Origin of the sequence: Tatumella morbirosei (assembly GCF_000757425.2) — a bacterium.
GTDB lineage: Bacteria > Pseudomonadota > Gammaproteobacteria > Enterobacterales > Enterobacteriaceae > Tatumella > Tatumella morbirosei.
In genome coordinates, this window is the sequence record NZ_JPKR02000004.1 from 519,043 (window position 1) to 748,506 (window position 229,464).

Annotated in this window: 242 protein-coding genes, 8 tRNA genes, 1 other RNA gene, 7 pseudogenes and 1 other annotated feature (2 of these 259 cut by a window edge); of the genes and pseudogenes, 149 read left to right on the plus strand and 109 right to left on the minus strand. The window is 49.3% G+C overall.

Translation table 11 applies throughout. The features are described 5' to 3' along the window. Positions 1–1,840, minus strand: the 5' portion of a protein-coding gene (gene mutS / locus HA49_RS13650; protein ID WP_038018415.1) for a DNA mismatch repair protein MutS. The gene continues 728 nt to the left of window position 1, outside the view; 1,840 of the gene's 2,568 nt are visible here — the first part of the coding sequence; its start codon is at positions 1,838–1,840; its stop codon lies off the left edge, out of view. A 629-nt stretch (positions 1,841–2,469) separates the two neighbouring features. Between mutS and HA49_RS13665 the strand changes: the two genes are divergently transcribed. Further along, positions 2,470–3,593 (plus strand): IS3 family transposase gene (locus HA49_RS13665; RefSeq protein WP_169748781.1). Its coding sequence is split into 2 segments (ribosomal slippage): positions 2,470–2,767 and positions 2,767–3,593, totalling 1,125 coding nucleotides; the frame shifts between segments, so codons are not numbered across the junction. A 431-nt stretch (positions 3,594–4,024) separates the two neighbouring features. On the opposite strand, the gene HA49_RS13670 is transcribed toward HA49_RS13665, so the two are convergent. The 7 genes and pseudogenes from HA49_RS13670 to HA49_RS21265 form a co-directional block, all read right to left on the minus strand. Beyond that, entirely contained in the window at positions 4,025–4,834 is an 810-nt protein-coding gene (locus HA49_RS13670; RefSeq protein ID WP_038018426.1) for an N-6 DNA methylase, read from the minus strand. Between the two features lie 26 nt (positions 4,835–4,860). Further along, complete coding sequence (locus HA49_RS13675; protein WP_038018429.1) at positions 4,861–5,073, minus strand: hypothetical protein; 213 nt, start codon at positions 5,071–5,073, stop codon at positions 4,861–4,863. Further along, positions 5,073–6,116 carry a hypothetical protein gene (locus HA49_RS21680; RefSeq protein WP_072055939.1) on the minus strand — a complete coding sequence of 348 codons (1,044 nt, stop codon included), beginning with the start codon at positions 6,114–6,116 and terminating at the stop codon, positions 5,073–5,075. The genes HA49_RS13675 and HA49_RS21680 overlap by 1 nt, the downstream gene beginning before the upstream one ends. Continuing rightward, the gene (locus HA49_RS13685) at positions 6,061–7,950 is read right to left on the minus strand and encodes an ORC-CDC6 family AAA ATPase (RefSeq protein ID WP_038018432.1); all 1,890 of its coding nucleotides are present in this window, start codon (positions 7,948–7,950) and stop codon (positions 6,061–6,063) included. Before HA49_RS13685 ends, HA49_RS21680 begins: the two co-directional genes overlap by 56 nt. Then, positions 7,950–8,852, minus strand: a complete 903-nt coding sequence (locus HA49_RS13690; RefSeq protein ID WP_046791834.1) for a phosphoribosyltransferase-like protein — start codon at positions 8,850–8,852, stop codon at positions 7,950–7,952. The genes HA49_RS13685 and HA49_RS13690 overlap by 1 nt, the downstream gene beginning before the upstream one ends. A 1-nt stretch (position 8,853) precedes the next feature. Continuing rightward, a complete protein-coding gene (locus HA49_RS13695; protein WP_038018434.1) occupies positions 8,854–9,519 on the minus strand; it encodes a dUTP diphosphatase in 666 nt (221 codons plus the stop codon). A gap of 269 nt (positions 9,520–9,788) precedes the next feature. Further along, positions 9,789–10,646: pseudogene (locus tag HA49_RS21265) on the minus strand (IS5 family transposase). A 670-nt stretch (positions 10,647–11,316) separates the two neighbouring features. Here HA49_RS21265 and HA49_RS13705 point away from each other — a divergent pair. Continuing rightward, positions 11,317–11,724 carry a putative T6SS immunity periplasmic lipoprotein gene (locus HA49_RS13705; protein WP_038018437.1) on the plus strand — a complete coding sequence of 136 codons (408 nt, stop codon included), beginning with the start codon at positions 11,317–11,319 and terminating at the stop codon, positions 11,722–11,724. 490 nt (positions 11,725–12,214) lie between these two features. On the opposite strand, the gene HA49_RS13710 is transcribed toward HA49_RS13705, so the two are convergent. The 6 genes and pseudogenes from HA49_RS13710 to tssF form a co-directional block, all read right to left on the minus strand. Continuing rightward, on the minus strand, positions 12,215–12,703 hold the full coding sequence (locus HA49_RS13710; protein ID WP_038018439.1) for a DcrB-related protein: 489 nt from the start codon (positions 12,701–12,703) through the stop codon (positions 12,215–12,217). 80 nt (positions 12,704–12,783) lie between these two features. Next, the gene (locus HA49_RS13715; protein ID WP_038018442.1) at positions 12,784–14,118 is read right to left on the minus strand and encodes a GlcNAc-transferase family protein; all 1,335 of its coding nucleotides are present in this window, start codon (positions 14,116–14,118) and stop codon (positions 12,784–12,786) included. A gap of 21 nt (positions 14,119–14,139) precedes the next feature. Beyond that, positions 14,140–15,132 (minus strand): fimbrial protein, encoded by a 993-nt coding sequence (locus HA49_RS13720; RefSeq protein WP_038018445.1) that lies wholly within the window; start codon positions 15,130–15,132, stop codon positions 14,140–14,142. 10 nt (positions 15,133–15,142) lie between these two features. After that, positions 15,143–16,183, minus strand: coding sequence for a type VI secretion system protein TssA (locus HA49_RS13725; protein ID WP_046791835.1), 1,041 nt, complete (start codon positions 16,181–16,183; stop codon positions 15,143–15,145). After that, on the minus strand, positions 16,180–17,217 hold the full coding sequence (tssG, locus tag HA49_RS13730; protein ID WP_038018447.1) for a type VI secretion system baseplate subunit TssG: 1,038 nt from the start codon (positions 17,215–17,217) through the stop codon (positions 16,180–16,182). The genes HA49_RS13725 and tssG overlap by 4 nt, the downstream gene beginning before the upstream one ends. Further along, positions 17,214–19,084: pseudogene (gene tssF, locus HA49_RS22010) on the minus strand (type VI secretion system baseplate subunit TssF). The gene tssG and the pseudogene tssF overlap by 4 nt, the downstream one beginning before the upstream one ends. A 483-nt stretch (positions 19,085–19,567) precedes the next feature. Here tssF and tssH point away from each other — a divergent pair. The 35 genes from tssH (at position 19,568) to luxS (ending at position 53,073) form a co-directional block, all read left to right on the plus strand. Beyond that, complete coding sequence (gene tssH, locus HA49_RS13740; RefSeq protein ID WP_038018449.1) at positions 19,568–22,213, plus strand: type VI secretion system ATPase TssH; 2,646 nt, start codon at positions 19,568–19,570, stop codon at positions 22,211–22,213. A gap of 67 nt (positions 22,214–22,280) precedes the next feature. Continuing rightward, positions 22,281–22,835 (plus strand): fimbrial protein, encoded by a 555-nt coding sequence (locus HA49_RS13745; protein WP_038018451.1) that lies wholly within the window; start codon positions 22,281–22,283, stop codon positions 22,833–22,835. Between the two features lie 140 nt (positions 22,836–22,975). After that, a complete protein-coding gene (locus HA49_RS13750) occupies positions 22,976–23,719 on the plus strand; it encodes a fimbria/pilus periplasmic chaperone (protein ID WP_211259078.1) in 744 nt (247 codons plus the stop codon). A gap of 84 nt (positions 23,720–23,803) precedes the next feature. After that, positions 23,804–26,431, plus strand: coding sequence for a fimbria/pilus outer membrane usher protein (locus tag HA49_RS13755; RefSeq protein ID WP_052752507.1), 2,628 nt, complete (start codon positions 23,804–23,806; stop codon positions 26,429–26,431). Next, on the plus strand, positions 26,422–26,991 hold the full coding sequence (locus HA49_RS13760) for a fimbrial protein (protein ID WP_046791836.1): 570 nt from the start codon (positions 26,422–26,424) through the stop codon (positions 26,989–26,991). Before HA49_RS13755 ends, HA49_RS13760 begins: the two co-directional genes overlap by 10 nt. A gap of 103 nt (positions 26,992–27,094) precedes the next feature. After that, a complete protein-coding gene (gene tssB, locus HA49_RS13765; RefSeq protein ID WP_072055940.1) occupies positions 27,095–27,625 on the plus strand; it encodes a type VI secretion system contractile sheath small subunit in 531 nt (176 codons plus the stop codon). A gap of 16 nt (positions 27,626–27,641) precedes the next feature. Continuing rightward, a complete protein-coding gene (gene tssC, locus HA49_RS13770; RefSeq protein ID WP_038018455.1) occupies positions 27,642–29,141 on the plus strand; it encodes a type VI secretion system contractile sheath large subunit in 1,500 nt (499 codons plus the stop codon). A gap of 142 nt (positions 29,142–29,283) precedes the next feature. After that, entirely contained in the window at positions 29,284–29,769 is a 486-nt protein-coding gene (locus HA49_RS13775; protein ID WP_038018457.1) for an Hcp family type VI secretion system effector, read from the plus strand. A gap of 167 nt (positions 29,770–29,936) precedes the next feature. Next, positions 29,937–30,422: a type VI secretion system lipoprotein TssJ gene (gene tssJ, locus HA49_RS20630; RefSeq protein ID WP_052752508.1), complete on the plus strand. Its 486-nt coding sequence runs from the start codon at positions 29,937–29,939 to the stop codon at positions 30,420–30,422. Between the two features lie 3 nt (positions 30,423–30,425). Further along, a complete protein-coding gene (gene tssK / locus HA49_RS13785; protein WP_038018459.1) occupies positions 30,426–31,775 on the plus strand; it encodes a type VI secretion system baseplate subunit TssK in 1,350 nt (449 codons plus the stop codon). Further along, positions 31,772–32,908 (plus strand): type IVB secretion system protein IcmH/DotU, encoded by a 1,137-nt coding sequence (icmH, locus tag HA49_RS13790; protein ID WP_052752509.1) that lies wholly within the window; start codon positions 31,772–31,774, stop codon positions 32,906–32,908. Before tssK ends, icmH begins: the two co-directional genes overlap by 4 nt. Before the next feature lie 10 nt (positions 32,909–32,918). Beyond that, positions 32,919–33,149 carry an OmpA/MotB family protein gene (locus HA49_RS21270; RefSeq protein ID WP_052752510.1) on the plus strand — a complete coding sequence of 77 codons (231 nt, stop codon included), beginning with the start codon at positions 32,919–32,921 and terminating at the stop codon, positions 33,147–33,149. 12 nt (positions 33,150–33,161) lie between these two features. After that, positions 33,162–36,746 (plus strand): type VI secretion system membrane subunit TssM, encoded by a 3,585-nt coding sequence (tssM, locus tag HA49_RS13795; RefSeq protein WP_038018461.1) that lies wholly within the window; start codon positions 33,162–33,164, stop codon positions 36,744–36,746. Between the two features lie 82 nt (positions 36,747–36,828). Further along, positions 36,829–39,012 carry a type VI secretion system Vgr family protein gene (locus tag HA49_RS13800; RefSeq protein WP_245610205.1) on the plus strand — a complete coding sequence of 728 codons (2,184 nt, stop codon included), beginning with the start codon at positions 36,829–36,831 and terminating at the stop codon, positions 39,010–39,012. A gap of 50 nt (positions 39,013–39,062) precedes the next feature. After that, on the plus strand, positions 39,063–39,326 hold the full coding sequence (locus HA49_RS13805) for a PAAR domain-containing protein (protein WP_038018463.1): 264 nt from the start codon (positions 39,063–39,065) through the stop codon (positions 39,324–39,326). A 98-nt stretch (positions 39,327–39,424) separates the two neighbouring features. Next, positions 39,425–39,883 carry a hypothetical protein gene (locus HA49_RS13810; protein WP_038018465.1) on the plus strand — a complete coding sequence of 153 codons (459 nt, stop codon included), beginning with the start codon at positions 39,425–39,427 and terminating at the stop codon, positions 39,881–39,883. A 129-nt stretch (positions 39,884–40,012) separates the two neighbouring features. Continuing rightward, on the plus strand, positions 40,013–40,387 hold the full coding sequence (locus HA49_RS13815; RefSeq protein ID WP_169748775.1) for a type VI secretion system baseplate subunit TssE: 375 nt from the start codon (positions 40,013–40,015) through the stop codon (positions 40,385–40,387). Positions 40,388–40,663: 276 nt separating this feature from the next. Beyond that, positions 40,664–41,248 carry a helix-turn-helix transcriptional regulator gene (locus tag HA49_RS13820; protein WP_052752512.1) on the plus strand — a complete coding sequence of 195 codons (585 nt, stop codon included), beginning with the start codon at positions 40,664–40,666 and terminating at the stop codon, positions 41,246–41,248. Positions 41,249–41,465: 217 nt separating this feature from the next. Continuing rightward, complete coding sequence (gene mltB / locus HA49_RS13825; protein ID WP_038019433.1) at positions 41,466–42,542, plus strand: lytic murein transglycosylase B; 1,077 nt, start codon at positions 41,466–41,468, stop codon at positions 42,540–42,542. 86 nt (positions 42,543–42,628) lie between these two features. Further along, positions 42,629–42,967 (plus strand): zinc ribbon domain-containing protein YjdM, encoded by a 339-nt coding sequence (locus HA49_RS13830; protein ID WP_038018471.1) that lies wholly within the window; start codon positions 42,629–42,631, stop codon positions 42,965–42,967. Between the two features lie 231 nt (positions 42,968–43,198). Beyond that, on the plus strand, positions 43,199–43,690 hold the full coding sequence (gene pncC, locus HA49_RS13835; RefSeq protein ID WP_038018473.1) for a nicotinamide-nucleotide amidase: 492 nt from the start codon (positions 43,199–43,201) through the stop codon (positions 43,688–43,690). A 98-nt stretch (positions 43,691–43,788) separates the two neighbouring features. Beyond that, positions 43,789–44,859, plus strand: coding sequence for a recombinase RecA (gene recA / locus HA49_RS13840; RefSeq protein ID WP_038018477.1), 1,071 nt, complete (start codon positions 43,789–43,791; stop codon positions 44,857–44,859). Positions 44,860–44,989: 130 nt separating this feature from the next. Then, entirely contained in the window at positions 44,990–45,502 is a 513-nt protein-coding gene (locus tag HA49_RS13845) for a regulatory protein RecX (RefSeq protein ID WP_046791837.1), read from the plus strand. 137 nt (positions 45,503–45,639) lie between these two features. Beyond that, positions 45,640–48,267 (plus strand): alanine--tRNA ligase, encoded by a 2,628-nt coding sequence (gene alaS / locus HA49_RS13850; RefSeq protein WP_038018480.1) that lies wholly within the window; start codon positions 45,640–45,642, stop codon positions 48,265–48,267. Between the two features lie 251 nt (positions 48,268–48,518). Beyond that, positions 48,519–48,704 (plus strand): carbon storage regulator CsrA, encoded by a 186-nt coding sequence (csrA, locus tag HA49_RS13855; protein WP_025902553.1) that lies wholly within the window; start codon positions 48,519–48,521, stop codon positions 48,702–48,704. Between the two features lie 264 nt (positions 48,705–48,968). Beyond that, positions 48,969–49,061, plus strand: a tRNA-Ser gene (locus HA49_RS13860). Between the two features lie 8 nt (positions 49,062–49,069). Next, positions 49,070–49,146 (plus strand) — tRNA-Arg (locus HA49_RS13865). Between the two features lie 81 nt (positions 49,147–49,227). Continuing rightward, positions 49,228–49,304: transfer RNA gene (locus HA49_RS13870), tRNA-Arg, on the plus strand. Between the two features lie 49 nt (positions 49,305–49,353). After that, a tRNA-Arg gene (locus HA49_RS13875) sits at positions 49,354–49,430 on the plus strand. Between the two features lie 117 nt (positions 49,431–49,547). Beyond that, positions 49,548–49,624: transfer RNA gene (locus HA49_RS13880), tRNA-Arg, on the plus strand. A 76-nt stretch (positions 49,625–49,700) separates the two neighbouring features. After that, positions 49,701–49,793 (plus strand) — tRNA-Ser (locus tag HA49_RS13885). Positions 49,794–49,801: 8 nt separating this feature from the next. Continuing rightward, positions 49,802–49,878, plus strand: a tRNA-Arg gene (locus HA49_RS13890). Positions 49,879–50,144: 266 nt separating this feature from the next. Next, on the plus strand, positions 50,145–50,711 hold the full coding sequence (gene yqaB, locus HA49_RS13895) for a fructose-1-phosphate/6-phosphogluconate phosphatase (RefSeq protein WP_038018483.1): 567 nt from the start codon (positions 50,145–50,147) through the stop codon (positions 50,709–50,711). Positions 50,712–50,846: 135 nt separating this feature from the next. Then, positions 50,847–52,409, plus strand: a complete 1,563-nt coding sequence (gene gshA / locus HA49_RS13900; protein ID WP_038018488.1) for a glutamate--cysteine ligase — start codon at positions 50,847–50,849, stop codon at positions 52,407–52,409. A 148-nt stretch (positions 52,410–52,557) separates the two neighbouring features. Continuing rightward, a complete protein-coding gene (luxS, locus tag HA49_RS13905; protein WP_038018492.1) occupies positions 52,558–53,073 on the plus strand; it encodes an S-ribosylhomocysteine lyase in 516 nt (171 codons plus the stop codon). A 121-nt stretch (positions 53,074–53,194) separates the two neighbouring features. Here the strand turns inward: luxS and HA49_RS13910 are convergent, their stop codons facing one another. After that, positions 53,195–54,478, minus strand: a complete 1,284-nt coding sequence (locus HA49_RS13910) for an HlyC/CorC family transporter (RefSeq protein ID WP_038018493.1) — start codon at positions 54,476–54,478, stop codon at positions 53,195–53,197. Positions 54,479–54,503: 25 nt separating this feature from the next. Further along, complete coding sequence (locus tag HA49_RS13915; protein WP_038018494.1) at positions 54,504–55,295, minus strand: cytochrome C assembly family protein; 792 nt, start codon at positions 55,293–55,295, stop codon at positions 54,504–54,506. Between the two features lie 171 nt (positions 55,296–55,466). Between HA49_RS13915 and ffh the strand changes: the two genes are divergently transcribed. The 7 genes from ffh (at position 55,467) to HA49_RS13950 (ending at position 62,118) form a co-directional block, all read left to right on the plus strand. Beyond that, positions 55,467–56,828 (plus strand): signal recognition particle protein, encoded by a 1,362-nt coding sequence (gene ffh, locus HA49_RS13920; protein WP_038018495.1) that lies wholly within the window; start codon positions 55,467–55,469, stop codon positions 56,826–56,828. 144 nt (positions 56,829–56,972) lie between these two features. Then, positions 56,973–57,221, plus strand: a complete 249-nt coding sequence (gene rpsP, locus HA49_RS13925) for a 30S ribosomal protein S16 (protein ID WP_038018499.1) — start codon at positions 56,973–56,975, stop codon at positions 57,219–57,221. Between the two features lie 54 nt (positions 57,222–57,275). Beyond that, positions 57,276–57,794: a ribosome maturation factor RimM gene (rimM, locus tag HA49_RS13930; protein WP_425427736.1), complete on the plus strand. Its 519-nt coding sequence runs from the start codon at positions 57,276–57,278 to the stop codon at positions 57,792–57,794. 35 nt (positions 57,795–57,829) lie between these two features. Beyond that, complete coding sequence (gene trmD, locus HA49_RS13935; protein ID WP_046791838.1) at positions 57,830–58,594, plus strand: tRNA (guanosine(37)-N1)-methyltransferase TrmD; 765 nt, start codon at positions 57,830–57,832, stop codon at positions 58,592–58,594. A gap of 42 nt (positions 58,595–58,636) precedes the next feature. Further along, positions 58,637–58,984 (plus strand): 50S ribosomal protein L19, encoded by a 348-nt coding sequence (gene rplS, locus HA49_RS13940; protein ID WP_038018503.1) that lies wholly within the window; start codon positions 58,637–58,639, stop codon positions 58,982–58,984. Between the two features lie 355 nt (positions 58,985–59,339). Beyond that, positions 59,340–60,677, plus strand: coding sequence for an APC family permease (locus tag HA49_RS13945; RefSeq protein ID WP_046791839.1), 1,338 nt, complete (start codon positions 59,340–59,342; stop codon positions 60,675–60,677). Between the two features lie 151 nt (positions 60,678–60,828). Further along, positions 60,829–62,118 (plus strand): cystathionine gamma-synthase family protein, encoded by a 1,290-nt coding sequence (locus HA49_RS13950; RefSeq protein WP_038018510.1) that lies wholly within the window; start codon positions 60,829–60,831, stop codon positions 62,116–62,118. A gap of 43 nt (positions 62,119–62,161) precedes the next feature. Here the strand turns inward: HA49_RS13950 and HA49_RS13955 are convergent, their stop codons facing one another. Next, positions 62,162–62,761: a nitroreductase family protein gene (locus HA49_RS13955; protein ID WP_038018512.1), complete on the minus strand. Its 600-nt coding sequence runs from the start codon at positions 62,759–62,761 to the stop codon at positions 62,162–62,164. 464 nt (positions 62,762–63,225) lie between these two features. Here HA49_RS13955 and adhP point away from each other — a divergent pair, with 464 nt between their 5' ends. The 4 genes from adhP to HA49_RS13975 all read left to right on the plus strand — a co-directional run bounded on the left by adhP (position 63,226) and on the right by HA49_RS13975 (position 67,029). Beyond that, positions 63,226–64,245, plus strand: coding sequence for an alcohol dehydrogenase AdhP (gene adhP / locus HA49_RS13960; protein WP_038018515.1), 1,020 nt, complete (start codon positions 63,226–63,228; stop codon positions 64,243–64,245). A 354-nt stretch (positions 64,246–64,599) separates the two neighbouring features. Then, positions 64,600–65,385 (plus strand): transcriptional regulator LldR, encoded by a 786-nt coding sequence (lldR, locus tag HA49_RS13965; protein WP_038018518.1) that lies wholly within the window; start codon positions 64,600–64,602, stop codon positions 65,383–65,385. Beyond that, a complete protein-coding gene (gene lldD / locus HA49_RS13970) occupies positions 65,382–66,530 on the plus strand; it encodes an FMN-dependent L-lactate dehydrogenase LldD (protein ID WP_038018519.1) in 1,149 nt (382 codons plus the stop codon). Before lldR ends, lldD begins: the two co-directional genes overlap by 4 nt. A gap of 70 nt (positions 66,531–66,600) precedes the next feature. Further along, positions 66,601–67,029 carry an OsmC family protein gene (locus HA49_RS13975; protein WP_038018521.1) on the plus strand — a complete coding sequence of 143 codons (429 nt, stop codon included), beginning with the start codon at positions 66,601–66,603 and terminating at the stop codon, positions 67,027–67,029. Between the two features lie 48 nt (positions 67,030–67,077). On the opposite strand, the gene HA49_RS13980 is transcribed toward HA49_RS13975, so the two are convergent. Both HA49_RS13980 and HA49_RS13985 read right to left on the minus strand, forming a co-directional pair. Further along, positions 67,078–67,362: a hypothetical protein gene (locus HA49_RS13980; RefSeq protein ID WP_046791840.1), complete on the minus strand. Its 285-nt coding sequence runs from the start codon at positions 67,360–67,362 to the stop codon at positions 67,078–67,080. Between the two features lie 83 nt (positions 67,363–67,445). Beyond that, positions 67,446–67,631: a hypothetical protein gene (locus tag HA49_RS13985; RefSeq protein WP_038018524.1), complete on the minus strand. Its 186-nt coding sequence runs from the start codon at positions 67,629–67,631 to the stop codon at positions 67,446–67,448. Positions 67,632–67,863: 232 nt separating this feature from the next. Between HA49_RS13985 and HA49_RS21595 the strand changes: the two genes are divergently transcribed. Beyond that, positions 67,864–68,040 (plus strand): hypothetical protein, encoded by a 177-nt coding sequence (locus HA49_RS21595; RefSeq protein WP_169748776.1) that lies wholly within the window; start codon positions 67,864–67,866, stop codon positions 68,038–68,040. Positions 68,041–68,088: 48 nt separating this feature from the next. Here HA49_RS21595 and HA49_RS13990 read toward each other — a convergent pair whose 3' ends face one another. Continuing rightward, entirely contained in the window at positions 68,089–68,742 is a 654-nt protein-coding gene (locus tag HA49_RS13990; protein ID WP_038018527.1) for a CPBP family intramembrane glutamic endopeptidase, read from the minus strand. A 372-nt stretch (positions 68,743–69,114) separates the two neighbouring features. Between HA49_RS13990 and HA49_RS13995 the strand changes: the two genes are divergently transcribed. The 5 genes from HA49_RS13995 to lpxO all read left to right on the plus strand — a co-directional run bounded on the left by HA49_RS13995 (position 69,115) and on the right by lpxO (position 71,998). Then, complete coding sequence (locus HA49_RS13995) at positions 69,115–69,411, plus strand: I78 family peptidase inhibitor (RefSeq protein WP_038018530.1); 297 nt, start codon at positions 69,115–69,117, stop codon at positions 69,409–69,411. A 367-nt stretch (positions 69,412–69,778) separates the two neighbouring features. After that, a complete protein-coding gene (locus tag HA49_RS21600; protein WP_169748777.1) occupies positions 69,779–69,928 on the plus strand; it encodes a hypothetical protein in 150 nt (49 codons plus the stop codon). Positions 69,929–70,186: 258 nt separating this feature from the next. Then, positions 70,187–70,444, plus strand: a complete 258-nt coding sequence (locus HA49_RS14005; protein ID WP_038018536.1) for a sigma-S stabilization anti-adapter protein IraP — start codon at positions 70,187–70,189, stop codon at positions 70,442–70,444. A 106-nt stretch (positions 70,445–70,550) separates the two neighbouring features. Then, positions 70,551–70,874 (plus strand): PsiF family protein, encoded by a 324-nt coding sequence (locus HA49_RS14010; RefSeq protein ID WP_046791841.1) that lies wholly within the window; start codon positions 70,551–70,553, stop codon positions 70,872–70,874. A 209-nt stretch (positions 70,875–71,083) separates the two neighbouring features. Then, positions 71,084–71,998 carry a lipid A hydroxylase LpxO gene (lpxO, locus tag HA49_RS14015; RefSeq protein ID WP_038018543.1) on the plus strand — a complete coding sequence of 305 codons (915 nt, stop codon included), beginning with the start codon at positions 71,084–71,086 and terminating at the stop codon, positions 71,996–71,998. Positions 71,999–72,046: 48 nt separating this feature from the next. Here the strand turns inward: lpxO and proC are convergent, their stop codons facing one another. Then, the gene (proC, locus tag HA49_RS14020; protein ID WP_038018546.1) at positions 72,047–72,859 is read right to left on the minus strand and encodes a pyrroline-5-carboxylate reductase; all 813 of its coding nucleotides are present in this window, start codon (positions 72,857–72,859) and stop codon (positions 72,047–72,049) included. A gap of 130 nt (positions 72,860–72,989) precedes the next feature. Between proC and HA49_RS14025 the strand changes: the two genes are divergently transcribed. Beyond that, positions 72,990–73,433 carry a YaiI/YqxD family protein gene (locus HA49_RS14025; RefSeq protein ID WP_038018548.1) on the plus strand — a complete coding sequence of 148 codons (444 nt, stop codon included), beginning with the start codon at positions 72,990–72,992 and terminating at the stop codon, positions 73,431–73,433. A gap of 28 nt (positions 73,434–73,461) precedes the next feature. Here the strand turns inward: HA49_RS14025 and HA49_RS14030 are convergent, their stop codons facing one another. Beyond that, positions 73,462–74,160 (minus strand): DUF2076 domain-containing protein, encoded by a 699-nt coding sequence (locus HA49_RS14030; RefSeq protein WP_038019445.1) that lies wholly within the window; start codon positions 74,158–74,160, stop codon positions 73,462–73,464. Positions 74,161–74,522: 362 nt separating this feature from the next. On the opposite strand from HA49_RS14030, the gene aroL reads away from it, so the two are divergent. Next, complete coding sequence (gene aroL, locus HA49_RS14035) at positions 74,523–75,047, plus strand: shikimate kinase AroL (protein ID WP_038018552.1); 525 nt, start codon at positions 74,523–74,525, stop codon at positions 75,045–75,047. Positions 75,048–75,062: 15 nt separating this feature from the next. On the opposite strand, the gene HA49_RS14040 is transcribed toward aroL, so the two are convergent. From HA49_RS14040 to HA49_RS14055, 4 genes are read right to left on the minus strand one after another with little or no spacing between them, the layout of a single operon-like run. After that, entirely contained in the window at positions 75,063–75,752 is a 690-nt protein-coding gene (locus tag HA49_RS14040; protein WP_038018555.1) for an amino acid ABC transporter permease, read from the minus strand. Further along, positions 75,742–76,530 carry an amino acid ABC transporter permease gene (locus HA49_RS14045; RefSeq protein WP_046791842.1) on the minus strand — a complete coding sequence of 263 codons (789 nt, stop codon included), beginning with the start codon at positions 76,528–76,530 and terminating at the stop codon, positions 75,742–75,744. The genes HA49_RS14040 and HA49_RS14045 overlap by 11 nt, the downstream gene beginning before the upstream one ends. Continuing rightward, entirely contained in the window at positions 76,530–77,339 is an 810-nt protein-coding gene (locus tag HA49_RS14050) for an amino acid ABC transporter ATP-binding protein (RefSeq protein WP_038018557.1), read from the minus strand. The genes HA49_RS14045 and HA49_RS14050 overlap by 1 nt, the downstream gene beginning before the upstream one ends. Position 77,340: 1 nt before the next feature. Further along, on the minus strand, positions 77,341–78,162 hold the full coding sequence (locus HA49_RS14055; RefSeq protein WP_156994679.1) for an ABC transporter substrate-binding protein: 822 nt from the start codon (positions 78,160–78,162) through the stop codon (positions 77,341–77,343). A 275-nt stretch (positions 78,163–78,437) separates the two neighbouring features. Between HA49_RS14055 and ppnP the strand changes: the two genes are divergently transcribed. Beyond that, the gene (gene ppnP / locus HA49_RS14060) at positions 78,438–78,722 is read left to right on the plus strand and encodes a pyrimidine/purine nucleoside phosphorylase (protein ID WP_038018563.1); all 285 of its coding nucleotides are present in this window, start codon (positions 78,438–78,440) and stop codon (positions 78,720–78,722) included. A gap of 41 nt (positions 78,723–78,763) precedes the next feature. On the opposite strand, the gene rdgC (HA49_RS14065) is transcribed toward ppnP, so the two are convergent. Then, positions 78,764–79,675, minus strand: coding sequence for a recombination-associated protein RdgC (rdgC, locus tag HA49_RS14065; protein ID WP_038018564.1), 912 nt, complete (start codon positions 79,673–79,675; stop codon positions 78,764–78,766). A 36-nt stretch (positions 79,676–79,711) separates the two neighbouring features. Here rdgC (HA49_RS14065) and HA49_RS21990 point away from each other — a divergent pair, with 36 nt between their 5' ends. Beyond that, complete coding sequence (locus HA49_RS21990) at positions 79,712–79,834, plus strand: hypothetical protein (RefSeq protein WP_281177714.1); 123 nt, start codon at positions 79,712–79,714, stop codon at positions 79,832–79,834. Here HA49_RS21990 and eat read toward each other — a convergent pair. Continuing rightward, positions 79,822–81,192 (minus strand): ethanolamine permease, encoded by a 1,371-nt coding sequence (gene eat, locus HA49_RS14070; RefSeq protein WP_038018566.1) that lies wholly within the window; start codon positions 81,190–81,192, stop codon positions 79,822–79,824. The two genes, HA49_RS21990 and eat, sit on opposite strands and share 13 nt — an antisense overlap. Before the next feature lie 266 nt (positions 81,193–81,458). Here eat and HA49_RS14075 point away from each other — a divergent pair, with 266 nt between their 5' ends. Then, positions 81,459–82,463, plus strand: a complete 1,005-nt coding sequence (locus HA49_RS14075) for a phosphotransferase enzyme family protein (protein ID WP_038018569.1) — start codon at positions 81,459–81,461, stop codon at positions 82,461–82,463. 171 nt (positions 82,464–82,634) lie between these two features. Beyond that, entirely contained in the window at positions 82,635–83,672 is a 1,038-nt protein-coding gene (qhpR, locus tag HA49_RS14080; protein WP_084706438.1) for an AraC-like transcriptional regulator QhpR, read from the plus strand. On the opposite strand, the gene HA49_RS14085 is transcribed toward qhpR, so the two are convergent. Both HA49_RS14085 and sbcD read right to left on the minus strand, forming a co-directional pair. Then, complete coding sequence (locus HA49_RS14085) at positions 83,669–87,352, minus strand: AAA family ATPase (RefSeq protein WP_038018575.1); 3,684 nt, start codon at positions 87,350–87,352, stop codon at positions 83,669–83,671. The genes qhpR and HA49_RS14085 overlap by 4 nt on opposite strands. After that, positions 87,349–88,587, minus strand: a complete 1,239-nt coding sequence (sbcD, locus tag HA49_RS14090) for an exonuclease subunit SbcD (RefSeq protein WP_038018578.1) — start codon at positions 88,585–88,587, stop codon at positions 87,349–87,351. The genes HA49_RS14085 and sbcD overlap by 4 nt, the downstream gene beginning before the upstream one ends. Positions 88,588–88,834: 247 nt before the next feature. On the opposite strand from sbcD, the gene phoB reads away from it, so the two are divergent. The 5 genes from phoB (at position 88,835) to proY (ending at position 95,338) form a co-directional block, all read left to right on the plus strand. Continuing rightward, a complete protein-coding gene (phoB, locus tag HA49_RS14095) occupies positions 88,835–89,524 on the plus strand; it encodes a phosphate response regulator transcription factor PhoB (protein ID WP_038018579.1) in 690 nt (229 codons plus the stop codon). A 14-nt stretch (positions 89,525–89,538) separates the two neighbouring features. Beyond that, the gene (gene phoR, locus HA49_RS14100; protein WP_038019451.1) at positions 89,539–90,855 is read left to right on the plus strand and encodes a phosphate regulon sensor histidine kinase PhoR; all 1,317 of its coding nucleotides are present in this window, start codon (positions 89,539–89,541) and stop codon (positions 90,853–90,855) included. Between the two features lie 231 nt (positions 90,856–91,086). Beyond that, positions 91,087–92,190, plus strand: a complete 1,104-nt coding sequence (locus HA49_RS14105) for a cobalamin-independent methionine synthase II family protein (RefSeq protein WP_038018592.1) — start codon at positions 91,087–91,089, stop codon at positions 92,188–92,190. Between the two features lie 391 nt (positions 92,191–92,581). Beyond that, positions 92,582–93,901, plus strand: coding sequence for a branched-chain amino acid transport system II carrier protein (brnQ, locus tag HA49_RS14110; protein WP_038018595.1), 1,320 nt, complete (start codon positions 92,582–92,584; stop codon positions 93,899–93,901). 66 nt (positions 93,902–93,967) lie between these two features. Beyond that, positions 93,968–95,338: a proline-specific permease ProY gene (proY, locus tag HA49_RS14115; protein ID WP_038018597.1), complete on the plus strand. Its 1,371-nt coding sequence runs from the start codon at positions 93,968–93,970 to the stop codon at positions 95,336–95,338. Positions 95,339–95,380: 42 nt separating this feature from the next. Here the strand turns inward: proY and HA49_RS14120 are convergent, their stop codons facing one another. From HA49_RS14120 to HA49_RS14130, 3 genes are all read right to left on the minus strand, one after another. Beyond that, on the minus strand, positions 95,381–96,673 hold the full coding sequence (locus tag HA49_RS14120) for a mechanosensitive ion channel family protein (RefSeq protein WP_038018599.1): 1,293 nt from the start codon (positions 96,671–96,673) through the stop codon (positions 95,381–95,383). A 266-nt stretch (positions 96,674–96,939) separates the two neighbouring features. Further along, positions 96,940–97,542 carry a peroxiredoxin C gene (locus HA49_RS14125; protein ID WP_038019452.1) on the minus strand — a complete coding sequence of 201 codons (603 nt, stop codon included), beginning with the start codon at positions 97,540–97,542 and terminating at the stop codon, positions 96,940–96,942. A gap of 108 nt (positions 97,543–97,650) precedes the next feature. After that, positions 97,651–98,232, minus strand: a complete 582-nt coding sequence (locus tag HA49_RS14130) for an acyl carrier protein phosphodiesterase (protein WP_038018602.1) — start codon at positions 98,230–98,232, stop codon at positions 97,651–97,653. Positions 98,233–98,334: 102 nt separating this feature from the next. On the opposite strand from HA49_RS14130, the gene queA reads away from it, so the two are divergent. The 5 genes from queA (at position 98,335) to secF (ending at position 103,819) form a co-directional block, all read left to right on the plus strand. Continuing rightward, complete coding sequence (queA, locus tag HA49_RS14135) at positions 98,335–99,405, plus strand: tRNA preQ1(34) S-adenosylmethionine ribosyltransferase-isomerase QueA (RefSeq protein ID WP_038018604.1); 1,071 nt, start codon at positions 98,335–98,337, stop codon at positions 99,403–99,405. Between the two features lie 79 nt (positions 99,406–99,484). Further along, a complete protein-coding gene (gene tgt / locus HA49_RS14140) occupies positions 99,485–100,609 on the plus strand; it encodes a tRNA guanosine(34) transglycosylase Tgt (protein ID WP_038018607.1) in 1,125 nt (374 codons plus the stop codon). A gap of 25 nt (positions 100,610–100,634) precedes the next feature. Beyond that, positions 100,635–100,967: a preprotein translocase subunit YajC gene (gene yajC / locus HA49_RS14145; protein ID WP_038018611.1), complete on the plus strand. Its 333-nt coding sequence runs from the start codon at positions 100,635–100,637 to the stop codon at positions 100,965–100,967. A 25-nt stretch (positions 100,968–100,992) separates the two neighbouring features. Continuing rightward, complete coding sequence (secD, locus tag HA49_RS14150; RefSeq protein ID WP_072055941.1) at positions 100,993–102,840, plus strand: protein translocase subunit SecD; 1,848 nt, start codon at positions 100,993–100,995, stop codon at positions 102,838–102,840. A 10-nt stretch (positions 102,841–102,850) separates the two neighbouring features. Further along, on the plus strand, positions 102,851–103,819 hold the full coding sequence (gene secF, locus HA49_RS14155; RefSeq protein WP_038018617.1) for a protein translocase subunit SecF: 969 nt from the start codon (positions 102,851–102,853) through the stop codon (positions 103,817–103,819). Between the two features lie 65 nt (positions 103,820–103,884). On the opposite strand, the gene HA49_RS20640 is transcribed toward secF, so the two are convergent. Both HA49_RS20640 and lysM read right to left on the minus strand, forming a co-directional pair. Then, on the minus strand, positions 103,885–104,415 hold the full coding sequence (locus HA49_RS20640; RefSeq protein WP_052752514.1) for a DUF3251 domain-containing protein: 531 nt from the start codon (positions 104,413–104,415) through the stop codon (positions 103,885–103,887). A 9-nt stretch (positions 104,416–104,424) separates the two neighbouring features. Beyond that, positions 104,425–104,859 (minus strand): peptidoglycan-binding protein LysM, encoded by a 435-nt coding sequence (lysM, locus tag HA49_RS14165; RefSeq protein ID WP_038018618.1) that lies wholly within the window; start codon positions 104,857–104,859, stop codon positions 104,425–104,427. Between the two features lie 191 nt (positions 104,860–105,050). On the opposite strand from lysM, the gene nrdR reads away from it, so the two are divergent. From nrdR to pgpA, 6 genes are all read left to right on the plus strand, one after another. Next, on the plus strand, positions 105,051–105,500 hold the full coding sequence (gene nrdR / locus HA49_RS14170; protein WP_038018620.1) for a transcriptional regulator NrdR: 450 nt from the start codon (positions 105,051–105,053) through the stop codon (positions 105,498–105,500). A gap of 4 nt (positions 105,501–105,504) precedes the next feature. Then, complete coding sequence (gene ribD / locus HA49_RS14175; RefSeq protein WP_038018623.1) at positions 105,505–106,608, plus strand: bifunctional diaminohydroxyphosphoribosylaminopyrimidine deaminase/5-amino-6-(5-phosphoribosylamino)uracil reductase RibD; 1,104 nt, start codon at positions 105,505–105,507, stop codon at positions 106,606–106,608. Positions 106,609–106,701: 93 nt separating this feature from the next. Beyond that, positions 106,702–107,172, plus strand: coding sequence for a 6,7-dimethyl-8-ribityllumazine synthase (gene ribH / locus HA49_RS14180; RefSeq protein WP_038018626.1), 471 nt, complete (start codon positions 106,702–106,704; stop codon positions 107,170–107,172). A 16-nt stretch (positions 107,173–107,188) separates the two neighbouring features. After that, positions 107,189–107,608, plus strand: coding sequence for a transcription antitermination factor NusB (gene nusB / locus HA49_RS14185; protein WP_038018629.1), 420 nt, complete (start codon positions 107,189–107,191; stop codon positions 107,606–107,608). 67 nt (positions 107,609–107,675) lie between these two features. Further along, positions 107,676–108,653 carry a thiamine-phosphate kinase gene (thiL, locus tag HA49_RS14190; protein ID WP_038018631.1) on the plus strand — a complete coding sequence of 326 codons (978 nt, stop codon included), beginning with the start codon at positions 107,676–107,678 and terminating at the stop codon, positions 108,651–108,653. Further along, positions 108,631–109,149 (plus strand): phosphatidylglycerophosphatase A, encoded by a 519-nt coding sequence (pgpA, locus tag HA49_RS14195; protein ID WP_038018634.1) that lies wholly within the window; start codon positions 108,631–108,633, stop codon positions 109,147–109,149. The genes thiL and pgpA overlap by 23 nt, the downstream gene beginning before the upstream one ends. A 52-nt stretch (positions 109,150–109,201) precedes the next feature. Here the strand turns inward: pgpA and dxs are convergent, their stop codons facing one another. Genes dxs through xseB form a run of 3 tightly spaced genes read right to left on the minus strand, consistent with a single transcriptional unit; the run spans position 109,202 to position 112,228 of the window. Further along, a complete protein-coding gene (gene dxs, locus HA49_RS14200) occupies positions 109,202–111,067 on the minus strand; it encodes a 1-deoxy-D-xylulose-5-phosphate synthase (RefSeq protein ID WP_038018637.1) in 1,866 nt (621 codons plus the stop codon). A gap of 19 nt (positions 111,068–111,086) precedes the next feature. Further along, a complete protein-coding gene (ispA, locus tag HA49_RS14205; protein ID WP_038018638.1) occupies positions 111,087–111,986 on the minus strand; it encodes a (2E,6E)-farnesyl diphosphate synthase in 900 nt (299 codons plus the stop codon). Next, entirely contained in the window at positions 111,986–112,228 is a 243-nt protein-coding gene (gene xseB / locus HA49_RS14210; RefSeq protein WP_038018639.1) for an exodeoxyribonuclease VII small subunit, read from the minus strand. The genes ispA and xseB overlap by 1 nt, the downstream gene beginning before the upstream one ends. A gap of 235 nt (positions 112,229–112,463) precedes the next feature. Between xseB and thiI the strand changes: the two genes are divergently transcribed. Continuing rightward, the gene (gene thiI / locus HA49_RS14215; RefSeq protein ID WP_038018640.1) at positions 112,464–113,912 is read left to right on the plus strand and encodes a tRNA uracil 4-sulfurtransferase ThiI; all 1,449 of its coding nucleotides are present in this window, start codon (positions 112,464–112,466) and stop codon (positions 113,910–113,912) included. Positions 113,913–113,968: 56 nt separating this feature from the next. Here thiI and yajL read toward each other — a convergent pair whose 3' ends face one another. Continuing rightward, positions 113,969–114,574: a protein deglycase YajL gene (yajL, locus tag HA49_RS14220; RefSeq protein ID WP_038018641.1), complete on the minus strand. Its 606-nt coding sequence runs from the start codon at positions 114,572–114,574 to the stop codon at positions 113,969–113,971. Further along, positions 114,531–115,448, minus strand: a complete 918-nt coding sequence (gene panE, locus HA49_RS14225) for a 2-dehydropantoate 2-reductase (RefSeq protein ID WP_038018644.1) — start codon at positions 115,446–115,448, stop codon at positions 114,531–114,533. The genes yajL and panE overlap by 44 nt, the downstream gene beginning before the upstream one ends. A 131-nt stretch (positions 115,449–115,579) precedes the next feature. Between panE and HA49_RS14230 the strand changes: the two genes are divergently transcribed. Further along, the gene (locus HA49_RS14230) at positions 115,580–116,071 is read left to right on the plus strand and encodes a YajQ family cyclic di-GMP-binding protein (protein ID WP_038018647.1); all 492 of its coding nucleotides are present in this window, start codon (positions 115,580–115,582) and stop codon (positions 116,069–116,071) included. Positions 116,072–116,142: 71 nt separating this feature from the next. On the opposite strand, the gene HA49_RS14235 is transcribed toward HA49_RS14230, so the two are convergent. The 8 genes from HA49_RS14235 to HA49_RS14270 form a co-directional block, all read right to left on the minus strand. After that, a complete protein-coding gene (locus HA49_RS14235) occupies positions 116,143–117,519 on the minus strand; it encodes an MFS transporter (protein WP_038018650.1) in 1,377 nt (458 codons plus the stop codon). 130 nt (positions 117,520–117,649) lie between these two features. Then, positions 117,650–118,540, minus strand: coding sequence for a heme o synthase (gene cyoE, locus HA49_RS14240; protein ID WP_038018652.1), 891 nt, complete (start codon positions 118,538–118,540; stop codon positions 117,650–117,652). 14 nt (positions 118,541–118,554) lie between these two features. Next, positions 118,555–118,884, minus strand: coding sequence for a cytochrome o ubiquinol oxidase subunit IV (locus tag HA49_RS14245; protein ID WP_038018654.1), 330 nt, complete (start codon positions 118,882–118,884; stop codon positions 118,555–118,557). Continuing rightward, complete coding sequence (locus HA49_RS14250) at positions 118,884–119,498, minus strand: cytochrome o ubiquinol oxidase subunit III (RefSeq protein ID WP_038018657.1); 615 nt, start codon at positions 119,496–119,498, stop codon at positions 118,884–118,886. The genes HA49_RS14245 and HA49_RS14250 overlap by 1 nt, the downstream gene beginning before the upstream one ends. Continuing rightward, positions 119,498–121,480: a cytochrome o ubiquinol oxidase subunit I gene (cyoB, locus tag HA49_RS14255; RefSeq protein WP_038018665.1), complete on the minus strand. Its 1,983-nt coding sequence runs from the start codon at positions 121,478–121,480 to the stop codon at positions 119,498–119,500. Before cyoB ends, HA49_RS14250 begins: the two co-directional genes overlap by 1 nt. A gap of 4 nt (positions 121,481–121,484) precedes the next feature. Further along, positions 121,485–122,411 carry a cytochrome o ubiquinol oxidase subunit II gene (gene cyoA, locus HA49_RS14260; RefSeq protein WP_038018669.1) on the minus strand — a complete coding sequence of 309 codons (927 nt, stop codon included), beginning with the start codon at positions 122,409–122,411 and terminating at the stop codon, positions 121,485–121,487. Between the two features lie 393 nt (positions 122,412–122,804). Beyond that, complete coding sequence (gene ampG / locus HA49_RS14265) at positions 122,805–124,274, minus strand: muropeptide MFS transporter AmpG (RefSeq protein WP_038018672.1); 1,470 nt, start codon at positions 124,272–124,274, stop codon at positions 122,805–122,807. A 45-nt stretch (positions 124,275–124,319) separates the two neighbouring features. Further along, the gene (locus HA49_RS14270) at positions 124,320–124,898 is read right to left on the minus strand and encodes a lipoprotein (RefSeq protein ID WP_038018675.1); all 579 of its coding nucleotides are present in this window, start codon (positions 124,896–124,898) and stop codon (positions 124,320–124,322) included. Positions 124,899–125,173: 275 nt separating this feature from the next. Here HA49_RS14270 and bolA point away from each other — a divergent pair, with 275 nt between their 5' ends. From bolA to HA49_RS14315, 9 genes are all read left to right on the plus strand, one after another. Further along, positions 125,174–125,488: a transcriptional regulator BolA gene (gene bolA, locus HA49_RS14275; protein ID WP_038018678.1), complete on the plus strand. Its 315-nt coding sequence runs from the start codon at positions 125,174–125,176 to the stop codon at positions 125,486–125,488. A gap of 302 nt (positions 125,489–125,790) precedes the next feature. Continuing rightward, positions 125,791–127,095, plus strand: a complete 1,305-nt coding sequence (gene tig / locus HA49_RS14280; protein WP_038018680.1) for a trigger factor — start codon at positions 125,791–125,793, stop codon at positions 127,093–127,095. A 342-nt stretch (positions 127,096–127,437) separates the two neighbouring features. Beyond that, positions 127,438–128,073, plus strand: a complete 636-nt coding sequence (gene clpP / locus HA49_RS14285) for an ATP-dependent Clp endopeptidase proteolytic subunit ClpP (RefSeq protein WP_038018682.1) — start codon at positions 127,438–127,440, stop codon at positions 128,071–128,073. 127 nt (positions 128,074–128,200) lie between these two features. Continuing rightward, positions 128,201–129,472 (plus strand): ATP-dependent protease ATP-binding subunit ClpX, encoded by a 1,272-nt coding sequence (gene clpX / locus HA49_RS14290; RefSeq protein WP_038018684.1) that lies wholly within the window; start codon positions 128,201–128,203, stop codon positions 129,470–129,472. Between the two features lie 194 nt (positions 129,473–129,666). Further along, positions 129,667–132,021 (plus strand): endopeptidase La, encoded by a 2,355-nt coding sequence (gene lon, locus HA49_RS14295; RefSeq protein ID WP_038018688.1) that lies wholly within the window; start codon positions 129,667–129,669, stop codon positions 132,019–132,021. A 189-nt stretch (positions 132,022–132,210) separates the two neighbouring features. Next, on the plus strand, positions 132,211–132,483 hold the full coding sequence (gene hupB, locus HA49_RS14300; RefSeq protein WP_038018691.1) for a nucleoid-associated protein HU-beta: 273 nt from the start codon (positions 132,211–132,213) through the stop codon (positions 132,481–132,483). A 239-nt stretch (positions 132,484–132,722) separates the two neighbouring features. After that, the gene (ppiD, locus tag HA49_RS14305) at positions 132,723–134,594 is read left to right on the plus strand and encodes a peptidylprolyl isomerase (RefSeq protein WP_038018693.1); all 1,872 of its coding nucleotides are present in this window, start codon (positions 132,723–132,725) and stop codon (positions 134,592–134,594) included. Positions 134,595–134,731: 137 nt separating this feature from the next. After that, positions 134,732–135,064, plus strand: coding sequence for a ComEA family DNA-binding protein (locus HA49_RS14310; RefSeq protein WP_038018696.1), 333 nt, complete (start codon positions 134,732–134,734; stop codon positions 135,062–135,064). A 97-nt stretch (positions 135,065–135,161) separates the two neighbouring features. Then, complete coding sequence (locus HA49_RS14315; RefSeq protein ID WP_038018699.1) at positions 135,162–135,566, plus strand: acyl-CoA thioesterase; 405 nt, start codon at positions 135,162–135,164, stop codon at positions 135,564–135,566. Between the two features lie 46 nt (positions 135,567–135,612). Here HA49_RS14315 and queC read toward each other — a convergent pair whose 3' ends face one another. Beyond that, complete coding sequence (queC, locus tag HA49_RS14320) at positions 135,613–136,308, minus strand: 7-cyano-7-deazaguanine synthase QueC (RefSeq protein WP_038018701.1); 696 nt, start codon at positions 136,306–136,308, stop codon at positions 135,613–135,615. A gap of 98 nt (positions 136,309–136,406) precedes the next feature. After that, positions 136,407–137,444, minus strand: a complete 1,038-nt coding sequence (locus tag HA49_RS14325) for a PLP-dependent cysteine synthase family protein (RefSeq protein ID WP_038018704.1) — start codon at positions 137,442–137,444, stop codon at positions 136,407–136,409. A 118-nt stretch (positions 137,445–137,562) separates the two neighbouring features. Between HA49_RS14325 and HA49_RS14330 the strand changes: the two genes are divergently transcribed. The 5 genes from HA49_RS14330 (at position 137,563) to amtB (ending at position 143,508) form a co-directional block, all read left to right on the plus strand. After that, positions 137,563–138,024, plus strand: coding sequence for an Lrp/AsnC family transcriptional regulator (locus tag HA49_RS14330; RefSeq protein WP_038018707.1), 462 nt, complete (start codon positions 137,563–137,565; stop codon positions 138,022–138,024). 22 nt (positions 138,025–138,046) lie between these two features. After that, complete coding sequence (locus HA49_RS14335) at positions 138,047–139,822, plus strand: SmdA family multidrug ABC transporter permease/ATP-binding protein (RefSeq protein ID WP_038018709.1); 1,776 nt, start codon at positions 138,047–138,049, stop codon at positions 139,820–139,822. After that, positions 139,823–141,613, plus strand: coding sequence for a SmdB family multidrug efflux ABC transporter permease/ATP-binding protein (locus tag HA49_RS14340; protein WP_038018713.1), 1,791 nt, complete (start codon positions 139,823–139,825; stop codon positions 141,611–141,613). Between the two features lie 237 nt (positions 141,614–141,850). Next, positions 141,851–142,189 carry a P-II family nitrogen regulator gene (glnK, locus tag HA49_RS14345; RefSeq protein WP_038018716.1) on the plus strand — a complete coding sequence of 113 codons (339 nt, stop codon included), beginning with the start codon at positions 141,851–141,853 and terminating at the stop codon, positions 142,187–142,189. Positions 142,190–142,221: 32 nt separating this feature from the next. Then, positions 142,222–143,508, plus strand: coding sequence for an ammonium transporter AmtB (amtB, locus tag HA49_RS14350; protein ID WP_038018720.1), 1,287 nt, complete (start codon positions 142,222–142,224; stop codon positions 143,506–143,508). 285 nt (positions 143,509–143,793) lie between these two features. Here amtB and tesB read toward each other — a convergent pair whose 3' ends face one another. After that, entirely contained in the window at positions 143,794–144,657 is an 864-nt protein-coding gene (tesB, locus tag HA49_RS14355) for an acyl-CoA thioesterase II (protein ID WP_038018723.1), read from the minus strand. Positions 144,658–144,848: 191 nt separating this feature from the next. On the opposite strand from tesB, the gene HA49_RS14360 reads away from it, so the two are divergent. Continuing rightward, a complete protein-coding gene (locus HA49_RS14360) occupies positions 144,849–145,343 on the plus strand; it encodes a YbaY family lipoprotein (protein WP_038018726.1) in 495 nt (164 codons plus the stop codon). A 23-nt stretch (positions 145,344–145,366) separates the two neighbouring features. Here the strand turns inward: HA49_RS14360 and HA49_RS14365 are convergent, their stop codons facing one another. Further along, positions 145,367–145,684 (minus strand): MGMT family protein, encoded by a 318-nt coding sequence (locus HA49_RS14365; RefSeq protein ID WP_084706431.1) that lies wholly within the window; start codon positions 145,682–145,684, stop codon positions 145,367–145,369. A gap of 155 nt (positions 145,685–145,839) precedes the next feature. Between HA49_RS14365 and ffs the strand changes: the two genes are divergently transcribed. Next, positions 145,840–145,936: signal recognition particle sRNA small type (gene ffs, locus HA49_RS20955), an RNA gene on the plus strand. Positions 145,937–146,299: 363 nt separating this feature from the next. On the opposite strand, the gene HA49_RS14370 is transcribed toward ffs, so the two are convergent. From HA49_RS14370 to HA49_RS14400, 6 genes are all read right to left on the minus strand, one after another. Next, the gene (locus HA49_RS14370) at positions 146,300–146,518 is read right to left on the minus strand and encodes an HHA domain-containing protein (RefSeq protein WP_038018732.1); all 219 of its coding nucleotides are present in this window, start codon (positions 146,516–146,518) and stop codon (positions 146,300–146,302) included. Between the two features lie 17 nt (positions 146,519–146,535). Further along, on the minus strand, positions 146,536–146,916 hold the full coding sequence (tomB, locus tag HA49_RS14375; RefSeq protein ID WP_038018735.1) for an Hha toxicity modulator TomB: 381 nt from the start codon (positions 146,914–146,916) through the stop codon (positions 146,536–146,538). 1,075 nt (positions 146,917–147,991) lie between these two features. Further along, positions 147,992–148,132 carry a type B 50S ribosomal protein L36 gene (gene ykgO, locus HA49_RS14385; protein WP_046791843.1) on the minus strand — a complete coding sequence of 47 codons (141 nt, stop codon included), beginning with the start codon at positions 148,130–148,132 and terminating at the stop codon, positions 147,992–147,994. Between the two features lie 2 nt (positions 148,133–148,134). Continuing rightward, positions 148,135–148,398, minus strand: a complete 264-nt coding sequence (locus tag HA49_RS14390; protein ID WP_038018739.1) for a type B 50S ribosomal protein L31 — start codon at positions 148,396–148,398, stop codon at positions 148,135–148,137. 167 nt (positions 148,399–148,565) lie between these two features. Next, positions 148,566–151,712, minus strand: coding sequence for an efflux RND transporter permease subunit (locus tag HA49_RS14395; RefSeq protein ID WP_038018742.1), 3,147 nt, complete (start codon positions 151,710–151,712; stop codon positions 148,566–148,568). 40 nt (positions 151,713–151,752) lie between these two features. Next, positions 151,753–152,931 (minus strand): efflux RND transporter periplasmic adaptor subunit, encoded by a 1,179-nt coding sequence (locus tag HA49_RS14400; protein ID WP_038018745.1) that lies wholly within the window; start codon positions 152,929–152,931, stop codon positions 151,753–151,755. Positions 152,932–153,103: 172 nt separating this feature from the next. On the opposite strand from HA49_RS14400, the gene acrR reads away from it, so the two are divergent. Beyond that, a complete protein-coding gene (acrR, locus tag HA49_RS14405) occupies positions 153,104–153,736 on the plus strand; it encodes a multidrug efflux transporter transcriptional repressor AcrR (RefSeq protein ID WP_038018748.1) in 633 nt (210 codons plus the stop codon). A 19-nt stretch (positions 153,737–153,755) separates the two neighbouring features. On the opposite strand, the gene rsmS is transcribed toward acrR, so the two are convergent. After that, positions 153,756–153,926: a pleiotropic regulatory protein RsmS gene (gene rsmS, locus HA49_RS14410; RefSeq protein WP_072055949.1), complete on the minus strand. Its 171-nt coding sequence runs from the start codon at positions 153,924–153,926 to the stop codon at positions 153,756–153,758. Between the two features lie 168 nt (positions 153,927–154,094). Further along, positions 154,095–154,625 carry a primosomal replication protein PriC gene (gene priC, locus HA49_RS14415; RefSeq protein ID WP_052752515.1) on the minus strand — a complete coding sequence of 177 codons (531 nt, stop codon included), beginning with the start codon at positions 154,623–154,625 and terminating at the stop codon, positions 154,095–154,097. Between the two features lie 312 nt (positions 154,626–154,937). Between priC and apt the strand changes: the two genes are divergently transcribed. From apt to HA49_RS14455, 8 genes are all read left to right on the plus strand, one after another. Beyond that, positions 154,938–155,489: an adenine phosphoribosyltransferase gene (apt, locus tag HA49_RS14420; RefSeq protein WP_038018754.1), complete on the plus strand. Its 552-nt coding sequence runs from the start codon at positions 154,938–154,940 to the stop codon at positions 155,487–155,489. A 187-nt stretch (positions 155,490–155,676) separates the two neighbouring features. After that, on the plus strand, positions 155,677–157,617 hold the full coding sequence (gene dnaX, locus HA49_RS14425) for a DNA polymerase III subunit gamma/tau (protein ID WP_038018757.1): 1,941 nt from the start codon (positions 155,677–155,679) through the stop codon (positions 157,615–157,617). Next, positions 156,953–157,014: a sequence feature (DnaX frameshifting element), on the plus strand. Its footprint overlaps the gene before it by 62 nt. A gap of 54 nt (positions 157,618–157,671) precedes the next feature. Beyond that, positions 157,672–158,001 (plus strand): YbaB/EbfC family nucleoid-associated protein, encoded by a 330-nt coding sequence (locus HA49_RS14430; protein WP_038018760.1) that lies wholly within the window; start codon positions 157,672–157,674, stop codon positions 157,999–158,001. Then, entirely contained in the window at positions 158,001–158,606 is a 606-nt protein-coding gene (recR, locus tag HA49_RS14435) for a recombination mediator RecR (protein WP_038018762.1), read from the plus strand. Before HA49_RS14430 ends, recR begins: the two co-directional genes overlap by 1 nt. 105 nt (positions 158,607–158,711) lie before the next feature. Further along, a complete protein-coding gene (htpG, locus tag HA49_RS14440; RefSeq protein ID WP_211259072.1) occupies positions 158,712–160,580 on the plus strand; it encodes a molecular chaperone HtpG in 1,869 nt (622 codons plus the stop codon). A gap of 276 nt (positions 160,581–160,856) precedes the next feature. Then, positions 160,857–161,501: an adenylate kinase gene (gene adk, locus HA49_RS14445; protein WP_038018768.1), complete on the plus strand. Its 645-nt coding sequence runs from the start codon at positions 160,857–160,859 to the stop codon at positions 161,499–161,501. Between the two features lie 122 nt (positions 161,502–161,623). Beyond that, the gene (gene hemH, locus HA49_RS14450) at positions 161,624–162,583 is read left to right on the plus strand and encodes a ferrochelatase (RefSeq protein ID WP_038018771.1); all 960 of its coding nucleotides are present in this window, start codon (positions 161,624–161,626) and stop codon (positions 162,581–162,583) included. Positions 162,584–162,647: 64 nt separating this feature from the next. After that, positions 162,648–163,949 carry an inosine/guanosine kinase gene (locus HA49_RS14455; RefSeq protein ID WP_038018774.1) on the plus strand — a complete coding sequence of 434 codons (1,302 nt, stop codon included), beginning with the start codon at positions 162,648–162,650 and terminating at the stop codon, positions 163,947–163,949. 37 nt (positions 163,950–163,986) lie between these two features. Here HA49_RS14455 and ybaL read toward each other — a convergent pair whose 3' ends face one another. Both ybaL and HA49_RS14465 read right to left on the minus strand, forming a co-directional pair. Next, positions 163,987–165,675: a YbaL family putative K(+) efflux transporter gene (gene ybaL, locus HA49_RS14460; RefSeq protein WP_038018777.1), complete on the minus strand. Its 1,689-nt coding sequence runs from the start codon at positions 165,673–165,675 to the stop codon at positions 163,987–163,989. A gap of 438 nt (positions 165,676–166,113) precedes the next feature. After that, positions 166,114–166,554 carry a PACE efflux transporter gene (locus HA49_RS14465; RefSeq protein WP_046791869.1) on the minus strand — a complete coding sequence of 147 codons (441 nt, stop codon included), beginning with the start codon at positions 166,552–166,554 and terminating at the stop codon, positions 166,114–166,116. Between the two features lie 91 nt (positions 166,555–166,645). Here HA49_RS14465 and HA49_RS14470 point away from each other — a divergent pair, with 91 nt between their 5' ends. Beyond that, positions 166,646–167,512 (plus strand): LysR family transcriptional regulator, encoded by an 867-nt coding sequence (locus HA49_RS14470; RefSeq protein WP_038018780.1) that lies wholly within the window; start codon positions 166,646–166,648, stop codon positions 167,510–167,512. On the opposite strand, the gene ybaK is transcribed toward HA49_RS14470, so the two are convergent. Genes ybaK through HA49_RS14485 form a run of 3 tightly spaced genes read right to left on the minus strand, consistent with a single transcriptional unit; the run spans position 167,509 to position 171,437 of the window. Then, positions 167,509–167,988, minus strand: a complete 480-nt coding sequence (gene ybaK, locus HA49_RS14475; protein WP_038018781.1) for a Cys-tRNA(Pro)/Cys-tRNA(Cys) deacylase YbaK — start codon at positions 167,986–167,988, stop codon at positions 167,509–167,511. The genes HA49_RS14470 and ybaK overlap by 4 nt on opposite strands. Before the next feature lie 57 nt (positions 167,989–168,045). After that, positions 168,046–168,852 carry a TraB/GumN family protein gene (locus HA49_RS14480; RefSeq protein WP_038018783.1) on the minus strand — a complete coding sequence of 269 codons (807 nt, stop codon included), beginning with the start codon at positions 168,850–168,852 and terminating at the stop codon, positions 168,046–168,048. Between the two features lie 35 nt (positions 168,853–168,887). After that, a complete protein-coding gene (locus tag HA49_RS14485; RefSeq protein ID WP_046791844.1) occupies positions 168,888–171,437 on the minus strand; it encodes a copper-translocating P-type ATPase in 2,550 nt (849 codons plus the stop codon). A gap of 151 nt (positions 171,438–171,588) precedes the next feature. On the opposite strand from HA49_RS14485, the gene cueR reads away from it, so the two are divergent. Then, positions 171,589–171,990 carry a Cu(I)-responsive transcriptional regulator gene (cueR, locus tag HA49_RS14490; RefSeq protein WP_038018785.1) on the plus strand — a complete coding sequence of 134 codons (402 nt, stop codon included), beginning with the start codon at positions 171,589–171,591 and terminating at the stop codon, positions 171,988–171,990. A gap of 233 nt (positions 171,991–172,223) precedes the next feature. Here cueR and HA49_RS21465 read toward each other — a convergent pair whose 3' ends face one another. The 9 genes from HA49_RS21465 to ppiB form a co-directional block, all read right to left on the minus strand. After that, complete coding sequence (locus tag HA49_RS21465) at positions 172,224–172,457, minus strand: hypothetical protein (protein ID WP_156994661.1); 234 nt, start codon at positions 172,455–172,457, stop codon at positions 172,224–172,226. An 8-nt stretch (positions 172,458–172,465) separates the two neighbouring features. Then, positions 172,466–172,783, minus strand: coding sequence for a hypothetical protein (locus tag HA49_RS21280; RefSeq protein ID WP_052752516.1), 318 nt, complete (start codon positions 172,781–172,783; stop codon positions 172,466–172,468). A 7-nt stretch (positions 172,784–172,790) separates the two neighbouring features. Beyond that, complete coding sequence (locus HA49_RS14500) at positions 172,791–173,264, minus strand: hypothetical protein (protein WP_245610206.1); 474 nt, start codon at positions 173,262–173,264, stop codon at positions 172,791–172,793. Positions 173,265–173,506: 242 nt separating this feature from the next. Continuing rightward, positions 173,507–174,364, minus strand: coding sequence for a co-chaperone YbbN (locus HA49_RS14505; RefSeq protein ID WP_038018790.1), 858 nt, complete (start codon positions 174,362–174,364; stop codon positions 173,507–173,509). Between the two features lie 74 nt (positions 174,365–174,438). Further along, complete coding sequence (locus HA49_RS14510; protein WP_038018794.1) at positions 174,439–175,227, minus strand: SDR family oxidoreductase; 789 nt, start codon at positions 175,225–175,227, stop codon at positions 174,439–174,441. A gap of 159 nt (positions 175,228–175,386) precedes the next feature. Further along, a complete protein-coding gene (purK, locus tag HA49_RS14515; RefSeq protein WP_038018797.1) occupies positions 175,387–176,451 on the minus strand; it encodes a 5-(carboxyamino)imidazole ribonucleotide synthase in 1,065 nt (354 codons plus the stop codon). After that, the gene (purE, locus tag HA49_RS14520; protein ID WP_038018799.1) at positions 176,448–176,957 is read right to left on the minus strand and encodes a 5-(carboxyamino)imidazole ribonucleotide mutase; all 510 of its coding nucleotides are present in this window, start codon (positions 176,955–176,957) and stop codon (positions 176,448–176,450) included. Before purE ends, purK begins: the two co-directional genes overlap by 4 nt. A gap of 135 nt (positions 176,958–177,092) precedes the next feature. Continuing rightward, the gene (lpxH, locus tag HA49_RS14525) at positions 177,093–177,809 is read right to left on the minus strand and encodes a UDP-2,3-diacylglucosamine diphosphatase (RefSeq protein WP_038018801.1); all 717 of its coding nucleotides are present in this window, start codon (positions 177,807–177,809) and stop codon (positions 177,093–177,095) included. Next, positions 177,809–178,303: a peptidylprolyl isomerase B gene (gene ppiB / locus HA49_RS14530; RefSeq protein ID WP_038018804.1), complete on the minus strand. Its 495-nt coding sequence runs from the start codon at positions 178,301–178,303 to the stop codon at positions 177,809–177,811. The genes lpxH and ppiB overlap by 1 nt, the downstream gene beginning before the upstream one ends. Before the next feature lie 209 nt (positions 178,304–178,512). On the opposite strand from ppiB, the gene cysS reads away from it, so the two are divergent. After that, positions 178,513–179,898 carry a cysteine--tRNA ligase gene (gene cysS / locus HA49_RS14535; protein ID WP_038018806.1) on the plus strand — a complete coding sequence of 462 codons (1,386 nt, stop codon included), beginning with the start codon at positions 178,513–178,515 and terminating at the stop codon, positions 179,896–179,898. A gap of 57 nt (positions 179,899–179,955) precedes the next feature. On the opposite strand, the gene ybcJ is transcribed toward cysS, so the two are convergent. Together ybcJ and folD are read right to left on the minus strand one after the other, a co-directional pair. Then, positions 179,956–180,168: a ribosome-associated protein YbcJ gene (gene ybcJ / locus HA49_RS14540; RefSeq protein WP_038018807.1), complete on the minus strand. Its 213-nt coding sequence runs from the start codon at positions 180,166–180,168 to the stop codon at positions 179,956–179,958. Further along, positions 180,168–181,034: a bifunctional methylenetetrahydrofolate dehydrogenase/methenyltetrahydrofolate cyclohydrolase FolD gene (gene folD, locus HA49_RS14545; protein ID WP_038019462.1), complete on the minus strand. Its 867-nt coding sequence runs from the start codon at positions 181,032–181,034 to the stop codon at positions 180,168–180,170. Before folD ends, ybcJ begins: the two co-directional genes overlap by 1 nt. Positions 181,035–181,213: 179 nt before the next feature. On the opposite strand from folD, the gene HA49_RS14550 reads away from it, so the two are divergent. After that, positions 181,214–181,290, plus strand: a tRNA-Arg gene (locus tag HA49_RS14550). A gap of 15 nt (positions 181,291–181,305) precedes the next feature. Here HA49_RS14550 and HA49_RS14555 read toward each other — a convergent pair. The 22 genes and pseudogenes from HA49_RS14555 to HA49_RS14655 all read right to left on the minus strand — a co-directional run bounded on the left by HA49_RS14555 (position 181,306) and on the right by HA49_RS14655 (position 193,496). Continuing rightward, on the minus strand, positions 181,306–182,469 hold the full coding sequence (locus HA49_RS14555; protein ID WP_038018810.1) for a tyrosine-type recombinase/integrase: 1,164 nt from the start codon (positions 182,467–182,469) through the stop codon (positions 181,306–181,308). Between the two features lie 307 nt (positions 182,470–182,776). Then, positions 182,777–182,983 (minus strand): hypothetical protein, encoded by a 207-nt coding sequence (locus HA49_RS14560; RefSeq protein ID WP_038018813.1) that lies wholly within the window; start codon positions 182,981–182,983, stop codon positions 182,777–182,779. A gap of 324 nt (positions 182,984–183,307) precedes the next feature. Further along, positions 183,308–183,661 (minus strand): hypothetical protein, encoded by a 354-nt coding sequence (locus HA49_RS14570; RefSeq protein ID WP_038018816.1) that lies wholly within the window; start codon positions 183,659–183,661, stop codon positions 183,308–183,310. After that, positions 183,661–183,903, minus strand: coding sequence for a DNA polymerase III subunit theta (locus HA49_RS14575; protein WP_038018819.1), 243 nt, complete (start codon positions 183,901–183,903; stop codon positions 183,661–183,663). Before HA49_RS14575 ends, HA49_RS14570 begins: the two co-directional genes overlap by 1 nt. Positions 183,904–184,241: 338 nt before the next feature. Further along, on the minus strand, positions 184,242–184,700 hold the full coding sequence (locus tag HA49_RS14580) for a hypothetical protein (RefSeq protein ID WP_072055942.1): 459 nt from the start codon (positions 184,698–184,700) through the stop codon (positions 184,242–184,244). Positions 184,701–184,704: 4 nt separating this feature from the next. Further along, entirely contained in the window at positions 184,705–184,863 is a 159-nt protein-coding gene (locus HA49_RS22075; RefSeq protein WP_084706432.1) for an SEC-C metal-binding domain-containing protein, read from the minus strand. Continuing rightward, complete coding sequence (locus HA49_RS21850; RefSeq protein ID WP_038018825.1) at positions 184,863–185,330, minus strand: hypothetical protein; 468 nt, start codon at positions 185,328–185,330, stop codon at positions 184,863–184,865. The genes HA49_RS22075 and HA49_RS21850 overlap by 1 nt, the downstream gene beginning before the upstream one ends. A gap of 155 nt (positions 185,331–185,485) precedes the next feature. Beyond that, positions 185,486–185,626: pseudogene (locus HA49_RS22080) on the minus strand (ead/Ea22-like family protein); the annotation flags it as partial. A 299-nt stretch (positions 185,627–185,925) separates the two neighbouring features. Then, entirely contained in the window at positions 185,926–186,585 is a 660-nt protein-coding gene (locus HA49_RS14595; RefSeq protein ID WP_038018830.1) for an ASCH domain-containing protein, read from the minus strand. After that, a complete protein-coding gene (locus HA49_RS14600; RefSeq protein WP_038019465.1) occupies positions 186,582–187,118 on the minus strand; it encodes a phiTE_072 family protein in 537 nt (178 codons plus the stop codon). Before HA49_RS14600 ends, HA49_RS14595 begins: the two co-directional genes overlap by 4 nt. An 81-nt stretch (positions 187,119–187,199) precedes the next feature. Further along, positions 187,200–187,586: a hypothetical protein gene (locus HA49_RS14605; protein WP_038018833.1), complete on the minus strand. Its 387-nt coding sequence runs from the start codon at positions 187,584–187,586 to the stop codon at positions 187,200–187,202. 37 nt (positions 187,587–187,623) lie between these two features. After that, the gene (locus HA49_RS14610) at positions 187,624–188,226 is read right to left on the minus strand and encodes a hypothetical protein (RefSeq protein WP_038018836.1); all 603 of its coding nucleotides are present in this window, start codon (positions 188,224–188,226) and stop codon (positions 187,624–187,626) included. After that, positions 188,223–188,903 carry an ATP-binding protein gene (locus HA49_RS14615; RefSeq protein ID WP_038018839.1) on the minus strand — a complete coding sequence of 227 codons (681 nt, stop codon included), beginning with the start codon at positions 188,901–188,903 and terminating at the stop codon, positions 188,223–188,225. Before HA49_RS14615 ends, HA49_RS14610 begins: the two co-directional genes overlap by 4 nt. A 9-nt stretch (positions 188,904–188,912) precedes the next feature. Further along, positions 188,913–189,092, minus strand: a complete 180-nt coding sequence (locus tag HA49_RS14620) for a hypothetical protein (protein WP_038018841.1) — start codon at positions 189,090–189,092, stop codon at positions 188,913–188,915. Positions 189,093–189,406: 314 nt separating this feature from the next. Continuing rightward, positions 189,407–189,670 carry a hypothetical protein gene (locus HA49_RS14625; protein ID WP_156994663.1) on the minus strand — a complete coding sequence of 88 codons (264 nt, stop codon included), beginning with the start codon at positions 189,668–189,670 and terminating at the stop codon, positions 189,407–189,409. Positions 189,671–189,801: 131 nt separating this feature from the next. Next, on the minus strand, positions 189,802–190,047 hold the full coding sequence (locus HA49_RS14630) for a hypothetical protein (RefSeq protein ID WP_156994664.1): 246 nt from the start codon (positions 190,045–190,047) through the stop codon (positions 189,802–189,804). A 130-nt stretch (positions 190,048–190,177) separates the two neighbouring features. Next, complete coding sequence (locus tag HA49_RS14635; RefSeq protein WP_038018850.1) at positions 190,178–190,753, minus strand: TAF11 family protein; 576 nt, start codon at positions 190,751–190,753, stop codon at positions 190,178–190,180. Between the two features lie 33 nt (positions 190,754–190,786). Then, complete coding sequence (locus HA49_RS21490; RefSeq protein WP_156994665.1) at positions 190,787–190,960, minus strand: hypothetical protein; 174 nt, start codon at positions 190,958–190,960, stop codon at positions 190,787–190,789. Between the two features lie 8 nt (positions 190,961–190,968). Continuing rightward, entirely contained in the window at positions 190,969–191,214 is a 246-nt protein-coding gene (locus HA49_RS14640; RefSeq protein ID WP_156994666.1) for a transcriptional antitermination N peptide, read from the minus strand. Between the two features lie 521 nt (positions 191,215–191,735). Next, positions 191,736–192,170 carry a hypothetical protein gene (locus HA49_RS14645; protein ID WP_038018854.1) on the minus strand — a complete coding sequence of 145 codons (435 nt, stop codon included), beginning with the start codon at positions 192,168–192,170 and terminating at the stop codon, positions 191,736–191,738. 8 nt (positions 192,171–192,178) lie between these two features. Next, a complete protein-coding gene (locus tag HA49_RS14650; protein WP_038018856.1) occupies positions 192,179–192,676 on the minus strand; it encodes a Panacea domain-containing protein in 498 nt (165 codons plus the stop codon). A gap of 175 nt (positions 192,677–192,851) precedes the next feature. Continuing rightward, positions 192,852–193,496 (minus strand): LexA family protein, encoded by a 645-nt coding sequence (locus tag HA49_RS14655; protein ID WP_038019467.1) that lies wholly within the window; start codon positions 193,494–193,496, stop codon positions 192,852–192,854. A 99-nt stretch (positions 193,497–193,595) separates the two neighbouring features. On the opposite strand from HA49_RS14655, the gene HA49_RS14660 reads away from it, so the two are divergent. The 35 genes from HA49_RS14660 to HA49_RS14825 all read left to right on the plus strand — a co-directional run bounded on the left by HA49_RS14660 (position 193,596) and on the right by HA49_RS14825 (position 219,160). Then, entirely contained in the window at positions 193,596–193,811 is a 216-nt protein-coding gene (locus HA49_RS14660; protein WP_038018858.1) for a helix-turn-helix domain-containing protein, read from the plus strand. A gap of 103 nt (positions 193,812–193,914) precedes the next feature. Beyond that, positions 193,915–194,193, plus strand: coding sequence for a CII family transcriptional regulator (locus HA49_RS14665; RefSeq protein ID WP_038018860.1), 279 nt, complete (start codon positions 193,915–193,917; stop codon positions 194,191–194,193). A gap of 33 nt (positions 194,194–194,226) precedes the next feature. Beyond that, a complete protein-coding gene (locus HA49_RS14670) occupies positions 194,227–195,054 on the plus strand; it encodes a ParB/RepB/Spo0J family partition protein (RefSeq protein ID WP_038018862.1) in 828 nt (275 codons plus the stop codon). Further along, entirely contained in the window at positions 195,051–195,758 is a 708-nt protein-coding gene (locus HA49_RS20650; RefSeq protein ID WP_052752517.1) for a GIY-YIG nuclease family protein, read from the plus strand. Before HA49_RS14670 ends, HA49_RS20650 begins: the two co-directional genes overlap by 4 nt. An 18-nt stretch (positions 195,759–195,776) precedes the next feature. Continuing rightward, positions 195,777–196,514, plus strand: a complete 738-nt coding sequence (locus HA49_RS21685) for a helix-turn-helix domain-containing protein (protein ID WP_425427737.1) — start codon at positions 195,777–195,779, stop codon at positions 196,512–196,514. Further along, on the plus strand, positions 196,511–197,212 hold the full coding sequence (locus HA49_RS14685; protein ID WP_038018864.1) for a replication protein P: 702 nt from the start codon (positions 196,511–196,513) through the stop codon (positions 197,210–197,212). The genes HA49_RS21685 and HA49_RS14685 overlap by 4 nt, the downstream gene beginning before the upstream one ends. Positions 197,213–197,228: 16 nt before the next feature. After that, positions 197,229–198,140: a recombination-associated protein RdgC gene (rdgC, locus tag HA49_RS14690; protein ID WP_038018866.1), complete on the plus strand. Its 912-nt coding sequence runs from the start codon at positions 197,229–197,231 to the stop codon at positions 198,138–198,140. Positions 198,141–198,188: 48 nt separating this feature from the next. Beyond that, positions 198,189–198,431 (plus strand): hypothetical protein, encoded by a 243-nt coding sequence (locus HA49_RS14695; protein WP_038018868.1) that lies wholly within the window; start codon positions 198,189–198,191, stop codon positions 198,429–198,431. 38 nt (positions 198,432–198,469) lie between these two features. Next, positions 198,470–198,904 carry a YbcN family protein gene (locus HA49_RS14700; RefSeq protein WP_038018871.1) on the plus strand — a complete coding sequence of 145 codons (435 nt, stop codon included), beginning with the start codon at positions 198,470–198,472 and terminating at the stop codon, positions 198,902–198,904. Further along, entirely contained in the window at positions 198,901–199,440 is a 540-nt protein-coding gene (locus tag HA49_RS14705) for a phage N-6-adenine-methyltransferase (RefSeq protein ID WP_038018872.1), read from the plus strand. Before HA49_RS14700 ends, HA49_RS14705 begins: the two co-directional genes overlap by 4 nt. Continuing rightward, positions 199,440–199,811 carry a hypothetical protein gene (locus HA49_RS14710; protein ID WP_038018875.1) on the plus strand — a complete coding sequence of 124 codons (372 nt, stop codon included), beginning with the start codon at positions 199,440–199,442 and terminating at the stop codon, positions 199,809–199,811. Before HA49_RS14705 ends, HA49_RS14710 begins: the two co-directional genes overlap by 1 nt. 4 nt (positions 199,812–199,815) lie before the next feature. Further along, on the plus strand, positions 199,816–199,971 hold the full coding sequence (locus HA49_RS21495) for a NinE family protein (RefSeq protein ID WP_342667039.1): 156 nt from the start codon (positions 199,816–199,818) through the stop codon (positions 199,969–199,971). 114 nt (positions 199,972–200,085) lie between these two features. Further along, the gene (locus HA49_RS20975) at positions 200,086–200,664 is read left to right on the plus strand and encodes a recombination protein NinG (protein ID WP_038018878.1); all 579 of its coding nucleotides are present in this window, start codon (positions 200,086–200,088) and stop codon (positions 200,662–200,664) included. Continuing rightward, positions 200,661–201,047, plus strand: a complete 387-nt coding sequence (locus HA49_RS14720) for a hypothetical protein (RefSeq protein WP_038018881.1) — start codon at positions 200,661–200,663, stop codon at positions 201,045–201,047. The genes HA49_RS20975 and HA49_RS14720 overlap by 4 nt, the downstream gene beginning before the upstream one ends. Before the next feature lie 99 nt (positions 201,048–201,146). Continuing rightward, complete coding sequence (locus tag HA49_RS14725) at positions 201,147–201,770, plus strand: hypothetical protein (protein WP_038018883.1); 624 nt, start codon at positions 201,147–201,149, stop codon at positions 201,768–201,770. A gap of 307 nt (positions 201,771–202,077) precedes the next feature. Continuing rightward, a complete protein-coding gene (locus HA49_RS14730; RefSeq protein ID WP_038018885.1) occupies positions 202,078–202,329 on the plus strand; it encodes a phage holin in 252 nt (83 codons plus the stop codon). 7 nt (positions 202,330–202,336) lie between these two features. Continuing rightward, the gene (locus HA49_RS14735) at positions 202,337–202,816 is read left to right on the plus strand and encodes a lysozyme (RefSeq protein WP_038019474.1); all 480 of its coding nucleotides are present in this window, start codon (positions 202,337–202,339) and stop codon (positions 202,814–202,816) included. Beyond that, positions 202,813–203,289 carry a lysis protein gene (locus HA49_RS21500; protein WP_052752518.1) on the plus strand — a complete coding sequence of 159 codons (477 nt, stop codon included), beginning with the start codon at positions 202,813–202,815 and terminating at the stop codon, positions 203,287–203,289. The genes HA49_RS14735 and HA49_RS21500 overlap by 4 nt, the downstream gene beginning before the upstream one ends. Beyond that, a complete protein-coding gene (locus HA49_RS14740; protein ID WP_038018889.1) occupies positions 203,286–203,588 on the plus strand; it encodes a hypothetical protein in 303 nt (100 codons plus the stop codon). Before HA49_RS21500 ends, HA49_RS14740 begins: the two co-directional genes overlap by 4 nt. 11 nt (positions 203,589–203,599) lie before the next feature. Continuing rightward, entirely contained in the window at positions 203,600–203,872 is a 273-nt protein-coding gene (locus HA49_RS14745; protein WP_038018892.1) for a DUF2829 domain-containing protein, read from the plus strand. Continuing rightward, complete coding sequence (locus HA49_RS14750; protein ID WP_245610208.1) at positions 203,841–204,371, plus strand: hypothetical protein; 531 nt, start codon at positions 203,841–203,843, stop codon at positions 204,369–204,371. Before HA49_RS14745 ends, HA49_RS14750 begins: the two co-directional genes overlap by 32 nt. Positions 204,372–204,478: 107 nt before the next feature. Further along, a complete protein-coding gene (locus tag HA49_RS20660; RefSeq protein ID WP_052752519.1) occupies positions 204,479–204,931 on the plus strand; it encodes a hypothetical protein in 453 nt (150 codons plus the stop codon). Between the two features lie 122 nt (positions 204,932–205,053). Then, positions 205,054–205,542, plus strand: a complete 489-nt coding sequence (locus HA49_RS14765) for a DNA-packaging protein (protein ID WP_038018898.1) — start codon at positions 205,054–205,056, stop codon at positions 205,540–205,542. Next, positions 205,535–207,019 (plus strand): terminase large subunit domain-containing protein, encoded by a 1,485-nt coding sequence (locus HA49_RS14770; RefSeq protein WP_038018901.1) that lies wholly within the window; start codon positions 205,535–205,537, stop codon positions 207,017–207,019. Before HA49_RS14765 ends, HA49_RS14770 begins: the two co-directional genes overlap by 8 nt. Then, on the plus strand, positions 207,019–209,196 hold the full coding sequence (locus HA49_RS14775; protein WP_038018904.1) for a portal protein: 2,178 nt from the start codon (positions 207,019–207,021) through the stop codon (positions 209,194–209,196). The genes HA49_RS14770 and HA49_RS14775 overlap by 1 nt, the downstream gene beginning before the upstream one ends. Positions 209,197–209,221: 25 nt before the next feature. Continuing rightward, positions 209,222–210,133 carry a scaffolding protein gene (locus tag HA49_RS14780; RefSeq protein WP_038018906.1) on the plus strand — a complete coding sequence of 304 codons (912 nt, stop codon included), beginning with the start codon at positions 209,222–209,224 and terminating at the stop codon, positions 210,131–210,133. Then, positions 210,133–211,428 (plus strand): P22 phage major capsid protein family protein, encoded by a 1,296-nt coding sequence (locus HA49_RS14785; RefSeq protein ID WP_038018910.1) that lies wholly within the window; start codon positions 210,133–210,135, stop codon positions 211,426–211,428. Before HA49_RS14780 ends, HA49_RS14785 begins: the two co-directional genes overlap by 1 nt. 36 nt (positions 211,429–211,464) lie before the next feature. Further along, positions 211,465–211,653 carry a hypothetical protein gene (locus HA49_RS21615; protein ID WP_038019477.1) on the plus strand — a complete coding sequence of 63 codons (189 nt, stop codon included), beginning with the start codon at positions 211,465–211,467 and terminating at the stop codon, positions 211,651–211,653. Then, the gene (locus HA49_RS14795; RefSeq protein ID WP_038018913.1) at positions 211,637–212,155 is read left to right on the plus strand and encodes a packaged DNA stabilization gp4 family protein; all 519 of its coding nucleotides are present in this window, start codon (positions 211,637–211,639) and stop codon (positions 212,153–212,155) included. Before HA49_RS21615 ends, HA49_RS14795 begins: the two co-directional genes overlap by 17 nt. Then, complete coding sequence (locus HA49_RS14800) at positions 212,103–213,530, plus strand: packaged DNA stabilization protein (protein ID WP_038018916.1); 1,428 nt, start codon at positions 212,103–212,105, stop codon at positions 213,528–213,530. The genes HA49_RS14795 and HA49_RS14800 overlap by 53 nt, the downstream gene beginning before the upstream one ends. Continuing rightward, on the plus strand, positions 213,530–214,303 hold the full coding sequence (locus tag HA49_RS14805; protein ID WP_038018919.1) for a coiled-coil domain-containing protein: 774 nt from the start codon (positions 213,530–213,532) through the stop codon (positions 214,301–214,303). Before HA49_RS14800 ends, HA49_RS14805 begins: the two co-directional genes overlap by 1 nt. Next, positions 214,290–214,670: a hypothetical protein gene (locus HA49_RS14810; protein ID WP_038018922.1), complete on the plus strand. Its 381-nt coding sequence runs from the start codon at positions 214,290–214,292 to the stop codon at positions 214,668–214,670. Before HA49_RS14805 ends, HA49_RS14810 begins: the two co-directional genes overlap by 14 nt. Continuing rightward, on the plus strand, positions 214,654–215,220 hold the full coding sequence (locus HA49_RS14815) for a hypothetical protein (RefSeq protein WP_038018924.1): 567 nt from the start codon (positions 214,654–214,656) through the stop codon (positions 215,218–215,220). The genes HA49_RS14810 and HA49_RS14815 overlap by 17 nt, the downstream gene beginning before the upstream one ends. 11 nt (positions 215,221–215,231) lie before the next feature. Continuing rightward, positions 215,232–216,506: a phage DNA ejection protein gene (locus HA49_RS14820; RefSeq protein WP_156994670.1), complete on the plus strand. Its 1,275-nt coding sequence runs from the start codon at positions 215,232–215,234 to the stop codon at positions 216,504–216,506. Next, a complete protein-coding gene (locus HA49_RS14825; RefSeq protein WP_038018926.1) occupies positions 216,506–219,160 on the plus strand; it encodes a lytic transglycosylase domain-containing protein in 2,655 nt (884 codons plus the stop codon). Before HA49_RS14820 ends, HA49_RS14825 begins: the two co-directional genes overlap by 1 nt. Here HA49_RS14825 and HA49_RS14830 read toward each other — a convergent pair. From HA49_RS14830 to HA49_RS14840, 3 genes are read right to left on the minus strand one after another with little or no spacing between them, the layout of a single operon-like run. Continuing rightward, positions 219,154–219,492: a hypothetical protein gene (locus HA49_RS14830; RefSeq protein ID WP_038018928.1), complete on the minus strand. Its 339-nt coding sequence runs from the start codon at positions 219,490–219,492 to the stop codon at positions 219,154–219,156. The two genes, HA49_RS14825 and HA49_RS14830, sit on opposite strands and share 7 nt — an antisense overlap. 1 nt (position 219,493) lies before the next feature. Next, a complete protein-coding gene (locus tag HA49_RS14835; protein ID WP_038018929.1) occupies positions 219,494–219,931 on the minus strand; it encodes a hypothetical protein in 438 nt (145 codons plus the stop codon). 60 nt (positions 219,932–219,991) lie between these two features. Continuing rightward, a complete protein-coding gene (locus HA49_RS14840; RefSeq protein ID WP_038018931.1) occupies positions 219,992–220,237 on the minus strand; it encodes an Arc family DNA-binding protein in 246 nt (81 codons plus the stop codon). A gap of 123 nt (positions 220,238–220,360) precedes the next feature. Here HA49_RS14840 and HA49_RS20665 point away from each other — a divergent pair, with 123 nt between their 5' ends. Beyond that, positions 220,361–222,631, plus strand: a complete 2,271-nt coding sequence (locus tag HA49_RS20665) for a phage tailspike protein (protein ID WP_052752521.1) — start codon at positions 220,361–220,363, stop codon at positions 222,629–222,631. Then, complete coding sequence (locus HA49_RS14850) at positions 222,631–222,819, plus strand: hypothetical protein (protein ID WP_038018934.1); 189 nt, start codon at positions 222,631–222,633, stop codon at positions 222,817–222,819. The genes HA49_RS20665 and HA49_RS14850 overlap by 1 nt, the downstream gene beginning before the upstream one ends. 3 nt (positions 222,820–222,822) lie before the next feature. On the opposite strand, the gene HA49_RS14855 is transcribed toward HA49_RS14850, so the two are convergent. After that, positions 222,823–223,413 carry a sugar transferase gene (locus HA49_RS14855; protein ID WP_046791845.1) on the minus strand — a complete coding sequence of 197 codons (591 nt, stop codon included), beginning with the start codon at positions 223,411–223,413 and terminating at the stop codon, positions 222,823–222,825. An 81-nt stretch (positions 223,414–223,494) separates the two neighbouring features. On the opposite strand from HA49_RS14855, the gene HA49_RS14860 reads away from it, so the two are divergent. After that, the gene (locus tag HA49_RS14860) at positions 223,495–223,791 is read left to right on the plus strand and encodes a LexA family transcriptional regulator (protein ID WP_038018936.1); all 297 of its coding nucleotides are present in this window, start codon (positions 223,495–223,497) and stop codon (positions 223,789–223,791) included. A 349-nt stretch (positions 223,792–224,140) separates the two neighbouring features. After that, a pseudogene (locus HA49_RS21860) lies at positions 224,141–224,428 on the plus strand (Arm DNA-binding domain-containing protein); the annotation flags it as partial. Positions 224,429–224,490: 62 nt separating this feature from the next. Here the strand turns inward: HA49_RS21860 and HA49_RS20985 are convergent. The 3 genes and pseudogenes from HA49_RS20985 to HA49_RS20990 form a co-directional block, all read right to left on the minus strand. Next, positions 224,491–224,607 (minus strand): annotated as a pseudogene (locus HA49_RS20985) (IS3 family transposase); the annotation flags it as partial. Between the two features lie 44 nt (positions 224,608–224,651). Beyond that, positions 224,652–225,098 carry a DUF943 family protein gene (locus HA49_RS14870; protein ID WP_038018941.1) on the minus strand — a complete coding sequence of 149 codons (447 nt, stop codon included), beginning with the start codon at positions 225,096–225,098 and terminating at the stop codon, positions 224,652–224,654. 29 nt (positions 225,099–225,127) lie between these two features. Beyond that, positions 225,128–225,895: a DUF3289 family protein gene (locus HA49_RS20990; protein ID WP_245610209.1), complete on the minus strand. Its 768-nt coding sequence runs from the start codon at positions 225,893–225,895 to the stop codon at positions 225,128–225,130. Between the two features lie 125 nt (positions 225,896–226,020). Between HA49_RS20990 and HA49_RS14880 the strand changes: the two are divergent. Continuing rightward, positions 226,021–226,703, plus strand: a pseudogene (locus HA49_RS14880) (tyrosine-type recombinase/integrase); the annotation flags it as partial. On the opposite strand, the gene HA49_RS20995 reads toward HA49_RS14880, so the two are convergent. The 3 genes and pseudogenes from HA49_RS20995 to HA49_RS14885 form a co-directional block, all read right to left on the minus strand. Then, a complete protein-coding gene (locus HA49_RS20995; RefSeq protein ID WP_072055944.1) occupies positions 226,702–227,040 on the minus strand; it encodes a DUF1493 family protein in 339 nt (112 codons plus the stop codon). The pseudogene HA49_RS14880 and the gene HA49_RS20995 sit on opposite strands and share 2 nt — an antisense overlap. After that, positions 227,034–227,129, minus strand: a pseudogene (locus HA49_RS22085) (STM2901 family protein); the annotation flags it as partial. The gene HA49_RS20995 and the pseudogene HA49_RS22085, both read right to left, overlap by 7 nt. Before the next feature lie 248 nt (positions 227,130–227,377). Further along, positions 227,378–227,875 carry a hypothetical protein gene (locus tag HA49_RS14885; RefSeq protein ID WP_156994672.1) on the minus strand — a complete coding sequence of 166 codons (498 nt, stop codon included), beginning with the start codon at positions 227,873–227,875 and terminating at the stop codon, positions 227,378–227,380. Positions 227,876–228,079: 204 nt separating this feature from the next. Here HA49_RS14885 and HA49_RS14890 point away from each other — a divergent pair, with 204 nt between their 5' ends. Next, positions 228,080–228,499: a hypothetical protein gene (locus tag HA49_RS14890; RefSeq protein WP_245610210.1), complete on the plus strand. Its 420-nt coding sequence runs from the start codon at positions 228,080–228,082 to the stop codon at positions 228,497–228,499. Further along, positions 228,500–228,796, plus strand: a complete 297-nt coding sequence (locus HA49_RS14895) for a hypothetical protein (protein ID WP_038018946.1) — start codon at positions 228,500–228,502, stop codon at positions 228,794–228,796. It abuts the gene before it with no gap. Positions 228,797–228,925: 129 nt separating this feature from the next. Here the strand turns inward: HA49_RS14895 and HA49_RS14900 are convergent, their stop codons facing one another. Next, positions 228,926–229,464, minus strand: the 3' portion of a protein-coding gene (locus tag HA49_RS14900) for a calcium-binding protein (RefSeq protein WP_169748778.1). 1,948 nt of this gene lie beyond the right edge of the window; 539 of the gene's 2,487 nt are visible here — the last part of the coding sequence; its start codon lies beyond the right edge, outside the window — the gene reads right to left on this strand; the stop codon is at positions 228,926–228,928.

Sequence of the window (229,464 nt, forward strand, 5' to 3'; positions counted from 1 at the left end):
GCATCCGGCGCTGCGGAGAGAGTGACAGCGGGTTGGCAATAAACGGCTCTTTCAGCACCTGCTCAACCACCGGATGGCGTCCTTCACGGATAGTTATTCCCGGAGATTCCTGCAGTTGCGGGCAACAATAATTCAGCGTTTGTGCCCGCTCAGCCAGGTTACTGAGCACATCCAGTTCGGCCAGAGCACTGGCACTGAGTTGCAGCGCTTCAAGATGCGGCAGCAGTTGGTCAAAAAGTTCGTCATATAACGCTTTTTCCAGAGACAGCGCCTTGCCTTTGGAAGTGAGAACTTTATCTTCGTATTCTTTCAGCTCAGGAATAATGTAGCGCTCGGCATTTTTCAGTGTCTGACGACGCACGTAATGCATCGGAACCTGATGGCTCTGCCCACGGCTCACCTGAATATAGTAGCCGTGAATGGCATTGAAGCCGACTTTCAGGGTATCCAGACCGAGTTTTTCGCGCTCCCGAATTTCCAGCTTATCCAGGTAATCGGTCGCACCGTCAGCCAGTGCCCGCCATTCATCCAGCTCAGCATTATAGCCGGGGGCGATAACTCCGCCATCACGGACCAGCACCGGCGGGGATTCAATAATGGCCTGTTCCAGCAGTTCACGCAGCAGAGCGAACTCACCACTCTGCTGCGCCAGGGTGGTTAAACGTGGGCTGGTGACCCCCGCCAGCAGTTGCTGAATTTCCGGAAGCTGACGAAAAGCATGGCGCATCCTGGCCAGGTCACGGGGCCTGGCGGTGCGTAATGCCAGGCGAGCCAGTATCCGCTCCAGATCGCCAATCTGATGCAGCAGTGGCTGCAACTGCTCGCTGAGATCCTGTAATTCGGCAATACAGGCCTGGCGACCCAGGATCACCTGCGGATCGCGCAGTGGCATATGCAGCCAGCGTTTCAGCATCCGGCTGCCCATTGGCGTGACCGTTTTATCCAACACTGCGGCCAGAGTGTTATCAGTACCACCGGCCAGATTCTGGGTAATCTCCAGATTGCGGCGGGTCGCAGCATCCATAATAATGGTGTCCTGCTGTCGAACCATGCTTAGCGAACGAATATGGGGCAGAGAGGTCCGCTGGGTATCACGCACATACTGCAACAGACAACCAGCCGCCGGCAGGCCAGCCAGTGATTCTTCCACCCCAAATCCACGTAAATCGCGGGTGCCAAACTGCAGATTGAGTTGCTGCCGGGCGGTATCTGTTTCGAATTCCCATAACGGACGGCGGCGAAGTCCACGTCGCCCGTCTATCAGGGCCATGGCCGTAAAATCTTCAGGGTAGAGTAATTCCGAAGGGTTGGTGCGTTGCAGCTCAGCGGCCAGCGCTTCCTCATTTTCCGGTTCGCTGAGTAAAAAACGCCCCGAACTGATATCCAGCGTGGCATAACCGTAACCGGTGCCTTTCGGACTGGCATAAACCGCGGCCAGCAGGTTGTCCTGGCGTTCATTCAGCAGCGCTTCATCGCTGATGGTTCCCGGGGTGACAATACGTACTACCTTACGTTCTACCGGACCTTTACTTAATGCCGGGTCGCCCACCTGCTCACAGATGGCGACAGACTCTCCTAACTGAACCAGTTTTGCCAGATAGCCTTCCACCGCATGGTAGGGTACCCCGGCCATCGGAATCGGCTGACCCGCAGAAGCCCCACGTTTGGTCAGCGAAATGTCCAGTAACTGCGATGCCTTACGGGCATCGTCGTAAAATAATTCATAAAAGTCCCCCATCCGGTAAAACAGCAGAATTTCCGGATGCTCTGCTTTAAGGCGCAGATACTGCTGCATCATCGGGGTGTGCGAATCTAAGGTTTTGTTGTCAGTCATAGACATAATTTATGTATTCCATTGAATTTTAAATAAATTGTGATTTTAGTTATTATCATTGAGTATCACGTTGTCTGATAAAAAAGTCGCTTAAGCCCTGCTGGTCAGCAAAGGTTGCGCCAGGGGGGTATAACGCCCGGTAAACCCACCACCGACATCAGGCCAGAACCCCGGGATTTTGCCTGTTTAAGTCAGGGGGCGATTCCTGAAATGGATCTTATATGACGGATAAACCGGCAGGCAAACCTTTGTCGTGTAAAGCAGGTGCAATGACGGGAGCCCCGGACAAAAAAAAGCCAGTACGCTTCAGTACCGAAGGCTTGCGGGTCACCTGCAACGCTTCGTCTGTCAGACGCTTTTCCTGTCCCTTATACTATCCTGGTAACCCGTCAGCTGTCACAGGCAAAACCCGGACGTTTGCCGCAAACCTTGTTATTAATGGCGGTAAAACGTTGTAGTAAATTAATTCAGCCATCAGCCGGTATTCTCACTCCGTCAGGTTATTCAGGGATTAACGAGGTCGTTCGCTGTTGTATTCCGCCAGCAAGCGATCTGTGATCTCCCGTACTTCATTCAGTGGGTAATCTCCCCCGAAAAATTGGTGTGTTCATAATTAGAATTCTCTACTAACCTGAATTCAGGGGGATCTTTATGACCCGAAGGGCAGCGAAGCTCACCGGTCACGTTTTACTGACAGCCCGATAATCGCCATTCTTAAGCAGGCGGAAGCGGGTACCCCGGTTCCTGAACTGTGCCGGGAACATGGCATCAGCAGTGCCAGTTTTTATAAATGGCGTTCGAAGCTTGGCGGGATGGATGCTGCCCTTATGTCCCGTCTGAAAGACCCGGAAGAGGAAAACCGTCGTCTCAAAAAGATGTATGCCGAAGAACGGCTTAAATCTGAAATCATTCAGGAAGCCATGGCAAAAAAGTGGTGAGGCCGTCCGACCGGAAATCGATGGCGCAGTATGCAGTCACTTTTAAGGGAGTCAGTGTCCGTCAGGCCTGCCGGATCTTTGCTATCAGTGAATGTTGTTATCGCTATAAGCCCGTACTCCGCAGGGATAATCTGCAAATTTCTGACTGGCTGATTCGGATTACCGATAGTCTGAAAAACTGGGGGTTCGGGCTGTGTTACCTGTATTTACGTAATGTGAAAGGATTTCGATGGAAACACAAAAGGATCTATCGTATCTATCGCGAACTGTCGCTTAATATGCGTATAAAGCCTAAAAAGCGGTTAAAACGTGAAAAGCCTGAGCCATTGTCTGTACCTGAAAGCGGTAACGTAAGCTGGTCTATGGATTTTATGCATGATCAGCTATCAGATGGGCGTTCTGGGCGTCTGCTGAATGTGATTGATGATTTCAACCGCGAAGCACTGGCGATTGAGGTTGATTTTTCACTCCCGGCTATCCGCGTCATAAAAACACTGGAGCAGATCATTGAATGGAAAGGAAAACCCGTATCAATTCGCTGTGACAATGGTCCTGAGTATTCAGGAAATACACTGATGACATGGGCTAAACAGCAAGATATCCGACTCAACTTTATTCAGCCGGGAAAACCGCAGCAGAATGCTTATATTGAGCGTTATAACCGGACAGTACGTTATGACTGGCCTGGTCAGCACCTTTTTTCGTCATTAAATGAATTGCAGGAATATGCGACAAAATGGCAATATTTTTATAATCACCAACGACCGAATATGGCACTGAACGGGTTTACACCGATGCAGCATATTCAGCGTATGGCCTGATTCTACTTATTACCTCCGTTAAAAATGGGGGGATTACCCGGCTACGGTCATATTGTAGGGCGGTAGCAATTTGGCCAGTATGCTGGTTTTCCGTTCAGGGGAAATACGCTTCATTTGTCACTCCATGCCCTCAGATTGATTTTTCAGAGGGGGTGACAACTATCCTGACACTGAGGGAGATCAAAAAACAGGAAACACTCAAAAAGTGTCAGGAACTAAAACAGGTCTACTTACATTTCCATATCAACTCCTTTTGATATTTAGGTTCTATAGCTAATCCTTATGATATATGTAATAAATACTATGAATATCAATAGGTTCAAAGGATTGGCATTTGATTGTGGGGAGGCTTTGTTCTTTCTTTTTCAACCGAAGGGCGGAAAAAGCAAGGCAACTGAGTATCGCTCTGTTAGCCCTTGCTTAAAATGGTTTTACAAATTTATGGTATCTATATAATTTGATAAATCCTTTACCCTTATATACTGAGCGCCAGTTCCAACATACAATTCCAATAAGTGATTAATATTTTCTTTGATTTTCAAGAAAAGAGATTTTACCATTTCTTCATCACTGTGGCTTATTCCGATGATACAATCAGAAATTGAAACGGTTTCACTCTTTTTCAGAATGCACAACTTATTCTCATTACACCTTCCAACTCTTGGAATTAATAGTGAAGGGCCTGTGATAACGCTTCTATTTTTTGTGACATATTGATTTGTTTTTACTTTATTTTCTAATAGATTCGTAGTATGTACATAAGGGATACCTTTGCTAACGATTTTAGCTTTGAAAACAGGCAGTGAACCTCGAATGATTTCGAATTTTTTAGGAGCCTGACATTGATGAGGCTCGTTTGTTTTTGTATAAGGCAGTTCTTTTAACTCTAACTTACTAACTAAAACAATGACAGTATTCGCTGTAACATTTTTGAATGTATTACTATGATTCCTTTTAATCACTTCAACGGTACATTTTTTCCTTATAATATCCCATGCAGGTGAATCACGGTGGCTTTCAAGTGCACCACTAGGTAAAATAGCCAGTAATTTGCCATTTTCGGTCAGGTAACTCAATGATAACAGTGTAAATATCGCAGAGTAACTCGCTTTTATAGTTAAAGAAGAGTTTTTATCTTTCCAGCTCAACCACTCTCTTCTCCTGACACTGAATGGCGGGTTTAATATTATCAAGTCAACTTTTCCAATAAATTTAGAATAAAAAGCGCTTTGCCTTGACATAGGAAGTAAAAAGTTTGATTTTGAAACTAACCATCCTTTGTTTTTTTTAAGACAGAGAAATTATCATTACATATATCATTGGCAATAATTGTTGATTTTGACCATTTTTGATTGGCAGCTTTCAGCAAACTACCATGACCTGCGGCAAAGTCAGCTATAATTTCAGGTTCAAATTCAACAGGCAGATAGCTCAACATTTCAGCAGCTAAACTATCCGGTGTAAAGTGAGCATCATTCATTATTTTTTTAAGCGAGAAACATTAAATTTATTAAGGTCATTATTCACAGTATACACGGGATGTAAACCATCGAAAAGTGATGAAATGTGATAAACCATCAGTCTTGCAATACCATCGGTTCGTGAGGCTTTTCTAATAGGATGGTCATGGATTAGCTCAATACTAGTCTCTGATGTCAATGAGAAAAGTACTGCACCAAGGGCATGTGGTTTTGTCCCTAGTAGCCCAATTTTTATTCGGCTGGTATTATGACTCTTAGCAATTTCCTCCAAAAGATAGAAGCAACTAAATGGGCAATTTGCAGGTGCATAACGAACATGCTGCCAGGCCTCAGTTTCAAGAAGAAATTTCTTATTTCCTAAGTAGCTTTCAAAAACATACCAAGGTTTAAAACCAGGGGTTCCAATAATTGGGATGATTTTTTCATTATTGGGTTGCACTTGTTCAGAAATAAAAGATAGTCTTGTTCCTTCAAACCCTAATAGAGGAATGAATTGAAAGTCTTTTTCGGAATCATCAGTAATAGTTGCGAATCCTGTTAACGGAGCGATTCCTTGAATTTTTTCACTTAAATCGTATATTTGACCTTCGACCGGAGCCGAGCTTCTAGAATATTGATCTGGCTCAACATAAACTACTCTTACTTTGTATTTCTGATAAAGTGATACCTGAATCAATCTAGCCCAAACAGAATGAGTTAGCCCCGTAATGTCAATGTAAATACATTGATTTATTTCTACCAAGCCAATGAACTCCAATATACTTCTTTCTGATCTTAAATAAAATTCATTATCATCTTCTGAAGTGAAAGTATAAAGGTTTTCCGAAAATATTTCTTTAAATGCTATATTGTAAGTGTTTTTGTAGCCGAAATCTATATGTTTTGATCTTTCCTCACCGGACCTTCCAAATATATATATGGAGTTTTGTTCAGGAACAAAATCCTGACTTGATTCAAATGTGCTAGTTAAAATAGGATGTGCTTTGTTATCCAGCATAAAAAGATCCAAAAAGATTAAGTTGATCAGGGAGACTTTCATCATCGGAAATATTTCTTTTTTTCAATACTGCTTTTATAGTAGGGGCAGGATTGTCAATGAGATTTATGAACTGATTTTCATCCAAAGGGAATTTTCTCTTTTTACGGTGACTAAAGTTAAAAAATGGAGAGAATATTGGATGTAATCTGTAATCATATTCTTGTATTTCTTGCGATTGAATTAATTTATTTCCTGGTGTTCTTTCTAATGCTAAATGCATAACAGCTTGTTTTAATATGTTTTTTACTGCTTCATTGTATTCAGAACTTGTACTATCAGATTTTATATGAAATTGATTAACCTCCGGCGAGTGTCCTTTACCACCAGATGCCATTACTTGAAAAATTCGTCCTAAACTGAGAACAAGTTTTGTTAACTTTGCACCATCGACACTCAATCCTTCAAGTTCAGATAAGTTTTTCTTGCCAATTTGTGTTGCCGCATCAGTTTGGATCTTTGGGCTTATTGGTTCGAAAAGGATACCATCACTTTCAATATGATTTATAAAAGCCGCATGAACTAATTCAATTAAATATCGAATATTTCCATTTGCAAGAAGTAAATAGACATCCCATCCACAGTAAAACTTTCTTACACCAGTCTTTCCCCTTTTAAGAGTAAAGAGATACGCATAAAAGTGATTATTTATTTCATTTCTAAGTAAAGAAGGATCTCTAAGATATTTAAAAGCATATTCTTTAAGTGCATAAGTATCATCATCTGGTGATAAGTATTTAAGGAAGCCTAGCATACCTCGTTCTATAGTACTTATTTTACTTAAGTCTTTTTTACTCACTATAGTGGAAAGGTTATCTAATGTTTTATTATAATCATCAGGCCCAACTAAGATTTCAGCCTCTTCTCTTTCTGAGATAGATGTTAACAATAGTGTAGGATCAATGAATTTTTCATCAACTTCAATAAATTCTTTCTTTAATCTATCTGTAATTACCTTTTTTGCAAAAAACTCAAAGTTATTTTTTTGAAGCCTTTCTGAAATGCTTATTCGTGCATAATCTGCTGGAGAAATCAAAGATTCGTTGGCATTTAATGTTCCTCGCTGTCGCCACCCTAATTCCCTTACTCCTATTTTAAATGTATAGTAGTTATTAGAATGCTTTATAATGGTATTGAGGATTATTTGTTGATAATCTTCGAAGTTTTCGAATTCGTCTATTAAAAAATAGAATTGTTTACCTCTAAATATTGATAGGGAACACAATGATTTTGTCAATAAATCTATTGGGGCTGAAAGAATCGATAGGTTTTTGGGTGGGGTGTCTATAATTGAGTTAACGGAGATTTCAAATTCAATAATACTGTATTCTAATTCCTCAGAAAGCTCTTCAAGTGTAAGAACTTCATTAATTCCTAAACTCAAACATACCATTTTAATAGACGTTTTATTTAATTCGACATTACATTTCGTGACTGCCTTGTACCATTTTATAAAATCTAAAATTTGTTTGCAAAATGTTAAGTTAACATAATGTGAAAAATAGCGAGTCCAACTCGACTCGTCAATTTCTGGTCCACGAAAAGCTGTAACTCTATTGGTATTAACCCTGTAATACATGCCATAAAATGGCCAGTCAGCTATTTTATTTTTATCTGTAGAAAGAGATGCATATTGTCCTTCATATGATAAACCTCTAAGCACAGTTGTTTTTCCCGTTCCTCGCCCACCTATAAGAAGGCAAGGCCTGTGTGTTTTTAATTCATCAAAGTAAACGGGTTCATTAAAAAGATCAAATATTGCTTCATTAAGCCATTCAGCTTTGTATAGGCCTAAGGATTTATTTATTTTAGTTATGGCTTCGCTACTTGAATAACTCATTATAAAGCACCTCCTTTAATGAGTGGCTTCCATGCTTTTGATGAGTGGTAGAAGAGGGGCACAGTAGCATCTGGGTATCCATGTTCAAAAGCTAATGCTAAGCCTAGTTTGTGAAACCCTCTCCAGCAACCAAAATCTCCATCTTTATCAGGTATTCCTGCTGCGATGCTAACTCGTTCCAGAAATTCTGGACCGCTGGTTCTCATATCATCTCTCCAGATAGAAGAATTTGCACTTAGCAATGACTGTTGTTCACCAAATATATGAGCTGTCGATATTTTTATATTTCTACACTTGCTATAAATTGTATTCATTCCATATTCTGTGCAAATTACAGGACAATAATAAAAATTGATATCTGTCCTTAAACAACTAATATTAAAAAATGAGGTTTCATTTCCTAATATTTTGTAAACCCTATCCCAGAGAGTAACGAATTGCTGACCTGATCCAACGAAATCATCTACAAAGACAACATCGCAGGTATTGCCTCTGGCGATGTAATCTAAAGCTGATTCTGGTGAGAGAATTCTCTCTTGAGGGATATTTAATATATTTCTAGCCATCCTTGAAAAGGCATAACCACTATCAGTATCATTTGGTCTTTCACCAGTAACCCTGACTACAATAATATTGTCGATGAAGTATCCCCATGAACGAATGGCTATTTTTAAATTATCTTTGTTTTTTATTGTTTGCTGTGAAAGATTTAGAAAGGAGCTTTTAAACATCGATTCAACTAGCTCTGTGGAATAGAATGTAAATCCCTCAAGTAATCTAACTGCAAAGCAAAGATCTTTTTCACAAAAATTGCTCAACCATTCTTCGGGTGAGAAAACCCCACTTTTAGGCCAAAGTTGGACTGTCCTCAAATAGCTGGATTTTTCTTTTTGTGTATTCATTTTATTTGCCGATGTTATTCTTAATACTTGTGTATTTTTTCTCTAGTGAGTTATAAATCTTATTAGCATAATCATCATCTGATGGAGGGATATGCGCTGTGATTTTTGATAACCACACATTATCTTCTTGATCTTCCCAGACTTTAATATACTCCCCAGTTTTATAACCATGATCTTGGCGGAACTTGTTAAGTGTATTCTTTCCAACATACATTTTAAATAATTCTAATGGATTAAGATTGCTTTTAATCATAATATTCACAAATAATTCTTTTGAAAATTTTTTGTTTTTCAAGGTGAAAAGCGCAAAATTCTCTATGCTTGCTCTTAAACTCTCTATGTCATTTTCTTCAGTCTTGATAGTGAAGTTTTTAAAATTTAATAAAATAGAATTACTAATTGATTCGACATCCTCTTTCATCAACATTTCACTTAAACCGAAGTGCCATATGTCCACTATTTCTAAATGTATTTGCCCAATATCTTGTTCAGTATATTTCCACCATTTCCAACCAACATGTTCTAACATTTCGGCACATTCTGTCCATACTGCCCTATACCATGGATGTTCCTTTTCCCGCCAAGTCTGATCAATTACAGAATTTATTGAATCCTGCAAATTCAGCATTAGTTGAATTTGAGATTTTGTGAGTATGGAATCTGTCATGTTTATCCTTAGGGACGATAACTAGAGTGTTGCTCAAGTTTACATAGTATTTTGATTTAAAACAACTAAGGCGAAAATATTGATTTTTTTGAAATAAGTCATTTGTTTCAATTGGTTAGATCTATTAACATTATAGTTATAATAACATTTGTTATATATGTAATTGCAACTATATCTAGAGGTTGGTTTTATACTAACTTTTATATGTTAAATGGCTTTATTGAACAAATCAGATTTGGGGCAGGCATCTTCGTAGTCGGTTGCAGTCGTCAGATAACACGTACGCTTTCTGGCATGCCTCCCTTAGTCATTTTGTTCAGCGTACGCAACATGGACATAGCTTCTGCAACCTACGCATTCTAGTCACGCAGTGTCAGCGAACCACCGAACAATTGCTTTACCCAGTACATCGTCGTTTCCGCTATTGACCGACGGTTGTAATCCGTTGTCCATTTCAACCGGGCATTGCTCCCGCCCGGTCGTTGATTGGCAACAGCATGATTACGGGCTGCATAATCACCAGGCTAGTAACCCGCTCCCTTTAGGGGAGGGATAAGCGCGCTGATTTTCTTGCGCTGCAGTTCGTCATGACATCGTCTCGTATCGTGAGCGCCGTTCGTCGCCGCTGACCTGATTTTTCGATGGGTCTGCCAGAGAAGCGCCGGGAAAGCTTCAGCGTCCGTGATGTTGTTCAGTGACAGGTCCGCGCAGATGACTTCATGTGTACTCGTATCAACAGCCAAATGCAGTTTACGCTAGATACGACGGCGTTCTTTGCCGTGCTTTTTGACTTTCCACTCACCTTCGCCAAAGACTTTCAGCCCTGTGGAATCAATCATCATATGGACTATTTCAACCCGTGTCGGCGCTTTAGAACTGACATTCACCGACTTTGCCAGTTAGCTGATGCTGCTGTAGTACGGGCAGCGCAGTGGGACACCCATCAGGGAAAAAATTGAATCAATAAAGCCTGCGCGCTCGCAGGGTCAGCCGGAATACGCATTTATTCACCAGAACGGTGGTGATGGTAAGGTCTGAATAGTGCTGAGGCCGTCCGCATGAGGCGGGTATTGCTGACTCATACCTGGCCTGAATCGCCTCATCATAAGGGAACTTCGATTAACCAGGGCCTTATTTTAGTGGCACCAGTTAGTGATTTTGAACTTCTGCTTTGCCATGGAACTTCCTGCATTATCAGGATCATGCGTGCTCTGATCCTTCAATTCAGCAAAATTTCGATTTATTTAACAAAGCCAGTTTTTGTTGTCAGTCATAGACATAATTTATGTATTCCATTGAATTTTAGGTAAATTGTGATTTTAGTTATTATCATTGAGTATCATGTTGTCTCATAAAAAGTCGCTTAAACCCTGCTGGTCAGTAAAGGTTGCGCCAGGGGGAGTCCCTGAAATGGATCTTATATGACGGATAAACCGACAGGCAAACCTTTGTCGTGTAAAGCACGTGCAATGACGGGAAGCCGGACAAAAAAAAGCCAGTACCCTTCAGAACCGAAGGCTAGCGGGTCACCTGCAACGCATCGTTCGATGAAAATAGCTTTCAGTCATTTGTATTTTAAAATTTCGCGCTAAATTCTGAAAAACTTCGCTTCTGTTTAGTTTCTTTAAAAAAAGGTTTATTCTTTATTCGTTATTATCGTGATTGTATCTCTGATAAAGGATATGTTATGGAAAGGGAAGTTGGCCACCAGGCAGGATTTCAGGGGGAATCAGAAGTTAATACCATTTCGCAATACAGGGCTTTATTGCCGGCATCCCTGTTATAGCGGGTAATACGATGAATAAGATATTTGTATTAATTCCGGTTTTATTGATGACTTCCTGTCATATAAATGATCCGCGCCCCGAAATTCATCGGGCTATGGTGAGTGTGGTTGACGACAGAGTTTGTATTACGCTGCCAGATACAAAAGACGAAAGCATCTCTTTATTAACTATCAGTGAGACTGGTAATAGTGAAAACAGGATAAGCAAGGCGTTCGCTTTGGAAAATAAAATTGAGTTATATCCGGATAAATGCCTCTCTGTTTTCGGTTTTACCTTTGAACCCGGTAAGTCATATGTGTTCTCTGTGAATACCCTAAGGACAGAAGAAGGGCGCATGATGAAAAACGGAAATAGTTATAGCGTTACTTTTTCTGTGTGGAGAGATAATGGCGGGTTACAGGTGAAGGATATAAATTAACGATGTCCGTGGAATGTTATCTTCAGACATCAGCGGATTTTTCTTCCGCTGATGAATATATTTTCCACTGAAATTATAAAGTCTGAGTCCGAAGGGGGGGATGCTTATGAGTAATTAGCTAATAATTTATATGCTTATCAGTTTGTTATCCCGAAATGCTATTTGTCGCACCGTTTACAGTAAATGCTCTGCTATCTATGTGGATAAACTCTTTACCATCGGTGCTCCCTAAGATAACTATTGCAATGTAATTAAGATAATCCCTGTTTTATATGTGATTAACCATTGCATTCCCCGGTGAATGTTATTACTGCTTCAAAATTAGTGAAGAATAGTTTTTGTGCCAGGTGTCAGCATGTTGCAGAACAAACGAATCAGAACCATAAGTTGCCAGAACCGATAATTAAGAGAGCTTTCCATGATGATATCGATTTTCAATCAATCGATATCATTATCTGTACCATTACCATGGTCATCCGCCTGCCACTGATTATGAGTCTGTGGGTAATGACTGCTCTGGCGTAAAGCTATTGATCATCCGGCGGTAGTGCTGACGCTGGGCATCGGTAAATTCTCCGTGGCTGGCCAGGGTAAAAATAATCAGTTTTCGTTGCTGTGGATTACGCTGTGGGTCGGCGGGCAGGGTAATGACAGAAGATATCTGATTCATCCATTTCCCCTGATGCAGATATTTGTTGGCGGTCTGAACCACTGGTAATTGCGCCGGACCTATCTGATGACGGATTTGCTCTGGTTCCGGAGTATATCCCGGGGTAAAGCGTTGCATTCTTTCGGCCTGGGCATTCAGGAAGTCATCTACCGTTTCGTCTGGTTTGAGTTCTGCCCGGTTGACGATAATGTCATAGGCATGATGTTCCGGATCGATAAAGCTCAAAATATTAATCGTTTGATCCGTCGCCGGAGACAGTGTCAGGAAACAGCCTTCATGCAAGGGGTAAGAGATGGGTTGTGTGTTCATGGTATTTTTCCTGAAAGCATGTGTGAATTAACGGCGGTATGCTCACTGGCTACCGGCGTGGTTTGTCTGATTGTTGTCTTTCACCAACGAAATTCTGTCACTGGCCCCCAGCCAGCTAACGGCTGCCAGCCACATAAACGGATAGTGTCGGGGGGATGTCCTGACTTTCCGCGGAAGGCAATGTTGAGTTGTGCCGGTGGATTATCGGGGAGTAATGGCAGCAGAGAAGGTGACAATTCGGTTTTAAATAACAGCTGATTCTTTGCATCAAAAACGGCCAGCAGGAAATACTGGTACTCCTGTTCGGCAGAGTGAAGGTCAGTGGTTTTCACCGTCAGTTGTTGCTGGTATTCGTAACGGAACTGCTCTGCCCATGCAGCATCACTTTCCGGAGGAGTGGCGAAGAAGGCCCGGGGATTTTCCGCCGTCACTTCGGGAAGTGTCAGGCGGTTTCGAAAATCGACGCCGCAGCGGTATTCAAATTCCCGCAGGGTCCTGAGTGTTCCGGGGCCATAATCAGGTGTTATATCGGTATCAGAGCTCAGTCCGAGCAACGCTAAAACCCGTTGTTTCGATAACTGGTCCCGCTGCCACCAACTGACAGAAATATCTCCTCGCTGGCAGGCCTCATCGGTGTGGTCCTGCCAGACTTTAGGGGAGTCCTGACGCTGGTAATAGTGCCAGAGCAGGATTTTATGCGGATGGTAGATATCATAACCCCGGGTAAAAGCGCGCACTGCCATCGCAATCTCTTCGCCGCTGAAAAAAATGTCCGGGTCATTGGGAACATCCCGCACAAAACTTCCGTAACTGAAAATAAATCCTCCGGCCAGATAACTCCCGGCGACAGGGTGCTCTGCACTAAAAGGGAATGAACTCGTTTCCGGCAGCCCTGACGCAGAAAACTCCCTGAAAATAAGCCGACTCACGGTGGTTCCTCTGGCAGAGACGTCATCATTCTCAGGCCGGTAAGCCGGGGGATAGGCGCTCAGAACGGGTAAGCGGCTCAGTTGGCTAAGCTGTTCCAGCAGGCGAATCATTTGCTGGTCCCAGCCACAGATAAAGCGAGAATGGGCATCAATCTGTAAAAAGTATTCTTCACCTGCATACAAGGACTCACAGCGATGGCGTGCCCAGCCGACCCCCCTGGCAGAAAAATAGTGGCAGGGCAAAAGCCGGATACTGGCCCCGCCAAAGGTGAAACTCAGCCTATTTTCACCCGTAGTGATACCTGCCGGACAGGGACGAAAACCAGCCAGTGAAAAGATCCCGGGACTGGCGTCATCCTGCCAGCAAACCGCAATGCGGAGTGCCTGCGGGTCCGCCGCCTGACAAATAAGATCCATGAGTGTCGGAATCAGTTCTGTATCGCGGTAACTGGCAATGCTGACAAAAATCCTGGAAGGTGTGTGCATCAGAGCTCTCTGCATCGCTGTTTACTGAATATCAAACACAATCTCGGCTTTGGCCGAGAAGTTACCCGCGACAGGGGAGGTGCTGCCTACCGGTAACAGGGTTGCGGTCCAGTGGAATTCGGCATCACTCTGGCTGACAGTGCTGCTCAGTTGCTCACTGTTGCTGCCGTTGACCATAATGGTTTTACCACTACTGTCTTCAATTTTTATCTTCAGCCGATCGGTATTGCCGCCTGCATCGGTGACCAGAATTGTGCTGGCATCGGCAGAGGGGGTTTTGGTGGTGAGTGATGCCGAGGCGATAAAGCTACCGTAATCACTCTTACAATTGATGGCGAAATCGAGTTTCTTTGCCACACCGTTACGTAACATTACCGGAGTAACCTGCTCAAAATTCACTGTTTTTGCACTGTCAGCCGTACAGACCGGGGTACTGACCAGCCGGATTTCACTGACTGCTAATTTGGTCAGGAATGCAGACGGATCACTGTTCATCAGATAGGTATAGGCAATATCCCCCGGAGTAATCAGCACATCACCATCAGGATCAGAAAGTTGTACATTATCGGAAATTTTAAAAAACTGAATTTTGAACTTAGAAATTGAAGGATGGTAATAGATAACGGTGGGAGAATCGCCATGCGGTGGAATATAACTGGTGGATGGAAAGCGCCCCCATCTTCCGTCGCCGTTCTGCCATAACGGTTTAATCACAATTCCGGGAACATTGGTTTTAAAGGTACGTTCTGAGGTGTCGTAATCCAGAAGATCGATCACCCGCTTTCCGTATTCAGATCCAATATCACAATGGGAATAGATAATATCGTGTCCCAGTTGTGAGCTCTCAAATTCGGCAATAGGTATGCTGCCGTCCACCGCAGTATCGGCACTGATCTGAATAGTGGCCGGAGGGATAGTAAAAATACTGCGTGCGCCCGAGTTAAACCTACAGACTGCGTTGGCACTATTGGCGAACAGTAATCCAATACTCAGCAGCAGAGATATCCTTATCATAATATGGTCCTTAGTGATGTTTCAGAAGTGAGATAATTTCCGGGGGATATATGTCCAGTAGCTCGGGAAAACTTTTGCCAATCCCCGCCTCGGTCAGTGCCAGCAGTTGAACCGCAGGACTTCCGGGTTCGGCCTCACTAAACCAGTGTCTTAACTGCTGTAAATATTCTAATGCCTCATCTCTGTGGCGAATCACCAGACGACTGGCAGTCTCCGGGGCCGGTATGACTGGTTGTCGGGTAACCGCATTGGTTTCCTCCGGTTCCGGTATGCAGGAAAATTGCTCCGTTGACGAAATAGCAGGATGAGCGGCATGTTGACCAGAGTTAAAAAGTGACAGCAATCCGGCAAGCCGGTTGATATCCGGAGCCAGAGGGGCGAGATTTATCTGTAACTGTTGCTGTAATAATTCCAGCATCTCCCCGGCCTGCCGTAGTGCAATGATTTCCGGACAGTCTGTTGTCTGCCAGTGTTCAGATAAGCGGGCGGCAGTGTCGGCCGATACCGTACCGCGGCTGGCTGGCAGGGTTCGGGCTTTTTCATATTCCCCGATGGTCATTTGTATCCCTGCCGTTTTAGGCAGAGGGTAGTGACGAATATCGGCGAGCAGCCCTTGCGGATCTTCAAGTTCCGCAAAAGCATTGGCCCGAATCTGTGGAATAAACTCTTCGTCGTCGTATAACTGAGGGTGAAGCTGTTCCGGCCAACGTTTTAGCAGCTCAAGTAATGCCTGAATCCCCCCGGCCAGAGCGGACAGGCCTGTGGCTTTTATCCGGCAACGCATCAGGATAATAATCAACCGGATGTCTTTACTGTTAGTCAGTAGCCTGCTGGCTAAGCTGGCACAATCCGTCCAGTTCACTGGTTCTGCCGCTTCGTAATAGTCTCCGTATTCTGTGTCAGATTTTGGCCGCAGGCTGGCCTGTAGCAGTAGAAATTGCGGGTCATCATCAGGATTGTCACCACAAGGGGAAAGCGGGCTGACCGGGAGATATAAAGCCCGGTAGTCTGTATCGGGTGGTGGTAAATCCGGGAATTTCGCCTGTGTCATGATAATTCCTGTGAATTTGAATCGCCGCAGATTTCCGGCTCAAAGCACATTCCGGCCAGTGGCAGATAGGAGGGAAGACGTTCAAGCCATACCGCATGCCCAAGCTGATGGCTGCCATTCAGACTGGCCAGTGGTACTTCGCTGGCGGAAAGTAGCAGCCGGACGTCCCAGCAATATTCCAGCCCAGTGAAAAAGCGTACCCATTCCCTGAGCACCGGCAGGTCTCTTCCCCACGGAGTGAAAGAGAGATAATCATTCAGTGACAGAGGGCCAATGATTAACCGGAATTTATGCTGTCTGTCCATCAGCTTGTCACCCAGTATCGCCCCATCGCCGAGCGTACACGCAGTATGCGGATGACCGAGAGAGGTGTGGTCGGCCGGGTCCAGAGAAATCCACTGCGATACATATTCTTCAACCCTTGCCGGGAAACCAAAATAGTGTTGCAGAGTATTCGCCAGAGCTTCCGGATTTCGGGCTTCACGTAATAAATGAGAGACAGCTGAAAGCTGGGCATGTGCCGGTAGCCGGGCCGCGTCTTGTTGCGGGAATGTCAGGCCCGCCAGACAACTGAGACGGGCAGAAAACAACTCATCCTGAGAGTTATCCAGAGTTGCGCAGTCCTGGCACACAAACCAGGCCCGGTAAAACAATGATAATGCGCGGTGATGGAAGATATCGGTAAAATCATTCAGCACCGGGTCCTGACGACTGGTCCTTAAATAGGCCATTTCAGTCAGGTGTAATGGCAGAATACTGTGCGGGCCCCAGACTCCCAGTGAGTACAGCGAAATTTCCGGGCAGGCGGTATTGTCACTCAGCCCGGCAATTTCACCGGGCGGAAACAGTAAACTGGCGGTCTGTTTGAGACGGAAGGGATCTTCAGCCGGCAGACCGGCCGTCCCTGGCGCAGGGGCCGCAGGTGAACGCGCTGCAATGACCCGCATCAGACTGATAAACCCGCTGTTCCACGGGGCGGCGCTGTTATACCAGTGGCTAAGGTCGCCGGTCCGGGGGCTGTTTAGCTGAGTCATAATATGCCTCGCTTACCGGGCCTTGCGGGCCACCGACCAATACAACCGCGTTGTACAGACCAGAGCCAGGTTTCGGTGAACACGTTGATTGCCGCATGCCTGGAAAGATAATTTTCCATCACCAGACCAAATAACCAGGGACTGCAACCGGAAAAGCCTTGTTCATCAATCGTCAGGGTACAACGGACCCCGCGACCATAGTTGAGTAGTCCATCTCCCTTCAGTCTGCGGGTTACCGCTTCTGTACGACATCCTGTCAGGCTGTTTATCTGTGTCGCGGCTTGTGGGTCATCCCCGCGGGTATATAAATGCAGTAACTCCCGTAGTGCCTCTGCGCCGGCAGGCGCTGTGACCCCGGTAAAGGGCAGGTAATTCAGGCTTAGCTGGCGGATAAGCTGCCAGGCTGATTCTCCGGTAGCCAACGGGGGGCGGGGAGCAGTTACCGGAATGACAAACCGTGCGGCTGACACCGGTACGCCTTCCGGCATGGTTAATCCGCAAGTCGCATCACTGGTTAACTGCCGCGGCCAATCCCGGTTGGTGACCATCGCTTCGACCCTCAGATACCGAAGATCGTCACAGTAGGGAGCATCATGCTGGTCGACCAGAGAGATAAACAGTTCGGTACCCTGATATTGACTCACTGGCGAATGTCCGCCCGTTGGCTGAAGCGTCGGTTTCCTTTGCAGTGAAAAATAGCGTCCGCCAGGGCCCGGTGAGTTATGCCGGGTCTGATACAAAGGTTTAAACATCATTTCCGTACGGTGATTGCCGTCCATACCGCTGACGCTCTCCACCGAGAACACTTCATACTCCATCGGGTTGCAGCGATCGGGGACGAGATGAAAACTATTTTTGGCGCGATCAATCACCGTCTGATCGAGTTGCTTCGGGAACAGATTAATCACCGGGGTACAATACAGTAAGAAGCGGCTCGCATTGACATGAGCTATCAGATGTTGCGGCAGTTCTTTCAGCAGGATAATGATGTCGGCCTGATTGCTGTGGATGTTTTTTAAACCGTGCGCCAGTTGCCGCAGGGTAAAAAATAAAAACGCTGACGGAAACAGAAATATTCCTGCAGCAGATGATGGCCGTGAAACATATTCCAGCGAACCGGCAACAGGCTTTGTTCTGCAGACAACCCTTCGAAACAGAGCGCTTCCCGGCCAGCCATCATAGTGGGCTGTTGGTTGTCCTCCCCGATAATGCACACTGCTACACACTGACGATGTATCAGTTCAAACAACTGCGAAACAATATGCTCGTCTCCCTGAATGTAAAACGGCAGATTGTCCGGCCCTTCAATGGCAGAAAAAGTCTGCTCCCCCGCCAGCTCTAACCGGAGTCGCAGTGCCCCTTTGCAGTCAGAAATATCTACAGGTCCGGCAGAGAGCGTTTCCAGGGTGGCGGGGAGGGTGCTCAGGCTGGCCGCACTGAGGGTCAGTGGCCAGAGCGTCACCGGCTGGCTGTTGCGGAATTCGCAGCGGATATTGTGGCCCGGTAACAGTTTACTCCGTATGGCTGTGTGGCGTGGGACGGTATAGCCCCGGGATAAATCGCCGGCTTGCAGGTCCGGTGTCAGTTGGACTATGCCCATCGATGGCGTCGGCGCGGTAAACTCAGGGCAGAGGATATCCAGCAGTCGCTGAGTAAACTCCGGGAATCCGGTATCCAGTTTTATCTGTGTACGGGCAGACAAAAAGCAGAAAGCCTCGATCATCCGTTCGACATAAGGATCGGCGATCCCCGCCCCCTCTATTCCCAGACGACCGGCAATGTGCGGATGTTTAGCGGCGAACTCCAGTGCCATTTCGCGCATGAAGGTGAGTTCGCGGTTGTAATATTCAAGAAATTGTTGTTCCACGGCGTTCCCTGCCTGGCTGTTAATGAATGACAGTCCCTCATTCCGGTCAGGGTAACGGTCGCCTGTCATATATTCAGATACTTTTTGTCTCTGACTAAAACCACGGGTCTGCGGGAAAACAGCAACAGTCATTCCGTTATTGTTGCCGTACCCGTAATACTTACCCGCTGGAGTTATTGATCTGTTAATCAATGATTGAATTAAACCCGGTGATAAGCAGCCATAACTCTTCGTCAGTCTCTTATCGCTGGTGATAATGATTCTATTATCGCTTTCTGTCATGCGGGAAGATAAGCCGAAAGTCTTTTTTTATTTTTTTAGGAATTTGCATCGGGCTGTTTTCTTAAATTAATCCTGATGTGAACAGGATGTTTTTATTTGGTCAGTGGTTTAGTTATTCTCTGCCGCGAAGTGAAATGGATATCACTGCAGTCTTATTGTTGAAAATAGGTACTGCGCTTACGTCAGACAGGATGAGTTATTATGGAAATCTCCAGAAGAACGTTATTCGGAAAACTGAATCCGCTACTCTCAGAGACTCTGGAGCGTGGAACGGATCTCTGTCGTCTGAAGGGGAATCCTGAAGTAGAGTTAGTACACTGGCTGAATATTTTATTAATGCAACCAGACAGTGACCTGCAATGTGTCCTGCGCTTTTTTGCTGTGGATCATGCGCAGCTGGAAACGGATATTTTGCTGACCCTGGGCCGGTTACCTGCCGGGTCTGCTTCGGTAAGCGATTTTTCGCCGCTCATCGATCAGACGATAGAAAGTGCCTGGATGATTGCCAGTCTGGAAGACGCACCCGCCCCGCTGATTCACAGTGGGCATCTGTTAGTCACATTGCTCACTCAGCCTGAATTGTGTCGGGCGTTACTGGCTATTTCGCGGGTTTTTGCTGTGTTATCAGCCGATGAAATCCGCCGACAGTTTACCACTATCACCGCACACTCGCCGGAACGTCAGTTTACGGCGAATCCGGAGACCCTGCCGGGTCATCATGAAATCAGCCATCAGAGTTCATCGCTTAATAACGCACTGGCCATTTACACCTCAGATCTTACGTTACTTGCGGGTCAGGGGAAAATTGACCCGGTCTGCGGGCGGGACAATGAAATCACCAGCCTGATTGATGTGCTGTTGCGCCGCAGGCAAAACAATCCATTGCTGGTGGGGGAGGCCGGTGTTGGAAAAACTGCGGTGGCAGAAGGCCTGGCGCTGGCGATTGCTGCCGGTGAAGTTCCGCCACAGCTCAGTGATGCCCGGATACTGGCCGTCGATCTGGTGGCTTTAACCGCCGGTGCCGGAACCCGGGGAGAGTTTGAAGCTCGTCTGAAGGCAGTGTTGGAGGCTGCGACACAGTCGGTGTGGCCGGTGATTTTGTTTATTGATGAAATCCATACTCTGATGGGAGCCGGTGGGGCTGCCGGTACAGGTGACGCCGCAAATCTGATGAAACCTATGCTGGCCAGAGGCGATTTACGGACGATAGGCGCGACCACCCGCGGGGAATTCAAACGTTATATCGAAAAAGATCCCGCATTTTCCCGCCGCTTTCAGGTCATCAGGATCGAAGAACCGTCAGAAGATCTGGCCATACAGATGCTCAGGGGGGTCTTACCGGTGCTTGAACAGCACCACCATGTTCTGATCACAGACCAGGCCGTCCGGGCTGCCGTCAGGCTCTCTTACCGTTATCTTCCGGAACGGCAGCTACCGGATAAAGCCATTAGTCTGCTGGATACGGCCTGCGCCAGAACAGCTGTGGCGGAATATACACCACCGGCAGCACTGCAACGGCTGCGGTTTCTGGCGGAGTCAGCGCACAGAGAGCTGGCACTGACCGACTCCCCTCGTCGTCTGGCCGGAATGACAGCAGATCCGCTGCAGTTACAGGAACAGATTGCCCGCTATAACACTGAGGCTGACATCATTGAACAACGCTGGCGCCAGCAATGTCAGCAGTTGTCTGTAATCCGTGAGTTGCGTTCACAATGGCAATCTGCCGAAGGGGAACAACAGCAAAATCTGGAACAGCAGTTACAGCAACTGCAGCCGGATCTCAGTGATCAACAGGCTACCCCGGTTCTGGTGCGGACTGAAGTTAATGCCGCTGCAGTGGCCGATATTGTTGCCCAGTGGACCGGTATTCCTGTGGGGCGGGTCCTTAAAGACGATCTGCAGGCGTTGCAGGAACTGCCTGATAAGCTAAACCGCAGAGTACGTGGTCAGGTTCATGCCACGCAGCAACTGAGCAAAAATATCAGCATTGCCAAAGCAGGACTGGCAGACCCGCAAAAACCCTGTGGGGTGTTTCTGCTGACCGGCCCGTCAGGCGTTGGCAAAACTGAAACGGCATTGGCGCTGGCGGCGGAGTTATACGGTGGCGAGCAGCATTTAATCACCATCAATATGAGTGAATATCAGGAAGCCCATAGTATTTCTGGGCTGAAAGGTTCACCCCCGGGTTATGTGGGCTATGGCGAGGGCGGGGTTCTGACTGAAGCCGTACGGCGCAGACCTTACAGCGTGGTACTACTCGATGAGATTGAAAAAGCCCACTCTGATATTCATGAGCTGTTTTTTCAGGTGTTTGATAAAGGGCGAATGGAGGATGGCGAAGGGCGACAGATAGATTTCCGGAATACACTCATTTTAATGACCAGCAACATCGGCAGTGAATTACTGGCGAATACGACAGAGGAGGCAGAGAGTACTTTACTGACAGAACAATTGTACCCGGAACTACTCAACTATTTCCCCGCTGCGTTTTTGGGAAGAGTCTGCGTGATACCATATTTCCCACTGTCTTCAGGGGTACTTAAAGATATTGTCCGGAGTCAGATGGATAAAGTCTCTGCGCGTTTCTTTCAGCAGCACAATATGAGTCTGAAATACTCTGAGTCGTTACTGAATTATATTATTAACCTTAGCCGGACAACAGGTTCTGGTGCGCGAGGCATTATCCATGTGATTGAACGGAAAGTATTACCGGTAATAGCCGCTTATATTTTGTCACCGTCCAGTCCGGATGTAATAGCGGTTGAGGGTGTGATGGTCAGCTATTCTGATGCTGATGGAGTGACAGTGAATCCTCACGGGACCTCGCAAGAGGGAATAACTGAATAATCCGCCAGGATGCCGTAATACATTGTCGTGTTTTGCTCTGTTGAATATCATTAAATAGGGAATTTTTATGAAAATAACAAAGTTATCTGCAACTCTGCTGGTTTTAATCCCGGCAATATCATTACCTGTTTCTGCGTTACAGGTTGGTCAGGGGCTGGTGACCTTTAATGGTGAGGTGGTGACGGATACCTGCACTATTGAGAATGATAACCTGGTCGTGTTACTGCCTACTGTTTCCAGCCAGTCTATGCAAACCGCGGGTATTGAAGCGGGCATCAAAAACTTCAATATCAAGGTCAAAGACTGCCCCGGCTCCTTTAAGAAAGTCCAGGCACATTTTGAACCGCTCGGCAGTATCGGCACCGGAGAGATTAACTATAAGACCTGGAACCTGGTCAACGATTATACCGCTACCAGCGGGACCACCAATGCGGCCACCAATGTTGAGGTGAGGTTATTTAACTCAGACCATACACAAATCCGTCCGGGCGATACCGGCGCAGAAGTGGATGTTGTGAACGGTGCCGCCACCATGACTTATGCCGGGGGTTATTACTCTACCGGCGCTGTCGGGGCTGGTATGGTTAGTGCACATATCGTTTATACGCTGGCTTATCCGTAACCCGCATCACCGATATACGTTAAGCCCGGGGGCAGGAGTTCAGGTTTCCTGTTCCCGGAAGGCCCGGTTTCATTTTTTAATCCACGGTTATGAATATGAGATGTTACAAGGCAGTACTCTCACCACTGACAGCGTTATTTATGCTACTGGCGGGATTCTCATCACCGGCCAGTTCAGGTGTCACTATCACCGGTACCCGGATCATTTTTCCGGGGGCTGAACGTGAGGCGACTGTGAGGACAATCAACCGGGGAGGATCTCCGGTACTGGTTCAGGTCTGGGTCGATGATGGCAGTAAGAACGCTGACATTAATACGATGACCGTGCCATTCACGGTGACTCCCCCGGTCTACCGGATAGACCAAGGGAAAGGTCAGAGTGTGCGGCTTATCTATAACGGAATGAAACTCCCCGACGACCGTGAATCGGTGTACTGGTTTAATTTGCTGGAAATTCCTGCGGTGAATGAGCAATACCAGCAAAAAGACCGGCTGGAACTGGCTTTTCGCACCAGGATAAAAATATTTTACCGCCCGGCCAGCCTGACGGCAGACAGTACTTTAAATGCCGAAAAACTGCGTTGGACGGTAACGCGCTCGGGTAAATCAGCTGGGGTGTTAGTGAATAACCCCACTCCTTATTATTTTAATTTTGGTCGGATGCAGGTCAGCGCTGGCAATTCGGTGTATCCGCTGAGCCCCGGGATGGTCGCGCCTTATTCTGAAGCGGTTTTTTCTCCCACCGGCAAGAAAGGTCTGCCGCAAAATATTAGCTCAATAGATTTTGATTTACTGAATGACCATGGCACTGCGATTACGGGGAAAGCCTCCTGGCGCGCGCCTGAGGGTTGGTCAGTGAATTTTCCGTCCGCCGATAATTCGTAACCGGTGACCGGAACGCCGACAGGATATAGCCGGCAGAAACACGATATCCGCTTCAATGAACTGAAAGGAGTCAGAGAGTTGAAAATGTTAGCCTCGGTAGTTGAACAGTGCAGCGCTGTCCGCAGTTGTAAAAAACTGTGGGTTCCGGTGCTCAGTAGCACACTGATGATAGCGCCGGTTGCCCTGGCTTCCTCTCCGCCCCCTGTACAGATCATCACGGAATATGCGGACGGGACGGGGGAAACTTCGGTGGTCAGATTTAACAGTGCTTTTGTTCACGGGCTGACCATTGATGTTGGCAGCTTTTCCTCCGGAAACCCGGTGCCGCCAGGCAAGACATCTGTCAATATTATTGTTAACGGGCAGACCCGTGGGCGCTTTTACGTCTACTTTGTCCCGGTGACCGGCAGTGATAGTGCGCAGCCTTGCTTCTCGTTTGATGAGTTGCAGCAGTTTGGGATCAATCCGCCGCTGATGGGGCATCGCCCTCAGTCGACTAACGATAAGGCTGCACAGTGCAGCCGGCTGGAACAATGGGTGGAAGGGGGGAGCACTCAGTACGATCAGTCTGACTTTAATCTGCAACTGGCGGTCCCTCAGGTCTATTTAATTAAATATCCGCAAGGGTATATCGACCCGTCCAGATGGGACAGTGGTTCCAACGTTATTTTTTTAGACTACAGCACCAATTTTTATAGCCAACAGTTATCAAAAGCCTACAGTGGCGGCAGAGGGCATAGTGTCAGTGCTAACCTGGGGTTATTGACCGGGATTAATGTTTACGGCTGGCGATTCAGAACCCGTTCAACCAGTATTCTCTCTGACACTTCATCTGCGAAAACCGACAACCTCTATACCTGGGTTCAACGGGATATCCCACAGCTGAAAGGGCAACTGACACTGGGAGAAACCACGACCGAGGGAGAGCTGTTTGACAGCGTTGGGTTACGGGGCGTTCAGCTGGCTTCGGACGACCGTATGCTGCCGGAAGGGTTACGTAGTTATTCCCCGGTCATTCGGGGAACCGCCGAAACCAATGCCAGGGTCCAGGTCACACAGCGTGGACAGCTTATTTATGAAACCACGGTTCCTCCCGGCCCTTTCGAGCTGAACAGTGTCGGAGCCATGGGATATGGTGGTGATTTGCAGGTGACCATTATCGAAGCAGACGGCCAGCGTCGTAGCAGTCTTGTCCCATTCTCTGCCCCGCCAATGCTGCTGCATGCCGGTGTTTCCCGCTATTCTGTTGCGGCCGGAGAACTGGCAGAAAGCGGAATGCAGAAAAAGCCCTGGTTTTTACAGGCGTTCTATCAGTACGGGTTAGGCAACCTTTATACCTTATATGGTGGCGGGCAGTTTTCGGAAAATTATCTGTCGGTTGCTGCCGGACACTCATTTAATACGCCGTTGGGCGGGGTATCGATGAATATTACCCGCGCCAAAAGCCGCTTAAAGAATAATAAAACCTCTACCGGGAATAGTTTTAATCTTGGATTCAGCAAATATATGGATATTACCGGCACTAATATCAATCTGGCGGCTTACCGTTACTCATCGCGGGGCTTCTATTCACTGCGGGATGCGGCTGCCGAACGCTACGGAATGTACCGTGATTACTACCTGACTGACTATCGGACAAAGCAGCGCTTTTCTTTAAATATCTCTCAGCCGCTACCGTGGAACAGTCGTATTACACTGTCCGGAAGTTTTTACCAGTACTGGAATGATCGTCGTCCGGTGAATCAATATGCCATCACTTTCAGTAAATCACATCCATGGTTTTCGTGGTCGATCGGGGTAGGGCGTAGCTTTGACGGTGAGGGGAATAACAATAACAGTATTCTGCTGTCGGCCAGTATTCCTCTGAGCCCCCGGTATAACATCAGTGATAAACCGTTGTTTAACAGTTTTTATTCAACATTCAGCCACGACAGTAGTGGTAATAACTTCCTGCAGATGAATGCCTCGGGAAGCCGGGGTGAACAAAATGCGCTGAGTTACGGTATCGGGACGACAACGACGAAAAGCCGGGATGATACGACCCACTATGCATTTAATGGCAACGGTAGCTACAACACGGCCGCGGGGCAGTTTAGTTCGACCCTGTCGGTGGGCGATCAGTCACGACAGTTATCACTCAGCGCCAACGGCAGTCTGGTCGGGCACAGCGGCGGAATCACTGCCGGGCCTACGCTGGGTGATTACCCGTTCGCTATTGTCAATGCGCCAGGGGCAACCGGAGCCCGTCTGATGAATGGTTATGGGGCGGAAATCGACAGCCGGGGTTATGCCATCGCTCCGTCATTAACGCCTTATCGTGAAAATCAGGTATCGGTGAATACCCGTGGTCTGCCGGATACGGTGGATGTGCTGGAAAATGAACAGGTGGTTGTTCCGCGTATGGGAGCGGCGATACCCGTCAAAGTAAAAACGATTGTCGGAAAACCTCTGATTTTGGTTATTCGTGATGTGTCAGGAAATTTCCTGCCTATTGGCAGCCAACTGGTCGATGGCGAAGGGGCTTCAATGGGCATTGTGGGTCAGGGGGGAATGGCTTTTATACGTGGGTGGAATGCAGCGACGGCCCATCTGTATGTCAATTCGGCCACCAATACCCGGCTTTGTACCATCGGCACCAGCCAGGCGGTCGCCAAAATAATGGCCTCAGGCACAGACGGCAAGCTCAGCCGTGCGGAGGTGATATGTCGCTAAGTTTACGCTATTCAGCCCTTTACTGTTGCCGGTATCTGTTGCTGTCGGTTGGTTGTTTTTCGGCTCAGGCAGTGACTTTTGGTACACCGCTGAATGTGGATTTTCAGGGAGTATTTGTCGATGAAACCTGTGATGTGGTGATAAATGGCAACAGCAGCACCGAGACAGTTATCATGCCAAGGGTTTCCAATATTACCCTGAGAAATAACGGAGGAGAGGCCGGCAGTACACCTTTTAGTATCCGACTGGAGGGATGTCCGTCGGGTAAAACGATGAAACTGGTATTCAACAGTGATCCGGCAGCGATGGATAATACAACCGGAAATCTGCTGAATCAGACCGGGACAGGCTACAGTCGCAATGTTCAGGTTCGCGTACGTAATGAAAGCGGTGCTCAGATGGTGATTAATGATTCCGCAACGGCACAGGATTATGTCATTCCGGTCGCGGGAGGGGCGGTGAGTCATCAGTTTAGTGTGAGCTATTTCTCTGCACGACCGCTCGCCGCGACTTCTGGTGATGTGCATTCGGTAGCCAGTATCACCGTCGATTATCAGTAGTACAGGCACTGAGCGGTAGGGCGCTTACGCTGTCCTGTTCTAATGACACGTAACAGTTGCCTGTAACAGTGTTGTAATTTTCTTCAACCAGAGAGTAACAGCCATTATGTCTAAGGAAAATTCACAGAAGTTTATCGCCAGGAATCGTTCTCCACGGGTGCAGATTGAATATGATGTTGAAGTGTATGGCAGCGAAAAAAAGATTGAACTGCCATTTGTCATGGGCGTGCTGGCCGATTTATCCGGACTGAGCAAAATCCCCCAGCCTGCAGCAGAAGAGAGAAAATTCCTCAACATTGATATTGATAATTTTGATGAGCGGATGAAAGCGATCCAACCACGGGTAGCTTTCACAGTGCCTAATACCCTGAGCGACGGCGGGGTGATCCCTGTCGATATGACGTTTGAAAGCATTGATGATTTCCTGCCAGATGCGATTGCGCGCAAGGTCCCTGCGTTGGCAGAACTTCTGCTGGCCCGCACACAACTGGCAAACCTTCAGACTTATATGGATGGTAAAGCTGGGGCAGAGAGTCTGGTCATGAATATTTTGCAGGATAAAACACTGCTTGCCAGTCTGGCGAACAGGCCTGATGTACAAGACTGTTCTTCTGAGGAACAGGAAAACAGATAATCCGGAGGAATCGGAGATGGCTATTCAGGAAGAAAAAGCACTACAACCCATGATGACAACCACAGAAGCAGGAGATTTCAGTGCGTTGTTGGCGAAAGAGTTTAAGCCCCGCAGCCGGCAGACCCAGTCCGCGGTCGAAAATGCGGTGAAAACCCTGGCAGAACAGGCGCTGGCCAGTTCCCTGATACCCCAGGATGACGCTTATCTGAACATTGCGGCACTGATTGCTGAAATAGATCGTAAGCTGACGCAGCAAATTAATCTGATACTGCATCACTCCCAGTTTCAGACGCTGGAAAGTGCATGGCGTGGACTGCATTATCTGGTTTCGAACTCAGAAACGGATGAAAAATTAAAACTGCGTTTTATGGATATTTCCAAGCAAACGCTGAGACGTAACATAAAGCGCTATAAAGGCATAGCCTGGGACCAGAGCCCGCTGTTTAAACAAATCTACGAAGAAGAATACGGGCAGTTGGGTGGGGAACCTTACGGATGCCTGGTCGCCGATTATTATTTTGATCACTCGCCACCTGATGTTGATTTGCTGGCCTCTATTGCTCAGATTGCAGCCTCTGCACATGTTCCGTTTATCTCGGGTGCCGCCCCGGCGGTAATGCAGATGGAAAGCTGGCAGGAGTTGGCTAACCCGCGGGATCTCACCAAAATATTTACCCAAAACCTGGAATATGCGGCCTGGAATACATTACGGCAGTCTGAAGATGCCCGTTATATCGGCCTGGCAATGCCACGTTTTCTGGCCCGTCTGCCCTATGGGGTTGCTACCCAGCCGGTGGCCGCGTTCAGCTTTGAAGAGGCGACTGACGGTGCGGATCACAGCAAGTATGTGTGGGCGAATGCCGCCTATTCCATGGCAGTGAATGTGAATCGTTCATTCAGGCAGTATGGCTGGTGCACTATGATCCGCGGGGTGGAAAGTGGCGGGCTGGTGGAGAATCTGCCCTGCCACACCTTCCCGACCGATGACGGCGGGATTGATATTAAATGTCCGACAGAAATTGCGATATCCGATCGCCGTGAAGCGGAGCTGGCAAAAAATGGGTTTATTCCGTTGATTCACCGTAAAAATACCGGCTACGCCGCATTTATTGGTGCTCAGTCGTTACAGAAACCGGCGGGATATTATGATGCGGATGCCACGGCTAATGCCAGCCTCTCAGCGCGTCTGCCTTATTTATTCGCCTGTACCCGATTTGCTCACTATCTGAAATGTATTGTCAGGGACAAAATAGGCAGCTTTAAAGAACGTGAAGAGATGCAAAAATGGCTGAACAACTGGATCATGAATTATGTAGACGGAGATCCGACAAATTCTTCTCAGGAAACTAAAGCCAGGAGACCCCTGGCCGCGGCTGAGGTTATTGTCGAGGATGCAGAAGATAATCCGGGATATTATCAGGCGAAATTCTTTCTGCGCCCTCATTTTCAGTTGGAAGGTCTGACGGTATCACTGAGGATGGTTGCCCGACTTCCTTCACTAAAAGATGTTGCCTGAAAACGGCAATAAACGATTGAATATCTGACCAGAAAAGAACCTGCAGATATATTACTCAGGATTACAGGGGAATGTTTTTTCTGTGTTCTGATATTCAATTCCATTATCACTTGTTTCACGAACTGTTCATAAAAGGATTATTATGGCTCAGGATATGTTTTTAAAAATAGAAGGCATTGAAGGTGAATCACTGGATGCCACCCACAAAAATGAAATTGAAGTGCTTACCTGGAGTTGGGAGAGTCTTCAGCATTCAAATATGCACAGCGGTTCTGGTGGGGGGGCCGGAAAAGCGACAGTAGAGGATTTTAATTTTTCTCATTATGTCGATAAGTCCAGCCCTAACTTATTAAATTTCTGTTTGTCAGGTAAGCATATTAAAAATATTGATTTTGTGATACGAAAAGCGGGAGGTGACCCCCTGGAATATCTGACGATAAAATTCAGTGATGCCATCATTACCCGGGTGAACCTCTCAGGTAATGCCAGTAATGATGACCGCCCTGTAGAGGAAGTGACCTTCTCTTTCACTAAGTTCACTGAGGATTACGTCATACAAAATGCCGAAGGTAACAAGTCTGGGATTATTTCGGCCAGTTATGACATTAAAGCTAATCAGAAAAACTAATCGTTATGCCGGATGGCGGCGTGGCATCCGGCAGTATTCGTGAGAACGAAAAGCTCATCTTAAGATAATAGTGACTGCCTGTGAATTATCTGCAGTGAGAGAATTACTGTGACTGGCGGGAATTATCAGGGCTTAGGAGCAGGATATAAAGGATAATGATAAGACCGATGTTATTGGTGATAATGATCACTGTTTCTGCTTCCTGTAGTTTTTTTCGCCCTGAAACATCCGGAGGGATTATTAATGTCACATTAACAGCTGATGGCGATATTAATCCGAATATTTCAGGGGAACCGGCCCCTTTGCGTATTATGCTGTTCAGTCTGACAGACACTGAATTTTTCACGCAGAGCAATTACTTTGATTTTACTGGCAGGAGGCAAGGCTCTTTACAAAATGGAATTACAAAGTTGTATGACGGGGTATTAACACCCGGAGAAACAAGGACGTTGTCGCTGCATATTACAGAACAGGTTGCGGCAATTGGTGTGATCGGTGGCTATCGTGAAATTGAACATGCGCGCTGGAAATCCAGTGTAAAACTTTCGCCCGGCTGGAAGCCAACAGTGTGGCGCAGGCTAATTCTCCCGCAACACAACGTCTTTTATGCGCATTTTCAAAAATCCGAACTGACTATTGGTGAAACGGAATGAACCATGAAAACGAATAAAGTCGTCTGGAGTGAGGGGCTTTTCCTACGCCCACAAATTTTTCAGCAACAGGAGCGTTATCTCGAATATTTTATTCACCGTCGCTCCGGTTCATCAGGCATTTTTTTCTGGGGTTTTAGCCGCTGTGAAACAGACCATGAGGCGCTGAAATACGGAAAACTCGTCATGCGCAGTGCCGTGGGTGTTTTCCCCGATGGTACGCCGTTTGATTTGCCCGGCCATGCGGCATTACCTGTGCCAGTAACCTTACAGCCCTCAGATGCCGGTAAGGTGTTCTGGCTGGCCGTGCCGCTGCGGTTAGATAACTGTGATGAGACCATTTTTAATCCCGATGAACCGGGCTCTTTGGCCAGATTTTGCGCCATGGAGGAAGATATCTGCGACAGTAACGCGATCCGCCAGGGGGTAAAACCTGTTCAGCTGGGCAGATTACGGCTGGCACTCCGTTCTGAAACGGAAATGAATGAATCATGGATTGGCCTGCCCGTAGCCCGTGTCAGGACAATCCGCCCTGATGGCAGTGTGGAACTGCATGATGATGATTACCTGCCGCCTGTCACTCAGCTCGGGACCAGCGCTTTACTGACCGACTGGTTGAATCATTTGAGCGGGCTTTTGAAGATTCGGGCAGAAATGCTGGCCAGCTATTTGTCGTCAGGTCAGGGAGCTACTGTTGCCGGCGGAGACCTGACAGATTATCTGTTATTGCAGATTTTTAATAATTACCAGGTGCAACTGGATTGCCTGAAACAGATTCCTGAATCTTCACCGCTAAGGTTCTACCAGACTCTGGCGTCCCTGGCTGCCGAATTATCGACTTATATTCGGGTCGACAGCAGGAGACCCTCGCCTTTACCGGGTTATCAGCATTCACAGTTATATCTCTCTCTGCGTCCATTGGTTGACGAAGTTCATGATCTGTTGAACCAGGTATTAGTCAGAGCCGGGGAGATGATTGAGTTACAGCCGCAGGGCAATGGCCTGTGGACGGCGAAGCTGCTACCGGCAGAATTTGCTGCATTTTCGGCAGTCGTTCTGGCCGTTCAGGCCGGAATGGCTCCCGATATCCTGCAACAGCAGTTTGTATCGCAAAGTAAAATCAGCTCCCCCCAACAACTTCCGGAACTGGTGCGTTCTCATCTGTCGGGGCTGTTGTTGCTGCCATTACGCCAGCCTCCCAGGCAGATTCCGTGCCAGGCGGGTTATGTCTATTTCGAATTACTGCGTGACAGTGATATCTGGCGCAGCATCGCTGCCAGCGGTGCACTGGCTCTGCATGTTGCCGGGCATTTTCCGGGCCTGAGCATGGAACTTTGGGGGATCAGAGCATCATGACCAGTGACCAATACTCTGAAGATTCTCAAACCACCCGTGCTGCAGGTACTGACAGTGACCACTCCGCACAATCCTGGGGCGATTTTTTACTGGACCGCCAGGATATCTGGGAGTCAGGAGATTCTGCAAATCATACCGCGCCTGGCTCTGAACCCTGGACAACAGCCAGTCTGTCGCCAGAACTCAGCGCACTGCTCCTGTCTGTGGAGGCCGACAGGCAGACCCCCGAATCTATTCTTTCTGCCGCTTGCCCACTGCAGCAAGCCTGCGCGCCGTTGCTAAGGGTACTGGCTGACCTTCCGGATTCGATTGAAGATCTCCAACATGTTCTATGGCTGAAAGAGATCCTCAAAAGTGAAATAACCCGGTTCACCCAGCTATGCGACGAAATTAATATTCCCTGGAAGAAAATGGCCATTGTGCGTTACTGCCTGTGTACAGCTCTGGATGAGGCAGCGCACAGTAAAACGTGGGGGGTTGCGACCGGCTGGTCACAGAGTAACCTTCTGAATTATTTCGAGAATGATAACGATGGTGGTAATAAATTTTTCCTGCTGATTGGCCGGATTTCAATGCATCCTGCTGACTATTCCGATGTACTGAATATCCTGTTACGCATTCTGGGGCTGGGATTCGAGGGACGTTACAGCATTTTACCCGAAGGGGACCGGCAACTTTACGGGATCCGTCAGCGTCTGCTGGTGCTGGCGGAGAACTACCAGAAAACCGCCCAGCTACCGGTGATTATGGGGGATTTGCCCGGAGATCCCCCACTTCCTGCCAGGCGATTTGCTGTTTCCTGGCCTAATGGTCTGGTGTTCGCGGTTGTGATACTCGGTGCTGTCTGGCTGGCAGAAAAAATGGTGCTGTTTGCTGAAAAGCAGCCACTGATTGCCGGGATTTATGCGCTACAGAATTTTCGCTATCCATCGCCGGTCACTGTGAGCCGGTTGCGCCTGACAGACCTGTTACAGGAAGAGATTCGTAACAACTTACTCACGGTGAATGAGACTCCGCAACAGAGTCATGTGACGTTGCAGGGGGACACCTCTTTTCGATCCGGCTCCGCATTATTGTCTCCTGCGACCAGCAATCTGCTAAAAAAAAATCGCTCGGCAGATCATTCGGGTTAACGGACGGGTAGTGATTGTGGGGCACACCGATGCGCTGCCGGTCCGTTATTCCGCCTTTCCTGATAATCAACAGTTATCACTACAGCGTGCAGCGGCGGTTGCCAGACTGTTTACACAGAATGGGCTTGAGGAGAACAACATAACGGTCCGGGGGCTGGCCGACCAGCAGCCAGTCAGTAGTAACTCCACCGTGGCAGGCCGGGCTAAAAATCGCCGGGTTGAGCTTTTTGTCACTTATTAGGTGAGGTTCTCAATGTCTTTTGTCAGCCGAATTTTTTCATACCCTTTGTTCAGAGTTCTGTTGGGTGTCGTCGTCATTGCTATCCTGTTGTCACTGGTCTGGTTTATTGCTGTGTATCCGGGAGGAGAGGAGGACCGCCATTTCACTGGCATAGCGGTACGTATTCTCAGCGTCCTGCTCATCGCGATACTGGTCACAGTGTTGTTGTCCGGATGGATTTTACTTTATCGCCGCTCAGTCCGGCGTCGCCAGCTACGCGTTACCCGGCAATCTACAGATACGTTCAGTCATACGGGACGGATGCTACGCCGTGTTATCCGCAGGACGACACGACGTCCCTCTGTTTCGCGTGGTTGGCGGTTTATTTTCAGAGAGCCGGTCCATGTTCCCTGGTACTTACTGTTAGGTGCCCGCCGCTCAGGGAAAACAGCGGCCGTTTGTCGTTCGGGCCATTATTTTTCACCGGGGGGGGAATCGGTAGCCGAAAAAGTCCACGAAACTGATGAGGCTGACTGTCACTGTTGGCTGGCAAATGATGCGGTATATGTTGAAACCCGTGGAGAAGTTATCAGCGAACCGGAAACGTCGGCGGATAAATGGCAGGGATTTGTTCGTCTGTTAAAAAAATATCGCCCATCAAAATCTGTTCAGGGAACCATAGTCACTGTTTCAGCGATTGATCTTCTGACCGGCGATAAATCCCCGGTCAGTGAACTGGCCGGTGTATTCAGAACACGGTTAGCGGCGTTACAACAGATTCCGGGTATCAGTTTCCCGGTCTATGTTGTGGTGACTCATCTGGATCGACTTAAAGGTTTTGAGGAGTATTTTCATTATCTGAGCGATGCAGAACGACGTCAGATCTGGGGGATCACTTTGCCCCTGGAGACCAGGAATACCTCAGTGGCTGAATATGTTCACCAGCATTTAGGCCAGCTCCAGCAGAGGATAGATGCAGGTCTGAACCGTCGTTTGCAGAGTGAGTATGATGTAGAAAATCGTCGGGCAATGTATGCGTTTCCTGAGGAATTACAACTGCTTTGTCAGCAGACAGAACAATTTATTTGCTCACTGTTTTTTGTTTCCCTCTATGAGGATTTGCCGTCGCGAACTGCGCTGCGGGGAGTTTACCTGACCAGCAGTGGGCAGACAGACCGGAAAGCCTGCAATTATGCCCCGGGGATTATCAGCCGCTGGCATTCGCAGTTCACTGCTGTTCAGGAAGCTCCCTCTCAGACTGCTGAAACAGCGGTGCCGGGTGCTCAGACAGAAGATATCAAAGGACGTCCGTATTTTCTTCAGCAGCTATTTTGCGAACTGATTATCAATGATCAGCGGCTCGCTCAGGATACTCGCCTGACGTTTCTTCGCTTCTGCAGGCTGCGTTGGCCGGTATATATACTCCTGCTGTTGATCATTTCCGGGCTGCTTTACGGTATGGCCAGCAGCTTTGCCAGCCATTCCCGCTACCTGAAGGGGGTCAGATATCAGCTAAACCTGCTGCATCAGCAACAGGATTACCTGCAACGTGAATATAGTCTGGCGACTATTGCCCGACTGCTGGAAGGGTTAAGGGGATTATCGCAGCAACCTGACAAGGATTCGGGGCGAATTGTCTTTGTGGACGGTGAGGTGGCTAAGGTTTCCGAAGGAGTCTATCAGTCAGCGTTACGTCAGTTACTGCTTCCGCCGGCGGAGGATTATGCCAGAGTGGCACTGGAGCAGGCGGTAGCCCGGGGCGATATGGCAATATTGTTCAGGCAGCTGAAAATTTACCTGATGGTCTACGGATTAGTCCCGGCTGACGCGGTTTATCTTGCCAGTATGCTTGCTCCGGCATTGCTCCCGTCAGAGGAGAGTCCTGATTATCGTAGCGAAATTGATTTCGGTCCGGACCTGTTAGCTTTGTTTAGTTATCCCCTGGAACGTGAACGCGGGGAGGAGGCCGACCCGCAGTTAATCCTGCGGGCCCGTGAACTACTGGCCCGGCAGCCCCGTCCGGCAAGGATTTATCAGCAGCTATTACAGCGCTTATCCCCTCTTTCGCCGCCGGCATTTTCGCTGGCAGCTCTCAGTGAGGGAGCGGAAGGGAAATGGTTTGTGCAACGTACGGATGTCCCGCAACAAAATATCGACGGATGGTTTACTGCCCGGGGATATTTGCAGTTCAGGAAACAGCTACTGCTGTTGTTGTCTGGTCTGGACAGGGAAGACTGGCAGGTAATGAACAGCAGTGAGCACGGCTCCGGGGCTGCGGATATCACAGAAACAGCCGCACTTAGTCGTGATATCCTTATCCATTATCTGGACGAATACACCCGTTACTGGCAGCAAATGTTGGTCAGCATCCGGATTTCACAGCCGCAGATGACTGGCCCGCAGTCTACAGAAGCAGGACAGCAGAGGGATCTTTACCGGCTTTCACGGTTAGCGACTGCCGGGTCTCCTTTGGTCAGGCTGCTGGAACGGCTGGTGGCTGAAACCACATTGCTATCGGCGGAATCATGGATACCTGCAGTCGCCGGAGCTGTCGCTAACAGCACGACATCACAACGGTTGACGAATGCCGGTCAGCGTGGGTCTGAGACGCTGGATCAACTGGTATGGCTGCACACGGACAGTCACTTTACCGCCTTGCGTCAGTTCGTCACCGGACGTGAAAAAGGCTTTAACAAAAGTCAGTCGTCTGAACCCGGTAACGGTCTGAATCAGTTACTGGGTCAGCTTAACGAGCTGCAGTTATTATTCCGACTGAATGAAGACCCGCTAACCTCCAAGGCTCCTGCCACCTGGCCGGTACTGGCCGCCGGGTTGCAGGCCGGTTCACAAAACTGGCCGGACCCACTCAGGAATATCATTCTGCCGTTACTTGATCAGATCTCACTGCGGATCAGGAGTACCTCTGTCGGGCGCAGTTCCAGCGGAATCAGTGAAGGCCCCGGGGCATTTTGCCGCAAAAATCTCGCCGGGCGCTATCCGTTCGCAGACAGCAAACGGGATGTCAGTCTGGCAGATTTTAGCCGTTTTTTTGCACCGGGGGGGATTGCCGACAATTACTTCAGTCAGCATCTGGCCGATAAAGTCGATACCACGGTAAACCCATGGAAATTTATCAATATCCCTGTGGGAGATCCGCAGCATCAGTCTCTGCAACTGTTTCGCAGGGCCCGGGAAATACGCAGCCTGTTTTTTCCACGGGGTGACAGTTATCAGCCCTCGCTATCGTTGAGTTTGTCTGTTCAGTATCTTTCTCCTGCAATTAACCGGCTTGAGCTGGTCATGGGCTCAGAGAAACTGAGTTATTCCCACGGTCCGGTTCGCCCTCTTAATCTGCAATGGCCGGAGGGGATTGCTTCCCGACCGGTAACTCTGAGTCTGACCGCCAGTCAGCCCGGAGATATCGCTGTCAGTCAGTGGACTGGACCCTGGGCCCTGTTTCGTTGGCTTGAGAGTGCCAGCGCTTTGCGGCTTCAGCCATCGGGAGAGCTAACAGCCGAATTTAATCCGGCAGGAAAAAAAGTGGTGTTTTCGTCGAACGGTCTGGTCTCTGAACAGCAACCGGTCATGAAATTACTCAGGCGGTTTAGCTGCCGTTAACCGAACGGGCGGCGGGTAACGCCAGGGAAGGCCGGAGGGAGTGGAACTACTGTCGGCCAGCAACCCTTCATACAGGTGACATATGCAACGAACAATCTGTTTAAAAAGTGCAGCGATGCCGTACTTAGCGGGTGAACCAGGACTGGTGATTTCGAAGCTACAGGGCGAGGAATCTTTGTCAGGATTATATAGCTACACCCTAACCGCAATGACTCCGGACTCCCCTTCGATTAACTGGCAGATTGCATCGAATATTGATATCCGCTCGCTGATAGGTAAGCAGATGACAGTCAGCATGCAACAGGGCGGAGACTCCCGGCCAGAAGTGACTTTCCTGCCACAACGGGAAATTTCGGGGATCGTTCAGCAAATGCGTTATGTTGGCCGACAGGGGGATCAGGCTGTTTATCAGATAGTGCTGAGACCATGGTTATATCTTGCCGAACTGACCGAAGATTTCCGGATTTTTCGTGATAAGAGTGTGACCGGGATTATTGACCAGATACTTGAAGAATATGATTTCCCTTATGAAAAACGACTGGTGACGGTTTATCCGCCACTCGATTTTCAGGTGCAGTACGGTGAAACAGATTTTAATTTTATGCAGCGTCTGATGGAAGAATGGGGGATTTACTGGTTCTTTGAACACGCTGAAGGAGAGCACAAATTAGTGCTGGTAGATAATGTTCGCAGCCACATAACCTCTCCCGGTCAGCCACTGTCCTACGCGGCACATGCTCCGCACAAAGATGCGGACTATATCTCAGAGTTTCACTATCAGCAGACGATCACGCCCGGACGCTGGGTGACAGATGATTATGATTTTACCCGTTCCCGGGCCGATATTATGTCGCTTGACAGCCAGCCTCAGCAAATCAGTTTTGGTCAACAAGAGATCTTCGACTGGCCTGGTAACTTTGATAATACCGCAACGGGTGAACTACTTGCCAGGGTACGCATGGAAGAGCGGCGGGCAACAGGGCTCCGTAGCAGCGGATCTGGTCCGGTTTCGACACTGGTCACGGGTTGCCGTTTTACTTTACAACGCTATCCGCTGGAACAGGCAAACTGTGAATATCTGGTACTGCGGAGCAGGCTGGAGATCAGTGAGATCCAACAACGCAGCAGTGGTCACAGTTTTAACGTGCATTGTGATTTTAGTGTGCAGCCTTCCTCTGAAATTTACCGGCATCCCCGAACTATCCCCAAAAAAAGAACCTGTGGGCCGCAAACTGCACTGGTGGTTGGACCGCCAGGAGAAGAGATTTGGACTGACGAATACGGTCGGGTCAAAGTTCGGTTTTTGTGGGACCGTTACGGCACTAACCGCGAATCAGATTCCTGCTGGCTCAGGGTGAGCCAGCCCTGGGCCGGAACCCAGTTTGGTGGTATCTGCATTCCCAGAATTGGTCATGAGGTTATCGTTGATTTTATTAATGGTGATCCTGACCGGCCGCTCATTCTTGGCAGTCTGTACAACAACTTTACTATGCCTCCCTGGGAATTGCCGCAGAATGCCACGCAAAGCGGGCTGATCAGTCGATCACTTGGCGGAGGGCGTAATAATTTCAATGGTATTCGTTTCGACGACAAACCCGGGGCGGAAACCTACCAGGAACAGGCTGAACTGGATATGCATCGCCTGACGAAAAGAAATGAACAGCAAATAGTAGGGCAGTCGAGAAATGTATTTATTGGTGCGGATGAAACCGTAGCCATCAGTGGTAATAGTCAGCTGGCCGTCGGCGGGATAGTGGGCATCACGGTCGGAGGGGCTCAGAACGATAATGTAGCAGGGGCTAAAGGGATCAATGTCGGCGGAGCGTTTATGACAGCGGTCGGCGGATATCATGCTATTGCGGTAGGGGGCGCCCATCAACTGGCAGCGGGTGGGGCAGCGACCTTCTGCGCTGGTGGAATAATGACGCTTACTTCTGGAGGGGAACTGGTGATTAGCGCACCCAGAGTGCGAATAATTGGTAGTAGTCAGCTCATCCTGCAGGGTGGGCAGGTGGATATTAACCCTGGAGACGGACCTGCCTATGGGCCTGATGTTTGTTGTTGTGGTGCGATAGTGGGTATGCCCGGTCTGCCTTCAGTCGCGGGACTGATAGGCTTATACATCCGTCCGGAACCCCGGCCGACACCGACACCGACACCGACACCGACACCGACGCCGACACCAACGCCGACGCCGACGCCAACGCCAACGCCGACACCCACACCGCCCTTTAGTCCGGATCCGGAGTTGGTGGCGAAAAAGTGATTAAATAAAGGCAGGTAAGACTAAAAAGATATTATTGAGAAGGAGTGAATATGTTAAGTGCGGCCAGAGTCAGTGAGTTAACCAGCCACGGCGGGACAATCATCTGTGGTGCCTCAACGGTATTTATTAATGGTCAGCCAGCAGCAATCAGCGGTGGAAGTATAGCCACCTGTGCTGCAACTCATGTGGCTGCTTCTGTATGCAGCGGTTCCGGTCAGGTTTTTATCCAGGGATTTCCGGCGGCCAGGTCGGGTGATATTACCGGTTGTGGGGCTGTTATTGTCAGTGGTTCCGGGAATGTTTTTATTGGCTAAGTTTGTCATCGCGTATGCCAGACAGGGTGTCTGTCAGGCGTGAGTAGTCTGAGGCACTTCGTCAGAAATCCATGACTTCAAAAACAAGGAAACCTGATATGAAAGGTGTGTTACTGATCGATGATATTTTGCCTTCCGGCAGTTATGTGGGCGAAAATCTGACCCGCCAACCCCTGGCCGGTGAAGCCTTGCCGGTTGATGGAGATGTTCTCAAAATGCTGGAACAGGAATACATCCGCTATCTTTCTGAGGGAGAAATAGCCGGGATACCGACACGGGAGAGTCAACCGGTGGCGGTAATACACCGACAGAGTGAACTGCAGCCACTGGATGTCGGACAAACGATAACAGAACATCTTCTTGGGCATGGGCGGATGATCGATAAGCTGTTTGCATTGCCGGAACTGGTACAGGAGGCGGATGATCTGTTGTTTGAACCGTCACAACAACCGCTATTATTTCGTCTCTCACCATTAGACCTGACGATTAATAATACCCGGCCCTGTCTACGGACTCTCACGGATAAACTCTTTTTATTCCCCGGTGATGAACAGTGACGTATAGCGACCCCTGTGGATTTAAATATAATGAAGCCTTTATGGTATCCGCCCGCATTAACGGAAAGACTTACAGGAATTAATACAGGTGGTTCTGGTGAATCCGCTTTACCACTAACCTCTGAAAAAATGCGACAGCTGGTAATTAATGAACTGCTGGAGTTATTTAATCATACCAATATTGAGTCTGTTCTTGAGGAAAAAGGCTATCATCAGTTAGCTGACTCAGCGATAAATTATGGTATTCCCCGAAGATTAGCCTATGATAGTGAACAACAATGGCCATCGATACGAGAAGATATTCATACTGCTGTTTTACGTTTCGAACCACGGATTATTCCTGAGACATTAACGGTTCGTGTATTAACTGGCGGAGAGCCTCAGGGTAAGTATGGTGTCATCTCGTTCGCTATCTCTGCATTGATTGACTGGTTGCCTCAGCCGGTTGAGTTGTTTATTCATGGGCACTATGACAAGGGGAATGATACCTTTAGTCTCAGCTGATTTTATAAGAATAGGACATCAACCGGGGCTGGGTGATATTTACCAGGAGTATGCCCGGGATTATCACCCTGATGTCAGGAAAAAGTGACAATTTTCATTTTTAATCTGATATGGCCTGATGAACCGGCAACAGACTGAGTTAATAGTTTGTGTAATTGACGGTGTAATAATCCAGCAATCCCGGTATTACCGGTTGTTGTTATTTATTCTATGGATACTCCCCGGAGCGGGGTTTTATCTTAATCATTAAGCGTGGATGAAATACAGGTGTAATGGATGACGTTAGAAATCTGTTTTACGGAATCAAATATCTATCAGGTGATGGGGATTAAATCATTGCTGTACCAGTATTATCCGGGTGACAAAGCCGATATACATTTTGTCTCATCGACATCTTTCCGTCTGGAAAACAGTGCAGGGATAATATTTGGAGAAGATGTCATCACTATGAGTCTGCCGGTTACTTCCGGCCATCGAGAGATGAAGGGACTGCCTTCACCGATAATGACCTGGTATATTCCATTCCTTAGTCGTAATTGTCCGATAGATGATATTGCGCTGAAGATAAAAAAATTACTTAATTTTGTCACTGCAGTTGGCGCACCATTTCGTGGTCCCCTTTCAAAGTTGAAAAGTTATACCCAGTTGTCAGAGGCTGAATATCGGATTCTGGTGCTGACAGGTAAAGGATACCATTGTCATGATATCGCCAGAATGCTCAACCGTTCAGGGAAAACAGTGAGCGCGCATTATCGCAGTATCAGCCGTAAAATGGGGGCGGCTAACCGGGCTGAATTTTATCGATTTGCCTGCTACATTGCCGGCCTGGAAGATGAACCGGTGAATACACTGTTTCTGTAAAATGCTGAGCTACTGTTCCCGGAACAGAGCACCGGGACCATTGCTTCAGCTATTCTTATCTGCCGGAATGATGTTTTTCCCCCGCCCCATCCAGGATTTTTACTATTTTATTCGATAATTTTGGTTTTTTTCGTGTTTTTTTGCCTGACTCTACTGTTTGTCGGTGAAACAAAGCATTAACATGAACAAATGTCTGCTTCTGGTTAATGGGTTTCTGATGCGTTACAAAATTTCTTTGTTACCGTTATTTGTGCTGCTGGTTGCCTGCAGTAGTAAAACCGAAAATGTACCACGCTCTGCTACCGTGCCACAGGGAGGTTTCTTAAAGGCACCTCCTGCCGCTCAGGGAATGCTTTCCGGTGATTTTATCGGGCGTCCGGAAACCGAAAAATTTATTAATATGATGGTGGCAAAGCATGGTTTTGACCGCCAGCAACTGGAGTCATGGCTGGGGCAGGCCCGGCGCTTAGATTATGTACTGCGTTTGATGGACCGGCAGGCTCCCACCACCGCCGCTCCGGTCGGTCCTAACGGCGCCTGGATACGTTACCGTAATAAATTCATCACCCCGGGTAATGTGAAAAATGGCGTAGCCTTCTGGAATCAGTATCAGGGAGATTTACTGCGGGCTCAGCAGCAATACGGTGTTCCTCCGGAAATTATTGTCGGTATTATCGGGGTAGAAACCCGGTGGGGGCGCGTGATGGGCAAAACCCGGATCCTGGATGCGCTGGCGACCTTGTCCTTTGATTATCCGCGTCGTTCTGCCTACTTTAGCAGTGAACTCGAAACGTTCTTATTGATGGCCCGCAGCGAGCAGGATAATCCACTGGAACTGAGAGGATCCTTCGCCGGTGCAATGGGCTACGGCCAGTTCATGCCATCTGCTTATAAACAATATGCGGTCGATTTTGATGGTGACGGTCACATTAACCTTTGGGATCCGGTAGATGCTATCGGCAGCGTAGCCCATTATTTCCAGCAGCACGGCTGGCAAGCCGGGCAGGCGATTGCTATCCCTGCCAGCGGGCAGGCTCCTTACCTTGATAATGGTTATAACGCCGGTTATACCGTCAGTCAGCTGGCTGCCGCCGGTCTGAGGCCTCAGTCACCACTCGCCGCTTCTCAGAAGGTTAGTCTGTTACGTCTGGATATGGGGCAGAGTTACCAGTACTGGTTTGGGCTCCCTAATTTCTACACCATCACCCGTTATAACCACAGTACACACTATGCCATGGCCGTATGGCAGTTGGGCGAAGCCGTGCGTAATGCCAGGAGTAACGGAGTTTTTTAGCGGCATGGCTTCCCTTAGTCTTTGTATGGATATAGGATGGCGCCCTTTGCCGGCGCCTCTGCCTGATGTCACGATAAGGACTCCTGATGCAAACACTTCCTCCCTGCCCACAATGTCAATCCACCTATAGCTGGCAGGAGGGTGAAAACCTTAACTGTCCCGAATGCGGTCATCTGTGGTCTGCCCTCCAGTCGAGCCCGACTGACGAGATAATGAATGTCCGTGATGCCAACGGCAATTTACTGACTGAGGGGGATTCGGTCACGATTATCAAAGACCTTAAAGTCAAAGGCAGCTCCTCAGTGCTCAAAATTGGTACCCGGGTGAAAGGAATTCGTCTGGTCGGGGGCGACCACAACATCGATTGCCGTATTGATGGTTTCGGTCCGATGAAACTGAAATCCGAATTTGTGAAGAAGAGTTAATTTCTTCTCACCAGGCCGTTGCCGGTCCCCCCGTTATTGGCATCTGTACTGTGCCTTGTTGTGTGGTATTGCACAGTAAACTGTACAGCGCTTGTTATTTTGAAAATAGCCTAGGTAGTCTCTCCCGATGCAGAGCTTATGAGAACGGTTAGGCTTGATAGCGGTAATTAATCCCTGGTATCTTCTGTCAATGAAGCTGGATCATTATTGTTGCAACACGGAGGACACAGGATGGATAAGGATTTACGTCAGTTAAGCATCACTACCGGACAGTATTTACTGTCACGGGGGGCCACTCTCACCAGCGCAGAGTCCTGCACCGGTGGCTGGATAGCTAAAGTCATTACCGATATCAGCGGCAGTTCAGCCTGGTTTGAACAGGGATTTGTCACTTACAGTAATCAGGCCAAAATAAGTCAACTGGGGGTAAGCGCCGCCACGCTGGAGGCTCACGGGGCAGTGAGTGAAGCAACGGTGCGCGAGATGGCGATCGGTGCATTGCAAGCGGCAGGGGCCGATTATGCCGTGTCGGTGAGTGGGATCGCCGGGCCGGACGGCGGCAGTGATGAGAAACCTGTCGGCACCGTCTGGTTTGGCTTTGCGTCGGTTGACGGCCGGGTGCTGGCAGAGTGTCGGCATTTTCACGGTGACAGAGACAGTGTTCGCTCTCAGGCCGTGGCATTTGCGCTGCGGACACTGTGCGGTGAGTTTCTGGAAAAATAAACTTGATACTGTATGACTATACAGTATAATTGTTTTCCAACAGAGACAAAGAATATCCACAAATTTGCCTGGCTAATCCGGCATAATCAGGAGTTGAAATGGCGATCGACGAAAACAAACAGAAGGCTTTAGCCGCAGCGCTGGGGCAGATTGAAAAACAATTCGGCAAAGGCTCCATTATGCGTCTGGGTGAAGACCGCACTATGGATGTTGAGACCATTTCAACCGGTTCACTGTCACTGGATATTGCCCTGGGTGCCGGTGGATTACCTATGGGTCGTATTGTCGAAATCTACGGACCTGAATCTTCCGGGAAAACGACACTGACCTTGCAGGTTATTGCTGCAGCCCAGCGTAAAGGTAAAACCTGTGCATTTATCGATGCCGAGCATGCGTTAGATCCGGTCTATGCAAAAAAACTGGGTGTAGATATTGATAACCTGCTCTGCTCGCAGCCAGATACCGGTGAGCAGGCTCTGGAAATTTGTGATGCGCTGGCTCGTTCAGGCGCTGTGGATGTCATTATTGTTGACTCCGTGGCTGCTCTGACGCCAAAAGCCGAAATTGAAGGTGAGATTGGTGATTCTCACATGGGGCTGGCAGCACGTATGATGAGCCAGGCGATGCGTAAACTGGCGGGTAACCTGAAACAGTCTAATACTCTGTTGATCTTTATTAACCAGATTCGTATGAAAATTGGTGTCATGTTTGGTAACCCGGAAACGACGACCGGGGGTAATGCACTGAAGTTTTACGCCTCAGTACGACTGGATATCCGCCGCATCGGTGCTATCAAAGAAGGTGATAATGTCGTTGGTAGCGAAACCCGGGTTAAAGTTGTGAAGAACAAAATCGCAGCGCCATTTAAGCAGGCTGAGTTCCAGATCATGTACGGAGAAGGCATCAACTTCTACGGTGAACTGGTTGACCTGGGTGTTAAGCACAAGCTGATTGAAAAAGCTGGTGCATGGTACAGTTATAACGGCGATAAAATTGGCCAGGGTAAGGCGAATGCCAGCAACTATCTGCGCGATAACCCTCAGGCTGCGACAGAGATTGAACAGAAACTGCGTGATATGTTGCTAAATAATCCGACTCAGGAATCGTCTGATACTGGCAAAGAGTCTGCCAGTCAGGATGAAATGAGCGAGGATCATCAGGAATTCTGAGACAGATAATCTGCAGATTATCAGACAAACGGGAGATGGCTGTCAGGCCATCTCCCGTTTTTGTTTTTTTATTGTCGGTGCAGGTAAAATAACGCGGTCACTGTGATATCCGACAGGAAAAGGAGCCGTTATGCTATTTACGGAAACCGAACGTCACCCTATGTTTTCTTCTTTGCTGGACAGAGCCACGCGACTGCTGGCTCAACGAGATCATTCGGTAGAGGAACTGAAAGAAAAAATTCGCCTCTCTGTATGGCGTAGCCAGCAACGGGATGCTGTGGAACAAACTGCAATTGATGAAACGGCATTAGCATCAGTCATCGCCTGGTGTGAAGAAAATGGCTGGCTGGATGACCAGAGATTTACCCGGTTGTTTATCCAAAGCCGTGGCCGTAATGGTTACGGGCCACAGAGAGTTCGTCAGGATTTGCAGCATAAGGGGGTTGAGCGGGAGTTGATCAATCAGGAACTTGCTGAAACCGATATCGACTGGCAACAACAGGCAGAAAATGTTGCCAGAAAAAAATATGGTCATAAATGGCCAACAGAAGCGCGCGAAAAAGCCCGGTTACAGCGATTTTTACACTCCAGAGGGTTTCTGATGGAGGATATTCGTTCTGTTTTGGTAAATTTTTCCGGCTGAGTCATAATGAGGTTTTACTTCCCTGTGAAGAAAACTTATCTTATTCCCACTTTTTTGTTCCACTGTCACCGGCAGACCTCGATCTACAGGTTGCCCGGACCCAAAGGAACTTCCGTTAGCGTGATACCAGGATATATATGAGCAAGAGTACTGCTGAGATCCGTCAAGCGTTTCTCGATTTCTTTAAGAGCAAGGGACATCAGGTTGTAGCCAGCAGCTCCCTCGTACCGAATAATGATCCGACGTTGCTGTTTACCAACGCCGGTATGAATCAGTTTAAAGACGTTTTCCTGGGTCAGGACAAACGCGATTACACGCGCGCCACAACATCGCAGCGCTGTGTTCGTGCCGGTGGTAAACATAACGATCTTGAAAATGTGGGTTATACCGCTCGCCATCATACTTTTTTTGAAATGCTGGGTAACTTCAGCTTCGGTGATTATTTTAAATCAGAAGCCATTGCTTTCGCGTGGGAACTGCTGACCGGAGCTGAGTGGTTCAGCCTGCCTAAAGAGCGTCTTTGGGTCACCGTTTACGAGACCGATGATGAAGCCTACGATATCTGGGCAAATGATATCGGGGTTCCGGCAGAGCGGATTATTCGTATCGGTGATAATAAAGGCAGTGCTTACGCGTCAGATAACTTCTGGCAGATGGGCGATACCGGGCCTTGCGGGCCGTGCAGCGAGATTTTCTACGATCATGGCGATCATATCTGGGGTGGTCCTCCGGGAAGTCCGGAAGAAGATGGCGATCGCTATATCGAAATCTGGAATATCGTGTTTATGCAGTTTAACCGTCAGCCTGACGGAACCATGCTGCCATTGCCGAAACCTTCGGTCGATACCGGAATGGGACTCGAACGCATCAGTGCCGTACTGCAGCATGTAAACTCTAACTACGAGATAGATCTGTTCCGTAATCTGATTGCATCGGTGGCTGAAGTGACTGGCGCTACCGACCTGAGCAATAAATCCTTGCGGGTCATTGCAGACCATATTCGTTCCTGTGCCTTCCTGATTGCTGATGGTGTTATACCGTCGAATGAAAACCGTGGTTATGTATTGCGTCGTATTATTCGTCGTGCTGTCCGGCATGGAAATATGCTAGGAGCCGGTGAGAGCTTCTTCTATAAACTGGTACAACCGCTGATTGATGTCATGGGCAGTGCCGGCGAAGACCTGAAAAAGCAACAGGCTCATGTTGAATCAGTACTGAAAACAGAGGAAGAACAGTTCGCAAAAACCCTGGAGCGTGGCTTGGCTCTGCTGGACGAAGAACTGGCAGCACTGAAAGGGGATACTCTGGACGGTGAAACAGTCTTTCGTCTGTATGACACCTTTGGTTTCCCGGCAGATCTCACCGCTGATGTGTGTCGCGAACGTAATCTGAAAATTGATGAAGCTGGTTTTGACGCTGCAATGGAAGCACAGCGTCAGCGAGCCCGTGATGCCAGTGGCTTCAGTGCCGACTATAACAGCCTGATCAGAGTTGACAGCGAATCTGTATTTACCGGTTATGAGCATTTGCAGGAACAGTCAAAAGTCACCGCCATTTTCGTGAACGGACAAGCGGTTGATCAACTGACTGGAACTGAAGAGGCTGTCATTATTCTCGATCAGACACCATTTTATGGTGAGTCGGGCGGTCAGGTCGGTGATACCGGTGTACTGAACGCCAGTGGAGCCACGTTCTCCGTGACAGATACTCAAAAATACGGTAAATCCAATGGTCATGTTGGACGTTTGACCCGGGGTACCCTGCGGGTGGGTGACAGCGTGTCAGCGCAGGTGGATGAAGCCCGCCGGGCACGGATTCGTCTGAATCATTCGGCAACTCACCTGCTGCATGCAGCATTACGTGAAGTATTAGGTGATCATGTGGCGCAGAAAGGCTCACTGGTCAATGACAAATATTTGCGTTTCGATTTCTCTCACACTGAAGCAGTGAAGCCTGAGCAGTTACGTCGGGTCAATGACATCGTTAATGCGCAGGTGCGTCGTAACCTGGCCGTAGAAACTGATATCATGGATCTGGAAGCCGCTAAAGCGAATGGCGCTATGGCGTTGTTTGGCGAGAAGTATGATCAGAAAGTCCGTGTACTGACGATGGGGGATTTTTCGGTGGAACTGTGCGGTGGTACTCATGCCAGCCGTACCGGTGATATCGGACTGTTCCGTATTATCTCTGAGTCCGGCACTGCAGCAGGTGTCCGCCGTATTGAGGCGGTGACCGGGGAAAGTGCACTGGAGACAGTATTCGCTCAGGATCAACAGTTACAGGATATTGCTCATCAGGTGAAAGCGAACAGCAGCAATCTGAATGAAAAAGTACGTTCACTGGTTGAACAGGTACGTACACTGGAAAAAGAACTGCAGCAGTTGCAGGATCAGCAGGCCGCGCAGGAAAGCAGCTCTCTGGCGACCAAAGCGGTAGAGATTAAAGGTGTGAAACTGCTGGTTAGCGAATTACGTAACACTGAACCTAAACTGTTACGTACTATGGTTGATGATTTAAAAAACCAGTTAGGATCTGCCGTCATTGTGCTGGGAACTGCCAGTGAAGGTAAAGTATCGCTTATTGCTGGTGTAACGAAAGATTTAACTGACAGAATTAAAGCAGGGGAACTGATCGGTATTATTGCCAGTCAGGTCGGTGGAAAAGGAGGAGGGCGTCCGGATATGGCTCAGGCCGGCGGGACCGATCCTTCTGCATTACCAGCGGCTCTGGCAGGGGTTGAAGCCCTGGTCAGCGGGAAATTGTAAAAGATAAACAAGCTACCGGTGAATGCGCCCGGGGATCATTCTCAGGGCGTTATTTACACGATAAGCAACCTAAAATGATAAAGTCAGGTAGTGATGGTGTATTTCGGCTAAACTAACTATTAGCGAAATGTATTGGCGGGCTGATTGAATTTTCTGTATCAGTCGTAGTCAATAGATAGCAATGCGTTATACGATGGATTTGCCGGGAGCCAGAACTGGCCCGACTCTTTTAATCTTTCAAGGAGCAAAGAATGCTTATTCTAACTCGTCGAGTTGGTGAAACTCTCATGATTGGCGATGAGGTGACGGTCACGGTATTGGGTGTTAAAGGGAACCAGGTACGTATAGGCGTGAATGCTCCCAAAGAGGTGTCTGTACACCGCGAAGAGATCTACCAGCGTATTCAGGCAGAAAAAACCCAGCAGCCGGACTATTAACATATTCAGCGCCTCGTATCTGACGAGGCGCGCCATCTTTTTGCCCCTTTTTTAACTGATTCCTGACTCTGTCTCAGTCGCTGTGCCGTTGAAAATACACTCTTTTTGGCTTTTAAATGCCCTGATTGATGACTAAACGCGCAAACAAACAATCTTGCGGAAAAATTGTTTGACTTATAAGTCGGGGGAAGTAATATGTGCGCCAACGCAGCGACGAAGCGCAGTTTTAAGCACGGCGTCGGGGCGGGTAGCGTAGTAACAAGTGGTGAGGTGGCCGAGAGGCTGAAGGCGCTCCCCTGCTAAGGGAGTATGCGGTCAAAAGCTGCATCGAGGGTTCGAATCCCTCCCTCACCGCCATTTACGTTGCATCCGTAGCTCAGCTGGATAGAGTACCCGGCTACGAACCGGGCGGTCGGAGGTTCGAATCCTCCCGGATGCACCATACGTAAACGGTAAATCAGTCTTGTTAATCCGTTGCTAAGATGTGATGTCAGCACTCTGCATTATACAAGAATTCAGAAATGCATCCGTAGCTCAGCTGGATAGAGTACTCGGCTACGAACCGAGCGGTCGGAGGTTCGAATCCTCCCGGATGCACCATTCTCGTGTAGTTTCCCAGGTTGTACAAATCCATCAATTGTTTTTCGATGCATCCGTAGCTCAGCTGGATAGAGTACCCGGCTACGAACCGGGCGGTCGGAGGTTCGAATCCTCCCGGATGCACCATTTCCTGAAAGCTATATCGTTAATAGTCACGGTAACCAGGCTCGGGAAAGTTTGAATTGTCAGCGACTGGAAGTTGTATTATCCGGTGGTTGGTATTACTGCACTGATATTTGTACTGCATCCGTAGCTCAGCTGGATAGAGTACCCGGCTACGAACCGGGCGGTCGGAGGTTCGAATCCTCCCGGATGCACCATTTTTGATGTAACTCCTTGTTTTTCAATCTAACTGCCGGTTTGGGTTGATGCGAAAACAGGTAGCGAAGTATCTGTGGTGAGGTGGCCGAGAGGCTGAAGGCGCTCCCCTGCTAAGGGAGTATGCGGTCAAAAGCTGCATCGAGGGTTCGAATCCCTCCCTCACCGCCATTTGTACTGCATCCGTAGCTCAGCTGGATAGAGTACCCGGCTACGAACCGGGCGGTCGGAGGTTCGAATCCTCCCGGATGCACCATCACCTGTCTCATAGCCTAACCTCTTTACGCTTTTCTGTACCGCAGTTAATCTCAACTTACGAAGCATCCCGTAAATTTTTTATTTTATCTGACCATCTGTCCCCTGTGTACCCGAATTCTGACCTCGCGTCTTAGCTGATTTTTTGCATTGAACATCAGTCCGTTAGCTGTTTATTGTTGTTAGCATTTACGGTTTACTTCGGACGGCGACAATTCACCTGCATTAATATAAAGTAACGACTTATCGGTTTAGTCTGGAGTTACTATGTACGATCATTATGACGGGCTTATTTTTGATATGGATGGCACGCTGGTCAACAGCGAGCCGGCACACCGCCAGGCATGGAAGCAAGTGCTGGAAAAGCACGGCCTGACATTCTCTTTCGAACAAATGGTTGCCCTTAATGGCTCTCCGGGCTGGAAAATCGCCGAACAGATTGTTATAGCTAATGGTGCCACTCTGGACCCTCAGCAGCTGGCCGCTGAAAAAGAGCAGCAACTGGACAAATTTTTGCTGGTAACGTCGACGCTATTACCATTGATTGAGGTGGCTAAACGGTATCACGGCAAGCTGCCCATGGCCGTCGGTACCGGCAGCAGTCATAGCATGGCTGAACGTTTGTTGACTCACCTTGGCGTTCGTCATCTGTTTAGCGTCCTGGTGGCTGCGGATGATGTCAGGCAGCATAAACCCGACCCCCAGACTTTTCTGGAATGTGCCAGGCTTATGGGAGTAGAGGCTAACCGCTGCGTAGTGTTTGAAGATGCAGACTTCGGGGTTCGTGCTGCAAAAGCTGCAGGAATGGATGTTGTGGATGTCCGACACTTATAATCACCGAACCTGTGGCAGCCTTTATCGCCGGCATAGCGGGGATGGCAATTATTTGGTTTATCATCCTTTTTGGTTCATTGTTACACTGCAATTGTACAGAACTATAAGACATAATTATCACCGTGGGAGGTGACAGTGATACCTGACGTATCTGAAGCATTAAGCTGGCTGGAAAAGCACCCTGAAGCAGTACAAGGCATTGGTCGTGGTATCGAACGGGAAACATTACGTGTTCAGCCAGACGGACAACTGTCGTTACAGGGGCATCCTGAAACGTTGGGCTCTGCACTGACCCATAAATGGATTATTACCGATTTTGCGGAGTCTTTACTGGAGTTTGTTACTCCGGTAGATCGTGATATTAAGCATTTGCTGGCGTTTCTGCGTGATATTCACCGTTATGTTACCCGGTCACTGGGTGATGAGCGATTATGGCCTTTTAGTATGCCATGCATCATTAATGACCCGCAGGATATCACTCTGGCCCAGTATGGCAGCTCGAACATTGGCCGGATGAAAACGGTTTACCGTGAAGGGCTGAAGCATCGTTATGGTTCGCTGATGCAGGTTATTTCGGGGTTACACTACAATTTCTCATTACCCGGTGCGTTCTGGCAGGCCAGGTTGGGCATTGATTCTGTTGCTGAGGCAAAAGATGAAATTTCTGCCGGCTACCTGCAGCTGATTCGTAACTATTATCGTTTTGGATGGATTATTCCTTATCTGTTTGGCGCTTCACCGGCTATTTGTGAAAGTTTCCTGCCTCAGGGCAAAGGCAGTCTGCCATTAGAAAGTAACGGTAAAGGGACATGGTGGTTGCCGTATGCAACCTCCTTACGTCTCAGCGATCTCGGCTATACCAATAAGTCACAGAGTGCTTTAGGGATCACCTTTAACTCTCTCGAAGGCTATGTTGCTGCCCTGAAAAAAGCCATCAAAACCCCTTCGGAAGAGTATGCTAAACTTGGTGTGACAGACAGCGAAGGCAAACGTATTCAGCTGAACACCAATGTGCTGCAGATTGAAAATGAACTGTATGCGCCAATTCGGCCGAAGAGGGTGATTCGTGCCGGTGAAGCCCCTTTGGCGGCACTGAGCCGTGGTGGGATTGAATATATCGAAGTTCGCTCACTGGATGTCAATCCGTTTACCCCGGTGGGGATAAACGAAGAACAGATCCGTTTTCTGGATATGTTCCTGATCTGGTGTGCACTGGCAGAAGCACCAGAAATGAGTGCTGAAGAATTGCAATGTACCCGGGGTAACTGGAACCGGGTCGTCATGGAAGGACGCAAACCGGGGTTGAAACTGAGCGCCGGTTGTGGCGAGCAGATTTATTCACTAAAAGACGCTGGCCAGCAGATGTTTGCAGGTTTGCAACGTATTGCTCAGGTTCTTGATGCGCCTGACGGGGGTGATGCCTATCAGCAGGTATGCCGCAGGTTGTCAGAGTCATTAGATGATCCTGAGAAAACTTATTCGGCTAAGATTTTGCAGGAAATGCAGGAGCAGGGGCTGGCAGCCGCGGGAACCCAACTGGCAGACAAATATCGCCAGATGTTACTGCAGGAACCACTGGAAGTCTTGACCGAAGACGAATTTCGTCGCCAGACGCAGGAATCTTTTGCTGCGCAGGCCAAAATCGAAGCCGCAGATACACTGAGTTTTGAAGATTATCTGGCAGGCAGGGAAGGCTGAAAAAAGAAAAGGCCACATCACTGTGGCCAAAGTAACATCTCTGTTGTCAGGGATGATGATAACAAATGCGCGTCTTTCATATATTCAGACGCGGGGCTGACGAAAAAGTTTCATTGATCGAAAAAAATTTTTTAAAAGAGGTGACCATATGCCATTGTTGGATAGCTTTACCGTTGATCATACACGCATGGCCGCGCCGGCTGTCCGTGTAGCCAAGACTATGAATACGCCGCATGGCGATACCATCACCGTGTTCGATTTACGTTTCTGTATTCCGAACAAAGAAGTTATGCCTGAGCGCGGTATCCATACCCTGGAACATTTGTTCGCCGGATTTATGCGTAATCACCTGAATGGTCAGGGCGTCGAAATTATTGATATTTCACCGATGGGCTGCCGTACCGGTTTCTATATGAGCCTGATTGGTACCCCCGCAGAGCAGAAAGTGGCTGACTCCTGGAAAGCGGCGATGCAGGACGTGCTGAAAGTGACTGACCAGAGCAAAATTCCTGAACTGAACGAGTTTCAGTGTGGTACTTACCAGATGCACTCGCTGGAAGAAGCACAGGATATCGCTCGTCACATCATCGAGAATGATGTCCGTGTGAACCACAACGAAGAGCTGGCGTTGCCGCCAGAAACCCTGAAAGAACTGCATATCTAGTTTTGCAGTCCGCCCCGCCGGAATACCGGCTCAGGCAAAAGAAAGGCGTCATGCGGTGCATGACGCCTTTCTTATTTTCAGCGTAAAATCCTCCCCGGGGGAGTGGTCTCATACTGGCAGCTTACCCCAGCGAATGCTGTAGCGTGGTGTGCGGGGTAATCCGGGTCTGCTTAACCATATTGTCCTGCACGTCAAGGATCTCGATGGCATAGTGACCAATCTGTACCTTACGGTTAACTTCAGGGATCTCTTCGAGAACCTCGAGAATCATACCGTTAATGGTTCTGCCACCATCTTCCGGCAGGTCCCAGTTAAAGACTTTATTAATTTCTCTGACATTAGCGCTGCCATCGACCAATACGGAACCGTCATTCTGCGGTAAGACTTCTTCTGCAAGGGTAGGCGACATGGAGGTAGTGAAATCCCCGACGATTTCTTCCAGGATATCTTCGATGGTCACCAGCCCCTTAATGTCACCATACTCATCAACCACCAGACCTGCTTTCTTTTTATTACGCTGAAATTTCACCAGTTGGGTGTTCAGTGCCGTTCCTTGTGGTATGAAATAAATTTCGTCTGCTGCGCGTAGCAGGTTTTCCTTAGTGAACTCTTTCTTCTCAGTCATCATCCGCCAGGCTTCACGAACCCTGAGCATACCTACCGCATCATCCAGGGTATCGCGAAACAGTACGATACGGCCATGCGGTGAGTGTGTAAGTTGGCGGATCACCGATTTCCAGTCATCATTGACATTAATTCCGACGATTTCATTGCGTGGCACCATAATGTGATCGACAGTGACTTTTTCCAGATCCAGTATCGACAGCAACATGTCCTGATTACGGCGGGACATCAGAGTCCGTGACTCATAGACGATAGTCCGTAATTCTTCCTTACTGAGTGCGGAGTTGGCAGAACCGTTGGCCTTAATCCCCACCATCCGCATCAGCAGTCGGGTAATGGAATTTAACAGCCAGACCACCGGCATCATAATGACCTGCAGCGGAGCCAGTAAAAAACTGCTCGGATAGGCCACTTTTTCCGGGTAGAGCGCTGCGATGGTTTTAGGCAGAACTTCTGCAAACACCAGCACCACAAATGTCAGGATTCCGGTAGCGATGGCGACACCTGCGTTACCGTATAAACGAATACCGACGATAGTCGCGACGGAAGAGGCTAAAATATTGACCAGGTTATTGCCAATCAGCACCAGACTTAACAGCCGGTCAGGTCTGGAGAGCAGTTTCTCCACCCGTTTAGCGGCGCGGTTACCGTTTTTAGCGTTATGGCGAAGTTTATAACGGTTTAGTGTCATTATCCCGGTTTCTGAACCCGCAAACCAGGCAGAGATCAGTACCATAACGACCAGGGTAATGATGAGCGATGTGGTTGAAACATGTTCCAACGCGAACTTCCTTTATTTATAAAGATTAATGGGTTAGCAGGTGTTGTAAAATACGGCTGCCAAAATAGGCCATGGTCAGCAGAACAGCTCCACTGCAGTTGAACCAGACAACACGGCGTCCACGCCAGCCTTCATGATAATGTCCCCACAGCAGCACGATATACACAAACCAGGCGAGCAGGGAAAGTACCGCTTTATCGACATTCTCCTCAGAGAACAGGTCACGCATATAAAACAGCCCGCTGCATAACACCAGTGTCAGCAGTACGACGCCAACCTGAGTGATATGGAACATCTTGCGTTCTATCACCATCAGTGGCGGCATATCATGGCTGAACGCCAGTCTTTTATTTTTGAGCTGATAATCAATCCAGGCCAGTTGTAATGCATACAATGCAGCGATGATCAGGGTAGCGTAGGCGAATAATGCGAGGCCAATATGAATCATGATCCCGGGGGTGGTTTCCAGGTGAGTCAGGAAAGCATTGGGCACGAAGGTGGCAAATGCCAGGTTAATCAGTGCAAATCCGTATACAAAAGGCAGCAGCAGCCACCCCCGGTTACGGGAAGCAACAATCGTCATTACCGCACAAATCATCAGGCTGACCAACGAGCCAGTATTTAGCAAACTAAAATTCTGTTCTGAGTTCAGAATAAAAATCCGTTGCTCAATCGCGACACCGTGGGTAATCAACGCAACAATCGCTGAAAGCATAGCCATGCGCCGCCAGCCATTTCCCCGGGTTAACAGACTGGGGATGATCAGGGCAAGACTCAGTGAATAGGCAAATAGCGCCACAATCGCAAAAACTGACATATAAGGGTATCGTGTTAGTCATCATTGAGAGTTCAGACAGGCAGTATAGCGTCAGCAACGACTCGCGCCAAACGATCTCACGGTCAATTGCAGAGATCGGCTGCGCTTCATGTTATACTCCCCGAAAAATGTCGCCCGGGCGGCTTCGCAAAATTTTCAGAGTGAAAGGTAATGTTTGATAATTTAACCGATCGTTTGTCGCAAACACTGCGCAATATCAGCGGCCGCGGAAGGCTGACAGAAGACAATATTAAAGACACTCTGCGTGAAGTACGCATGGCGTTACTGGAAGCTGACGTCGCGCTACCCGTGGTCCGTGATTTTATCGCACGGGTTAAAGAGAGTGCGGTGGGGCAGGACGTCAATAAAAGTCTGACTCCGGGCCAGGAATTTATCAAAATTGTTCGCGACCAGTTGATCGCGGCAATGGGTGCTGAGAACAATACTCTGAATCTTGCCGCCCAACCCCCGGCAGTGGTACTGATGGCCGGTCTGCAAGGGGCCGGTAAAACCACCAGTGTCGGAAAGTTAGGCAAGTTTCTTAAAGAAAAGCAGAAGAAAAAGGTGTTGGTTGTCTCCGCTGACGTGTATCGCCCGGCGGCGATCAAACAGCTGGAGACCCTGGCAGACCAGGTAGGAATTGATTTCTGCCCGTCGGACATCACCCAGAAACCCGTTGATATCGTTAAACATGCGCTAAGCGAAGCACGCCTGAAATTCTATGATGTGCTGCTGGTCGATACCGCAGGTCGTTTGCATGTGGACGAGGCGATGATGGACGAGATTAAGCTGGTCCATGCGGCGATAAACCCGGTAGAAACGTTATTCGTGGTGGATGCCATGACCGGTCAGGATGCGGCCAATACGGCGAAAGCATTTAACGAAGCCCTGCCACTGACCGGGGTTATCCTGACGAAAGTGGATGGTGATGCCCGGGGGGGGGCGGCACTGTCAATTCGTCATATCACCGGTAAACCTATCAAGTTTATGGGGATGGGTGAAAAAACTGATGCCCTGGAAGCCTTTTATCCGGACCGTATAGCTTCGCGTATCCTCGGCATGGGGGATATGTTATCGCTGATTGAAGATATCGAAAGCAAAGTTGACCGTGACCAGGCTGAAAAGCTGGCGAAAAAGCTGAAAACAGGTGATGGCTTTGATCTGAACGATTTTCTGGCACAACTTAAGCAAATGCGCAATATGGGCGGAATGGCCAGCCTGATGGGTAAATTGCCGGGAATGGGTCAGTTACCCGACAACGTGAAATCACAGATGGACGATAAAGTGCTGGTCCGGATGGAAGCTATTATCAATTCCATGACCCGTAAAGAGCGTGAAAAACCGGAAATTATCAAGGGGTCACGTAAGCGCCGTATTGCGATGGGCTGTGGTTTGCAGGTTCAGGATGTCAACCGTCTGCTGAAGCAGTTTGATGATATGCAGCGGATGATGAAGAAAATGAAGAAGGGCGGCATGGCCAAGATGATGCGTGGCATGAAAGGCATGATGCCGCCAGGATTTCCCGGCCGTTAAGCCGGAAAACTAAAAGCCCGGAAGCTAATTTACTTAACAGGTTGCTTTTTGCGCCCAAACGAGTAAAATTTTCGGGCTTTTTATATTGCACCCGGCCCCCGCCCTCGATGGGGTCCGGGTGTTTTATTAACTAAAGAGGATGTTATGGTAACAATTCGTTTGGCACGTCACGGCGCTAAAAAGCGTCCGTTCTATCAGGTTGTCGTTACTGACAGCCGTAATGCGCGTAATGGTCGTTTCATTGAGCGCGTTGGCTTCTTCAACCCGGTGGCTTCTGGTCAGGCTGAAGCACTGCGTCTGGATCTGGACCGCATCGAACATTGGGTTGATTTAGGTGCCACCGTTTCTGACCGCGTTCACGCGCTGGTTAAAGAAGCAAAAAAAGCAGCTTAATCTGTCACGGTGGCGAACATGAGCATAACCAGAAAAACTACCGCACAACCTCCGATGAATTCGCTGGTATTAGGAAAAATGGGAGCGGCCTACGGTATTCGCGGTTGGCTCAAGGTGTTTTCATCCACTGAAGATGCTGAGCGTATCTTTGATTACCAACCCTGGTTTATTCAGCGTGCCGGTCAATGGCAGCAGATTGAACTGGAGAGCTGGAAAAATCATAATCAGGACATGATTATCAAAGTCAAAGGCATTGATGATCGTGATGCAGCGGCGCAGTTAACCAATTGCGAAATACTGGTTGATTCCACGCAACTGCCGACACTGGAAGAAGGCGATTACTACTGGAAAGACCTGATAGGTTGTCAGGTAGTTAACGTCGATGGTTACGGGATGGGAAAAGTCATTGATATGATGGAAACCGGCTCGAACGATGTTCTGGTGGTTAAGGCTAACCTGAAAGATGCGTTTGGCGCGAAAGAGCGGCTAATACCGTTTCTTTATGAACAGGTTATCAGAAAAGTCGATCTCGCTACTGGCACAATTGAAGTAGACTGGGATCCTGGTTTTTGATCTCCGGATTTAACGGTAACCCAACGGCGAACGCGATGTGGATTGGTGTGATTAGCCTGTTTCCAGAGATGTTTCGTGCGATTACCGATTACGGGGTAACTGGCCGGGCTGTGAAAAATGGTCTGCTCAGCATTCAGTGCTGGAGTCCAAGAGACTTCACACACGACAGGCATCGTACTGTCGACGATCGTCCCTACGGGGGTGGACCGGGAATGCTGATGATGGTGCAACCTTTACGGGATGCAATCCACGCAGCCAAGGCAGCGGCAGGTGAGGGCGCTAAGGTAATTTACCTGTCACCTCAGGGACGCAAACTGGACCAACAGGGTGTTTGCGAATTAGCAGCAGACCGGAAGTTAATTCTGGTATGCGGACGCTACGAAGGTATTGATGAGCGGGTAATCGACGCCGAAATTGATGAAGAATGGTCAATCGGTGATTATGTGCTCAGTGGCGGGGAACTGCCAGCAATGACGATGATTGACTCGGTGGCCCGGTTTATCCCGGGAGTGCTCGGGAAACAAGCATCGGCTGATGAAGATTCGTTTTCTGATGGATTGCTGGATTGTCCGCATTATACCCGGCCTGAAGTGTTAGAGGGTGTGGAAGTACCGCCGGTTTTACTGTCGGGTAACCATGCCGAAATTCGCCGTTGGCGTCTGAAGCAGTCGTTGGGCCGCACCTGGCTTAGAAGACCTGAACTTCTGGAAAACCTGGCTCTGACTGAAGAGCAAGCTAAATTGCTGCGTGAGTTTCGCTATGAAAATCAGCAGCAGCAACATGATGATGCGGAAGAATAGTCTTCCCTATATATCAGTTTACCCAGGATAAGAGATTTAATTATGAGCAACATTATCAAGCAACTTGAACAAGAACAGATGAAACAGGATGTACCTTCATTCCGTCCGGGTGATACCGTGGAAGTGAAAGTATGGGTCGTTGAAGGTTCTAAAAAACGTCTGCAGGCATTTGAGGGCGTGGTTATTGCAATCCGTAACCGCGGTCTGCACTCTGCATTCACTGTTCGTAAAATTTCTAACGGCGAAGGTGTTGAGCGTGTATTCCAGACTCACTCACCTGTAGTTGACAGCATTGCTGTTAAACGTCGTGGTGCTGTACGTCAGGCCAAACTGTACTACCTGCGTGAGCGTACTGGTAAGGCTGCTCGTATCAGAGAGCGTCTTAACTAAGGTATCGCTAACGCGACATCTGAAAGTTAATAGAGAACAGGGGGTTGGCCAGTGGCCAGCCCCTTTTTTTTGTGCGAACAAAAAAATGTCCTGTAGACGTGGTTATCGCCCTGGTGTTGGCTCTGCCTGTCAGCTTAAAATGACCAAAACAGCCCCAGGCATATGCTGGTCACCCGGGTGCTGGCACAGCTCCCCCCGTTCTGTTTTTTCTTATTCTCAACTTTAGTTATCACATTATTTCCGTTGTCACCGGTTAAAGCCGGTAAATTTTTAGTGATTACTGTGTCATTATCTGTCAGCCAACGAAATAATTATTCCAGCCGCTGATGGCTGCACAACTACACAGAGAGAAAGAATGCATCAGCTAAAACGCACCCTCCGCCTGCGGGATATGGTGGTGATGGGGCTACTGTTTATCGGTCCGGCGGCACCGGTAGGGCTATATGGAACACTGGAAGCCAGCAGCCAGGGGTTAACGCCGCTGGTATATCTGATTGCCACTCTGGTGATGGCATTTACCGCATGGTCCTATTCGGTCATGTCTTCAGAAATTCCCAATGCCGGTGCAGTCTACGCCTATGCATCCCGGGGCTTATCACCGGCCGCCGGATTTATCGCAGGCTGGGTCATTTTGCTCGACTATCTGTTTATACCGGCAGTCGCCTATTTGTTCAGCGGTATTTCACTGAATGCACTGTTTCCTGTATTGCCTGTCTGGTTCTGGACTTTGCTGGCGGTAGCAGTCACTACCGGACTCAATGTGATAGGCCTGCAACGCGCGCGAAAAGTTTCCCTGCTGGTAGTCAGTGCTGAAGTCGCCGTACTGTTGATGATTCTTGCGGGTGGGGCGTGGGTGGTGTGGCATAAAGGGAGTTCTGTTCCACTGATGCAGCCAATCACCGGATCTCAGGGAGTTGATATCGATCTGCTGTTGTCATCGGTATCTGTGGCATTACTGTCATTCCTGGGGTTTGATGCCATCTCTTCGTTTGGTGAAGAGAATAATGGCGATCGCAGACAAACCGGTCGTGCGACGTTGATTTGCCTGTTCCTTGCCGGCGCTCTGTTTGTCGCTCAGACATGGCTGGCCTCATTGCTCAGCCCGTGGAGCAGCCACTGGTTGACTGAGCATCCGGAAATGCAGGGCAAAGCTTACTACAGCATAGTAAGCCAGTCGGTTGCTGGCTGGCTGGGTGATTTACTGGCCATCGTCAAGGCGTTCGGTGCCGCCTTCTCGGCCATGATTGGCCAGGCAGCAGCAGGAAGGTTGCTGTTTAGTCTCTCCCGGGACCGGATTTTGCCGTCAGCGTTAAGCCGGGTGAGCCAGTCTAACGGGCTTCCGGTGGTCAGTATTTTGCTGGCCGCGGGAGTGAATAGTCTGCTGGCGGTTGTTGCGGCTCTGGTTCCGGAGGGGTTATCGCACCTGGTTTCCTTTGTCGATGTCGGGGCGATTTGCGGGTTTGTTTTTCTTCATCTGTCGGTCACCGGCTGGATGCTGGTAAAACAAAAAAAGCGTGGGCTACGCAATATCCTGCTGTACGGGTTATTACCAGTGGCCGGTCTGTTAATGCTGTTACCGGTATTGTTCAGTATGCACGCTTTTGCTCTGGGTATTGCTGCGGTATGGCTGGTGATTGGTCTGTTTATCTATGGGGTCCGACGGGATCATCAACAGTTGTTCCGGGTACTATGATTTTTAGAGTGCTGACTTCAGTGCGGAGAATGTGCCCGGACTGAACGACAAGGCGATCTGTGAATGCTCCCGGGAACAGGTCAGAGATCTGCCCGGGAAAGATATCCGAATCCCCGTCATCTTGCGGGGCTGTGAACAAAAGGAACGGTGAATGAGTGATGGTAAAAGTCTGAAAACCCGTCAGGGAGAACATCTGTTGCACCCTGAAACATTAATGACCAGTTACGGCTATGACCCACTACTATCCGAAGGGGCTGTTAAACCTCCGGTATTTCTGACCTCAACGTTTATCTTCAGAACGGCGGAAGAGGGGCAGGCATTCTTTAATGTTGCCAGCGGGCGGCAGTCAGCGCCTGAAGGGACCCGGGAAGGGCTGGTTTACTCGAGATTTAACCATCCAAACAGTGAAATCGTCGAAGATCGTCTGGCATTGTATGAAGGCGCTGAGCGCTGCGCGCTGTTTTCTTCAGGGATGTCGGCGATCAGCTCGGTTTTGCTGACACTTTGTAAGCCCGGGGATGTCGTACTGAAAACCCAGCCGTTATACGGGGGGACCGAAACGTTGTTTAACAAAACGCTGGTCCGGCTGGGTATCAGCAGTCAGCCACTGAGTGATGCGCTGGACTATTCGTCAATGCTGGCGACCGCTAAGCAGGCGGCCAGTACCGGCAGAATTACCGCTATTTTTGCCGAAACACCGGCGAATCCGACCAACTCTCTGGCGGATATCCGGTTACTGGCCCGACTCGCCGATGATCTGCAACAGATACAAGGTTTTCGACCCCCGGTTATTTGCGACAATACCCTGCTGGGGCCGGTGTTTCAGCGCCCGCTGGCGCTGGGGGCTGATGTCAGCGTTTATTCCCTGACAAAATATGTTGGCGGGCATTCAGATCTGGTCGCCGGGGCCGCGATGGGCAATCGGGAGCTGATGTCCCGGGTAAGGCAGATGCGTAGTGCCATCGGTACTCAGCTTGACCCACATTCCTGCTGGATGCTGGGCCGTTCTCTGGAGACTCTGCAGTTGCGGATGGAGAAGGCGAATAATAATGCACAGCAGGTGGCGGAGTTTTTACAGCAACACCCTAAAATTACTGCGGTACATTATTTGCCGTTTAATGATCCTGCAACACCTGCTGGCAGGTTGTACCGGGAGCAATGTACTGGCGCAGGTTCGACTTTTTCTTTTGATGTCGGCCAGTCGCAGGCAGATGCCTTTCGTTTTCTGAACCAACTGAAAATATTCCGTCAGGCGGTCAGTCTGGGTGGCACCGAATCACTGGCCAGTCATCCGGCAACCACCACTCATTCAGGTGTTGCCCGCGAAACCCGGGAAGCCTTTGCGATACTCGAAACTACGGTGAGGGTATCGATAGGGATTGAACATCCGGTCGATCTGATTGCCGATTTACAGCAGGCTCTGGACGTTTTAGACGACTAAAATTACAGGCCGGTGATGATACCGGCCTGTAAATCAGTGTGATTTAGCGGGCGATGATAAAACGTTCATTGTCTGCGATATAGGTTTTTTCGCCGGCAGGTGCTTCGACAGAACCGAAGTTCAACTGAGCACGCAGTTTCCAGGAAGCAGGAACATTCCAGGTGTTACGTACATCTTCATCGACCAGCGGATTATAGTGCTGCAGGTTCGCCCCAATACCTTGCTCAGCCAATGCCAGCCATACGGCGTATTGTGCAATACCCGTACTGTGTTCTGACCAGACCGGGAAGTTATCGGCATAGGCTGCAAATTTCTGCTGCAGTCCGGTAACCACATCCTTGTCTTCAAAAAACAGCACCGAGCCGGCAGCGGCTGCGAAGCCGTTAATTTTTTTATCTGTGGCTTCAAAAGCTTCCGCCGGGACATGTTTTCTTAACTGCTCTTTGGTCAGGGACCAGAAAGTTTTATGCTGATCACCGAGCAAAATCAAAGCCCGGGAGCTCTGTGAGTTAAACGCGGAAGGGGCGTTTTTAATCGCTGTCTGAATCAGTGAGATGACCTCGTCATCTGTCAGCGGCAAATCAGGGCCCAGCGCATAAATCGTTCTGCGTTTAGCCGACAGTTCATTAAAACCTTGTGACATAGTGTCTCCTTAACTTTGGGATAACCACTCCGGCCAATGGCCCGGAAGGGTGAGGTTTGCCTGTCAGAAAACAGCATAACCGATTGACTCAGAATCTACCTGCCTATCTTCAGCAATATTTCTGATGATAGAAATCAAATGTTATGAATAAGGCAACGGACACCGCAAGTGACGCAGGATTTGCCCTGCATGGCTATAGGTTGAATCTGTCGTCATACTCCCCGGAAGCTATGACAGCGGGCTTATATAGAACAGCAGGTTATATACAAAAAATTCTTATTATCATTTGTGTTTATGTAGTTCTGGTCATCACTCCCTGGTCACCGGTATAGTGATTTTGTTGTAAACTTGTCAGTTTTTTTAACCTTTTGTGATAATTATCAAAACTTACAGCCTGAGACTGAGTAACAGTGGTCTCAGTCAAGATTACATGGTCTTGTTCACCTTTTTACAGGAGTCCTGGTATGAAAGCTGCTGTCGTTACTAAAGATCATAACGTTGAAATTGTTGATAAAAAGTTGCGTCCTCTTGAGCATGGTGAAGCACTGCTACAGATGGAATACTGTGGTGTATGTCACACGGATCTCCACGTTAAAAATGGTGATTTTGGAGATAAAACCGGGGTCATCCTTGGGCATGAAGGTATCGGAATTGTTAAACAAATTGGACCTGGTGTTACGTCACTGAAACCCGGGGATCGTGCCAGTGTGGCCTGGTTTTTTCAGGGCTGCGGATACTGTGAATATTGTAACAGTGGAAATGAAACACTGTGCCGTAGTGTGAAAAATGCAGGTTACACTGTGGATGGCGGTATGGCGGAAGAGTGCATAGTGGTAGCCGATTATGCAGTGAAAGTACCTGACGGACTTGATGCAGCGGAGGCCAGCAGTATTACCTGCGCCGGAGTGACAACTTATAAAGCCGTTAAGGTATCGAATATTCGTCCCGGACAGTGGATTGCGATTTACGGGCTGGGTGGTCTGGGTAATCTGGCTCTGCAATACGCCAAAAATGTATTTAACGCCAAAGTGGTGGCGGTTGATGTGAATGAGGCTCAGCTGGAATTTGCCCGTGAGATGGGGGCTGATTTAACTATTAACCCGGTAAAAGAAGATGCCGCAAAAATAATGCAGGAAAAATGCGGTGGTGCGCATGCTGCTGTAGTGACTGCGGTGGCGAAATCTGCTTTCAACTCGGCGGTCTATTGTGTTCGTGCCGGTGGCCGGGTGGTTGCGGTGGGGCTTCCGCCGGAATCAATGAGCCTGGATATCCCGCGGCTGGTACTGGATGGTATCGAGGTTGTAGGCTCGCTGGTAGGAACCCGTAAAGATCTTGCTGAAGCATTCCGCTTCGCTGCTGAAGGTAAAGTCGTGCCTAAAGTTGAAAAACGTCCGGTAGAGGATATCAACGATATTTTCCATGAAATGGAACAGGGCAAGATTAAAGGCCGGATGGTTATCGACTTCTGTACCCATACGCATTAACAGAATAAGAGTATAGTCTCTGATGTCATACAGGCTCTGACCTTTCAGGTCAGGGCTTTTTTGTGTCCGGAAAACCTGCGACCTGCGGAAGATATTTTTTTGTCTGTGACAGAGAGTGAAAATGACCGGAGGGCCAACCCCATTGTTGCTGTTGTTTATAAAGCAAGCAATTGGTCAGACCAACCCGAACGGAAAAGTAACATCGTCCACAGAACCTTCATTTGGTGTGTGATCTGAACCAGATCTGGTTAACGACAGCCAGGTACAGGGTTAGGATGTAGCTGACAACACTGAGTTAACATTTACGTAACGGTTGATACTGCCAGCTCCTGCCCCGGAGTTGCGGAGAAATATATGCCCAAATCATCAGAAAAACTCAGCAATCTGCTGATGACCAGACTGGAGCAATTGATAAAGCAACAATCATTACACGGCGGAATGCGCCTGCCTTCTGAACGTGATCTGGCCAGTAAACTGCAGGTGTCACGGGCCTCCGTTCGTGAGGCACTACAGAAACTTAACAGTTCCGGGGTGATTTATACCCTGCCTGGCGGTGGGAGTTTTGTCCGGGAACGGTCAACCCCCTGGACTGAGAGTGTCATTGTGGAACCGCTAACAAAGTTATTAGCTGACGATCCTGAATACCGACTGGATATCCTGGAAGCCAGACATACACTGGAAGCAGGTACCGCATGGCATGCTGCACTTCGTGCCAGCAGCGATGATAAACAGCGTCTGCAATACTGTTTTGAAGCCATGAGCGAATTACCTCCGGGGAGTGATACCAGCCTGATAGCTCAGGCCGATGCGCGGTTTCATCTGATGATTGCAGAAGCGTCACATAATGCAGTGTTGTTACAAACTATGCGCGGGCTGTTTGGTTTACTGCACAGTTCGGTATTACAAAGCCATCAGCAAATGTTCGCCAGCCAGCAGGTTGTCAGCCAACTGACAGAACAGCACTGGCATCTGCTACAGGCTATCCTTGCCGGAGACGCCGCCACCGCCAGGCAGGCGGCAGGCAGTCACCTCAGTTTCGTGCATAAAACCACCCAACAGCTCGATGAAGACTATGCCAGACAGCAAAGAGTTATACGTCTGCCTGACGAGCTTCAGAAATTCACAGGCAATGGATCATGATTATATCGGCTTCTTCTGATTACCGTGCGGCTGCGGAAAAACGTCTGCCACCTTTTCTGTTTCACTATATCGATGGCGGTGCTTATGCCGAGTACACGCTGAAACGCAATACTGATGATCTTTCTGAAATCGCTTTACGCCAGCGGGTTCTGAATGACATGTCATCACTGAGTCTTGAAACTCAATTGTTTAATGAAACGCTATCGATGCCGGTTGCGCTTGGCCCGGTAGGACTGACCGGCATGTATGCGCGGCGTGGAGAGGTTCAGGCTGCCAGGGCTGCATCAGCAGCAGGAATTCCGTTTACCCTCTCTACCGTCTCGGTATGTCCGATTGAGGAAGTTGCGCCGGTAATGTCCCGTCCTATGTGGTTCCAGTTGTATGTTCTGCGGGACCGCGCATTTATGCGAAATGCCCTGGAAAGAGCGAAGGCTGCAGGCTGCTCTGTTCTGGTGTTCACTGTGGATATGCCCACCCCGGGAGCTCGTTATCGTGATGCACATTCGGGGATGAGTGGACCTTTTGCCGCTTCCCGCCGTTACCTGCAGGCTGTACAACATCCAGGTTGGGCATGGGATGTAGGATTACTGGGGAGACCGCATGACCTTGGTAATGTCTCGGCTTATCTCGGCAAACCCACCGGACTGGAAGACTATATAGGCTGGCTGGCTAAAAACTTCGATCCTTCCATTTCGTGGAAGGATTTGGAATGGATTCGTGATTTCTGGGATGGGCCAATGGTTATTAAAGGCATCCTTGATCCACAGGATGCGCGGGATGCGGTACGTTTTGGTGCAGACGGTATTGTGGTATCAAATCATGGCGGGCGGCAACTGGATGGGGTGCTGTCCACGGCCCGTGCCTTACCCTCAATCGCGGATGCAGTTAAAGGAGATATAACAATACTGGCTGATAGCGGTGTTCGTAACGGTCTGGATGTAGTGAGGATGCTGGCATTGGGGGCGGATACAGTACTGCTCGGCAGGGCGTTTATCTATGCATTGGCGACCCATGGGCAGCAAGGGGTAGACAATCTATTGAAACTGGTAGCCAACGAGATGCGTGTCGCTATGACACTGACCGGGGCAAAATCGATCAATGAAATCAGCCGTGAACTGCTGGTCAATGTGGCAGACATAAGATAATTCATAAAACCCGGTGATGTGGTGCCGGGGGACTATACTTAATGCTTTATACCCTGAAGCGGAGGATAGTATGACAATACATAAAAAAGGCTCGGCACACTGGGAAGGTGATATTAAAGGTAAAGGTACTGTCAGTACCCAAAGTGGCGCCCTGAGTCAGCAGCCCTATGGCTTTAATACCCGGTTTGAAGATAAGCCCGGAACCAATCCTGAAGAGCTGATAGGTGCAGCACATGCTGCCTGTTTTTCTATGGCACTATCTTTGATGCTCGGACAGGCGGGTCATCCGCCCAAAAGTATTGATACTACTGCCGATGTTTCACTGGATAAAAAAGGAGAGGGTTTTGCTATCACTAAGGTTGCTCTGGTCAGTGAGATTGAGTTGCCTGGTATTGATGCGAAAACCTTTGAAGACATTATCCTGAAAGCCAAAGCCGGTTGCCCGGTCTCTCAGTTGCTGAATACCGAAATCACCCTTGATTACACATTAATCAACTAAAGGGTGTCAGGCCCGCAGTGACTGCGGGCTATACATTTTCCGCCGAAATTACTCATCATTCTCCTGTTCTTCCACCATCATTCCGGCATGCTGAATTCCCTGACGAATTTTGCTGTTACTGGCAGGTCTGACAGAAGAGTGGACACGAGTGACGCGGGAAGGGTCGGCGGCGATAAATTCAAACGTCGGTGCGTAGTAAAAGGGCAACCACCCCCCAAAACCCGATTCCCACTCCCAACGGACAGGGCAGGGCCAGATAATATCCTGATATAACAGGTAATAAACCCACCGCCCGGAGGGTTTTCTTGGTCGGGATTGTTTTTTTGCTCTCATAAGATGCCCGAAGTTCAGCGTATAATGTTAATCATCAGAAATGGCGGGTGATGAGGCGCAGATTCACCGGTATGCAAAGTGCATTATTGCGGTTGTGGATCGCGATGAACTTCCCCGCAAATCAGTACTGCGTGCGGGCGCACTTTATGAATCCGGTCAGCCATCATTTCACAACTGGCCTGGTTGGGAAAAATATGCTCTGAAACAGGCAACGCATCACAGGCATCATTGCCACAGGCACTGACTAATAATACAAATCCGATTAACATGACTGACTCCTTAGCTCAGTATCCTCGTGTCCCGGCAGCCGGAAGATTAGTATAGCATTGGTGCTGGCATCATCCTGCCAGCCGGTAATCGGTAATACCTGAGTCCGGCATCTTTATTGAATCTGTTCGCCATGAAAGACCGAAAAATAGAGCGGTTATCCTGCCAGAGAGTAGTTAACTGCGTTACACTTTAGGTTTGCGTTATTTAATTCAATACCTACAGGTACTCTTTATGAACGAAGCAATTTCCCAACCCGCAGAACACCCAAAGCAGGCTGCATTACAGCTGGTCATCGAGCTGGTTCGTGCTGGCAAACTCAGTCCGCTCCAGGGTGATGCCGCCAATATGATTTCTATTTATGAACAATTTAAAAATCATTTTGAGCAGGAGAACTCTCAACCGAAATAATCCAGGCTTATGCTGCCGGGGGCCAGGTGGTCTCCCGGAGCATAACCTTCAGAATGCTGAAAGATACAATGCCGGGACCAGTGCAATCAGGTTGTTAAGCGTGTGCAGAAACACCGGCAATGCCAGACCGTTACTTTTCAGCCTGGCCCAACACAGTAACAGAGAAAATAGTGTCAGGGCAGCAATAGATTGCCAGTGTACATACTGGGTATGCAGCGCTGCAAATAACAGAGAGGTCAGCAGCATACAGGCAAACCGACTTTTGGGTGCCCATAACAGAAATGTTTGTAGCAAAAAGCCACGAAACAGCACCTCTTCAAATACCGGGGCCAGACACACCGCGGTGATCAGTAAAATCAACTGAGAACTGCGTGCCTGGCTGGCCTGTTCCGACAGCCAGACCTCTGGCAGCAGGTACTGAATTTCCGCGACCATCAATACCAGCAACGCCAGCGTGAACAGCAATGTTTGTAACGGCTGAAGCTGATTAAAGGGAATATCTGTCCGGCGTTGACAGTAAAAACGATACAATGGATAGATAACCGCAAATTCAAACAAACAGATTACCGGCACCAGTAAACCACTGGTACGCAGTGCAGCAAAATTAGGGAACAGCGTTATCAACAGTGTTATCAGGTAGTAGATAACAAAACTGCCAAGATAGAACGCGGTCAATGTTATTTTGTCTGATTGAGTGTTCATCGTTCGCTCAGCGTTAAGAATCTTCCGAATAATATCAACGGTACAAATCACTGTCGAGTCATGGCAGACAATCACCCATGACTTTCGATACCATGCCGGATATTGACTGGCTTCTCAGATGGTGATGTTTTATTTAATTGCTTGAGTTTAAATGATTTAAATTGTATTGCCAATGGCCGGGCTGGTGGAAAAGTAAACGCTCCTGACGCGCTGACAGTGGTAAACTTCAGGAAATTCTAATCTTTTTCCGAAGGGATTTTCCGTGCCAAAGGTGTCATTTCGTTATTAAATAACCCACAGAACGATCTGCTCGTTGCAAAGCCTTCATACGGTCGGTCCGCGAAGTATGGACTGTTGAACAGAGGAATTGATATGACATTAAATGGAAAAGCCTTACTGGTCTCCGGGATTTTACTGTTGGCAGGCTGCCAGTCAGCCAGTCAGCACGATAACACACAAACCACTTATGTGCCGGATGATGACATGTGTGGAGCATCTGATTATCAACAATATATCGGCAAACCCCTGTCATCGGTGAATGATCTACGTTTTGATAACCCGGTCAGGGCGATCGCACATGACTCAGTCGTTACCATGGATTTTAATCTTCGTCGGCTGAATTTTTTTGCCGATGCGCAGGGAAATATCACCAAAGTCTATTGCGGTTAATGTCATTGCGTGTCATCAGAAAGTCATCATCGGTAGCTAATATCACACGCACTCGTTACCGAATCCTTTTCCCGCTACGGCGGGATTTTTTTTGGGGACAACAAACCGTCTTCGGATGAGAGGGAAGCCATTCAATTATCTTCATCTGCATGAGTTTCTCTGCTGAAACGATCCTGATGTCGCGTGAAGAAAATAACAATTTCAGGTAATTATGTCGTTTTGCTGCCATCTTATCGTCTGGTTATTGTAATGGAATCGTCATGATTGGTTTCACAAAATCAATAGCCAACTGATGCGGATTTTTCTTACCCACCTTAGCGATATACTGCGGATGTTTTCAGATAACAACCACAATATCGAGGTTATTATGGTACGACTGTTTAAAATTGCTGCAGTGCTGGGAGTCGTGGTTATGCTGAACGGCTGCATTTTCCCACCTCCGGGTGGCGGCGGTGGTGGCGGTTGGGGCGGCGGTCACGGCGGCGGTGGCCCTCATTACGGGTATAACGGGCATTAATCTGCCAACAGTTGAGCCAGGGCGGGTGTACACCCGCCCTGAAACTTTAGCCTCCCATAACGAACTGACTTTTATCGTGGCTGTTGGCTCTGTGATTCACATATTTCCCCTCTAAATTGCCTTTTGTTTTTTTTCCAGTGAACAACTCTGAGACGCTGTGGGCACTTCTGCTTTATTTGCACCCGGTTTTACAAAAAAATCTGTTTTTTTATGAATTTGATGTTAACTTCAGGCCTCAGAGAATGCCGAGGCTTAAGTATGAAAAACCTGATCGCTGAGCTGTTAATAAAACTTGCTGAAAGAGATGAAGAATATAAGCTTCAGACGGAGCGACTTGCAGCAATGGAAGTTATTTTATCGGTGGTACTGGATAGCCTGCCTGCAGAATCACTGCACCAGTTTGAAACAAAATTACAACAGCGGATGGCTCAAAATAGCGATTCTGTTGGCGGCGTTTTTCATGATGATGCTTACTCACGGTTTATTGCTGAAATTTCTGCAGCAAAACATTCATAGTCAGATGGATAATCCTCAATAAGTTGCAGATAATATTATTTCCGCTGTCACTCAGGCGGTTTTATCTCTGGCTTAATGGCCGGTATCTATTTGACAGGAGTAAGCAATGAAAAAGATGATGATCGCACTGGCTCTGTGCGGACTTTGTGTTGCAGGTTCAGCTTCCGCTGCTGAAAAAACTGCACAACAACAGAAAATGACTGACTGCAACCACGAGGCCAGTTCCCAGAGCCTGAAAGGTGATGCCCGTAAAAATTTTATGAGCACTTGTCTGAAAAAAGATCATAAAGTTGAGGGGCTGACAGCACAACAACAGAAGATGAAAACCTGTAATGCTGATGCAAAGCAAAAAGCATTAAAGGGTGATGCCCGTAAATCGTTTATGAGCAGCTGCCTGAAAAAAAAGCTGATTTCCCGGGAGTATCGCTGAATAGTATTTTCCAGACAGCCTCATGTTGAGGCTGTTTTTCAAACTATGGCTGCACGCAAAGTGCTTTCCCTGCCGGTAACCGCATTTGTTGTGACAACAAACCTTCCCCACTACTCTATATTTCCTTGCAGTCAGGTTTTAATTAAATGTTACATTTTTACCTGTCTGGCCACGTTTCATATAGCATCGTTAAATTAAGGATAAGATCGGTGATTGCTCTGATTATTATTTGTGTATTTATTATTAGCGTAAGTTATGCCCATTCCCGAGGGAAAGTAAAACAAAAAATGTCCCGGCAATTATTTGACCATTCGACATTTATGGCTCCGATAAATATGTTTATGACCGGATTTTCAACACTTCCGTCGCAACAGGCATGGTTATCGGAACAGACCTTTCCGGAGCTTGAACCTTTAAAAAAACACTGGCAAACGATACGTGAGGAAGCGATTAGTCTGCAGGATCATATTAAAGCGGCCAGCGGAAATAATGATGCCGGTTTTAATACATTTTTTAAACGTGGTTGGAAACGCTTTTATCTGAAATGGTATGGTGATGCTCATCCCTCGGCAGAACAACTCTGTCCGGTAACCACCCGGTTGGTGAGTTCTATTCCCTGTATTAAAGCGGCGATGTTTGCTGAATTACCTGCAGGTAGCCATTTGGGGCAACACCGCGACCCTTATGCGGGTTCCGTACGTTATCATTTGGGGTTGGTGACTCCAAATAATGACCAGTGCTTTATTGAAGTAGATGGAGAAAGACGCAGCTGGCGGGATGGTGAGGCGATTATCTTTGATGAAACCTTTGTCCATTGGGCACAGAATAACACTCAGCAAACACGGATCATTTTATTCTGTGATATTGAAAGGCCAATGAAATGGCGTTGGGCAGGGGCAGTCAATCACTGGGTGGGTAAAAATCTGATGTCTGCAGCCGCTTCACCCAATGATGAAACTGACCGGACGGGCGCGATTAACCGCATATTTAAGTATATCAGTGCTGCACGTGATGCAGGTCAACGCCTGAAAAAACGCAACCGTAAGCTTTACTACATTCTCAAAAATGCCGTGATTGTGCTTATTTTCCTGTGGCTGTTGGTGTCGGTATTCAGGCACTGGTAGGGCGGATGAACTGGTTTCCAGCGTAGCGGCTGGAAACCGCGCACAAATTTACTTTTTACTTAACGCTTCAGATTTTTCCATGCATTTTTGCATTGCCAGCATAACCGCGGCACGGAATCCCTGGCTTTCGAGAGTCTGTACCGCTTCAATCGTGGTACCGCCGGGTGAGCAAACACTGTCTTTTAACTGCGCAGGATGCAGTCCGGTTTCCAGTACCATTTGTGCCGCGCCTTTTACCGCCTGAGCAGCAAATTCGTAAGCCTGTTTTCTGGGCATTCCACCCAGTACGGCGGCATCCGCCATCGCTTCAATCAGCATAAATATATAAGCCGGGGAAGACCCACTGACTCCGACAACAGAATGGATTAAATATTCGCTGACCTGTTCTGCTTTACCGAAACTCCGGAAAATCTGTAACACGATGTCAGTTTCATCTGCGGTGACCAGACCATTGGGAGTGACAGAGCTCATACCTTCACCCACTAATGCCGGGGTATTAGGCATCACACGAATGATTTTGCGCGAGTCCCCGAGCACAGCCGCAAGGGTTTCCAGAGTGACACCTGCCGCAATGGAAACGACCAGAATGTCTTTTTTTAACTGTCCGGCAATATCACTTAATACTTTGCTAATCACATTTGGCTTGACTGCTGCCACCAGAATATCCACAGCACCGGCCAGCGACTCCGGGCTTTCAGCGGCCTTCAGACCATATTTTTCCGCCATTTCCTGGTTGGTTGCGCTTTTACGGTCAAATACCCAGATATTTTCCGGGGCTATTATCTGGCTCTTCACAATACCGTTAATAATCGCTTTGGTCATATTACCGCAGCCGATAAAACCAATTTTTTTGTTGAGCATTACCTGTCCTTTATGAGTGTCAGAGAATGAGCTGGACTCAGGTTATTCGCCTGACAACATGGCGATAAATAGTTGTTCTCCGTCGGCATAATAGTTCACAATTCGGGTTTAGTCCCTGGCAGGAATGATTATGGCTATCTGGGTTGACGCAGACGCTTGTCCGACAGTAATCAAAGAAATACTTTATCGTGCAGCCGAAAGAACGCAAACACATATTACTTTTGTCGCTAATCAGTCACTGCGATTGCCGCCATCCCCCTGGCTGCACAGCTTACGGGTTGCTGCAGGGTTTGATGTGGCGGATAACGAAATCGTCCGGCAGGTTGCGAAAGGCGATTTGGTGATTACCGCAGATATTCCACTGGCGGCTGAAGTTCTGGAAAAAGGGGCTGCTGCACTCAACCCACGAGGAGAACGGTATTCTCCGGCGACTATTCGTGAGCGTTTGACCATGCGTGATTTTATGGATACGCTGCGGGCCAGTGGAATCGCGTCAGGTGGCCCGGCGGCCCTGAATCAGAAAGACAGGCAGTTATTTGCGAATGAACTGGATAAATGGTTCAGGCAGCGCTAAGGCTGCCTGACCTTACCAGACGGGACGATTACAGGAAGCTGTCATCGTCATCGTTGAAATTATTATCGCCAAAGAAACTGTCAAACCCACCACTATTGTTATCATCCCAGCGGTTATCATCAGCCGGCAGGCCGTTATCTCCGTAATTAAACGTATCGAGGTTCTGGTCAACGTCCGGGAGCTGTGGCTCCGGTTCGTTAATAATATTCACGATTTCTTCAGGCTGTGAATGATGGAACATACTGGTCAGCATATCCGCTAACACAACCCCACCGGCGACCCCGGCTGCAGTTTGTAACGCCCCGCCGAGAAAGCCGGTACCCCGTGCCGCTGCCGGCGGAGCACTATAGGTGGGTTGTTGTGCAGGGGCCTGCTGGGGCTGTTGTGGATTCCCCCAGGCGGATGTTTCCCGGGGGGCCTGCTGGCGAGGTTGGGAATTGCCGCCGCCAAATAAACCGGCCAGGAAGCCGCCACTACTCTGCTGTGGCTGCTGCTGTTGTTGTTGCTGGAGTCGTGTTTCCAGCTCAGAAATGCGGTCATTCAGTTTTTTCAGTGCGGCTTCCTGAATGAGCAATGCCTGCGACATATAGTAAGCCGCCGCGGGCTGATTTTGCAGATGGGTTTTAATTAACTGTTCTGCCGCAGGATCGCGCGGGCCGGTTTGGCTTTCAGCCTGTTGTAACCGGCTAAACAGACCATCAATCAGTTTTTGTTCTTCGCTCTGCATGGTGAAACCTCTCATCATCTTAAATGTCATCATCGCCCGGAGTTCAGGGATAATGATTGTGACATTTTGTTACAAACCGGCGCCGGCAGTTGTCACAGTAATCACCGGAGCCCTGAAATTATGATACTGTTGGCTAAATCTGGCAAAATCCCGGTTCAGCCCACTATATATGAGGGTGGCGTTAGCTAAAGTAAACGTGATCGCGGTAAAAAAATATTGCGGTCAGTCTGAAGTGGCGGGGGAGGGTGTATTTAACACGTGTAACCGCTGTCTTCAGGTGGTTGTGGACGCTATTTCCGGTTATTATGCACAGGCTTTATATTCAGTCTCTTTAAAATTATCCCGGCGGAGGATCGGCCTTTATGTCATTACCCATCTATCTGATAGGTGCCCGGGGTTGTGGAAAAACAACCATAGGACATCTGTTATCACAGACATTGGGCTATGCATTTCATGATACGGACCATCATTTGCAATCGTCATTACAGTGCACCATTGCACAAATAGTTGACGAACAAGGGTGGGAAAGTTTTCGTCATAAAGAATCTGAGTCGTTGGTGGCGGTGACTGCGGAGTCGTCAGTGATAGCAACCGGTGGCGGGATTATCCTGCGTCAGGAAAATCGCCAGTTTATGCGTGACCACGGCTGGGTTTTCTGGCTGAGCGTTGAACCAGGGGAGCTTGCTAAGCGGCTGAGTGCTGATCCTGAGGCAGAACAGCGTCCAACACTGACTGGCCGGCCAATTACCGAAGAAATGAGTGATATTCTAAAAGTCCGAAGCCCGCTCTATTCCGCTACAGCTCACCACATCATTGATGCTTGCCGTGCGCCACAGGAAGTGGTCAGTAATATTTTGCAGGTGTTATCACAGCAGCGTGCCGGGTAATGTTCCCGGCACCCTTCATATCCACTGTCGGCGATTTTTCTGCCAGCGTTTAGTCAGCAATTCCAGACCAAAACACAACAGATAATAGACCGCGCCGGTAAATATAAATACAGCCACGGGGTAAATCTGTACCCGGTTATTGACCTGTCCGGCCAGTGTGGTCAGTTCCGGAACATTAACGATAAAAGCCAGCGAAGTATCTTTTAACAGGCTGATAAAGATACCCGTCAGCGAGGGCAGAATATTTCGCAGTACCTGCGGTAGCAAAATGTACCAGAAAGTGGCTGCAGTACCGAAACCCTGTGCCCGGGCCGCTTCAGACTGACCCGCCGGCAATGCAGCCAATCCGGAAAGTACCGTATGCATCACTGAGGCTGAAGTGAACCAGGCCAGCGCCAGGGTCACGGTGAGTGGTCCCGGGATTTCGATACCACTGAGCATCGGTAGCAAATACCATAACCAAAAAATCACAAATATCAGAGGAATACCGCGAATCAGATCAGCCCAAATAAACAGCAATCTGCGCCAGGTTGCAGAACCATAGTTTGCGCTGGCAGCCAACAGAATACCCAGCGGTAATGCCAGAAGGGCGCCACCCGCCGTCATCAACAGAGTGAGAACGACGCCGCCGGGTGTCCCCCGGGCCGTTTGCCCCCACAGTAAATATCCAAGATTATCGGTAATGACCGAAATTTCAGCGTTCATCAGGTTCACTCTCAGGCAACACATTAATCGTCGCAGGTCGGTAAGTCGCAGGACTACTGAAGACTTTGCGGCCCAAAGCCCCCAAAGCACTGCCCAGTAGCAGTCCGGTAAACAGATAAATGGCAGACCCTACTGCAAATGCTTCCAGTGCGTGAGCGTTATAACTTTCAATCTGTCTGACCTGATAAGTCAGTTCAGCAAAGCCAATGGCGCTGGCCAGAGATGATAGTTTCATCAGATTCAGGTACTGCCCGATAATCGGTTGCCAGGCATTGCGTAGTGCCTGGGGCAGGATTATCCAGCGTAATAGTGTCCAGCCACGGAACCCCTGGGCCAGAGCGGCTTCCTGCTGGCCACGTGAGATGGCACGAATACCTGACTCTGTCTCGCCGACCAGAAATGCTGAACCAAAAACCGCCAGGCCCCAGGCAGAGCAGATAAACTCGGGTGTCAGCCACCAGACATTCCCTGGTAGTACCGACCAGGGGTAAACATTATTTACCACCGTTTTCCAGTCCGACGGTAGCAGATTCCAGGCGGCGAAATACCAGAACAGCAGTTGCACCAGAATCGGGGTATTACGAAATACCGAGACCCAGACAGCAACAATAGCCTGAGCCGGGCGAAACTGGCTGAGTTGTAACCCCAGTAACAGTATTGCCAGCAGGGTGGCAAGAATACAGCCAGCGAGAGTAACCCACACCGTAGTAAGAAAACCGGAAATAATCCATTGCAGTGGTTGTCCGGAAAGCACACCATGCCAGTCTAAATGAATCATTAAGGCTCAGGTTCCTGATGCAAAGGATTGAGAACTTTTTGCAGAAAGCGTTGTGCGCGTGGATGTTCCGGAGCGCGAAAAAAATCCCCGGGATGGCTGTTTTCCAGAATCTGCCCCTGGTCGATAAACACAATCCGGTCGGCAATCTCTCTGGCAAACTGCATTTCGTGAGTCACGACCAGTAATGTGATGCCACTGTGGGCCAGTTGCTTCATTACCAGCAATACTTCACCAATCATTTCGGGGTCGAGCGCTGACGTCGGTTCATCGAACAGCAGTATTTTCGGTTCCGATGATAAAGCACGTGCAATGGCGACCCTTTGCTGCTGCCCCCCGGATAACTGTGCAGGAAAATGGTTGGCTTTATCTGCCAGACCGACCTGCTTCAGTAAGGTTAGCGCCCGTTGTCTGGCCTGTTCAGAAGACTGATGATGAATTTTTTCCAGAGCCAGAGTGATATTTTGCTGTGCCGTCAGATGGGGATAGAGATTAAATTGCTGAAAAACAAATCCGATCTGCTGGCGCAGGTCCTGCAATGAGCGTCCTTTCAGAGTACTAACCGGTCGGTTATCGATAAAAATCTCGCCACTGGTAATGGACTCCAGTTGATTGACCAGCCGGATAAGGGTTGATTTTCCGGAACCCGAAGGTCCAAGAATCGCCACAACTTCACCCGCATTTACTGACAAATCGATACCCTCAAGTACCTGATGGCTGCCATAGCGCTTACTGACCTGACGGAACAGGATCTGTGCCTGTGGTGATGAGTTGTCCGCCGTAGCGGCGGACAGAGGTGAAAGCACAGACATCTTAGTTAGCTTTAATAGTGAAATTACGGGGTTGTGGGGCTGGAGTGCCCGGGCCGAACCAGCGGTTATAGATGGTAGTTGCCTCGCCACTTTTCTCCAGACTGACCAGTTCAGTATTGACCGCATTCAGCAATGCCGGTTGGTTTTTAGAGACACCAATACCAATTTCTTCTTTACTCAGCAGGTCTGGCAGGATCTTAAATTTCTGTTTATCCGGCGCTTCTGCCAGCAGCCCTGCCAGGATCGTACTGTCCTGGGTAATGGCCTGAACATTACCGTTGCGTAGTGCGGTTAATGCCAGAGGAATATCATCATAAGCCAGTACCCGGGCCTGCGGAAAACGCTGATGCAGTGCCTGTTCACCGGTGGTGCCTTTGACTGCACCAATCCGGTCTTTGCTGTAACTGTCCAGAGAGTTACTGGCCGTGGCCGGGACCAAAAATTGCTGGCCGGTCACAAAGTAAGGGGTGGAAAAGTCGACCACCTGTGCCCGCTCAGGCGTAATGGTGATATCAGCAACAATCAGATCGGCTTTGCCCGACTGCAACAATGGAATTCGGTTGGCAGGGTTAGTCGCCACCAGTTGTAATTTGACGCCCCAGGCTTTAGCCAACGCTTTAGCAAAATCGATGTCATACCCCACCAGTTCATGCGATTTAGGATCTATCGATCCAAAGGGCGGATTAGCATCAAAGGTGGCCACTTTCACCACCCCGGCCTTTTTAATATCCGCTAATTGATCTGCATGAGCAGCAGAAATTACCAGGCTATTCAGCGCCAGCAGGCTGATTGCAAAAATCGCTTTTTTTCCTTGAGTTAGCATCACAGTCATCATCCCCCGGGAGATTATTATCATTTGTTGTCTGGTCACTACGCTCCCATAATTTATGGCTATCTCAAAATTCATAAAAATGCTTATCTATAAGAAAAATGTATTAAAGAGAATGTGCGCAGCGAATCAGCCCGAAACTGGCTCTGTGGTTAAACCCCCGCAGCGCAATTTATTAAGCTGATGATCGGGCTGATTATTTACGTGACAAGTTGAATACACTGCTTTTACACTGTCTTAAACACCCTGCTGACTATTAAGGAATCTGCATGCTGAAGTCTAATGAGTACTTTGAAGGTAAAGTAAAGTCGATTGGTTTTGAAAATTCGCTGTCCGGAGTTTCATCGGTTGGGGTAATGTCTGCAGGTGAGTACACTTTTGGTACCGGAAAACCGGAAGAGATGACGGTGGTTAGTGGTTCTCTGAAAGTGTTACTGCCAGGTGAAACCGAATGGCGCTGGTATGAAGCAGGGCAGGTATTTAATGTGCCAGGCAATAGCGAGTTCTATTTACAGGTCGCGGAAGACAGCGCCTACCTGTGCCGTTATCTGTAACGGATTTTCCATGCTCTGCATTTGCAGAGCATGGAAGCCTGTTATTGCTGTGCTTCGCCACCTAAAGCGGCAACCAGGGCTTCAGTAAACGCGGCCAGTTCCCCGGTCATCAATACAAAATCTGCATCAAAACGTAATGCCTGATCTTCACGATCAATATCGTCATTCTGTTCACGCAGAGTCTCGCTGAACTTGAGACGTTTGAGAGTCCCGTCATCACAGACCACAAACTGCAGACGTTCCTGCCAGTCCAGAGCCAGTTTAGTCACCCTTTTTCCGGCTTCGATATGATGAGCAATTTCATCGCTGACCAGTGCCTGTTTCTTACAACGAATCACTCCGCCTTCTTCCAGCGTAGATTTCAGCTCAGCTTCGTCCAGCAGGGCAAACCCGGCCGGCAGACTGCCGGAACGGACCCATTCGGTCAGGGTGAGTTCAACCGGCGTTTCCAACGCGAGTGGCACCACCGGCAATGAACCGAGACTTTTACGTAACAGTGCCAGTAAATCTTCAGATTTTTTGGCACTGGCACTGTCAGTCATAATCAGCTGATGTTGTGTGTCAATCCACAACCATGTCTGGCTGTAGCGGCTGAAGGCACGTGGCAACAGACTGTGAATGACTTCATCCTTCAGTGAATCTTTTTCGGTTTTTTTCAGTTTCCGTTGCTGTTCGGCTTCCAGACGACTGATTTTGGCCTCAAGTGCCTGCTTAATCACCGGTGAAGGCAGGATTTTTTCTTCTTTACGGGCACAAAGCAGCATCTGACCATTACTGAAATGCACCAGTGAGTCGGTCTGGTTATTCAGTGGGGGGACCCAGCCGGTTTTCATCTGATCCTGGCTACCACAGGGGGTAAAACTGCATGCGCTCAGTTGTTTCTCCATATCGTCAGCAGATAACGGGATTTCCCGGCTAAGACGATAAACCATCATATTTTTAAACCACAGCATCTGAATTCCTTAAGCCAGCATTGTCCGGATTGCCGGGTGATGATACCCAATCGTTGGGCGGGTTTCAGCATTCGTAGTAATAAATCAGAGAAACTTACACGGGAAGGGGAAAGCGTGGCAGAAAGTATTCCTGCCACGTTGTACGCTTATGACTCCTGACTCACCAGTAACTCATCGCGAGGGGCTTGCCGGCGTTGGGCAGAGGTCAGACGGAAATAGCAGTAACCGGCCAGCATAATCGCCACAAACAACAGGGCGATTACCGGATTAAACCAGACCATCGATACCAGGCAAACAATGGCCAGAATCAGGGCAATACCCGGCACCCACGGGTAGCCCGGGGCCTTAAAACTTCGCGGCATCTCCGGCTGGCTACGGCGTAATTTAAACAGACTCAACATACTCATGATATACATCACAATGGCACCAAACACGGCCAGAGTGATCATCGCGGCGGTCAGTGTCATACCCTGCAGATGAATCCAGTTATCACTAAAGATTGCAATGATGCCGATAACACCTCCGGCGAGGGTTGCGCGGTAAGGGGTCTGAAAACGCGACAGTTTTGCCAGTGAGGGGGGCAGATATCCGGCGCGTGCCAGCGCGAAAAACTGCCGTGAGAAGCCCAGGATAATTCCGTGGAAACTGGCAATCAGGCCAAACAGGCCAATCCACACCAGCATATGCATCCAGCGCGAGTGTTCACCGACAATCATCTTCATCGCCTGAGGCAGAGGATCGTTAATATCTGAGAGTTTACGCCAGTCACCCGCCCCCCCGGCCAACAGCATCACGCCAATGGCCAGCACGACCAGCGTCAGAATTCCTGCGATATAAGCTCGTGGGATATTTTTACGCGGATCTTTCGCCTCTTCGGCTGCCATGGCGGCACCTTCGATTGCCAGAAAAAACCAGATCGCAAACGGAATGGCGGCGAAAACCCCACTGATTGCCTGTAGCCCAAAACCTTCAGCGCCGGCCCAGCCGTGGGCGGTGAAATTTGCCAGGCTGAATCCCGGAGAGACCACGCCCATAAACACCAGCAGTTCAACCACCGCCAGCAGCGTAACAATCAGTTCAAACATCGCCGCCAGTTTGACGCCAAGGATATTCAGTCCCATAAATACCAGATAGGCCACGACTGCCGCAATCTTCGGGTCCAGCGAAGGGAACTGTACGTTCAGATAAGCACCGATAGCCAGGGCAATCGCCGGTGGGGCAAATACAAACTCAATCAGGGTTGCCAGCCCGGCGATGAGCCCGCCGGTTTCACCGAATGCCCGTCGGCTATAGGCAAAAGGGCCTCCGGCATGCGGAATGGCGGTGGTCAGCTCGGTAAAACTAAAAATAAAACAACCGTACATCAAGGCTATCAGGAGTGTGGTGATAAGAAAGCCGAGAGTTCCTGCGACGCCCCAGCCATAACTCCAGCCAAAATACTCGCCGGAAATGACCAGGCCTACGGCAATTCCCCACAGTGAAAAGGTACCAAGCGTGGGCTTAAGTTTTGTTGTCATGATTGTATCCCCGTCGTATTTGCACTTCCCGCCGGATCTCAGACCTGCGGAATAAGCTGTCACAGGGATAATGCCGCGCGATGAAGTCAGAATACCTGACCCTGGCCGTCATAAATTTGTCATCTGAAGTCAACTTCGCTCTCCGATTCTGCGTATTTGTCGTGTAAAGCCAGGTTTTGCTGCTGCAGAGTCAGGAAATACGTCACTTACCGCAGGCATGCTGAAGTTAACCATGACAGACTTAATGACCAATCGGGGTGCGGATAATGGATGTACAGCAGAATGATTCTTTAACTGACCAGCAATTGATGCAGATAGCCACGGCGGCGCTGCAGCACTATCCGCAGTTGAGTGACGGACAGCTGTCGCTGATTTGTCGTTCTGAAAATGCGACCTTTTCGCTGGTATCCGCGGGACAGCGTTATGCCCTGCGGCTTCATCGGGCGAATTATCACAGCAAGCAGGATATCGCCAGTGAATTACTGTGGCTGGATGCGCTCAGAGAAAGTGGCATTGAAGTTCCCCAGGCAGTCAGAGACCCGCAGGGCGAGCAGGTTCAGACGTTACAGACAGAAGACGGAGATGTCCGGCATGTGGTCATTTTTCACTGGATGGATGGCGAAATGCCAACCACCAGTGTCGATCCTGTGGCTTTCCGGGCACTTGGCGAAGTCACCGCCAGACTGCACCGGCACAGCCGTCAGTGGCAAAGACCGGACACTTTTCAGCGCATTATCTGGGATCACCAGACCATGGTGGGAGAGCAGGGACACTGGGGGCGCTGGCAGGATGCCCCCCGACTGGAGAGCCAGCATTATCCCTTGATTGGTCAGGCGTTGCAGAAAATTAACCAGCGTCTGACTGCCTATGGGCAGCCGCAAGAACGCTATGGTCTAATCCATGCCGATCTCAGGCTGACTAACCTGTTACATCATCGGGGGCAGACCAAAATTATCGACTTTGATGACTGTGGCTTTGGCTGGTACATGCATGACCTGGCGGCAGCCATTAGCTTCTTTGAACATCACCCCCGGGCAGCAGACTGGATCGATAACTGGCTGGCAGGATATGAAAAGTCTGCCCATATCAGCGATGAAGATCTGGCTATACTGCCGGATTTACTGATGCAGCGCCGGTTACAGCTCAGCGCCTGGATGGGATCGCATGCCAGGACAGAAATGGCGCGTGGACTGGAACAGGAGTGGTCGGCGGAGACTGTGCGTTTATGCCGTCGCTATCTGGAGACTGACCGCTGGCCGGTAGGGCAGTAATGCACAATGGTTGTGCAATACGCAGATCAGTTACCGGGCAGGCTGCGGCTAAGCCGCGGTATGACTCCATTGTGCTCTGGTACGAAAATTGCATAGATCCGTGCAGTTTCGGCAATCCGGAGAGGCACAATGGAACAACCGATAGCACTGTTGCACAGCACTTCGCAGGCGATGACCGGTCTGATGGCCGGTAATCGTGGCGTACTGGCGGCCGCGGCCACCGGGCTGAGTGATTTTATCACCGCCCAGGGCGGTGATGCCGACAGAATCTTCGGGTTAAGTGGTGTCGATCCTGAACTGCTGAGTAGCCCGACGCTCAGCCTCGGACTGGTGAACTACTGCCGTGTGCTGGAAGAGGCTGCACGTCATTCCGGAACCGATAATTTCGGGCTACATTATGGCCGTCAGTTTAAACCCCAGTCACTGGGGTTGATTGGTTACATTGGGCTGTGCTCTCCGACGCTGGAAACAGCGCTGAACAACGTGGTACAGGCATTTCCCTTTCACCAGCACGATACGCTGGTCCGCCGTACCGATAAAGGAGATTACTGGCGGCTGGACTATCAGGTGCGTCACGGCGCTATCCTGAGTCGCCGGCAGGACGCAGAGCTGACACTGGGTATGTTTATGAATCTGATCCGCCATGGGGCGGGGCAGCACTGGGCACCCCGCGAAGTGCATTTTGAACATTCCCGTCCTGAAAACTGGCATGAGCACTGTAAAATCTTCGATGCACCGGTCTATTTTGATCAGCCATACAATTCACTGATTATTGCCAAAAGGGATCTGCAACGCAGTATGCCGGATAACGATCCGATGTTATTGATGGTGATGCGGGATGCTTTGCAACGACTGAATATTACCCGTGACAGCCAGGGACTGACCGGGAAAGTTCGCGCGGCGATACACCTGTTGCTAAGCAATGGGGAACCTGTGCTGGAGGAGGTGGCCGAAAGTATGGGGTTATCCGCGTGGACGCTGCAACGCCGGCTGCGTGAGCAAAACGTCAGTTTCTCCGGGTTAGTGGACAATGTGCGTAGTGAACTGGCCACCCATTATCTTCAGCAAAAATCGTTGTCGGTTTCATCAATGGCGATGCTACTCGGTTACTCGGAAGTCAGCGCATTTTCGCGGGCCTGCCGCCGTTGGTTTGGTATCAGCCCACGGCAATGGCGCCGGCAGGAGATCCGGCCGGCGGAAACGGCTTAGCCAGGACCTGTTGGCAGCTCCAGTTTACTGTAGCCTAGCCCGTTGACCTTGATGACGCGGATTTGCAACGGGATTCGCTCTTTCATGGCCTCTACATGGCTGATGACCCCGATGGTTTTACCGCTGGCGTTCAGGCTGTCCAGAGCATCCAGAGCGACATCCAGTGTCTGCCCGTCCAGAGTGCCAAAACCCTCATCCAGAAACAGCGACTCAATGCGATTTTTATCGCTGACCAGATCTGACAATGCCAGCGCCAGCGCCAGACTGACCAGAAAGCTTTCGCCGCCTGACAGTGTGCGGGTATCACGCTGATTATCTGCCTGCCAGGTATCAATCACCGACAGCTCCAGAGCATCCGTTGCCTGACGTTGCAATAAATAGCGGCCATGCAGGCGCGCCAGTTGCTGATTAGCCAGCCACACCAGATGATCCAGTGTCAGTCCCTGAGCAAAGCGGCGGAATACCGATCCGGTGGCTGAGCCAATCAGGCGGTTAAGATGATCCCAGTCGGCGAGTAACCGCTGCTGTTGGCTGATTTGCGCCAGTAACTGTTGCTGATGCTGCCGGTAGCGGTTATCCGCGTGCAGTCTCTCGCCGATTTCTCCCTGCTGATGCAGATTTTCTTTCAGTTGCTGATGTAATGTCTGCTGTTGTTGCTCCAGGAGCGTAATTTCCTGTTGGCTTAGTTCCGGACGTTGCAGCAGATGCTGCTGTTCGGCTTCAATCGCCTGGAGTTGCAGAATATCGGCCTGGCGCAGTGACTGGTCCAGTTGCTCAAGTTGCTGACGAAGTACAGTGGCTTCATGTTCGTCCAGCAGGGCATCGCTGAATGCCTGACGATTGCTGAATCCCTGGTGTTGCAGAGCAGCATCGAACTCTCGCTCAGTATCTGAGGTTTGTGCATTCAGGCGAACGATTTGTTGTTCCAACTGGTTGTGCTGACCATTGTGCAGGCTGAGCTGATCCCGGGTTTGTTGCCATTGATGTTGCAGCTTGCGTACCTGTTGTTCCTGCTGCTGTAGCTGGTCGTGCATCGTCTGGCGGGCGGTAATGACCTGCTGATCGCCGAACAGTTGCTGCCGCTGCCGGCGCAGCTCCTCCAGTGCAGTGAACTGCTGTGCGGCGGTCTCTTCTGCCTGCTGTACGGCGTTTTTCTGCCGGGTGAGCTCCAGTTGCAGACTTTCCAGCAGAGACGTCAGCCGGATATGTTCAGATTCACTGTCACGGAGTTGTTTTTCATTCTGCTGCCAGTCACCCCAAAGTTGATGTTGCTCTGAAAACCATCGTTCAGCATCATGGCTCTGTTCCGGCAGATCCAGAGAGTACTGGCAAATATCAGTGCGCAATTGTTCTGAGCGTTCAGCGGCCTGTGCTACGGCCTGACGGTGACGTTCACTTAACTCGAGGCTCTTTTTCTGACTATTGTCCAGTTGCTGATTCAGCAAACTTAATTGTTGTTGATGTTGCTGTAATTTCTCCCGGCAGAGATACATCGCTTCCCGTGCCTGTTGACAGGCCTGCACAGCCGCTTCCCGTTGCTGTAACTGTTGGCGGGTAACGGCTTCCTGCTGGTCGAGGGTTTGAATCTGTTGCTTAAGTGCGCTGTGGTCACTGAATTCGATATTGATGTGGCTGCTGAGGGTCAGTTGCTGCCATTCCCGACCCAGGGTTTCCAGCTCAGTACTCAGCGTATTGATCTCAGTTTGCAGTTGCTGAGTGCGTAGTTGTGCCTGCATCAGCGCTGTTTTCTGTTGGATACCCTGTTCCTGAAGTGTGGCAACACACTGCTCCAGGCGTTTTCTTTCCTGCTGATTTTCATCCGGTTGTAACTGGCGATAGTGTTCCACCGAAGGATGTTCACAGGACCCACAAAGTGGACAGGGCTGTCCGGCAGTCAGTTGGTCACGTAATACCGAAAGATTGGCAATTTTAGCCTCAAGTTCACACAGCGTGGTGACGGCCTGCAATTGCTTTTTCTCCGTCTGATAATGACGACGAAATTGTTCGAGCGATTGCTCATCGCTGGTGATTTGCTGGTTTAACCGTGAGTGTTCCTGTCGCAGACGATCCTGTTGCTGTTGCAGTGGGACTGCTTTTGAGTCCAGAAGTAACAGTTGCTGGAGGAGATGACGCTGTGTCTGAGAATGTTCAAGCGAGTGACGTAATCCGTCCGTGGCGGCCTCTGCTTCCAGTGCCTGCTGCTGCTTTTCACGCAGTTGGAAAGCCTCTGTCGCTATGGTTTCATCTTTTTGACGCGGCTGAATCTGTTGATTCAGTTCTGTCAGTGACTTTTGCAGTACGGCTGTCTGTTGCTGATGTTCCTTTAATTGCCGGTCAGTTTCCAGTACATCCTGTTGTTGCTGTTGCCACCCGGTCAGACGGTGTTGCCAGAGCTGTAAATGCGCGCCATAGCTGGCAACCCCCTGGTGAGTTTCCCGCCATTGTTGCCATTGCTCTCTCTGCTGGCCGAGCGCTGCTGATTGCTGAACAACGGTGTTGTGCTGCTGAATTAACGGTGCCAGTTGTTGCTGAAGTGAGTTCAGTTGCTGGCGACTGTGGTCGTACTGCTGCTGCCCGGTGGCAATTTGCTGATCCAATGGGATCACCTGCCCGGTCAGCAATGTTTCCTGTTGTTGTTGCTGTTCCCGCAATTGCTGAAGTGCGGATTCAGCCTGTTGATACTGACTCACCGACTGTTGTTGTAATGCTTCTGCATGGTTTAGTTGCTGCTGTGAGGCGAGTTGCTGAGCCGTGAGTTGCTGCTGTTCCTGCTGCTGGCGTAGCAATTGCTGCCAGATGCCACGCACTTTTTCTGCCGGTTCACTGGTGGCCAGACGCTGTCTCTCTGGGGCGGCCTGCTGCCATCGCAGGGTGATTGCCTGATGTTCCTGCTCACGTTGCAGGCGTTTGCCCGTCAGTACCTGGTGTTGCTGCAGCCATTGCTGTGCCTGACTAATCAACAGGCTCTCCTGTTGTAGTTGCTGCTCCTGTTGCTGCAGGTCCGTCTGTTGCCGGCTAAGCTTAACGCGGGTTTCTTCATCCAGTAACAGAATGCCGGAAGCACCGGCCTGCAGATTGTCCAGTTGCTGACGTAGCTGCTTGTGCTTTTCGAACACTGCCTGTGATATTTGTCCGTAAATTTCGGTGCCGGTCAGTTCTTCCAGCAATTCTGCCCGCTCTGCAGAAGGTGCATTCAAAAAAGCGGCAAACTGACCCTGAGATAACATCATGGAGCGGGTGAAACGCTGGAAATTCAGCCCCGAAAGTTGCTCAGTGATCCGCAACTTATCCTGGATTTTGTCAGCGACGATAACATTATCTTCGCAGCGCGCCAGCTCAACCCGTGGGGGCTGAAGTTTACCGTTGTGCTGGCCCCGGGCCCTGTTCTGGCTCCAGAAGGCCCGCCAGGCCTGGCCTTTAATTTCGAATTCGACTTCTGCCAGGCACTCACTGGTGCCGCGGGACATCAGTTCATTCTGGGTTGGGGTGACCGGGCCGAGCCGTGGCGTTTGGTGGTAGAGCGCGAGGCAAATAGCATCCAGCAGGGTAGTCTTACCTGCGCCGGTATCGCCAGTGATGGCAAACAGACCGTTACCGGCGAACGGTGACTGACGAAAATCGATAGTCCATTCGCCACGTAAAGCATTAAGGTTTTTGAATCGCAGGCTCAGTATTTTCATTTGCAGTCCTGCTCCTGTACGGCATGTTGTACCTGTTCCAGAGTCTGCAGGTAAAGGGTAAGCAGCCGCTGGCGATCCGCTTCCGGTAGCTGTTGTTCCAGCTCCAGACGGCGCATAAACACCTCTTCTGCCGTTAATTCATTTAACGTTTCATTCTCCATCCGTTGAATACCCGCCGTCGAACGTTCACGACTGCGTCGTAACAGTAATACTTCAGCTGGCTTACCGGAGACTAAAGCTTCAATGCGTTGTTGTAAGTCACTCAGATAGTCCTGCTGCGTGACCTCGATATCCAGCCACACCGGCCGCCCGCTGTCATCACGGGTCACTGCATTGAGCTGTGTTTCAATCTCTTCCAGCGAACCTTTCAGGGTCTGCATGGGCTGAAAACAGGGGATCGGCAGAGTGGTCACCGTCAGTGGCTGACCAGGACCACATTCGACCAGACAGACACTCTTCTCTGAGCCAGGTTCGTCGAAACTCAGCGCAATCGGTGAACCGCTATAACGAATATGCGTTTGCCCGCCGACCTGTTGTGGCCGATGGATATGCCCCAGAGCAATATAATCGGCGGGAGGAAAGGCAGAGGCAGGGAAGGCATCCAGACTACCGATATAGATATCCCGAACGGATTCGCTGCTGCGGGTACCCAGTGCTGTCAGATGTCCGGTGGCTATCACGGGTAATTCAGGTTGCCCCAGCTCAACCCGCAGCCTGAGTGCGGCGTCATAACACTGCCGGTAGTGATCAGTGATGGCCTGCAACAGGTTTTGTTGTTTCTGCTGGCTATCCAGCCCGGCCTGGCTTAACTGAATATCCCTTGGGCGCAGATAGGGGATGGCACAGAGCACAGCTGCGGGATTCTGTTGCTTATCGCGAAGAATCACCAGTTGATTGCTGATGTCTGTGCCGGCACTGGCGATCACCCGGGTATTCAGGCACGCCAGCAGTTCCCTTGATTCGTTGAGCATTGCAACCGAATCATGATTCCCGGCCAGAATGATCAACTGACAACCGGTCTGCTGTAACGCAACGACAAAGTGATTGTAAATTTCCCGGGCATAACTGGGGGGCGAACCGGTATCAAATATATCTCCGGCAACGATCAGAACATCAACCCGGAGGTCGGTGATTTGCTGCAATAACCAGTCGAGAAAAGACTGATGTTCATAAGCCCTGCTACGGGTATAAAAAAACTGACCCAGATGCCAGTCAGAGGTATGGATAATTTTCATAATGCTCCCGGTTTCACCCTGCTGAACGCAGTATACCTGTTGCCGGCCCTCGGATAAAAAAAGAGTGGTAGTGCGATGATGAAGGCACGCGGAGGGTCTGTGGCGCTCTGTGGTTAGCCATCATCAATCAGTTTTTATGACATGTTTGCAGAAAATTAGCTGGCTTTTATTCATAAAACTGTCATAAAACTGACTCATAATGGCGCCGCAACTTCGGAAATGCCCGAAGATATTCGCTGGAGAAACAATGGCTAAACGCATTCTGGTCGTAGAAGATGAGGCTCCGATTCGCGAAATGTTATGTTTCGTCCTGGAGCAGAATGACTATCATCCCATCGAAGCTGAGGATTATGACAGTGCCGTAAAAAAACTGATCGAACCCTGGCCTGATCTGATTCTGCTGGACTGGATGTTACCCGGCGGCAGTGGTATTCAGTTTATCCGCTACCTGAAGAAAGAAGCGATGACCCGGGATATTCCGGTGGTCATGCTGACAGCCAAAGGGGAAGAGGAGGATCGGGTTCGGGGGCTGGATGCCGGTGCTGATGACTATATGACCAAACCATTTTCACCGAAAGAACTGATTGCCAGGATCAAAGCGGTGATCCGTCGTATTTCACCGACCGCGGATGATGAACTGATTGATATTCAGGGACTGACACTGGACCCCACTTCTCATCGGGTCATGTCGGGGGAAACTCCGGTAGAAATGGGACCCACTGAATACAAATTACTGCATTTCTTTATGACTCACCCTGAACGGGTCTACAGCAGGGAACAATTGCTGAATCATGTGTGGGGGACTAATGTTTATGTGGAGGACCGGACGGTAGATGTCCATATCCGTCGTCTGCGTAAAGCCCTGGAATTTACCGGCCATGAGCGTATGGTACAAACAGTCCGTGGTACAGGATATCGGTTCTCTGCCCGTTTCTGAATGGAGTGTCACTCGTGCTGGACAAACTTTCGTGGCGCACCCTGTTATCTGAATTTCTGCTGGTCTGCCTGGTGGGTGGCATCGCCGGGCTAATGACCCGGCAGTTAGGCTGGTGTCTGCTGCTGGCGGTGGTGGTATTACTCTTCTGGCATTTTTTCCAGTTGATGCGTCTGTCACACTGGTTGTGGGTCGACAGAACTATTACCCCACCCACCGGCAAAGGTAGCTGGGAACCATTGTTTCATGGCTTATACCTGATGCAGGTGCGTAATCGCCGCCGACGTGGGGAGTTACGTGATCTGATTAAACGCTTCCGCAGTGGTGCCGAATCGCTGCCGGACGGACTGATCCTGACCACCGAAGAGGGGAACATCTTCTGGTGCAACGGGCTGGCGCAACAATATCTCGGATTACGCTGGCCGGAAGATAACGGACAAAATATCCTTAATCTGCTCCGTTATCCTGAATTTTCCCGTTACCTGCAAGCTAAAAGATTCGAAATCCCACTGACTCAGCTGCTGAATAACGGGCACCATATGGAGTTCCGGATCATGCCCTACAGTGAAGGGCAGTGGTTGATCAGTGCCAGAGATATGACTCAGATGCGGCAACTGGAAAATATGCGGCGTCACTTTTTTGCCAATGTCAGCCATGAACTGCGCACACCACTCACGGTGATCCAGGGATATCTGGAGATGATGGAAGATAGTCAGCTGAAGGATAGTGTTTACTTCAGGGCGGTGGGGACGATGCAGGAACAGTCCCGGCGCATGGAGGGCTTGGTTAAACAGCTAATGACTTTAACCCGAATCGAGGCGGCCCCCGCACTGAATATGAAAGAGATTGTTGATGTTCCGGCAATGCTGCATATGCTCCAGCAGGAAGCCGAAACCCTCAGTCAGGGACGGCAAAAAATCAGTTTTTCTATTGACGAAAAGCTGCGGGTGTACGGTAACGATGAACAGCTACGCAGTGCCATTTCTAACCTTATCTATAACTCCATCAATCATACCCCTGAAAACACCCACATTGAGATTGTCTGGAAACGCACTTCAGACGGGGCTTACTTTTCAGTGTCCGATGATGGTCCCGGGATTGCCGCTGAACATATCCCTCGCCTGACCGAACGTTTCTATCGGGTGGATAAAGCCAGATCACGCAATACCGGCGGTAGTGGTCTGGGTCTGGCGATTGTGAAACATGCGCTGGGTCACCACGGAGCCCGGTTATCCATCACCAGTGAACCCGGATACTGTACCTGCTTCAGTTTTTCTCTGGCTGCACGGATGAATGTTCCGGCGAATGCAGCTATTGCTGTCTCCGCTGAATAACCGGTTATCACCGCAGAGTCCGCTGTGCGGTGATAGTGTGGCCGATGACACCTATCTTCTACAGAAGATTACCTGTCGATTTCACCCTCCAGATGAAATAAATTCATGAAGAATGAGTTATATTCAATTGTCAGGCTGATTTTCTCATGCCACCCTGAAAAAATCACAGAAATAGCCGTCTGGATGGCTTAATCAGAGTCGCCGGCCTGCTCCGGCATCAGGAGAATAATTATGCAAAGAACAGAGGCACCGTTTCGCGCTGATATTGTCGGGAGTTTTCTGCGTCCCGAAACGGTAAAACAGGCACGGATAGACTTTTCAGCGGGGCGTCTGGATGCCGAAGGACTGCGTAAAGCTGAAAACGACGCAATTCGTGAAGTCGTTGAGCAGCAACAGGCTGCTGGTTTACAGGTTGTGACCGACGGTGAGTTTCGCCGTGCCTGGTGGCATTTTGATTTTTTCGACGGACTGGAAGGGGTCGAACCTTTCGAAGCTGAGCAGGGGATTCAGTTTAACGGGGTGCAGACTAAGGCTCGTGGTGTGCGGGTCACCGGAAAACTGGGTTTTGGTGATCATCCTATGCTGGAGGATTTTCGTTTCCTGCAGAGTATTGCCGGTAAAAGTGTGGCGAAAATGACTATTCCCAGCCCGAGCGTGCTGCATTTCCGTGGTGGTCGTCAATATATCGATGAAACCGTCTACCCGGATTTGGCTGAATATTTTAATGATTTGGCCACGACCTGGCGTGATGCGATTCGTGCCTTTTATGATGCAGGGTGTCGTTATCTGCAACTCGACGATACTGTCTGGGCCTATCTCTGTTCAGAAGATCAGCGTGCACAGGTCAGGGAGCGAGGGGATGATCCGCAGGTGCTGGCAGAGACTTACGCACAGGTACTGAACAAAGCATTGATTGGTAAACCTCATGATCTGACGATCGGTCTGCATGTCTGCCGTGGGAATTTCCGTTCCACCTGGATCTCTGAGGGAGGATACGAACCGGTCGCAGAAATCCTTTTCGGTCAGGTTAATGTCGATGCGTTTTTTCTGGAATATGATAATGAACGATCCGGCGGGTTTGAGCCGTTACGCTTTATTAAACCCGGACATCAGCAGGCAGTGCTGGGATTAATTACCACCAAAGACGGTATACCGGAAGATCCTGCCCGCGTGAAGGCTCGTATTGCCGAAGCGAGCCAGTACCTTAGCCTCGACCAGATTTGTCTGAGTCCGCAATGTGGATTTGCTTCCACCGAAGAGGGCAATAGCCTGACTGAACAGCAGCAATGGCAAAAAGTCCGCAGTGTGGTGAGTATTGCCAGCGAAGTCTGGTGATTTAACGCGAAGTTGTACTACATAAGGCGCAATATTTGCGCTTTATGTGTACGTTTCATAGGATAAATGCATGGATAGACCCTCTGTCGGACAAATAATAAACAAATCATCCTCCTTGTATAAACCATAATCCGCATATTTCCACTGCTTTTTACTCTGTATTCGGCATTTCATACTGGTTTTCCGATCTGATATTGCCTTTCATCGCTATAAAAGTTTTACTTATGGCCGTTATCATTCAGTATCGGTGAAAAAAAATAATCCTAATTTCACCCGGCTTTGCTGATCGGACCTGTTCTGATCCGCAATTCAGGTGAGTCATGGCTCAGAGGTGAATGATTACCAAACCCAACTTCCAGGTACTTTCAGCACATGGCGTGCAGAGTAATTTATGACTAAAAGTTTAACTTCAAAAGATATCCTTGCGCTGGGCTTTATGACATTTGCCCTGTTTGTTGGCGCAGGTAATATTATTTTCCCGCCGATGGTGGGGATTCAGGCCGGGGAACATGTCTGGACTGCGGCAATTGGTTTTCTGATTACGGCAGTAGGCCTCCCGGTACTTACAGTAATAGCACTTGCCAGAGTGGGCGGGGGGATTGATTCCCTCAGTTCACCTATTGGTAAGGCGGCCGGTCTGGTGCTGGCAACTGTCTGCTATCTGGCCGTTGGCCCGTTATTTGCCACTCCGCGTACCGCCACCGTTTCTTTCGAAATTGGTATTGCGCCGCTGGCGGGAGACGGTGCCGTCCCTCTGCTAATCTACAGCCTTATCTATTTCGCGTTGGTGATCCTGATTTCACTTTACCCGGGCAAACTGCTGGATACCGTCGGCCATTTCCTGGCGCCACTGAAAATCGTCGCCCTGGCTATTCTGGGTATTGCCGCCATTATGTGGCCGGCAGGCGGTGAAATTCCGGCGGTGGAGGCTTATCAAAATGCCGCCTTCTCGAACGGTTTCGTTAATGGTTATCTGACCATGGATACCCTGGGAGCTCTGGTGTTCGGGATCGTTATTGTTAATGCGGCCCGTTCCCGGGGTATTGAAGACCAGGGATTACTGACCCGCTACACCATGCTGGCTGGGATTATTGCGGGTATCGGTTTGACACTGGTTTACCTGTGCCTGTTCAAACTGGGTTCCGGTAGTGGTCACCTGGTGGCTCAGAGCTCAAATGGTGCAGCAATCCTGCATGCTTACGTCCAGCAGACATTTGGCAGTGGTGGCAGCCTGTTCCTGGGGGCACTGATTTTTGTTGCCTGCATGGTGACTGCCGTAGGCCTGACCTGTGCCTGTGCTGAATTTTTTGCGCAACTGCTACCATTATCTTATCGGACGCTGGTATTTATTCTTGGATTGTTCTCCATGGTAGTGTCTAACCTGGGACTGAGTCATCTGATTCAGCTCTCTATCCCGGTACTGACCGCGATTTATCCACCTTGTATTGTGCTGGTATTGCTGAGCTTTACCGTGCGTTGGTGGAATAAAAGCGCCCGTATTGTTGCGCCGGCCATGCTGATAAGCCTGTTGTTTGGAATAGTCGATGCAGTGAAAGGTAGTGAATTTAAAGACTTGCTGCCAGGATTCTGTCAGAATCTGCCGCTGGCCGATCAGGGATTATCATGGCTGCCTCCGACACTGGTGATTGTTCTGGTGTGTGTCATTGTTGACCGGGTGAAAGGAAGCCAGCAGGTAGAAGTACGTCAATAATCACTGCGATTGACAGGTAAACCACGGGCCCGCCCGTGGTTTTTCTTTTTACAGGTACAGAGTGTTATGCAAAATAAAAATCAGCTTAGCCGCGGGCTAACCACACGACATATTCGCTTTATGGCACTAGGTTCTGCCATTGGGACCGGATTGTTTTACGGATCAGCCGATGCTATTAAAATGGCTGGCCCGAGTGTGTTACTGGCCTATGTGATTGGCGGGGCTGTGGCCTACATCATCATGCGCGCGCTGGGCGAAATGTCGGTGAATAATCCTAATGCCGGCTCATTTTCCCGTTATGCCAGAGATTATCTGGGCCCGATGGCCGGGTATATCACCGGGTGGACTTACTGTTTTGAAATTCTGATTGTCGGTATTGCTGATGTGACCGCCTTTGGTGTCTACATGGGAATCTGGTTCCCTGACGTCCCGCAGTGGATTTGGGTACTCAGTGTGGTGCTGATTATCGGGGCGATTAATATCATGAGTGTAAAGATCTTCGGCGAAGTCGAGTTCTGGTTCTCATTCTTCAAGGTCGCCACCATTGTTATCATGATTCTGGCCGGACTCGGCATGATTATCTGGGGGATTGGCAACGGTGGGCATCCGACAGGTGTCAGTAATCTGTGGAGCCACGGCGGATTTTTTGCCCATGGAGTGACCGGTATGCTGCTGTCGTTGCAGATGGTGATGTTTGCCTATGGTGGTATCGAGATTATTGGTATTACCGCCGGTGAGGCCGATAAACCGGAAAAATCTATCCCGCAGGCGATCAATTCTGTCCCCTGGCGTATCCTGGTTTTTTATGTCGGGACGCTGTTTGTCATTATGTCTATTTATCCGTGGAATCAAGTGGGAACCAACGGTAGTCCGTTTGTACTCACTTTCCAGCACCTGGGGATTGCTGCGGCAGCTTCATTGCTTAATTTTGTCGTTATCACCGCCTCTCTGTCGGCGATCAACAGCGATATTTTTGGCGTAGGCCGGATGCTGCACGGTATGGCAGGCCAGGGCGATGCGCCGAAAGCCTTTATGTCGGTATCAAAACGCGGTACGCCGTGGCTGACAGTAGTTGTCATGATGGTGGCATTACTGATTGCGGTATTGCTCAATTATCTGATGCCAGAAAAAGTGTTCCTGGTGATAGCGTCACTGGCGACCTTTGCGACGGTCTGGGTCTGGATTATGATCCTGTTGGCGCAGATTGGCTTTCGTAAAAAAATTGGTGCCGAAGCTGCTGGTAAATTACAGTTTCCGTTGCCTGGTGGTTCGGCAATGTCCGTCGTGGGAATTTTGTTCCTGGTATTTATTATCGCCATGATCGGCTATTTCCCGGATACCCGCTTATCATTGTATGCCGGAGCGGTCTGGGTTGTGTTACTGCTGGTGGGTTACCGGTGGGTAAAAAAACGGGATGTGGTAACGACTAAGCCTTAACCGAGAATGCCAGACCGGAATTCCGGTCTGGCAGATTTTCCATCAGGTTGGCCGGTTATCTTCCTCAACTGGCCGATTAACCGCAGCAGCCAGCTCAACGCCAAAAGCACGCATGTCGCTACCGGTCGGGCTCTGATGCACCCGCAGGCCAAATGACGGTAATGCGGCGTAGATATAATCAAAAATATCACTCTGAATTTGCTCGTACTCCGTCCAGACCGTCGTATTGGTAAAGGCATAAATTTCTATCGGCAACCCATTTTCGGTTGGGGCCAACTGACGGACCATCAGTGTCATCTCCTGATGAATTCGCGGATGGATACGTAGCCAGTTTTCCAGCCAGATTCTGAAAGTACCGACATTAGTTAGCGCACGGTAATTCAGGGGTGACCGACTACCTTCTGCATTGTCTGCATTCCACTGTGTCACTTCCTGACGTTTTTTCTCCAGATAAGGCACCAGCAGATGAGCCTGGCTCAGTTTTTCGGCTTCCTGTTCGGAAAGAAAATGAATACTGGTGGTATCAATATTCAGGCTGCGCTTAATTCTGCGACCACCGGACTCTGACATGCCGCGCCAGTTCTTAAACGAATCGGAAATCAGGGCATAGGCCGGAATAGTGACAATGGTATTGTCCCAGTTGCGGACCTTGACCGTAGTGAGGTTGATATCAATCACCGCGCCATCGGCACCATATCTTGGCATATCCAGCCAGTCGTTAATTTTTAGCATATCGTTCGCGGCCAACTGAATGCCGGCGACCAGCCCAAGGATCGGGTCTTTAAATACCAGCATCAGCACCGCGGTCATGGCGCCTAAGCCGGTTAACAACACTCCCGGGGATTTACCCAGCAGTACCGAAATCATCAGAATGCTTATCAGGATGGCGGTGACCAGTTTGACACTCTGCAGAATACCCCGCAGTGGTAGTTGACTGGCCAGCATACTTCTGGCGGAGACATACTGCACCACGTCCAGTAGAGAAAAACCAATCAACATGGTGTAAAGAATGGTCCAGAGTTCGCCTGCGGTCATCATTGTATTGAAGACCGGAGTATTACTGTCCAGTAAGATTTGGGTTAAAAACTGGAATAAAATCCCCTGTAACAACCAGGCCACCCGGTGGAATAATTTATTGCGTAGCAGTGCTTTAGGCCACTGGTGTGGACTTTTTTCTGCACGCCGTTTAAACATTGGCAGCAGGCATTTATGCAGGATCAGATGAATAATCAGAGAAATAAAAACAATGGCTATTAACACTGCCACCACTGCCAGAATATTGGTGTAATGAGTCAGTCCTAAAGCCTGAAGCCATTCCGTAATTTGTTGTTGCATATGTCTCCCTGTATATGTGTTATCTCGTACCGCTAAGCTTAAAGTTTTTGCAGAGGAAGTGCGAATTACCGGGGAAAATACGTCCCGCAAATACATATCTTTACTGTTGCAGGCCGCGAGGATCTCAGACCTGGTGATCAAAATTATGTATTCAATGAACAGATTTATTCACAGATCAGGGGAGGGGGGAAGCACACTGAATCCGCAACAGCGGGGGGAGAAGAGGTAAAAAATAACCCGCCGTGGCGGGTTATTTAAACGCAGTATTACAGCTTGCCAGCGTTAGCTGTCAGGTATTTAGCGACGCCTTCAGGTGAAGCGCCCATACCTTCCTGGCCTTTTTCCCACTGTGCAGGACAGACTTCGCCATGCTCTTCGTGGAATTGCAGCGCATCAACCATACGCAGCATTTCATCGATATTACGGCCTAATGGCAGATCGTTAACCACCTGATGACGTACCACACCTTCTTTATCAATCAGGAACGAACCGCGCAGTGCAACGCCTGCGTCCGGATGTTCGATACCGTATGCCTGCTGAATTTCACGTTTGATATCCGCCACCATGGCATATTTCACCGGACCGATACCGCCGTCGTTGATAGCGGTGTTACGCCATGCGTTATGCACGAACTCAGAATCGAAAGAAACACCAACAACTTCAACACCGCGTTTCTGGAATTCAGCATAACGCTTGTCGAAGGCGATCAGTTCGGAAGGACAGACAAAGGTGAAGTCCATTGGCCAGAAGAACAGCACAACAGGTTTACCTGCGGTGTGTTTTTTAAAGTTGAAATCTTCAACGATTTCACCGTTGCCGAGTACGGCAGCAGCCGTAAAGTCAGGGGCCTGACGGGTAACCAGTACCATAATCACTCCAATCGCTTAGGGGTTAAAAACACTGACGATGCTGCTGTCAGCGATCACAACAATTATCTTGTTATTCGCAGACAAGAGTATGACAGCAGCAACGCAGTTTTACAGCCTTTTTTCTGTAGCTGAATGCATCAGCCGTGGATAAAACTGAGAAAAAAGCCGTTCCAGTACGGCGTAGTTATCTACAAAATCCTGATAGGACTGCTGTAATTTCACGAGCTTTGGCCGTCTTCTTGCCATGCCTTGTAAAACCACTTCCAGCCGTTCAGGCCGGGCATATTTCTCCAGCCACTGCTCAGGCCACATCAGTTCATTCAGCTCACGAAAATCTGGCGGAGTGTGCTGCAGATACGGACGGATCTGCTGTTCTGCCAGACGACAAAAATTAGCCAGTGAACCTTGCGGATGATATTTGTCCCAGTCACGGGCCAGAAAATGATCCCAGATAACATCCAGGGTAATCGGGGATACCCGACGCGTTTCTTCACGGAATAGCTGGCGGGCTTCACGGACTTCAGGTAGCTGATCGGTCAGACTGTCCAGCCGGCGGTGCAGCCGAATGCCGTCAGCAATCGCGGTATCCCACTGTAAGGCCGGGTCACCACGGACAAAATCGGCCATCAGATTTCCCAGCAGGGAACTCTGTGAAAGGCTGGCAAGATGGAGGTGGGCTAGAAAATTCATGCTGCATTATAGACAAATATTGAGCTGAACAGCCAGTGGTTCAGTAATGGCAGCTTTTCCGCTACACTATGTCGCCTGATTTTTTGCCCGGAATAATCCGCCATGCGCGTTGCTGATTTTAACTTTGACCTGCCAGAGTCCTTAATAGCTCATTATCCACAGCCAGACCGCAGCAGTTGTCGCCTGCTGTCGCTGGATGGCCCGACGGGTGAGATCTCCCATGGGGTATTCACTGATGTACTGGATAAGCTTAATCCCGGCGATCTGCTGGTATTTAACAATACCCGGGTGATCCCCGCGCGGGTATTTGGTCGTAAAGCCAGCGGCGGAAAGATTGAAGTGCTGGTTGAGCGCATGCTTGATGAGCATCGTGTTCTGGCCCATGTCCGTGCTTCCAAGTCACCCAAACCTGGTAGTGAACTACTGCTGGGAGATGATGAAAGTGTCAAAGCAACGATGGTTGCCCGGCACGACACCCTGTTCGAAATTGAATTTGCGGATCAGCGGGCGGTGCTGGATATTCTCAACCAGGTGGGGCATATGCCCCTGCCGCCCTATATTGACCGTCCGGATGAAGAGTCGGACCGTGAATTGTATCAAACCGTGTACAGTGCCCGCCCCGGAGCAGTAGCTGCGCCCACCGCCGGTCTGCATTTCGATGAGCCGTTATTGCAGGCTCTGCGCGATAAAGGGGTTGAAATGGCTTTTGTTACCCTGCATGTCGGGGCAGGGACGTTTCAGCCGGTGCGGGTCGACAGTATTGAAGACCATAAGATGCACTCTGAATATGCGGAAGTCCCGCAGGATGTGGTCGATGCCGTTCTGGCCTGCAAAGCCCGTGGTAATAGAGTGGTGGCTGTCGGGACCACGTCTGTCCGTTCCCTGGAAAGTGCGGCACAGGCTGCCAAAGAACACCTTATTGCACCATTTTTTGATGATACTCAGATTTTCATTTATCCGGGCTATCAATATCAGGTGATTGATGCTCTGATCACCAACTTTCATCTGCCGGAATCCACTCTGATTATGCTGGTGTCGGCCTTTGCCGGTTATCGCCAGACGATGGAAGCCTATCGCCAGGCGGTGAAAGAGCAATACCGTTTTTTCAGCTACGGTGATGCCATGTTTATTCGTAAAAACCCTGCGGCTGCTGAGCAGACGATCAGGGAGTAGGAAAACCGGCCGGTTAAATACCGGCCATGATCAGGATGTTTAACTGTTAACATCAGACTGTGTCTCTGGTGGAGGTTTTGTGAAGTTTGAATTAATGAAAACCGACGGACGTGCGCGTCGTGGCCGGTTAGTGTTTGACCGTGGCGTGGTAGAAACTCCGGCGTTTATGCCGGTGGGAACCTACGGCACAGTAAAAGGAATGACTCCGGAAGAAGTTAAAGACACCGGAGCCCAGATTATCCTCGGCAATACGTTCCACCTGTGGTTACGTCCGGGTCAGGAAATTATGAAACTGCATGGTGACCTGCATGATTTTATGCAATGGCAGGGGCCGATTCTGACCGACTCCGGGGGCTTCCAGGTCTTCAGCCTGGGCGACATTCGTAAAATTACCGAAGCTGGTGTTCATTTCCGTAACCCGATCAATGGCGATCCGATCTTCCTTGACCCGGAAAAATCGATGGAAATTCAGTACGACCTCGGTTCTGATATCGTGATGATTTTTGACGAATGTACGCCATATCCGGCGGACCGGGATTATGCAAAACGCTCCATGGAAATGTCCTTACGCTGGGCAAAACGTAGCCGTGACCGTTTTGACTCGCTGGGTAATAAAAATGCGCTGTTCGGTATTATTCAGGGAAGTGTTTACGAAGATTTACGAGATGTCTCAGTTAAAGGGCTGGTAGAGATAGGATTTGATGGGTACGCTGTGGGCGGTCTGGCGGTCGGTGAACCGAAAGAAGATATGCACCGAATCCTTGAACATGTTTGTCCGCAGATTCCTGAAGACAAACCTCGTTATCTGATGGGAGTGGGTAAACCACAGGATCTCGTCGAAGGGGTGCGTCGCGGCGTTGATATGTTCGACTGTGTTATGCCAACCCGTAATGCCCGTAATGGTCATTTATTTGTGACCGATGGTGTGGTGAAGATTCGTAATGCGAAGCATAAAGATGACACCTCGCCACTGGATGCAGAGTGTGACTGTTACACCTGTCGTCATTACAGTCGTGCATATTTGCATCATCTGGACCGTTGTAATGAAATTTTGGGTGCAAGACTGAATACTATTCACAATTTGCGTTACTATCAGCGTCTGATGGCGGGTTTACGTAAAGCTATTGAAGACGATAAATTAGAGCACTTTGTGGCTGATTTTTATCAAAGGACGGGGAAAGACGTCCCGGCTCTGAACGTTTGACTATAAATCTAATGAGGGAAATTTAATGAGTTTTTTCATTTCTGACGCTGTTGCCGCTGCGGGTACTCCGTCTCAGGGAAGTCCATATTCTCTGGTGATCATGCTGGTCGTTTTCGGTCTGATTTTCTATTTTATGATTTTGCGTCCACAGCAGAAGCGTTCAAAGGATCATAAAAAACTGATGGATGCAATCTCTAAGGGTGATGAAGTTTTAACTAACGGTGGTCTGGTTGGCCGCGTGACTAAAGTTTCTGATACCGGTTATGTAGTGATTGCACTGAACGATACGACTGAAGTCGTGATCAAACGTGATTTCGTGGCTGCCGTACTGCCGAAAGGCACAATGAAGGCGCTGTAATTTTTTCTCCCCTAAGGGAATTGCCGTGTTAAACCGTTATCCTTTGTGGAAGTACATCATGCTGATCGTAGTGCTTATCGTCGGTCTGCTGTATGCACTTCCCAACCTGTATGGAGAGGATCCGGCCGTGCAAATCACTGGCGCGCGGGGTGCCGCCGCCAGTGAGCAAACGTTGGATCAGATCCAGAGTATTCTCAGCAAAGACAAGATTCCGAGCAAATCCATTGCGCTGGAAAATGGGGCTATTCTTGCCCGTTTTACCAATACTGATATTCAGCTGCGTGCCCGCGAAGCTCTGGTCAGTGGTTTAGGTGACAACTATGTTGTGGCACTGAACCTGGCCCCTGCAACTCCGAAATGGCTGGCGCTGATTTCTGCTGACCCGATGAAGCTGGGGCTTGATTTACGTGGTGGTGTTCACTTCCTGATGGAAGTGGATATGGATACTGCGTTGAGTAAGCTGCAGGAGCAGAACTCAGACAATCTGCGCAGTGAACTGCGTGATCAGAAAATTCCTTACACCACCGTCGGCAAAGCGCCTAACTATGGTGTGAACATCAGTTTTGCTAACAGTGGTGACCGTGACCGGGCCATCAGTTACCTGAGCCCACGGCACTCTGATTTAGTGATTAAGAGCAATGGCAGCACCGGTCTGACTGCAGTGATGACTGACGCCCGTCTGAGTGAAGCCCGTGAATATGCGGTACAGCAGAACATCAACATTTTGCGTAACCGTGTAAATCAGTTGGGTGTCGCCGAACCTCTGGTTCAACGTCAGGGTTCTGACCGGATTGTGGTGGAGTTACCAGGGATTCAGGATACTGCCCGTGCGAAAGAAATTCTTGGCGCGACAGCGACTCTGGAATTCCGTCCGGTAAACACCAGTGTTGATGCGACGGCAGCAGCACAGGGGCGTGTACCGGGTGACTCTGAAGTGAAACTGACTCAGGATGGACAGCCGGTCGTGCTGTACAAGCGTGTGATCCTGACCGGTGACCACATTACAGATTCGACCTCCAGCATGGATGAGTATAATCAGCCACAGGTTAATATTTCCCTCGACAGTGCCGGCGGAAATATGATGTCTAATTATACCAAGGACAATATCGGTAAACCGATGGCAACCCTGTTTGTTCAGTATAAAGACAGTGGGAAGAAAGATGCCAACGGCCGTGCCATCCTGCAGAAAGAAGAAGAAGTGATTAACGTGGCGAATATTCAGTCGCGCCTCGGTAACAGCTTCCGAATCACCGGGATTAACAACCCGAATGAAGCACGTCAGCTTTCATTATTACTGCGTGCCGGTGCTCTGATTGCACCTATTCAGATTGTTGAAGAAAGAACCATTGGTCCGACCATGGGACAACAGAATATCAATCAGGGTTTGCATGCCTGCCTGTGGGGGCTGATTGCCTCGATTCTGTTTATGGTTGTCTGGTATAAGAAGTTTGGTGTAATCGCAACGACAGCACTGATCTCTAACCTGGTACTGATTGTCGGAATCATGTCCTTATTACCGGGCGCGACACTGACCATGCCGGGGATCGCGGGGATTGTTCTGACGCTTGCCGTCGCCGTCGATGCGAACGTATTAATCAATGAACGTATCAAAGAAGAACTCAGGAACGGCCGCAGTGTTCAGCAGGCGATTCATGAGGGATACCGTGGTGCGTTTTCCAGTATCGTTGATGCCAACATTACGACGCTGATTACTGCGATTATCCTGTATGCAGTTGGTACCGGGTCTATCAAAGGATTTGCAATTACGACAGCCATTGGTGTTGCGACCTCCATGTTCACAGCAATCGTTGGTACACGTGCCATCGTAAACCTGCTGTATGGCGGCAAACGTATCAATAAGCTGTCAATCTGAGGAGCGCGTAATGGCACAGCAATATAGTGTTGAACAATTAAACTATGGTCGTAAAGTGCATGACTTCATGCGCTGGGACTACCTGGCCTTTGCTATCTCCGGATTACTGCTGGTGGCTTCTGTAATTGTGATGGGAGTCCGTGGCTTTAACTGGGGACTGGACTTCACTGGCGGGACCGTTATCGAGATTACTCTCGAAAAGCCTGGTGAACTGGATACCATGCGTCAGGCGTTACAAAACGCCGGTTTCATGGAACCCCAGGTCCAGAACTTTGGTAGCAGCCGCGATGTTGTCGTCCGCCTGTCACCTCACGCGGGCAACACCGGACAGGAATTAGGTAACAAAGTCGTTTCTGTCATTAATCAGGCGACCAGTCAGACGGCTATCGTGAAGCGGATTGAGTTTGTCGGACCGAGTGTGGGCAGTGACCTGGCGCAAGCCGGGAGCATGGCTCTGCTGGTGGCGTTAATCTGTATTCTGATTTATGTCGGATTTCGCTTTGAGTGGCGACTGGCGTTGGGTGCCGTTCTGGCACTGGCCCACGATGTGGTCATTACGATGGGGGTCCTGTCGTTGTTCCATATCGAAATAGACCTGACGATTGTGGCCTCACTGATGTCGGTGATCGGCTACTCGCTGAATGACAGTATTGTGGTATCGGACCGTATTCGTGAGAATTTCCGTAAAATTCGTCGCGGAACACCTTATGATATTGTCAACGTCTCTCTGACCCAGACACTGAGCCGTACTATCATGACTTCTGCCACTACGTTGGTCGTTGTTCTGATGTTGTTCCTGTTTGGTGGTGAGCTGCTGAGAGGTTTCTCACTGACGATGCTGATTGGTATCACTATCGGTACTGTTTCTTCGATTTATGTGGCTTCTGCGCTGGCGCTGAAGCTGGGCATGAAGCGTGAACACATGCTGGTACAAAAAGTCGAAAAAGAAGGGGCTGACCAGAAGTCATTACTTCCGTAATCACCTTCTCTTCAGCAGTAAAAAAGGCAGCCCACGGGCTGCCTTTTTATGTTTAACAGGACTGGCTATTTAAATGCCCGGAACTGATGAACATTAACCACCAGTGACTGATCCTGGGTCATCACCGGGGTGTTCAATACAAACCGGACCTGCTCTCCGGGGGAGAGCGGCGTTATCTGCCGGATAACCTGTTGTGTCAGAGGTTGTGGCGGCGCAGTAGTCGCCTGCTGGTCAGTGGTGAGAGTTGACAGCGCCGCCGTCAGTTCAAACGGTGGCAGTACCGCAGCCCCGGCATTTTTTACCTGCAGTACGGTACCGCTGCCTGAAGCCTGCGGCACCAGTTGTAACAGCAACCTTGCCTGAGGATCAATTAACTCCACGGGGCTGTTGGCCAGAGGCACTAACCAGGCACCATGAGTCGAGGCTGCATTCATCCGGTGCTGATAAGCCAGAGCCGACGATTGTTCAGACAAATGGCTCAGTGAGCGGTTCAGTTGTCCAACAGTGGTACCCAGCGTTGTGGATGGTGGTACCGAATGGCTGCATCCGGCCAGTACCAGTGAGGACACGAGTACCCATAAATGCCTTTTTTTCATCGCCAGATCTTAAGCCTGTGGAATACGCAGTGCCTGTCCCGGATAAATTTTATCCGGGCTAGACAGCATCGGCTTATTGGCCTCAAAAATTTTGTTGTATTGAGCGGCGTCGCCATAAAACTGTTTAGCTATAGCACTCAGGGTATCGCCGGACTTGACGGTATAGAATGTCGGACTGGCTTCAGGGCCGTTGGCGGTAATTTTATCGTCCACGTGTGTTATGCCCGCGACGTTGCCGACGGCAATAAGGATTTTTTCTTTCAGTTCCTGGCTAAGACCATCACCGGAAACGGTGGCGGTGCCGTCATTGACACTGACATTCACTTTGTCACTGTCAGGAATTCCCAGTTTATTCAGGTGATCCTGAATTTTAGTGCCGGCATCAGCAGATACGGCATCCCAAAGTTTCTCGCCTGCTTCTTTGACAAAACTAAAAAGTCCCATATTTTCTCCTAAATTTTTCCTAAGGGCGCACACAACCTGTGTCGGGTTAAGAATAGTTGAAATAGTCAGACATGATAATAATAAACAAAATCAGATTCGCCAAAATGAACCTCACAGCACGTGAATACGTTTAGTTAACACTGACTTCGCGTTACACTAGGGCCATTGAATCTCTGTACCGGGAATATTCCATGCATTGTCCGTTTTGTGCCGCAGTGGATACCAAAGTAATAGACTCACGTCTGGTCAGTGAAGGGTCATCTGTCCGGCGTCGGCGTCAGTGTCTGGTTTGCCATGAGCGTTTCACCACCTTTGAAGTCGCAGAACTGGTGATGCCAAGAGTGGTGAAAAGTGATGATGTGCGTGAGCCTTTCGATGAAGACAAGCTGGTTCGCGGCATGATGAAAGCTCTGGAAAAACGGCCGGTCAGTGCTGATGATCTGGACAGTGCTGTACACCGGATTAAAGCACATCTGCGGGCGACCGGAGAACGTGAAGTTCCGAGCAAAATGCTGGGGAATCTGGTGATGGATGAACTAAAGATGCTGGATAAAGTGGCTTATATCCGTTTTGCCTCTGTGTATCGTAGTTTCGAAGATATCCGCGAGTTTGGTGAAGAAATCGCCAGGTTACAGGACTGACACTATGTCTGATCAACAGTATATGGCCAGGGCGCTGGAACTGGCGCGCCGGGGGCGTTTTACTACAGCGCCTAACCCGAATGTCGGGTGCGTGATCGTCAGAGAGGATGAAATAGTCGGAGAAGGCTGGCATCAGCGCGCTGGTGGTCCGCATGCGGAGGTTCATGCCTTACGGGCGGCCGGAGAACGGGCGAAAGGGGCAACCGCTTATGTTACTCTGGAGCCGTGTAGCCATTTTGGCCGAACGCCGCCCTGTTGCGATGCGCTAATCGCCGCCGGTGTGAGTCGGGTGGTTGCCGCGATGCAGGACCCTAATCCGCAAGTGGCGGGCAGGGGGCTTAATCGTCTGCAACAGGCTGGAATTGAGGTCAGCCACGGTTTAATGCAGCAGGATGCTGAAATACTCAATCGCGGATTTCTGAAACGAATGCGGACGGGCTTTCCCTGGTTGCAACTGAAACTGGGAGCATCGCTGGATGGACGGACTGCCATGGCGAACGGTGAAAGCCAGTGGATTACCTCCCCTGAATCACGACGCGATGTCCAACGCTTTCGGGCCGCCAGTCATGCCATACTGAGCACCAGTGCGACCGTGATTGCGGATGATCCGGCGTTGACTGTACGCAGTCACACCCTCGACCGCGACAGCTTGTCGGAGATGGGGGGCGAGGAAAATCTGCGTCAGCCAGTCAGGGTGATTATAGACCGTCAACAATCACTTTCGTCTCACCAACAACTATTTAGCCAGCCAGGAGAGACGTGGCTGATGCGTTCTGAATTATCCGGTGAATGGCCGGAAAACGTAAAACAATTTGTGGTTCCGCAGCATCAAGGGGCAACCGATCTGGTGGCCATGATGCTGCTGCTGGGCCAGCAGCAGATCAACAGTGTCTGGACCGAAGCTGGACCTACGCTGGCGGGAGCATTACTGCGCGCGGGTCTGGTGGATGAGCTGATTGTTTATATGGCGCCGAAATTACTGGGTAATGAGGCCCGCGGTTTATGTACACTGCCGGGACTCAGTCATCTGACTGATGCACCTGGCTTTAGTTTTACCGATGTCCGCCGTGTCGGAAACGATCTGCGGGTCATTTTACGTCCGGAATAACAGTTTGCGCAAAAGCGAGAGCAGAGCGCAAAAGAGTATGCTAAAATTCGCCCCCCTTGCCGGGCGACCCGACTAATACCTGAAAGGAAAAGTATGAAAATTATTGAAGCTCCGGTAGCAACACCTGATGCAAAAATTGCCATTGTGATTGCTCGTTTTAATAACTTTATCAATGACAGCCTGCTGGATGGTGCGGTAGATGCACTGAAGCGTATCGGTCAGGTCAAAGATGACAATATTACGGTAGTCTGGGTGCCTGGTGCCTATGAATTACCCCTGGCAGCCCGGGCGCTGAGCAAAACCGGCAAATATGATGCGGTAGTGGCTCTGGGTACCGTGATTCGTGGCGGTACTGCACACTTTGAATTCGTCGCCGGCGAAGCCAGTTCAGGGATTGCCAGTGTGGCAATGAATAGTGATATCCCGGTCGCCTTCGGCGTGCTGACCACTGAAAATATCGAGCAGGCTATTGAGCGTGCCGGTACCAAAGCGGGTAACAAAGGTGCCGAAGCGGCCCTGACCGCACTAGAAATGATTAATGTTTTGAAAGCTATTAACGCCTGATTTTAAGGGGAATTTTGTGAAACCTGCTGCCCGACGCCGTGCCAGAGAGTGTGCCTTACAGGCATTGTATTCCTGGCAGATATCCAATAATGACATTGCCGATGTGGAATACCAGTTTCTGGCGGAACAGGACGTCAAAGATGTTGATGTTAACTACTTCCGTGAATTACTGGCAGGTGTCGCGACCAACAGCGCCTATCTTGATGATCTGATGAAGCCATACCTTTCCCGCCGTCTGGATGAACTGGGAGAAGTTGAAAAGGCCGCTCTGCGTATTGCTCTGTTTGAGCTGAGTAAGCGTTCGGATGTGCCTTATAAAGTGGCGATCAATGAAGGGATTGAGCTGGCGAAAGTGTTTGGTGCCGAGGACAGCCACAAATTTGTTAACGGTGTACTGGATAAAGCAGCGCCACAAATTCGTCCTAACCGTAAGTAATGACTCTGAGGCCGGTTATCCGGCCTTTTTTTATGCCTGTTAAAATTACCCGCTGAGTAACCCGTTTATGGCCTGTAGCGAATTTGAGCTGATAGCTCGCTATTTTAACCGTGTCACCAGTTCCCGCCGCGATGTAATTAAAGGTATTGGTGATGACTGCGCCCTGCTGGCAGTACCGGAGAAACAGGTACTCGCTATCAGCACAGATACTTTGGTGGAAGGCGTGCATTTTTTGCGGGATATTCACCCGTCCGATCTGGGCTACAAAGCACTGGCTGTCAATCTGAGTGATTTAGCGGCCATGGGGGCAGATCCTGCATGGTTAACCCTGGCACTAACCCTACCTGAAGCCGATGAAGTCTGGTTGCAGGCTTTCAGTGACAGCCTGTTTGAACTGCTTGATTATTATGATATGCAGCTGATTGGCGGGGATACGACCCGCGGTCCGCTTTCCATGACCCTTGGAATTCATGGACTGGTCCCTTCCGGACGTGCGCTGAAGCGGTCCGGGGCAAAACCAGGAGACTGGATTTTTGTGACCGGTACCCTGGGAGACAGTGCAGCAGGTCTGGCATTATTACAGCATCACTACCGGATTGATGACCCAGCTATCCATGAAGCATTAATTAAACGCCACCTGCGGCCGGTACCCCGTATTTTGCAGGGGCAGGCGTTACGTGATTTAGCTACCGCAGCTATCGATATCTCAGACGGTTTACTGTCAGACCTCGGGCACGTGCTAAAGGCCAGCAGGGTAGGAGCCAGAATCAATACCGAGGCCATTCCGCTCTCATCTGCACTACTGGAAGGTTTTGAACCCTCTCAGGCGTTACGTTGGGCACTGAATGGCGGAGAAGATTACGAACTGTGCTTTACTGTTCCGGAAGTTAACCGCGGAGCGCTGGCAGTTGCACTCGATCATCTGGGTGTCGGCTATCACTGCATTGGACAGATTGCCCCGGAAGCAGACGGACTGGTACTGCTGGAGCACGGTAAGCCCGTCCGTTTAGACCTGAAAGGATATGACCATTTTGGCCGAAAATAGACAACAGATACTTTCACGTATTCACCTCAGTAATCCGTGGCATTTGCTGGCGACAGGTTTCGGAAGCGGGCTTAGCCCCGTCGTACCGGGGACTGTCGGGTCTCTGGCCGCATTGCCATTCTGGTATCTGCTGATACTGTTGCCGGAGGATCTCTATTATCTGGTGGTACTGGCCGGGATTTGCCTGGGGGTCTATCTCTGCCATCGTACTGCTAAGGATATGGGGGTTCATGACCATGGCAGCATTGTCTGGGATGAGTTCATCGGGATGTGGATCACTCTGATGGCGATCCCTAACCATCACTGGCAGTGGGTGGCCGCCGGGTTTATCGTATTCCGAATCCTCGATATGTGGAAACCCTGGCCAATCCGTTGGTTTGACCGGAATGTCAGCGGCGGTATGGGAATTATGATTGATGATATCGTGGCGGGGATACTGTCTGCGGTAATCTTATATGCTGTAGGTTATTATTCTCCCGGATTACTGCCGCTCTGAAAGGATACCTCACGATTCAGGAGGCCGCCAGCGGCGGCTTCCTGAGCGATATTTATCGGGTTCGCCACTGGTTAATCGCGGACTCAATTCCTTCGGCATCCAGCCCCAGGTCATGACGGATTTCTTCCTGTGTTCCCTGCGGAATAAATTTATCCGGCAGGCCCAGATTCAGTACCGTGGTCATCTGACGGGCAGCCATCAACACTTCACTGACGCCACTGCCGGCGCCACCACAGACAGCACCTTCTTCCAGCGTGACCAGCTCTGAATGTTGTTCTGCCATTTTCAGAATCAGTTCGCTATCCAGAGGTTTGACGAAGCGCATATCCACCAGCGTGGCATTCATCGATTCAGCAACTTTTTCGGCCTCAGGCAACAGTGTGCCGAAGTTCAAAATCGCCAGTGATTCGCCCTGACGTTTGACCACGCCTTTACCTAACGGCAATTGTTGCGGTGCCACTCGCTCCAGGCCCCGGCCACTGCCACGAGGATAACGTACAGCACTCGGTCCCTGCTGATAGTGATATCCGGTAAACAGCATGTCACGACACTCATTTTCATCACTGGGAGTCATAATGACCATTTCCGGAATGCAGCGCAGGAATGAGATATCGAAAGCCCCCTGATGGGTCTGTCCGTCAGCCCCTACAATCCCGCCGCGATCAATAGCAAACAGCACCGGTAATTTTTGGATAACTACATCGTGGATCAATTGGTCATAGGCACGCTGCAGGAAGGTTGAGTAAATGGCAACCACCGGCTTGTAACCGCCAATAGCCAGCCCCGCCGCAAAAGTTACTGCATGCTGCTCAGCAATGGCGACATCAAAATACTGTTGGGGAAACTCGCGGGAGAAGCGAACCATGCCGGAGCCTTCGCGCATCGCGGGAGTGACGGCCATCAGCTTATCGTCCTGAGCCGCCATTTCACATAACCAGTCGCCGAAGATCTGCGAATAGGTTGGAATCCCGCCTTTGCTTTTTGGCAGTTCACCCCTGGCTGGATCAAAAGTAGGAACCGCATGCCAGGCAATCGGATCCTGCTCGGCAGGGGCGTAGCCTTTGCCTTTTTTGGTAATGATATGCAGGAACTGAGGACCTTTCAGGTTACGCATATTAGTTAATGCGCTTACCAGTGTCAGCACATCATGTCCGTCAACCGGCCCGATATAGTTGAATCCCAGCTCTTCAAACAGGGTCCCCGGCGATACCATCCCTTTCAGATGCTCTTCTGTGCGTTTCACCAGTTCTTTAATCGGAGGGATTCCGGTCAGTACCCGTTTGCCACTTTCACGCAGCCAGGAGTAAGTCTTACCGGAAAGTATCTGAGCGACACGATTGTTGAGAGCCCCGACATTTTCAGAGATCGACATATCATTGTCGTTGAGGATCACTAACATATCAGGCTTGATATCACCGGCGTGGTTCATGGCTTCGAAAGCCATTCCGGCAGTCAGTGCACCGTCGCCGATAACACACACTGTGCGGCGACCCGCGGCTTCTTTTTCTGCCGCTACCGCCATTCCCAGCCCGGCGCTGATAGATGTGGAAGAGTGGCCTACACTCAACACATCATGTTCACTCTCTTCACGCCACGGGAACGGATGTAGCCCGTTTTTTTTACGGATCGTACCGATGCGATCACGGCGGCCGGTAAGAATTTTATGTGGGTAAGCCTGATGGCCAACATCCCACACCAGATGATCAAATGGCGTGTTATAGACGTAATGCAAAGCAACGGTCAGTTCCACAACCCCCAGACCGGAAGCAAAATGTCCGCTTGACTGACTGACGCTGTCGAGCAGGTACTGGCGTAACTCATTGCACAGGGCAGGGAGCTTATCTTTTGGCAATAAACGTAATTCCTGAACTGTGCCTGCCAGCGCCAGTGTAGGGTATTGGGTGGTATCAAAACTCATCAGTGACTCATTATGGATGTTATTTATCACGTTCAATTATGTAACCCGCCAGTGCCTTTAATAAGGCAGTATCTAAAGAGTGGGCAGCGAGTCGGTCTAAAGCATCCATGGCTTCCTGGTACAACTGCAGGGCTTTTTCCCTGGCGCCGTCCAGACCCAGCAATGCCGGGTAGGTACTTTTTCCCAGAGCCAGGTCAGCACCCTGGCGTTTACCAATAACTTCAGTATCTCCGACAATATCCAGAATATCGTCCTGAACCTGAAAAGCCAGGCCGATAGCATTGGCGTAACGGTCTAAATCAGGCAGTAACGCTTTACCGCGTTCCCCTGCCGATAAGGCTCCCAGCCTGACAGCCGCGCGAATCAGAGCTCCGGTCTTATGGCGATGTATGGTTTCGAGGTCCTGTAAACTGACAGATTTTCCCTCTGCGGCTAAATCCAGCGCCTGGCCACCACACATACCGCCAGCACCACTGGCTGCAGCCAGTTCGGAAATCATGGCCAGCCGGGAAGTATCAGATACTTCTGGCATGGGATGATCGGCCAGCACAGTGAATGCAAGGGTCTGTAAGGCATCTCCGGCAAGAATCGCAGTGTCTTCACCAAATGCAACATGACAAGTCGGTTTCCCGCGGCGTAACGTGTCGTCATCCATCGCCGGTAAATCGTCATGGATCAGTGAGTAAGCATGAATACATTCAATGGCAGCCGCCGGAATATCCAGTGCTGCCTGAGGAGTGCCCAGCATTTCACCCGTGGCATACACCAGAAAAGGTCGCATCCGTTTGCCACCTAACAGTACGCCATATTGCATTGCTTCGTTCAGCGGAGAACTCTGAAAAGGGGCGTCCTGCAGTAATCCGGTTAATACATGGTCTACCCGCTCACGATAGGCCGCAATCAGTGTCGAAAAATCCATCAGTTATTTTCCGGGGTGAAAGCATCTAATTCAGCATCACTGTCTGGTTTAAGTAAAATCTGAACCCGCTGCTCGGCTTTCTGTAAGGTTTGCTGACCGGTTTTTGCCAGTTTAACGCCTCTTTCAAATTCATTCAGGGCTTCTTCTAACGGTAATTCTCCCGTTTCAAGACGCCGGACGATAGATTCCAGCTCCTGTAAAGCACTCTCAAAGCTGACAGAAGGTTCGGTTTTTTTTGGCATAGTCAGTACCGGCTCTATGAGTTATTTATTCATTTGTCATTGCTTATGGTAGCCGACGACGAACGATAAGCAAAATGATCAATGTGACGGAGGTTGCAGAAGCAGAGTTTCAACAAAGGTGATATACTTGCGCATCCTGGATGCGGAGCAATATTTTGCTGTCCGCAATATTCTGATTTTAACAGTTAAGTGTGTCGTTATTAACACTTATTTCCCTGAATAAGCCTTTGCCGCCATGAAGTTTATCATAAAACTGTTTCCGGAAATCACGATCAAAAGCCAGTCAGTCCGACTGCGTTTTATTAAGATCCTGAATGGAAACATTCGCAATATCCTTAAAACCATTGATGAAGAGATTAAAGTCGTTCGTCACTGGGATCATATTGTCGTACGCTCTAAACGGGAGGAACTTAAGCCGGTTATTGCCGAAGAGTTGACCCGCATTCCCGGTATCCACCATATTCTGGCGGTTGAAGAGCATAGCTATACCGATGTCCATAATATCTTTGAGCAGACGCTTGAGTTGTACCGTGACCGGCTGGAAGGAAAAACCTTCTGCGTCAGGGCAAAACGGCGCGGTAAGCATGACTTCAGCTCACAGGACGTAGAACGTTATGTGGGGGGCGGTCTTAACCAGCATATTGCTACCGCCAGCGTCAAACTGACCCATCCTCAGGTGACGGTAAATCTGGAAATTGAAGATGATCGCCTGCTGATGGTCACCGAACGTCGCGAAGGAATTGGTGGTTTTCCTATTGGCACGCAGGAAGATGTACTGTCACTGATCTCCGGTGGCTTTGATTCAGGCGTCTCCAGCTACATGCTGATGCGCCGCGGGTGCCGTGTCCATTATTGTTTCTTCAACCTGGGCGGGGCTGCGCACGAAATTGGTGTACGTCAGGTCGCTCACTATCTGTGGAATCGTTTTGGTCGTTCCCATCGCGTGCGTTTTATCGCGATCGATTTTGAACCGGTAGTCGGGGAAATTCTCGAAAATATTGATGACGGTCAGATGGGGGTGGTCCTCAAGCGCATGATGGTTCGTGCCGCATCAATGGTTGCTGAACGCTATGGCGTTCAGGCGCTGGTAACAGGCGAAGCACTCGGTCAGGTTTCCAGCCAGACACTGACTAATCTTCGGTTGATCGATAATGCCAGTGATACTCTGATTCTGCGTCCGCTGATTTCACATGATAAAGAACATATCATTAATCTGGCCCGTGAAATCGGCACCGAAGATCTGGCCCGAACGATGCCGGAATATTGCGGTGTTATTTCAAAAAGTCCGACAGTAAAAGCCGTAAAAAGCCGTATTCACGCCGAAGAAGAGAATTTCGATTTTTCAGTGCTTGAAAGGGTAGTTCAGGAAGCCAGCAATCTCGATATCCGCGAAATTGCTGAGCAGGCGACCCGTGATGTCGTGGAAGTCGAAACGGTGGCTGCCTTTGGTGAGAATGACACTATTCTGGACATACGTTCGATCGATGAACAGGATGACCGTCCACTGAAAGCAGATAATGTGAAAATTCAGTCGCTGCCTTTCTACAAACTGGGTAGCCAGTTTGCCTCGCTTGATCAGTCACGGACCTGGTTACTGTACTGTGATCGAGGGGTGATGAGTCGCTTACAGGCACTGTATCTGCGTGAGCAGGGCTACACCAACGTTAAAGTCTATCGCCCCTGAGCATCATCATCGGAAAGCTCTTTGTTAAACCCGCATACCCGGGTATGCGGATTTTTTTATCCGTTTGTTTCCTGATAATTATAAATCCCGGGTGCAAGCACCAGCGGCGCAGCAACCTCCCTGGCGGTGTCCTGTCCGGCCAGCAAGTCAATGAGTTTAAGAGCGAAATCAAATGAGGTGCCGGGACCCTGGCTGGTCAGCAGGTTAACGCGGGGATCCCAGACGACCCGTCGTTCCATCCATTGCTGCTCAGGTATTTCTGACTGAAGTCCCGGAAAACCGGTCATATTACCCACAGGAAACAGATGATGTGCAGCCAGTACTGTTGCGGGAGCGGCACAAATAGCGGCCACAATTCTGCCGGTGGCCGAAAAGTGACGAACGGTTTCCAGCATTAGCAGGCTGTCGCTGAAAGTGTCAGCGCCTTTAACCCCTCCGGGCAGTACCACGGCATCAAATGGCTGATCAGCGACCGCCACCAGCGTGGTATCACTTTGAAGTTTAACACCGCGTGAGCAGACAATCAGGGTTTCGCCATTGCTTTCAACACTGGCAGTAGTGACCCGGATGCCTGCTCTGACCAGCAGGTCAATGACGGTAACCGCTTCAATTTCTTCACTACCATGTGCCAGGCAAACCAGCACTGATTTCGGGGTGTCCATTGGCAGACTCCTTGGATTTAACGAGTTGAAACAGGGCACGGTTCGCCGGAATTGCGATACCGAATTCTGTGGCCTTGCGGAGCAGGTAACCGGTGATGTAATCAATTTCGGTGCTCCTGCCCGCCTGAATATCCTGGAGCATTGACGAAAAATTGCCGGCGCTGTTTTGCAGCACGTGTGTCGCATTAGCCTGTAACTGACGAGCATCGGCATGCAGATTTGCCCTGGCCATGACAGCAGCCAGTTCCTCACAAATCTGCTGAATTTCATCCGGATGCTGCAAAATCTCACCGTTACGACAATTGTATTTGATGCTCAGCGGATTAATGACGCAGTTGATTGCCAGCTTATTCCAACTGGCGGGCAGGATATCATTATGCCAGGCCACATCAGGTAAGGCTTCGTGCATCATATCGGCCAGAGGACTGAGCTGGTCCTGATTGCGCGCCACCGGTCCCAGGTGTGTTATACCATGGGCGACATGGATGACCCGGCCCTGGGTCCGGTAAGAGGAATGAGTGGTGATTGCCCGTAATACCGGCTGATGCAAAGAAGGCAGCTCATCCATCACTCCCATACCATTATGCATCAACACAATGATACAATGGGCAGGAACCAGAGGCTGAATCTGCTGCAAGGCACTGGATATTTGTGCCGCCTTTAGCGTGACCAGCAACAGGTCACTTTCGGCCAGAAATGCCGGGTTGTTGGCAGGAAAAAAATGACGAAAGATTTCGCCCTCCGGGCTGGTGACATGTACCGTGGTATTGGGATGAGACACCCGTAACCAGCCCTGTACCTGATGTCCCTGGCGGCTCAGTGCTGCAAGCCAAATTTGTCCTAATGCACCGCAACCCAGTACGGTTATGTTCATAATTACTCCAGCATGTCTGCAACGGTAAAACGGTATTTTTACCCCTGAAAGGTCTTTTCTGAACGGAGACATTTGTTTACCGCGTCAATCTGCGTATTATGCATGGCAAACCAGAACCAGGAGAAGAAAAGATGCCATCTTTCGATATTGTTTCTGAAGTCGAGCTTCAGGAAGTGCGTAATGCGGTGGAAAATGCCAGCCGTGAATTGTCGACCCGTTTCGATTTTCGTAACGTGACTGCCAGCGTTGAATTAAACGAAAAGAATGAAACTATTCGCGTCAGTTCTGAGTCCGATTTTCAGGTAAAGCAGTTGGTGGATATTTTGCGTGAAAAGTTACTGAAACGAGGTATCGAAGGTGCTGCGCTCGAAGTCCCTGAAGAGATTGAGCACAGTGGTAAGAGCTGGGCGGTCGATGCAAAATTAAAGAAAGGCATTGAGTCTGATGTGGCGAAGAAAATCGTCAAACTGATCAAAGACAGTAAACTGAAAGTACAGACTCAGATTCAGGGCGAGTCACTGCGTGTCACCGGTAAATCACGGGATGATTTGCAGGGAGCGATGAACCTGGTGCGAAATGGCAATCTGGGGCAGCCATTCCAGTTTAAAAACTTCCGCGATTAATCGTAGCGAAACAAAAAGCGCGGTCCTGTGCAGGGGCCGCGCTTTTTTTGTTTAACCGGCAGGGCAGGGGATTAGCTATGTGAAGGTTGATATTCTTCCACGATAGCTTCCAGAGCTTCCCGGTTGGTCACTTTGCTGTCAATTTTAACGTAAATGCTTTTTTCTGCCGGGACCATCATAACTGAAGATACCCCCGCCAGAGCTGCCAGCCGTTGTTCCAGCCCGTCGGCGTGTTGCAAATCACCCGAGACTAACCGCAGGCTGCTGACATAAGGGGGTTCTTTCATCGTCAGACTCACCAGCAGCCACACGACGGCTAACAGGGTTCCTGCCAGAAATACGGTCTGAGCATCAATATGGCCAAATATCCAGCCACCCAGACTGCCACCAATCGCGACGCCGATAAACTGGCTGGTAGAATAAACTCCCATGGCGGTGCCTTTATAACCGGCAGGGGATTCTTTACTGATGAGTGATGGCAGGATAGCTTCCATCAGGTTAAAGGCGAAGAAGAATATCTGAACACCCACCACCAGCGTCCAGAAATGAGTACCGGCACCCCACAGGATAATTTCCGCAATCACCAGCAATGCCACACAACTGACGAATACCAGCTTCATCTTGCGCTTTACTTCGGCAATGATGATAAACGGCATCACTGCGGCAAAGGCGATTAACATAGTCGCCAGATAAACTTTCCAGTGTTGTGATGCCGGAAAACCGGCATTTTCAAACTGTCCCGGCAAGGCGACAAAACTGGACATCAGCAGGATGTGCAGGCAGAAAATGCCAAAGTTCAGTTTCAGTAGTCGTGAGTTCCCGAGCACCTTACGGAAACTGCCCTTGACCATTCCGGACTCGCGGTTCAGTACATGGTCAGTGGCTGAAGGAACAATCAGCAGGGTAATGACTATTCCCACTCCGGCGAGGATAGCAATCATCCAGAACAAGGCATGCAGCCCCAGGATATGAGTAACGATAGGACCCAGTACCATGGCAATCGCAAAGGTCACTCCGAAGCTGATACCGATAAAGGCCATAGCCTTAGTGCGGTTCTGTTCACGGGTTAAATCAGAAAGCAGGGCCATCACCGCTGCGGCAATCGCCCCTGAACCCTGTAAGGCACGGCCAAGAATAATTCCCCAGATTGAACTGGTGGTGGCGGCAATGACACTGCCTAAGACAAATAGCAGCAGCCCGCCAACAATCAGTGGCTTCCGCCCAATGCGATCAGAGAGTAAACCGAAAGGAATTTGAAAAATTGCCTGGGCTAAACCGTAAATACCTATGGCCAGACCTATTAAAGTTTCTGAGGCTCCCTGAAGCGCCATTCCGTAGGTTGTTAGTACCGGAAGAACCATAAACATGCCCAACATGCGCAGGGAAAACACCGTCCCAAGGCCCCAGGTTGCTCTCAACTCCAGGGGCGTCATTTTATTATCGTTCATTAAGACCTCTTTTCATTTTCTGACGCTATAGTACGGGGCAGAGCAGGGCGGGTAAAATAATTGTTTTTAACCAGTGGTAACAAAAAAAGAAAAGGCGCGAAATCGCGCCTTTTCTAGCTAAACAGCAGAGTTACCAAACGTAGGTCAGGAGGTCTTTGGACGCCGGAGTCATAAAATCGACCGACATCATGACACTGAGTGCCGTGATGGCGACGATTGAAAAGACAAACAGCTTACGCGCCCAGACACGGTCGTCATTCGAGCTTTTATAACCGGAAAGCGCCATGCCCAGCCACCAGACACTGACAGCAGCAGCAACCACCAGATATTTATAGCCTGCGTAACCACCAAGTGAAAGCATCAGGGTGGCTACCATAAACGCCACGATGTACACGGTGATATGATTTTTAGCCACCGAAATGCCTTTCACTACCGGCAGTACCGGGATATTAGCTGCCTGATAATCCTTGAAACGGTAGATAGCAATCGCATACGAGTGCGGCATCTGCCATAAACTAAAGATGGCTAACAGAATCAGTGCTCCGGCATCGAATTCGTTGCTTACAGCACAGTAACCGATCACCGGCGGTGCAGCGCCCGACAGGCTGCCGATTAAGGTACCGTACACTGAATTACGCTTCATATAGAGGCTGTAGATGCCGACGTATACAATGAAGCCAATCACTGACAACCACATTGCCAGTGGGTTGGCTCCAAAGTACAGCAACGCAAAGCCAGCAATACCCAATAATGTTGCATAAACCAGGCTAGTTTTCGCGGAAATAAGCCCTTTTACAAGGACCCGGTTCTTCGTTCTCTCCATTTTCCGGTCAATATCGCGGTCGATCACGTTGTTAAACACACAACCTGATGCAACCACCAGTGATACACCGACCAGTGAGGCGAGAAATAGGGTGAAATTAATGCTGCCTTTCGAGGCCAGCAGAAAACCACCTATCACAGAAATTAAATTCCCGAAAATAATTCCTGGTTTTGTGACTTGCAGGTATCGCTTAATCATTACGTATAACTCTGTTAGTGGGGCATCATGTTGTAGTTAAGGTTCCACATGATCCACAGTGAGCCAACGACAACAATCAGAATGATGACTGCTGAGAATACGATGGCCACCAGGTTCCAGCCCCCCTCTGACTTACGGTCCAGGTGCAGGAAGTAGACCAGGTGAACAATCACCTGAACCACTGCACAGATAACGACCACCGCCAGGATTGTGCTTTTTGCAGCGCTTCCATCCATCACCATCCAGAAAGGAATACCTGTCAGGATAATGGAAAGGATAAAGCCGATAACATACGACTTCACACTACCGTGAGATGCACCATGTTCGGTTGCAGAATGACTCATTACATGGCCCCCATCAGATAAACAATGGTAAATACACAAATCCATACGACATCAAGGAAGTGCCAGAACAGGCTCAGACACATGATACGGGTACGGTTTGTCGCGGTCAGACCACGGGTTCCTACCTGGAACATCAGGACCAGCATCCAAATCAGCCCGCAGGTCACGTGCAGACCGTGGGTACCGACTAAGGTAAAGAATGCTGACAGGAAGCCACTACGCTGCGGCCCCCAGCCTTCACTGATCAGGTGATGGAACTCGTTGATTTCCATGCCGATGAAGCCGAGACCAAACAGGAAGGTTAACAGCAGCCAGCCAATAACAGCGCCTTTGTTGTTTCTGTTCATGCAGATCACGGAGAAACCATAAGTAATGGAGCTCAACAGCAGTAATGCTGTTTCACCCAATACATAAGGCAGTTCAAAAAAGTCTTTACCTGAAGGGCCACCCGCAGTGCTGTGAACCATGACTGCATAGGTCGCAAACAGCGTTGCAAAGATAATGCAGTCACTCATCAGGTAGATCCAGAAGCCAAATACCTTATTGGCTCCTGCATCGTGATGCCCATGCTCTGCATGGGCGCCGTGCTGTTTAGTCAGAGTTTCAGAAGACATTATTTCACACCTGCTTTGCTAAGTTCTTCAAAGTGCTTGTTTTCGATTCGCTCAATTTCTTCAACAGAGACATAGTAGTCCACGTCTTCGTCAAAGCTTTTGGCAATCCACAACACAATCATACCCAGGAAGGACAGGCCAGCCAGCCACCAGATCCACCAGATCATAGCGAAACCGAATATCGTCGCAAACAATGCAATAATCACCGGAATACCACTGTTTTTCGGCATATGAATTTCTTCATAATGCGTAGGTCTCTGGTATGCCTCACCACGTTCTTTCATTTCCCAGAAGGAATCACGTTCGTGAACGTCAGGGATAACGGCAAAGTTATAGAACGGAGGAGGAGAAGAACATGCCCAGTCCAGTGTACGTCCGCCCCAAACATCGCCTGTCAGGTCACGGTTCTGATCACGGTCGCGGACTGATACCCAGAACATGGTTAACTGACAGATAATCCCGATAGCAATCAGGGCGGCACCACAGGCAGCAACGACCAGCAGTGGATGGAACTGAGGATCAATATTCTGGCTCAGACGACGGGTCATGCCCATGAAGCCCAACGCATACAGTGGCATAAAGGCAACGAAGAAACCGATAATCCAGAACCAGAAGGCGCGTTTGCCCCATTTTTCGTTCAGAGTGAAACCAAAGGCTTTCGGGAACCAGTAACTAACACCCGCCATACAACCAAACACTACACCACCGATAATAACGTTATGGAAGTGAGCAATCAGGAACAGGCTGTTATGCAGTACAAAGTCAGCACCAGGAACGGCTAACAGTACCCCGGTCATACCACCGACAGAGAAGGTGACGATAAAGCCGACGGTCCACAACATAGGCGAGGTCATCTGAATACGACCCTGATACATGGTGAACAGCCAGTTAAAGATTTTAACCCCGGTCGGTATCGCGATGATCATCGTCATAATACCGAAGAAGGCGTTAACGTTGGCACCGGCACCCATCGTGAAGAAGTGGTGTAACCAAACAATAAACGACAATACGGTAATTGCGACTGTTGCCCACACCATAGAGGTGTAACCAAACATACGCTTTTTGGCGAAGGTCGCGGTAACTTCAGAGAACACACCAAATACCGGCAGAACCAGGATGTAAACTTCCGGATGTCCCCAGACCCATATCAGGTTGACGTACATCATCATGTTGCCGCCCATTTCGTTAGTAAAGAAATGGAAGCCCAGATAACGGTCGAGAGTCAGCAGTGCCAGGGTCACGGTTAATACCGGGAACGCAGCGATAATCAGTACGTTAGTACATAACGATGCCCAGGTGAAAATAGGCATTTTGAACATTGTCATACCCGGGGCACGCATCTTCAGAATCGTGACGAAGAAGTTGATCCCGGTCAGCGTAGTACCAATCCCTGAAAGCTGCAGACTCCATATCCAATAGTCTACCCCAACCCCCGGACTATATTCCGCGCCTGAGAGTGGCGGGTAGGCCAGCCAGCCGGTCTGGGCAAATTCACCTACACCCAATGACAGGTTAACCAGCACCACACCAATAGCGGTGAACCAGAAACTCAGGTTGTTCAGGAACGGGAAGGCGACGTCACGTGCACCAATCTGTAACGGAACGGCAATGTTCATCAGACCGACCACGAACGGCATCGCTACGAAGAAAATCATAATCACGCCATGCGCGGTAAAGATTTGGTCGTAGTGATGAGGCGGCAGGAAGCCGGCTTCACCGGCAGACGCAAGTACCTGCTGGCTACGCATCATGATGGCATCGGCAAAACCACGCAACAGCATGACGAAAGCCAGAATGATATACATGATACCGAGTTTTTTATGGTCTACAGAGGTAATCCACTCAGACCACAGATACTTCCACTTACCGAAATAAGTAATGGCGGCGAGAATGGCAACACCACCGAGTATGATCGCAGCGCAGGTCACCATGACGATTGGTACGTCTAGTGGTACCGCTGCTAAGCTCAATTTTCCTAACATGGTATTATTCCCCTGCTCCGGCGGAAGCGGCGTGGTCCATGTTCATGCTGTCATGTGCAGACATGTCCATTTTCCCGTCGTGTGACATAAACTTATCAACAACCTGGTTAAACAGATCAGGATTCGCAGTAGAGAAGTACTCTACCGGGTTGTCCTGGCTTGGTGCTGCCAGCTTGTTGAAGTCATCCATAGTCGTCAGCGTATTTGGTGAAGCTTTCACCTTCGCTACCCACTGCTGGAAGTCCGCATCGTCTTTAGTGGCGATGGCTTTAAATTTCATGCCAGAGAAACCAGGGCCGCTGAAGTTTGAAGAAATACCGTCAAAGGTTCCTGGTTCATTCGCAATGAGATGCAGTTTAGTCTGCATACCTGCCATGGCATAGATCTGGCTGCCAAGGGTAGGAATAAAGAAGGAGTTCATGACTGAATTTGAGGTGATTTTAAAGCTGACCGGTGTATTTGCCGGGAATGCAATCTGGTTCACGGTTGCAATTCCTTGCTCAGGATAGATAAACAGCCATTTCCAGTCCAGGGCAATAACATCAATCTCTACAGGTTTAACGTTTGAAGCAATTGGCTTACTTGGCTCGAGAGCGTGAGTAGATTTCCATGTCAGCACACCAAGGAAGATGATGATGAGAATTGGAATCGTCCAAACCACAGCTTCAATCTTATTAGAGTGCGACCAGTTAGGTGAGTATTTAGCGTTCGTATTGGATGCCCGATACTTCCAGGCGAATACGATAGCCATTAAGACTGCCGGGATAACTACCACTAACATCAAGCCGAAGGCTGTCAAAATCAGTGAACGTTGCTCCAGTGCAATCTGACCTTTAGGATTTAACAATGCACTATCACAGCCACTTAACAGAACAGCGCCAGTGATGAGTGACAAAATCCCCAAACTTTTATTGTATTTCCTGAGTCTCATTTAACGACCTCAATGACAAAAGGCTCTATTGTCGTTTAAGTGTGGCGGCATTTTACGGGAAGATTTATGTACTGTAAACCAGCTTGAAGTTCTGTCAGTGGACTGTGTCCACATTTTTCATGGGATTTAACAAAAATTGTTGCCGTTCCGAAATTATCATTCACATCAACCATTTGGCCTTATATAACTAAACGGAAATAACCCTGAGAGTAATGTTCCTTATTGCTATAACTACCCCATATCATTATCAAAAAATTAACATTCAGTTATCTTTTGCTCATCATGTTAACCTGGGTGCAATATTCCGGCGGCAGTTATTCAGCGTAATTGTTAAGAACAATCATTAAATGCTAAATGAAAAAAAATCCTCATTAGTTAAAAAAATGTTGAGCATTATCTTTCCTGTTTCAGGCTCAGGCAGTCGAGAAAGACCCCAAAAAGTACTGCACTACTCAGAAGCACCATTCCAGCTTCGAACAGCGGTACATCCCGAAAACCTTCTGTTAGCCAATGCATTGCACCCAGGGTAAGTGTAGCCAGCCAGGCGAAAAGTACCAGGCAACCGGCGAGGAAAATACGAAATGCCCAGCGATAGGCATGAGAAAAATGCTGACGTTGTATGAACTGTCCTGTCACGGCAGGCACCAGACTGTGGCGACTGATAAACAGCAGCAACAGACCAGGAATTCCGGCAAAAACGCTGAAGGCATAAAAGCCCGGCCATCCCCATAGCTCAACCAGCCATCCGGCAGCAGGCCCCACATAGACCCGGCCTACGGCAGAGAGTGCAGACAGCAGAGCAAACTGCGTTGCTGAAAATGAAGAGTTACACAGCGCCATCAGCAGTGCGACAAAGGCTGCAGTGCCCATACCACCACACAGGTTTTCGATAAACACCGCACTGGCCATACTCCACAAATGTACACTGGTGACAGTCAGCAGCCAGTACGCGAGATTCGAAAGAGTTTGTAAAATACCGAACCACAGCAGTGCGCGGAATAAACTCAGCCTCTGCATCAGAACACCGCCGTACAGTGCGCCAATAATGGTGGCCAGCAGACCGAGCGATTTATTCACCAGCCCGACATCGCCCGGGTTAAAACCTAGTCCGCGAATTAGAAAGGTGGTAGTCAGGGCACCGGCGAATGCATCACCCAGCTTATAAAGGATAATCAGGGTAATCATCAGCCAGGCATTGTTGCGCCCAAAAAAGTCTAACAGAGGAGAGACTACCGCCTGGCGCAGGCTGAGAGGAGGAGTTACTGGTCCGGCAGGGTTCTCTGCCAGCAATGTCCCAACAATGCCAGGCAGCATCAGGATTGCCATCAGGGCGTAGGTGGCATTCCATCCCAGATAGCGGTCTGCCAGCCATAAGGCTAAGCCGCCCGAGACCATCATTGCCAGTCGGTAACCCAACACGGTGATAGCCGCACCGCTGCCTCGTTGTTCCGCAGGTAATACATCGGTTTTCCATGCATCAAAAACAATATCTTGTGAGGCTGAGCAAAAGGCAACCAGTACCGCCAACAGTGCCAGCAAAGTCAGATGCCCGGCAGGCTGGACAAGACTCATTCCGACAATCGCGAGGATTAATGCACATTGTGTTAACAGCAGCCATCCACGACGGCGGCCCAACAGAGGTGGGGAATAACGGTCCATAAACGGCGACCAGAGGAACTTGAAAACATAGGCCTGTCCGACCAGAGAGAAAATCCCGATAGTTTTTAAATCGATATTTTCGACGGTCATCCAGGCCTGAAGTGTCCCGGAGGTCAGAGCCAGTGGCAGGCCTGAAGAGAACCCCAGCAACAACAGAACGGCAAAATTACGCTGGGTGAAAATCTTTAAATAGTCTGAACGCATGGCATCCTGGCTGCACGAAGAAAATTCATGCAGCCATCATAGCATTCAGTGGGAGTTTTGTTTAATGAAGTCGTTGATGCTGGTATCCGCAGCCATATCAGAAATAACATCACCCAGGGTAGAGTTAACCGCTTTGGTAATTTTATCGTTGTTGGCTGTGAATGGGCCTTCAACGCTGTAGGTCTGACGGTAGGTCTTCATCTGTTTGTTACCATTTTTTGCGGTAGCAGTGATAGAGACATCGGCATTCGTGGTGATACTGTAACGCAGGTTACCCTGGGTCACATCGGCATACAGTTTATTGACCACAATCTGCAGGTCAACTGCGCCGTTAGGGCCAATCATATAACCCCGGGCCGTCATCTGCTTCTCGAGTACTTCCTGCAACAGAAAACGCAGATCACGGGATGGCGTCAGGGTGACCAACTGGTTATCACGGGTGACCTGTGCTAATGCCTGGCTGCTTCGCTGATCGGCACCGTTAATGCTGACAGTCACACCCATCAGACTCGGATCCTGCTGAGGTAATGTTATCTTTGGCGTCACATCGAGGGTATTACTGCTGGTTGCACAACCGGCCAGGGCAAACGCAGCCAGCAGAGGAAAGATTGCTCTTTTTAACATACACATTTTCTCATCACATGATAAAAACAGTGGGGGCCGCAATGGCCGCAATCAGGGACTTTTTTGCGGCGGTCTGGGTTGTTCAGCGGCTAAATCTAAAAAAGTCTCTGGATTTCAGCAGCTAACTCATCCATAGTCCGGACATCGCGCTAAGCTATCATGCGCAATTGGTTATAAAATAGCACGTTTTTTTTTGTGCTTTCACACTGTAATAATGAAAAACAAACTAGTATTGATTAAAAGGGCAGCGCGCTCGCCAGTCAGGAGTGTCAAAAATGATTCGTGAACAGATAGAAGATAAGTTGCGTGACGAATTTCATCCGCTGCATCTGGAGGTGCAGGATGAAAGCTACCGTCACAACGTACCTGCCGGTTCTGAGAGTCACTTCAAAGTGGTGATTGTGACTGACCGGTTTCATGGGCAACGTTTTCTGGCCCGCCACCGTGCGATTTATAGTGTTCTGACCGAAGAACTGGCCGGGCCGGTGCATGCCCTGGCTCTGCACACCTATACCGCCAGTGAATGGCAGGGATTGCAGGATACTGTGCCTGCGTCACCTGATTGCCGCGGGGCAGGATTGCAGGTATAAACCTGAAATTCTCAATATAAAGATGATTAATGACGGCCGGCAGGCCGTTTTTTTTAGAAAAAAAACCAGCAACAGGTCAAAAAGCCGTAATATCGTAGGTTTCGTCTGCATGTGGCTTCTCGACTCATTCAACCGATGCCGCTATAATGCTGCGTCTATTTTTCCGGAATGTCTTCGGGACGCTTCTGGTAACAGGGATCGGAGTTTTCTTCACGGAAGCCGTCCCGGTTGTTAGATGGCGCGTATTGTTTAATGCGTGATGTCTGAAGTTGACCGAGCACGTGATTTTTTGAGGTAACAAGATGCAAGTTTCAGTTGAAACCACACAGGGCCTTGGCCGTCGCATTACCATCACTGTCGCTGCTGACAGCATTGAGACTGCGGTGAAGAAAGAGCTGGTAGAGGTAGCTAAGAAAGTCCGTATCGATGGTTTCCGTAAAGGCAAAGTGCCTAAGAACATCATTGAACAGCGCTATGGTGCATCTGTACGTCAGGATGTACTGGGTGAACTGATGTCCCGCAACTTCATTGATGCGATCATCAAAGAAAAAATTAATCCGGCAGGCGCACCAAAATACATTCCTGGTGAGTACAAGCTGGGTGAAGACTTCACTTACTCTGTTGAGTTTGAAGTGTATCCGGAAATTGAACTGAAAGGTCTGGAAACTATCGAGGTTGAAAAACCTGTCGCCGAAGTAAAAGACGAAGACGTTGATGCCATGCTGGATACGCTGCGCAAGCAGCAGGCTGACTGGAAAGAAACCGATGCCGCAGCGACTGCAGAAGATCGTGTCACTATCGATTTCTCTGGCTCTGTGGACGGCGAAGAGTTTGAAGGCGGTAAATCTTCGGACTTCGTACTGGCAATGGGCCAGGGCCGTATGATCCCTGGCTTTGAAGAAGGTCTGGTAGGCCACAAAGCCGGTGAAGAATTCACCATCGATGTCAAATTCCCTGAAGAGTACCACGCCGAAACTCTGAAAGGTAAAGATGCTAAGTTCGACATTGTTCTGAAAAAAGTAGAACAGCGTGAACTGCCAGAATTTACTGAAGAGTTCGTGAAGCGTTTTGGGGTGGCTGATGGTTCTGTTGCAGGTCTGCGTACTGAAGTACGTAAGAACATGGAACGTGAACTGAAAGGTGCGGTACGTAACAGCATTAAAACTCAGACTATCGATGGTCTGATCAATGCTAACGATATCGATGTTCCTGCTGCACTGATCGACAGCGAAATCGATGTTCTTCGTCGTCAGGCGGCACAGCGTTTTGGTGGTAACGAAAAACAGGCACTGGAATTGCCACGTGAACTGTTTGAAGAACAAGCGAAACGTCGTGTCGTGGTGGGTCTGTTGCTGGGCGAAGTTATCCGTACCAGTGAGCTGAAAGCTGACGAAGACCGCGTGAAAGGTCTGATCGAAGAAATGGCTTCTGCGTATGAAGATCCTCAGGAAGTGATCGAGTTCTACAGCAAAAATAACGAGCTGATGAACAACATGCGTAATGTTGCACTGGAAGAGCAGGCCGTTGACTTGCTGCTGGAAAAGGCCAAAGTGACCGAAAAAGCGGCTAACTTCCAGGATCTGATGAACCAGGGTCAGATGGCTTAAGTCATTTTTGATCCGTTCTGATGTAAAGCCCGTGATCAAAATGATCACGGGCTTTTTTTCTTTAGATGCAAAAAAACGGTAGCGCTCTGTGCTTTTTATCGGATTATCATGGATTAACCGGCCGGTTATCGGGTAATCTCTGGTGTAATATTCGCGAAATATCAAAAGATTGTTATGCTTGAAATACCGGTAGTTATCCCTCATATAGGGGAATGTGATAAGAGACTGACTGATTAACCGTCCTGACGTTGTCGGAAGGAGGCAGGCTTCGTGGATTCGTAGCTTTCCTAACGTAAAAATCGGTACAGAGTGTTACCAATGTAATTAATTCAGGAGACGGTTATGTCATACAGTAGCGAACGTGAAATGCTGGCCTCACAAATGGCATCACAGATGGCATTAGTGCCTATGGTGGTGGAGCAGACTTCTCGTGGAGAGCGTTCTTACGACATCTTTTCCCGCTTACTTAAAGAGCGTGTGATTTTTCTGACCGGCCAGGTTGAAGACCAGATGGCCAACCTGATTGTCGCACAAATGCTGTTTTTAGAAGCTGAAAATCCTGAGAAAGATATTTACCTGTACATCAACTCGCCTGGTGGGGTCATTACTGCGGGGATGTCAATTTATGACACCATGCAGTTTATTAAACCCGATGTCAGCACCATTTGTATGGGGCAGGCGTGTTCAATGGGGTCTTTCCTGTTAACTGCCGGTACTGAGGGCAAACGTTTCTGCCTGCCAAACTCCCGGGTGATGATTCATCAGCCGTTAGGCGGCTTCCAGGGACAGGCGACCGATATTGAGATTCATGCCCGCGAAATTCTGAAAGTGAAGCAGCGGATGAACGAATTAATGGCTAAACATACCGGCAAACCGCTGGAACAGATTGAGCAGGACACTGAACGTGATCGTTTCCTCTCGGCAGCAGAAGCGGTAGAGTATGGTTTAGTTGACTCTATTCTGACGCAGCGTAAATAAGACTATTTGCTACACTGCACAAATGAAAGGATGTGCAGTCAGACGAAGTGAATAGTACATTGACGATGTCAACCTGTAGTACAATGACTGGCGCTGCAGGTTGCCGAAACTATTAAAGAGGTTACTGATGACAGAGAAGCGCAAAGACGGTTCAGGTAAGTTGCTGTACTGCTCTTTTTGCGGCAAGAGCCAGCATGAAGTGCGTAAACTGATTGCCGGTCCGTCAGTGTATATCTGTGATGAATGTGTAGATTTATGCAATGACATCATCCGCGAAGAGATTAAAGAAGTCGCGCCTCATCGTGAACGTAGTGCACTGCCGACACCACATGAAATCCGCGTTCATCTCGACGATTACGTGATTGGCCAGGAAAAAGCCAAAAAAGTACTGTCGGTAGCGGTGTATAACCACTACAAACGCTTACGAAATGGTGATACCAGCAACGGTGTTGAACTGGGTAAAAGTAATATCCTGCTGATTGGTCCGACCGGTAGCGGGAAAACATTACTGGCCGAAACTCTGGCCCGGTTGCTGGATGTTCCTTTTACTATGGCAGACGCGACCACACTGACTGAAGCCGGTTATGTGGGCGAGGATGTTGAAAATATTATCCAGAAACTGTTGCAGAAATGTGACTATGATGTCCAGAAAGCCCAGCGCGGAATTGTCTATATTGACGAAATTGATAAGATTTCGCGCAAGTCTGACAACCCGTCGATTACCCGCGATGTCTCTGGTGAAGGTGTACAGCAGGCACTGCTGAAGCTTATCGAAGGTACTGTAGCTGCTGTCCCTCCTCAGGGCGGGCGTAAACATCCGCAACAGGAATTTTTACAGGTTGATACCTCGAAAATTCTGTTTATCTGCGGGGGCGCATTTGCCGGTCTGGATAAAGTGATTGCTCAGCGTGTTGAAACCGGCTCTGGTATTGGCTTCGGCGCCACCGTGAAAGATAAATCTCAGAAAGCAACCGAAGGGCAGTTATTGTCTCAGGTTGAGCCTGAAGACCTGATCAAATTTGGGTTAATTCCTGAATTTATCGGTCGTCTGCCGGTAGTAGCAACGCTGAATGAATTAAGTGAAGAAGCGTTAATTCAGATACTGCGCGAACCTAAAAATGCACTGACTAAACAATATCAGGCATTGTTCCACCTGGAAGGGGCTGAACTGGAGTTCCGTGAGGAAGCCTTAACTGCAATCGCTAAAAAAGCGATGGCCCGTAAAACCGGTGCCCGTGGATTGCGTTCAATTGTGGAAGCCGCGTTGCTGGATACCATGTACGACCTGCCTTCAATGGAAGGGATTGAGAAAGTTGTTATTGATGATTCCGTCATTGATGGTCAGTCTGAACCCCTGTTGATTTATGGCAAACAGGAAGCTCAGGCTTCTGGCGAATAAATCGACAAAATCTGCAGGTTATTAGCAAATAAAGGGGAAATTGTTTCCCCTTTTATTTTTTCTCGCATTTATGACATTGAATGTCGTGTCATCATCCCCATATACTCAATAACCTTTGGGCCTGAAGTACCCTGGCTGTGAAAAAGGGTGGCTGAGCCCATCACCTGGCGGAAATTAAACTAAGAGAGAGCTCTATGAATTCTGAGCGTTCCGAACGCATTGAAATCCCCGTATTGCCGTTACGCGATGTGGTGGTTTATCCGCACATGGTTATTCCGTTGTTTGTCGGACGCGAAAAGTCGATTCGCTGTCTGGAAGCAGCAATGGACAACGATAAGAAGATCCTGCTGGTTGCTCAAAAAGAAGCATCAACCGATGAGCCTGGTGTGAATGATCTTTTTTCTGTCGGTACAGTTGCTTCCGTGTTGCAGATGCTGAAACTTCCTGACGGTACTGTCAAAGTACTGGTGGAAGGCTTGCAGCGTGCGCGCATAGACACCCTTGCGGATAACGGTGAACATTTTGTCGCCCGCGCTGAGTATCTCTCCTCTGCTGAAATTGAAGAGCGTGAGCAGGAAGTGCTGGTGCGTACAGCGGTTAACCAGTTTGAAGGCTACATCAAGCTAAATAAAAAAATTCCTCCAGAGGTGCTGACATCACTGAATAATATTGATGATGCCGCACGTCTGGCCGACACCATTGCTGCGCATATGCCACTGAAGCTGGCTGATAAGCAGTCTGTGCTGGAAATGACAGACATCAATGAGCGTCTTGAATATCTGATGGCCATGATGGAATCTGAAATCGACTTATTGCAGGTTGAAAAGCGGATTCGTAATCGTGTCAAAAAGCAGATGGAGAAGAGTCAGCGTGAGTATTATCTGAATGAGCAGATGAAGGCCATTCAGAAAGAACTCGGCGAAATGGATGATGCTCCTGACGAATTTGAAGCGCTGAAGCAGAAAATTGAAGCGGCTAAAATGCCAAAAGAGGCGAAAGAAAAAACCGAAGCCGAACTGCAAAAGCTGAAAATGATGTCGCCAATGTCGGCGGAAGCCACCGTAGTCCGTGGTTATATCGACTGGATGGTGCAGGTGCCATGGAACAGTCGTAGTAAGGTGAAAAAAGACCTGACTAAAGCCCAGGAAACGCTGGATACCGACCATTACGGGCTGGACAGAGTTAAAGACCGTATTCTGGAATATTTAGCGGTTCAGAGTCGTGTTAACAAGATTAAAGGGCCAATCCTGTGCCTGGTAGGACCTCCTGGTGTGGGTAAAACTTCTCTGGGGCAGTCAATCGCCAAAGCGACCGGACGTCAGTACGTTCGTATGGCGTTAGGTGGCGTGCGTGATGAGGCTGAAATCAGAGGTCACCGCCGGACTTATATCGGTTCTATGCCTGGTAAGCTTATCCAGAAGATGGCTAAAGTTGGCGTGAAGAACCCGTTGTTCCTGCTGGACGAAATTGACAAGATGTCTTCGGATATGCGTGGTGACCCGGCATCAGCATTGCTGGAAGTGCTGGATCCTGAGCAGAATATCGCGTTTAACGATCACTATCTGGAAGTCGATTATGATCTCTCCGATGTGATGTTTGTCGCCACCTCTAACTCGATGAATATTCCTGCACCGTTACTGGATCGTATGGAAGTGATTCGTTTGTCGGGTTATACCGAAGATGAAAAACTGAATATTGCTAAGCGTCATCTGCTTCCGAAACAAATCGAACGCAATGCACTGAAGCCAAAAGAGATTACGGTTGATGACACTGCGCTGATGGGAATTATTCGTTACTATACCCGGGAAGCCGGGGTACGTAGCCTGGAACGTGAACTGTCGAAGCTGTGTCGTAAAGCAGTCAAAGCACTGTTGTTGGATAAAAAGAAAAAGCACATTGCTATCACCGGTGACAATCTGAAAGATTACCTCGGGGTACAACGGTTTGATTATGGCCGTGCTGATGACCAGAACCGGATTGGTGAAGTTACCGGCCTGGCCTGGACCGAAGTCGGGGGTGATCTGCTGACCATCGAGACAGCCAGCGTTCCCGGGAAAGGCAAACTGACCTATACCGGTTCACTGGGTGAAGTGATGCAGGAATCTATTCAGGCGGCGATGACTGTGGTACGCGCCAGAGCAGATAAGCTGGGCATTAACAGCGACTTCTACGAAAAACGCGATATTCACGTGCATGTGCCAGAAGGTGCAACGCCAAAAGATGGGCCGAGTGCAGGCATAGCGATGTGTACCGCACTGGTATCAGCCTTAACCGGTAATCCTGTCAGGGCAGATGTGGCGATGACCGGAGAAATTACTCTGCGCGGTCAGGTACTGCCGATTGGTGGCCTGAAAGAGAAATTACTGGCAGCCCATCGTGGCGGTATCAAAACAGTACTGATCCCGGATGAAAATAAACGTGACCTGGAAGAGATTCCCGATAACGTGATTGCTGATCTGAAAATTTATCCGGTAAAACGTATTGAAGAAGTCCTGAAACTGGCGTTGGAAAACGCTCCGGAAGGCTTTGAAGTGGTAGCAGCAAAATAAGCGTATCGTACAGGGAAGGTCATTGCTGTCGGGAAACCGCGCAATGACTCCTTTGTTTCTTCTGATATAGCATTGGCAGAAATTCAGAGTAATACCGTTGTGTATACCCGGGATGCTTGCTATAACAGGCTGTTCTTTGTCTGCAGAGCGTTCTGTCGATAAAGTGAAAAAATAAAAGGGGATGATAGAGTGAATAAATCACAGTTGATCGACAAAATTGCTGCGAGCGCGGATATTTCGAAAGCAGCAGCCGGACGTGTTTTAGATGCATTTATGGGTGCAGTGACGGATTCACTGAAAGAGGGTGATGAGGTTGCTTTAGTTGGTTTTGGTACTTTCTCAGTGCGTGAACGTGCTGAGCGTACCGGCCGCAACCCACAGACCGGAAAAGAAATCACTATCCCGGCAGGTAAAGTCCCTGGTTTTCGTGCCGGTAAAGCACTGAAAGACTCTGTTAATTAATAGTATTTAACCATCTGAAAGGATTTTCTTTGATGGATTGAGGACTGTACACTCGTTCTCATGTAACATACAGGCACATCATGGTGATGTGCCTTTTTTTATGCCGTCCGGCGGCAAATTTAAGACGTTACATCACCAGACACGAACGGAAATCATCAGCATTGTAGTCTGACTGGTTTTTGAGTTGAACGGCGACGGTAAAGCGTCATATTTATACTACAGCGGAGTGTTGCCATACCATGATGGACAATTTACGCACGGCCTCTAGCCACATCGTGCTGAAGATTATACTGGGACTGATCATTGTTTCATTCGTGCTGACCGGCGTGGGTAACTATTTGATTGGTGGTAATAATGATTATGCTGCCAAAGTCAACGGTGTCACTATCAGCAGTGCAGATCTGCAAAATGCATTCAGTAATGAACGTGCCCGTCAGCAACAACAGTTAGGTGCGCAGTATTCACAACTGGCAGGGACTGACAGCTTTATTCAGCAAATGCGTCAGCAGGCGATGTCTGATCTGATCGATCAGGAGCTACTGCGACAGTATGTAAAATCGTTGGGGCTGGATGTCACTAACGATCAGATTAAAGAAGATATTTTCTCTCAGCAGCCTTTCCAGACTAATGGTCATTTTGATAATGCCCGTTTTACCAGCCTGCTGAGTAATATGGGATTCACCCCGGATCAATACGCTGCAGCGTTGCGTAAAAGCCTGAGTACTGGTCAACTGGTCAATGGCGTCAGCAATACTGATTTCATGCTGCCTTATGAAACTCAACAACTGGTCAGCCTGTTAGCCCAGAACCGCGATATTCGTGAAGCTGTGATTAATACTGATGCTCTGGCTGCGAAACAGACCGTGTCTGATGATGAAATCAACAGCTATTACCAGCAGCATAAAGACAGCTTCCTGGCGCCAGAGCAATTCCGTGTCAGCTATATTAAGCTGGACGCTGCCAGCCTGCAAAAAACCCCAACGCAGCAACAGGTGCAGGCCTGGTATGACAGCCATAAAAGCGACTATACCACCCCGCAACGTACCCGTTACAGCGTGATTCAGGTGAAAACTGAGGCGGATGCCAATGCGATACTGGCACAGCTGAAACAAGGGGCTGATTTTGCTACCCTGGCAAAAACAAAATCTATCGACCCTATTTCAGCCCGTAAGGGGGGGGATATGGGCTGGCTGGAACCTGAAACACTTCCTGACGAACTGAAAAATGCCGGACTGACCACGAAAGGCCAACTGTCTGGTGTGATCAAGAGCTCTGTAGGTTTTCTGATTGCACGTCTGGATGATATTCAGCCTCAACAGGTTAAACCACTGTCTGATGTTTACGCGACCGTTGCACAAAGCGCTGAACAGGATGCTGCGGTCAGCGATTTCTATAAACTGCAACAGAAGGTCAGTGATGCTGCCAGCAACAATAACGCTTCCCTGGCGGGTGCGGAAAGCGCAGCCGGAGTCAAAGCGGTTGAAACGCCTTGGTTTACCCGCGATTCATTACCAGCAGATCTGAATTTTGACCAGGTCAAACAGGTGATACTGGGCGGGACCTTGTTGGGAAGCAATGGTACACCAGGCAATAACTCCGACATTATCACCGTTGATGGTGACAGGGCATTTGTACTGCGTATCAGCGATCATAAACCGGAGTCCACCAAGCCGCTGGCGGAGGTTAAAGATCAGATTACCGCTGCCATTAAGCATGATAAAGCGTTGCAACAGGCTCGTAATCAGGCAAACACACTGGTGGCGCAGCTGAAACAGGGTAAAACCACTGATTTTGATGCAGCAGGCCTGAAATTTGGTACGACGGAAACTCTGCAACGTAACAGCCCGAATGCTGTCACAGAAACTGTTTATGAGTTACCTAAACCGCAGGCAGGCAAGCCTTCCTACGGTATCGGTGAAGATGGTCAGGGCAATATTGTTATTCTGTCACTGGATAAAGTCAGCGAAGGAACCTTACCACCAGCTCAGGTGAATTCGATGAAAACCGGCGTGGCACAGAACAATGCTCAGCTGGCATTTGCAGCCTTACTGCAGAACCTGCGGCAGAACGCCAAAATTAAATATGGCGCTGCTGCGCAACAGGTTCAGTAACGTTCCTCAGATAAAACTGTAATGTTGTAATCAGAAAGGCTGCCTTGTGCAGCCTTTCTGCTTTTTAATCACTTCCTGAATCTTCCCCGACAAATCTCTGTCATGCTGCTCCTGAATTCAATCAGGGAGAATTAACTATGCAATCGGGAATCTCATACACTTTACGTCTGACACTTTTATTACTGGTCACCAGCGGTCTGCTACCATTTGAAGCCTCAGCAAATGAGGCTCTCCCGACAGAGCTCAGTCAGCCCACTGCTGTACCCCGGGTGTCAGAGAAAGTGAGTATCAATCAGGGCACCGCAGAAATGCTGGCCGGGGCCATGAACGGTGTAGGTCTGAAGAAAGCTCGTTCAATTGTTGAATACCGGGAACAATATGGCCCGTTCACCTCGTTGGAACAGCTGGCTGAAGTCCCGGGTTTTGGCAGAGCGTTGGTTGAAAGAAATCTTTCACGGCTGAAATTGTGAATTGAATCTCATATTTGTGTCTTGTTCAGGTGGTAGTGAGCGGAATTTGCCAGAATGTAGTGGTCATACCAGTTACTGCTACCGGAGAGTGTCGCTCATGACCACATTGATTAAAGTTCGCGGTTATCATCTGGATGTTTATCAGCATGTGAATAATGCCCGTTACCTGGAGTTTCTGGAAGAAGCGCGCTGGGAATGGCTGGACAGAAGTGGTGTTGCAGACTGGTTAATCCAACAACATCTGGGATTTATCGCGGTGAATATCAATATTAATTACCGGCGGGCCGCAAAACTAGGGGATTGTCTGGAAGTGACCTGCCAGATGGCGGAAATTTCAGAAAGGAGTGCAGTGATGGAACAAAAGGTGACTCATAGCGGCGAGGGTACTCTGGTGGCTGATGCTCGTATTACCTTTGTCTGTCTGGATTTAAAACAGCAGAAAAGCGTACCGGTGAGCGGAGAAATAAAAACTTTTCTGGAGAGGATCAATCAACAAGCCTAAGGAAAGAACATCCAGAGCAACGCTATTATGTTGCTCTGGACCACTGTTAACTCAGGCCGGTTTTACTTTTCATAGCATTCATGATTGCCTTTGGGGATTGCTGATATTCTGCCAATCCTTTGGCCCGCAGATGGCAGGCTGCACATTCGCCGCATCCGTCGCCCTGTACGCCGTTATAGCAGGTCAGAGTTGAGTTTCGAATCAAAGGCAGTTGTTGCCAGTAATCGGCCAATGCCCAGGTTTCGGCTTTGTTCAGCCACATTAATGGAGTTTCAAAACGGACGTCCCGCGCCATACCCAGCTGAACGGCGGTATTAAGTGCTTTAACGAAATCGTCCCGGCAATCCGGATAACCGGAGAAATCTGTTTCACACACCCCGGTGATCACCGCTTCAGCATTTACCTGATAAGCATAAATTGAAGCCAGCGTCAGGAACAGAATATTTCTGCCCGGGACAAAGGTGCTTGGCAAACCATTACCGTCAGGATCATAGGCCGGTACCGGGATGTTATCACGGGTCAGGCTACTGATTGCCAGTTCATTCAGCAGTGTGACATCCAGTACTTTGTGTGCACGTGCGCCTAATTGCTGGCTTAATTTACGGGCAACCTCGATTTCCTGACGATGGCGCTGGCCATAATCAAAAGTGACGCAGTGCACTTCATCATACTGGTTAAGGGCCTGTATCAGGCAGGTGGTTGAGTCCTGGCCACCACTAAAAACAACTACTGCACTTTTCATTATCTTTATTCCTGTCAACATTCAGCGGTATGTTAACGCCTGGCAGCTAAAAGGACAAAATTACGTGGCACAGGATTCCGGGGGTATTGATGAAATTTTCAGAAATCCAGCTCTGCCTGCCACGGGGCAATATCGCCAATATTTTCGGATACCCATTGCGAGTTATAGTAAGTGTCAGGATAGCGTTCACCACTGTCACAGATCAGTGAAACCAGCGCACCTTGTTGTCCGCGTGCTTTCATCTCTCTGGCTGCATGAATCATTCCATAAAAATTGGTTCCTGTGGAAGCTCCGACCCGCCGGCCAAGTATTTTTTCCAGCGAGTACATTGCCGCCAGTGAAGCTCCATCAGGGACTTTTAACATTCTATCGACCACATCGGGTAAAAAAGAGGGTTCCACACGCGGGCGGCCAATGCCTTCTATCCGGCTACCCGTCGGACAGGTAAGGGTTTTATCGCCCTGCTGCCAGTAATCATAAAAGACGGAATTGTCAGGGTCGGTGACCATTAACTCCGTCTCATATCCGCGATAGCGGATATAGCGACCCAGGGTTGCGGTGGTCCCGCCGGTACCGGCACTCATGATTATGCTGGCGGGAACGGGGCAGGGCTCATCCTGCATTTGCCGGAAGATGCTGTCAGCAATATTGTTATTACCCCGCCAGTCAGTCGCTCTCTCGGCATAGGTAAACTGATCCATATAATGTCCGCCTGATTCTTTTGCCAGCAGGGCTGACTGCTGGTAAATCATTGCAGACGTTGCAGTAAAATGGCATTGACCACCATAGAAGTTGATCTGTTCTATTTTTCTTCGGGTGGTTGCCACCGGCATTACCGCAATGAAAGGCAGACCGAGCAAACGGGCAAAATAAGCTTCCGAGACTGCGGTACTACCGGAAGAAGATTCTATCACCGTAGTGTGGCGGGTTATCCAACCGTTGCTCAGTCCATAGAGGAAAAGTGAGCGTGCCAGACGATGCTTCAGACTACCGCTCGGATGAGTACTTTCGTCTTTAAGATAAAAACGGATGCCGGGAAATTCGCGCAGGGTAAAACGAATCAAATGGGTATCCGCTGAACGGCGAAAGTCTGCATTAATTTCATTGATTGCATCGCGAACCCATTGGTCGGCCATTACAAATATCTCCTGTCAGTAGCAAAAAAACAGCATAAAGCACCCTGCGGAAAATAAACTGATTAAATATCCGTTATTATGGCATCCTAAGAGAAAAATATTCTCCTGAGAGGGTGGAATGATAGATAAAACAGACCGTAAACTTCTGTCGCTATTGCAGAAGGACAGTACTTTGTCACTGCAGGCACTGGCGGATTCAGTCAATCTGACATCGACCCCTTGCTGGAAACGGCTGAAAAAGCTTGAAGATAACGGGATTATCCGTGGGCGGGTGACGTTACTGGATGCAGAAAAACTGGGGTTAACCCTGACAGCGTTTATGTTTATTAAAACACATCAGCACAGCAAACAGTGGTACCAGAGTTTTGCGGCACTGATTGATGACCTGCCCCAGGTCATGGGATGCTTCAGGATGTCAGGAGAATATGATTACCTGCTGCGCATTCAGGTGGCTGATATGAAGGCCTATGATGCGCTTTATAAAAAGCTGGTAGAAGGTATTTCCGGATTAACGGAAATCACTTCCAGTTTTGCGATGGAAGAAATAAAAAATACCACTGCCATTCCACTGAACGTATAACCCCTAATAATGAGATTTCTCTGTGCTGTTATTTAGTCAGTTGCGCGAATATTTTGCTACAGAATGGCGAAGGTATAGTGGCGCTGTCAGCCTGCTGATCGTTGTTGCTTTACTTCAATTACTCCCACCGAAACTGGTTGGGATTATTGTTGACGGGGTTACTCACCATGACTTGTCTCACCGTCAGTTGGTGGGATGGATTACAGCTATACTGGCAATTGCTCTGGTCACCTATTTGCTTCGTTATGCCTGGCGGGTATTACTGTTCGGTGCGGCCTACCGGCTGGCCGTTGTTTTACGCGAAAAATACTACCGCCAGTTGAGTCAACAGAGCCCGGAGTTTTACCTGAAGCACCGGACCGGCGACCTGCTGGTCAGAGCCACCAATGATGTTGACCGCGTGGTATTTGCTGCCGGTGAAGGTGTTCTGACATTGATTGATTCGCTGGTGATGGGACTGGCGGTACTGGTGGTCATGAGTACACAAATTAGCTGGCAGCTCACCCTGACGGCCTTACTTCCCATGCCTCTGATGGCGTGGATTATTAACCGCTGTGGAAAGCAACTTCATCAGCGATTCCGTGATGCCCAGGCTGCCTTTTCGTCACTTAATGATCAGGCGCAGGAAAGTTTAACCAGTATCAGAATGATTAAATCTTTTGGTCTGGAAGACTTTCGCTCAGCTCAGTTTCTTAACACCTCTGAACAGACCAGCATCGATAACTTGCGTGTCGCAAGAGTGGATTCATTATTTGAACCGGTCATTTACCTGGCGGTTGCCTGTTCTAATTTTTTGGCAATTGCTGGCGGAGGCTGGATGGTCTGGCACCAACAACTCACCCTGGGCCAACTGACCAGCTTTGTCATGTATCTGGGATTAATGATTTGGCCAATGCTGGCTCTGGCCTGGATGTTTAATATTGTTGAACGGGGCAGTGCTGCCTGGATAAGGATTGAGGCACTACTCTCTCTGGCCCCGACTATTGTTGACGGGCAACATCAGTTACCAGAAGGGCGAAGTGATATACAGATAGATATTCGACGCTTCTGTTACCCGCAGAGTGATATTCCGGCCCTGCAACAGGTCAGTATTCAGTTGGCTCGTGGAGATATTCTCGGAATTTGTGGTCCGACCGGCAGTGGGAAATCGACCCTGCTGGCGCTGATTCAACGTCATTTTGATATTACTGACGGTGAAGTGATCTATCAGTCGAAGCCTCTTCCCTACTGGAAACTGGATGACTGGCGCCAAAGACTGGCGGTCGTCAGCCAGGAACCGTTTCTGTTCTCTGATACCATTGCGAATAATATCGCTTTGGGAAATCCTCATGCCGACCCGCAGCAGATTGAACAGGCGGCTAAGATAGCCTGTGTGGATCAGGATATCCGGCGGTTGCGCGACGGATACCATACCCAGGTTGGGGAACGTGGAGTGATGTTGTCTGGTGGGCAAAAACAGCGCATTTCATTGGCCAGAGCACTGTTAATGGATGCGGAAATACTGATCCTGGACGATGCATTATCGGCGGTAGATGGTGGGACTGAACACCAGATATTGTCTAATCTTCGTCAATGGCTCGGGCAGCGTACAGTGATCATTACCGCCCACCGGCTTTCTGCGTTGGCGATGGCGGATGAGATTGTCGTTTTGCAGGATGGAAAAATTGTCCAGCGTGGTTCACATCTGCAGTTAGAAAAAGATCCGGGTTGGTATCGGGAGATGTCTCAGTATCAGAAAATTGAAGCATCTCTCACCACCCCCGCGGCTCCGGCCTGCGAACCACTTCAGGAGGTTTGAGTGTCTCAACCGGTTTCTTTTAATAAAACGCTGAAACGGTTGCTGGTTTACGGCATGCCGTGGAAGAAACAGTTGATTACTGCAGTGTTGCTGTTGGTACTGGCGGCGGCGGCACAGGTAGCGGGACCTGCGTTAATCAGTTATTTTATCGACCATTTTATCAGTGCTGAACAATGGCAGTGGGGCCCCGTATTAGCTGTAGGAGCCGGGTTTTTGTTACTCCAGATTTTGGCTGCCTTATTTAATTACCGCCAGTCGTTGTTATTCAACGAGGCCGCTATTGGGGTGGTACAGAAACTGCGTTGTGATGTTATGGATGCAGCATTACGTCAGCCACTGAAAGCGTTTGATACTCAGCCGGTAGGACAACTGGTCTCCAGGGTCACCAATGACAGCGAAGTGGTGAGGGACCTGTACATCACGGTTGTCGCCAGCGTGATGCGTAGTGCAACACTGATTATCGCCATGCTGGTGGCGATGTTTGCACTGAACTGGCAGATGGCGCTGATTGCCCTCTGTATTTTTCCGCTGGTTCTGGGAGTGATGATTGTCTACCAAAAGCGCAGCACCGGGATTGCCAGGCAGGTCAGAACTTATCTGGCAGATATTAATAACAGTCTGAATGAAGTGATCAATGGAATGACGGTGGTGCAGCAATTCCGTCGTCAGAAACATTTTGCTCAGCAGCTTAAACAACATAATGAAAAACATTATCAGGCCAGAATGAAAATTCTTCGGCTGGATGCATTTTTGCTGCGACCTCTGTTAAATCTGTTTACTGCGGTGATCCTGGCGATGCTGGTTTTAGTGTTTTGCCTGGCAGCGCCGGGACATTTTGAAGTTGGGGTGCTGTATGCCTTTATCGCTTATCTGGGAAGAATCGAAGAACCCCTGATCGAGCTGACTACCCGCCAGTCGTTGCTGCAACAAGCGGTGGTTTCCGCGGAACGTATTTTTGAACTAATGGATGCTCCGGCGCAGCATTACGGTCATGATAATCAACCGCTCCGCTCCGGCAGGCTGATGGTCAGTCATCTGTCGTTTGCCTATCAGCCTGGCCGTGATGTTTTGAAAAATATTCACTGCCAGGCCGAAGAAGGGGGCTTTCTGGCGTTAGTGGGCCATACGGGGAGTGGTAAAAGTACCCTTGCCAGCTTGCTGATGGGGTATTACCCGACAGAGCGAGGGCAGATAACCATTGACGGGCGGCCGGTGGGAGAAATGAGCCATCAGGTGTTACGTAAAGGCATCGGTATGGTTCAGCAAGACCCGACCGTACTGGCCGACACACTGCTACAGAACATCCGGCTGGGCAGAGATATTAGTGAAGAAAGCGTACTGGCTGCGCTACATCAGGTAAGACTGTCAGGCTGGGTAGAAAGTTTACCACAGGGTATTCACACCTTTTTGGGCGAACAAGGCAGCAGTTTATCGGCCGGGCAAAAACAATTACTGGCTTTGGCTCGTATCCTGGTCGATGTGCCTGTGTTGCTGATTCTTGATGAAGCTACGGCAAGTATAGATTCCGGTACCGAACTGGCATTGCAACAGGTACTGGCAGAGTTACGTCACAAAACGACGCTGGTGGTTATTGCTCACCGGTTATCAACCATTACCAGCGCTGATAATATATTGGTTCTTGACCGGGGAGAGATTACAGAAAGTGGTACTCATGAGCAGTTGCTCTCAATAGACGGGCGTTACCGGCAAATGTATCAGTTGCAGCGTGCTGGCCATGAACTATCACACAGCACAGTACCCTCCCTTCAGGCCGATGATGCACTTAATTAGTACATTTTAATCAGACGACTCCGATGAATGCACTACGTTGATGCCAGTGGCACCAATATGGTGCATTTCTGCGACTGTTTTTTATTTCTCTCCCGACTCTCCTGTCGTGACTGGCGAACCAGCCGCGAATTTCGCGCTTTCGCTTAACTTTAGATTAAGAAAATAAATGGCATGGTGTTTGCTTCTGATAGTGCAGGTTCAGTGCAACTTATAATTTCAATACCCGGAGGGAGTGATATGAAACTGGTGACCGTGGTTATCAAGCCATTTAAGTTAGAAGACGTGCGTGAAGCATTATCTTCAGTAGGTATTCAGGGATTGACCGTTACTGAAGTCAAAGGTTTTGGTCGTCAGAAAGGTCACGCAGAACTTTATCGCGGAGCTGAATACAGTGTTAACTTTTTACCAAAAGTAAAAATTGATATTGCGATAGCAGATGATCAGCTTGATGAAGTTGTTGATATTATTAGTAAAGCCGCGTATACCGGCAAAATTGGTGATGGGAAAATTTTCGTTTCAGAACTGCAACGGGTCATTCGTATCCGTACCGGTGAAACTGACGAAGCTGCGCTTTAATTTAGCCTTTGATTGTTGAGGGAAGGGAAAAAATGAATAAACTTCTGACGAAACTGGCTCTGGCGGGTGCGGCACTTTCGCCATCACTCGCATTTGCTGCTCCTGCGGTAGCAGATCAGGCCGATAATGGATTTATGATGATTTGTACTGCTCTGGTACTGTTTATGTCTGTACCGGGCATCGCTCTGTTTTACGGCGGTCTTATCCGTGGTAAGAACGTCCTGTCAATGCTAACTCAGGTTGCGGTGACCTTCTCACTGGTTGCGGTGATATGGGTAATTTATGGTTACTCTCTGACTTTCAGTGACGGTAACAATTATTTTGGTGGCTTTGGTTGGGTGATGCTGAAAGGTATCGAACTGAAAGCAGTCATGGGCACCATCTATCAGTACATCCACGTGGCATTCCAGGCTTCGTTTGCCTGTATCACTGTCGGACTGGTACTGGGTGGCCTGGCTGAGCGTGTACGTTTTTCTGCGGTACTGATTTTCACTATTATCTGGGTAACGCTCTCTTACTTCCCAATTGCACACATGGTATGGGGCAATGGCCTGTTGGCTAAAGATGGTGCTCTGGATTTCGCCGGTGGTACTGTGGTGCATATTAATGCTGCGGTTGCCGCGCTGGTCGGTGCCTACATGCTGGGCAAACGTGCTGGTTTTGGTAAAGAAGCCTTTAAACCACACAATCTGCCGATGGTATTTATTGGTACTGCTATTCTGTATATCGGTTGGTTTGGTTTTAATGCCGGTTCTGCTGCATCTGCAAATGAAATTGCTGCTCTGGCCTTCCTGAATACTGTGGTGGCGACTGCGGGAGCGGTATTGTCCTGGGTATTTGGTGAGTGGGTATTACGTGGTAAACCTTCTCTGCTGGGTGCCTGTTCAGGCTTCATTGCTGGTCTGGTAGCAATTACTCCGGCTTGTGGCTACGTGGGAGTCGGCGGTGCACTGATCATTGGTCTGGTTGCGGGTCTGGCCGGCATGTGGGGGGTCACTTCACTGAAACGCTTCCTGCGGGTTGATGACCCTTGTGATGTATTCGGTGTGCACGGCGTGTGTGGGATCGTGGGTTGTATCCTGACGGGTGTATTCGCATCCTCTTCTCTGGGTGGTGTAGGCTATGCAGAAGGTGTCACCATGGGCCATCAGGTGTGGGTGCAGATTCTGAGCTGCATCGTAACTATCGTCTGGTCTGGTGTAGTGGCTTTCATTAGCTTTAAAGTGGCTGATATGGCCGTCGGACTGCGTGCTCCTGAAGATCAGGAACGTGAAGGTCTGGATGTTAACAGCCATGGTGAGAATGCTTACAACCAGTAAGTTAAACCGATTAACGGCCTGAGGCCGGTATATAAAAAGGGCGATCATCGCCCTTTTTTTTCGTCTCCGATTCGGCTTGATTTTATCCACGGGCCCGGTGTTACATCTTCAGATGTTGCGGCATGCATCACAACTTATTGTTGTGAGATAAAGCGCCTCAATGAGCTTATTATTCCGCGGCATTCCGGTTGCCGGAAGCTTTTGTGGACTGATCAGCGGAGGTGATATAAAGCCCGGCCATATAGCCAGGCCTTCGGGTTCAGACACCCTTTCGGGAGGACTGGTTTACTTATTTCGTAACCGGATGACACCTTCCTGTACAGCAGAAGCCAGCAACTGTCCTCCCTGACTGTAAAATTCTCCCCGTACAAAACCGCGGCTTCCGGAGGCGGAAGGGCTATTCACACTGTAGAGCAGCCATTCATTAAGATTAACTGGACGATGAAACCACATTGAATGATCGATAGTGGCGACCTGCATCTCTGGTTCAAGAAAACCTTTGCCATGAGGTTGCAAGGCAACCGGCAGGAAATTGAAATCAGAAGCATAACCCAGCAGATATTGATGCAGAGTTTGATTATCGGGGAGTTTGCCGTTTGCCCTGATCCAGACCTGGCGGAGAGGTTCACTGATATGACCTTGCAACGGGTTATGAAGTTGTACCGGGCGGAATTCAAGAGGGCGTTCAGCGCTCATTAACGGACGTAATTTTTCCGGGATTTTATCAAACAACTGAGCGGCCAACTGTTGTTCATTCGGCAATCCTTCCGGTCCTCGAATTTCTGGCATTGAGGTCTGATGTTCAAAACCTTCTGCGGCAGCCTGAAATGAAGCTGTCATAAAGAAGATCGGAACTCCGTTTTGTATGGCTTTAACACGGCGTGCACTGAGGCTCCTGCCGTCGCGCAGTATTTCAACGTCATAAATAATCGACTGACGACTGTCACCCGGTCTTAGAAAATAGCTATGAAATGAGTGAATGTGACGATCACTGTCCGTGGTTTGCTGTGCTGCACACATCGCCTGACCAACAACCTGTCCCCCGAATACCTGGGGTAATCCCAGTTCTTCACAATCAGCGCGAAAAAGCCGGCTATCCAGTTGTTCTGGTTGCAATAAATCGAGTAATTTCTCTAATGCCTGACTCATAGTTACCTCAGAGTGATCAATGGATGATTAACCAGGAATTTTCTTATATTTTGTCAGTTCAGCCGGTTTGGCATTAATAAACAGGAAGAAACCCGGCATTCTGCCAGAATTATCACATGGCGGTGGAAAAAAACACTATTGAGTAACTATAGAACACCGTTATTCATTCTGTTCATAAGGAGACGACATCAATGAAATCTATGCATATTATCAGTGGGTTAGTTATAGCATTATCGGTTAGTGCATGTGCCGATAAAACTGACGTACCCGCAGGGGCTCTTAAAGCACCTGGTATCAGTGCTAATGTAGCGCAACCCGTAATATCCGGAGCGGTGTTTGTTCGCCAGCGTATCGCATTACCTGAAAATGCGGTACTGACGGTTACTTTGTCAGACGCTTCAAACGGTACGGGGCCTACCCGGGTTATCGCGCAGAAAGTTCAGAAGATTTCCGGTCAACAGGCGCCTCTTCACTACAAACTTCCATTTAACGGCAGGGATGTGAATCCTCAGGGTCAGGTCCTGTTAAGTGCGGCCATTACATTGGATGGGCGGGTTGTTTTCGCCTCAGAATCATTGCAGCCAGTGACTGCAGGTATCACACAGCGTAAAGATCTGATGCTGGTGGCTGTTCCACAGGTGGCGGTTCCGGTCGCGGCGCCAGCAAGTGCACCCGTTGCACCTTAATCCATGGAAAACTGGTCAGGCAATCATTCAGCGCCTGACCAGCGATATTTAGCCAGAGAGATTGTGTGCTGAGGGCCAATTTCTATATTCTCTGCCAACAGAGCATTGCGCTGACGTAAAAGACTTTCTCCCTGCAATGAAATTCTCCCCATTCTGTTGACCACCCGATACCAGGGCAGGGACGATCCCTCGGGTAATTTACTCAGTATACCACCGACCTGTCTGGCGGCTTTGGAATTGCCTGCCAGTCGCGCGACATCACCGTAGGTAGTTACCTGACCGTAAGGGATTGCTGCGACAATCATCCATACTCGTTCCCGAAAATTTAATTCTACTTTCATCTTCAACCCTGACGTTGCTTACCGGACTTTCAGATAATTATAGAGGTGAGGAGTGTTCAAGAAAACAACGGTCAACCGTCACAGGCTTGCAATTAACCTCACCATCACTGATAATGCCTGCGCTTTGAGAGATCAGAGCTTTTCAATGGGGACTCTGCTGGTTCTCCCGCAATGCTAACTTGTGAACCCGGTCAGATCCGGAAGGAAGCAGCCGCAGCAGGTAACGCATGTGCCGGGATGTCGCTGGCAGAGGCCCCACCCAATTGATTCCTTAGAGCCACTTCCCGGGTATCTGTTTTTCTTAGCGCTTCATCCTGCACCCTAATACTACACCTGAGTTCCGGCATGGGAAAACCATAGCCCCGGCAGGTATATATTCCCTGTTTTCAACAGTATTTTTAGGGAAACAGCTTTCCTTCCGCAAAGCAGCAGACTCGTACAGGCAGAATTAATAACCATGCCGAAGGGGATTAACAGGGCCTGAGACAGGCAATATCTCTCTGCGGGAAATAGTAAACCCCCGCAGGTATCATTGATTCAGATTTCAATTGTCCGGAGCGCTGAAAGTTTCAGGCAAATAATCTGTTTAATTACAAAAATATAAATGCAGTATTGTTACCTAACATACTTCCACACGGTTGCAGGAACTTTGTCATACAATTTATTCATTGTCAGTTCAGCCAGACGGTGATCGGCGGCTGAATAAAAAACCACCAAATCCTCGTCAGATAATTCATATTTATTCTTCTCAATTACCCGTTCGAGGGTATCAATTGACCGGCAGCGTCTGAGGCGCATCAGATAATCTGTTTTAGTTAATGTAGGGTTGCTCATATTAAAACCACTCCTGGCTAATGTATGAAGCTGTGTCCATTTGTCTCGCAGGGACTGGCTTCAAAAAATAATCTAAATAGCTGGTTTGACGAAGTTTTCCAAAAACTGAAATCTTGTTTATTTACAGTATAACCGCTAAATAATGTAAATGTGTCGTCAAGATATTTATCAACCTGTTTAATCAGTTGTTCGTCTTCACTATGTTTTAATTTATAGAGAATACTGAAAGCTGCAATGTGTTCAATCAACTCATGTAGTTGCAGGTTTTCTGATGAAGCAGGATCATTTATCCAGCAGGCTTGCTGCACGTTGAGGATAGCAATACTTTCATCAAACAGATTTTCACACAGAAACTTCAACTGCGCTACATCATACCTTTTAGGTGAGTATTCATCCATCTTTTCCACCTCTCATAAACCCGGCTGAAGATAAATTCAGCGAAAATAGAAAGCTACGGAAGATTCTCAATAACTAATGTTGGTTAACTGTCGGGGCTGGCATTTCATCGCAGGGAATTTTGAAAATTAACCATTCCACAACACAAATGATCAGGTATGTAAATTCTGACCCCGGATGAACAAAATAGTTTAACTGGCCAGCCGAATTTTTATTCCCGATAGTTTGTCTCAGGGGCATATTTAAATACCCGTGATTAACAGGTATAACACCGGGCTAAACAATCATCAATAACCGTGCGGGTATGATTAAAAGAACTGGTTACAGTATGGACCTGATTTGAACCTACAGGCAAACTATCATCTATAGATTGAATCTATCAATAAAGAATTTTCTTAAAAAGCACCTTTTAATAATCATAAAGGATTGATTAAAGTGGGATTTATCGCGGCTGCTTTTACTGCCGGATAGCACAAAATAACTGCATTCAGAGATTAATCTGTACCTGTAATAGCCAAAGGCCAGATATCCGGAAACACTTAGTTGCTTTCGTTTACTCCCTGAGTGCTTTGGTACGTGATGTTATAATATTTCGTGAATCTCTGATAATCAGTCCGTGACTCTGTTTTCCTGTTCGGCCTTTGATTCTGGCAGAAGAGGCGGGCTTGTTGCCTCTGACAACGATTTACGTCCCCCGGGTAAGTGTTTATGACCCGCAATGTTGCATGTACAGGGGAGGGCTATCTCCCCGTTAATCACGCCTCTTTTAACTCCGATTGTGATACCCCATTTTACCGGCATTCAGTTGCCGGGGCATTTTGTCGTATTAATGATGTTGGCGATGGATAACGCACATTTCCTGTGGTATTGGCAGGTGGATAGTGTTAAGGAAGGATATCCTGGTGACGTTGCAGGCGGCCCGGATAAATTTATTGCTGCATGGAGTTGTCTTTACCTGAGAGGCCGGTAGTTTAAGTGTTTTTGAATGTTGTCATTGTGGGGGCTTGCTATCACGAGGGAAGGTGATGTTTTAATCGTGATAAAAGCGGTCCTGAAAGCAGGGCCGCTTTATTGGGTTTATCGTTTCTTTTTACTGCCCTGAACTGCTTTAAAACGAGGATTAGATTTACAGATAACGTATACCCTTCCGTGGCGGCGAACCAGCTTACAGTCAGGGTGACGTTGTTTTGCAGATTTAAGGGAGCTAAGTACCTGCATGACTATTCTCCTGTTTTATTACCCAGAAAACGGCCATAACGTTGCTGGAACCTGGCCGCACTGCTGTCCTTAGCGATGGTTTTCTGTTTACCGGTATAAAAACTGTGAGACACAGAAGAAACGTCTAACGTGACATACGGGAAGGTTTCTCCCTGGTAATCAATAGTCCTGTCAGTTTTGATCGTTGATCCTACTTTGAAATATTCATTTGCTGTCGTATCGTGAAATACCACAGGACGGTAGTAAGGATGGATATCCGGTTTCATAATGCCTCTGAATCGTTATGTTATAACATATCCATATTATGGCGTTAGTAAACGTTTTAGGCAAGGGGATAAAGAGGTTGTTTGTAGGGTGAGGAATGAACTGATTGAAATTAAGATAAAAAAAGAGGCTGCCAGGGCAGCCTCTGCATTGATTATATTGTTACAGACTATTTGTGCTCAACATGAGCAGTATTTTCATCGGTGGTTTTAGTCTTTCCAAACCGGCGACGTACTACCACAAAGAATACCGGCACCAGGAATATAGCCAGACAGGTTGCCGTTACCATGCCACCGATAACCCCGGTACCCACAGCATTTTGCGAGCCGGAACCTGCACCGGTACTGATAGCCAGAGGCAGTACCCCAAGAATAAAGGCCAGTGAGGTCATCAGAATCGGTCGCAGACGCATACGGACAGCTTCCAGCGTAGATTCCACTAAACCTTTGCCTTCTTTGTCCATCAGGTCTTTGGCAAACTCGACAATCAGTATGGCGTTTTTCGCAGAGAGTCCGATGGTGGTTAACAGACCAACGACGAAGTAAACGTCATTACTCAGGCCTCGCAGGGTGGTAAACAGTAACGCACCGATAATACCCAGTGGAACCACCAGCATAACCGAGAACGGAATTGACCAGCTTTCATACAGAGCCGCCAGACACAGGAATACCACAATCAGCGAAATGGCATATAACGCAGGTGCCTGGTTTCCTGACATTCGTTCCTGGTAAGACATGCCTGTCCATTCATAGCCGATACCCGCCGGAAGTTTAGACGCCAGTTGTTCCATCAGCGCCATCGCTTCCCCGGAGCTTCTGCCTGGTGCAGGTTGCCCAAGAATCTCCATTGACGGTAAACCGTTATAACGTTCAAGACGTGGTGAACCGTATTGCCATTTTGCCGAAGAGAATGCCGAGAAAGGCACCATCGTTCCGCTGCTGTTGCGGACATACCATTTGTTAATATCGCTTGGCAACATACGATCCACAGCTTTGCCCATCACATAAACTTTCTTCACACGACCGCGGTCGATGAAGTCGTTAACGTAACTACCGCCCCAGCTGGCGCCGATGGTGGTATTGATGTCTGAAATAGACACGCCCAGCGCGTTAGCTTTTTCCTGATCGATGATCAGTTTGTACTGAGGTGTATCTTCCATGCCATTAGGGCGAACGCCAACCAGCACATCAGGATGCTGCGCAGCCATTCCCAGTAACTGGTTACGGGCTGCAAGCAATTTCTCATGGCCAAGGTTACCCTGATCAATCAGCTCGAAGTCAAAACCAGTGGCATTACCTAACTCAATAATTGCCGGCAGGTTAAACGGAATAACAAAGGCATCTTTAATCTGACCTAATGCGGCCATAGCCCTTCCGGCAATTGCCGGTACTTTGTTATTACTGCCAGAACGTTCATCCCAAGGTTTCAGACTGACGAATGCAATACCGGTGTTCTGTCCACGCCCCGAGAAACCAAAGCCGTTTACCGTAAACACAGACTGAACGTTGTCTTTTTCTTTGGTCAGGAAGTAATCCGTAATCTGGTCCATTACCTTCTGGGTACGCTGTTGGGTAGCGCCGGCAGGCAGCTGTGCCTGTGCCAGTAACAGACCCTGATCTTCATCCGGTAAGAATGAGGTAGGCAGTTTGGCAAACAGCCACACCATCCCCACTACGATAACCAGGTAAATCACCAGATAGCGTCCGGTACGACGGATAATGTGACTGACACTGTTGACGTAGTGGTTAGTACTCTTATCGAAAATCCGGTTAAACCAGCCAAAGAAACCCTTATCTTTGGCATGATCGCCCGGCTTAATCGGTTTCAGAATGGTTGAACACAGTGCCGGTGTCAGAATTAATGCCACCAGAACCGACAGCCCCATCGCCGAAACGATAGTTATAGAGAACTGACGATAAATAACCCCGGTAGACCCACCAAAGAAGGCCATGGGGATAAATACTGCGGACAATACCAGGGCTATCCCGACCAGTGCGCCCTGAATCTGTTCCATAGAACGTTTAGTGGCTTCTTTTGGCGGTAGATTTTCCTCCACCATGACACGTTCGACGTTTTCTACCACCACGATGGCATCATCCACCAACAGACCGATAGCCAGTATCAGCCCGAACATCGTCAGGGTGTTTATCGAATAACCGAAAGCATCCAGTATGGCAAAAGTTCCCAGCAACACCACCGGCACCGCAATGGTCGGAATCAGTGTGGCACGGAAATTCTGCAGGAACAGATACATCACCAGGAACACCAGCACAATCGCTTCGAACAGTGTTTTAACTACTTCGAAAATAGAGATTTTGACAAACGGAGTGGTGTCATACGGATAAACGACTTTCAGCCCATGTGGGAAGAAAGGTTGTAGTTTAGTCAGCTCCGCCTTCACTGCAGCGGCAGTATCCAGGGCATTCGCCCCTGTGGCGAGTTTGATCCCCAGACCTGCGGCAGGTTTTCCGTTATAACGGGCAATCACTTCATAGTTTTCACCGCCCAGAGCCACAGTAGCGACATCACCCAGAGTGACCTGAGAGCCATCCGGATTCACTTTCAGCAGGATTTTCTTAAATTCATCCGGCGAGGTCAGACGGGTCTGAGCAATGATGGATGCGTTTAACTGCTGGCCCGGTGCCGGAGGTGAACCCCCTAACTGACCGGCAGCCACCTGGGCGTTCTGTGCTTTAATTGCAGCAATCACATCCACCGGGGTGAGCTGGTAATTATTCAGTTTGGCAGGATCCATCCAGATACGCATCGCGTACTGGGCACCGAACAACTGGGTATCACCTACGCCCAGGGTACGGCTGATGGGATCTTTAATATTCGAGGCGACATAGTCAGCGATATCATTCTGGTCCATGCTGCCGTCATCACTGACGAAACCCGCCACCATCAGGAAGCTGCTGGAGGATTTTTTAACACTGATCCCTTGTTGCTGAACTTCCTGGGGTAACAATGGTGTTGCCAGTTGCAGTTTGTTTTGCACCTGAACCTGAGCGATATCGGCGTTAGTACCGGCCGCAAAGGTCAGTGTTAACTGCAGTGTCCCGGAAGAGTCACTACTGGAAGACATATACAGTAAACCATCAATCCCGTTCATATTTTGTTCTATGACCTGGGTGACGGAATCCTGAAGCGTTTTTGCATCAGCGCCCGGATAGGTTGCCTGAATCTGTACCGCCGGAGGAGCAACCGCAGGGTATTGCTCAATCGGAAGGTTCAGAATCGACAACGCTCCCGCCAGCATCACGATGATGGCGAGTACCCATGCAAAAATCGGGCGATCGATAAAGAACTTAGCCATGGATCAGTGGCTCCTGTTATTACGAAGGTTTTTCTGATAATTACTGTGCATTACTGTCTGCCTGACTCTCTGCATCAGGTTTCACTTCTTCAGGGGTTACCTGAGCGCCCGGTTTCGCGCGTTGCAGCCCGACAGTAATGACTTTATCGCCATCACTCAGCCCTTTAGTCACCAGCCATTTATCCCCAATGGCCTGTTCAGCGGTTACCGTCCGAACTTCAACTTTATTGTCTGCACCGACAACCATAGCGGTGGCCTGCCCGGTCGGGGTGCGGGTAATGGCTTGTTGTGGCACCAGTAAGGCATTAGGGTTAGTTCCCTCATCCAGCCGTGCACGCACGAACATTCCGGGGAGCAGCGTATGGTCAGGATTCGGGACAATCGCCCGCAGAGTGATGGAGCCGGTGGTCTCATCAACCGTCACGTCTGAGAACTCCAGGGTTCCGGTATGGCTGAAGGTAGAACCGTTATCCAGCACTACAGCAACCTGTGCTTTACCATTGACCTGCTGTAGTTTTCCAGACGCCATTTCAGACTTCAGTCGCAGGAAATCATCGCTGGATTGAGTCACATCGACATACAGCGGATCTAACTGCTGAACAGTGGCTAAAGCAGTAGTCTGTGCACTTTGTACCAGTGCACCTTCAGTGACGGATGATTTGCCAATACGCCCGGAGATAGGTGAACTCACCTTGGTATAGGCCAGATTAATTCTGGCGGTTTCTACACTGGCTTTGGCCGACTGAACGGCTGCGTTATCCTGCGCGGCGGTCGCTACGGCGGTATCATAATCCTGCTGACTGATATATTTAGTACCCATCAGTGGTTTATAACGACGCACTGTTAATTCCGCGATGCGTGCATTAGCTTGTGCCCTGGCTAAATCGCCCAGCGCACTATCATAAGCAGCCTGATAGGTAGCAGGATCAATCTGATATAAGGACTCACCTGCTTTGATGTCACTCCCTTCAACAAAGTTCCGCTTGAGAATGATTCCGGAAACCTGTGGCCGGACTTCTGCCACCCGGTAGGCTGATGTACGTCCGGGTAATTCGGTGATGATTTTTAGCGGGGCGGTGTGCAGAGTCACCACACCAACCTGCGGAGCCTGCTGCTGTCCGGATGCCTGTGTCTTATTATTGTCACACCCGGTAAGAGCCACGCTCCCGGATAACATCAGGATGGCCGCCAGAGGTGATAATCCTCTGTTTTTTTTCATAAATAAACCTCTAATATCCGGAATTTAACTCGCTACTGTCCCAAAGGTCGTGACCTGTAGCTGTGCAAAAATACAATCCATGCTATCGTACATATATACATGAATGTATGTAAATCGGTATATGCCGGATGGCAGGGCATATACACTCTAACCCCATAAAAACAGACTTTATATGGCACGAAAAACTAAAGAGCAGGCACTGGAAACGCGAAATCAGATTATGGATGCCGCGATCCACTGCTTTTCCACCGACGGGGTGTCTTCCACCTCGTTGTCAGATATTGCAACCCGGGCTGGCGTTACACGTGGAGCGATTTACTGGCACTTCAAAAATAAAATCGACATTCTTAATGAGATCTGGCTGCAATGCGATGCACATCTGGATGAACTGGAACATAAATATCAGATTCAGTATCCGGACGACCCGCTGGCTCAGATGAAAGCACTGCTTGTTACATTGTTGCAATCGACTGTGACAGACCGCTCACGTCGGGCATTGATGGAAATTATATTCCATAAATGTGAGTTTGTCGGAGAAATGGAAACATTTCAAAAAATCCAGCAAAGCCTTTTACTTGAATGTTATCCCAAAATTGAAGCTTCTTTACATAACTGTATATGCCAAGGGCAGCTTCCCCCTAATCTCAACACCCGCCAGGCTGCCATAATAATGCGCAGTTATATCAGCGGTTTGATGGAAAACTGGTTATTTACTCCTGCAAGTTTCAACTTAGAAAAAGAAGCACCTGATTTAGTTGAAGCTTTTATTGATATGCTTCGTCTGAGTCCGGCACTGCAAAAATAGCCTGCAGACACCAGTAATGTCAGGTTCCTGGTGTCATTCCTTGTTCTTCGCTATCTCGCTTGGCGAGGTAATCCTGTCGGACAATTTCCAGCGCTTTAAGTACCAGCCGGGCTGGTAGCTGGTTCTCTTCTAAAAGCATAATTAAATCAACAGCAAGTTTAACCTCTTCAGGTGCAGATTCCAGCGACATAAAGTTAACCTGTTCTGTAAAAAAGTGATTTACCTGTATGTGCGGTAACTGCCGGGGCTTCCCATACCGCATCAGTGGCAAATTATTGTCGGGAGGGCAGGCCTTATCCTCCCGTTATCTTTCAGCGTCTGACGTGTTATGCCGCAGGAATACATGGCAGAGCCAGAATTACTCTGGTGCCGGTGAACGAACCGAGGACTGCCAGTAACTCTCCTGTAATGCGGCCCGGCAGCGAGCCAGTCGCTGTTCCAGTAAGTCCAGCTTACCGGCGATGAGTTGCTGTTCCTGTAACGTCTTTACGTGGTTCAGTCGTTGTTCCTGTGAAGAGATCATCTCACACAATCTGGACTCATAACCCCGTTGTTCCCGATACTTATTCAGCCAGTAGTCAGCGATTGTGGGTGAAACTGCGTTTCTGCTCTCCAGAGTATCCAGTTCTCGCTGCATGGCCTGGCATTGATCCAGCAGCCGTTGTGACAGCCACAGAAATTTTGGGGATTGGCCTGAGCTCATCCCTGACAACGTTGTCAGGCTGCTATTAATTTGCTCAAGATAATCCTGTAGCCGGTTGCCATTAATCGCAAATAACTGCGGATCAAAGCGTTTTTCTCTGCATACCGGGTTACCTGCCTGCTCAGCCTGTCGGCATAAATGGGCGAATAATGCCGTAAACTGACGAATCACTTTTTCTTTATTCATATATACTCGCCCGTCACTAAGAATTCTTTACCTGTCAGAAAAAAGTTTACCTGCTCTGCCTGGCGTCTACTTTGTAAACAGACTGATTGCCTACAGAGAGAAGACTGATTTATGGTAAGAACATTGATCCCGGATTGTGCACCAGTATAAATAAGCACAAGTCATGGCTCTGAGGTTGCAATTGTTTTGCAGTTTGCTTAGATTTGTCCGTTTTCGTGCGCGGTCCCTCTGATAATGACTTAGCCGGCCATGGTGATGTCACCGTGAACGGTCGGGGCTGCGTGTTACTGAGACTTCACCAGGCGTACCATTATGAGCGTAACTGAGCAACAGCTTGAATCTATTAAAAATAGCATTAAAAGTGTTCCGGACTATCCAAAACCCGGGATCCTTTTCCGTGATGTTACCGGACTGCTGGAAGATGTAAAAGCGTATTCAGCGACCATTGAAGTGCTGGTTGAACGTTATCGTGGCAAGGGCATTACCAAAGTGGTTGGGACCGAAGCACGTGGTTTTTTATTTGGTGCGCCGGTGGCGCTCGGGTTGGGTGTCGGTTTTGTCCCCGTGCGTAAACCAGGTAAGCTGCCGCGTGAAACTTACCGTGAAGAGTTTTCTCTGGAATATGGTATCGATGTGCTGGAGATGCATACCGATGCTGTAAAACCTGGCGACGTAGTGCTGGTGGTGGATGATCTGCTGGCTACCGGCGGGACCATTGAAGCGACAGTTAAGCTGATTCGTCGTGCTGGCGCCGAAGTTCATGATGCTGCCTTTGTGATCAACCTGTTTGATCTGGAAGGTGAGTCCCGTCTGCGGGCGTTAGGAATCGACTGCTTTAGCGTGGTTAATTTTCCGGGCCACTAATCAGCACAATGGTTGACGACCTTGCCCTGACCTAAATTTATAGGCAATGAGCCAGGTGGCTGATACACTAGAGTGCGCAGAGACAAGCCGGGTCAGGCTCCGTCTGCTGCCGCTATCGATTCGAGATGCAGTGTCACCTCACGGGGCGCTGCATGATGTGTTAACCCTATCCAGTGACTAAAATTCCATGAGTTATCAGGTTCTTGCGCGAAAGTGGCGACCTCAGGTTTTTGCTGATGTAGTCGGCCAACAGCATGTTTTGACCGCGCTGGCCAATGGTTTGTCATTGGGCAGACTTCATCACGCTTATCTCTTCTCCGGCACCCGGGGAGTGGGTAAAACCACTATTGCCCGGCTGCTGGCAAAAGGGCTGAACTGTGAGCAAGGGATCACTGCGACTCCCTGCGGACAGTGTGAGAACTGCCGGGAAATCGAGCAGGGCCGGTTTGTCGATCTGATTGAAATCGATGCGGCTTCCCGTACTAAAGTCGAAGATACCCGGGACCTGCTGGATAACGTTCAATATGCACCGGCCCGCGGTCGTTTTAAAGTGTATCTGATCGATGAAGTTCACATGTTATCGCGCCATAGTTTCAACGCATTGTTGAAAACACTGGAAGAGCCTCCTGAACATGTGAAATTTTTGCTGGCGACTACCGACCCGCAAAAATTACCAGTGACCATTCTTTCCCGTTGCCTGCAGTTTCATCTTAAAGCTCTGGATGTAGAACAGATCAGCCAGCAGTTAACACGGATTCTTAACAGCGAAAATATCAGTGCCGAACCGCGGGCCCTGCAGTTGTTGGCCCGTGCGGCAAATGGTAGCCTGCGTGATGGTTTAAGCCTGACAGATCAGGCGATTGCTATGGGACAGGGGGCAGTAACTACAGAGACGGTGGCAGAAATGCTGGGCACTCTGGACAGCAGCCAGCCACTGGCATTGATTGAAGCGTTGGCTGCTGGTCAGGGAGAGTCAGTGATGACTCTGTTACAACAAGCCGCCGCCCGGGGAGTAGAATGGGAATCGCTGCTGGTGGAGATGCTGCGTCTGCTGCACTGTGTCGCCATGTTGCAATTATTACCCGGTTCACTGAATGAAGAGTTTATTACCAGTGAACAGCAGTTAAGGGAACTGGCGAGAAAACTCCCGCCGGAAGAAGTGCAGCTCTACTATCAGACACTGCTGATGGGCAGAAAAGAGTTGCCACTGGCACCTGACTCTCGTATGGGCGTTGAGATGACCTTGTTGCGTGCCCTGGCTTTTCATCCCCTGGCCGTGACTGAAACAGCTCCGGCAGCAGTGCCTGCTGGCGTCCCGACCGCAATGGTTCAGCCAGCGGCGGTTGCTCCCGCGTCAGCACCTTCAGCGATCAGTGCCGCTTCATCAGAAGCCCCGGCTGATCCACCGCCGGCTATCTCCGGGACCACCAGCCAGTTACTACAGGCGCGGACTGAGCTGTTACGCCGGGGAGCCAATAGCACAAAAAAGACTGAGCCGGCGGTGCAAACCGCGCAGCCGGCACAGAATGCCCTGCAGCGACTGGCTGCGGTGACAGAGCGGGGGAGCAAAGCCCGCTCCGCACAGAGTGATGCGAAAAGTCAGCCGGAAAAGAAGGAACGTTATCGCTGGAAAACGCAACAACCTGAAGCGGAAATTGCCGAGCCGGTGACCACACCGAAGGCGCTACGTACTGCTCTGGAGCATGAAAAAACGCCGGAGCTTGCGGCCAGACTGGCAGAAGAGGCCCGACAACGCGATCCCTGGGCTGCGGAAATTGCCCGGCTAAATTTGCCTAAACTGGTGCAGCAACTGGCGCTTAACGCCTGGAAGCAACAACAAGGGCACAGCGTTTGTCTGCACCTTCGCCCGGCGCAGGGACACCTGAATTCACCTTCGGCTCGTAAAGTGCTGGAGGAAGTTTTGTCGGCTCAGGCAGGCGAAACGGTTGAACTGACCATCGAGGCAGATGATAATCCGGCTGTACTGACACCACTCGAATGGCGTCAGGCGATTTATGAAGAGAAACTGAACCAGGCGCGTCAGTCGATGGTGAATGATCCTTATATCCGGACATTGCAGAAATTATTTGATGCGGATCTGGATGAAGAAAGCATCCGACCCGTGTAATCATGCTGCAGGTCATCATCAGGATGACTGTGGCCTAAGCAGAGAGAGAGTATTATGTTTGGTAAAGGTGGTCTGGGTAACTTAATGAAGCAAGCCCAGCAAATGCAGGACAAAATGGCTCAGGTTCAGGAAGAGATCGCCGCACTGGAAGTGACTGGCGAATCCGGTGCCGGTCTGGTTAAAGTCACCATTAATGGTGCTCATAACTGCCGTCGCGTGGAAATCGATCCAAGCCTGCTGGAAGACGACAAAGAGATGCTGGAAGATCTGGTTGCTGCCGCATTTAATGATGCCGCACGCCGCATTGAAGAGACTCAGAAAGAAAAAATGGCCTCGGTTTCTGCCGGAATGCAGCTGCCTCCTGGCTTTAAGATGCCATTCTGATGCAGACAAGCCCGCTACTGGAATCTCTGATGGAATCACTGCGTTGCCTGCCCGGCGTCGGGCCTAAGTCAGCGCAGCGGATGGCGTTTCATTTGCTGCAACGGGATCGTAGTGGCGGGATGCGTCTGGCACAGGCGCTGACCCGTGCGATGTCGGAAATTGGCCACTGTTCTCATTGCCGTACTTTCACAGAACAGGAAATCTGTACTATCTGCGCGAATCCAAGGCGTCAGCAGAATGGGATTATTTGTGTGGTGGAAAGCCCCGCAGATATTCACGCAGTGGAGCAGACCGGCCAGTTTTCCGGTCGTTACTTTGTACTGATGGGGCATCTGTCCCCCTTAGACGGTATCGGCCCGGGGGATATCGGTCTGGATATTCTTGAACAGCGGTTACAGAACGAAACCATCTCAGAGGTGATTCTGGCGACTAACCCGACCATTGAAGGCGAAGCAACCGCGAATTATATTGCAGATCTTTGCCGGCAGTACTCTGTGGAGGCCAGCCGCATTGCGCATGGTGTTCCGGTGGGCGGAGAGTTGGAAATGGTGGACGGTACGACGCTGTCACATTCGCTTGCGGGTCGTCAAAAGTTTAAATATTAATCGCTTGCTGATGTTCTTCAGGAACATCAGCTTGAAATCCCCGGTTTCATCCCCATCTCATATCCCGACATTCGTTAATCCTGATTTTTTGAGGTATCAATGACAATGAAAGGACAAGAGACTCGTGGTTTCCAGTCAGAAGTAAAACAACTTCTGCAACTGATGATCCATTCGCTCTACTCAAATAAAGAGATCTTTTTGCGCGAGCTTATCTCTAACGCATCTGATGCAGCAGATAAACTTCGTTTCCGCGCCCTGTCAAATGCTGACCTGTATGAAGGCGATGGTGAGTTACGCGTTCGCTTATCAGTCGATAAGGAACAGCGCACCCTGACTCTGAGTGATAACGGCATTGGTATGAGCCGTGAGGAAGTTATTGACAACCTGGGCACCATTGCAAAGTCAGGAACCAAAGCTTTCCTTGAGTCAATGGGATCTGACCAGGTAAAAGACAGCCAGCTGATTGGTCAGTTTGGTGTCGGTTTTTACTCAGCTTTTATCGTGGCCGATAAAGTCACGGTCCGCACACGTGCTGCCGGTGCGCCTGCCGATCAGGGAGTATTCTGGGAATCGGCCGGGGAAGGTGAATATACACTGGCCGATATCGAAAAAGCCGATCGTGGAACAGAAATTACTCTGCACCTGCGCGAAGGTGAGGATGAGTTCCTCGACAGTTGGCGGGTACGTAATATCGTCAGTAAGTATTCTGACCATATTGCACTGCCGGTAGAGATCGAAACTAAAGATGAAGAGAACGAGACCACGACCTGGGAAAAAGTGAATAAAGCCCAGGCCCTGTGGACCCGAAGTAAGTCAGACATCACCGACGAAGAATACAACGATTTTTATAAGCACATCGCTCATGACTTTACCGATCCGCTGATCTGGAGTCATAACCGCGTTGAAGGTAAACAGGAATATACCAGCCTGCTGTATATCCCGGCTCAGGCCCCCTGGGATATGTGGAACCGCGATCATAAGCATGGTTTGAAACTGTATGTACAGCGCGTATTTATTATGGATGACGCCGAACAGTTTATGCCGAACTACCTACGGTTTGTCCGTGGTCTGATAGATTCTAATGACCTGCCGTTGAATGTCTCCCGTGAAATTCTGCAGGACAGCCGGGTGACCCAGAGCCTGCGCAGTGCGTTAACTAAACGTACTTTGCAAATGCTGGAGAAACTGGCAAAAGATGATGAAACCAAATATCTGCAATTCTGGAAGGCTTTTGGTCTGGCACTGAAAGAGGGGCCAGCCGAAGACCCGACCAATCTGCCGGCTATTGCAAAGCTGCTGCGATTTGCTTCAACGCATACAGACAGTTCAGAACAGACAGTAACACTGGAACAGTACATCAGCCGTATGTCTGAAGGTCAGGAAAAAATCTATTACATCACTGCTGACAGCTATGCCGCAGCGAAAAACAGCCCGCACCTGGAACTGTTCCGTAAGAAAGGGATAGAAGTCTTACTGCTGTCTGAACGTATCGATGAATGGATGATGAGCTATCTGACTGAGTTTGATGGCAAGGCCTTCCAGTCAGTCAGCAAAGCCGATGATGCCCTGGATAAACTGGCCGACGAAGAAACAGAAGAGCAGAAAGAGAGCGAGAAAGCCCTTGAACCGTTTGTTGAGCGGGTAAAAACCTTGCTCGGTGAGCGGGTGAAAGATGTGCGCCTGACGCATCGTCTGACTGATACTCCGGCCATTGTGGTGACCGATGCCGATGAAATGAGCACTCAGATGGCGAAACTGTTTGCGGCGGCGGGTCAGGAAGCGCCGGAAGTTAAATACATTTTTGAAATTAATCCTGAGCATCCATTGGTGAAACAGGCTGCAGCAACAACAGATGACAGTCGTTTTGCCGACTGGACCGAGTTATTGCTCGACCAGGCACTGTTTGCTGAACGCGGAACTCTGGAAGATCCTAACCAGTTTATCCGTCGCATGAACCAGTTGCTGCTGGGATAATCAGCTAATTTTCAGCATAAAATGCCCCGGCTTGCCGGGGTATTTTTTGGTTAACGCTGCGGAACCTAAAATTCGCATCAGTCGCACGATGGGTGATGATTTTAGGGTTATTTTGCTGCCAGATGTTGATGTTACCGATAACAAGCCGTCTTTCTGTACAGTTCCCCCATTTACCTGACTCCTGGCCGCTCCTTTCCTTGTGGATAGCGGGACATAATGTTATGTTTTTGCCCTTCAGAAAGTTTATTAAACGCGATTCGCAAGAGGTATTACGCAATGCGTATTATTTTGCTCGGTGCTCCGGGTGCAGGTAAAGGAACTCAGGCTCAGTTCATCATGGAGAAATACGGTATTCCGCAGATCTCTACCGGTGATATGTTACGTGCAGCGGTGAAAGCTGGCACGGAGCTGGGTATGCAGGCCAAAGCCATTATGGATGCGGGTAAACTGGTGACAGATGAGCTGGTCATTGCCCTGGTGAAAGAGCGCATTGCACAGGATGACTGCAAAGCCGGTTTTCTGCTGGATGGTTTCCCACGGACGATCCCTCAGGCTGATGCCATGAAAGACGCCGGAATTTCCGTGGATTATGTCCTGGAATTTGCGGTTCCTGATGAAATTATTGTCGACCGTATCGTTGGCCGTCGTGTGCATGCGCCTTCCGGGCGTGTCTACCACGTCACCTATAACCCGCCGAAGCAGGAAGGTGTGGATGATGTGACCGGTGAAGAACTGACCATCCGTAAAGATGACCAGGAAGAAACAGTACGTAAACGTCTGGTAGAATATCATCAGATGACCGCTCCGCTAATTGCTTACTACAGCAAAGAAGCCGCTGAAGGCCGTACCCGTTATCAGAAAATCGACGGTACCCGCCCTGTGGCGGATGTCAGCAAAGAGCTGGCCACTATCCTGGGTTAATCCCTGTGCGGACCGGTATTTGCCGGTTCGCTCTGCCATCAATCACAGTAATTGCTTTTCCCTTCGCCTGGATACGCTACAATAAGCCTTTCTTTGTACAAGCTTATTATCAGGGAATTACTATGAGGCAAGATAAGCCGGGTGTCCTGCTGGTGAATTTAGGCACGCCTGATGCGCCAACCTCTTCTGCGGTCAAACGCTATCTGAAGCAATTTCTTAGTGACAAACGGGTGGTGGATGTCCCGCGTTTGATTTGGTGGCCGGTACTCAACGGCGCGATTTTGCCATTACGCTCTCCACGGGTCGCCAAACTCTATGCTTCGGTATGGATGGAGGAGGGGTCACCACTGCTGGTGTTCAGTAAACGTCAACGGGATGCATTGGCAGCGAAGACAGATATGCCAGTTGCTCTCGGGATGAGCTACGGTAATCCATCGCTGGACAGTGCAGTGAACCAGTTGTTGGCACAAGGCGTGACCCGTCTGATAGTCTTGCCACTCTACCCGCAGTTCTCTTCCACCACCGTATCGGCTGTCTGGGATGCGCTGCATCAAATATTTCTGCCGGTCCGGACATTACCGGATATCCATTTTATTCGTGATTATGCGACTCATCCGGGTTACATCGCTGCCCTGAAAGCCTCAGCAGAACGTGCCTTTGCCGAACATGGTAAACCGGATGTGTTATTGCTGTCGTTCCACGGTATACCTCAGCGCTTTGCTAATGAAGGGGATGACTATCCGCAGCGTTGTGCTGAAACCACCCGCTTACTGCGTGAAGCGTTGGGAATGTCGGAACAACAACTGCTCATGACCTATCAGTCACGCTTTGGGCGTGAACCCTGGCTGACACCTTATACCGACGAAACCGTCAAATCACTGCCAGGCAAAGGTATTCGTCATATTCAGGTGATGAGTCCGGGTTTTTCTGCCGACTGTCTCGAGACTCTGGAAGAGATTAATGGCCAGAACCGCGAGTTTTTCATGCATGCAGGCGGAGAAAAGTTTGAATATATCCCGGCACTCAATGACGATGAACTGCATATTGATATGATGTTACAGCTGGTCAGCCAGTACCGATGACATAGCCGTTAATCGCAGGAATTATGCTAGAATTTGCGTTTATTCCTGCGATTAATTAAAAAAGATGAAATTCCCCGGTCAGCGTAAATCTAAACATTATTTTCCGGTCAGTGCCCGTGACCCGTTACTTCAGGCCGCTCCGGCCGATTCAGAGACCACGCCTCCGGTGGTCGGTATCGATCAAATCATGGTTGATATCGAAGCTAAAGTGGATGACAACTTTCTTGAACGTTACGGCCTGAGCCGCGGGCATTCGCTGGTGATCGACAATGATATCGCCGAGGCACTTTACCGCGAGCTGGTGGCCGGGCAACTGATTACGCACCAGTTTGCCGGAGGCACTATCGGTAACACCCTGCATAATTACTCAGTACTGGCAGACGACCGCTCGGTATTACTGGGGGTGATGTGCAGCAATATCAAAATCGGTGATTATGCTTACCGATACCTGTGTAATACCTCCAGCAAAGTTGACCTGAACTGTATGCAAGGAGTCCAGGGTTCGATTGGCCGCTGTTACACCCTGATCAGTGAGCAGGGGGAACGGACGTTTGCGATAAGCCCCGGCGATATGAATCAGCTGCACCCGGAAAGTATTCCCGAACAGCAAATTGCCGAAGCGGCTGTACTGGTACTCACCTCTTATCTGGTTCGGGCGAAAGCGGGCGAGCCCATGCCACAGGCCACCATGAAAGCGATAGAATACGCCAAAAAACATCAGGTGCCGGTGGTGCTGACTCTGGGGACGAGACATGTGATAGCCGAAAATCCACAATTCTGGCGGGACTTTTTGAGTGAACATGTTTCGATTTTGGCAATGAATGAAGATGAAGCCTGTGAGTTGACAGGAGAATCAGATCCGTTACTGGCGACAGATAAAGCACTGCAATGGGTTGACCTGGTACTCTGTACCGCCGGGCCGGCGGGCCTGTATATGGCCGGATTTACCGAAGACGCCAGCAAGCGAAAGACCAACCTGCCATTACTGCCAGGGGCTATTCCCGAGTTTAACCAGTACGAATTCAGTCGGGGAATGCGCCGCCAGGATTGCCGGCAGCCGGTAAAGATCTATTCGCATATCGCGCCTTATATGGGCGGGCCGGAAAAGATTATGAATACCAACGGCGCCGGCGACGGGGCATTGGCTGCGGTGCTGCACGATATCACGGCCAACAATTACCACCGGCAGAAAGTGCCTAATTCCGCCAAACATGCGCACCATTATCTGACGTATTCCTCGCTGGCACAGGTATGTAAATATGCCAACCGGGTCAGTTATCAGGTCCTGAATCAGCATTCGCCACGGCTAAGCCGGGGCTTACCGGAGCGGGAAGACAGTCTGGAAGAAGCCTACTGGGATCGGTGAATGCAGGCTGCCCGGAAACGGGCAGCCTTAAGTCCGGTCAGACCGGACATTGTTGGCTGAGCGGCTGCTCTTCTATCTCTGTTTCCAGGATATCCAGCATGCTGTTAGCAATTTCCCGCTCACCCATAATCACCCGGTTAGCTCCACGTTCCATAATATAGGTGACTTCGTCATCGTAATGAGCCCGGGCAATAATCGCGATATCCGGGCGTTTCTCTCTGGCCGCAGCAATGATCTCACCGGATTCATAGCCGTTAGGAATAGTCAGTAATAACCAGCGGGCACAGTCCAGCCGGGCGACGTCCATAATTTCGTGGCGTGCTGCATTTCCGGATACTGCATGAATACCCTGTTCACGGACCACCTCCACCCGGGCCCTGGTGGTTTCAATCACTACCACCGGTATCCGCAGGTGAGTCAGCTTCTGACATAACAGACTGCCCACCCGACCATAACCGACGATGACAGCATGGTTGCAGATCTCCAGTGGGACCAGAATCTCCTCTTCCTGTTGATCTGGCTGGCTGTTATCGCTTTGCTGTTCGGTTTTCATCAGGTAGCGTTCTGCCAGAGTGAACATTACCGGGTTTATCATGATCGACAGGATAGCGGCAGCCAGTACCAGATTGCGTCCGTCTTCATTCAGCAGTCCCAGAGATACCCCCAGACCTGCCAGAATAAAAGCAAATTCACCTATCTGCGCCAGACTGACCGAAATGGTCATTGCGGTGCGGCGGGTATGACCCAGCCAGGTCACCAGCAACCAGGCTGCTATAGATTTACCGAACAGTATGATGGCCAGAGCGCCGAGTACCGCCAGTGGTCGATCAATCAGAATATGTGGGTCAAACAGCATACCGACCGAGACAAAAAACAGTACCGCAAAGGCATCACGCAGTGGCAGGGTATCATGTGCTGCGCGATGGCTCAGTTCGGATTCGTTCAGCACCATCCCCGCGAAGAAAGCCCCGAGTGCGAAAGAAACATCAAAGAACTCAACAGCCCCGAAGGCAATGCCCAGCGCCAGTGCCAGAACGGCGAGGGTAAACAACTCACGTGAGCCGGTGGCGGCGCTTTTCGCCAGAATCCACGGCACTGCTCGTCGGCCAAAAACTACCATAATCACCATAAAAGCAACCACTTTGCCAATGGTAATCAGCAGGTCCCATAACAACAGGCTCAGACTGGCATTTCCCTGTTCCATCATTCCGGCGACAGCCGGCAGTAAGACCAGGGTTAGCACCATCACCAGGTCTTCGACAATCAGCCAGCCAATGGCAATCCGGCCGCGTTGACTGTCTACCAGTTGCCGCTCTTCCAGAGCTCTGAGTAACACCACCGTACTGGCGGTGGACAGACAGAGACCAAATACCAGACCGGTCATCAGATTCCAGCCGAGGGCCAAGGCGAGCCCCAGGCCAAGGAGTGTCGCGACAAAAATCTGCGCGATCGCACCGGGAATGGCAATTCCTTTCACCGACATTAAATCTTTCAGTGAGAAATGTAATCCCACGCCGAACATCAGCAGTATGACACCCAGTTCAGCCAGTTCCGGCGCGAGATTGGTATCAGCGACAAATCCGGGGGTAAACGGGCCTGCCAGCACCCCGGCCAGCAGATAGCCCACTAGCGGAGAAATTCGCAGCTTATTCGCCAGCATACCGAGCAGAAAAGCCAGCACTAACGCGCCGACAATGGTGGTTATCAGGGGAGTAGTATGGTGCATGATCTCTCCTTAACGGCATGGCAATCCTTGCTGGCCGTGAATGATGGGGCACATCAGATGCTAATCCGAAACACAGTTATTTATCCAAAATAGCAAAAATTGAACGAAAGCAGGTGAAAAATTACGCTTCTTTATAAAACCTGGGTAAATTTTCAGGGTTAACAATAAATAACAGCTTAAAATGGTGTCGCTTTGCACAGTAATACCTGGTCTGATGACGTAACAACAGGATCGTAAGCTGACAAATAGAGGCGGTTTGTTCGTTTTTATGACCCGGACGATGAATTTATTCATTCATTAATCTGGCTGACCGGTGAGAAATTGCGGTAAAGCAATTTATCCTGAATATGGAAAAGATTGCAGACCTGTTGCTATTACACTCCCGTCCACTTGCGTTGAATGTATTCTGGTCGCCGTCAGACGACCAGAACATAGCGGTTAGCGGATGCAGGGCCGGGAGCGTCGTAATCGGTTTATTGCTGCCGGAAGTTTGTCCCAACACCAGTTAAACAGATAAGTATAAGGCAGATAAAACATCAGAAAACCAATATCCAACATCAGTGCGCTGGCCGGACTGATGCTCAGCATAACTGCTGTCAGGGGCACGGCGATGACGACAAACCCTCCCTCGAAACCCACAGCCTGCAAGGTGCGGACCACCGGACCTCGTGGAGCATGCGGCGGAAAGCGGCGGTCAAAGAAGATATTAAACACCAGGTTCCATACCATCGCTGAAATCGATAGTACGATAGCGGTAATACCCATCCCGCCGATCGGCTTGTCCATGATCCATGCGGCGCCCGGGATGGTGATCAGCAACGCAAAAAACTCATAACTGACGGTGTGTAATAAACGCCCTGTGGCTGAACGGCTACGCATAATATTGGCTCCAAAAAAAGTTATGGCTATTTTCACCGCAGTCATTCGCAGGGTAAAATGAGGACATATCGTAAAAACCGATAGGTCAGAGATGCGTTATTCACCGGAATCACTTGAAGCTTTTGTACAGACTGTGGCCAGCGGTTCTTTCTCCGCCGCCGCCAGGGCATTAGGAAAAAGCCAGTCCACCATCAGTACAGCCGTTGCGCGGCTGGAAGATGATATGGGTTTTCTGTTGTTTGAGCGCAGCGGCAGACAGCCGGTGCTCACGGAAGAGGGAATACGTGCTTTGGCGCGGGTCAATGATATTCTGGCGGCCAGCCGGCGGCTGGATGATTTGTCCATCCGCATGTCGCGGGGCATTGAACCTCGTCTGACGCTGGCGATTTCCGATATCTGGCCGGCAGATCACCATGAAATATTATTGCACAGGTTCGCAGAACGTTACCCGGATATTGAGTTTGAATGTCTGGTGGCAGAAGATGATGATGTACTTGAGTTATTACAGACCGGACGAGCGCATTTAGGCGTGGTTCGTGAACAGCCGGCACTCTCACCGGAGCTTGAAGCCAGACGCTTACAGGTGCTGGTGAGGATGGGAGTCTATATCCATCACCAGCATCCAGTGGCCTCTGAGTCTCAGTTGACAACGTCTGTGCTGAAACAGATACGCCAGTTGCGGCTAAACACCTGGATCCGTCCGCCGGAAAATAAAACGTCAGGTCAGTCCTGGTCAGCGTCGTCTTATCTGTTATTAATGGATATGGCAGAGCAGGGGTTTGGATGGAGTGAACTGCCTTGCTGGATGGTGCGGCAATTTGGCCGGGGAGTACTACAGGAGCTGACGCTGCCTGGCTGGCAGCAACAAAGCCGGATGGATGTTATCTGGTCAACCCGCCATCCTCCCGGGCCCGCCGGTTACTGGATGATTGACCAGTTATGTCAGCAGAGTGATTAATCGTGCCGTGCGATATCTGCAAATGGCGCAGCAAGCAGGGCAGCAAGATCCGCAGGAGCGAGTGAAATATCCAGCCCGCGTTTCCCCCCGGAAATGTACATCGTCGGATACTCAGTCGCCCCCTGGTCAATCACCGTAGGTAAACGTTTTTTCTGCCCCAGCGGGCTGATTCCCCCCACCAGGTAACCGGTAACGCGTTGTGCAACCTGAGGATCTGCCATGTCTGCTTTTTTGGCACCCAACGCCTTTGCCACTTTCTTCAAATCCAGCTGTGTCGCCACCGGAGTCACCGCAACGGCCAGATTTTTCCCATCTCCGTTCAGTGCTACCAGCAGTGTTTTAAACACCTGTAATGGATTAAGTTGCAGTTTCCGGACCACTTCATCGCCAAAATTGGTTTCATGGCTGTCATGTTCATACTGATGAACCTGAAATTTTATTTTCTGTTTTTCCAGCAGCAGGATTGCAGGTGTCATAAATTATCCTTGTTGTCTGTTATCCGATACTCCCGGCAGGCGATAGCGACCGGCAGATTATTTCTGGCCAAACATGGCGGGTAAATTATCCTCGCCATACAGATGCAGTGCCCCGACCGCGGCCAGGTACCTGCCTGCTGACAGGCGGCTGAGTTGTTGTTTCCATTCCAGATTACGTTGCCGGATCAGCGTATCATTCAGTGAGCTACTGAACGTTGAGGGTAATATCCCGACCGGTAAATCGCCGCGTGGCGGGCCTTCCACCCACCAGCTAATCATGGTCTGCAACAGCCTGGCATTGGTATGCCAATGTTGTAAAGAGTCGCTGAGCAGTGCCAGTCCGTCATCGGGAAGCTGTGTCAGCAATGCCAGTTGAGTGCTGGCACCTTCCAGTTCGATAACCGGTTTACCCATCGATTTTGCCGCCTGTAACAGCTGATAATCGATACCATACTCCGGGCGCAAACCGAGTCTCTGAGCCTGGCGGCTTTGAAGGATCAGCGCGATTTGCCAGGCAGGCAGATGTTCGATAGTGGCCTGAAGGACCTCATTTTCTGAACAGCGTTTTAGCAGTTCTGTCGTCAGCTCAGGCTCAAAACGCTCAGCCAGCGGTGGGCGTTCATCATCATGGCTTAACGGGGAAGGGTCAGAAAGAATATCGGCTTCAACGATCAGTGCATCAGCGGCCCGTAGTTGCCTGAGCAAGGGGTCTGGCAGCGGGTACATATTGCGGGTACCCATATGAATACTGCCGACCAGATGAATCCGGCTGTTGTTCACCCGCAAATCGACAGCCGGCCAGTGGTAGCTGACCGGCATCATTACCTGCCATAATTTTTGTAGCGATTGCCACAGTGATGCCATTACGGATGTCCTGTATCAATACCTGTAGCTCTATGCTAGTCATTTCCGGCGGGCAGGGATAGCTTATTCTGCTCAGGTAAACGGAATCTTAACAAGCGGTTAGCATTAGACACCACAGTGATAGAGGATAAGGCCATCGCGGCCCCCGCGATCACCGGATTGAGTAACGTTCCAGTCAGCGGATAGAGCACTCCTGCCGCCAGAGGGATACCCAGACAGTTATAGACAAACGCCCCAAACAGATTCTGCTTCATATTACGCAGCGTTGCCACTGAGATCATTAGCGCATCAGTGACGGCCCGTAAATCCTGACGCATCAGAGCCATGGTGGCGGTTTCGATGGCGATATCGCTGCCACCGCTGATAGCAATCCCGGTGTCTGCCTGAGCCAGCGCGGGCGCATCATTGATCCCATCGCCAACCATGGCCACACTGTGCCCCTGTTGCTGAAGCCGTTTTACTACACTGGCTTTATCTGCCGGCAGCACTTCGGCAATCACCTGGCGTATTCCGGCACTGGCCGCCACCACTTCGGCAGTTTGTTTTCTGTCGCCGGTCAGCATCACTACCTGATAACCTTGTTGTTGTAACCGTGCCACAACCTGTGGGGTTTCCGGACGCAGCGGGTCGCTGACCGCCAGCAGTGCAGCCAGTTGGCCATCTATCGCCAGTAAAACCGGTGTGGCGCCTTGCCGGCTGGTGGTTTGCAGACTTTCATCGGCCGCGACTATGTCAACACCGGCATCAGACAGTAGCAACTGATTGCCGAGCAGCAACCGGTGGCCATCGCATTCGGCAGAAAGTCCTTTACCTGCCACCGTTTGCAGATGGCTGACCTCAGGCAGAGCGCTTGCATCGACCCGTGCCAGTATTGCCGTCGCCAGCGGGTGTGATGAATGTTGTTCGACTGCCGCCGCCAGAGTCAGAATTTGCTGTTCGGAAGAGTGATTAAACAGTGTCACGCCGGTCACCGCAGGTCGTCCGGTGGTCAGGGTGCCGGTTTTATCAAACACTATGGTATCCACATTGCTGGCTTGTTGCAGTGCGTCAGCATCTTTCACCAGGATCCCTGCTTCAGCCGCGCGTCCGACCCCCGCAATGATCGACATCGGGGTTGCCAGACCTAAAGCGCAAGGGCAGGCAATGATCAACACGCTGGTGATCACCACCATGCTGTAAGCAAACTGAGGAGCAGGGCCTGCCAGATACCAGATCAGTCCGCTCAGCAGTGCAATAATAATCACCGCAGGGACAAAGATAGCTGAAATCCGGTCGGCGAGCTGTCCGATGCGCGGTTTGCTGCTCTGGGCATTTCTGACCAGCGAGATGATTCGTGCCAGTGCAGTATTTTTACCGGTGGCTGTTGCCCGAAAACTCAGGGTACCGTCAACCACCAGTGTTCCCGCATGCACAGGGTCTGTGGCCGTTTTTTGCTGTGGCCAGGCTTCACCGGTCAGCATGGACTCATCAATGGTTCCTTCTCCTGAATCAATAATACCGTCCACCGGAACTCTGTGACCGGCACGCAGCCGCAGGCGCATTCCGGGTTCAATCTGGCTGACAGGCAGAGAGATATCCCCTTCGTCACGGATCACCGTCGCTTCCTGAGGCGTCAGATCCAGCAGTTTCTCCAGGGCCTGAGAAGAGTGTTGTCTGGCTCGTTGTTCCAGAGCATGGCCCAGATTTATCAGCCCGATAATCATGGCGCTGGCTTCAAAATAGAGATGCCGTGCCGGTAACGGGAAGCTTTCCGGGAACAGTACCACGCTGGCGGAGTAAGCCCAGGCAACGGTGGTCCCCAGGGCAACCAGTGTATCCATGGTTGCTGTGCGGTTGCGTAAACTTTTCCAGGCATTGCGATAAAAATGCCCACCGGCGATGATCATCACCAGCAAAGTGGTCACGCCAATGATTTGCCAGATCAGTTGGTTGTGGGAGGTCAGCATCATATTATGGCTGGTCATTCCCCAGATCATCACCGGGATTCCGACCAGCAGAGCGACCGCCGCCTGCCAGCTGAAACGAATAAAGTTTTGCCGGGCAGATTTCTGTTGCTGTTCCCGGCGTTCGGTTTCGTCAGCCACCAGCATTGCGCCATACCCGGCAGCGGTGACGGCAGCAATCAGTGACTGCGGATCTGCATTGCCGCTGATTAAGGCACTACGATCCGCCAGATTAACCCTGGCCTGGCGGACCTTATCGACCTGGTTTAATGCTTTTTCAACCCGGCTAACGCAACTGGCACAGCTCATACCGTCAATCAGTAACTGTACCGACTGGCTATTATCCTCTGCCGGGTTGGCCGGAATAATGGGGTCCGCTGCCAGCCCGTCCGGCACGGGTGAAGTTGCTGTCAGCGGTTCAGGCTTTGGGTGAACGTTTGCCTGTGGCTGGCTGGCATGATACCCGGCCTGCTCAATGACCGGAATCAGATCCGCTGCCGAGGCGGTACCGGTAACGACAGCCTGTTCCAGGGTGACATCGGCGGACGCGACATCGTCACGCTGTTCCAGAACGTCTTTGACACGTTTAATACAGTGACCACAGGATAGGCCGTCAAGTTGTAAAATCAGGGGGTCAGACATGATTACTATCTCCTTCTGTCGCAGAGTGATTATTCACTGTACCCAAAGTGTAAACCTTCCTGTAAGGTAAAGGTCAACCTAAAAGCAGCAACCCGCAGAGAACTCTGCCGGTTGTCCCTCAGCACGATCTATTCAGTGACGGAGAAGCTTAATGAACATCAGCGATGTAGCCCGCAGGACCGGTTTATCCAGCAAAGCGATTCGTTTTTATGAAGAGAAGGGCATTATGACCCCGCCACAACGCAGTGCTAATGGCTATCGGAGTTACGCCGGGCACCATATTGAAGAGCTGACGCTGTTACGCCAGGCGCGTCAGGTCGGATTCAGCCTGGAAGAATGCCGGGAACTGGTAGGTATGTTTAATGATCCTCATCGTCACAGTGCGGATATCAAAGCCCGCACGTTACGTAAAGTCAGTGATATCGACCGGCAGATGCAGGAACTTCAGGAAATGCGTCAGCGCCTGATGACACTGGCCGACAGTTGCCCTGGGGATGACGGGGCAGAATGCCCGATTATTGATAGCCTGTCAGGAAGCTGCCACCGCAAGTGATGCGGAGGCAGTCATCTTTTTTCAGCCGATAACTTCCCTTTATGGGCAGTACTTCTGAAAAAGGGCCAAAGGCCTTCTGAGCTGTAGGTGACAGGTTCGGGTTTGGATGTAATTCATCCCGGGTCAATATTATCCGGCCATTCCCGACCCCTGAATTCGGGTGAGTAGAAAATTCTACTGATGAACAGAGCGGTCGTCCGGGGGGATTACCCGGCAGAGGGCGGGTCAATGATTTATGGAAAAAATTCATGCAGAATCTTTTCTTCATCCGAATTGAAGACTAAAAAATCACTCTCATTGAACTGGTTTTTGTTGATGAGCTGTTGTTTAACAGTGCTAAATTTTTTGGTGTCGGTAAAGAACAGCGCAGTGACATAATCTGAATCCATCAAATGCTGTTGTTCGGAAAGGCGTACCACCTCCTGGTAGCAACCAATCTCTTTATCTCCTAATCTTTGTGTCAACATACATCGTGTCAGTAAACAGGTGCGGTTTGGTTTTTTTTACAGAGAGTGTTAAGAAATTCAATGCCTTCTTTATAGTGTTTTTCGCCTATAAGGCTATTGGTGTACATTAACAGAATGTCGGTGTTTTCAGGGTATCGTTTACGAATTGAATTAATTTTTGAAAGGATCTCGTTACTTTGCGCAGAGTTCGCCATCACTAATTTTTCGACCAGAACGGCGACTTCGGCGACAGGACTGCGTTCTGTTGAAAGAGACCCGGAACAGGCATTTTTATAGCTGAAAAGAAGAAAAAGAATGGCTATTGCTCTGCAGGGTAGTGATGTCATTTTGATATTACTCCTGCCTGAATTTATTCAGAGAGATATAATGCGTTGCTTTCCCGGGGAATGGCACCAGTGAGCCCGCATACTCTGTATTTAAAACGTACCCGCTGACTATTTTCAAAGCTGGCTGAATTTTTTCTCTCACTTGAAGAGTAAACCTGGCTCCCCCAATAAGAATTTCATCCGGTGTGAGCGCAAAAGAGCTTCCCCGGGGATCTAAAATATGTTTTTTACTATCAATATTATTTTCGACAGTACACCAGGGTTTAATCACGCCCGATCCATAAGCTCTGGCTGCATTACATAACATCGATGCGAAAAGAAATAATTCTTTCCCTTCTTTTACATCGTGTTCAGTGATATTCAGAAGCAGAGTATAAGAGGCATGTAAAGCACCGACCCCTTCAAGGGCCAGGTAACCTAACGTCGAAAACCTGAACGATTTTGTTAGCATTTTTATCTTCCCTGATAAAATCAATAACACTCCTTTCCCGGAACAGTATCCTCTGAAAAATGCCCGACCCCGGGGTTTTGAAACTATGATATGACGCTAATCGTGTAAATAGGAATCTTTCAGTGACGTGAATTACTTTCAATATCTTAATATGTTTTATCGCTGAGGGGGGATAGAATATCTGAACTGGTGCGGATTCCAGAATTTGGTGATTTTTGACAGTCTGTCAGGAAGCTGCCACCGCAGAGAGTAATGCGGTGGCAACGCGGAGATTAATAGAGCAGGGAATATAACTGACGGCGATATTTTCCGGCCAGCGCATCACCGGTTCCCAGTGCGGCCAGAATTTCCTGGAAGGTTTTGCGCAGTTCGCCACCCCCGGCAGCCAGATCGGTTTTCAGAAAACCGAACAGCAGTTCCAGTGCTTCTTCGTTACGCCCCACCTGATGGAACTGAACCGCCAGTTTAGCGGCAATTTCGGTATTGGTAGGATCCGCGTCCAGCTCCGTCTGCAGTTGCTGGATTTCCGGGGTATCCGCCGCCTGACGCAGCAGATCGATCTGCGCCAGTAAGCTTTGATAGCGGGTATCCCTATCCTGCAATGGCACGTGTTTCAACACTTCTTCTGCTTCATCACTGCGGTTCAGCTGCAACAACGTCTCAGCCAGCAGGAACCCGGTTTCGCTGGCATGCTGGCTGAGTTGCCATGCATCTTTCAGCAAAGGCAAGGCTTCCAGAGGTTTCTCTTCATCCAGTAAGGCCTGAGCCTGCTGAACTTTGATTTCGTCTTCACGCGGCAAAACTTTTTCCAGTAGTGTGCGGATGGCTTCTTCCGGTTGTGGTCCCTGGAAGCCATCCACCGGCTGACCGTCTTTAAACAGATAGACTGTCGGGATAGCCCGTAAGCCGAACTGTGAGGCCACCATCTGCTGTTCATCGCAGTCCAGTTTAGCCAGCAGGAATTGTCCGCGATACTCTGCAGCCAGTTTCTCCAGTACCGGGGTCAGTTCCTGGCAGTGCTGGCTGCGGGCTGACCAGAAGTAGAACAGCACCGGCACCTGCATCGATTGCTCAAGGACCTGCTGCAGATTGGATTCATTAACATCAATAATCGGGGCTTGCGGTGACATAAGCTGTGTTCCTTGGTCTGAAAAATTAACCGTTATCTGTCAGATATGGGGACTGGCCGCCTGAGTTCAAGCGGCTATTTTTTCGGTGCTGAATGACTGCTTAAAATTCGATCCAGTAATATGCCTGGTAACAGACGGCGCGCTACAGACATCACGTGTGCGACCACCGTGACCGGATAGCGTTGACGTGGATAGCGGCTTTCCAGCGCATGACGCAATTTCGGTAAAATTGCCTGTGGTGGCAGGGTAAAACGGGCGGCGATACCAGGATTGGTCACCGGACTCTCTGATTCACCCTGCACGACATTGCCGGTAAACTCCGTCGAAATGGGGCCCGGCTCAATCAGACTGACCCGGATACCGCTGTGTTGCAGTTCCATACGCAAAGCATCGGACCAGGCTTCCAGCGCATATTTACTGGCGGCATAGGCGCCGCGCCCCGGGGTAGAAATCAGGCCCATCACGGAACTGGTATTCACTATTCTGGCGTTTCCACTGGCCTGTAAACACGGAAGCAACAACATCGTCAGCTGATGAACGGCGAAAAAATTGGCGGAAAACTGTTGTTCCAGCTGCTGGCGGGAGAGGGCAGACAGGGGGCCATAAACCCCGAAACCGGCATTATTAAACAGTGCATAGAGTTTGCCGCCGCTCAGCTCCGTGACCTGTCGGGCGGCTGCTTCCACGCTCTGAGGGTCATCCAGGTCGAGCAAAATACCCGTGTAACCGAGTTGTTCCATCCGGCTGACATCCTCCGGTTTGCGGCAGGCGGCAAAAACCCGGTAGCCGCGCATTAACAGGTCACTGGCAGCGACCGCACCAATACCACTGGAACATCCGGTGATTAAGATATTTTTTTGCATAAATATACACGCTACTGGCGGAAGGAAGGCGTAAAACGCATTACAAGGTATGCCCGAGTATTACACAGAAACCGGTGGCAGCACCAATGGCTGGCCGGGAATTAGCGCCAAAAACAGAGAGACTGCACAGGAAAACCGGGTTTCCTGTGCAGAGAGAGATTAGAGTTTTTCGCTGGCCCAGTCGATAGCCGCGGCATATTCTTCCGGCAGCTGTGGAACCAGGGCCCGCAGATTCTCTTTAAGCCGGAGTGTATCACTGTCGGTCAGATTGAGGTGACCCAGTTTACGGCCAGGGCGCACTTCTTTTTCGTACCAGTGCAGGTGCACCAGAGATTGTTCCAGCCATTGCAGATTCAGGGCGCAGCCGATGATATTCACCATGACCGATGGGGCGAAAACCACTGGCTGAGGTAAGGCTAAACCAAGGATAGCCCGCAGATGTAGTTCAAACTGACTGACCGAGGCACCATTTTGCGTCCAGTGACCACTGTTATGCACTCTGGGTGCCAGCTCATTAATCAGCAGTCCCTGTGGAGTGACAAAACACTCCATAGCAATGACACCGACATAATCGAGTTCCTGCATTATCGCGGTAAGCATCGATTCCGCCTGACGTTGCTGGTCAGCATCCGGCTGCGGCAGCGCCACGCTGGTCAGTAAAATACCGTTATGATGCAGATTATGGGTCAGGGGGTAGAACACGGTTGTGCCGTCACGACCACGGGCACCCACCAGCGAAACCTCGCCGGAAAAATTAATTCCCTGCTCGACAATGCACTCACCGTAGCACTCTTCCGGTAGCGTCAGGCAGTCAGGCTGACGCAGATGCCACTGGCCGCGTCCGTCATAGCCGCCGGTGCGACGCTTGACGATAGCCAGTTCACCCAGTCGGGCAAAGACCTCCGGCCACTCGCTGGCCTCGCTCAGCAATTGCCAGGGGGCGGTGGCTAGCCCCAGTTGATCAAGCAGCTGTTTCTGAGTCAGACGATCGGCCAGACGTGGAAAAATATCGCGGTTCACAAACGCCGGGTGGCTTGCCAGCTCGCGGGTCAGCGCGGTTTCCGGCCAGCGTTCAATTTCTGCAGTGATCACGCTCTGACGAATCGGCAGCGCTTCCGGTTCAGCATCGGTGCCGACCGGATAAACGGCGATCCCCAGTGGTTCGCCGGCCTGGCGCAACATCCGTCCCAGTTGTCCGTTACCGAGTACGCAAACTGACTTCATGCTTCCTCCCGTGGGTCTGGGTTTTCCAGAACTGCATCGCTCTGTGCTGTCCGCCAGGCGCTGAGACGGCTCGCCAGTGCAGGATCGTTAACGGCCAGAATCTGGGCGGCCAGCAGTGCCGCATTCGCTGCTCCGGCTTTACCAATGGCCAGCGTTCCGACCGGAATACCGCGTGGCATCTGTACAATCGAATAAAGGCTGTCGACTCCGCTCAGTGCGGCGCTTTGCACCGGAACACCCAGCACCGGCACTAAGGTTTTCGCCGCCAGCATACCTGGCAGATGTGCAGCACCGCCGGCACCGGCGATAATCACATGAAAGCCCTGTTGTTGGGCATTTTCAGCAAAACTGAACAGTTTGTCCGGGGTGCGGTGGGCTGAAACCACTTCCACATGATGGGCAAGATTCAGTTCGTTAAGGATTTCTGCAGCATACTGCATCGTAGCCCAGTCACTTTTAGAACCCATAATAATAGCGATACGGGCCGGGGCAGTATTCGACGACATGCGGTCAACTCCTGTGAGCAATTAAAGAACCTGTGCGGTACAGGCTATACACATTGAGAAGGGCGTGAGAATAGCATGAGACAGCGCGAAGGAAAACGGTTGCGTACCCACACAACCGGACATTTCACGTGAAACTTACCAGGGAAAAGCGTGAAGGGAGACACCACTGTCATCCAGGACTATCATCGAGCCCTGTCGGTGCCATGCGCCGAGTACCGCACGTTGTGCCGGCTGGTGACTGACTGTCAGGCTGTGGATTTCCGGGCGATGGGTATGGCCATGAATCAGTAACGAAGCGTGATAGCGTTGCATTGCCTGTTCTACTGCCTGTGGATTGACATCCATGATTTCCATGCTTTTTGACTGGTTCGCCTTGCTACTGTCATTACGCATTCTGGCGGCAATTTTCTGGCGGACAAACAAGGGTAACATCAGGAATAGCCGTTGCAGCCAGGGCTGGTGGACTTTTTGGCGAAAACGCTGGTATCCCTCATCGTCGGTACACAGGGTATCGCCATGCATAATCAGTACCCGACGGCCATAAAGTTCCAGTAGCTGCTCTTCCGGCAGTAACTGCATTCCACAGCGTCTGGCATAGGCCTGGCCCAGCAGGAAATCGCGGTTACCGTGAATAAAGAACACAGGGACGGTTAACGCCCTCAGGGCTTCAGCGACCTGCTGATGCAGCGGGTTCGGATCATCATCACCAATCCAGCTCTCAAACAGGTCGCCAAGAATATACAGCGCTTCACAGTCTGTGGCTTCGCGTTGTAAAAAACGCAGAAAACCGGCCGTTATTGCCGGTTCTTCCTGACACAGATGCAAATCTGCTATAAACAGCGTTCGCGGCATTACTCGCTGACGGTCACTTTCTGGATAACAACGTCATCTTTTGGCACATCCTGATGCATACCACTGCGGCCGGTAGAGACGGCTTTGATTTTCTCAACCACGTCCATACCTTCAACCACTTCAGCAAATACACAGTAACCCCAGCCCTGCAGGCTTTCGTCACGGAAGTTCAGGAAGTCGTTGTCGGCAACGTTGATGAAAAACTGTGCAGTGGCAGAGTGTGGCGCAGAGGTACGGGCCATTGCCAGGGTACCGCGGGTGTTTTTCAGACCGTTATTCGCTTCGTTACGGATTTCAGCTTTGGTCGATTTTTGTTTCATACCAGGCTCAAAACCACCGCCCTGGATCATAAAACCGTTAATAACGCGATGGAAAATAGTGTTGTCGTAAAAACCTTCGCGGCAGTACTCCAGGAAGTTTTGCACGGTAGTCGGGGCTTTATCGTCAAATGTTTTAATAACGATATCACCAAAATTCGTCTGGAAAGTGACCATAATTTCATCCTGTCATGGTTATTGTCGGTATTTAACTCTTCCTGATTACAGGGAAGGGCAATCGCAGAGGCTCCTTATATCATAAAATTCAGGGTTACGGCAGTATGGCGAAAACTGATGATGCCGGATGGCTTGCTTTACGTCGCAGTCACGTGAAAAATACGGCACAATAACCACAGTTATCGCACACGTTTAAACGGAAGAGTTAAATGCTAAAAATTTATAACACTCAGAGCAGACAAAAAGAGGAATTCAAACCTATTCATGCCGGCCAGGTCGGTATGTACGTGTGCGGTATTACCGTTTATGACCTGTGCCATATTGGTCACGGCAGGACTTTTGTAGCTTTTGACGTGGTTTCACGCTATTTACGCTATCTGGGCTACCAGCTGAAATATGTCAGAAATATCACCGATATTGACGATAAAATCATTAAACGTGCCAACGAAAATGGTGAGACTATCGAAGTGCTGACCAACCGGATGATCGGTGAGATGCATAGCGATTTTGATGCACTGGGTATTCTGCCGCCGGACGTGGAACCGCGTGCCACCCGACATATCGGTGAGATTATCGAACTGGTAGAAAAACTGCTGCAGCGTGGTCATGCCTATGTGGCTGACAACGGTGACGTCATGTTTGATGTGTTGAGTGACAGTCACTACGGTGAACTCTCCCGTCAGGATCTGGAACAGTTACAGGCCGGGGCACGGGTCGAAGTCGCCGATGTGAAGAAAAATCCAATGGATTTTGTACTGTGGAAAATGTCCAAAGCCGATGAACCCAGCTGGCCTTCTCCCTGGGGGGCGGGACGCCCTGGCTGGCATATTGAGTGTTCGGCGATGAACTGCAGCCAGCTGGGAGCGCATTTTGACATTCACGGCGGTGGATCTGACCTGATGTTCCCGCATCATGAAAACGAAATTGCTCAGTCGACCTGTGCGCATGGCGGTGAGTATGTAAATTACTGGATGCATTCCGGAATGGTGATGATTGACCGTGAAAAAATGTCCAAATCACTGGGCAACTTTTTTACGGTACGTGATGTTCTTAAGCATTATGATGCCGAAACCGTTCGCTACTTCCTGATGTCCGGTCATTACCGTAGTCAGCTGAATTATAGTGAAGATAATCTCAAGCAGGCCCGTGCGGCACTGGAGCGTCTGTACACTGCATTGCGGAACACTCATCCTCAGGCAGAGGCTGCCGAAGGGGCTGAGTTTGAGCAACGTTTCCGGGACGCCATGAATGATGACTTTAATACCCCGGAAGCTTATTCCGTGCTGTTTGATATGGGACGTGAAGTCAACCGGCTGAAAACCGAAGACGCTGCCGCTGCCGATGCGTTGGCCGCCAAACTACGCCAGCTTGCTAAAGTGCTGGGTATTCTGCAACAGGACCCTGAACTGTTCCTGCAAAGTTCTGCCGTCAGTAATGACGAAGAAGTGGCGGAGATTGAGGCGCTGATCAAAATGCGTAAAGACGCCCGTGAGAGTAAAAACTGGGCGCAGGCAGATATCGCACGCGATAAGCTGAATGAGCTGGGGATTATTCTGGAAGATGGTCCGCAGGGAACCAGCTGGCGCCGTAAGTAATTTCTGGCAATAAAAAGAGAAGGGCGGCGGGTTTTCCGATCGCCCTTTTTTAATCAGTTACGCAATAACCGAAATCGACTGACCGGCAAAACTCACGGTCTGACCGCTGACAATCTTGCAGCGTTTACGGGTTTCAACCTGGCCGTTAACCGTGACCAGGCCGTCAGCGATAAAGGCTTTTGCCTGAGCACCGCTTTCGGCCCAGCCTTCCAGTTTCAGCAGATCGCACAGTTCAACGTGTGGGAATTTACCCAGTGAAAAAGTCGCCATTATGCATTTTCTCCGTCGTGGTACTCTTCACATGCCTGCAAAGTATTCTGAATTAAAGTCGCTACGGTCATCGGGCCTACGCCGCCCGGCACCGGGGTAATCCATGAGGCGCGTTGTGCCGCAGCTTCAAATTCGACATCACCCACCACACGGCCATCGGCCAGGCGGTTAATCCCGACATCAATCACCACCGCACCCGGTTTAATCCACTCGCCAGGAATAAAGTTGGCTTTACCTACCGCCACCACCAGCAGGTCGGCGTTTTCTACATGCTGACGCAGATTACGGGTGAAACGATGGGTTACGGTGGTAGTGCAGCCGGCCAGCAGCAATTCCAGGCTCATTGGACGGCCCACAATATTAGACGCTCCGATAACCACAGCATTGGCGCCAAAGGTTTCGATATTATAGCGTTCCAGCAGGGTCATAATGCCGCGTGGGGTGCAGGGGCGTAGCAACGGGGCACGCTGGCAAAGACGTCCCACATTATACGGGTGGAAGCCATCGACATCTTTGTCGGCCGCAATCCGTTCCAACACTTTGATATTATCGATTCCTTCCGGCAGAGGTAACTGCACCAGAATGCCGTCGATATCATTATCGCTATTCAACTTATCGATCAGTGCCAGCAATTCCTGCTCGCTGGTGGTGGCCGGTAAATCATAGGAACGCGATACAAAGCCCACTTCTTCACAGGCTTTACGTTTACTGCCGACATAAATTTGTGATGCCGGGTTTTCTCCGACTAGTACTACCGCCAGACCAGGGGCGCGTTTACCCGCTGCAAGACGCTGTTTAACTTTTTCCGCAACTTCCAGACGAACCTGCTGCGCAATCGTTTTACCATCAATAATCTGTGCTGACATCAGAGAAAAAATCCACGGAGTTAGAATCATAAGGTGAAGGCACCTATTTTGTCAGAAGCGGCGCACGCTGTCAGGCAAAGAATCACTGCCAGTTGCCTAAACCTTCAGCAACAGAACGGAAAGTCGCGTAAAAACATTGACTCAGTGACCGGTGACCGTATAATTCGTCGGAAATCAGGGCGCCCTTAGCTCAGTTGGATAGAGCACCGGCCTTCTAAGCCGTAGGTCATAGGTTCGAATCCTATAGGGCGCACCATTTAATTTCAGTGAGTTACGCAATTCTTAGTCCAGCCTGATTTTCTCCTTGTGTCGTATTTGTGTCGTTACCTTCCAAAATGCTGTCAATTTGTCGGGCGTGACCGGTAAGATGGTTAGGTGCCAGGTGTGCATATCTGCGAACCATTTCTATTGATTCCCACCCTCCCATTTCCTGCAAAGCCGTTAACGGAACGCCGGACTGTATCAGCCAGCTTGCCCAGGTATGCCGGAGGTCGTGAAAGCGGAAATCTTCAATTCCTGAGCGTTTTAGTGCCAGACGCCATGATGTGTTATCATCACGCCGCATCTTTCTGACGGCCGCAGTTCTGGTTCCGTCTGGCCTGATAGCTGGTTTGGTATGAACAAACACCCACCGCGAGTGTTTCCCGATCTGCTCCTTCAGTATTTTGCATGCTGTATCGTTCAGTGCCACGCCAATAGCCTTGCCTGCTTTGGCGTTTTCTGGATTTATCCAGGCAACCTTCCTTTGCATATCAACCTGTGTCCATTCAAGGTCAACGATATTTGACCTTCTCAGACCTGTGGACAGCGCAAACACGATAACCGGACGAATACTGTCGGGCGCGCAGTCAATCAGCCTTTTAGCCTCATCCTTTGTTAGCCAGCGAATCCTTTTGCTGACCGGCTTCTTTGTTTTGATGACCGGCGCGGTTTTAATCCAGCCCCATTCATTAGCTGCGGCCCGAAGCAGGGACCGCATAAATGAAAGGTAGTGGCTTTTTGTGCCCATACTGACCGGCTTGTCTGTAAACTCAGGAACTGGTTTCCCTTCCCTTAATGCTGAGTCCCTCCGGATTTCCCATTTCCTTCGGTGGTTTCGGTTCACCATCTTACTGACAACCTTTTGCACTTCCTCGCCGGTGATTGTGGATATGTCACGGCCAGAAAAATGCCTTACAAAAAACTCCATTTTAATCCGGTCATCATCAAGGCTGCGCTTATGTTCTTTCTCATCCAGCCACCGCATGCAGGCGTCTTCAAATGAGCGTGTCGGTAAATCCCCAAGCTCATCGACCCGCCATGCCTCTGCTTTCATTTTATCGTGAAGCTCTAATGCCTGTTTCTTGTCCGAAGTGCCAAGCGATCTCCTAATTCTTTTGCCTGACGGGGTAAAGAAATGACAGTGCCATACTCCGCCCCTGAGGGTGATTGACATGATAACTCTCCTTTATCAACACCCATGCTCGCCGGGCGATCATCTTCTGAACACTTCAGATAGTCAATAATTACGGATTCGAGGATGATGTACTTTCCTTTATTCCCCGCCGTTCGTCTGGCTGGAATGCATCCTCTTTTAATCATCCCTGAAAGCGTCCTGGTGCTGACGTTTAGCTCTTGTGCAGCCTTAGCCAATGAAAAAACGCTGTCAGTCTTCAATGAGTGCTCCTTTACCCAACCCGCAGGCACGACAAAACGCCGGTGACCGGTGCGGGAATAGGGTGGTGTGGTTTTAGTAGGTGAGGTTAGTGGCGTTTAAACTTCGCGGCGCGTTCGTGCTTTTCTGCATCTTCGCGGCAGTAGCTGTCACAGTAGTGGCCTTTGTCTATAGTGGCGTCACAGTTGAGACACTTGCCGGTGAATGGCTTCGGCAATGGCCGGTTAGCCATCGCTACCAGTAACTGCTGATGCTCAAGTTCTGATGCTTGGTCGAGTGGGTCTGCGTGGGTCATACTGTAACTCCTTCAAACGCCGCTTCACACTGCTGGCCGATTTCATTAATCCGTTCCTGAATGGCTACCATGCTATCGATATCTTACGTCCTGATATCACGCACTATCAGAGAGTTGATAAGCCAGGATAGTTTCGGATAGTATCCCACGACAGTCAGCGTTTACTGCCCGGCATTCTTACCTTCTTTTACGACCTTCTTTTCATTAAGAACGAACTGGTTCTGGTCGCCGGTGATGACGTATTTCCCATCGATTTCAATCTTCATAGTGGTTTCCTTTAGGCAATAAAAAACCCGCCTGGGCGGGTTTGGTTTTTAACGGTTTCTACTTGTGCTTAAGTTGCTCTAGTACAGATTGCATACGGATAATCTGTATATCTAGCTCTAGAATCTTTTCCTGAGAATACTCTTCCGGAAATAGCCAATATTTAGCCTTTTCAAGACAGTTTTGAGCCAAATCCTTATCTAAAGATGAAACCTTTGAGGATGCGGCGAACCAAAGGGTGTAGAGTTGATTCTCCTTTTCGGTATCTTTAGGCGCGCCTTTCCTTAATTCATGCGTATAGAGTACTGTTTGTGAAACAGCAGGGGTGAGCGCCTCAATTGCTGCAATCTTTAATTTATGATTAGCATTACGCCACTCTAGGAGTCGACCAATAACAAACTTGAGCACGTCCATTATTTCCCTTCCTCCTTCGCATAAACCGGGTCGGTGCCTTTCGGCAGTTTCATAGCCTCCTGACGGTACATTGCTAACCTTTCCCTGAAATACTCTCGCAGTGCTTCCGGCTGCTGTTCTTCCACCTGCACAGCCACAACCGGCATATTCATACGCTCTTTGTAAGCAACGCCTGATGCTGCCAGATCGACATTAATTTTCTCGCGTTCTTCTTCTGGCCTGGACGAAATGTTGAATGACATAGATATTCCTCCTGAGAGGATATTACATCGTTCTTTCGACTTCGCCACACAATAACTCAGCCGTTGGCCGCCGCGTATGCAGTCGGTCGATTGTCAGTTGGCATTGTGTTTCGGTGGGGTATATATGTTCAGTGAGGGGAGTTGCCTGGTTACCGGAGATAATGAGGATGACGTATCCGGCGAGTATCATCGCCACCACCATTCGATGCAAAGATGCCCGAGCCAAATAGAGCGCATTGGACCATCATGCCAGAACGAAAAGTAACGCCATTTTGATTTTTTCTGCCATGAAATCGACAGCCACCAACCGCCGTGACGTCCGGGAATCGGTATTTTCATCATTCCCCCAGGCCGTTGAGGCGGTTGATTACAGACAGAGAGAAATTCCATATTCTGATATCGTGTGGCGATGCCTGGTACTTGTATTCGTCGATTAAATCCTGCACAGATGGCAACTTAATCACCGGCACTGGTGGGGCGGTGTAAAGTGGAACAACACGATACCCATCCGGCAAGTCTGTTTCGCCGTCATTCAATGCACAAACTTCGTCAGAAACACTAGATCCGTCATCATCAACACAGCATTCTGAGAAGTGTGCTTTACCATCTGGGTCGGATATTCCGTACATGAATATCTCAGCCGTCAGGGACGCAAGGGCGATTTCTAATGCCTGATGCGTCATCTCCTCAAGGTCGAATTTATCAGGGTATGCAGGTTCATTGCCTTTCATTGATTCAAATGCAGCGCCGATAAACTCAATCAGCGCCTGCCGCCTTTCTTCGGTTATTGGTTTCACTCTTTCACCCCTTGAATGTGTCGCAGTGGCAATTCTTAGCTTTTCGGCCACTACCGCATGGGCATTTTTGGTTTCGTAATTCTCCGGGAATCTTTTTGACCATAGCTGCCTTACGAATGTTTTCTCGGTCAATTTCTCGCATAACCTTAGCCAAATCGCGCATCACTCAACCTCCCCGGCGCGAATTTTAGCAGCGATAATTTCCATAGCATCAGTTGCAGCGACAATGCCATCACCTTCACTTTCACCCCATGAGTGAGCCGATATTAATTCATTCGACTTGTCAACACCCCGCGCCATCCACTCCCGGCGCTCTGCAAGAGACAACCTGTCGTGACGATACAGCGGGATTACACGCCGTGGATCGGCGTCTTTGCTGACTGGTTCAGAGGAAAACATTTCGCAGAAGCCATACGACTTCAAATCCCGTAGTTCTTCCTCATCTGTCCATGCAACCGGCTGACTCTCTGCCGCTTCGCCATCCATAGCAGCCAGCATCTCATTCATCGCCACCACGCCCAGAGCAAACATGTCGTGTTGCTCTTTGTCGTGTACCGAGTCGTAATCCTGCTGCCAGACTTCAAAGGATTTCCGGAGGTCCAGAATCTGTTCTCTTGTTAATTTCTTCATCACTCAGACTCCCACTTGATGCCGGCAGCGGTTAGCATTTCCAAAATCGCCGTCTTGTTAAACCAGTGCCCTGCGTCATCTGAGACCATCACTGCGTGACCCATTTGAACAACCCCCATGTATAGCGCTGGCAACTTCACCGTCACGTCATCGCTCTCACCACCCAGCGGCGGCAAATCAGGAGTCGTTACGCCAAACATAGCAGCCAGCGCGCGATAATTCTGTTCACTGTGGTAGTGACCCTTGCAGCGGACCAATTTTTCGGCCGCGGCACGGATGGCTTCCAGTTCGGCAATCCGTGCCTGAGCTTTCTCCAGTGCTGCATCAGATTCGGATAGTTGCAGCCTCTGCCGGGTAACCTCATCGAACAGTTCACATGCTATGCGGCTCTGTTCAGATTTATCGTGAAGCGCGGTTTCCAGCGAATCGGTCAGCGCGAGGATGTTATCCGGGCCATCGGTTAGTCTGTTAAACTCTTCGCATTCGGCATAGCAGACAGAAACAGACATATGACCAGATGCATATTCTTCTGTTGCTGTTTTGGCTCTTACTGCCGCCGCTTTAATCCTCTGCACCAGTTCTGAGATATCAGTCATCATTCATCCTCCACACGCTTAAACTCAATCACCCAGACCCATGGGTTAGCCTGCCAGCTATCAACGCCGTAGATGGATTCCCACAGCTCAGCAAAGTTATCGTATGGGGTTTGGCAATCGCCGCCGCTATCAGGATCTGAATAAGTTGGACGCCAGCCTGTAAGTTCCATCCCCTCGGCCTGAGCATCTTCTTGACTGATACTGTTCAACCGCTCGACACGAACGCCGGTTATTTCCAGCGTGATACGTGAAGCCCATCTGGGCATGTGAATTGATGGCGTCCAATCCCCTTCAAAGTCGAAACCATCCGGAGAAGTCCAAAGCCCGTAGTTATTTGGCTTCTGTATTGCGCTGGCCCTGTAAATGCGCTGTGCATCTTCTCTGATGCACAGGTTTCCTTTCGCGTCAACAGGATTCCCGTCTTCATTACCAATGCATGAGAATGTCTCTCGCACCCAAAGGCGATCACCAGGCTTACCAAATTTGCTATTGAGGTAGTTACCGGCCGCAATCTCTCCGGCCAGTTCATTCCCTGACAGTTCGCAGCCTATGTCACGGTCAGTAAATGGAAATTTAACCGGTATGCGGTGTTGCGTTTTCCGGCCAGCAAGGACCGACCGAACCTGTTCAGCGTTTAAGATGATAGGGCGCTCAGTCATGCAGCACGCTCCATTTCAGATAGGCCAACACGAACAGCATTCACGATGCGGTCAAGGTACTGATATTTATGATTCGGTACAGAGGGCCACTTTGCGTACCATGGGTCATCACCCAGCAGGTCAGGAAGCTTGTCACCTATTCGACAGTCACAACAGCTAACCTTAACGTCCTCAGCATTTTCTGCCTCGAACCACATTTCTCGGGCTTCACTGGCTTCAATATCTTTACCTTTGCGTAATTTAATTATTTCTGACTTAACAAACATCAGATTGGCATCATTGTCGTCATCGACTGTTCTTCTCAGGTCAGGGTCGAAATATCCGATTAAGTATTCATTGCTTACTCGCTTGATGAACTCCTGTACTGAATCACCGCCCATTGCGAACCAGGCCCCAGTCCACGCCTTCCCATAGCATGTAATAGTGATGCGGCCTTTCCCTGGCTCATAGTTTTCAATCATCACTCGGATAGGGTCCAATCGCTCCGCGCCGGAAATAGTGAATGCGAGTAAATCTATTTTTTCGACAGCAATGCCTGTTGATAGTGTTTCCACTTTGTTCCTCTCCAACAGATAACCCTCCCTGGTTATAGGAGAGGGTGAATAGGGGGTTAATTAGTCGCCGAAGCCGCCGCGTCCTGATGTGTTGGCTGTCGGGAATGTTGCCTGCTGCTGTCCTTGCTCCTGCCAGTATCGCTGCCATGCTTCTGCGTTCTGCTGCTGCTTCCTTTCTGTTATCCATTCCGGCTCCGGCGGTCGAACAGACGTTTCCATATGCCTGATTCGTTGCTCCGTCCGTGGCATCATCTGATTCAGTCGTGGGTGTGACTCTCCGTTTTTAGCCGCGCTGAGTGCTTCCATGCACCCCATAACAATCCTTTGGTTACGTAGCCATTCTCCGCGCTCACGCTCTGTCATCCGGATGATTCGGTTAGCTTCATAATTACGCTCCCATCCGTTCAGATGTGACAAAGCCGCCGACTCTTCCGGTGACAGTTTCATGATGTGGCCTTATTTGTTTAGGGTGGGGAGGTGGCTTTTATGCGAACGGGTCGAAATTGTCGTCGAACCCTGAGTTGCTATAGCTGGACTGGTTGTTGTTGCCGGACGGTTTTTTACGCTCGTCTTTGTCCTTCAGGCCCGCAGCCATTTTTTCTACAGCTTCAGCGGTCTTACCTTCCGATTTTTCCAGCAATGTCTGATGTGTCTGTGCGATGAATGGCATTCGAATCTCCAGCCCGTAAGTGTCAGAGCCGTCATTTTTGCTGCGGAGTAACTTTTGCAGCACCAGGCCAACACGCTTCCCTGCAAACTCTGGCGCAACAAACTGACCGGCCGCTTTCATCTGGTTGGTTAATTGCTTCACGCCGGCACAGCCCATAATTGCATGAATCATGTTCACGCCAAATGTGTTATCGGTTCCGTCTTTTTTGGTCACCCAGACGCTGAGATACTGGACCTTGCGGCCGTCATCAGTTTCACCAGAAAACTCAATTGACCGCGCCTGGCTGCTGGCATCAGATGATGACTTTAAAGCTGCTTCAGTGATGGTAATGACATAGGCGCCACTCTCGTTAATAAAACCGCCCTGACCGGCGGTTAGGGCTGCTTCCTGGTTGTATGTGAAGATTACGTTTGTCATGCTGCTGATTCCTTAATGTCGTGAACGTTAGTTATTCCCCAGTAGTCGCAGATGGTTCTGTCTACGAAAGCCAGGTCGTTATCAATTTCGTTGGCATCGAACATGCCCATTGGGGATTTAACTGTATCGGCCCCGTTGTTTTTGGTGGTAAATAAGAACTGATCATCCCGGGTGAGAGTGCGAAGAACTACAGTAAACATCCCTTCTACTGTGATTTTTTCATCGAGCATCCTGCCGATGGTTTTCATTTTGACGCGTCCCATTTGCGTCTCTTCCGTGTGGGCCATGAAGTAAACCCGGAGGTCATCAGGCGCGTCCTGCGCTGCTTTAATGATGTCCCAGGCATGGCGGCCAATCTCCGTGAATTTATCGAATGACTTTTCGTCTGAGCGCCGCATAAACTCATTGCTCATGACATACTGGAAGTCGTCGATAATGACGATACGCTTTCCAAAATGCGGGGCGGCATTGATGATTTTCACGATGTTCTCAGACTTATCGGTCGCCAATACTGTCCCTGTCTTTTTTTCATTGTTCCACTTAAGCCAGTCCTTTGACTTAAACGGTAATGGCTTGCCGACTGGCTTTACCAGGAGGGTTATTTCCGGATCAATGTTTCTCATGCTGGTTGATTTACCGGTGCCAGACTCACCGAGAATTAGCGTTGCCGTTCCCATATTTCCCCCTTAAAACGGACATGGACCGATAAAATATTTTTGTTTCAGCTTTTCACAGTGGGCGAGAAGAAGCTCATTCCTCATCAGCTCTCGGTCTCCAGCCTTTCGATGCATCAGCGCCTTAGCTACATGTGAAATCTCTGCCAGTTTGCTGACTTCCATTTCAACTTCGGGTGTCATGCTTCTCATTTCGACCTCCAGAAATCCCTGACCATTTTCATGTACCCGGTAACGGTATTGGGATAGAAATGAACCGACCCGCTGAACGCGATAACCAGCTCTGAACCTTGGATGATGTATTTCATGCGAAAGCCTCCCAGCCCGGACGTGCGGCATCGTTAACAAAGCGTTTGATTCTGTCGAGTTGTGTCTGAAACAATGATTTAGCAGCGCCAATGACGCCGCCGATGACGTGGGTCATTAGCGTTACCTCGTTTGGTTTATGGGTCATATAACCGCCCACTCAGTGAATGGACGCTGATATGAGGGCGTAAAAAAGCAGCTCAGTGGCTGCTTATGATTTCGTATGTCTGAATTTTCTTATCTGTGTACTGACCATAGTGAGACCAATATTTAAGCTCGGCATCTGGAGCAGGCTCAATCAGTTCACAAAGAGGAGTGAATGATCCATCTGCCTTATGAGCCTCGCTCTGAAAGAATCCTAGGCAGTAGTGAAACTCTTCGAGTTTGAAATCACGCACCTCAATTAATCGGCCGAACATATAGCGCGGCACACGAACTAAATCTCCAACCTTTGGCTTATTCACCTTTCTCTCTCCCATAAAAAAGCCCTCCACGAATGAAGGGCAATCACTAAATATTTAATCAGAACAGGTCTTCCACTCCTGTTCAGGGCAGTATTACCCACATAGCCCACTCTTTAATGAGCTATAGGGGGTTACTGGTTGCGGGCTCTCAGCATTGCGTCAGCAATTTCATAAGCATTTCTTGCTAGCCATTCTGCTGACGATGAATGCATGACATCAATCATCGAGGAGTTAGCCGCTAAGCCATTCATTGCTTTGGCTGCCAGATAATCGCGCAATGACATTCCTTCTTGGCCAAGTCTCTCGAATCCTCTCTCATGTCCGTTTGCTTGATAGTCTTCACGCGGAAATGCTGGGCCGCCTGTTTCTTTACTCACAATCACCTCCCCATAATCCACAGAACAGCTACCACTGCTGACCAGAACGCTATAATCATCAAATCAGTAATCAGCCACACTTTTGTGCTGTATGTCATATTTCACCCATTAAAAAGGCCACCGTAGTGACCTATTTGCTTTCAATGGCTGCGGTATGATTATGCTTTGCTGTTTGTACGACCATCTCAGCAAATTTATCGGCAACGTTCTTGCGAATCCCAGCATTAACGGCTTCAGTTATTTGGCGATCTATATCTTTGTTGATGCCTTTAAGCTTCTCCTGAACAACATCCTGAACCCGCTTATCCGTTAGCCATGTGATTAGCCTCGTGCCGTTGCCGTACCCAACATCAAAACTACCTGAGTCTGTGACTTTCTTTTCCATGAGACGATCAAAGGTCCGTTTAATCAGGTCAGTGATCGTCAGACAGTCCTGGGCATCGCCCCACTTATCAGTAATAGTGACTTCCTTCTCCAGCCAATCATCCGCGAACGTAATTGCCTTTTGCTCAATGGCTTTTTTAGCTGCTGCGATGGATTCATTAATCGCTTGGTTGATTTGCGTAGAAGCCTCTTTCTCAACCTTGGCAAGACAGTCGCGGGAGATCGCATTTTTCACGCCACTAATGATTTCGTGCTTAACCTCTGAATCAAGGTCGCCGCCCTCACCAATCCAATCTATTTCAACCTGAATATTTAATTTCATACTTCACCTCAATTAGGTAATAAAAAAGGCCGACTATGCGGCCTCATTGAATCCTGTCACCTCTACCCGACAGATGGGGTAGTTATAGAGTTTTAACTCCTGAATCATCCGCTGTGCATCTTCCATGCTGTCAGCGCTATTGCAGAACTTAATGTTCTCTTCGTTATCGTCGTACTTTCCTGCCAGTACCGTAAAAGCTAAAGCCATACTTCACCTCACACTAAAGGAATCGAACGACCGCGCGACTTCTGGCGGCCGGTGCATGTAATCCGGTCACCTTTGGTGCGGTGTCCGGCTGAGTAAATTGCGACATCTGGCATACACTGCGATACCTGCTCCGGACGGTTACGCCAGTTCGGTGCCTTAAGTGCCTGCTCAACCCGATCAACTGAGGACAAATTCATTGCTTCAGTCGTTCTTCTGAGGTTGTACTCAGTCATTCTTCTTTGCTGTCTATTCATTGCTATTTCCTCTGTGAGTTCTTTGGTGGAGTGGTGGCCGGTACTGATCTCCGGCTTTCTGGGTGGCACTAATCCAGACCTTGTATGGCTAAGCCACGCATACCACCTATCACTGCGCATAGCGGCTTACGTTGCGATCTTGGCGCGCATCAGCCTGCGCACTCACCACTCCCCGAAGAACTCACTTCGGCCTGTGAAATCACAGGTCCATATTGTTAAAGAAGCAGCCTGACTTTATGTCCGGCGCGGTAGGTAGTCCGTTTACCGCATCGATGTTTCGTTTCGATGGGGTAAAATTACAAGAAAGTTTGTTATCTGTAAACAATAAATCTTGTATTTGTTCTTGTGAAATACTCATTTGTTTGTTTTTAAAAGGTATTTATTTTACTCAGACGAAAAATTCCCGCACAGAGCAGTGCGGGATAGTGTCGGAGGTTCGGTCTGGGTGTGATTTCGGATGGTACAGCTATTAGGGGAGTGGGGTGGGTTACAGGCACAAAAAACCCAGCGCGGGGGCCGGGTTATTTATCTGCTTTATCACTTTTTTCTTTCCCTGATGGGAATAGACCTCTGATAACACCAAGAAAAGCAGCAAAGACATTCAAGGTGACAGCTGTTGTTATTGCTACCATGACTGTATCAGGGAAAACTTTGATGTGAAAAATTCCAAAAAATCCGCAGATTCCCAATAACCAAGCCCATCCATAAAGGGTTTTCCTAACCACTTTATATGCTTTATCTCCAAATTTTTCTCTTAGCGCTCGGTCAGCTTTTCTGTCTTCAACATCTTCATTTAAAAGAAGCAATTCCTTTGGTATGGCTTTTTCTTCTCGCCGGAGATTTCCAGAGTCATTTTTTGGTGGCTCTTCAATGGCCGATAGATCTGGATGAGGTAGCTCCACCTCAGAAGGTAGAGCTATGCGATCTAGGAGGTTATAATCCAAGTCATCAGACATTGTCTTTATTACACTTCGGATTTTTTAGCTTGGTGGATGTGGTTCGCCATTTCATCAACCGTAATTATTGACCCGTCAGGTCCTTTCAGACTCCAAGCAGTTCCTGGTGCATGAGTCATTGCTGACAGCTGTGTTCCGCTATATGGGCCATACACATCAGAAATTCTGTCAATCAGTGCAATTGCATCCGTGTCGCCAGGATCAATCTCAGGAGTAATGAAACGAATTCCAGTCCCATCTTTAGAAAACATCGCTCTGCTTAGCATTTCCTGAACAGGCATAGCGCCATATCCCTTAAGCTCATGATAAAGAGATGTAATAACAGGACCATGCTGCCAGCGGGCGAAACTGTCATCAATTAACGCCTTTCCACCGTACAGTTTTGAGAACCAAGACTGTGTATAAAATAACAGTTTTTGGATCTTCATCGGGGTTAAGTCAGGAATTTTCCCTTGCTTTGCCCGTTCAATAAAGGCATTAGCAACCGCATTTGCAGAATACGCCATTTAGTGCCTCCTCTTACTTTAGGTAATCATTCAGTCGACATGACGGAATCTAGTTGTAATGCGTCAAAATACTACGCTACATGCTGTATAAAGTACACAATATTAACTGTATATCTATCAGTGAGTTATTGGATAATACTTGTAACACAGTGAGTTATATCCGCGCACCTTTCATTCACTTAAACCGCATCTTGGCCTCAACGGCTGCGCCAATGATTTTGCAGTTCCCGTTGATCGGAACCATCGGCCAGGCCGGGTTAAGGCCTTTCAGGTACTTCTGGCCGCCATCGATAATCAGCTTCTTAAACGTGGCTTCGTTGGAATCGACCAGCTTTGCAATCACCAGGCTGCCGTTGATGGCTTCTTTCCCAGTATCGAACAACACATACATCCCTTCAGGAACGCTCTGACCAGTCGGCGCTGTCATTGAGTCACCTTCAACTTTGAGCCAGAAAGCATCGCCCTGAATGTGCGCGTCAGACTCAAGCCACTCGCTTATCTCACTTAAGGTGTAGGCCTCGATAGCTTCGGCCCAGCAACCCGCCTGAACGGAGCTGAGGACGGGATATTTCTTACCTGGAGCGTAAGATCCAGCATATTTGAAATTATCACCCTTTAAATCCTCGTCTTTTCCATCCAGCAACCACTCAGCGCTTACTCCAAGTGCAACTGACAACTCAGGTAAATACCTTGGCCTCTTGGTTTTTCCACGCTCAAGCTGCTCTATTGCTTGCTGTGATGTGCCAGCTTTTTCTGCCAGCTGCGTCTGAGTTAAGCCAAGTTCATCCCTTTTTAATTTAACCCTATCGCTAATATTCATTTTAGTTACCTCTAACATCCATGTTCACAAGAAAACCTGTAATTGACAAACAAACTAACTTGTTAGACAATACAAGAAAGTTTGTTAACGGAGGATGATATGGAAGGATTATCACACCGACTCAAACAGCGCCGAGAAGAAATGAAATTCACTCAGGCTAAGTTAGGTGAACTTGCTGGAATGTCCCAGCAATCAATTCAGCTGATCGAAGCAGGTGAGACCCAAAGACCTCGAAAACTGATTGAGTTAGCCACTGCACTTAAATGTGATGCAGCTTGGCTGATTTATGGCAGTACCGGCCCCCGCGCCGCATAAGCACCATCCGCTCTTTAACAGTCTGCCCCCTCGGATTTCCAGGGACCAATTCAAGTGACAGCACCTGCTGATCACTCAATAAAACACACAAGGATTTAATCAAATGGAAGTAACAACCACACGCAACAACGCTCGCGCAATTGAGAGCAAGTTATTGAACAAAATCGCATTAGTCGGGCTGACCAACGTAGCGAAAGCTGTTGGCGTCGATAAGTCTCAGGTGTCGCGCTGGAAGGCTAATTTCATTCCGAAGATGTCACTGTTACTGGCGGTGCTGGAGTGGGGCGTGGATGACGAACAGATTAACGATCTGGCCCAGCGTCTGCGGGTATTGCTCACAAATGAAAACGCCCCGAACTGCGCGAACAGTTTCGAGGCGTAAAGCGAATTACTGGATCAATTCACAGGGTTTATTATGTCTACACTTTATCAGCTTTACAAGCACAAAGAGAAAAACGGCACCGGCACATCAGTTAACAAAACGTATGTGGTACCGCTTTCTGAGTTATACGTTGAACCTGGCTTTAACGTCCGCGAAATCGACCAGGATCACGTTAATGAATTCCGGGATGCATTCATCGCCGGTGAGTACCTTCCTCCGCTGGCCGTACAGGTCACAGAGAAGGGCATTAAGATTCTGGATGGTCACCACCGCTATTACGGCGCACTGGCCGCCACAGAGGCTGGGCACCCGATCCTGCGCATTGAGTGTAAGGACTTTGTCGGCTCGGATGCTGACCGTATCGCCTTCATGGTTACATCATCCCAGGGTAAGCCTCTGACACCGATTGAGCGTGGTTCTGCGTATCTGCGGATGATTAACCAAGGCTGGGAACCGGCAGAGATTGCCAGAAAGGTTAAACGGTCAGTATCGGACGTTAACCTGCATCTGGATCTGGTCCGTTGTGGCACTGAGCTGCTCGACATGGTTCGTTCGGGTGAGGTAGCAGCAACAACGGCTGTGGCGTTATCCCGTGAACACGGCCCACATGCGACATCTGTTGCTGTCGGACAACTGGATAAGGCTAAGGCCGCTGGGAAGAAGAAAATAACCCGCGCTGACGCTATACCGTTGTTCAGTGCATCCAAAGCCAGACGGCTTGTAGAGCTTCTGGTAGACGCATCATTGCTGAATGATAACTGCGGTGATGATCATCTGCTTCTGGCATCCGGTACCGCCAGAGAAATCACCCTCATCCTTGACGAATACAGAGCCGGCATCCGGCAGGGAGATAAGTCATGACTTTAGGGCCCTTTGAAAAGCACCGGGAAATTCTAAAAGAAATGCCATTCCCTGAGGGTTTCAGGCTTGCAGGGTGGGTTTACATTCTGAGCAATGAGTACATGCCTGGTATCTATAAAGTCGGTATGACCACGACCAGCCCTCAAGCCAGGGCCAGGGAGCTGTCATCTTCTACTGGCGTACCTTACCCATTCAAAGTTGAAGCGGCCTATCACTGCGCTGACCCGGCTTATTCTGAAAGTGAGATACATGAATCACTGAGTGAATACCGTATAAACAATTCCAGGGAGTTTTTTAAGCTGGACTTACAGGATCTTAAGTATGCCTGTGACGAATTTTGTGACGCCGAAGTCGGGATTGGCGCTGAGCACCTCGCGGTGACGCACGATGTTATATCTTTCGAGTCACTTGATAGGCTGAATATTGATGAGTTATTTGATGATATTGACCTGGTTACATTCGGGGACAGGCTGGCTATCGCTGAGCGCCTGATCCGGATAGGGGCGGAAAGGGTTCGAAATTATGTCCTCAATGAGAATATTACTATCACTTTTCACGATGGAAAAGCATATGCCATTCAAAACCCAGAGTGGACAGAGATGCAGGAGCAATATGAGCGAAGGATGCAGCAGATAGAACATGAAGAATCCCTCGGTATCTATGGCCCTGTAATCCCCCCTAAAGAAACACCCATCCCTTTTTAATCTGGACTAATTATGAGCATGAACTTAATGGCTAAGGCCATGGGGATTAAAGTTGGAAATCCCCTGAGAAAGCTCGTTCTGATAAAGCTGGCTGATAACGCAAACGACAAGGGGGAATGCTGGCCCTCATATCAGCATATTGCCGACCAGTGCGAGATCGGAAGGTCGACGGTGAAAAACCATATCCGAGCACTTGAAGATATGGGAATGCTGCGCCGGGAATTCCGAAGAAATGGTGACTTAAATCAGTCAAATTTGTTCTATCTGACACTGGATAACATCAGAGAAATCCCCGAGAAAAATAGTGGGGCAGCAGATGACCTAGGGCAGGAGCTGCCCGGGGGGGTGGGGCAGGATATGACCGAGGGTGGGTCAGGAGCTGCCCTAGGGGGTGGGGCAGGAGCTGCCCCCATAACCAGTCACTCTTTTGAACCAGTCATTGAACCTAAACAAACACCGGTCGCTACCGCTCCTGTGTCAGGAAAATATGCCTTCGAGGGAAATGTGGTTCGCCTGAATCACAAAGACTATGCATCCTGGAAAAACCTCTACCCGAATATCGATCTGGATTATGAGCTGCAAAAGCTGGATATCGAGTTCAGCCATGAGAAGCCAAAAAACTGGTTTATCACTGTGAGCCAAAAGCTGAGCTACCAGAACAAGCAGGCACTGTCCCGGGGAGTTGGCAACGCTAAGCACAATCAACAGCCTGAACACCACTGGAACAGCCCTGAATCATGGGAGGAATTTATATGAGTCGATTACTCCAGGCAGTCTCCAACCGTGACGCCGGTACGTTATCGCAGATTGCAGGTAACTATCCTGATAAGCCGACACAGAACGTGGTCAACAGCGAGGCTGAGCACCTGGTCGATGCGCTGTTCCGGCAGTTCCGGCAGGTATTCCCGGCGGCGGCAGCGACAAACCTGCGTACTCAGGCAGACGAATCAGCCGCGAAAAAACAATGGATTGCTGCTTTCGCTGAAAACGGGATCACCACCCGTGAGCAACTGGCGGCCGGTATGCGGTGGGCCAGGGCGAAAGATACACCGTTCATGCCATCCCCGGGCCAGTTCATCGAACAGTGCAAGGCCGGTGCCTGCCACGCCGCGGGATTACCGGACGCGGACGAACTGTACCGTCGGGTGATGAAATACTGCGGGGAACGGGGATTTTATGATTGCCCGGAAAACTACCCCTGGGATAACAACGCTGACTACTGGATGATCACCGCCCTGTACAGCCAGATGCAGGCCGGGAACCTGACGGAATCAGAACTGCGTCAGCGGTGCGGTAAGCAGCTCAAATCCATGGCTGACCGGATCACTTCCGGAGAGGATATCCCCGAACCCCGGAAGCAAATCCCGCAGTTGCACATACCGTCAACCACAGAAACAGCAAAATCCCACATCGCCAACATCCGGCAGATGATGAAACAATCCCGGCACAACTAACCCGAAGGAATATCCGATGAAATTTTTTAAGAATGCGGCAATTTACCGTATGACCCGTGACGTCATTATCCCGGACGAGCTGGAAAACTTACTGGAGCACTGCCAGTTCACGCCTTGTGGGTCGCAGGACATGGCAAGAACTGGCTGGGTACCGCCGATGGGCGAAGCATTCAGCGACCAACTGGCCCATATCTCCGGTGGTCACATTCTGCTGACCGTTCAGCGTGAAGAAAAAATTCTCCCGGCACCGGTTGTCAAGCAGGCCCTGGAAGCGAAAATCGCCAAACTGGAAGCCGAGCAGCAGCGCAAACTGAAAAAGACCGAGAAAGACACCCTGAAAGACGAAGTGATTCACTCTCTGCTGCCCCGGGCATTCAGCCGCTACACGCAGGAACGCATCTGGATTAATACACAGGATCAGCTGATTGTGGTCGATGCCTCCAGCGCGAAACGGGCAGAAGATTGCCTGGCGTTGCTGCGTAAAACACTCGGCTCACTGCCGGTCGTGCCGCTGACCATGGAAACCCCTATTGAACTGACGATGACCGAATGGGTGCGGGACGGCAATACACCGGCGGGAATGTCACTGCTGGACGAAGCCGAACTGAAAGCCGTACTGGAAGAGGGTGGAACTGTCCGCTGCAAAAAACAGGCCCTGGTCAGCGATGAAGTATCAACCCACATCGAAGCCGGTAAGCGCGTTACCAGCGTAGGCATTGACTGGCAGGAACGTATTCAGTTCACGCTCACTGACAGCCTGCAACTGAAGCGCATCAAGCCAGCCACTGGCATGCTGGAGCAGAACGACGACATTGACCGGGAAGACGTAGCGGCGCGGTTTGACGCTGATTTCTGCCTGATGGCCGGTGAAATGTCTGTTCTCATTGGCAGCTTGATTACAGCGCTCGGTGGCGAAGCCCAGCGATAACCCCACCGCCGTTCAGCGGTTTTTTTGTACCTGAATTTGGAGAGGAAGATGCTGGGTGAGTGGATTAAGCATCAGATTAGAGAGCAGGAACAAAGGGAGCGGCAGGCAGCATGGGATAGGCATTATCATCACCTGCGTACTATGCCCGCCAATACCTTTGCCGCGATTTATGCTGAGTTATTTAAAAATGATGACTTCACAGATGTTCGCTTTAATGGCGAGCTTTACGAAGACACCGCAATTTATTACGCATCTCTTGCCCGGGACGAAGGCTATGAAGTCCTGGTGTAGCAGGTTAAAGGGAGAACCATGAACATCCCAAAGACGGCATCCGGTTACACGCCACTAACTTTCAGGCCATAGGCCAGCAACTCTCTGAACTCCTCCAGTCCGGTAACTGCTACCGCATCAAGGTAGAGCCCTGGCGCGAACGCCGCAGCCTTTCTCAAAATTCCATGCAACACGCCTGGTACGCCGAAATGAGCCGATACCTCATCGCTCACGGTCGACCCTTTGCGTCTGCTGAATGGGTGAAAGACGCGATGAAGCATACCTATCTTGGGTACGAAGAGACTGAAAGGGTAGACGTGATAACCGGAGAGCGAACAGTAATCCAGACACTCAGACACACATCCCGACTCGATACCGGCGAAATGCATGACTACCTGACGCGGGTAGAGGGCTGGGCTCGCAGCATTGGCTGCCTGCTCACCGTGCCGAATAACAGCGAGTACCGGGAATTACAGAGGAAACAGGACGAATGACAGATAAATCCAACACACCGGCAGAGCACAAGGATACCTGGCAGACGCCACCGGAGATATTCCGCGCTCTCAATGCTGAATTTCAGTTCCAGCTTGATGCTGCCGCCAGCCCGCATAACGCGCTTTGGCGTAAGTTCATCACCGCCGAACAGGATACGCTCCGGACGGAATGGGGTGATTATGTCGAAAACGGTTATGCCTGGCTAAACCCGCCGTACAGTGCGCCGCTACCGTTTGTCGAAAAGGCTGCCAAGGAGAAAGAGCTTAACCATGTTGGATGTGTGATGCTATTGCCGGCTGATATATCCGTTGGCTGGTTCAGAGAAGCAGTAAAAACTGCGAGCGAAGTCCGGTTGATCACCGGCGGTCGCCTGGCATTTATCTCCTCGCAGACTGGTAAGCCGGTCGGCGGTAATAACAAAGGGTCACTGCTGATTATCTGGCATCCGTGGCCGACAGGTTCGTGTCAGTTCAAAACGGTGGACCGGGATCAGCTCATGGACTTTGGCAAACGACTGATAGCGAGGGCAGCATAATGACACAGAAGACACCCAAAGAAAGAGCGATGAAGACCATTACCTCGAAGCTGGAAAAACATGAGGAATTACATAGCCGGGACCTGATGAGGTTCCTCTATCAATCACTCGGCATCACAGAAGAAGGCGCGAGTAATTATATTGTGATTGCTTACCGGGCAGGGATTTTAAGGCGCGGGACCAGGCGAATAAAAAGCGGCTTCATGTATCGGCTGGCTGAAAAATTTCCGGATTGGGGCGATTGCTTCAGGGTCGATGAAAGGGAAGCTTTGGCGGCAAAGTCCCGGCACTTCAGCGACATCGTTACATCGTACAAAGCAACAAGCAGGGTATACCAGTTCGACCAGCTAATCAGGGGGTGCCATGGCTAGCCCTATGCAACGAGCTATAGACCACCTGATATTCACTCCCACCAAGCGTTCCCGCAACAAACCCAAACCAATCCCGTCAGCATCCGAGGTCACTACATACGACCCCGGCTATCGGCTCCGTAAGCGGAAATATGACTGCATGAGAATGAGGCGCATATGACGAAAGAAACCGAATGTACAGCCTGCGGCTTTCCCTCCAATGACGGGAAACTCTGTGACTCATGCGAAGAACTGTACAGCGCAAAGAGCCCGAACTTTTACGACCTGGGAGGTGATGATGGTCAGGCAGAAAAAGCCGAAACCAAAAACTTGCCGCCACTGTAAATCGAAATACTTCCCCCGCACCACCACCCAGATAGTCTGCTCACCATCCTGCGCAATCCAATACAGCAAGCACCAATCAGCGAAACAGGCTGAGCGGCAGGCTATTGCCGATCGGAAAGCGCACCGGGAGCGTAAAGCAGACCTGAAGCCATTAAGCCACTGGATGAACATCACCCAGCGGGCGTTTAACGACTTTATCCGGGCGCGGGACGGGGAGGTATGCATCAGTTGCGGCAGCCGGTCGGCGGTCAGTTATCACGCCGGGCATTACCGGACAACGAAGGCAGCCAGTCAGCTCAGATTCAACGAGGATAACTGCCATAGCCAATGTTCATCCTGTAATACTCACCACTCCGGAAATATTGGTCCTTACCGCCTCAACCTGATAGCCAAAATCGGGCCCGAGCGCGTCGAGGCGATTGAAAACAGCAACGAGCCACACCGATACACCAGAGAAGAACTGGAATCGCTCAGAGCGCGTTACAGAAAGAAAACCAGAGAGCTGATAAAACAGCGGGAGGGAGCATGAGCACAGAAGACGAATTAGAAAACGTTGTAATTTTCCCGACGCAAAAGGATGACTTAAAAAACGGCCTATCTATGCAGTTTGAAGGTGATAGGGATAAATCGAGGCTATGCCCACACGATGCTGTATGGGTTAACTCTGAAGACCGAGTAGTTAGGTGTAGAAGGTGTGAAGCCATACTCGACCCATTCAACTTTATTTTAAGTCTGTGCGACAAGGAATCGAGATATTCAGAAAGCGTTAAGTATCTACGCAGGGAAGAGGAACAACGGCGGCTAAATATCGAAAAACTAATTCAGATAGAACGCAATGCCAAAGCCAGAATACGTAAGGCCGGACACAAGGAGCCTCTACCACTGTGGCAAAACGAGAGGGTTAAATCATGACCTGGCTAACCCGAATCCTCAACCACTTCACCCCGATCACTCCGACAGTAAAACCCGCACACGTTCAGTCATGGGATGCAAAACCCAGGAGGAAAAAGAATGCGAATTGAACATGACTACAGGGCAGTGGTGAAAATTACGCCCATTCGGTCGGCTGCTGACATGCGTAGGATATTTGGCAATGGCTGGAAAACAATTAACGAGTCGCAGCGTTGTTGGGTGCGGCATATGCTCATTTTGTGGGGCCAGCACCTGGGTAATGAAGAATATGAAAGAGGGCAGGTTAACATCATTGGCCGGTTAATGATGCGATCTGAATGGAGTGAGCAGAAGGGTAAGCAGATTGAGAAGGTAGTATCTCAGCTTTACTGCGAAGGGCTTCGCGGAGATGAACTATTCCGCAAGGCCCGTGACTTATTAGTACCGCAATCATCCGCAGCCAACATCATCTCTCTCGCCAAAGAATCCGATGATGCTGACTTTGTGGAACGCGTAATGACAAAGACTTTTGGTCGGGACAACCCGATCAGGTCTGTAGCCAGATTACGGTACTGTAAGTGCAAAAGCTCGCAAGATATTCAGCGCTCACTTTCTTATTTCACTGGCATAACACCCAAGGAGGCCAGAAACAGAATGGAATGGGCTGAAAACATACTTGAAGGAGAAATGTTTTATGCTTCGCAGCGTGAATTGAGGAAGGAAATTCCATTAATTGCCGCATAGAGCACGAATAGCTAAAGCAGTCGGGCATGCAGTTGGGTATATTTACTGTAAGCTCGGAGCGTAAAAGCGAACAGAGCACACCAACATGAAACCTCGCCTCGGCGGGGTTTTTTTATGCACAAAATATAAAGGCATTTGCAGGGTGTTTCCGGACGCTTTAGAGACTGCAAGTGCCTTTTTCTTTTCTGCAAATTTCACCCTCTGCCAATCGACGACCACACAAAACCTTCTCTGACTGTAGCGTTTAACGGCAGTGGGTGAACCCTTACACACAGCACCGAGCTTTTTCTAAGCAAAGGTGGAAACTATGAAGATAAATATTATGCCCGACAAAATTGCATCGGCGGCAAGCTATTGCGTGTCCGGCACACTTGTCTGTGGAGGTAGCGTGGCTCAATGGATCAGTGACCTCGACTGGAACAAGATAGCCGTTATCAGCGGGATTATCGTGGGCGTGGCAACACTACTGGTGAATGCCTGGTACAAAAGCCAGACGCTGAAAGCCTACAAAGATTCTATTGCCCGGGGAATCCCCAGCGCTCCACCTGAGGGTGACTAATATGGCAATGTCACCTTCTCTCAGAAAGAAGCTGATAGCTGCTGTGGGTGGAGGTGCTATCGCCATAGCGTCAGTATTCATCCCTTCGCTGGAAGGAACAGAGCACACGCCATATCGTGACGGTGGAGGAGTCTGGACTGTATGCACAGGACACACAGGGCCGGATGTTATCCCCGGTCATCGGTACACCGATGCTCAGTGTGATGAATTTCTGAAAGCTGACCTCAGAACGGCAAACAATGCCGTCACCCGAAATGTAAAAGTCCCTATGAACGAAATGCAGGAAGCGGCCCTGACCAGTTTCGTGTTTAACGTAGGTGCGGGAAATTTTGCGAGGTCATCGCTACTGAAACAGATTAATGCCGGCCATTACACTGCAGCCTGCGATTCACTCACTCGGTGGGTGTATATCGGCCAGGTGAAATCACCCGGGCTAATGAACAGGCGGGAAATCGAAAAAGAAATCTGTCTGTGGGGTGATAAATGACCTGGCTACTGACCAACTGGCGTTACGTCCTGATTACTGTTCTGGCCGGTATCGTTATCAGCATTTACAGCTTGATGAATAATTACCGACATGCTGCCGATGAGTGGAAAGAGAAATCCAGCCAGCAAGCCGCTCTGGCCGACTCCCGGATGAAAACCATTAACGATATGCAGGCACAGCAGAAAGTCGTCTCTGATATCGACAACCAGTACCAGACAACCATCAAGGCCAAAGACGATGAAATCAATTCCCTGCGTAATAGCGTTGATGCTGGTTCTGTCCGGCTGCGCGTCAAGGCAGTATGTCCGGCAGGAGTGTCCAAAACCGGCACCACCGCCAGCAGCACTAATGCAACCAGCGCCGAACTCGATCCAGACGCTCGACAAAATTATTACACCCTCAGAAGCCAATTAGCCCAGGCCACAGCCCAGATTAACGGCCTGCAGGCTTACATCAGGGAAATCACTAAATGAAATTCATCACATGGCTAATCAGCCTGTTTAACAGAGAGAAAGAGAAAATGACCGAACCAGTAGCAGATTCCGCAGTAGCAGAACAGCCAGCCGTAGCTCAACCGGAAGTAGCACATCCCGCAGTAGCAGAAGCCGCACAGCCAGCAACTATCGAAACAGCAGGCGAGAAGATTTATTCCGAAGTCGAACTGGTAGCGGAACAACTGAAGAAACTGGTCGCTGCTGCCGGTACCAGCGCACACCTGGTAATCGATGAACTCATCGACACGGCAATCAAAATCGTAAACCCCGGTAAGTGAAGGAGAGCATCATGAACTTTGGACAGGCATTAGAAGCGGTAAAGGCTGGTGCGAAGATTTATCGCCAAGGCTGGAACGGTAAGGGTCAGTTCGTCATCAAGGCGGGTGGTTATACCGTGAATGAGCCCCGACCAGGCTCTGACTATGCGAAAGCCGGTATTGCAGGTGAATTTACTATTCAGCCTCATCTCGATTTGAAAAATGCGCAGGGGCAGATGCAGCCAGGCTGGGTGCCATCCCAAGGTGATTTGTTTGCTGAAGACTGGATTGCTGAATCACCGTAGTAATCAGAACAGAGGCCATTGCGGTGGCCTCGATTGTGATTACCCGGCAAGTAACTTCACTGCCATAACCTGCCCCAAAAAGGCAGGTTTTTTATTATCAGAAGAAGAAGGAAAAGTAATGTTTACAGTTAAATCAATTATCAACGGCGTTACTCACATCTGTGAACAGGACAGCGTAACAATTGCCCGTCCAGATTCCGAAAGGTTTGCGGAAATACTGAAGCAAACCAACAGCCACTCGAACCCCGATTTTGTTATCTGGCTCCCTGATGTTTACGCCGACGCAGAATGCAAAGACGCTATTCAGGAAGAAGAGTTGATATTCAGTGAAAGGTTTGAAGTCCTTGATACTGATGCTATAGCCATCCTTGTCGAAGATTTTGAAAGCCCATGCCGTCCTAGTGAGGCATTCAAGGGGCTTAAATATCAATTCATCTATCCTGGCGATAATGTCTACGTCATGAATTCTCACGGATCGACTATCGAAGTAGTCAAATAATTACCCGAACTCCCCAAGCTCACTTTAATCGGTGGGCTTTTTTATGTCTGCATCACAGAGCATCCATCTGGGTGCTGTTTAATGCAATCATCCTACAGGACAACATCATGACCAATCCTAACTACATCCCACAGTGGCCGCTGTACAAAGACACTGACGGAATTTACATCCGCGCACTGCCGATTAAATCCATCAAGTACGCTAACGATGGTTCCGGCCTGGTATCTTTCGACGGAGCATATAACGAGCAGTACATCTCTGCAGCGTTCGCCGCAACATTCAACCCGCAAGCCGGTGGTTATCTGTTTAACAGCCAGTACGGTGAAATCCTGTACCTGAGTAAAACTGACTTCGAAGCGAAGTATACCGCTGACACTGAGGGCCAAGGCGCTAAAGGTGACAAAGGTGACAAAGGAGATACGGGAGCTACCGGTGCCAAAGGTGATACAGGGCTTGGCATTAAATCAATTGCTGCTGCACAGGCAAGCGGCACGGTAACGCTGACTTTCACGATGACTGACGGAACGACTCAGACAGCATCGTACGCTCTTCCTGCATAGTTTATAAAGTTCTGCAAAGGTCATCAAATTGGTGGCCTTAACAGAGTTTTATATATGATTTCATCCAGGCCAGTCACCAGATTCCCGGGGCTGGTATTTTTATTTGTAGAGGAATGTTCTGTATGGCAGCACCAAAGGGTAACCGATTTTGGGAGGCCCGCAGTAGTCATGGGCGTAATCCTAAGTTCGAATCCCCTGAAGCGCTGTGGACTGCCTGTTGTGAATACTTCGAATGGGTTGAAGCTAATCCGCTGTGGGAAATGAAAGCTTTCGCATATCAGGGAGAAGTGACACAAGAACCTATCGCTAAGATGCGAGCGATGACGATTACCGGCTTGTGCATATTCCTCGATATCACTCGGCAGACATGGGGAACCTTCCGTGTAACAGAAGGTTTTTCTGACGTCACCACGCGAGCAGAGGAAATCATCTACGACCAGAAGTTTTCTGGCGCCGCTGCTGACCTTCTTAACGCAAACATCATCGCCCGGGACCTGGGCTTAAAAGAGCAATCGCAAGTCGAGGACGTGACACCTGATAAGGGAGATCGCGATAAGCGCCGCTCCCGAATACAGGAGTTACTGAGCCGTGGTAAGCGAAACGATGCTTGATGACCTCTCAGAAGACGAGCAGATAGAACTGCTTGAGCTTCTGGAGGAAGAAGAGAACTACCGAAAGACACACCAGTTATTTGATTACCACCCCTACGGTAAACAGCGTGAATTTATCGATGCTGGACACGACTTCACTGAACGATGCTTCATGGCTGGTAACCAGCTAGGTAAGTCATATTCCGGCGGTGCCGAAGTAGCATTTCACCTGACTGGCCGTTACCCTGGCACCAAAGGTTATCCGAATGATGGTGCTTACGGTGGTGAGTGGGGAGGCAAACGATTCTATGAGCCTGTGGTGTTCTGGGTTGGTGGCGAGACTAACGAGACGGTAACCAAAACCACTCAGCGTATTCTCTGTGGCCGTATCGAGGAGAATGACGAGCCGGGCTACGGTTCAATCCCGAAAGAAGACATCATTAGTTGGAAGAAGTCGCCGTTTTACCCGAACCTTGTCGATCACCTCCTAATAAAGCACCACACACCTGAGGGCGTTGAAGACGGCATATCAATCTGCTACTTCAAGCCGTACTCGCAGGGTCGCGCCAGATGGCAGGGCGATACTATTCACGGTGTATGGTTCGATGAAGAGCCACCATACAGCATTTACGGCGAAGGGCTGACCCGTACCAATAAATACGGCCAGTTCTCTCTGCTGACATTCACCCCGCTGATGGGGATGTCTGATGTTGTCACAAAGTTCCTGAAGAATCCGAGCAAAATGCAGAAGGTGGTCAACATGACCATCTACGATGCAGATCACTATACCGAAGAGCAGAAAGAGCAAATCATCGCCTCTTACCCTGAGCATGAGCGTGAAGCACGTGCGCGGGGTATTCCGACAATGGGTAGCGGTCGAATATTTCAGATACCCGAAGAAACCATCAAATGTCATCCGTTCGAATGCCCTGACCATTTCTATGTTATCGATGCAATGGACTTTGGCTGGGATCACCCGCAGGCACAGGTGCAATTGTGGTGGGATAAAGACGCCGACACGATTTATGTTTCACGCGTCTGGAAGGACAAGGAGAAAACCGCAGTACAGGCATGGGGTGCTGTTAAGTCATGGGCTAATAAAATCCCCACCGCGTGGCCACACGATGGCAATCAGCATGAAAAGGGCGGCGGTGAGCAGTTAAAGGCCCAATACGCTGACGCAGGCTTCCAGATGCTACCAGAACATGCCACATGGCCGGATGGCGGTAACGCTGTTGAGCCTGGCATATCTGAACTGCGTGACATGATGCTTGATGGCCGGTTTAAGGTGTTCAACACATGCGAACCATTCTTTGATGAGTTCCGACTCTACCACCGCGACGAAAACGGAAAGATTGTGAAGCTTAATGATGACGTCCTGTCAGCAGTTCGTTATGGCTACATGATGCGCCGGTTCGCCAAAATGATGCGTGATATCAAAAAGCCGAAAGAGAAGAAAACACCGGCACCAATCAGACCAATTTCGCGAGGAAGATAATGGCCGACACTAACGACAGACTGGATGACATTCTCGGTAAGTTTGACCGGGACTGGTCGGCCAGCGAAGAAGCCAGAACCGAAGCGAAGAACGACTTATTCTTCAGTCGGATCAGCCAGTGGGATGACTGGCTGACAAAATACACAACCCTGCAGTATCGCGGACAGTTCGATATTGTGCGCCCGGTAGTGAGGAAACTGGTTGCTGAAATGCGTCAGAATCCGATTGATGTTCTGTTCCGGCCAAAGGATAACGCTGACCCGAACGCTGCTGAAATCCTGATGGGTATGTACCGAACCGACATGCGGCATAACACCGCGAAAACTTCGGTTAATGTGGCAGTGAAAGAGCAGATTGAGTGCGGCATCGGAGCCTGGCGTATCGTCACCGAGTATGAGGACGAGGACCCTACCAGTAATAACCAGATTATCCGGCGCGTTCCTATTCATGAAGCGTGTTCACACGTCATATGGGATGCAAACGCAAAGCAGCAGGATAAATCAGACGCTAAACACGTAACAGTAATCAGCGCGTTGTCGCAGGATGGCTGGGAGTCCTTTGCTGAAGAGTTAGGCCTTGATGCTACAGACATTCCCTCGTTTCAGTCACCTAATGACTGGCTTTTCCCCTGGCTGTCAAATAACGTTATTCACATCGCTGAGTATTACGAAGTCGTAGAGAAGAAAGAAGTCGCTTTTATATACGAAGACCCGTTGACCGGTGAGCCAGTCAGCTACTTCAAGCGTGATATTCAGAACGTCATCGATATGCTGGCTGACCGTGGCATGAAAAAAATCGGTGAGCGCAAGATTAAACGCTGCCGTGTTTATAAAACCATTCTGTCATCATCTGCCATTCTGAAGAACAGGCAACTGATTGCCGGTGAACACCTACCGATTGTGCCGGTGTTCGGTGAGTGGGGATTTGTCGAGGATAAAGAGGTCTACGAAGGTATTGTCCGGCTGACGAAAGACGGCCAGCGCCTGCGTAACATGATTATGAGCTTTAACGCTGATATCGTTGCCAGAAACCCCCGCAAGAAACCAATCTTTTATCCTGAACAGATTGAAGGATATGAATACATGTATGCGGGTGATGCTGATTACCCGTACTACCTGCAAAACCGCACTGATGAAAGCAGCAATGATTTACCGCTCGGCGCTGTTGGCTACCTTGATGACCCGGAGATACCACCCGCAAACCAGTACGCTCTGCAGGCGGCATCTGACGCTGTTCAGCAGGTTGCTGATTTGGGCGTCGATAACCAGGCGGCTAATGGTCAGGTGGCTTTCGACACTGTTAATCAGTTAAACATGCGCTCAGACCTGCAAACATTCGTGTTTCAGGACAATCTCGCGACCGCAATGCGCCGTGATGGTGAAATCTACGCATCAATGGTCAGTGATATCTATGACGTTCCGCGCACTGTCACAATGACTCTGCCGGACGGTGAAGAGAAGACTGTCCAGACGATGACAAGTGTTGTTGATATCGCATCAGGGCAGACAGTTGTTCTGAATGATATCAGCGGCCGGTTTGAGTGTTACACCGATGTGGGCCCTTCATTCCAGTCAATGAAGGAGCAGCACCGCGCAGAACTGAAGGAGCTACTCAGTCAGATTGATCCGTCACAACAGGTGTGGAATGTGCTGTTACTGCAGTATCTGACGTTGCTGGATGGAAAAGGAATCGAAATCACCCGCGACTACGCCAACAAGCAACTCGTTATCCAGGGGCTTAAGCAGCCTGAAACAGCAGAGGAACAGCAGTGGTTACAGGAAGCGCAACAGCAGCAACAGAATCAACCTGACCCGGCAATGGTTCAGGCTCAGGGTGTACTGGCGCAAGGTCAGGCAGAGCAGATGAAAGCTCAGAACCAGCAACAGGACCTGCAGATTAAAGCCTACACCGCGCAGCAGCAGGCGCAGTTAACCCAGGCTCAGGCAGTTCAGGCGCTGGCTAACGCTAAATCACTTAACGACAGGTCATTGCGGGATGCATTAAGTGTCCTGTCTGACTGGTATCAGAAACAAAACACAGCGGCACATAACGATGCGGACCAGATGCTACGTGCCAATCAGCAGCATCACGGCCAGCAACTCGATATTGCCAACCTCCTGCAACAGCAGAGTCAGCAGCAACAAAATCAACAACCTTCCGCCATTCCCGGCGAGTAACTTTATCCCTTCCATGAGGTGAATCATGAGTAATACCGACGATATTCAGGAAACTGAAGAACAAACCCTGCCCGACGATCAGCAAGCGGCACTTGATGATGGTCAGCCAACCGATAATGCCAGCGGTGGCGATGGTCAGGATGAGGGCTTCGAGATTGTCCTGGGTGACGACGAGAACAAACCGAAACAAGACCCGGCAACTAACGCCAAATTTGCACAGGCGCGTATTGAACGTAAGCGCCAGCGTGAAATTGAGCAGCAGCTTGAGGCTGTTAAGCGTGGCGAGGTGCCGGAGAATTTGCGTGTTAACCCTGACCTGCCTCCTCAGCCTGACATCAACCAGTATCTTTCTGATGAAGGGCTTGAGAAGTACGGTTACGACCAGACGCGGGCACTTGCAGCATTTAGTCAGGCTAATAACGAATGGCTGATTAAGGCTCAGGATGCCCGTAGCAATGCAGTCGCAGAGCAGGGGCGTAAGACCCATGAGTACACACAAAGCTCAACGCAGGCAGTCGAGGCAGTGCGCCGCCATTACGATTCGGCAGAGAAATTAAACCTACCCGACTATCAGGAGAAAGAGGACAGTTTCCGGTCGCTGGTGCCCGAGGGTATCGACACCGAAATCATGCGCCTTTTCCCGGAGAAGTCGGCGGCCATCATGTATCACCTGGGTGCAAACCCGGAGAAATTACGCCAAATCGTTGCGATGGACGGCCAACAGGCTCTCATCGAACTGGCCCGACTCGATGCAAAACTCACGATTAAGCCTCGCGGTAAACCCGTATCAAAAGCGCCACCGGCTGATGAGGCTGTATCCGGCGATGTCACTGCTGCAAACCGTGAATCTCTGCAAAAGCAGATGGATAAAGCGGCCAGAAGTGGCGACACGGAAACTTACCGCAAACTGAAAGCAAAACTTAAAGGAATCCGATAATGGCTCTTAACGAAGGTCAGTTAGTAACCTACGCCATCGACGAGGTGATTAATACCGTCGAAAACCTGACGCCAATGGCGCAGAAAGCAACCAAATACACCCCGCCAGCCGCATCAATGCAGCGTTCAAGTAACACTGTATGGATGCCGGTAGAGCAGGAATCTCCAAGTCAGGAAGGTTGGGACCTGACAGGCAAAGAAACTGGCATTACTGAACTGAGCGTAGCTGTTAGCCTGGGCGACCCGGATAACGATTATTTCGCTCTCCGTGCCGACGATTTGCGCGATGAAACCAGTTATCGCCGCCGTATTCAGGCGTCAGCCCGTAAACTGGCGAACAATCTGGAACTGAAAATTGCCAACATGGCCGCCGATATGGGGTCTCTGGTGGTAACCGATCCGGACCAGATTAACGGTGATTCATCCAAAGGATGGGATTTTGTCGCCCATGCCGAAGCATTGATGTTCAGCCGTGAACTGAATCGCGATGCGGGTCTGTCATGGTTCTTCAACCCTGATGACTACCGCAGGGCTGGTTACAATCTGGTTGGGCGGGATATTTTCGGTAACGTGCCGGAAGATGCTTACAAATCAGGAACAATTCAGCGTCAGGTAGCTGGCTTTGATGACGTCATGCGCTCTCCGAAACTTCCAACTCTGGCTGCGTCAACCGCAACCGGCGTCACTGTTTCCGGAGCTCAGTCATTCGCACCTCAGGCGTGGAAGCTGGACAACGATGGCAACAAAACCAACGTTGATAACCGATTCGCCACTGTCGCCGTGTCCAGCACTACCGGATTTAAACGTGGTGACAAAATCTCGTTTGCCGGTGTGAAGTTCCTCGGCCAGATGGCTAAGAACGTCCTGACCGATGACGCGACATTCTCAGTGGTTAACGTGGTTGATGGCGCCCATCTGGAAATCACGCCGAAGCCGGTAGCTCTGAATGACACCAATCTGTCACCGGAACAGCGCGCTTACGCCAACGTAAACACCACTCTGGCAGATGCTACCGCTATCAACATCCTGAACGTGGCCACGACCAAAACAAACGTTTTTTGGGCTGATGATTCAATCCGTATCGTGTCACAGCCAATCCCTGCGAACAGCGACCTGTTTGCTGGCATGAAAACGACTGCGTTTGATATCCCTGGCGTAGGTATCAGCGGAATCATGGCAACTCAGGGTGATATAGCTACCCTGACAGGTAAGTGTCGTATCGCGCTGTGGTATGGCGTGAACGCTACCCGTCCGGAAGCTATCGGTGTCGGCCTGGCTGGTCAGACTGCAGCTTAATCAATGGGGCTTCGGCCCCTTTTTCGTGAGGCTGATATGGATACCGCAGTTTATAAGCCTGGCGGCCCATGTAAGGTATGGGGCGTAATGGCACACGTTAAAGTTGTTGACCACACAGAAGTAGAAAAACACGTAAAAGACGGCTGGCTTGATCACCCGTCGAAGCTATTTGATAAGCCAGGTCGCCGCAAGGCTAAGGCGGTTACTGATGCTGACTCAGACTAAAGGCGATATTGTCCGCGCCGCCCTGCGAAAGCTGGGAATTGCTTCCGATGCCACGCTGACAGATGTCGAGCCGCAGTCAATGGAGGATGCCGTTAACGACCTCGAAATGATGATGGCCGAATGGTATCAGGATGGCCGGGGAATCATCACAGGCTATGTTTTTTCCAATGATGACAATCCGCCGGAAGAGGGTGACGACCACGGCATGCGGTCCATTTCGGTCAGTGCTGTAGTTCATAATCTTGCGCTCCGTATCGCTCCTGATTACGTGGTTACTCCGGCCGACAAAGTTGTTACGACTGCCCGTTACGGCAAGGAGCGGTTGATGAAATCGACTGCTATCAGCCGCGCCGCAAGCATCGGATATTCCTACCCTCAACGGATGCCTGTTGGCTCCGGTAACCGCCTGGCAACTTACAACAACTGGAATTTCTACCCGGGGAATCAAAATGCCAATTCAGCAACTTCCACTGATGAAGGGGATAGCGAAGAGTCAGGTTAACGCTGATTACATTGATGCTTTACCTGTCAATATGCTGGCAACCCCGAAAGAAGTATTTAACTCTAACGGATATCTCAGGTCTTTCCCTGGCATTGATAAGCGCTCTGGTGTGGCTGGCCTGTCCAGGGGCGTACAGTTTAATACTCACGAATCTGTTGTATATCGGGTGCTGGGTGGGAAATTGTATCGCGGTCAGTCACAGGCGGGCGATGTGTCAGGATCCGGACGAATCAGCATGGCCCATTCAGCAACAAGTCAGGCTGTTGCCGCAAACGGAGTGCTGACACTTTACCGTTATGACGGAACCACCAAAACGCTGCAAAACTGGCCGTCAACTGAGGGTGATGTGACCTATGCACAGTACGATATTGGCTCAGTTCGTGATGTCTGCCGGTTGCGTGGTCGTTACCTTTGGGTAAAAGATGGCTCTCAGGACTTCGGAGTAACGGACCTTGAGGATGAATCACACCCTGACCAGTACCGACCGTTCTATACCGCAGAAAGTCAGCCTGACGGCATTCTTGCCTGTGATACCTGGCGTGATTTTGCGGTGATGTTCGGCTCTGCCACAATCGAATATTTCTCTCTTACCGGATCAACTGATACCAGTGCGGCTATTTACGTTTCTCAGCCGTCACTGATGGTACAGAAAGGCATTGCCGGAACACGCTGTAAATGCAAATTTGGTGATTCTCATGCGTTCATCAGCAACCCGTCAGGCGGTGCGCCATCTGTTTATGCGATAAGCCAAGGTTCTGCTGCCCCAATTGCTACTGCGAGCATTGAGAAGATATTGCGCAGTTATTCAGCATCAGACCTTTCCTCTGCAGTTATGGAAACGCTACGGTTTGATGGTCATGAGTTAATGATTATCCACCTTCCTGACCATGTCCTCTGCTATGACGCATCAGCAAGCAGCAACGGGCCGCAGTGGAATATCCTGAAAACCGGGCTCTATGATTCACCTCATCGCAGCATTGATTTCATGTTTGAAGGCAATCAAATCACTTGTGGCGATAAAACAGAATCAGTGACCGGTCAGCTTAATTTTTCATCATCTTCACAATACGGAGTTCAGCAGGAACATCTGCTTTACACGCCTTTGTTCAAGGCTGACAACATGCGGGTGTTTGATTTCGAACTTGAAGCATCGACCGGCGTTGCTCAGGTGGCTGACAGGCTGTTTTTATCCGCTACGACTGACGGAATTAACTTTGGTCGTGAGCAAATGATTGAGCAAAACTCACCATTCGCATATGACCGGCGCGTTTTGTGGCGCAGATTTGGGCGGATTCGAAAGAATGTTGGCGTGAAGGTAAGGATTATAACTTCTTCTCCTGTGACCCTGTCAGGGTGTCAGGTAAGGCTGGAATAATGGCTGATACATCACTACAAGCGCCAGTAACCGTCCAGGCGTCAAGAATCGACGCAACATTACTCCCAAAAGGATTCAGTCAACCGTATTCTCTCTATGTTATTCAGCAAAGTTCCGACCTCGGGGCGGTTGCAGGAAAGGCAAATGAGGCAGGAAATGGCGCCTATGATGCTCAGGTGAAAAACGATGAGCAGGATGTGGAATTAGCTGATCACGAAAAGCGACTGACTGCAGCAGAAACGGAGCTGGCAGATCATGAACAACGGTTACAGGCTGCCGAAACCGAACTTGCTGACCATGAGCAAAGAATAACGGCTGCAGAAACTGAGTTATCCGACCATGAGAAACGAATTTCAGCCAATGAAACCGAACTGTCAGACCATGAATCACGAATAACTCAGAACACTGACGATATTTCATCACTGGAAACCGCTCAGCAGACCGACAGGGGCGATATTGACAAAATATCAGCCGATTACCTGTCTAAAAGTGCCACAACCTCACAGAGCCTGTCAGGGCCGTTAAATGTCGCATCATCATACTCTGTGAACGGCACAAAAGTTATTGGTCCACGGCAAACCGGATGGACGCTATCAACCGGCACCGCAAACAAGGCAGCATTTAACGCCGACCAGAGCTACACCGTTGGCTCTGTCTATTCTCAGACTGAAATACAGGCCATTGTCCAGGCGCTTATCGAAACCCGGCAGCGGGTAAAGGCGCTTGAGGATATGGCGGTAACTCACGGGCTTATCTCTAATGCAACGACTTGATGCAGTGACCGGTTCGCAGCTAATGAGGCTGTGGGGCGTTCCTTTATGGCCTGATTTAGAGGCTGACTATCTGTTATGGCGTGATTGTGGGATTTTCGTTTGCATGGATTTCGGTGATCACGTCGATTTGCATATGGCGATGAGGAAAGGCGACCGGCACAAATGTCGTGATGCAGTGTCCGATGTTTTGTCAGTCATCGGTGACCGGGAGGTCAGGGCTCCGATTCTCGAAGAAAGTAAGCACGTGTGCAATCTTGCGCGAAAGTTTGGGTTTGTCGAGACATGGCGCGGAAACACTGAATTTACAGATGGCCGTACCGGTGGCCTGATTATTATGACGAGGTTTAAAAATGGGCGGAATCGCTAAAGGTATCGGGAAAGTAGTTGGCTCAATTACAGGGGCTAATCAGGCGGCACAGGCTCAGACAGATGCAGCCAATCAGTCAAACGCAACAGCATTACAGATTTACAATCAGCAGGCGGCCACTCTGAAGCCGTTTGTTCAGTCCGGGCAATCTTATCTGACAGGCCTGAATAGCGTGTTAAACAACCGTTCTGGAACTCTGAATGACTATTACAATTCGTCAGAATATGCAGGGTTGGCTAATCAGGCGCGTTATCAGCAATTAGCCTCTGCTGAGGCAACAGGTGGGCTTGGTTCAACAGCGACGAGTAACGGTTTGGCTTCAATTGCTCCGCAGCTTGGGGAAGCATACCTTAATGACCGGTATAACCAGTTGCTGGGCGGTGTGAATGTCGGGCTGAGTGCTGCTGGCGCTTCCAATGCAGCGGCTGGGACATATTCCAGCAATGTGCAAAATAACCTTTCGCAAATCGGCGCGGCACAGGCTGGCAATTCTCTGGCTAATGGATCGACACTCACGCAGGGCATCGGCTTTCTTGCTGGTCTGTTTTAATCGGGGGAATCATGGCTATTCAACCAATTGACTATAGCTCGCCAAATGCTGGATTTTTACAGGGAATGCAGACCGCCGCAGCCTATAAGCAAAACCAGCAACAGAACCAGGCTATTGATAGCGCAAATCAGTTTAAGCAGGACTGGCAGGGGGCTTATGGTGATCCTGAGAAAATGAATGCACTTGCAGCGAAATATCCTGACCAGATGCAGACTATCGCTCAGGGTATTGGGTATCAGGATGCCAATCACCAGGCAGCACTTGGCGCAGCCGCAGGAGATTTGCGTGTGGCTATGGCTACCGGAAATCCTCAGGCTGTCATGTCAGCAGCACAGCAACACGCCTCTACATTGCAGAGTATCGGATCATCTCCTGATGAAGTGGCGACAATGTACCAGAATGACCCTAATCACCTCGGCCAAATTGTCGATGCTGTTGGGATGACCTCTCTTGGCCCCCAAGGCTATTACAATACTCAGGCCAAAAATGCTCAGTTAACGCAGCAGGGCGCTGCCACGAATGCAAATATCCAGCTTGGTCAGCAACGGCTGCAGCAGCAGTACCAACAAAACCAGTTTGACAACCAACTGAATCAGCAGAAGTTCCAGCATCAGATTCAGCAGGATTACACAAACAATGGGTTTAATGCTCAGAAACTTGATATTCAGAAAGGCGACCAAGCTATTAAGCAGCAAATGGCAAACCAGACCGGCCAGAAAGATGTTGCCAGCGTACAGAATCAGCAATTCCAGCAGGTCCAGAAAAAGCAGGACTTTGTTAACGGTTACGACCAGCAGGTAAACAGCACTTTAGGGATGCTTACCACACTCAACCAGGTTAAGCAGATCAACCCTTCCACTTTCAACGGTATTTGGGGTGCCCAGGGTTATGTAAACCGAAATCTGCCGGGCTCTGATTCGGCAGATGCATGGTCGCAGATTACGCAGATGCAGGCTCAGGCGCGACAGATGGGTGTAATCGGGATGCGTGGCACTGGTCCGGTTTCAGATTCTGAAGGTCAGGCCGCCGCCAGTGCGTTCCTTAACTTACAGCCAAGTGTTTCAGCAGACCGCGCAAGGTCAATTATCAACAACTGGCAACAGGTATTACAGCGGCAGGTTAATTACCTGAACAGCCAGAAATCTCTGGTCGATAAATACCGGTCAGATGTTCAGTCTTACTCTGGTCCTCAGCAGTCATCTGCTCCGCAGGTCGGACAATCTGAAGGTGGCTACACCTATACAGGCGGTGACCCTTCATCACCCAATAGCTGGAGAAAAAATTAATGGCAGGTCCGTGGGAAAACTATCAGAGCAGTACACAGCCTGGGAATTCTTCCGGACCGTGGCAAAACTATCAAAGTCAGCAGTCGGCACCTCAGCAGGGTGCCGATGTTGTTTCTGCGACCGAGCAAAAGTATGGTATCCCGTCAGGGTTACTCAGTGCTGTAATCAGCAAAGAATCGAGCGGAAACCCTAATGCGGTTAGCCCGAAAGGCGCAATCGGACTCGGTCAGGTCATGCCTGAAACGGCAAAAGGGATGGGCTATAACCCTGAAAGACTGAAATCTGACCCTGATATGCAGGTTGATGCCGCAGGTAAATATCTCGGGCAGATGCTGAGACAGAACGGAGGGGATGTTACTTCGGCGCTGGCTTCCTATAACTGGGGCCCTGGAAACGTCCAGAAATACCAGTCCGGACAGAACCAGTCGATGCCTGCAGAGACTCAGAATTACATCAATGACCCTCGGTTTGCTCAGTGGACCCAACAGCAACGACCACAGCCCGGATCGTCCGGAGAAATGGATTATCTAAGCCAGGAATCAAACCAGCCATGGGAAACAAGCCAGCCATCTCCCACGCTTACCCAGGATGTTGAACAGGCAGGTAAAGGGTTATTACAGGCTGGCGTTAACGTGGCGAATATCCCCGGAAGCGTAGTTAATACCGCGCTGGATGCTGTGGGAGTTCCTAAACAGGATCAGGTATATCAGTTTCAGTTGCCTAAAAACATGCAGCCAACAGACCAGTACGCACAACTTGGGGCAGAAATTGGGCCTTATCTTGTGCCTGGTGTTGGTGCAGAAAAAGCGGCAGCGGCCACAGCTTCAGCCGTTGGAGCATCCAGAACAGAACGTGCAGCAAATCAGGTTGCCAGTATGCTGTCTGAAAACCTCGTCGGTACGCTGGCAGGCTCACAGCAAAATGGACAGATTGACCCGACTCAGTTATTGGAAAATACCGCTATGGGTCTGGCTGGTTCATCAGTGGCAAGGGCGGTTCCGGCAGTATTTAATGGTGTTCGCGGTGCTGTCCGTGATAGTCGTGTAGCTTCTGAGGCACCGATCCCACAACAACAGCCAGCGCCAGCGCAGACACAATCATCACCTTCTCCGGAAGGTGTAGCATCTGACACTGCACAAAATTATACCAGGGCTGCTCAGTCCGGTAATCAGGGGCGTATTCAGCAGGTAGTAAATGATATACAGCCTGACCAGAATGTGACTGATGCAATGAAGCGCCTCGACCTTGATCCGGATGACATGCTAGAGGCTTATACCTCTGGTAATGATGCATTTAAAGCGGTTCAGATGGGGCTGGCATCACAGGATGAATCAGCACTTGGCGCGGTTCGCCGTGACTCAATTAACCGGATTTCTAACCGTGCGTCACAGATTATTGATGATGCCGGCGCAATGCCTGACCGGTTATCAATGAATGACAAATTTGTTTCTGATTTCAACGCGACCAGAAACGCGCTCAAGGCTCAGGAAAATTCGCTATATAAGCCTGTTCAGGATGCTATTCCGGCGAAAGCATCGGTAGACCCTGTGAACACCAGAAATTATCTCGACCAGCTGGCAGATGAGCAGGGCGGTTACCAGTTCTTATCTCCGGTGGAAAAGAAAGTTTATGAGGCTGTATCACCGACAACGGACAAGGCAGGGGCACCAACTTACGCCAGGCTTAACGCAATGAGGTCAACAGTCGGGGAAGAGCTAAACAAAGCTGGAACGCCGTTCGGTAGTGCGGAGGAAAGAAATTTAAGCGCACTTTACTCTAAATTGTCTGATGACCGTGATGCAGTAGCGAGGCAGGCGGGGTTTGGTGACCAGATTCGTGCCGCTAACGCTGTTACAGCGCAGCGCAAGATGATGGAAAAGAGAATGTATTCGCTGATGGGAAAAGACCTGTCAGGGGACGTCACAGCGCGTGCTCATAACGCCTTAACTGGCCTGAGTAACGGCAATACAAAAGCATTTAACCAGCTTATGCAGGCTGTACCGGATAAGGCAACCCGATCGCAACTTATCGCCACAGGGATGCGGGATATGCTACGTAAGGGTAGTAGGTCAGACCTCGCTAACAATATTAACGGCTTTGTCGATTATTACGGCTCTCTCAAACGTAACGGAAGCATCAGATTGCTACATCGTGAACTTCCGGCTGACACTGTTCGTCAGCTTGAGGACATGTATACGATTACCCGTAACGTTAAGTCTGCCAATCAGTATTATCTCGCGACCGGTAAACTTAAATCGTTCCTGGATAAATTTGAGCAGCCTGGCGGATTCCTGGATAAGCTGGCCACGCATGGGAAGATGGCAACCATTGCTACGGTATTGGGTCATGTTCCTGTTGCCGGTCCGGTACTGAATACTGCAATTGCTGCGCAGATGGGCGCGAAAGCAGCCACAAGGAAAACAGGGTCAGAAGCTGTTCAGGAGTTAATGAGCAGTCCTGAATGGAAGCGTCTTGCGTCACTTGCCAGAAATAAGCCCTCAGCGCAGGTTCAGGATAAGATTGTTTCCAGCGCTGAAAAGCGGATCGCCAGAACATCGGCATGGAGAGAGTTTTACCGGACACTCCCGGCGGCAGAGAAAGGAAAAATTGCCAGGCTTGGGATTATTGGCTGGCTGTCGGGCGATGATTACTGACGTTTTATCTTTTCAAAAACGCCAACAATGGCGCTGATTATAATGAATGCCCCACCGAAGCATAACACGATGGTCAGCGCCTTAATTTTGTGTGGGAAGAAGGTATCAGCGATAATCGCCAGGACAACGAAACCAGCGAAAGGAGCGATTGCATTTATAAATTTTGCAGCTTGCTCTTTGTTGTTCCTGACTAAAGAAACCGATCTCCTGGTGATTTTTGTTAAAAGCAGAACAACCCCCAATGCAGCGATGATATACAGAAGGGGAGGCCAGAACCTTATCGCTACAATGAGCGATGAAATGGCGATTATTAACTGAATTACGGGATGCATATCAGTAACTGTTACACGTTACGCTATTACCGTAACCAGTGCAGTTTGTTGTTACAGGCCTGTTCACCGGCACCGATTTTGACTGATTTGTGTATATCTGTTGGGGTGAATTAACCGCATTATTGATTGCGATAACTCTCTGGTTAGCTAACGCATCCTGTTTCTGCTTGATATTCACGTACAGGCTCTGAAGTTCAAATCTTGCCTGTGCATCTGTCATCTTGCCATGATCCACTGCTTCACCCAGCATTCTAGCCGCATTAACATATAACTTAGGTGTATCAGCCCTAGACATCCTGAAATCAGATTTAACGTCACTATCAAGGCAGTTGGCTACATCTGAAAGCTTTGAATATCTCTGTTCACACTGGTTTTGATAGTCACCAACGGTTGTGCATCCGGCCAGAACCAGAGGGAGCAACAGGAATAATTTTTTCATGCGTTAACTCTCATTAGTTTTTATGAAGAATAGCACTGGGTTGATGCAATTTAACGCAATTTATTTCTTATTTTTCCTGATAACGCTGACTGCTATTTCTCGGACCTGTTCGGCTATCTCTGCAGCAAGTCGTTCATCTTCATCCTGATCAGTTCTGCTCAGTGGCATTTTATAGAAAGAGTCATCAATAACCCTGACGATTTCCATATTGATAGAGCGACCGTGAGATTGCGCTCTGGCCTTTATTTTTGCGTGTAACTCTGTCGGCAGTGTCAGGTGGAACTGCGTTGTGTCCTTGTCTTTCATCTAAAACCTCACCGAATGGGCGGAGAGGAATCATAAAACACCTGTAATTATCCACAATACTACAGTTTCCGTACGTTACTAATATCGTTTAACCGCGAGGCCATCACTCGCCCGGAGAAAATAATGGCTGATAATAGCTACAACATTATGGTGTCCAATCCGGTGACGCCGTTCACAATGTCGCGATCTTTCAAAGCCTGCTCAAATGGTAAGATTTTTATCGGTCAGCCTGATACCGATCCGACATTTCCGCAGAATCAGATTCCTGTTTTCGTGGAAAATGAGTGCGGAAAGATGGTGCAGGTACCACAGCCAATCGTAATAAATACTGCCGGTTATCCTGTCTATCACGGCCAGATCGCTAAATTTGTTACGACGCAAAACTACTCCATGGCTGTCTATGATAGCTATATGGTTCAGCAGTTTTATTGGGATGATTTGTCAACTATTGATCCACAGACTGCATATACCATTTTAACAGGAAAGTTAGCCTCACCCACAGGACGAGGATTAATTGGCTATGCCACATCGTTTGCTGCTTTGAGAGAAATTATCCCAGAGCAAGCAGGGCAACTGATTACTCTGCTTGGTTATAACTCTGGCAGCACGCTTGGCGGTGGGGAGTTTATCTCTGTCGAAAATGTCACTGATGACGGTGTCGTGTATGCAGCAACTTCAGGCACATACGGATGGAAGCGGCGAGTTACTTCAATCATCGACCCTTATATGGCTGGCTGCGTAGGTGATGGTGTAACTGATGATACCGTTAACTTTAATGCAGCAATCCAGGCGGCAGCGCAGTATTCAACTGTATCAGGCCAAAACCTTCAATATGCCAGGGGACAGTTTCGCGGTTATTCAAATGACCCTGCAGCAAAAGGTCTGAATAAATTTAAAATAACCAGCCAGATTACAATCCCTCATAAAAGGGTTTGTACCGATATGCTCGGAACAATGATTGACTTCACTGCATATCCGGTAACCGGAACATCAATTGACAGCCCGTCATACCTGTTATTTTTCAAGAATGACGAAGGTTCAAATTACGGAATTAGTCACCACTTTCTGCCTTATGCGCTGGGTATATATGGCAGTTCTACTGCTACTTATATTCAGACTATTGGATTTGACAGTGCAGATTATAATGCAACAGGAAACAGGATTGTCCTTGAAGGTGGTAATTTCAATGGCGGGTATACAGGTATAGGTTTATCAAAACACACTTATTTCCTGCATATGAAAGATACGACTTTTAACCATCAATACGTAAACTATTATGTTCCGGCAGGGCTGACTGATGCAGGTGAGGAAGTAACATTTGAAAGGGTTAAATTCACTCAGTCAAATTTACTTCACTATATCCGTGGTGGTACAACCTGGTTTAAGAACTGCTCTCTTGATTATCCTTATTCAGCAGTTGCAAATGATTATGGCTGGGTTAAGTGTACAAATGGTGAGGCGTACTACGAGGATTGCTGGTTTGAGGGTTACGGTCCTTACGGGTATGTGTTTAATTTCCCGTCCGGGTCTGTGGGGCGTGTATATGTAAGAGCATCCAGGTTTGTCATGGGTGCAGGTTCTACACAAGCACAGGTTATGCCTTATTACATGGGCTCTGATACCTGCCTGCTTGATATTGATGATTGTTCATTCTGGCGTATGTCTGATATTAATACGTCATATATCACAGAGGCCCAGCGGGGTCTTGTTGCCGGCACTGGTACAGGGTTCAGGTTAAGGAACACAAGACCCTCCGGGACTACGGCTTACTTCCCAAGCACAATTTATCCGCTATCCGGATACAACGACACGATGATAGACCGGACCTGGTATTCAGGTACTGCAACAGCAATGACCGCTGCGCCATCTCCGATGTGGGCCTGGTGCTATGACGCTACGGGAACAAATACCCAGCTTACCAGGAACACGTACGGAACAAGTGGAGGAACTGTAGCCACGCTAAGCAAAGTCAGCGGATACCTGCAGTTTGCTGTCAGCGCCATATCCGCTAATACTTCAAGCTTTTACCGTGCTGTGGTCGCAGCAATCCCCATTAAAAATAACGGGAACATTGCTTTTAAGTTTAACTGTAATACGTCAGTAGCCTGTACTCTCGGGGTTGCCTGGGCAGCTATGGCTGATATTCAGGGTAACAGAGACAGCACTGTTACCCCTCAGATATCAAAAACGCAGAATTCGATATCCTATCCGCTCACAACCACTGGTAGCCAGGTTCAGGCACCATCATTACTGCAGGGAGGAATGGCGACATCCGGAGCTTCTGCAGAACGCGCACCGGACTGGGCTACACATGCACTTATCTATGTGCAGCTACCGAACAACGGGTCAGGAAGCAGCATTAAAATTTATGATGTTTACGCGAGGGAAATCTGATGAAGATGTCTGATTTTGAAGTCGGAAAGAAATACCAGGAATCAGAGGTATGGGGTGGTATGGACTCCACATATATATCACTGCTTAGTGACGGTAGCTATACCGTAACAAATAAGTATGGCGAAGCAACGGCATGGACGCCGAATGATTTAGTTTCTGATTCTGATAACTGGATAGCGATAGATTAATTGTTATTGTGAACCTTTCATTGCAACAACAACATAAAATGTTTTCAGGAAAATAAACATTTTTAATTTCCTTGTTCTATTTATTGCAAAGTAATGGTCGATAGCGACTCTTCTTTTATATGAGGTGTCGCTTCTTCCTGAAACCTGCCATAAGCCAGTAAGGCCAGGCTTAACAGAAAGATAAGACGAACTCCTGCGACCATAGTATTTAAGCTCTGGCTCAGTGACGGGACGGGGCCCGATCAGGGTCATATCCCCCCTTAGTACATTAATCAGTTGCGGCAATTCGTCTATGCTGGTTTTTCTGATTAACTTTCCAATGCGGGTAATTCGCGGGTCATCATTTACTTTACCGTAAGCAGATAATTCATGTTTTACCCTTGCTTTATCACTCTCTGAAATCTGGTCCATACTTTTCATTGATGTAAATTTATAACATCCAAATGCTTTATTATTCTGTCCTATTCTTCTGTGTGAATATAATGGACTTCTTCCTGTGGATGCTATTGCTAGATATGCTGTGATTAAAACCGGCGATAGCAACGCGATAGATAAAGCTGACACTGCAACGTCGAAGTATCTCATTTTCAACATGATTTATTCCTCATTTCAGTCTATATAATTATACATTAGAAAGTAACTTCAGATTAGAAAAATTTACTATTGGAGTAACTTATGGGCTTTCCATCCCCCGCAGCAGATTACGTAGAACAACGCCTGACCCCTGAGTCAGTCATGGGTATCACGGAATCGTCAATCATCGTTCCGACAGATGAAGGTTATGCCGTGGTCGAGCCGGGGATACCAGCAAAAGCGGGGAGTGTGGTTCTGCTCGATGTTGCCGGCCAGTCAAAGATGTTTGCCACGGTAGGCGCTGGCCGGTTCATTACTGACGGTGGAATTATAGAGGGGGATGCGCTGGACGATGCCAGGGTGATTGGAGTGGTGACGCACATGGTGAAGAGTTTTTGAAGGGGGTATGTGTCGTTTTTGTGTCGCCACATGAATCATCTTTACTCTGATGATTTCACAAAAATGCATGGAAACGACACAAATCATGTTGCGAGCATGGGATTTTGTCTATTGTTTCAGTTGGTTAATTCCAGACCTACTATCTTCTAAGCCGTAGGTCATAGGTTCGAATCCTATAGGGCGCACCATTTTCCCTTCTACTACCGTCCTGTAAAGTCTGCTCATCCCAGTAAAATCACGCACCATAACCAATTCCTTGTCTGCTAACGTCCGGCTAAATCCATTGTGATCCGCGAAAATGTTGGGTTCATTAGGGGTATTGGCAGGCTCAATGAATCGATACCCCAGAATGAAACTTAACGCCCGCCAGGCAGAGACTGTTAAGCCTAAAGAAATACCGTGTAAGCTGCCTGACGACGGTGGCCTGTAACTGCTGGTGAATCCTAACGTGTCACGTTACTGGCGTTTAAAGTATCGGGTGTGAGGTAAAGAGAAGCTACTGTCCTTGGCGGTATATCCTGACGTCACGTTATCTGAGGCCCGCAGCAAACGAGAAAATGCATAAAGGGTTCTGGCTGCTGGTGGTGATCCGGGGCAGGAAAAGCAGGCAGAGAAACAGGCGAGGGTACTGGCGGTATAAAACAGCTTTGAGTCGGTGGCTATCGAATTGCACGAACACAAAATGCCGAACTGGTCACCAAATGTCTGGGAAAGTCTGCCACTGACCAGAGCATCGTGAATAAAATCAACCGACCAGCACTGGTTTATTGCCTCTGGTGTCGCCAGCCGCGCCGGATTACTTACCGGCAAACGTTGCCAGGTCATTTAAATAGTAATGTACCTTGGTGGAAATATCTTTTCTATTTTAGTGTTACTCTTCCATCAGAACTCTGGATATATGTTTTTCCATCTATATTTATAAATATTTTCCCATTGACGCTCCCTCTTACAACTAACGCTATGCTGTTATAAACGCATTTCTTATGCTCGCCATTAGTATCATCAAAGCAGGTATAGTCATCAATTGAACCATCTCTGGTTCCGGTGGGTAATTTTTCATACCCACCGAAATTCATGACGATAATTGTAAAGTTATCAGGGGGATTGATAATATGATATTTATTCTTAAGTAAGTCTTTGTTTTCCAGCCACCAATTGAGTTTGCCTTCTGTAGTCACCGGTAAATGTTCTACAAAAACCACACCATTATCAACTCTGACTATTTTTGCCGGTCTTACACCAATCCATATGCAGTATGCTGTTATTAAAAAAACTAAAGTTGCTCCAATCCTTTTGTACTTAAACATTGTTTTCTCCTGTCAATGTTATAGTAGCTTCAAAATTTGTGAAAAATGGCATTTTGAGCAAAATGCTTTGCCCTTTGTAGAACAAACCATATTCTAAAGAGAGCAATAGAGTTAAACTTCACTTTTAAGATATCTTCTTTATCTAAGCCAAAATGATCTTGTGCTCTGTATTTGATAGTCGCAGTATATTTATTGCCCTGGAAGGTCAGGCTTTCTATAGAGATTTCTGTGCTGTTTATGTCATGGACAGTAATGCCCATTCCATTGACGAAATCTTTCCATCTTGTATATTTAGGTAAGCGGCTTTTAGATAACACATTTGAAAAATGTTCTTTAGTCAATTGTGACTTATTAAAATCAAATTGCTCGATAGTGTTTTTAATTATTGATAATGTACTATCGCCAGAGTTATCACTCAAAATGAGATTTCTGTAGGCATTGTTCATAAAAGGATGTTGAAAATCATTTCCATTACTACGTTGCATGTGATTGAAAAGATTTATGATCAGGCCTTGGTATGGTCCTCGGAAAGAAAATGCATAGGACTGAGATCGTAGCTCATCATATAACATCGCAATGGCTTTTTCTCTGCTAACTGGCGGTATATTGTTAGTAGCAGGATGCTGATAGCAGGGACCAAAAGTAGCCCAGTCGATGAAAGTTGATACTTTCCCGAGATGATAATGCTTTTTCAGTGTATCAACATCCATGTCGCCACTTTGCATGTCATCGGCATTTCTGTCATTGAATCTTTTTTTTGTGGTGAAGATGATAAGTTTTTTGTCGATTCCTTTCATTTAAAATCAATCTCCTTCAGTCAAGTGATTAAACATTATACACCTCCACTTGTCAGACAGCTTAGGAATTTTCTTGATATTTCTATTTTAATGTCTGTCAGGCAGAGACTGTTAAGCCTAAAGAAATACCGTGTAAGCTGCCTGATGACGGTGACCTATATCTATTGGTTAATCCTAACGGGTCGCGTTACTGGCGTTTAAAGTATCGTGTTGGCGGTAAAGAAAAGTTGCTGTCCGTGGGGGTATATCCTGACGTCACGTTATCTGAGGCCCGCAGCAAACGAGAAAATGCAAAAAGGGTTCTGGCTGCTGGTGGTGATCCGGGCAGGAAAAGCAGGCAGAGAAACAGGCGAGGGTACTGGCGGTACAAAACAGCTTTGAGTCGATAGCTATTGAATGGCACGAACACAAAATGCCGAACTAGTCACCGGACGATGCTGATGACATTCTGGAGTACCTGACAAAGGATATATTACCCTTCATTGGTCAACGCGCCATTAATGAAATCAAACCTGCCGAGATGCTGGCAGTATTGCGGAAGATGGAACAGCGTGGCGTTCTGGATAAGCTGAAAAAGACCCGCCAGGCTTGCCGCCAGATATTTACTCACGTAGTGATCACCGGCAGGGCAGAGAATAACCCGGTGACAGATTTAGCCGGCGCACTGAAAGCTCCGAAGCAAAAGCATTTCCCACATCTGAGCGTCGAGCAGATACCCGACTTTCTGAAAGCCCTGAATGATTATCCGGGCAGTATGATTACCCGCATTGCCACAAAGCTATTGATGATTACCGGCCTGAGAGAGATTAATCATATAACCAGCGTCCAGCTCTGGCAGATTCAGCAAACATTCTCAGCGTGAATGGAGGGCGCTCAGAGATTATTTTTTTCATAATTTCGCGGCCTTTAGTTAATCGCTTCAGTAATGGTATTTTTATTATCGGACAGTAACGGTTCATATTGATTGCAGAAACATCAATAGCAAATTTCTGACCAAAATCTTCAATCACATAAGGAAGTTCATCGGGAGCACAATAGTCCTGTAGATGCGTGTCTAATTCCAGAGGGATTGGACGCCACTTCCAGTTAAGCGGGGTTGATAGCTCACTACGAAAGAATTCAAGAACCTCTTCGTCCGTTACCATACCTTATCATTACCCCGGGCAATTTTATTGTAATCACGAACGGTTTTATATGAAATTTGTGACATATCAGAGGCTAAAAAATAAGTTCCATTTAACTCTTCAACCGTATCCATATGGTTTACTCGTACAGTAAGTGACTGTCATCAATTAACTTACAGAGTGAGTGTGTCAAATTCAACTGAAGTATGTATGGTAAATGGGGATCGGGTGGAAGAAAAGCGCGTCTTACTGATGCGGGTCAAAACCTTTTTGATCAGATTGAACATAACATGTTCGCTTTGATGGAAAAGGCAGATGCTTAACCCGCAGAAAATCGCGGGTTAAAAAGGGAGCCACTTTAACTAACTCTTTTATTATCGGGCGTATTTTTGACTGTACCCGATGATGATTCAGCCGGGTTTTGGCTACTTTTTTTAGTAGAAAACCCGCCAATGACTTCCTTCCTGGTAATTTGCCCTTTACCTTTTTCGGAACTGTGAGTACGTAAACTTTCGACAAGTCCTCTTCGTACCGCTTTGCTCAATTCTTTTGTGCGTGCCTCAGTAACGTCACTGTTCCTGGAAGTGTCCGGCCTTAATATGTGTGGCACCATGACACTGGCAACAGTACTCATGCCAGCTACGCCATTTTTCTGTACGGATATATTTATGTGATTTCCTGATGAGTTCTGGATATCGACTCTCCATCCCCGAACATCTCTGACAATAGTTCCGCGGCTTTTGAAAATATCATTAATATCCAAAGCAGCTATTGCAGCATGGACGCCAGCTTTGTCAGGCGGGTAGGGTAGAGAAGGACCAATTTTGTCAGTAAAGTCTTTGATCATGAAAGCCATAATTTTCTCCCGGTAATCTCCACTTGTAAGCATAGTTAATAGAGTGGCGTTAAGGAAAGTAAATGATTCCTGAAATGTAGGGTAGCTTGATCTTTTACCGCTATCTAAGTTCGCGAATATTTATCTATGCCGCTGTAAATAATAGTGAATTCAGGCTGAAGCATGCATCCGGGGGCTGTTTAATGCAATCAACAAGGAACAGAAGTGGAATCACCTGATTGGGAGGCTGTCGAATCAGCTTACCGGGCATGGATGATAGCTCACCGTAAGATACTGCCACAAAATGTACCTTCTTATCCGGGGGTTTATATAGAGTGGAATCACGGAACAAATGATAAAAGCATTTCATCGGCAAAACGTATGGTAAATGCCTTTGGCATGCAGGGGTTACACGTTGCCCCCGCGTTAAACAGCAGGCATACCGAAGGACACGCCATTGATATGAACATATCCTGGACAGGTGTGTTGAAAATTATCAACGCCAGTGGGGAAACTATTGAAATTAACACTTCTCCATGTTCAGGGATGAATGCTAAATTGCATCAGGTTGCCAAAACATACGGTGTAGTTAAGTTCCGGGGAGGATTTAAGGATGTGCCTCACTGGTCTACGGATGGACGATAAATGAAAACTCTCAACTTAATTTTTGTATGTATGGTTTTCAGCGGGGGTGCCTACTCACAAGTCAGGCAATCTCCTGAAGAAAATACGGAAATAAAATATTTTACTGATATCGCTGATAACTGCGATTATTTATCCGGTGAGTGGGATAGTGACCTGACGAAGAAACGACAGCGTGAAATTGAAAAACAGGTTGACAGGTATTGCAGTGAAGTCAGCAGGCTTAAAGAAAAACTTAAACAGAAATATAAAGGTCATCCGGATATTGAGAGTATATTAAATGGTTACGATTTTGAATGATGTAAAATATCACAGGGTCAACATAATGGCGGGTCGTTAATGATTTTTTTTATGATTTAGTTCAGTGATTACTGAGTGAATATAGCGGCAGTGGGTTGATACTCTGCCGCTATTTTTCAATGGCCTGTATCAGATCATATCGTGGCTCAGATACAACGCTTCATATCCCTGGGTGATTTCGGGGGGAGTGGTGAACAGGGTGGGGGTTTGCAGGTCAAAGGATTCACTGATCCGGCTTGCATCCCAGCTAACGCCATTGGCAAAATCTATCCATTCCACACCTGCTTCGTAACTGCCGGATGTGGCCTGACTCACCAGCCGTACCGAGCCGCCGTCACCGGCCCCGGCGGTACTTTCGGCAATGGTCAGCAGCATATCGGCCCCGTCACGACTGACTGTGACCTGCGAGGCGGTAATGTCTTTCAGCCACAGCCGGTCGTCTGTCCCTCTGAAGGAATATTCCTCAATTGTGTCGTGGCCGTCACCTCGGGCGTAGATATACAGGTCGTTGCCGTAGCTGCCATTCAGGTAGTCGTCGCCTTGCCCGCCCTGCAGCCGGTCATCCATATTGGATCCGCTGATCCGGTCATCCCCCGGGGTCATGGCGGTGGCAAACATCTGTTCGCGCAGTTGCTGCTGATTCCAGCGGGTGCCGTCGGCAAACTCCA

Coding starts and splice junctions, on each gene's coding strand:
- HA49_RS13670 (WP_038018426.1), bottom strand. CDS start 4,834: ATGTCAAGGCAAAGCGCTTTTTATTCTAAATTTATTGGAAAAGTTGAC.
- HA49_RS13675 (WP_038018429.1), bottom strand. CDS start 5,073: ATGAATGATGCTCACTTTACACCGGATAGTTTAGCTGCTGAAATGTTG.
- HA49_RS21680 (WP_072055939.1), bottom strand. CDS start 6,116: ATGATGAAAGTCTCCCTGATCAACTTAATCTTTTTGGATCTTTTTATG.
- HA49_RS13685 (WP_038018432.1), bottom strand. CDS start 7,950: ATGAGTTATTCAAGTAGCGAAGCCATAACTAAAATAAATAAATCCTTA.
- HA49_RS13690 (WP_046791834.1), bottom strand. CDS start 8,852: ATGAATACACAAAAAGAAAAATCCAGCTATTTGAGGACAGTCCAACTT.
- HA49_RS13695 (WP_038018434.1), bottom strand. CDS start 9,519: ATGACAGATTCCATACTCACAAAATCTCAAATTCAACTAATGCTGAAT.
- HA49_RS13705 (WP_038018437.1), top strand. CDS start 11,317: ATGAATAAGATATTTGTATTAATTCCGGTTTTATTGATGACTTCCTGT.
- HA49_RS13710 (WP_038018439.1), bottom strand. CDS start 12,703: ATGAACACACAACCCATCTCTTACCCCTTGCATGAAGGCTGTTTCCTG.
- HA49_RS13715 (WP_038018442.1), bottom strand. CDS start 14,118: ATGCACACACCTTCCAGGATTTTTGTCAGCATTGCCAGTTACCGCGAT.
- HA49_RS13720 (WP_038018445.1), bottom strand. CDS start 15,132: ATGATAAGGATATCTCTGCTGCTGAGTATTGGATTACTGTTCGCCAAT.
- HA49_RS13725 (WP_046791835.1), bottom strand. CDS start 16,183: ATGACACAGGCGAAATTCCCGGATTTACCACCACCCGATACAGACTAC.
- tssG (WP_038018447.1), bottom strand. CDS start 17,217: ATGACTCAGCTAAACAGCCCCCGGACCGGCGACCTTAGCCACTGGTAT.
- tssH (WP_038018449.1), top strand. CDS start 19,568: ATGGAAATCTCCAGAAGAACGTTATTCGGAAAACTGAATCCGCTACTC.
- HA49_RS13745 (WP_038018451.1), top strand. CDS start 22,281: ATGAAAATAACAAAGTTATCTGCAACTCTGCTGGTTTTAATCCCGGCA.
- HA49_RS13750 (WP_211259078.1), top strand. CDS start 22,976: ATGCTACTGGCGGGATTCTCATCACCGGCCAGTTCAGGTGTCACTATC.
- HA49_RS13755 (WP_052752507.1), top strand. CDS start 23,804: ATGTTAGCCTCGGTAGTTGAACAGTGCAGCGCTGTCCGCAGTTGTAAA.
- HA49_RS13760 (WP_046791836.1), top strand. CDS start 26,422: ATGTCGCTAAGTTTACGCTATTCAGCCCTTTACTGTTGCCGGTATCTG.
- tssC (WP_038018455.1), top strand. CDS start 27,642: ATGGCTATTCAGGAAGAAAAAGCACTACAACCCATGATGACAACCACA.
- HA49_RS13775 (WP_038018457.1), top strand. CDS start 29,284: ATGGCTCAGGATATGTTTTTAAAAATAGAAGGCATTGAAGGTGAATCA.
- tssJ (WP_052752508.1), top strand. CDS start 29,937: ATGTTATTGGTGATAATGATCACTGTTTCTGCTTCCTGTAGTTTTTTT.
- tssK (WP_038018459.1), top strand. CDS start 30,426: ATGAAAACGAATAAAGTCGTCTGGAGTGAGGGGCTTTTCCTACGCCCA.
- icmH (WP_052752509.1), top strand. CDS start 31,772: ATGACCAGTGACCAATACTCTGAAGATTCTCAAACCACCCGTGCTGCA.
- tssM (WP_038018461.1), top strand. CDS start 33,162: ATGTCTTTTGTCAGCCGAATTTTTTCATACCCTTTGTTCAGAGTTCTG.
- HA49_RS13800 (WP_245610205.1), top strand. CDS start 36,829: ATGCAACGAACAATCTGTTTAAAAAGTGCAGCGATGCCGTACTTAGCG.
- HA49_RS13805 (WP_038018463.1), top strand. CDS start 39,063: ATGTTAAGTGCGGCCAGAGTCAGTGAGTTAACCAGCCACGGCGGGACA.
- HA49_RS13810 (WP_038018465.1), top strand. CDS start 39,425: ATGAAAGGTGTGTTACTGATCGATGATATTTTGCCTTCCGGCAGTTAT.
- HA49_RS13815 (WP_169748775.1), top strand. CDS start 40,013: ATGCGACAGCTGGTAATTAATGAACTGCTGGAGTTATTTAATCATACC.
- HA49_RS13820 (WP_052752512.1), top strand. CDS start 40,664: ATGACGTTAGAAATCTGTTTTACGGAATCAAATATCTATCAGGTGATG.
- mltB (WP_038019433.1), top strand. CDS start 41,466: ATGCGTTACAAAATTTCTTTGTTACCGTTATTTGTGCTGCTGGTTGCC.
- HA49_RS13830 (WP_038018471.1), top strand. CDS start 42,629: ATGCAAACACTTCCTCCCTGCCCACAATGTCAATCCACCTATAGCTGG.
- pncC (WP_038018473.1), top strand. CDS start 43,199: ATGGATAAGGATTTACGTCAGTTAAGCATCACTACCGGACAGTATTTA.
- recA (WP_038018477.1), top strand. CDS start 43,789: ATGGCGATCGACGAAAACAAACAGAAGGCTTTAGCCGCAGCGCTGGGG.
- HA49_RS13845 (WP_046791837.1), top strand. CDS start 44,990: ATGCTATTTACGGAAACCGAACGTCACCCTATGTTTTCTTCTTTGCTG.
- alaS (WP_038018480.1), top strand. CDS start 45,640: ATGAGCAAGAGTACTGCTGAGATCCGTCAAGCGTTTCTCGATTTCTTT.
- csrA (WP_025902553.1), top strand. CDS start 48,519: ATGCTTATTCTAACTCGTCGAGTTGGTGAAACTCTCATGATTGGCGAT.
- yqaB (WP_038018483.1), top strand. CDS start 50,145: ATGTACGATCATTATGACGGGCTTATTTTTGATATGGATGGCACGCTG.
- luxS (WP_038018492.1), top strand. CDS start 52,558: ATGCCATTGTTGGATAGCTTTACCGTTGATCATACACGCATGGCCGCG.
- HA49_RS13915 (WP_038018494.1), bottom strand. CDS start 55,295: ATGTCAGTTTTTGCGATTGTGGCGCTATTTGCCTATTCACTGAGTCTT.
- ffh (WP_038018495.1), top strand. CDS start 55,467: ATGTTTGATAATTTAACCGATCGTTTGTCGCAAACACTGCGCAATATC.
- rpsP (WP_038018499.1), top strand. CDS start 56,973: ATGGTAACAATTCGTTTGGCACGTCACGGCGCTAAAAAGCGTCCGTTC.
- rimM (WP_425427736.1), top strand. CDS start 57,276: ATGAATTCGCTGGTATTAGGAAAAATGGGAGCGGCCTACGGTATTCGC.
- trmD (WP_046791838.1), top strand. CDS start 57,830: ATGTGGATTGGTGTGATTAGCCTGTTTCCAGAGATGTTTCGTGCGATT.
- rplS (WP_038018503.1), top strand. CDS start 58,637: ATGAGCAACATTATCAAGCAACTTGAACAAGAACAGATGAAACAGGAT.
- HA49_RS13945 (WP_046791839.1), top strand. CDS start 59,340: ATGCATCAGCTAAAACGCACCCTCCGCCTGCGGGATATGGTGGTGATG.
- HA49_RS13950 (WP_038018510.1), top strand. CDS start 60,829: ATGAGTGATGGTAAAAGTCTGAAAACCCGTCAGGGAGAACATCTGTTG.
- HA49_RS13955 (WP_038018512.1), bottom strand. CDS start 62,761: ATGTCACAAGGTTTTAATGAACTGTCGGCTAAACGCAGAACGATTTAT.
- adhP (WP_038018515.1), top strand. CDS start 63,226: ATGAAAGCTGCTGTCGTTACTAAAGATCATAACGTTGAAATTGTTGAT.
- lldR (WP_038018518.1), top strand. CDS start 64,600: ATGCCCAAATCATCAGAAAAACTCAGCAATCTGCTGATGACCAGACTG.
- lldD (WP_038018519.1), top strand. CDS start 65,382: ATGATTATATCGGCTTCTTCTGATTACCGTGCGGCTGCGGAAAAACGT.
- HA49_RS13975 (WP_038018521.1), top strand. CDS start 66,601: ATGACAATACATAAAAAAGGCTCGGCACACTGGGAAGGTGATATTAAA.
- HA49_RS13980 (WP_046791840.1), bottom strand. CDS start 67,362: ATGAGAGCAAAAAAACAATCCCGACCAAGAAAACCCTCCGGGCGGTGG.
- HA49_RS13985 (WP_038018524.1), bottom strand. CDS start 67,631: ATGTTAATCGGATTTGTATTATTAGTCAGTGCCTGTGGCAATGATGCC.
- HA49_RS21595 (WP_169748776.1), top strand. CDS start 67,864: ATGAACGAAGCAATTTCCCAACCCGCAGAACACCCAAAGCAGGCTGCA.
- HA49_RS13990 (WP_038018527.1), bottom strand. CDS start 68,742: ATGAACACTCAATCAGACAAAATAACATTGACCGCGTTCTATCTTGGC.
- HA49_RS13995 (WP_038018530.1), top strand. CDS start 69,115: ATGACATTAAATGGAAAAGCCTTACTGGTCTCCGGGATTTTACTGTTG.
- HA49_RS21600 (WP_169748777.1), top strand. CDS start 69,779: ATGGTACGACTGTTTAAAATTGCTGCAGTGCTGGGAGTCGTGGTTATG.
- HA49_RS14005 (WP_038018536.1), top strand. CDS start 70,187: ATGAAAAACCTGATCGCTGAGCTGTTAATAAAACTTGCTGAAAGAGAT.
- HA49_RS14010 (WP_046791841.1), top strand. CDS start 70,551: ATGAAAAAGATGATGATCGCACTGGCTCTGTGCGGACTTTGTGTTGCA.
- proC (WP_038018546.1), bottom strand. CDS start 72,859: ATGCTCAACAAAAAAATTGGTTTTATCGGCTGCGGTAATATGACCAAA.
- HA49_RS14025 (WP_038018548.1), top strand. CDS start 72,990: ATGGCTATCTGGGTTGACGCAGACGCTTGTCCGACAGTAATCAAAGAA.
- HA49_RS14030 (WP_038019445.1), bottom strand. CDS start 74,160: ATGCAGAGCGAAGAACAAAAACTGATTGATGGTCTGTTTAGCCGGTTA.
- aroL (WP_038018552.1), top strand. CDS start 74,523: ATGTCATTACCCATCTATCTGATAGGTGCCCGGGGTTGTGGAAAAACA.
- HA49_RS14040 (WP_038018555.1), bottom strand. CDS start 75,752: ATGAACGCTGAAATTTCGGTCATTACCGATAATCTTGGATATTTACTG.
- HA49_RS14045 (WP_046791842.1), bottom strand. CDS start 76,530: ATGATTCATTTAGACTGGCATGGTGTGCTTTCCGGACAACCACTGCAA.
- HA49_RS14050 (WP_038018557.1), bottom strand. CDS start 77,339: ATGTCTGTGCTTTCACCTCTGTCCGCCGCTACGGCGGACAACTCATCA.
- HA49_RS14055 (WP_156994679.1), bottom strand. CDS start 78,162: ATGCTAACTCAAGGAAAAAAAGCGATTTTTGCAATCAGCCTGCTGGCG.
- ppnP (WP_038018563.1), top strand. CDS start 78,438: ATGCTGAAGTCTAATGAGTACTTTGAAGGTAAAGTAAAGTCGATTGGT.
- rdgC (WP_038018564.1), bottom strand. CDS start 79,675: ATGCTGTGGTTTAAAAATATGATGGTTTATCGTCTTAGCCGGGAAATC.
- eat (WP_038018566.1), bottom strand. CDS start 81,192: ATGACAACAAAACTTAAGCCCACGCTTGGTACCTTTTCACTGTGGGGA.
- HA49_RS14075 (WP_038018569.1), top strand. CDS start 81,459: ATGGATGTACAGCAGAATGATTCTTTAACTGACCAGCAATTGATGCAG.
- qhpR (WP_084706438.1), top strand. CDS start 82,635: ATGACCGGTCTGATGGCCGGTAATCGTGGCGTACTGGCGGCCGCGGCC.
- HA49_RS14085 (WP_038018575.1), bottom strand. CDS start 87,352: ATGAAAATACTGAGCCTGCGATTCAAAAACCTTAATGCTTTACGTGGC.
- sbcD (WP_038018578.1), bottom strand. CDS start 88,587: ATGAAAATTATCCATACCTCTGACTGGCATCTGGGTCAGTTTTTTTAT.
- phoB (WP_038018579.1), top strand. CDS start 88,835: ATGGCTAAACGCATTCTGGTCGTAGAAGATGAGGCTCCGATTCGCGAA.
- HA49_RS14105 (WP_038018592.1), top strand. CDS start 91,087: ATGCAAAGAACAGAGGCACCGTTTCGCGCTGATATTGTCGGGAGTTTT.
- brnQ (WP_038018595.1), top strand. CDS start 92,582: ATGACTAAAAGTTTAACTTCAAAAGATATCCTTGCGCTGGGCTTTATG.
- proY (WP_038018597.1), top strand. CDS start 93,968: ATGCAAAATAAAAATCAGCTTAGCCGCGGGCTAACCACACGACATATT.
- HA49_RS14120 (WP_038018599.1), bottom strand. CDS start 96,673: ATGCAACAACAAATTACGGAATGGCTTCAGGCTTTAGGACTGACTCAT.
- HA49_RS14125 (WP_038019452.1), bottom strand. CDS start 97,542: ATGGTACTGGTTACCCGTCAGGCCCCTGACTTTACGGCTGCTGCCGTA.
- HA49_RS14130 (WP_038018602.1), bottom strand. CDS start 98,232: ATGAATTTTCTAGCCCACCTCCATCTTGCCAGCCTTTCACAGAGTTCC.
- queA (WP_038018604.1), top strand. CDS start 98,335: ATGCGCGTTGCTGATTTTAACTTTGACCTGCCAGAGTCCTTAATAGCT.
- yajC (WP_038018611.1), top strand. CDS start 100,635: ATGAGTTTTTTCATTTCTGACGCTGTTGCCGCTGCGGGTACTCCGTCT.
- secF (WP_038018617.1), top strand. CDS start 102,851: ATGGCACAGCAATATAGTGTTGAACAATTAAACTATGGTCGTAAAGTG.
- HA49_RS20640 (WP_052752514.1), bottom strand. CDS start 104,415: ATGAAAAAAAGGCATTTATGGGTACTCGTGTCCTCACTGGTACTGGCC.
- lysM (WP_038018618.1), bottom strand. CDS start 104,859: ATGGGACTTTTTAGTTTTGTCAAAGAAGCAGGCGAGAAACTTTGGGAT.
- nrdR (WP_038018620.1), top strand. CDS start 105,051: ATGCATTGTCCGTTTTGTGCCGCAGTGGATACCAAAGTAATAGACTCA.
- ribD (WP_038018623.1), top strand. CDS start 105,505: ATGTCTGATCAACAGTATATGGCCAGGGCGCTGGAACTGGCGCGCCGG.
- ribH (WP_038018626.1), top strand. CDS start 106,702: ATGAAAATTATTGAAGCTCCGGTAGCAACACCTGATGCAAAAATTGCC.
- thiL (WP_038018631.1), top strand. CDS start 107,676: ATGGCCTGTAGCGAATTTGAGCTGATAGCTCGCTATTTTAACCGTGTC.
- pgpA (WP_038018634.1), top strand. CDS start 108,631: ATGACCATTTTGGCCGAAAATAGACAACAGATACTTTCACGTATTCAC.
- dxs (WP_038018637.1), bottom strand. CDS start 111,067: ATGAGTTTTGATACCACCCAATACCCTACACTGGCGCTGGCAGGCACA.
- ispA (WP_038018638.1), bottom strand. CDS start 111,986: ATGGATTTTTCGACACTGATTGCGGCCTATCGTGAGCGGGTAGACCAT.
- xseB (WP_038018639.1), bottom strand. CDS start 112,228: ATGCCAAAAAAAACCGAACCTTCTGTCAGCTTTGAGAGTGCTTTACAG.
- thiI (WP_038018640.1), top strand. CDS start 112,464: ATGAAGTTTATCATAAAACTGTTTCCGGAAATCACGATCAAAAGCCAG.
- yajL (WP_038018641.1), bottom strand. CDS start 114,574: ATGGACACCCCGAAATCAGTGCTGGTTTGCCTGGCACATGGTAGTGAA.
- panE (WP_038018644.1), bottom strand. CDS start 115,448: ATGAACATAACCGTACTGGGTTGCGGTGCATTAGGACAAATTTGGCTT.
- HA49_RS14230 (WP_038018647.1), top strand. CDS start 115,580: ATGCCATCTTTCGATATTGTTTCTGAAGTCGAGCTTCAGGAAGTGCGT.
- HA49_RS14235 (WP_038018650.1), bottom strand. CDS start 117,519: ATGAACGATAATAAAATGACGCCCCTGGAGTTGAGAGCAACCTGGGGC.
- cyoE (WP_038018652.1), bottom strand. CDS start 118,540: ATGATTAAGCGATACCTGCAAGTCACAAAACCAGGAATTATTTTCGGG.
- HA49_RS14245 (WP_038018654.1), bottom strand. CDS start 118,884: ATGAGTCATTCTGCAACCGAACATGGTGCATCTCACGGTAGTGTGAAG.
- HA49_RS14250 (WP_038018657.1), bottom strand. CDS start 119,498: ATGTCTTCTGAAACTCTGACTAAACAGCACGGCGCCCATGCAGAGCAT.
- cyoB (WP_038018665.1), bottom strand. CDS start 121,480: ATGTTAGGAAAATTGAGCTTAGCAGCGGTACCACTAGACGTACCAATC.
- cyoA (WP_038018669.1), bottom strand. CDS start 122,411: ATGAGACTCAGGAAATACAATAAAAGTTTGGGGATTTTGTCACTCATC.
- ampG (WP_038018672.1), bottom strand. CDS start 124,274: ATGCGTTCAGACTATTTAAAGATTTTCACCCAGCGTAATTTTGCCGTT.
- HA49_RS14270 (WP_038018675.1), bottom strand. CDS start 124,898: ATGTTAAAAAGAGCAATCTTTCCTCTGCTGGCTGCGTTTGCCCTGGCC.
- bolA (WP_038018678.1), top strand. CDS start 125,174: ATGATTCGTGAACAGATAGAAGATAAGTTGCGTGACGAATTTCATCCG.
- tig (WP_038018680.1), top strand. CDS start 125,791: ATGCAAGTTTCAGTTGAAACCACACAGGGCCTTGGCCGTCGCATTACC.
- clpP (WP_038018682.1), top strand. CDS start 127,438: ATGTCATACAGTAGCGAACGTGAAATGCTGGCCTCACAAATGGCATCA.
- clpX (WP_038018684.1), top strand. CDS start 128,201: ATGACAGAGAAGCGCAAAGACGGTTCAGGTAAGTTGCTGTACTGCTCT.
- lon (WP_038018688.1), top strand. CDS start 129,667: ATGAATTCTGAGCGTTCCGAACGCATTGAAATCCCCGTATTGCCGTTA.
- ppiD (WP_038018693.1), top strand. CDS start 132,723: ATGATGGACAATTTACGCACGGCCTCTAGCCACATCGTGCTGAAGATT.
- HA49_RS14310 (WP_038018696.1), top strand. CDS start 134,732: ATGCAATCGGGAATCTCATACACTTTACGTCTGACACTTTTATTACTG.
- HA49_RS14315 (WP_038018699.1), top strand. CDS start 135,162: ATGACCACATTGATTAAAGTTCGCGGTTATCATCTGGATGTTTATCAG.
- queC (WP_038018701.1), bottom strand. CDS start 136,308: ATGAAAAGTGCAGTAGTTGTTTTTAGTGGTGGCCAGGACTCAACCACC.
- HA49_RS14325 (WP_038018704.1), bottom strand. CDS start 137,444: ATGGCCGACCAATGGGTTCGCGATGCAATCAATGAAATTAATGCAGAC.
- HA49_RS14330 (WP_038018707.1), top strand. CDS start 137,563: ATGATAGATAAAACAGACCGTAAACTTCTGTCGCTATTGCAGAAGGAC.
- glnK (WP_038018716.1), top strand. CDS start 141,851: ATGAAACTGGTGACCGTGGTTATCAAGCCATTTAAGTTAGAAGACGTG.
- amtB (WP_038018720.1), top strand. CDS start 142,222: ATGAATAAACTTCTGACGAAACTGGCTCTGGCGGGTGCGGCACTTTCG.
- tesB (WP_038018723.1), bottom strand. CDS start 144,657: ATGAGTCAGGCATTAGAGAAATTACTCGATTTATTGCAACCAGAACAA.
- HA49_RS14360 (WP_038018726.1), top strand. CDS start 144,849: ATGAAATCTATGCATATTATCAGTGGGTTAGTTATAGCATTATCGGTT.
- HA49_RS14365 (WP_084706431.1), bottom strand. CDS start 145,684: ATGAAAGTAGAATTAAATTTTCGGGAACGAGTATGGATGATTGTCGCA.
- HA49_RS14370 (WP_038018732.1), bottom strand. CDS start 146,518: ATGAGCAACCCTACATTAACTAAAACAGATTATCTGATGCGCCTCAGA.
- tomB (WP_038018735.1), bottom strand. CDS start 146,916: ATGGATGAATACTCACCTAAAAGGTATGATGTAGCGCAGTTGAAGTTT.
- ykgO (WP_046791843.1), bottom strand. CDS start 148,132: ATGCAGGTACTTAGCTCCCTTAAATCTGCAAAACAACGTCACCCTGAC.
- HA49_RS14390 (WP_038018739.1), bottom strand. CDS start 148,398: ATGAAACCGGATATCCATCCTTACTACCGTCCTGTGGTATTTCACGAT.
- HA49_RS14395 (WP_038018742.1), bottom strand. CDS start 151,712: ATGGCTAAGTTCTTTATCGATCGCCCGATTTTTGCATGGGTACTCGCC.
- HA49_RS14400 (WP_038018745.1), bottom strand. CDS start 152,931: ATGAAAAAAAACAGAGGATTATCACCTCTGGCGGCCATCCTGATGTTA.
- acrR (WP_038018748.1), top strand. CDS start 153,104: ATGGCACGAAAAACTAAAGAGCAGGCACTGGAAACGCGAAATCAGATT.
- rsmS (WP_072055949.1), bottom strand. CDS start 153,926: ATGTCGCTGGAATCTGCACCTGAAGAGGTTAAACTTGCTGTTGATTTA.
- priC (WP_052752515.1), bottom strand. CDS start 154,625: ATGAATAAAGAAAAAGTGATTCGTCAGTTTACGGCATTATTCGCCCAT.
- apt (WP_038018754.1), top strand. CDS start 154,938: ATGAGCGTAACTGAGCAACAGCTTGAATCTATTAAAAATAGCATTAAA.
- dnaX (WP_038018757.1), top strand. CDS start 155,677: ATGAGTTATCAGGTTCTTGCGCGAAAGTGGCGACCTCAGGTTTTTGCT.
- HA49_RS14430 (WP_038018760.1), top strand. CDS start 157,672: ATGTTTGGTAAAGGTGGTCTGGGTAACTTAATGAAGCAAGCCCAGCAA.
- recR (WP_038018762.1), top strand. CDS start 158,001: ATGCAGACAAGCCCGCTACTGGAATCTCTGATGGAATCACTGCGTTGC.
- htpG (WP_211259072.1), top strand. CDS start 158,712: ATGAAAGGACAAGAGACTCGTGGTTTCCAGTCAGAAGTAAAACAACTT.
- adk (WP_038018768.1), top strand. CDS start 160,857: ATGCGTATTATTTTGCTCGGTGCTCCGGGTGCAGGTAAAGGAACTCAG.
- hemH (WP_038018771.1), top strand. CDS start 161,624: ATGAGGCAAGATAAGCCGGGTGTCCTGCTGGTGAATTTAGGCACGCCT.
- HA49_RS14455 (WP_038018774.1), top strand. CDS start 162,648: ATGAAATTCCCCGGTCAGCGTAAATCTAAACATTATTTTCCGGTCAGT.
- ybaL (WP_038018777.1), bottom strand. CDS start 165,675: ATGCACCATACTACTCCCCTGATAACCACCATTGTCGGCGCGTTAGTG.
- HA49_RS14465 (WP_046791869.1), bottom strand. CDS start 166,554: ATGCGTAGCCGTTCAGCCACAGGGCGTTTATTACACACCGTCAGTTAT.
- HA49_RS14470 (WP_038018780.1), top strand. CDS start 166,646: ATGCGTTATTCACCGGAATCACTTGAAGCTTTTGTACAGACTGTGGCC.
- ybaK (WP_038018781.1), bottom strand. CDS start 167,988: ATGACACCTGCAATCCTGCTGCTGGAAAAACAGAAAATAAAATTTCAG.
- HA49_RS14480 (WP_038018783.1), bottom strand. CDS start 168,852: ATGGCATCACTGTGGCAATCGCTACAAAAATTATGGCAGGTAATGATG.
- HA49_RS14485 (WP_046791844.1), bottom strand. CDS start 171,437: ATGTCTGACCCCCTGATTTTACAACTTGACGGCCTATCCTGTGGTCAC.
- cueR (WP_038018785.1), top strand. CDS start 171,589: ATGAACATCAGCGATGTAGCCCGCAGGACCGGTTTATCCAGCAAAGCG.
- HA49_RS21465 (WP_156994661.1), bottom strand. CDS start 172,457: ATGTTGACACAAAGATTAGGAGATAAAGAGATTGGTTGCTACCAGGAG.
- HA49_RS21280 (WP_052752516.1), bottom strand. CDS start 172,783: ATGACATCACTACCCTGCAGAGCAATAGCCATTCTTTTTCTTCTTTTC.
- HA49_RS14505 (WP_038018790.1), bottom strand. CDS start 174,364: ATGTCACCGCAAGCCCCGATTATTGATGTTAATGAATCCAATCTGCAG.
- HA49_RS14510 (WP_038018794.1), bottom strand. CDS start 175,227: ATGCAAAAAAATATCTTAATCACCGGATGTTCCAGTGGTATTGGTGCG.
- purK (WP_038018797.1), bottom strand. CDS start 176,451: ATGAAGTCAGTTTGCGTACTCGGTAACGGACAACTGGGACGGATGTTG.
- purE (WP_038018799.1), bottom strand. CDS start 176,957: ATGTCGTCGAATACTGCCCCGGCCCGTATCGCTATTATTATGGGTTCT.
- lpxH (WP_038018801.1), bottom strand. CDS start 177,809: ATGCCGCGAACGCTGTTTATAGCAGATTTGCATCTGTGTCAGGAAGAA.
- ppiB (WP_038018804.1), bottom strand. CDS start 178,303: ATGGTCACTTTCCAGACGAATTTTGGTGATATCGTTATTAAAACATTT.
- cysS (WP_038018806.1), top strand. CDS start 178,513: ATGCTAAAAATTTATAACACTCAGAGCAGACAAAAAGAGGAATTCAAA.
- ybcJ (WP_038018807.1), bottom strand. CDS start 180,168: ATGGCGACTTTTTCACTGGGTAAATTCCCACACGTTGAACTGTGCGAT.
- folD (WP_038019462.1), bottom strand. CDS start 181,034: ATGTCAGCACAGATTATTGATGGTAAAACGATTGCGCAGCAGGTTCGT.
- HA49_RS14555 (WP_038018810.1), bottom strand. CDS start 182,469: ATGTCAATCACCCTCAGGGGCGGAGTATGGCACTGTCATTTCTTTACC.
- HA49_RS14560 (WP_038018813.1), bottom strand. CDS start 182,983: ATGACCCACGCAGACCCACTCGACCAAGCATCAGAACTTGAGCATCAG.
- HA49_RS14570 (WP_038018816.1), bottom strand. CDS start 183,661: ATGGACGTGCTCAAGTTTGTTATTGGTCGACTCCTAGAGTGGCGTAAT.
- HA49_RS14575 (WP_038018819.1), bottom strand. CDS start 183,903: ATGTCATTCAACATTTCGTCCAGGCCAGAAGAAGAACGCGAGAAAATT.
- HA49_RS22075 (WP_084706432.1), bottom strand. CDS start 184,863: ATGCGCGATTTGGCTAAGGTTATGCGAGAAATTGACCGAGAAAACATT.
- HA49_RS21850 (WP_038018825.1), bottom strand. CDS start 185,330: ATGAAGAAATTAACAAGAGAACAGATTCTGGACCTCCGGAAATCCTTT.
- HA49_RS14595 (WP_038018830.1), bottom strand. CDS start 186,585: ATGACTGAGCGCCCTATCATCTTAAACGCTGAACAGGTTCGGTCGGTC.
- HA49_RS14605 (WP_038018833.1), bottom strand. CDS start 187,586: ATGAAACTGTCACCGGAAGAGTCGGCGGCTTTGTCACATCTGAACGGA.
- HA49_RS14610 (WP_038018836.1), bottom strand. CDS start 188,226: ATGACAAACGTAATCTTCACATACAACCAGGAAGCAGCCCTAACCGCC.
- HA49_RS14615 (WP_038018839.1), bottom strand. CDS start 188,903: ATGGGAACGGCAACGCTAATTCTCGGTGAGTCTGGCACCGGTAAATCA.
- HA49_RS14620 (WP_038018841.1), bottom strand. CDS start 189,092: ATGAGAAGCATGACACCCGAAGTTGAAATGGAAGTCAGCAAACTGGCA.
- HA49_RS14635 (WP_038018850.1), bottom strand. CDS start 190,753: ATGAAATTAAATATTCAGGTTGAAATAGATTGGATTGGTGAGGGCGGC.
- HA49_RS21490 (WP_156994665.1), bottom strand. CDS start 190,960: ATGGCTTTAGCTTTTACGGTACTGGCAGGAAAGTACGACGATAACGAA.
- HA49_RS14640 (WP_156994666.1), bottom strand. CDS start 191,214: ATGAATAGACAGCAAAGAAGAATGACTGAGTACAACCTCAGAAGAACG.
- HA49_RS14645 (WP_038018854.1), bottom strand. CDS start 192,170: ATGTCTGATGACTTGGATTATAACCTCCTAGATCGCATAGCTCTACCT.
- HA49_RS14650 (WP_038018856.1), bottom strand. CDS start 192,676: ATGGCGTATTCTGCAAATGCGGTTGCTAATGCCTTTATTGAACGGGCA.
- HA49_RS14655 (WP_038019467.1), bottom strand. CDS start 193,496: ATGAATATTAGCGATAGGGTTAAATTAAAAAGGGATGAACTTGGCTTA.
- HA49_RS14660 (WP_038018858.1), top strand. CDS start 193,596: ATGGAAGGATTATCACACCGACTCAAACAGCGCCGAGAAGAAATGAAA.
- HA49_RS14665 (WP_038018860.1), top strand. CDS start 193,915: ATGGAAGTAACAACCACACGCAACAACGCTCGCGCAATTGAGAGCAAG.
- HA49_RS14670 (WP_038018862.1), top strand. CDS start 194,227: ATGTCTACACTTTATCAGCTTTACAAGCACAAAGAGAAAAACGGCACC.
- HA49_RS20650 (WP_052752517.1), top strand. CDS start 195,051: ATGACTTTAGGGCCCTTTGAAAAGCACCGGGAAATTCTAAAAGAAATG.
- HA49_RS21685 (WP_425427737.1), top strand. CDS start 195,777: ATGAACTTAATGGCTAAGGCCATGGGGATTAAAGTTGGAAATCCCCTG.
- HA49_RS14685 (WP_038018864.1), top strand. CDS start 196,511: ATGAGTCGATTACTCCAGGCAGTCTCCAACCGTGACGCCGGTACGTTA.
- rdgC (WP_038018866.1), top strand. CDS start 197,229: ATGAAATTTTTTAAGAATGCGGCAATTTACCGTATGACCCGTGACGTC.
- HA49_RS14695 (WP_038018868.1), top strand. CDS start 198,189: ATGCTGGGTGAGTGGATTAAGCATCAGATTAGAGAGCAGGAACAAAGG.
- HA49_RS14705 (WP_038018872.1), top strand. CDS start 198,901: ATGACAGATAAATCCAACACACCGGCAGAGCACAAGGATACCTGGCAG.
- HA49_RS14710 (WP_038018875.1), top strand. CDS start 199,440: ATGACACAGAAGACACCCAAAGAAAGAGCGATGAAGACCATTACCTCG.
- HA49_RS21495 (WP_342667039.1), top strand. CDS start 199,816: ATGCAACGAGCTATAGACCACCTGATATTCACTCCCACCAAGCGTTCC.
- HA49_RS20975 (WP_038018878.1), top strand. CDS start 200,086: ATGATGGTCAGGCAGAAAAAGCCGAAACCAAAAACTTGCCGCCACTGT.
- HA49_RS14720 (WP_038018881.1), top strand. CDS start 200,661: ATGAGCACAGAAGACGAATTAGAAAACGTTGTAATTTTCCCGACGCAA.
- HA49_RS14725 (WP_038018883.1), top strand. CDS start 201,147: ATGCGAATTGAACATGACTACAGGGCAGTGGTGAAAATTACGCCCATT.
- HA49_RS14730 (WP_038018885.1), top strand. CDS start 202,078: ATGAAGATAAATATTATGCCCGACAAAATTGCATCGGCGGCAAGCTAT.
- HA49_RS14735 (WP_038019474.1), top strand. CDS start 202,337: ATGTCACCTTCTCTCAGAAAGAAGCTGATAGCTGCTGTGGGTGGAGGT.
- HA49_RS21500 (WP_052752518.1), top strand. CDS start 202,813: ATGACCTGGCTACTGACCAACTGGCGTTACGTCCTGATTACTGTTCTG.
- HA49_RS14740 (WP_038018889.1), top strand. CDS start 203,286: ATGAAATTCATCACATGGCTAATCAGCCTGTTTAACAGAGAGAAAGAG.
- HA49_RS14745 (WP_038018892.1), top strand. CDS start 203,600: ATGAACTTTGGACAGGCATTAGAAGCGGTAAAGGCTGGTGCGAAGATT.
- HA49_RS20660 (WP_052752519.1), top strand. CDS start 204,479: ATGACCAATCCTAACTACATCCCACAGTGGCCGCTGTACAAAGACACT.
- HA49_RS14765 (WP_038018898.1), top strand. CDS start 205,054: ATGGCAGCACCAAAGGGTAACCGATTTTGGGAGGCCCGCAGTAGTCAT.
- HA49_RS14770 (WP_038018901.1), top strand. CDS start 205,535: ATGCTTGATGACCTCTCAGAAGACGAGCAGATAGAACTGCTTGAGCTT.
- HA49_RS14775 (WP_038018904.1), top strand. CDS start 207,019: ATGGCCGACACTAACGACAGACTGGATGACATTCTCGGTAAGTTTGAC.
- HA49_RS14780 (WP_038018906.1), top strand. CDS start 209,222: ATGAGTAATACCGACGATATTCAGGAAACTGAAGAACAAACCCTGCCC.
- HA49_RS14785 (WP_038018910.1), top strand. CDS start 210,133: ATGGCTCTTAACGAAGGTCAGTTAGTAACCTACGCCATCGACGAGGTG.
- HA49_RS21615 (WP_038019477.1), top strand. CDS start 211,465: ATGGATACCGCAGTTTATAAGCCTGGCGGCCCATGTAAGGTATGGGGC.
- HA49_RS14795 (WP_038018913.1), top strand. CDS start 211,637: ATGCTGACTCAGACTAAAGGCGATATTGTCCGCGCCGCCCTGCGAAAG.
- HA49_RS14800 (WP_038018916.1), top strand. CDS start 212,103: ATGCCAATTCAGCAACTTCCACTGATGAAGGGGATAGCGAAGAGTCAG.
- HA49_RS14805 (WP_038018919.1), top strand. CDS start 213,530: ATGGCTGATACATCACTACAAGCGCCAGTAACCGTCCAGGCGTCAAGA.
- HA49_RS14810 (WP_038018922.1), top strand. CDS start 214,290: ATGCAACGACTTGATGCAGTGACCGGTTCGCAGCTAATGAGGCTGTGG.
- HA49_RS14815 (WP_038018924.1), top strand. CDS start 214,654: ATGGGCGGAATCGCTAAAGGTATCGGGAAAGTAGTTGGCTCAATTACA.
- HA49_RS14820 (WP_156994670.1), top strand. CDS start 215,232: ATGGCTATTCAACCAATTGACTATAGCTCGCCAAATGCTGGATTTTTA.
- HA49_RS14825 (WP_038018926.1), top strand. CDS start 216,506: ATGGCAGGTCCGTGGGAAAACTATCAGAGCAGTACACAGCCTGGGAAT.
- HA49_RS14830 (WP_038018928.1), bottom strand. CDS start 219,492: ATGCATCCCGTAATTCAGTTAATAATCGCCATTTCATCGCTCATTGTA.
- HA49_RS14835 (WP_038018929.1), bottom strand. CDS start 219,931: ATGAAAAAATTATTCCTGTTGCTCCCTCTGGTTCTGGCCGGATGCACA.
- HA49_RS14840 (WP_038018931.1), bottom strand. CDS start 220,237: ATGAAAGACAAGGACACAACGCAGTTCCACCTGACACTGCCGACAGAG.
- HA49_RS20665 (WP_052752521.1), top strand. CDS start 220,361: ATGGCTGATAATAGCTACAACATTATGGTGTCCAATCCGGTGACGCCG.
- HA49_RS14850 (WP_038018934.1), top strand. CDS start 222,631: ATGAAGATGTCTGATTTTGAAGTCGGAAAGAAATACCAGGAATCAGAG.
- HA49_RS14855 (WP_046791845.1), bottom strand. CDS start 223,413: ATGTTGAAAATGAGATACTTCGACGTTGCAGTGTCAGCTTTATCTATC.
- HA49_RS14860 (WP_038018936.1), top strand. CDS start 223,495: ATGGGCTTTCCATCCCCCGCAGCAGATTACGTAGAACAACGCCTGACC.
- HA49_RS14870 (WP_038018941.1), bottom strand. CDS start 225,098: ATGTTTAAGTACAAAAGGATTGGAGCAACTTTAGTTTTTTTAATAACA.
- HA49_RS20990 (WP_245610209.1), bottom strand. CDS start 225,895: ATGAAAGGAATCGACAAAAAACTTATCATCTTCACCACAAAAAAAAGA.
- HA49_RS20995 (WP_072055944.1), bottom strand. CDS start 227,040: ATGGTAACGGACGAAGAGGTTCTTGAATTCTTTCGTAGTGAGCTATCA.
- HA49_RS14885 (WP_156994672.1), bottom strand. CDS start 227,875: ATGGCTTTCATGATCAAAGACTTTACTGACAAAATTGGTCCTTCTCTA.
- HA49_RS14895 (WP_038018946.1), top strand. CDS start 228,500: ATGAAAACTCTCAACTTAATTTTTGTATGTATGGTTTTCAGCGGGGGT.